The following is a 229679-nucleotide window of genomic DNA, read 5'->3' as shown; positions in this document are numbered from 1 at the left end:
ACGCCGCGGACGCCGGCCGGGACACCGGGGGCGCCTCCGGTCCGCCGCCCGCGGGCCCGGGGGCGGAGGCGTCCGCGGACCCGCGCACCCACGCGCACGCGGGTGCGCACGGGCGGGCGGGCGCGCGGACGAAGGGGACGGGCCCGGTCGGCGCCGGGCCGACCGGCGCCGGTGCCACCGCCGCGTCGGCGGGCCGGTCCACCGACACGGACCCGCCCGGCTCCCCCGGTGCGCCCGGCGTGCCCGGTGCTGCCGGTGCTGCCGGTGCTGCCGACGGTGGGTCCGTGCCGGAGCCCCGGTTCCGGCGGGAGCGGCACCACAAGGTGCTCGCGGGTGTGTGCTCGGGCCTGGGCCGGCGGTGCGACATGGACCCGGTGATCTTCCGCATCACGCTGGCGGTGCTGTCCGCCACCGGCGGCATCGGCCTGATCTTCTACGGCTTCGCCTGGCTCCTCGTCCCGTACGACGACGAGGAGGGGAACGAGGTCCGCAAGCTGCTGACCGGCCGGGTGGACGGCCAAGCCCTCACAGCGGTGCTGTTCGCGCTGGTCGGCTGCGGGGTCTTCCTGACGATGGTGAACAACGGCGACGTGCTCAGCTTCGCCGTCGTGCTCAGCCTGCTGCTGGCGGGCGCCGGGTACTGGTCGCAGCGGCGCGGCGCCCCGGACCCCGACCCGCTGGCCGCGCAGGCCGTCGCCGACGCCCCGCCGGAGGCGAAGGCCCCACCGGTGCCGGCCACCTATCCGTCCTGGTGGCGCGACCCCATCGTCAAGGACGGCAAGCACGTCGGCGGCACCGGCTATCTGTGGGGGCCCAGCGACTCCCGGGACCGGGACATCGCGGCCGCCGTCACCATCGGCCGGACCACTCACGAGCAGGGAGCCCGCACGCCCCGGCCCCCCGCTCCGGCCCAGCCCAAGCCGCGCGCCCCCCGCTGGATCGGCGGCTGGGTCTGCCTGCTCGCCCTGCTGGGCGGCGCCCTGACCACTCGACTGACCTGGGAGGACCACCCGCTGGGGACCAGCGTGCAGGCCGGACTGGCGTGCATGCTGATCGTCCTCGGCCTGGGTATAGCGGTGAGCGCGTTCGTGGGGCGCACGGGGGCCGGGTCGGTCCTGCTCGCCGTCGTCGCGGCCGGGCTGCTGGCCGTGGCCGCCGCGCTCCCGAAGGACATCGGCACCCACTGGACCCGCACGACCTGGCGGCCGGCCGCGGTGTCCGAGGTGCGGCCGCAGTACGAGCTGGGTATCGGAGTCGGCACGCTCGACCTGTCCCGACTCGACCTCGGCGAGGTCCGCCGGCTCGGCACCAGCGTCGAGGTCGGTGTGGGCCGGGTCGTGGTCGTGGTGCCGCCGGACATGACCGTGAAGGCGAACATCGACGTGGGCGTCGGTGACATTCAGTTGCCGGGCGAGGACAGACAGGACGTGGATGTGGCCGCGGGCCGGGCGCAGGAGGCGACCCTGCCGCCGGCCGGCGGCACCGGATCGGAGGGCACCATCGAGCTCGACCTGCGAGTCGCTGTGGGACAGGTGGAGGTCAGCCGTGCTGCGTCATGAGTTCCGGCCGGGAAGGCTGGTGGCCGGCCTCGCCGTCGCCGCCGTGGGTGTGCTGTACGCCGGGGACGCGGGCGGCGCCTGGGACACCCCGTGGTTCGTGGTGATTCCCGTCGTCGTCGGCGGCCTCTGCCTCGCGGGAGCCGTGGGTCTGGCCGCCCGCCGCGGCCAGCGCCGCCACAGCGGCTGACGCGGACCGGGCGGGCCCCGGACCACCCCGCCCGGGGGCCGGCTAGGTACGGCGGCGCCGGGACCGGCGCATCGCGTCGAGTGAGAGGTAGGGCGCCCCGGCCAGGACGAGCGGCAGCCAGCAGATCAGGTAGGGCAGATCGTTGCCGTAGTAGTAGGGGTCGGAGTTCCAGCTGACCGTCAGCCACAGGCTGAGGGAGATCAGCGCACCCCCGAGCGCGGCGACCCGGGCCAGGAGGCCGAGCAGGGTGCCGAGTCCGACGGCCAGCTCGCCGAAGGCGATGGCGTAGCCGAAGCCGACGGGGCTCTTCAGGGCGAGGTCGACCAGGGCCGGGATGGCGGCGGAGTCCCGCACGACGCGCATCGTGTCGCCGATGGAGCCGGCGCCGGAGTCCTGCAGGAAGGCGCTGTCGGTGAGCTTGTCCAGGCCGGCGTAGACGAAGGTGACGCCGAGAAAGAGACGCAGAGGGAGGAGGGCGTAGCGCGTGGCGGTGTCGCGCCAGCCGTGACCGCCACCGGCCTGGGGAGTGTACGTGTCACGGGGAAATCGGTGAGTCATCGCCTCGGCCGCCTCTCACGCACGAAGGTGGGCTCCACGTCCGACGATACGGAGCAGAGGAGGGTGTCGCACAGAAACAGAACAGGTGTACCCGGGGACGGGAGCCTACCGGGCAACAGGGCCTCGATGATCACCACCGGAGGGCGGCGGGCTCGAATCGGACTCGCCGGATCTCAGCTCAGCAGGTCGGGCTCGCTCCGGCTGATGTCCCGCCACAGGGGCTGATAGTTGATCCAGCCCACCAGGTCGCCGCCGAGCTGCTCGCGGGTGGCGACGGCCATGCGGTGGTCGATCAGGACAGGGCGTCCGGCGGCCCGGGCGGTGAGCTGCACCTGAGCGGAGCGCTCCATGGAGATGAACCACCAGGCGGCCGCGTCGACCGAGTCGCCGACGGTGAGCAGGCCGTGGTTGCGCAGCACGAGCGCCTTGCCGGAGCCGAGCGCGGCGGCGATGCGGCGGCCTTCCTCGGCGTCGACGGTGACGCCGGTGTAGGAGTCGTAGAGGGCGTGGTCCTCGTAGAAGGCGCAGCTCTCCTGGGTGAGGGGGTCGAGGAGTTCACCGAGGGCGGCCAGGGCGCGGCCGTGGACGGAGTGGCAGTGGGCGACGGCGACGACGTCCGGGCGGGCGGCGTGCACCTGGGCGTGGACGGTGAAGGCGGCCTGGTTGACGTGGTAGCGCCCCTCGACGACCTGCCCGTCGGAGTTGGCCAGCACCAGATCGCTGACGGTGACGTGCGGGAAGGGGATGCCGAACGGGTTCACCCAGAAGCAGTCGCTGTGCTCGGGGTCCCGGGCGGTGATGTGGCCGGAGACGCCGTCCTCGAAGCCGAACCGCCCGAAGACCCGCAGCGCGCCGGCGAGGCGTTCCTTGCGGTGGCGGCGTTCGTCCTCGACCGACTCGTGCATGGGCGGCATGGCGAACCGCAGCCGGCCGGTGGGGAGGGCGGGGGGCGGCGTCGGCCGGGGCGTCCCGTGCATCGGGCCTCCAGAGAAAGTCACTGTACGAGGCGGAAGCTACCCCCGGTTCGCAGGGGAGGACAGGGTGATCGACGAAGATGATGCCCCGGGATGACGCACGTAACAAAAGCGCGGCAGACGCGACTGCAACCATCGGGGCGGTTCCGGTGTCCGGACATCCGAATCAGTTCTTCAGAGCCGCTCCCCGCCGTGCGCCGGGGGGGAGCCGGCCGTCCGGAGCCAGGAGCCCCCGCCGTGAACCTCGCCGAGCAGCACATCACCGCCGTCATGAGACAGGTCGCGTCCCAGGACGTCGTCCGGCTCGACCATCCGTACGCGAAGACGCAGACGGTGGCGTCACTCGCGTACGTGGCGGAGGCGTACGGCTTCCGGTACGCCGACGCGCGCGTCGAGGGCAAGGACAAGACCCTGTACGTCTACCTGGTGCGCGACACGGACGACCGGGCCGGGCGGCTCGCGGCGGCCAACGCGGCGGCGTTCCCGCAGGCGGGCGCGGGCGGCGAGGTCCCCGGCATGCGGCACGGCACGCTCACCCCGTTGCCCGAGGCGCAGGCCGGGGTGGACCTGCTCGCCGCGCTCATACGTTTCGACGCGCTGGGCTCGGCCGCGAACCGCAAGCAGCTGCTGACCATGTCCTGGGCGTCTCCGCTGCTGTTCGTGCTGCTGGCGGCGGTGACCGGGAAGTGGGCGGTGCTGCTGCCGGTCGCCGTGCTGCTGCCCCTCTTCCTGCTCGGCTCGCTGCGCCTCAACGCGGCCAAGCGGGCGAAGCTGGCCGGGCGGCTCGCGGCCGCGGGATGCGCGCCGGTGCGGGACGAGTCCGGGCGGGAGCGGTACGTCCGCCCTGTCCCCCACGGCGCGTAGCGGGCGGACCGCGGGCGCTCGGGCGTCCGGTGCGCATGCCCCGGACGCCGCGGCCCGGTCCCGGAGCGCGGGCCGGGGCCCGTCGGTGAGGACCCTTGCGCCTGGGCGCGAAAGCAGAACGCGAAAGCAGAACGCGGAAACAGAACGCGGAAACAGAAGAGGCGGAACCGCGTGAGCGGTTCCGCCTCCTGCAGCCCGCCGGGTCCGGAGAGCGGGAGCGTGCTTGTCGGGCTTCCCGGCCTGCGCCCGGCCGGCGCGGGCCGAAGCGAGCGTGCGGGCTACTCCCGCGGGAGGGTCACTCCCACTCGATGGTGCCCGGGGGCTTGCTGGTGACGTCGAGGACGACACGGTTGACGTCGCGGACCTCGTTGGTGATGCGGGTCGAGATCCGGGCGAGCACGTCGTAGGGCAGCCGGGACCAGTCGGCGGTCATGGCGTCCTCGCTGGACACCGGACGCAGCACGACGGGGTGGCCGTAGGTGCGGCCGTCGCCCTGGACGCCGACGCTGCGGACGTCCGCCAGCAGCACGACCGGGCACTGCCAGATCTCGCGGTCGAGGCCGGCCGTGGTCAGCTCCTCGCGGGCGATGGCGTCGGCCTCGCGGAGCAGGTCCAGGCGGTCCTTGGTGACCTCGCCGACGATGCGGATGCCGAGGCCCGGCCCCGGGAAGGGCTGCCGCTGGACGATCTCCTCCGGCAGGCCGAGCTCCTGGCCGACCATGCGGACCTCGTCCTTGAACAGCTGGCGCAGCGGCTCGACGAGCTTAAACTCGAGGTCCTCGGGGAGGCCGCCGACGTTGTGGTGCGACTTGATGTTCGCGGTGCCGGTGCCGCCGCCGGACTCGACGACGTCCGGGTAGAGGGTGCCCTGGACGAGGAACTCCACCGCCGGGCCCTCGTCGGCGATGATCTCGGCCTGGGCCTGCTCGAAGACGCGGATGAACTCGCGCCCGATGACCTTCCGCTTCTCCTCCGGGTCGGACACCCCGGCCAGCGCCTTCAGGAAGCGCTCCTCGGCGTCCACGACCTTCAGCTGCACGCCGGTCGCGGCCACGAAGTCCTTCTCGACCTGCTCGGTCTCGCCCTTGCGCATGAGGCCGTGGTCGACGTAGACGCAGGTCAGCTGGGAGCCGATGGCGCGCTGCACAAGGGCGGCGGCCACGGCGGAGTCGACGCCGCCGGACAGGCCGCAGATGGCGCGCCGGTCCCCGACGAGCTCGCGGATCGCGGTGACCTGCTCGTCGATGACGTTGTCGGTGGTCCAGGTCGGCTGCAGACCGGCGCCCCGGTAGAGGAAGTGCTCCAGCACCTGCTGGCCGTGCGTGGAGTGCATGACCTCGGGGTGGTACTGGACCCCGTAGAGCTTCTTCTCGTCGTTCTCGAACGCGGCGACCGGGACGACGTCCGTCGAGGCCGTGACGGTGAAGCCCTCGGGGGCGGCGGAGCAGGCGTCGCCGTGGGACATCCACACGTACTGCTCACCCGGGGTGCCCTCGAAGAGGGTGGAGGCGGTCCGGGAGACGTGCAGATCGGTACGGCCGTACTCGCGGGCGCCGGTGTTGTCGACGGTGCCGCCCAGGGTCTGGGCCATGAGCTGGAAGCCGTAGCACATGCCGAAGACCGGGACACCGGCCTCGAAGAGCGCGCGGTCGAGGCGCGGGGCGCCCTCCTCGTACACGGACGAGGGGCCGCCGGACAGGATGATCGCCGCCGGGTTCCTGGCGAGGATCTCCTCGACCGGCATGGTGCTCGGCACGATCTCGCTGTAGACCCGCGCCTCGCGGACTCGACGGGCGATGAGCTGGGCGTACTGCGCGCCGAAGTCGACGACCAGGACGGTGTCGGTGGCGGCGGCAGGCGGAGTCGCTGATGACACGGGGGCCTTCCGGCGGATGGGGCGGGTCTCTGTGCTGGCCAATTCTACCGAGGTGCGGCGCCCCCGCTCCGGCCGCTTCCGCCGGCGTGCGGCAGGGCCGCTCCCGCGCGCGGGCCCGGCGCCCCCGCCCGGCCCCGCCGACCGCCCCTTCCGGGACGCCGCCCGGCACGAATCGCCCCGAACGGCCGGACCCGCACGAGCCCGCTGAGCCCGGGGCCGGTGAGCCCGGTGGGGCCCGATGGGGCTTGGTGGGGGCTTGGCGGGCCCGGCGGGCTCGCTGGGGCCTGTGAGCCCGGTGGGGTGCGATGAGCCCGGTGAGGCCGGTGGACGTGTGAGCCCAGTGGGCGCGAATGAGGTCGGTGAGGGGCCTGTGAAGCCAGTGAGCTCGATGAGGCCGATGAGGCCGATGAGGCACACATGAGGCACATGGGTCTGATGGATCCTTTGAGATCAGTCAGCCCGGTGGGGCGTGATGGGCCCGCTGATCCCACTGGGCAGCACGAGCCCGGTGAGTCCGCTGGGGCCGGTGAGGCCGGTGAGGCCGGTGAGCCCGGTGAGGCCGGCTAGAAGGCTGCTGAAAATCTGGTGTTCTGGCCCCGGCTCGGTGGAGTCGGGGCCAGTCTTGTAGGCATGCAGGGGGAATGGGCCGGGGAGCCGGTCGGGCCGGATGTGTGGGAGACGTGCCGGGAGCTGATCCCGGCGGGGAGTGTGTTCGCGTTCCTGGCCGAGCACCGCGAGGTGCTGTTCCCGGCGGAGATGTTCGCGGACATGTATCCCTCGTCCAACGGCCGTCCGAGTCTGCCGCCACAGGTCCTGGCCGCGACCGTGGTGCTGCAGAGCCTGCACGGGCTGTCGGACTTCGAGGTCGTTCAGGAATTGCGGTGTGACCTGCGGTGGAAGGCCGCTTGCGGGCTCGGCCTGCACGACACCGCGTTCGATCCGTCGTTGTTGACGTACTTCCGGCGCCGCCTGCGCAACTCGGCCGATCCGACGCGGATCTTCACCAAGGTCAAGGAGGTCGTGGCCGCGACCGGGGTGCTCAAGGGCAAGCAGCGGCGGGCGCTGGACTCCACCGTCCTCGATGACGCGGTGGCCACCCAGGACACCGTCACCCAGATCATTTCCGCGATCCGGCGGGTGATCCGAGAGGTTCCCGGCGGCCAGGAGACGGCCGGCCGGTGGTGCACGGCCCACGACTACACCAACCCGGGCAAACCGAGGATCGCCTGGGACGACGAGACGGCCCGCGCCGCGCTGGTCGACGCGCTGGTCACCGACGCCCTCAACCTGCTCGGACACCTGCCCGAGCAGAACCTGGGCGAGAAGGCGGCGGACGCCGTCGGCCTGCTGGCCCTGGTCGCCGGACAGGACGTGGAACCCGCCAAGGACTCCGACGGCCGCGACGGCCGCTGGCGCATCGCCAAGCGCACAGCACCCGACCGGACGGTGTCCACCGTCGACCCCGACGCCCGGCACATCCACAAGAACCGCACCCGCCACCAGGACGGCTTCAAAGGACATGTCTCCTTCGAGCCGGAGACCGCACTGTTCACCGCCGTCGCCCTGACCGGCGGCTACGGGCCCGGCAACCACGAGGCCGCCATCGCCGCCGACCTGCTGGCCGACGAAGAAGAGGGCACGGAGTTAACCGTGCTCGGCGATTCCGCCTACGGCACCGGCGAACTGCGCGAGCGCCTTCAAGGCCAGGGCCACACCCTGGTGATCAAACCGCCGCCGATCCGGACGGCCGTCCCCGGCGGCTTCACCATCGACGACTTCCGCCTCGACCTGGCCGCCGGCACCGCGACCTGCCCGGCCGGACACACCGCCAACCTCGGGCAGGTCAAAGCAGACGGCGCCCGCACCGCCCAGTTCAAACGCCTCTGCGCCGACTGCCCCCTGCGGGAACGCTGCACCACCTCCAAGACCGGACGCACCGTGAACGTCCACCCCCAGCACGAACTGCTGGCCGCCGCCCGCCACCAGGCCGCCACCGACCCCGCCTGGCAGGACGAATACCGCCGATGGCGGCCCCCCGTCGAACGCGCCATCGCCTGGCTCGTCGGCAAAGGCAACCGCAGAGTCCCCCACCGCGGCGTGATCGCCAACAACATCTGGCTCCACCACCGCGCCGCCGCCCTCAACCTCCGCCGACTGATCAACCTCGGACTCACCCGGACCAGCACTACCTGGCACCTCACCCCCGCCACCGCATAGGGAAAGGGGCCATCCGGCCTCAGGCCGGACAGCCCCAACAAGATTTTCAGCAGCCTTCTAGATGAATGAGTCCGATGTCCGTGCTGGTCGCGACCATGGCGAAGGGCGCCCGTTGGTCAGTGTGTGAAGACAAACCTGGACGCCCTTCTTGCGGCACTGTACGTGTTCATCGACGACCACGTGGCGCCTTGTCGCCGGATCGGGCGACCTCCGAAACTGACGGACGCCGAACTGCTGTGCCTGGCCGTCGCCCAGGTCCTGCTCGGTTTCCCCTCGGCCCGGCACTGGATCCGCTTCGCCCACGCCCGGCTGGGGCACCTGTTCCGCTATCTGCCCCAGCAGTCCGCCTACAACAAGCGCCTGAACGCCGCAGGTCCGCTGATCAGCCAGGTGATCGAGGCACTGGCCCGGCAGGTCCCGACCTGGCACGACGACCTGCGGCTGATCGACTCCACCCCGCTGCCCTGCGCGGCCTCCCGCGAGACCGTCAAACGCTCCGCCCTGGCCGGGCACGGCAGCTACGGATACTGCCGCAGCCACTCCCGTTTCTTCTGGGGCCTGCGCCTCTACCTGGTCACCACCGCCGAGGGCATGCCCGTCACCTGGTGCCTGGCCAACCCGAAGATCGGCGAACGCGAGGTGATGGCGGCGCTGCTGGAACGCGACCACCACCTCGTCCGCCAGGGCCAGGTGATCCTCGCCGACAAGGGCTTCGCCGGGAAGGAGTTCGAAACCTTCGTCAGCGAGCGCCTCGGAGCCCACCTCGTGCGGCCCGACCGGAAGGACGAGCCGGTCCGGCACGGCAAGATCGCCCGGGTCCGGCAGTGGATCGAAGCCGTCATCGACACCCTCAAGGGCCAGCTCAGCCTCGAACACCACGGTGGCAGAACCCCGGCCGGAGTCTTCGCCCGCACCGGACAACGACTCCTCGCCCTCGCCGCCGGCATCTGGCACAACTGGACCACCGGCGCCCCAGTCAAACGATCACTGATCGCCTACGACCACTGAAGACATCGGACTCATTCATCTAGCGCGGTGGGGCACGGCCCGCTCGATCCGGCCTCGCTCGATCCGGCCCCCGGTGGGTCAGCCCCGGCGAGCCGGCCCGAGCCCGGCCGGACCGGCCCCGCCCAGCATGCTCCGGCCCGCAGGGCGGGACGGGCGGACCGTGCCGTGACCGCGGGTCCCCGTCCGGCCGACCGGGCGGCCTTCGGTGGGCCGTCCCCGGCGGAAGCGCCCCGGGCCCGGCCGGGCCCGGACCGCCTCGGCCCCTCCCGGACCGTCTCAGGATGCGGGCCGGGTTGGTCCGGCCGGCGCGGCCCGGCATACTGGCCGCATGCTCACCCAGACGACCTTCCGCTTTACCTATGGCAACCGGCCCTCCGGCTGCCATGGTCGTGCTGCTTGAGCTGACGCCAAGCGACTTCCCAGGCGCCCCGGGCCGACAAGGCCCGGGGCGCCTGCCGTTTCCCCCGGGTCCTGGCGTCCCGGGGCCTCCTGCCCCATCCGGCCGAGGAGCCCCGACATGACCACCACGACGACCACCCCCACGACTGCCACCCCTGCCACGACCACCCCCGCCACGACCACCCGCGCCACGACCACCCCCGCCACGACCACGCCCGCCACGGGCGCCCCAGCCGCATCCGCCCCCGCCGGGCCTCCCGCCGAGCGGACCGGCGCCCGTACCGTCGAGGCGGCCGAGGTGATCGGCGGTGCCAGAGAGCGCATCGACGCGCTCGACGACCGGATCATCGGCCTGATCCAGGAACGGATGGCCGTGTCGGCCGTCATCCAGGAGGCGCGGATCACCTCCGGCGGCCGCCGGGTGAACCTCTCCCGCGAGATGGAGATCCTCGGCCGGTACGGCGAGGCCCTGGGCCGGCCCGGTACGCCGCTCGCCATGACCCTGCTGGAGCTGTGCCGGGGACGCGTCTGAGCCGGACCGGACACGCGCCCGGCCGGATCTGAGTTCGAGCCCCGTCTCACCCGTACGGCGCGTGACCGGCGGACGAACCGCTTCGTTGCTCCGGATGTCCGTGCCAGCCAGGCGCGGGCCCGAGAGAACCACGCGTGGCTCGCTGGGGCGATGAGACGTACGGAACGTGCCGTGCGTCGTGGGACCTCGCCCCAGGGTCGTGACCGGACGGCAGGGGACAGCAGCCCGGTCACCCAAGAGAACGGCCGGCTCCGGGGACGCCCGGGGCCGGCCGGCGGGGACCGTCCCCCTTCCCCGCCCCGCCCCCGCCCCTCCACAGGTGACTCACCTCACAGCAGAACCCTGCGCATGCGGGGACAACCATTCACCGGCCTCACTGATCCAACCGGGCAACGACAAAGCCCACCCGCGATCTTGAGGTCTGCATGAAGCTCAGCCGTGCCCTCGTGGCGGCCGCCGCGACCGCCGTCGTCGCACCGCTCGCCCTGCTGTCGGCCACCGTCGCCGCGGCCGACCCGGCCGGCCCCGCGAGCGCCGAGAGCGCCGAGAGCGCCGTGAGTGCCTCGGCGTCCGATCCGTCCGGGTCCAGCACGGACGGCACCGGCACCCCGACCGGCACCGGCGTGCCGACCGGCGCGGCCACGGAGACCGGGGCCGAGACGGCGGCGGAGACGCCGGGCGACACGGAGAGCCCGACGGACGCGGGCTCGGGCACCCCGACCGGCACCTCGACCGGCACCCCGACCGGCACTCCGACGTCCTCCACCTCGCCCTCGGCGACCGGCGAGCCCGAGCCGACCGCGGAGCCGTCCGAGACGGACTACCCGTTCTGCGAGGAGGTCGACTCCGGCCACACCACCAAGGTGTCCGCGGCCATCGAGGGTCTGCCCGGCAGGATCGTCGCGGGGGACGGCCCGCACAGCTTCCGGCTGACGGTGCGCAACGACTCCGGCACCGCCCTGGAGAACGTCCACCTGTACGCGGAGGTGGAGAACTACGAGCTGGAGGAGTCGGAGTTCCTCAGCCCGCACGTCCAGCTGGAGTTCAAGGACGGCGACGCCTGGACCCGGATCGGCGACGGCGACTGGGCGGGCGACGACTTCCTCGGCACCACGCTGGAGGCACACGCCGCCAAGTCGGTCCAACTGCGCCTGACCGTCGGCGCGGAGGCCCGGCCCGGTGACGCGTACTCGTTCGGGTCCGGCGCGTACCTCGACCGGGTCGGCGACCGGGACTGCATCGCCGAGGGCTGGGCCCAGTACGACTTCGAGGTACTCAAGCCCGGTTCCGCCAACCCCGACCCGGGTACGGCCACCCCTAGCGACTCGGACAAGAAGCCGCAGGGCGGCACCGGCTCCTCCGCGGGCGCCGGCAACCTCGCCCGAACCGGCTCCAGTTCGGCGCTGCCCGTCATCGGCCTCGTCGGCGGTGTCGCCGTCGTGGCGGGTGCCGGGGCGGTGTTCGCGGTACGCCGCCGCAAGGGCGGTGCCGGCAGCTGACCCGGGCGTGACGCGCGGCCCGGGGAACGACGGCCGCACGTCACCGTGAGACAGCCGTGGGGACCTGCGCTCGGAGGGGGGCGCAGGTCCCTACGGCTGTCTCACGGCGGCCGCCACCCAGCCGAGCGGCACCCACCGGCCACCACCGGGCGCCACCACAGCCGGCCGCCACCACCGGCGGGGCACCTCCGGCGGGCACCGCCGAGGCCGGCGGGGCCTACTGTTTCGGCGGCACCGCGGGCATGCCGAGGAACGGCAGCCGCAGCGCGCCGAACGCCTCGGCCGGCACCGCGGGGGACTTGGGCTCGACCGGCTGGACACGGGCGTAGGCCGCACCCTGCTCGGGCCGCGGGTCCGCCTCGCCCTTGTTCGGCCAGAACGACATCGCCCGCTCGGCCTGGGCCGTGATGGTCAGCGAGGGGTTCACGCCCAGGTTCGCGGAGACCGCCGAGCCGTCCACGACGGAGATGCCGGGGTGCCCGTACAGCCGGTGGTAGGGGTCCAGCACCCCGGTCTCGCGGGAGGCGCCGATGGGGCAGCCGCCGAGGAAGTGCGCGGTCAGCGGGGTGCCCATCAGCTCACCGACGTTGGACCCGGCGAAGCCGTTGATCTCGGCGGCGATGGCGTTCGCGCCGTCCTGGGCGGCGCGGATCTGCTTGGGGTTGGGGGCGCCGTGGCCCTGGCGGGCGGTCAGCAGACCCTTGCCGACGCCGTCCGGCTTCAGGTACGTCGTCAGGGAGTTGTCCAGCGACTGCATCACCAGGCCGATGATGGACCGCTCCGACCAACGCCGGTTGGACAGCGAGCGCAGCACCAGCACGGGGTGCCGGGCGGCGTTCGCGAGCCAGCCCAGCACCCGGGAGGAGTTCTCCGCGTACGGGACCTGGAGGATGGACAGGCCGCCCATCGAGTTGGAGCCCTTGCCGTAGCGGACGGGCTCGATGTGGGTGTCGGCGTCGGGGTGGATCGAGGACGTGATGGCGACGCCGCGCGTGAAGTCGGCCCGCTGCCTGCCGGTGGCCTTGCGGTAGCGGCGGTCGGTGGTCTGGGCGCCCACCAGCGCCTCGGAGTTGGTGCGGGTGAGTTCGCCCAGCCGGTCCGACAGGTACGGCAGCCGGCCGTCGGCCTTCATCCGGTGCAGCAGGGTCTGGGTGCCGTAGGTGCCGGCGGCCAGGACGACCCGGCGGGCGGTGAAGATGCGGCCCCGGCCCTTGCGGCGGTTGTCGGTCGGCATGGTGGTGACCGCGAAGCCGCCCCGGGAGTCCTCGGTGACCGCCACGACCGTGGTCATGGGGTGCACGGCGGCACCGGCCTTCTCGGCGAGGTGGAGGTAGTTCTCGTTGAGGGTGTTCTTCGCGCCGTGCCGGCAGCCCGTCATGCACTCGCCGCACTCGATGCAGGCCCTGCGGGCGGGCCCCGCGCCGCCGAAGTAGGGGTCGGGGGCCTGCCGGCCCGCCTCGGCCCGTACCGTGCCGTCGGCGTCATGGCCGTCGCCGAAGAACACCCCGACCGGGGCCATGTGGAAGGTGTCGCCGACGCCCATCCGCTGCGCGGCCGCCTTCAGGTGGACGTCCGACGGCGTCATGGTCGGGTTGAGCCGTACCCCGAGCATCCGCCGGGCCTGGTCGTAGTACGGCGTCAACTCCTCCTGCCAGTCGGTGATGCCGCGCCACTGGGGGTCGTCGAAGAACTGCTTCGGCGGCACGTAGAGGGTGTTGGCGTAGTTGAGCGAGCCGCCGCCCACGCCCGCCCCCGCGAGCACCATCACGTTGCCGAGCAGGTGGATGCGCTGGATGCCGTACAGGCCGAACTGGGGAGCCCACAGGTAGTTCCTGATGTCCCAGGAGTTCTTGGGCAGCGAGTCACGGGTCCAGCGGCGGCCGGCCTCCAGCACGCCGACCTTGTAGCCCTTCTCCGTCAGACGGAGCGCCGTGACGGAGCCGCCGAAGCCGGAGCCCACGACGACGACGTCGTAGTCGTAGGCGTAGTCGTTCGCGCCGTCGTTCGCGCCGTCGTTCGCGTAGTCGCTTGCGCCGTCGCTTGCGCCGTCGTTCGCGCTGTCGCTTGCGTCGTCGCTTGCGCGGTCGGCGTCGTCGCTCGCCCGGTCACCGTCATGGCTGGCGTCATGGCCGCGGCCGGCGCTGTGGTCGTCGCCGTGGTCGTCGCCGTGGTCATGGCCGGGGCCGGGGCCGGTCACGTCGCCTCGGCCGTCGTCGAGGCCGCGGCCGTCGCCGTGATCGCGGTCGTGGGTGTCCTGGGGCACGTGTACTCCTCGTCGAGTGGTGCGTGCGGTCCGTCCGGGTGTCTCGCCGGGAGCGTGGGCACGGTTGTCGTCCGGGACGCGGGCGCAGGCCGGGGCCGGGGGCCGGGGGCCGGGGAGAGGTGCGTCGGCCGGCGCCCCGGGCGCGTCCCGCCTACTTCAGCCGGAGTGCCTTCATCAACCTCAGGCTCCGGCTCATCAGGGCCGCGTACTTCTCGTCGTCCATGCCGAGGGCCGGGGCCATCGGCAGGAGCCGCTGGTGGGCCACCGTCTGGGCCTCCGTGTACTTGAGGATGCCCTCGGAGCCGTGCCGGCGGCCGAGGCCGGAGTCCTTCATGCCGCCCATGGGGGACCCGACGGAGCCGTAGGCGGCGCCGTAGCCCTCGTTGACGTTGGCCGTGCCGGTGCGCAGCCGTGCGGCGACCGCGCGGCCGCGCCGCCCGTTGGTGGTCCAGACGGCGGAGTTGAGCCCGTACGGCGTGGCGTTGGCGCGCTCGACGGCCTCGTCGTCGGTGCGGAAGCGGTAGACGGAGACGACCGGCCCGAAGGTCTCCTCCGCGCACACCGCCATCGGCTCGGTGACGCCGTCGAGGATGGTCGGCTCGTAGAAGTACGGGCCGATGTCCGGCCGGGCCACCCCGCCCGCGAGGAGCTTCGCGCCCTTGGCGACGGCCTCGTCCACGTGCCGGGTCACGCTCTGCAGCTGGCGTTCCCCGGCGAGGGAGCCCATGTCGGCGCCGTACGCGAGGGACGCGCCCAGCCGCATCGCCCGGGTGCGGGCGGCGAAGCGCTCCAGGAAGGCGTCGGCGACCGACTCGTGCACGAGCAGCCGCTCGATGGAGATGCACAGCTGCCCGGCGGAGGCGAAGCAGGCGCGGACCGCACCCGCGGCGGCCTTCTCGATGTCGGCGTCGTCCAGGACGAGCATGGCGTTCTTGCCCCCGAGTTCGAGGGAGACCCCGACCAGGCGGGCGGCCGCGCCCCGGGCGACCTCGCGGCCGGTGCGGGTGGAGCCGGTGAAGGAGACGTAGTCGGCGTGCCGGACGATCTCGGGGCCGACCACCGGGCCCTCACCGATGACGACCTGGAACACCTCGGCGGGCAGTCCGGCCTCGACCAGCAGGTCACGGGCCCACAGGGCGGTCAGACAGGTCTCGGTGTCCGGCTTCATCACCACCGCGTTGCCGGCGACGAAGGCGGGCAGCGCGTCGCCCACGGACAGTTCCAGGGGGTAGTTCCAGGGGGCGATCTGGCCCACGACACCGCGCGGATGGCGCAGCTCGGTGGCCTTGGTCAGGGCCGGGATGGCGCCCCGGTGCCGCTTGGGCCTCAGGTACGCCGCCGCCCGGTGCCCGTAGTGGCGGGCGGCGACCGCGACGGCCTGCACCTCCTCGTGGGCGTGCAGACGGGCCTTGCCGGTCTCCAGCTGGATCAGGTCGAGCACCTCGGCCTCGCGCTCCAGCAGCAGATCGTGGAAGCGCAGCAGCACCGCGGCGCGCCGACGGACCGGCACCTGCGCCCAGACCGCCTGGGCGGCGCGGGCGGACGTGAAGGCGCGTGCGACGTCCTCGGGGGCCGACTCGGGCAGGTCGGCCAGTTTCCCGCCGGTGAGCGGGGAATGGTTGGCCGTGCGGCCGGAGCCCGTGACGCCCTTGGTCAGCCGGGCCACGAGTTCCGGGGTGACCACGTCGGCGGCGGTGCGGACACCCGTCGGGGCGGGGGCGACGGGGTTGGTGCCGGGTGCGGCCTTCTCGGATGCCTGCGCTTCGGTCATGACGCGCAGGGTATTCCTGCGCGGAGCCTTTGTGTACCCGTCGGTAATAGGGATTCACCGGGCACACACAATCCGCCAGCGATCACTGGCAACAAAGCTCCTGATCAGCGCGCTTGTACGCGGCCCTGCCGGACACACGGGCACGCGCGGAAATCCCGGAAGCCGCCGGTCCCGGACACCCCGGAAGCCGGCCCGCCACCGGACTCCCGGACCCCCGGACTCCCGGACTCCCGGACTCCCGGACTCCCGGACTCCCGGACTCCCGGAAGCGTGCCGGGCCCGGCCTGCCCCGGCGAAACGCCCCGGGCACGGCGACGGCCTCTGCAGAGCGCCTCGCCGGAGCGCCTCGCCGGAGCGCGTCCTCAGAGCCGGTCCACCTCGAAGCCGGCGACGGCCTTCTCGGCGACCTCGCGGCCCCGCTCGGTGAAGTCGCCGCGGCCCGGGTAGGCGACGGACAGCCGGTACATGTCGTCGCCGCTGGTCCGGTAGTAGAAGATCCTCACCTCCGTCGGTACGGCGTGGTCGCTGTCGGAGTCGTCCGTGAAGGTCACGGTGCTCTCGGCGGCCTCCCGCCCGCGGAAGTCGGTCTTCTCCGTGACCACGCCGACGGGTGCGTCGTCGGCGATGCGGTAGGCGGAGCCGGTCCGCTCCTCGATCTGCTTCTTCTCCTCGTAGGCCTGGCCGGTCGCCGAGCTGGCGATCCGGTCGTAGCGGTCCTCCGACTTCTTGCGCAGCTCCAGCCGGACGTACACTCCGCCGCCGGCGTCGGTGTAGCGCACCCAGTGCTCGTCCTCGCCGGGGTCTTCCGGCACCCGCCGGACGTAGCCGTCCGGCACCGTGACCGTCGCGCCGAGCTCCTTGACCCGGTGCTGCGTCCAGCCCTCGGACGACGGGCCGGCGAACGGCCGGGCGATCACGCAGTACGCCGCGACCGCCGCGGCGACCACCACCGCGCCGATGCCCAGCAGCGCGCCACGGCCGACCCGGCCGCCGCGCGCCCCGGCACCGCCCGGCCGGGCCCCGTCGGCGGTGGCCGGTGAGGGAGGTACGGGGGCCGGGGCGGAGGCCTGCGGGCGGGCGGCCGCCTCCAGCAGGGCCCGTACCCGCGCGGCGCCGGGGCGACCGGCCGGATCCTTGTGCAGCAGGCCGTTGATGACCTCGGCGAGCGGTCCGGACGCCGCGGCGGGCGGGGCCGGCGTGGCGTTGAGGACGGACTGGAGGGTGGCCGGTGTGTTGCTGCGCCGGAACGGCGAGACGCCCTCGGTCGCCGCGTACAGCACCACGCCCAGCGACCACAGGTCGGAGGCGGGGCCCGGCCGCTGGCCCAGCACCCGCTCGGGCGCGACGTACTCCGGCGACCCGACGAAGCCTCCGGTGTCGGTCAGCCGGGTCTCGCCCTCGATGTGGGCGATCCCGAAGTCCGTGAGGACGACCCGGCCGTGCTGCCCCAGCAGGACGTTGTCCGGTTTGACGTCCCGGTGCAGGATGCCCGCCGCGTGGGCCGCCTCCAGCGCGCCGAGCACCTCCAGGCCGACCCGGGCGGCCTCGCGGGCGTCCAGCGTGCCCTCCTGGAGGGCGGCGCCGAGGGAACGGCCGCGCACCAGCTCCATGACGATCCAGGGCCGGTCGTCGACGACGGCGACATCGTGGACGGTGACCACGGCCGGGTGGTCGAGCCGGGCCGCCGCCCGGGCCTCACGGCGCATCCGCTCGTAGGCATTGGCCCGTTCGCGCTCGGAAAGGTGGTCGGGGACCCGGGGTTCCTTCACGGCGACCTCGCGGCCCACCGTCTCGTCCTCGGCCCGCCACACCGTGCCCATGCCGCCGTGCCCGAGCTTGCCGAGCAGCCGGTACCGTCCGGCGATCAGCCGCCCCGCCTCCGGGTCCGGCCCGGTGGTCCGCGCCGCGCGCGGGTCCGGCTCGGTGTCGGGCGGTCGCGGCGGGGCGGCCGGGCCGGGGCCGGACGGGGCGGAGCCGGGGGGCACCGGGGTCGCGTACGGATTGCCGGGGTGCGGGACGGCCGCAGGCGGGTGCGGCCGCGGATGCGCGTGCGGACCCGGATGCGAAGCGGGGCCCGCGCCGGGGCCCGACTGCGCCCCCTGGCCCTGTTCCTGGCCCTGCCCCTGCCCCTGTTCCTGGCCCTGCTCCTGTTCCTGCCGGTGCTCCTGTTCCTGCCGGCGCTCCTGTCCGTGCTCCTGCCGATGCTCCTGTCCCCGTCCGCGCTCCTGCCCGTACTCCTGCCCGTACTCCTGACCCTGCCCGTGGTCCTGACCGGGGACCCGCCCCTGCCCCTGCCGCGGGTTCGAGCTGTGGTCCGGACTCGGCTTCGGCGGTTGCAGGACGAAACTCGTCGGTTCGTCAGCCCCTTGGCGGGCTCCCCCGTTGCTGCTCATGCCTCCATGCATACCGCGCCGGACGCTCCGGCAGCCACCGGGGAGGAGCCGCGGTCACCGACCCGTGACCCGGGGCGCGACGGACCGGGACGCGGTCAAGGGACCGTCCGCCGAGGGCCGTTGCCCGGCCCGGGGGACGGCATGGCCCGGGGACGGAACGGACAGGGGACGGTGCCCGCCGGGACGGCCCGGCGCGGGAGAGCACGGACCGGGAGGACGCGGACCGCCCGCCGCTCAGGCGGCGCTGAGCGGGAACTCCTCCGCCAGCTCCCGGAACACCGCGCCGTTGAGGTCGAAGGCGCGCTTGCACTCCTCGACGATCCGCTGCTTCTCCAGGTCGTCGGCGTCCACCCGGTCGAGCAGTTCGCGGTAGGCCCGTTTGAAGGAGGCCGGGTTGGCGATGCCGTCGAAGACGTAGAACCGTACGCCGTCACCCTTGCGCGCGAAGCCCCAGGTGCGCTCGGCCCGGTCACGGATGATCTGACCACCCGACAGGTCGCCCAGGTAGCGCGTGTAGTGGTGGGCGACATAGCCGGCCGGCCAGTCGCGGGCGCACCCGGCGACCCGCGCCGCGTACGCCGCGGTGGCGGGCAGGGCGGACAGCCCGGCGCGCCAGCCGGGGCCGAGCAGGTGGGCGAGGTCCTGCTCCAGGGCGGCGGTGCGGAAGAGCTCCGGCTGGATGAAGGGTCCGGCGACGGGGTCGGCGCGCAGGGCGGCCGCGCCGTCCTCCAGCGCGCGGTAGACGAACCAGAGCTGTTCCGTGTAGCGCGCGTAGGCGTCGACCGGCAGGCGTCCGCCGAGGAGGTCGCTCATGAACGTCGACGACTCCGCCTCCGCGTGCTGTTCGTGGGACGCGGTGCGGATGAGCGACGAGAAGGGCGTGTCCAAGGCGTGCCTCCGGGACCGTAGGGCTCGGGAACCACGACGATGGTGCCGACTTAGGCTTACCTAAGTCAATGGGTTCCCGACGGCCTGTCGGTAAAAACGCTACCCCTCGAACGGCTCAGCGCAACGTAAGGATCCCGGCGCCCTCCCGACCGCGCCCCAGGCCGTCCTCCGCCCACCGCCGCTCCGGTCCGCGGCCGCCCACCGACGCCACCCCGGCCCGCCGCCACGCATCCCCTGCCGCTCCCGGCCGCCGCCGGTCATCCCACCCGACCGCCCCGCCCACCGCCGGTCATCCCCAGACCGGCTCCGGTCCGCCGGCCGCCCGTCTCCCTCCTTACGGCGGGCTCCCCGTGGTCCCCTCCTCCGGGCTCCCGGTCGCGCTCCCGGTCGGACTCACCGTCAGGCCCCCGCCCGGCTCCCCCGGTGCGGTCCCGGCCGGAAACCCGCCGGGGTCGCCCGACGGGGTTCCGGACCCGGTGCCCGCGGGTGTGCCCGACGTGGTGGTCCGTGGCGAGCTCACGGAGTTCGTCGGAGCGGGCGTCGTCGGCGAACCTCCGGTGTCCCCGTCGCGGTTGACGAGCAGCGCCGCCGCCGACAGGCCCACCACCGCCGTGGCCGCCACCAGCGCGGCCACCAGCAGCCGGGGGCGCGGCATCCGCTGTTCCGGCTCCGGCGTCCGCCCCGTGTCGAGGAAGCCGCGCAGCATCCACTCGGCCTCCGCCGCGTCCAGCCGCCGCTCCGGATCGCGCTCCAGCAGCCCCCGTACGACGGGCAGGAGGGGCGCGGCCTGGGCGGGCAGGCGGATGTCGTCGGTGAGGACGGCGTGCACGACCGCGCCCAGCGAATCGCGGCGGAAGGGCGACTCGCCGCTGACCGCCGCACACAGCAGGGCGCCGAGCGACCACAGGTCGGCGGCGGCCCCCGTGCCGGCCCCGGACATCCGCTCGGGTGCGGTGTACTCGGGCGACCCCACGAAGGAGCCGCTCTCGGTGAGCGTGGTGGTGCCGTCCACGTGGGCGACCCCGAAGTCAGTGAGGACGACCCGCCCGGTGTGGTTCTCCACCAGGACGTTGGCGGGTTTGAGGTCACGGTGCAGGACGCCGGCCGCGTGCGCGGAGCGCAGGGCGCCGAGCAGGGCGACCCCGATCCGGGCCGCCTCGCGGGCGTCGACGGGTCCCTGGGCGGCGATCCGGTCGGCCAGGGAGCCGCCGTCGACGAACTCCATGACCAGGTAGGGGCGTTCGTCGTGGGCGACGACGTCGTGCACCACGATCACCTGCGGGTGGCGCAGTTGGGCCACCGCGCGGGCCTCCCGCAGGGTGCGGTCCCTTCGGCGGCGGGACTCCTCCGACGTGAGCGTGTCGTCGAGCGTGAGCTCCTTGACCGCCACGACCCGGCCGAGCAGTTCGTCGGTGGCACGCCAGACCACGCCCATGCCGCCGCGTCCCAGCACCGTCTCCAGCCGGTATCGGCCCGCTATCACCCGCCCGCCCGTCCGCTCGGTCCCCATGCGCCCCATGATGCATCAGCCGGAGTGGTACCCTCCGGGCCGCTCGGCCGCAGGTGGCCGACAAGCGACGGTCGGCGACGGGTTTCGGCCGGAGGACGTCCGCCCTCCGGCCGGAGGGCGGACTCGCCGCCCAGCCGCTCCACACCACCCTGACGGGGTACTAGGGCGTGTTTTGAAAGTAGCGTCGTCTGCCCGAAGGGCAGGTCTGGCGGCGTCTGGTGCGTGCGATCGCAAGGCGGAGGGTCGCCCCGATACTGGATGTATCGGGGCGAGCCCGACAACGCGGCGAGCGTGCGTGCCAGACGCCGCCAGGCAGGCGGGACTTTCGAAACACGCCCTAGAAGATCACTGAAAATCTTCGGTTCTGGCCCCGCGTGTGCTGACGCGGGGCCAGACTGTTGTGTGTGCAGGGGGAATGGGCCGGGGAGACGGTCGGGCCGGATGTATGGGAGACCTGCCGGGAGCTGATCCCGGCGGGGAGTGTGTTCGCGTTCCTGGCCGAGCACCGCGAGCGGTTGCTGCCGCCGGAGATGTTCGCGGACATGTACCCCTCGGCCAACGGCCGGCCGTCGTTGCCGCCGCAGGTGCTGGCGGCGGCGGTGGTGCTGCAGAGCCTGTTCGGGACCTCGGACGTGGAGACTGTGCTGGAGCTGCGGTGCGACCTGCGGTGGAAGGCGGCATGCGGGCTGGGCCTGTACGACACCGCGTTCGACCCCTCGCTGCTGACCTACTTCCGGCGCCGTCTGCAGCGCTCGGCGGACCCGGGGCGGATCTTCACCCGGGTCAAGGAGGTCGTGGCCGCCACCGGCATCCTGCGCGGGAAGCGGCGCCGCGCGCTGGACTCCACGGTGTTCGACGACGCGGTGGCCACCCAGGACACGGTCACCCAGCTGATCTCGGCCATCCGCCGGGTGATCCGCGAGGTGCCCGGCGCCGGCCAGGTCGCCGCCACGTACTTAGCCGCGCACGACTACGCCGATGCGGGCAAGCCGAGGATCGCCTGGGACGATGAGCAGGCCCGCGCCGAGCTGGTCGACGCGCTGGTGAGCGACGCGCTCAACCTGCTGGGCCGTCTGCCTGAGCAGGAGCTGGGCGAGCGGGCGGCGAACGCGGTCGGCCTGCTGGCACTGGTCGCCGGCCAGGATGTCGAGCCCGCCGAGGACTCCGACGGCCGCGACGGCCGCTGGCGCATCACCCGCGGCACCGCCCCTGACCGGGTGGTCTCCACCGTGGACCCCGAGGCCAGACACATCCACAAGAACCGCACCCGCCACCAGGAGGGCTTCAAGGGCCACGCTGCCGTGGAGCCGGAGACCGGCCTGTTCACCGAGGTCGCCCTGGCCCCCGGCAGCGGGCCCGCCAACCACGAGGCGAGAGTCGCCGAGGACCTCCTGGCAGACGAGACCGAACCGGTCGAAGTGCTCGGCGATTCCGCCTACGGCACCGCCGGCCTGCGCGAACACCTCGAACAGGCCGGCCACGACGCGATCCTCAAACCGCCGCCGCTCCGGATGGCGGTCCCCGGCGGCTTCACCAGCGACGACTTCCACATCGACACCGAGACCAGCCAGGTCACCTGCCCGGCAGGGCACACCCTCCCGCTCGGCAAGCCCCTGAAGGGAGGGTTCCGTCAGGCCCAGTTCAAGACGCTGTGCACCGGATGCCCGCTGCGCGAACGCTGCACCACCTCCAAGACCGGCCGCGTCCTGCGGGTCCACCCCCAGCACCGGCGCCTGGCCGACGCCCGTGCCCAGGCCGCCGACCCCGTCTGGAAGGACACCTACCGCCGCTGGCGGCCACCCGTCGAACGCGGCATCGCCTGGCTGACCGCCAAAGGCAACCGCAGACTCCGCTACCTCGGCACCCTCAAGAACGACACCTGGCTCCGCAACCGAGCCGCCGCCCTCAACCTCCGCCGACTCATCAACCTCGGCCTCGAACCCGCCAACGACGGCACGTGGACCCTGACCCCGGCCACACCATGAAGCACGGAGGGCGGCCCCGCCACCGGCGGAACCACCCTCACAGCAAGATTTTCAGTGATCTTCTAGGCTTGTTCTTTTACCTCTGGCCTCGAACGTTGCCTCGTACAGGCTCGCTCGTCTGGGGATTCGCCGGGCATGCTGACGGCCTTCGTATGACCATGCGTTCCGCCACGGAATCACGTTCATACGAAGGCTGCAGAGGTGAGTGTGCTGGACCACGATGCCCGGCGGGATGCGTTCGACTTCACGTCCCACTTTCGGGAAGACCTGTTCGCGTGTCTGACCCGGCGCGGGGACGCGCTGTTCGAACTCACGGACGCGATGCTCTGCGAGGACGGGCCGGTGACCTCGCCGGTCGACCTGACACTGCTGGCCGAGCACCGGCGTGGGCACGGAGCGATGTACGATGCGCTCAACCGGGGCCGCATCGACGCAGACCGGTTGCGCAAGGCTCTGGCGATGCTGCCGCAGCCCAAGGCCGCCGACAACCGTCTGGTCCTGGCCGTCGATGTCTCCGCGTGGCTGCGCCCGGACGCGCCGACCAGCCCGGACCGTCTGTTCTGTCATGTCTACGGACGCTCGGGACGCTCTTCGGACCAGCTCATCCCTGGCTGGCCGTACTCGTTCGTGGCCGCGCTGGAGACGGGCCGCACCTCGTGGTGCCAGCTGCTCGACGCGGTCCGGCTCGGCCCCGACGACGACGTCGCCGAGGTCACCGCCGCCCAGGTCCGCCGTGTTGTCACCGACCTGGTCGACGGCGGCCAGTGGGAGGAGGGAGACCCGGACATCCTGGTCGTCTTCGACGCCGGCTACGACGCTCCGCGCATGGCCTACCTCCTTGACGGGCTCCCCGTCGAGGTGCTCGGGCGGATGCGCTCGGACCGGGTGATGCGCCGTCCGGCACCCTCGCTCAAGCAGTACGCCCTGGCCTACCCCCAGGGCGGCAGGCCGCCGAAGCACGGCAAGGAGTTCCGCTTCGCCAGGCCCGACACCTGGGGCGAGCCCGACGCGGAGACCGTGCAGGTCACCGACCGCTACGGCACCGCACAGGCGATGGCCTGGGACCGGATCCATCCTCGCCTCACCACTCGTTCCGCATGGATCGACCACGACGGTGAACTCCCCGTCATCGAAGGCACCCTGATCCGGCTGAAGGTCGACCACCTGCCCGGCGACCGTGAGCCGCTGCCCTTGTGGCTGTGGTCCTCGAAGACCGGCATGGCCGGCGAAGAAGTCGATCTGCGCTGGCAGGCTTTCCTTCGTCGCTTCGATTTGGAACACACCTTCCGCTTTGAGAAACAGACGCTCGGCTGGACGCGTCCCCGGCTCCGTACTCCCGAGGCGGCAGACCGGTGGACATGGATCGTCATCGCCGCGCACACCCAGCTCCGGCTCACCCGGCCCCTCGCCGCAGATCTCCGCCGCCCCTGGGAGAAGCCGGCCGAGCCCGGCCGGCTCACCCCGGCCCGAGTCCGCCGAGGGTTCAGGAACATCCGCCCCCACCTGCACAATCCGGCCCGTGCACCCAAACCGTCAACTCCAGGCCCAGGACGCCCACTTGGCTCCAAGAACCGACGGCCCGCCACTCGTTACGACGTGGGCAAAACGACCAGGCGGCCCGAAAGTATCGCGGAACGTAATCAACTCAAAGCTCGCAAACCATAAAAAACAAGCTAGGGAGAGGTCGCCGGGACGGGCGGCGTCGTACGCGATCCGGCCGAAGCGGACGGTGAGACGGAGGCGGACGGCGGGGCCGAGGCGGACGTCGAGGCGGACGTCGAGGCGGAGGCTGACGGCGAGGCCGACGGCCCGGGCCCCAGGCGGAACACATGTCCGGGAGTGGCGACGCTGGTGATGGCCGTGCCGAACAGGGTGCTCGGGGACGCGCCCTGGTAGGGGGTGTCGCTGTTCAGCAGCACGACCATGGTGGCCTCCTGCGACGGCAGGTACAGCGTGAGGCTCTCGTAGCCGGGGATCGAGCCGTTGTGGCCCACCCAGCCCTCGGCCGTGAACAGGCCCAGCCCGTATGCCGCTCCGGGGAAGTCCGGACTGGTGGCCGTCTGCAGGCGCTGTTCCTGGGTGGCGGGCTTGATCAGAGGCGTGCCGGTGGCGACGACCGGCGCCCAGGTGTGCAGGTCGTCCAGGTCGGAGATCATCGCCCCCGCCGCGTTCGCGTCGGACGGGCTCCAGTGGGTGGCGTCGGTCTCCTTCCCGTCCGCGGTCTGGGTGGTGTAGCCGTGTGCGTACGGCGTCGGGATCCGCGCGTTCGTCGGGTACAGGGTCCCGTTCATGTGCAGGGGGTCGAGCACGTGGTCGCGGAAGTAGTCGGCGAGGCTCTGACCGCTGACCTTCTCCAGCACCCGGCCCAGCAGCACCGTGTTGGTGTCGCAGTACACCAGCTGGGTTCCGGGGGCGAAGTCCAGGGGATGGCTGAAGGAGTAGTCGAGCAGCTCCTGTGTGGTGAAGACCCGTTCGGGGTCCTCCTCCAGGGCCGCGACGAAGTCCGGGTCCTTCGTGTAGTCGAAGAGTCCGCTCTGCATCCGGGCCAGGTCCCGCAGAGTGATCCGGTCGCCCTCCGGCACGCCCGACACGTAGCGTGAGACGGGGTCGTCGAGGCCGAGCTCTCCCTGGTCGACCAGCTGGAGGATGCCGGTGACGGTGAAGGTCTTCGTCTCGCTGCCGATCCGCATGTGCAGGTCGGTGGTCATCGGCGTGCCCGCCTGCTTGTCGGCGACCCCGAAGGCGCGCTCGTAGTCGGGCTGTCCCGGCATCCACAGCCCCACGATCACGCCGGGAACGCCGGTCTCGTGCATCACCTGCCGGATCGCGGCGTCGAGCTGCGCGGCTCGGCCGGAGTCCGTCGGGGTCGACACCTGCCGGGAGGACAGCCGCGTGCCCGCACTCTGCGTGACGGTGTCGCCCGAGCAGGCCGTCCCGGTGAGCAGCATCGCTGCCGCCGTCAGGGAGGCCACGGCCGTGCGCCGCGATCGCCGGCGAACGGCGCGGCCGACGGTGCCGATCAGCATGCGGGTCTCCAAACGGGTCGGGAGGGGCGGACGGCGGGAGGTCCGCGGCCACTGGTGCTGCATCGTCGGGCTGCATCCCCGGCGGGTCGGTCACGGGATGCCCGCGGCGGCCGGACACCACCGCATCGAGTCACCGGTGACCGCCACACGGGCGCACCCGCCGCACCCCCCTCACGGCCGCAGACCGCCCCGCACACCGACCGCCCCTCACGCTCACGGGCCGCCCCGCACACCCACCACCCCTCACCGTCACGGGCCGCCCCGCACACCCGGCCCCGCGTCACGGCCACCGGCCGCCCCGCGCACCCACCGTCCTCACGCGCACCGGCTCCCCCGGTCCGCCACACCCACGGTCGGGGCAAGCCGGAGCGGCCCCGGTGCGGCGGTGGTAGACAGGCGTGCGCCGCCGGCCGGGAACGGAGGGCGGCCGGGATGCCATGTCGGCCCACACGTAGGGAACGTCCGGTGAAGCGCTTCGACCACCCCCTGTTCCAGATGTTCCTGGAGCGCGCGGTGATGACGATGACCGGTGGCGGCGCGGAGTTCGGTGAGTGCGCGGCGACGGCGGCCCGGATCACCGAGGGCGACAACAACAGCTGGTACCGGGAGTGGACCGCCACCGCGGCCATGGTGCGGGGGTGGGCCGAGGAGAGCGACCGGGCCGGTCACCGGGTGAGCGCCCGGGAGGCGTACCTGCGGGCCGCCACGTATCTGCGCGTCTCCTACTACCCGCTCTACGGGCTGCCGGTGGACCCCCGGCTCGTCGACGCGGCGCGGCGCGAGCGGGACTGCTTCGCCCGCTTCGCGCAGCTGTGCGATCCGCCGCTGCTGCCGGTCCGGGTGCCGTTCGAGGGCGGCTTCCTCGACGGGTACTTCTGCCCGGCCGAGGGCTCCGCCCCGAAAGACGGCCCGCGGCCGACCGTGATCGCGGTCAACGGCTACGACTCCGACGTGCACGAGATGCACTGGGCCCACGCCCAGCCGGCCGTGCGGCGCGGATACCACTGCCTGCTGGTGGACGGGCCGGGTCAGGGTCTGGCGCTGGTGCACCAGGGCCTGACCATGCGTCCGGACTGGGAGACGGTGCTCCGTCCCGTCGTCGACCACGCCGTGACCCTGCCGGGCGTGGACGCCACCCGGCTGGTGGTGTCCGGGTGGAGCTTCGGCGGCTTTCTCGCCCCGCGCGGCGTCAGCGGCGAACCCCGGGTGGCCGCGCTGGTGGCGGATCCCGGGCAGTGGGACCAGCTGGAGAACATCCGGTCGATGGGGCTGGTCCCCCCGGAACTCGGCGACCGGCTGCCGGACGTGGACCCCGCCGAGCTGGACCCGTACCTCGCTCCCGCGGTCGAGCACCCGGTCGTACGGTGGAAGCTGGTCCAGCGCGCCCTGTGGGTGCACGGCCTGGGAAGCGTGGGGGAGTACCTGGTCGAGATGGGCCGCTACCGGCTCTCCGACGTCGCCGGCCGCATCACCTGTCCCACCTTGGTGGCCCTGGCCGAGGGCGACCAGCTCGCCGGGCAGGCGGAGAGGCTCTACGAGGCCCTGCGGTGCCCCAGGACGCTGGTCCGCTTCTCCAGCGCCGAGGGGGCCGAGGGCCACTGCGAGAGCTGGAACCGCTCCCGTTTCAACCAGCGCGTCTTCGACTGGCTCGACGACGTGCTCAAGCGCCCTCACACGCCCTGACCGGTCACCGGGAGCGGGCGGCCGGCCGGGGCGGCGGACGCCGGACGCGCACCGGTCGCGGCTCCGCAGCGGCGGGCGCCGCCCGCCACGGCGCTACGACGCGGTGGGCCGCCAGCTGCGCAGCATGACGTCGAACTGCTCCCGCATCAGCTCCCAGTCCTCGGCGGGGGCGGAGGCGTAGAGGGCGTACTCGACGCCGTCGCGCGAGAGGTACATCTGGTCGACGGCGCGGCGCGGTCCGGGCGCGGTCGCGGTGTCCTTGGGCAGCGCGGTCCAGGTGTACTCCCAGAGGGAGCCCGGGCGGTCCCGGTAGACGTTCTCCGTCATGCCGACCCGCTCGTAGTCGACGAGCCGGCTCACCTGCTGCTCCAGGTCGAGCTGGTGGGCGTGCGGGTCGTCGAAGTCGGGGGCGGGGTCGACGGCGATGCGGAAGAAGTGCTCGCCGCCGTCGGGCGAGTAGTCGGCCTGTCCGGTCGCCCGGTCGTACTCGGTGCGCTGCCACTCCGGTCCGGGCAGCGCGATGCTGAAGCCGAACGGGTCGTCGCGGCGCACCCAGCCCTGCGGAAGGGTGCCGGTGTTCCCCGACCCGGACGGGCCGGCCGAGGACGACGGGGCCGAGGACGTACCCGGGCCGCGGCCGGCGGGCGTGTCCGGGGCGCCCCCTGCCGTCCGGGCCTGCCACTGCAGGATGCCGGCGGCGGTGCCGCCGCCGAGGAGCGCCGCGAGCAGCACCACGAGGGCGAGGGTCCGCCGCCGGCGGGGCCGGCCCGTCGCCTGCGGTGCGGGCGGCGCGGCGGCCGGTGCGGCGGCCGGTGCGGGCTGCGGGTACGGGGTCGTCGGGGAAGTGCCCGACCAGGCGGGCGCGTTGCCGTCGCGGGGGCCCGCCTGGGCCGGCACCCGCGGCCGGACGGCGGTGGGCGAGCGGCCCTCCGCCACGTCGGCGAGCATCCGTTCGGCCTCGGCGGCGCCGGGGCGGGCGGCCGGATCCTTGCGCAGCAGAGCGGCGATGACGGGGGCGAGGTCCCCGGCGTGGGCGGGGGCGGCCGCCTCCTCCTCGACGACGGCCTGGAGGGTGGACAGCGGGGAGGTCCGGCGGAACGGCGAGCGGCCCTCCACCGCGGTGTACAGCGTGGCACCGAGCGCCCACAGGTCGGAGGAGGGGCCGGGGTCGTGGCCGCGGACGCGTTCGGGGGCGAGGTAGTCGACGGAGCCGACGACCTCCCCGGTACGGGTGATGGTGGAGTCGCCCTCGATCTGCGCGATGCCGAAGTCGGTGAGCAGGACGCGGCCTTCACGGCCCAGCAGCACGTTGCCGGGCTTGACGTCCCGGTGCAGGACACCGGCGGTGTGGGCGGCGCGCAGGGCCCGCAGCACCCACATGCCGATGCGGGCGGCCTCGGCGGGCGCGAGCCGGCCCTCGTCCCTGACCGCGTCGGCGAGGGAGCGGCCTTCGACGAGTTCCATGACGATCCACGGCCGGCCGTCGTGCTCCAGCACGTCGTGCACGGTGACGACGGCCGAGTGGTTGATCCGGGCCGCCGCCCGCGCCTCCGCCCTGGTACGTGCGAGCAGGACGGTCCGGTCGCTCTCGGACACGTAGAGCGCGGCCGTCAACTCCTTGATCGCGACGGCCCGGTGCAGCACCTCGTCGTGCGCCCGCCACACCCGGCCCATACCGCCGGTGCCGATGGTGTCGGCCAGCCGGTAACGGCCCGCGACGAGCCGGCCCTGCATCTGATTCACGTTGCCCCGCTCTGGTCTTGACGAGATCAGCGTAGGGACCGGTGCCCCGGCACGGAACCAGGGGGGCCGCTCGGATACCGCACTGTGACGGTTGTCGCTTTGCGTGACGGAAGGGAACCGTTCGGGGGCCTGCGGCTCAGCGGGTGGGGGTGTAGGTCGTGGCCGCCTGCTCGTACAGGCGGGTCACCTCGTCGCGTTCGGCCTCGGGGCCGCGCACCTGCACCACGTGGTAGCGGCCGTCGAGGAGGATCGCCACGTTGCGCACGAAGAGTTCGCGTCCGTCGGCGCCGGTCCAGGTGAACTGCCCCTCGGCCATGGTCCGTCCGCCCACCGAGACGGTCTTCAGTCCGGTGGCGGTGGCCCAGCTGGAGTCGCGGTAGGGCTGGAGCTCCGGTTCCCGCTCCCGCTGGTACTCCATCGGGTCGGCGCCGAACTCGGCGGCGCCGTCCCGTCCGGGGACGACGATCAGCTCGAACGCGCCGTGCGTGTAGCGCACCTGGCCGCTGCCGTTGCGCCCGGTGTGGTCCCAGCCGTCGGCGACGGCGAGCCGGAAGCCGGCCGGGTCGGACCGCAGCGTGAAGCCGTCGGGGACGGCGGCCTGGTCCGGCTCGTCGGTGCCGCCGGTCTGCGGCTGCCCCGAACCGGCCGGCCCGGTGGGCGAGTCGCCGGGCGTGGTCTGGTCGGGGTGCGGTGCGCTGCTGGCCTGCGGTGTGCCGTCGTCGGGCGCCTGCCCGGCCTGGCCGGCCGCGCCGGTACGGTCCGGGCGGGGCGCGCCCGCGCTGCCGGCCTCGTCGGCGCGGGGCAGGAACAGCATGGCGTACGCGATCGCGGCGGCCATCGCCAGCAGCACCGCCACCAGCAGGGTCCGGCCCAGGCTGCGCGGCGAACGCTCCTCCTGCCGGGCCCGCTTGTGCCGCCCGTGGGGCGCGGGCAGTCCGGCGCGCCGTCTGCGCACGAGTTCGCCGCGCCGCCGGACGATCGGCAGCCGCCCGGGGTCGGCGGGCGGCACGGGCACGACGTGCGTCCCGGCGTCGGGCTCGGGCGCCGACCGCACGAGGGAGCGCAGCCAGCCGCGCAGTTCCTCGAAGCCGGGGCGTTCGGTGGGGTCCTGACGCAGCAGCGACTCCACGACCGGGCGCAGCGGCCCGCACTCCTCGGCGAACGCCGGCGGTTCCGCGCACACCATCTGCACCAGTTCGGCCGTCGACTCCTCCGGGTAGGGCGCGTGCCCCTGGACCGCCCGGAAGAGGAGCGCGCCCAGCGCCCACAGGTCGGTGGCGGGGCCGATGGGCGCGGCGAGCTGCCAGTTCTCGTGCACGGGCCCGGCCTGCTCCGGCGCCCACCGCTCGGTGACCGCGCCCACGACGGCCATCCGCGCCTGCCGGGCGCGTTCGGCGGCCAGCGCGGTGGCGGGGCCGCGCCGTCCGGGAGCGGCGGCGGCCGGTGCGTCCCAGCCGCCGGCCGGCGGCCCCGCCGAGGCGGCGGCGGAGCCGCTCGCGGGGGTGAGCGCGGCAGCGGCGGAGGCCGGTGCCCGGGGCGCGGCGGCCCCGGGCCCCGCGGGCAGCGGGGGGACCGGTACGGGGGTCCGGCCGGGGGTGTGTCCGGCCGGCGGCAGAGCCTGGCGGCCGGCTCCGGCGCCGGGCGCGGGCGGGCCGAGCGGTGTGCGGGGCGCCGGGCCCTGCGGGGCTCCGCCCCGCACCGGACGGGGGGTGGCGCCGTGCCAGGGCCGGGCCTGCACCCCGTACGGGTCCGCTATCTGCCCCGGCGGCGTGGCACCGCCGTCCGCACGGCCTCGGCGGTCGGGCCCGCGGGCGTCCGGGGCCCGGGTCCCCGGGCCGCGGGTGTCCGGTCCGGTGGCATACGGTCCCGGAGCATGCGGCCCCGGCTCGTGCGGCCCGTTCTCGTGCGGTCCCGGGGCGTACGGCGGCTGCGGCGCGCCCGGTGGCAGGGCGGAGCCGTCCGGCGACGCGGGTCCGGGTGCGTCCGGCGACGCGGGTCCGGGTGCGTGCGGCGACGCGGGTCCGGGTGCGTGCGGCCCGGGAAGCTCCGTGCCGGACGGACCGCGGGGCTGCCCGTACCCGCCCGGCAGGGCGGCCCGCGGGCCGTGACCATCCGGCGGAACAGCCTGAGGGACGGCCTGCGGGCCGTGACCGTTCGGCAGGGCGGCCTGCGGGCCGTCGGGCCGAGTGCCCTGGACGCGGGCCGCGGCGCGCGCTCCGGCGCGGTACGCGGCGATCGCCCCGGCGCGCGCCGCCCGGACGTCGTCACCGCTCTCCAGGGCTCTGCGGGCGGGCTCGCCGGTCCGGTCGGCTCCACCGTCCGGTCCGGCGGGCGTCCGGGACGCGCCCCGCGCCTCGATGGCGGCCCGGCGGGCGGCCTCCACGTCGCCGGCCGTGGTCCCGCCGCCCGGGGCGGAGGCCCCTGGCCCGCTCCGCCCGGCCGGCGCACCGCCGGAGAGGCCGTCGCCCGTGTGCGGCGGCGGGCCGGGCGGGGTGCCGGTGTCGTCCCCGGCCGGTACGGGGTCGTAGCCGCACAGCGCCTCCTCGACGACGCCGACGGCGAGGCCGGTGAGCAGGACGCGGCCGTCGTCGCAGACCAGCACGGTGCGGGCGGTGATGTTGCGGTGCACCCAGCCGTGGCCGTGCAGCACGCGCAGCGCCATCAGCACGTCCGAGGCGACCTCGGCGGCCCGGTACGGCGTCAGCGGCCGCTCGGCGAGCAGCGCGGCGAGCGGCCGGGCGGCCACCGACTCGCTGACGATCCACAGCGAACCGCCCTCGGCGAACACGTCGAAGACCTGGTCCAGCCGGGGGTGGTCGGGGATGGCGGCAGTGGCCTGCGCGGCCTCCACGGCCCGTCGTACGACCGGGTCGGCGGGCCGCCGGCCGCTGCCGGGCCGGGGCGGACGCCGGCCGTCCCGGTCCCGCGCGGTGAACCCGGCGGGCAGCCCCTCGGCGTCGAGCACCTCCGCCTCGACGACCTCCGGCAACGGCACCTGCCGGACCAGGACTTCCTGCCCGCTGTAGGTGTCGAAGGCGCGCGTCTCGGTGAGTTCGTACTCCTCGGAGGGCGGCAGCGGCAGGCGGTAGCGGTCGGCGAGCACCCGTCCCGCGTAGTCGTCCACGTTGCCTCCCCCGGGCCACCCGGCTGTCAATTCCGTTCGTGCGGCGCCCCGTTCCGGGTGCGTACGGTTCGCAAGCACTCACGATACGTGCCGTGGGCGACCCGCAGCGAGGGGATGGGGGATCTCACCCGTCCGGGGAGCGGCTCAGTCCTTGGGCCGGAAGGTCTTCGTGAGGGTCAGCCAGGTGTCGCGGCGCGGCGCCCCGTTCCAGGAGTCGGCCTCGGCGGTGTACATCAGCGCGTACCCCTGGTGGTCGTCGACGACGAACCCGCGGTCGACGCTGCGGAACCGGGTGCCGCCCTCGGTGTAGGTGAACTCCCAGTCGGCGGCGTCCCAGCCGCGGTAGTCCACCGACGCTATGCGGATACGCTGGTACTGCGAGCGCTTCATGTAGCGCTCCTGGGCGTGCCAGTCGGCGACCGGGTCGTCCTTCGGGGTGCTGGTCCAGCCGATGAGCAGCTTCTGCCCGCCGGGGCCGGTGAAACGATCCCCCGCGTTCCCGGTGGACTTGTACGCCCAGCCCTCGGGCAGCCCGATCGAGTAGCCCTGGGCGCCCCGGTGCGTCGTGGCCGCGCCGTCGCCGGAGCCGTCGGCGTCGTCGGAGCCGTGGGAGGCCGCGTCGCCGGAGCCGTCGGCCGGGCCGTCGCCGTCCGCGGCCGCGCCGGGGGTGGCGGCGCCGCTCGCGCCGGACTGCGTGCCCCGGCCCGCGGACGGGGAGTTGCCGCCGTCGGGACCGCTGCCGCCCGCCCGGTCGCTGCGGGTGTCGGCGCCGGACGCCCCGGCGGAGGACCCGGTGTCCCGGCCGGGGCCGGCGGAGTCGGCGTCACCGCCGCCGAGGGTGAGGGCGAGGACGGTGCCGAGGACGGCGAGTACGACGGCCACCGCGATGATCACCAGGGTGCGCCGGGACACCACGTCGGTCAGCGGGGCGCGGCGCGCGGGCCGAGCGGGCAGGTCGGGCGGCGGCACGACAGGCCATCCCGTGCTCCGGCCGCCCGCCGGGGTCCGTCCCCCCGGGCCGCCGGCGGCCGCCTCGCCCGGCCCGGCCTCCTCCGCGGGCCGAGCGGCGGCCGCCGGGGCGGGCTTGGCCGAGCCGGCAGGGGTGGCAGGGGTGGCAGGGGTCTCCGGAGTCGCGGGAGGAGTCTTCGCGGCCGTCGCGGACGCGGCTTCCGGGGCGGTCGCGGCGGCTCCGGCCGCGCGGTCCTGCCCGGCGGAGCCGCGGCGCACCGAGCGCAGCGCACCGCGCAGTCCGGTCCCGGCGGCCGCCTCGCCCCGCCGTCCGCCGGGGCCGGTCTGCGCCGGCAGCGGCACGGCCCTCGTCGCGTCCTGCGGCTCCTCACCGGCCCGGTCCAAGCCCTCGACCACCGCGTCGAGCAGGGCCCGGGCTCCCGCGTCGTCGAGCCGTTCGGCGGGGTCCTTGGTGAGCAGGCCCCGGATGACCTCGGCGAGCGGTCCGGCGTTCTTCGGTTCGTCCAGCGGCTCGGTCATCACCGCGGTGAGCGTGGCGATAGCCGACCCCTTGTCGTACGGCGGCACGCCCTCGACCGCCGCGTACAGCAGTCCGCCCAGCGACCACAGGTCGGCGGCGGGGCCCGGCTTGTGGCCGCGGGCCCGCTCGGGGGCGATGTAGGAGGGCGCGCCGACGAGCATGCCGGTCGAGGTGATGGACGGGTCGCCCTCGACCTGGGCGATGCCGAAGTCGGTGAGCACGACCCGGCCGTCGTCGGCGATCAGCACGTTGGACGGCTTCACGTCGCGGTGCAGGATGCCCTGCCGGTGGGCGGAGCGCAGCACGTCGAGGACCGCGAGCCCGACCTCGGCGGCGCGCCGGGGTGCGAGCAGGCCGTCCTCCCGGATGGCCTCGGCGAGGGACTTGCCCTCGACGAGCTCCATCACGATCCAGGGCCGGTCGTCCTCCTCGACCACGTCGAAGACCGTCACCGCGCTGTTGTGGCGGATCCGGGCGATGGCCTTGGCCTCGCGCAGGGTCCGGGTGATCAGCCGGCGCTTCTCCTCCTCGTCGATGTTCGACGGGAACCGCAGCTCCTTGACGGCGACCGTGCGCCCGAGGGTCTCGTCCTCGGCCCGCCACACCGTGCCCATGCCGCCGCGGCCGAGCACATCTCCCAGCCGGTACCGCCCGGCGAGGAGACGTGCGTTCTCGTCCTGACGGGATGCTCCCGCCCGCTCCGCCTCCGACATGCGTCCCCTCGTGCAACCCGCCCTGACAGAGGCTCCATTGTCCCTCACCCGACAAGTACCCCTTGCCGCGGGGGCCCCTGGCTCCGCGCACCCGTGCCGCTGCCCCGGCGCGGCTCGGAGCCTCGCTCTCCCCCGCCCGCGTGACACCACTTCACCCGGGCCCGCCACCAGGCGGAACCCGCACCGCACGGCACCGCGCGCCGCGCACCCGGCCCCGTCGGCGGCCCCTCGGCCCGCTCGGGCCGGTGCTCCGGCGGCCCGGTGCCGTGGCCTCCCCGGCCCCGGTCGGGAGTCACGGCGGCACGCCGGGTCACACGGCACGACCGGTCACAGCGGCACGATGTCCGGCGCTCCCAGCCGGGCCGCGTCCGCGGTCAGGTCGTCGGGCTGGCGCTGGGACTCACGCTCCGCCTCGACCCGCTTCTCGTAGTGCTGCACCTCCCGTTCGACGTGGTCGGTGTCCCAGCCGAGGACCGGCGCCATCAGCTCGGCGGCCTCCCGGGCGCAGCGGGTGCCGCGGTCGAAGGTCTCGATGGAGATGCGGGTGCGCCGGGTCAGGACGTCGTCGAGGTGGCGGGCGCCCTCGTGCGAGGCGGCGTAGACGGCCTCGGCGCGCAGATAGTCCTCGGCGCCCTGGAGGGGCTCGCCCAGCGAGGGGTCGCCGGCGATGAGTTCGAGCAGTTCCTCCGTCAGCGAGCCGTAACGGTTGAGCAGGTGCTCCACGCGGACCACGTGCAGTCCGGTGCGGGCGGCGATGCGTGCCCGGGCGTTCCACAGGGCGCGGTAGCCCTCGGCACCGGCCAGCGGGATGTCCTCGGTGACGCATTCGGCGACCCGCCGGTCGAGTGCGTGGACCGCCTCGTCCACGGCGTCCTTGGCCATCACCCGGTACGTCGTGTACTTGCCGCCGGCCACCACGACCAGGCCCGGCACGGGGTGGGCGACGGTGTGTTCGCGGGAGAGCTTGCTGGTGGCGTCGGACTCCCCGGCGAGCAGCGGGCGCAGACCGGCGTAGACGCCCTCGACGTCGTCGCGGGTGAGCGGCACGGCGAGCACCGAGTTGACGTTCTCCAGCAGGTAGTCGATGTCGGCGCTGGAGGCGGCCGGGTGGGCCTTGTCCAGGTCCCAGTCGGTGTCGGTGGTGCCGACGATCCAGTGCCGCCCCCAGGGGATGACGAACAGGACGGACTTCTCCGTGCGCAGGATGAGCCCGGTGCTGGAGTGGATGCGGTCCTTGGGCACCACGAGGTGGATGCCCTTGGACGCGCGGACGTGGAACTGCCCGCGCTCACCGACCATGGCCTGGGTGTCGTCGGTCCACACCCCGGTGGCGTTGACGATCTGCTTGGCGTGGACCTCGTACTCCCCGCCCGCCTCGACGTCCCGCACCCGCGCCCCGACGACGCGCTCGCCCTCGCGCAGGAAGCCGGTGACGCGGGCGCGGTTGGCGACCTGGGCGCCGTAGACGGCGGCGGTGCGCACCAGGTTCGTCACATAGCGGGCGTCGTCCATCTGGGCGTCGTAGTACTGGAGGGCGCCGACCAGGGCGTCCTTCTTCAGGCAGGGGGCGACGCGCAGCGCGTGACGGCGGCCCAGATGGCGGTGCACGGGCAGCCCGCGGCCGTGTCCGCGGGCCATGGACATGGCGTCGTAGAGCGCGACACCCGATCCCGCGTAGAGCCGCTCCCAGCCCTGGTGCCGGAGCGGGTACAGGAACGGCACCGGCTTCACCAGGTGCGGTGCGAGCCGCTCCAGCAGCAGGCCGCGCTCCTTGAGCGCCTCGCGCACCAGGGCGAAGTCGAGCATCTCCAGATAGCGCAGGCCGCCGTGGATGAGCTTGCTGGACCGGCTCGACGTGCCCGACGCCCAGTCCCGGGCCTCGACCAGCGCCGTGGACAGCCCGCGGGTGGCGGAGTCGAGCGCGGTGCCGGCGCCGACCACACCACCGCCCACGACGAGGAGGTCCAGTTCGTGCTCGGCCATGGCCGCGAGTGCCTCGGCGCGCTGCGCCGGCCCCAGTGTCGCTGTCCTCACCGCTGCCTCCCGCTCTTCGGTCGCGCCTGCCGCACCCGTCGGGTACGGCCCCGTCCGTCCTCCCTGCCCACTCCCCCTGCCCAGATTCTGACCGGCTTGCCCGACTTCAGCCACCACGGGCGGGCGGCCTGTGGACAACTCCGGCCGACGGGCACGCGTACGCCGCCGTCCCGGACGGCCGTCACCGCCCGGACGACCGTCACAGCGCCATCGCCCCGGGGCGGCCACCGGCACCGCCACGGAGCGGCCGGCACCGCCATGGAGGGGCCGTCACCGCCCTGACCGACCGCCACCGTCCCGGGCGACTGCCGCCATCAACCCGGGCGACACATCGAGACAATGCGGCATATCGGTCATATTTACTCCTAGTCTGACAGTGCGCTCGCTCGTTCTGTCCACACGGCTTGCGCACCTGTCCCGCTTCGGTTACTGGGAAGGACGGCCCCCGCCATGCCCGCAGATCTCGCCGTGATCGGACTCGGCCCGCTCGGCCTGCCGCTGGCCCAGGCCGCCGTCGCCGCCGGCATCCCCACCGTCGGCTACCGCACCGGGCCCGAGTCCGGTTCACTCAGCCCCGCCGAACTGCGCCGGATGCTCTCGGAGGGCTTCCGGCCGGCCGACGGGCCCGCCGAACTGGGCCGGGTACGCACCGCGGTGATCTGCGCGCCCACCCCGCGCGCGGCCGACGGCGGCCCCGACCTCGGCCAGGTGGAGTCGGCCGCGCGCACCCTGGGGGCCCGGCTGCGCCCGCACACCACGGTGATCCTGGAGTCGCCCGTCCTGCCGGGCACCACGGAGTCCTTCCTGCGCCCGCTGCTGGAGGAGACCTCCGGCCTGCGCGCCGGCCGGGACTTCCACCTCGCCTACTCCCCCACCCGGGTGGATCCCGGCAACCGCCACTTCACCCCCGCCAACACCCCGAAGGTGATCGGCGGCCTCACCCCCGCCTGCACCGAGTCCGCCGCCGCCTTCTACGGCCGGGTCACCGACAAGGTGGTCCGCGCCCGCGGTCTGCGCGAGGCGGAGGCCGTGCACCTGCTGGAGACCACGTACCGCCAGGTCAACATCGCCCTCGTCAACGAGATGGCCGTCCTCTGCGACGACCTGGGCGTGGACCTGTGGGACGTCATCCGCTGCGCCGAGACCAAGCCGTTCGGCTTCCAGGCCTTCCGCCCCGGGCCCGGCGTCGGCGGGCACACCGCCTCCCAGGACCTGACCGCCCGCACCGGCCGCGGCCTGCGCATGGCGGACCTGGCCCGCCAGGTCAACGAGCAGATGCCGCGCTACGTCGTCCAGCGCGCGGCCACCCTGCTCAACGAACACGGCAAGTCCGCGCGCGGGGCCCGCGTCCTGCTCCTCGGGGTCACCTACAAGCCCGACCTGGCCGACCAGCAGGGCTCGCCCGCGCACGAGATCGCGGTCCGTCTGATGTCCCTCGGCGCCCTGGTCAGCTACCACGACCCCCACGTCCCGGCCTGGACGGTCCTGGACCGCCCGCTGCCCCGCGCGGACTCCCTGTACGAGGCGGCGGCCGAGGCCGATCTCACGATCCTGCTCCAGCAGCACCGCACCTACGACCTGCAGGGCCTGTCCGTGAAGGCCCAGCTCCTCCTGGACACCCGCGGCGCCACCCCCACGGGAGCGGCCCACCGCCTGTGACGGCACGGCCGGCCCGCCCTTCGCCCCGGCACCGTGCCCCGCAGCCGCCCGGCCCCTCCGGTCCGCGCACCCCCCCGACCAGCGGATCGTGCGGCATATCGACTGGCGTCCCCGCCCCCCGGGCCTGCTAACGTGCGCCCTCGCCGACCGCACAACCGTGCGGACGGCGTTCGTTCACAGCATCCCGTGGGGGGACTCCTGTCATGACCCAGTCAGCATCGCCGCCGTCCGTCGAGGGCACCGCCGAAGGCACCGCGCCGCAGCCGCAGCCCTCCGGGGGCAACCCCTTCGCCGGGCAGCAGGCCCCGGCCCTCTCCCCGGCCGTCCCGGTCGCGCCCGCGCGGGGCGCCAACCTCGCGCTCGGCCTTCTCGCCGCGCTCCTCGGCGCGCTGGTCAGCGCCGGCGTCTACGGCGCGATCGTCGGTGCGACGGAGCGGGAGATCGGCTACGCGGCGCTCGGCGTCGGCGCCCTCGTCGGCTTCTGCGCCGGCCGGGCGGGCCGCTCCCACCCGGTGCTGCCGGTGGCCGCCGGCGTGCTGGCCCTCGGTGCCGTCTGCCTCGGCCAGCTCCTGGGCATCGCGCTGATCTTCTCCGACGAGTTCGGCGTCTCGGCGACCTCGATGTTCGTCGACCACTTCGACGGGCTGACCCGGGCCTGGAAGGAGACGGCCGACCCGATGACGTTCCTGTTCTTCGCGATCGGCGCCGTCACGGCGTTCTCCACCGCGAAGAAGACCGGCGCGTAGGACCGCGGCCGCGGCACCGGGCCGCCGCGCCCACGCCCCGCCCGGACGCCGCACTCCCGACCCGCACGCACCCGGGCAGCGCTTGTGCTGCGCGTCGGCGACCGTCACCTCGACGCGCTGGAACTCCTTCAGCTCGCTGTAGCCGGTGGTGGCCATGGCGCGGCGCAGGGCGCCGAAGAAGTTCATCGAGCCGTCCGGGGTGTGCGAGGGGCCGGTGAGGACCTCCTCGATGGTGCCGACCGTGCCGAGGTCGACCTTCTTGCCGCGGGGCAGTTCCTCGTTGACCGCCTCCATGCCCCAGTGGTGGCCCTTGCCGGGGGCGTCCGTGGCGCGGGCCAGCGGGGAGCCCATCATCACGGCGTCGGCGCCGCAGGCGACGGCCTTCGGCAGGTCGCCGGACCAGCCGACGCCGCCGTCGGCGATGACGTGCACGTACCGGCCGCCGGACTCGTCCATGTAGTCGCGGCGGGCCGCCGCGACGTCCGCGACCGCCGTCGCCATCGGCACCTGGATGCCCAGCACGTTGCGCGTGGTGTGCGCGGCGCCGCCGCCGAAGCCGACCAGCACGCCGGCCGCGCCGGTGCGCATCAGGTGCAGGGCCGCGGTGTACGTGGCGCAGCCGCCGACGATCACCGGGACGTCGAGTTCGTAGATGAACTGCTTCAGGTTCAGCGGTTCGTGCGCGCCGGAGACGTGCTCCGCCGAGACCGTGGTGCCGCGGATGACGAAGATGTCCACCCCGGCGTCGACGACGGCCTTGGAGAACTGGGCGGTGCGCTGCGGGGAGAGCGCGGCGGCCGTGACCACCCCGGAGTCGCGCACCTCCTTGATCCGCGCCCCGATCAGCTCCTCCTTGACGGGGGCGGCGTAGATCTCCTGCATACGGCGGGTCGCGGCCTCGGCCGGCAGCTCGGCGATCTCGTCGAGCAGCGGCTGCGGGTCCTCGTGGCGGGTCCACAGCCCTTCGAGGTTGAGCACGCCGAGGCCGCCGAGCTCGCCGATGCGGATCGCGGTGGCCGGGGAGACGACCGAGTCCATGGGGGCGGCCAGGAAGGGCAGCTCGAAGCGGTAGGCGTCGATCTGCCAGGCGATCGAGACCTCCTTCGGGTCCCGGGTACGGCGGCTGGGGACGACGGCGATGTCGTCGAAGGCGTACGCCCGGCGGCCGCGCTTGCCGCGCCCGATCTCGATCTCAGTCACGATGTGTGGCCTTTCCCTGATGCGTTTCAGCGTCTTCCAGTATCGCCGACGGGCACGGCGAGGGCGGCCCCGGAGCACTCCCGGGGCCGCCCTCGTCCGTGCGGAGCACGCCTCACGCGCGCGTGCGGCTCACTTGGTCCGGCTGTAGTTCGGCGCCTCGACCGTCATCTGGATGTCGTGCGGGTGGCTCTCCTTCAGCCCCGCCGAGGTGATGCGGACGAACCGGCCGTTGGCCTGGAGGTCGGGCACGGTGCTGCCGCCGACGTAGAACATCGACTGGCGCAGCCCGCCGACCAGCTGGTGCACGACCGAGGCCAGCGGGCCGCGGTAGGGCACCTGGCCCTCGATGCCCTCGGGGATGAGCTGCTCGTCGGAGGCGACGCCCTCCTGGAAGTAGCGGTCCTTGGAGAAGGACCTGCGGTCGCCGCGCGTCTGCATGGCGCCGAGGGAGCCCATGCCGCGGTACGACTTGAACTGCTTGCCGTTGATGAACAGCAGCTCGCCCGGGGACTCCTCGCAGCCCGCGAGCAGCGAGCCGAGCATGACCGTGTCGGCGCCCGCGACCAGGGCCTTGGCGATGTCGCCGGAGTACTGCAGGCCACCGTCGCCGATCACCGGGACACCGGCCGCGCGGGCGGCCAGCGCGGCCTCGTAGATGGCCGTGACCTGGGGGACGCCGACACCGGCGACCACGCGCGTGGTGCAGATGGAGCCGGGTCCGACGCCGACCTTGATGCCGTCGGCACCCGCGTCGACCAGGGACTGGGCGCCGTCCCGGGTGGCGACGTTGCCGCCGATGACGTCGACGCCGGAGGAGTTCGACTTGATCTTCGCGATCATGTCGCCGACCAGCCGGGAGTGGCCGTGCGCGGTGTCGACGACGATGAAGTCGACACCCGCCTCGATCAGCGCCTGGGCCCGCTCGAAGGAGTCCCCGGCGACACCGACCGCCGCGCCGACGAGGAGGCGGCCCTCGGAGTCCTTGGCGGCGTTCGGGTACTTCTCCGCCTTGACGAAGTCCTTGACCGTGATCAGGCCCTTGAGGACACCCGCGTCGTCGACCAGCGGCAGCTTCTCGATCTTGTGCCGGCGCAGCAGCTCCATGGCGTCCACACCGGAGATGCCGACCTTGCCGGTGACCAGCGGCATCGGCGTCATGACCTCGCGGACCCGGCGGGCGCGGTCGCTCTCGAAGGCCATGTCGCGGTTGGTGACGATGCCGAGCAGCTTCTTGTCGCCGTCCGTGACCGGGACCCCGCTGATGCGGAACTTCGCGCAGAGTGCGTCGGCCTCGGCCAGCGTGGCGTCCGGGTGGATGGTGATCGGGTCGGTCACCATGCCCGACTCGGAGCGCTTGACCAGGTCGACCTGGTTGGCCTGGTCCTCGATGGACAGGTTGCGGTGCAGCACGCCGACACCGCCCTGGCGGGCCATCGCGATCGCCATGCGCGACTCGGTGACCTTGTCCATCGCGGCGGACAGCAGCGGGATGTTGACCCGCACGTTCTTGGAGACGTACGAGGCGGTGTCGATCTCGTCGGGCGCCATGTCCGACGAGCCCGGCAGCAGCAGCACGTCGTCGTAGGTCAGCCCGAGTGTCGCGAATTTACCGGGCACTCCGTCGACGTTGGCAGTCATGACACCTTCCCCAATGGCCTTGATCGGTGCGGATGTCCATGCTAACGGGAAGTGCACCCGTCTCATTCCACGGCCGGGATCCCCGGACCGCTTCGTAGGTTCGTACGTCCCCGCGCCCCGCGCGGACGGGTACGTGCCGCGGCCGCGGCACGTTCAGCCCGGGACCGGGACCGTGCCGGACGGGGGACGGGCCGGCTGCGGGCCGGCTCCGGCACAACGGGGGCACGGGCGGCCGGGGCCGGCGCTCGGCCGGGGCCGGCGGGGCCGGCCGGCGTGAGCGGACCCGGCACCGCGCGGCGGCCGGGCCGCCCTCACTGCTCGGCGAGCGCCCGCAGCCGGCTCAGCGCGCGGTGCTGGGCGACCCGGACCGCCCCGGGTGACATTCCCAACATCTGGCCCGTCTCCTCGGCGGTCAGGCCGACCGCGATCCGCAGCAGGAGCAGTTCACGCTGGTTCTCCGGCAGGTTGGCCAGCAGTTTCTTGGCCCACTCGGCGTCGCTGCTGAGCAGGGCGCGCTCCTCGGGGCCGAGGGAGTCGTCCGCCCGCTCGGGCATCTCGTCGGAGGGGACCGCCGTGGAGCCCGGATGGCGCATCGCGGCCCGCTGCAGGTCGGCGACCTTGTGGGAGGCGATCGCGAAGACGAACGCCTCGAAGGGCCGGCCGGTGTCCCGGTAGCGGGGCAGCGCGAGGAGGACCGCGACGCAGACTTCCTGCGCGAGGTCCTCGACGAAATGACGCGCGTCGCCCGGCAGCCGGGAGAGCCGGGTGCGGCAGTAGCGCAGCGCGAGGGGGTGGACATGGGCGAGCAGGTCGTGCGTGGCCTGCTCGTCCCCGTCGACCGCGCGGTGGACGAGTGCGCCGACCACCCCTTGGGCACGGCTCACCTCGTCGTCACGCATCGGTCCATGGTGCCTTGCGGCCGTCTGGTCCGTGGCACCGCGTCCGTCGTTGTGCACCGAAGCGTTATGAGCAGGTGCGCCGGAACTCATCCCCTGCGCCCTCCTCTTCCGCTCGACCGACTCGTCCCCGAGGAACTCCACATCTCAAGGATGCGGCATCCGCGCCGAAACGAGCACCCGCGCCCCGGGCCCCGCGCCCCGAGGGGCGCGGGAGGGCACGGAACCAGCGGCCGGCTCCCGCACCCGGCCGCCCGCACCGGGCGCCGGACCCCGGACGGCCGGCCGTCACCCGCCGCGCGGGGGTCAGCGCACCAGCCCCCACCGGAAGCCCAGGGCGACGGCGTGGGCCCGGTCGGACGCACCGAGCTTCTTGAACAGCCGGCGCGCGTGGGTCTTGACGGTGTCCTCCGAGAGGAACAGCTCCCGTCCGATCTCGGCGTTGGACCGGCCGTGGCTCATGCCTTCCAGCACCTGGATCTCCCGCGCGGTGAGCGTCGGGGCCGCGCCCATCTCCGCGGAGCGCAGCCGCCGCGGGGCGAGCCGCCAGGTCGGGTCGGCCAGCGCCTGGGTCACCGTGGCCCGCAGCTCGGCCCGCGAGGCGTCCTTGTGCAGGTACCCGCGGGCGCCCGCGGCCACCGCCAGGGCGACGCCGTCCAGGTCCTCCGCGACGGTGAGCATGATGATGCGTGCACCGGGGTCGGCGGACAGCAGCCGCCGTACGGTCTCGACGCCGCCCAGACCGGGCATGCGTACGTCCATCAGAATGAGGTCCGAACGGTCGGCACCCCAGCGGCGGAGGACTTCCTCGCCGTTGGCCGCCGTCGTCACGCGCTCGACGCCGGGCACGGTCGCGACCGCGCGGCGGAGCGCCTCTCGGGCAAGCGGGGAGTCGTCGCAGACGAGGACGGAAGTCATGGCCGCCCTCCGCAGCTGATGCGCGTCACCTTGAGCCTCCAGGCTGGTACGAATCGTCACCTGTGCGGTCGACCGTCTCGGACGCCTGCCCGAGCGCTTGTGTTTTCAACCGCCTCCGCACTACCAACGACGGTCACTCGAAAGAGTTACGGGCCGGTCTGTCGCCTTCGGCACTCTACGTGAGGGCGCGGACACAGCGGAGGCAGCGGCGGCGGACCCTCAACGTTTCATCACAACCATGCCCCGTTCGGCCCCTTTTCTTCCCTTTTCCTGGTGTCTGAGGCTAGATTCGCAATGAGTCATATTTTCATCTCCTTAGATCGTAGTTGTACGGTCGTGGGCACCGTATCCGCCCAGAACGGCTACAGCCGCCCAGAACAGCTACAAGGGGTCACGCAATGGCAGATTTCTCCCGCCTTCCCGGACCGAACGCGGACCTGTGGGACTGGCAGCTGCTGGCTGCCTGCCGCGGGGTGGACAGCTCGCTCTTCTTTCATCCGGAGGGCGAGCGCGGGGCGGCCCGGAGCGCTCGCGAGAACTCGGCCAAGGAGGTCTGCATGAGGTGCCCGGTCCGCGCGCAGTGCGCGGCGCACGCGCTGGCGGTGCGCGAACCGTACGGCGTGTGGGGCGGGTTGACCGAGGACGAACGCGAGGAACTGATGGGCCGGGCGCGTCATCGCCTGGTGACGGCGTCGACCACTGGCGGCGACACCGCTTCGAACACCTGAAGGAACGTTTCTTCGGAGGGGGCCGAGGGCGGGCACGCGCGTGCCCGCAGGTCACCGGGCCCGGACGGCCTCGGGGCGCTCGGGCCGGCGGCCGGGTGCGGCGGTCAGCGGCCGGCCGCCCGCGCCAGCCGGTCGAGGGTGGCGGCCACCGCCGGCACCTGGGCCAGGTCGGGCAGGGTGAGCGCGACGATCTCGCGCCGCACCGCGGGTTCCAGGGTCACCGCGCGCGCCCCCCGGGGGCGTACCGACTCGATGGCGAGCTGGGGCAGGACGGCCACCCCGAGCCCGGCGCCGACCAGGCCGACCACCGCGGGGTAGTCGTCGGTGGCGAAGTCGATGCGGGGGGTGAAGCCCGCACCCTCGCAGACCGCGACCAGCTGGCCCCGGCAGCGCGGGCAGCCCGCGATCCAGGGCTCGTCGGCGAGCTCGCCGATCGCGACGGCACCGGCCGGGCCGCCGCGGGCGAGCCGGTGCCGCTCGGGCACCAGCGCGACCAGACGGTCCGTCAGCAACGGCCGTACGACGAGGTCCTCCCACTCCTCTTCCTGGGCTCCCGCCGCACCCTCGTAGCGGAAGGCGAGCGCGATGTCGCAGTCTCCCTCGCGCAGCATCTCCACGGACCTCGGCGGCTCGGCCTCCACCAGGGAGACGCGGGTGCCGGGGTGGGCGGCACGCAGCGCGGCGAGAGCGGTGGGCACGAGGGTGGAGCTGCCGCTGGGGAAGGACACCAGCCGGACCCGGCCCGCACGCAGCCCAGCGATGGCCGCGACCTCCTCCTCGGCGGCGGTCAGCCCCGCGAGGATGCCGGCGGCGTGCCGGACCAGGGCCTCTCCGGCCTGGGTGAGCCGCATCTCGCGGCCGCCGCGGACCAGCAGCGGGGTGCCGACGGAGGACTCCAGGGCCTTCATCTGCTGGCTGACGGCGGGCTGGGTGCAGCCCAGCTCACGCCCCGCCGCGGAGAAGGAGCCGGTGGCGGCGACGGCACGCAGCACACGGAGATGTCGGGCCTCGATCACCCCTTGAGCATAAGCCTTGCTTGGATGCGGCGGCACATTCCCCGTCGCGGCTTTGATGCCGGACGGTTTACCGTTCGGTCATGAAACTCCTGTCCGTGAACCTGGGCCGTGCGACGGCCGTCCCCTACACCGACCAGCCGGAGGGGCTGACCGGCATCGACAAGCGGCCGGCCGAGGAGGCGGTGCGGGTCGCCGCACCCGGCCCCAAGGGGATCGGGGGCAGCGGGCTGGCCGGGGACGCGGTGTGCGACACCCGGCACCACGGCGGCGACGACCAGGCCGTGTACGCCGTGGCCCGGGAGGATCTCGACGCCTGGGAGGCGGAGCTGGGACGGGAGCTGGCGAACGGCGCGTTCGGCGAGAACCTCACCACGCTGGGCGTCGACGTCTCCGGCGCGCTGATCGGCGAGCGCTGGCGGATCGGCGGGGAGCTGGTCCTGGAGGTCACCTCGGGCCGTGTCCCCTGCCGGACCTTCCAGGGCCACCTCGGCGAGGAGCGGTGGGTACGGCGGTTCACCGAGCGCGGGGCGCCCGGGGCGTATCTGCGGGTGGTCCGGCCGGGTGAGATCCGCGCGGGCGACCCGGTCGAGGTGGTGCACCGGCCCGGCCACGCGGTGACGGTCGCGCGCGCGTTCCGGGCCGTGACGACGTGCCGGGAACAGCTCCCGGACCTGCTGGCCGCGGGCGAGGCGCTGCACCCCGGGTGGCGGGCGAAGGCCCTCAAGTACGCGGCGGAGCACGGAGGCTGAGCGACCGTCACCGCCCCCGCCCGGGCCGCGCCTGCGGGCCGGGCGGCGGGCGGCGGGAACGACCGGTACGGCCGGGCACCGGGCACCCGGGGAGGGGACGGCACGGGTCGGTGTCCGGACCCGCCGGCCGGAGCCGCGCGAGCCGACGCGGAGCGGCGCACACCCGGCCCCGGCGCGCCGGTCGGGGTCACTAGCCTTGCGCCATGACAACGGCTCTCATTACGGGATCGACGGCGGGGATCGGTGCCGCGTTCGCTCGGCGGCTGGCGGCGGACGGGCACGACCTCGTGCTGGTGGCGCGGGACGCGCGGCGGCTGGCCGAGCAGGCGACCGAGTTGCACGACCGGCACGGGGTGGAGGTGACGGTGCTGGTGTCGGACCTGGCGACGGACTCGGGCATCGACGCCGTCGCGGCCCGGCTGTCCGACCGGCGTGCGCCGGTCGACCTGCTGGTCAACAACGCCGGGTTCGGCAACAAGGGCCGCTATCTGGAGGTGTCCCTCGACGACGAGCTGCGGATGCTCAAGGTGCACTGCGAGGCCGTGCTGCGCCTGACCTCGGCGGCGACCGGGGCGATGCGCGAACGCGGGCGGGGCGGCGTCGTCAACGTCGCCTCCGTCGCCGCGTTCGTGCCGCGCGGCACCTACGGCGCCTCGAAGGCGTGGGTCGTCCAGTTCACCCAGGGCGCGGCCCGCGATCTGGCGGGCAGCGGCGTGCGGCTGATGGCGCTGTGCCCGGGGTTCGTGCGCACGGAGTTCCACCAGCGGGCCGGGATGGGCACCGACAACATCCCGGGCTGGCTGTGGCTGGACGCCGACAAACTGGTCGAGGCCGCGCTGGCCGACCTGGCCCGCGGCCGGACCGTGTCGATCCCGGACCCGCGCTACAAGGCGCTGATGGGCGTGGTGAAGGTGCTGCCGCGCGGCGTGCTGGGCGGGATGACCTCCCGCACGGGACGGAAGTACGGGCCGCGGTAGCCGGAGCGCGGTGGGCCGGAGCGCGGTGGGCCGGACCACGGCCGACCGGAGCGGGGCCGACCGGAGCGCGGTAGCGGGACCACGGCCGACCGGGACATGGCGGACCGGGACATGGCGGACCGGGACATGGCAGGCCGGGGCGCCACCGGTGGATGCGGGGCACGGCGGAACGGCGCGGCGGAACGGCCCGGCGGACCGGGCCGGCAGGGCGGGCGGCGGCGGGCGGGGGACGCCGCCGCGGGGCGGTGGAAGAATGGAACCGTCCGGACGGACCCCACGGGGGACCGGAGGCGGCGCCATGACGTTCGTACAGATCATCGACTGCAAGACCAGCAGGTTCGACGAGATGAACCGGCTGATGGACACGTGGGTCGAACAGACCAAAGGCAAGCGGACGGCGACGCACAACGTGATCGGCAAGGACCGGTCCGACGCGTCGCACTACATCGAGATCGTGGAGTTCCCCTCCTACGAGGAGGCGATGCGGAACTCGAACCTGCCCGAGACCGACAGGGTGTTCCAGGACATGGTCGCGCTCTGCGACGAGATCCCGACGTTCACGGACCTGGACGTCGTACGGGACGAGCAGCTGTACACGACGACCGTGCGGCGGCTGCTGGAGGCCGTGAGCACGCCGGGCGAGCTCCCGCCGCTCAACGGGCTGATCTCCGAGCACTACCACGACCACGACCCGGCCAACGAGCAGGACACCCTCGGGCTGGAGGGCATCCGGCGCGAGATGGAGATGTGGCGCGCGGCGTTCGACTTCACGTTCACCGTGGAGGACCTGGTCGCGGAGGGCGACCGGGTGTGCGTGCGGTGGTTCTGGAAGGGCGTCCACAAGGACGACTTCCTGGGGCTCGCGGCCACCGGCAGGGAGGTCACCATGACCGGTACGACGGTCTTCCGCTGCGGCGGCGACGGGAAGATCGCCGAGGGCTGGTGGGAGTACGACCGGCTGGGGCTGATGGCCCAGCTGGGCGCGCTGGACGCGCTGGAGCGGTAGGGCGCGCCCGACTCGCCCGGGGCTGGGGCGCGGGACGGCCCGTGGAGCGGACCCGCGCCGGCTGCCCCGGAGCGGTGCGCGCGGCGCGGGCCCGCCGGAGCGGCAGTGTGCGCAGGCCCGCGCCGCGGACTGCGGGCCGCGGACTCCGGGCCGAGGACTCCGGGCCGCGGGCTCCCGGCCGCGGACTCCCGGCCGCGGACTCCCGGCCGCGGACTCCCGGCCGCGGACTCCCGGCCGCGGACTCCCGGCCGCGGTCCGCGTGCCGCGGGCGCAGCCGGAAGGCCCGGCACCCCGTGACGGGGTGCCGGGCCTTCCGGTCGTGCGGGGTGCGTCAGTGGGCGTGGCCGTGACCGTGGCCGTTGCCCGCCTCGGCCGGCTCCTCTTCCTTCTTCTCGACGACCAGGGTCTCGGTCGTGAGCAGCAGGGAGGCGATGGAGGCGGCGTTCTCCAGGGCGGAGCGGGTGACCTTCACCGGGTCGATGACGCCCTGCTTGACCAGGTCGCCGTACTCGCCGGTGGCGGCGTTGTAGCCGCTGCCCTTCTCCAGCTCGGCGACCTTGGAGACGATGACGTAGCCCTCCAGGCCGGCGTTCTCGGCGATCCAGCGCAGCGGCTCGACGGCGGCGCGGCGGACGACGGCGACACCGGTGGCCTCGTCGCCCTCCTTGCCGAGGTTGCCCTCCAGCACCTTGACGGCGTGGACGAGGGCGGAACCGCCACCGGAGACGATGCCCTCCTCGACCGCGGCGCGGGTCGCGGAGATGGCGTCCTCCAGACGGTGCTTCTTCTCCTTCAGCTCCACCTCGGTGGCGGCGCCGACCTTGATCACGCACACGCCGCCGGCCAGCTTCGCGAGGCGCTCCTGGAGCTTCTCGCGGTCCCAGTCGGAGTCGGTGTTCTCGATCTCGGCCTTGATCTGGGCGACGCGGCCGGTGACGTCCTCGGAGTTGCCGGCACCGTCGACGAGGGTGGTGTCGTCCTTGGTGACGGTCACCCGGCGGGCGGAGCCCAGCACGTCCAGACCGGCCTGGTCGAGCTTGAGGCCGACCTCCTCGGAGATGACCGTGGCGCCGGTGAGGACCGCCATGTCCTGGAGCATGGCCTTGCGGCGGTCACCGAAACCGGGCGCCTTGACGGCGACGGCGTTGAACGTGCCGCGGATCTTGTTCACCACGAGCGTGGAGAGGGCCTCGCCCTCGACGTCCTCGGCGATGATCAGCAGCGGCTTGGAGCCACCGGCCTGGATGACCTTCTCCAGCAGCGGCAGCAGGTCCTGGATGGAGGAGATCTTGCCCTGGTTGATGAGGATGTAGGGGTCCTCCAGGACGGCCTCCATGCGCTCCTGGTCCGTCACGAAGTACGGCGACAGGTAGCCCTTGTCGAAGGCCATGCCCTCGGTGAAGTCCAGCTCCAGACCGAAGGTGTTGGACTCCTCGACGGTGATGACACCGTCCTTGCCGACCTTGTCCATCGCCTCGGCGATGAGCTCGCCGACCTGCTGGTCCTGGGCGGACAGCGCGGCCACGGCGGCGATGTCGGACTTCTCGTCGATCGGCCGGGCGGTGGCGAGAAGGTCCTCGGAGACGGCGGCGACGGCCGCGTCGATGCCCTTCTTCAGGGCGGCCGGGGAGGCGCCGGCGGCGACGTTGCGCAGGCCCTCGCGGACCAGCGCCTGGGCCAGCACGGTGGCGGTGGTGGTGCCGTCACCCGCGATGTCGTTGGTCTTGGTCGCCACCTCCTTCACCAGCTGCGCGCCGAGGTTCTCGTACGGGTCCTCGACCTCGACCTCACGGGCGATGGTCACACCGTCGTTGGTGATGGTGGGGGCGCCGAACTTCTTGTCGATCACGACGTTGCGGCCCTTGGGGCCGATCGTCACCTTGACCGTGTCCGCAAGCTTGTTGACGCCGCGCTCAAGGGCGCGACGGGCGTCCTCGTCGAACTTCAGGATCTTCGCCATGGCAGCGGTAGCCCTCTCGGAAAAATCTGGGGTGAAAAAGCCGCGCCCCCAGCGCCCGGCTTCTTGTTCGGTAGCGGGGGCCAGGGGCGCGGATCGAGCAGAGTGCTTCGGCGGAAGCGAGGTGCTTACTTCTCGATGATCGCGAGGACGTCGCGAGCCGAGAGGACGAGGTACTCCTCGTTGTTGTACTTCACCTCGGTGCCGCCGTACTTGCTGTAGAGGACGATGTCGCCGACGCTGACGTCGAGCGGCAGGCGGTTGCCGTCCTCGAAGCGGCCCGGGCCCACGGCCAGGACGACGCCCTCCTGGGGCTTCTCCTTCGCGGTGTCCGGGATGACCAGGCCCGAGGCCGTGGTCTGCTCGGCGTCGAGCGGCTGGACCACGATGCGGTCCTCGAGCGGCTTGATGGCAACCTTGCTGGCGGTCGTCACGATCCGACCTCCCCCTTCGGAGATCTCACGGGGTTAACTGTCTGAGGTGGCGACCAGGTCGATCCGTCGTCGCGGGTGCCGGACCTGCCCGTCGCGTGTTTGGCACTCTCCAGTGGGGAGTGCCAGAGCCGAGACTATGACCGGGATTAGCACTCGGTCAAGCGGAGTGCCAATTGCCGCCCGGCGCGGCGTGCGGACCGGGCGTCGGCAGGCCCCGCCGGGGCTGCGGCCGGAGCCGCCCGCGCTCGCCGGTGAACCGTTCCGGTCGCAGCGCTAGAGGTAGTTCTCCAGGCCGCCCACCGCGAACCCCCGGCGCCGGATCTCGCGCAGCACGGCGAGCGTGCGCTCCAGCAGGGAGGGGGCGGCGGGGTCGCCGGAGGGCAGCGAGAGGATCGCCCCGGGCTCCGGGCGGACGGGCGGGCGCGCACCGGTGAGTTCCGCGCTCCAGCGGACGACGGCCGTGACCCCGCAGTCGGCCGCGGCCCGCAGGGTGGTGGCGTCCAGCGCGCCGTGCGGCGGCCGCAGCAGGCGGGGCCGCAGGCCGAAGCGGGCGTGCAGCCTGTCCCGCTGGCCGCAGATCGCCGCGCGCTGTCCCGCGTACGGCAGCCCGCCGAGGTGCGTGCCGCCGAGCGTGCGGTTCTGCAGCCCCGCCCCGACCGCGCGCAGTCCGGCGAGCCGGGCGTAGCCGGGGCCGGCGACGGTGCCGGTGAGGAACAGGGTGACGGGCAGGCGCAGTTCGCGGATCAGGTCGGTGAGCCGGGGGTCGCGCTCGGCGCCGTCGTCGTAGGTGAGGAAGACCACGCGGTCGCGGGTGCGGACCCGGTCGACGACGGGCGGCAGCGGCCCGCGGGCAGCCGGCGGCCGGTCGGCGCGCTCCGGCGCGGCGGCGTGCGGCCCGGCCAGCCCCCACCGCCGCCAGGCCGGCTGCGGCGCCCGGGGGTCGGCGGCCGGACCGGGCGGCGCGGCGGAGGGCGCGGAGAGCGCGGCGGGCCCGGAGGACGCGGAGGACGCGGAGGACGCGGAGGACGGTGACGTCCTGGGCGCGCGGACCCGCTCGGTGCCGGACCGGTCCGGCTGTTCGGGCGGGCCGGCGGGCCGGGCGCAACCGGTGGGCAGCACGGCCAGGGCGGCCAGCGCGGCGAGGGCGAGCCCGCCCGCGAGCGGCCGCCCCGCCCTCACAGGTAGTCCTCCAGCCGGGCCACCGCGTAGCCCTCGTCGGTCACCTTGCGCAGGAACCGGCGGACCATGTCGGTCATGGTGCCCTTCCACTCGCCGGGCCCGCGGAAGTGGCTGAGGACGATGTCGCCCGGGTGGAGGCTGCGGTCCCACTCGCGGTACTCCCAGCGGTCGGTGAACACCTCCTCGCTCCAGAGCGGGGCGTACTTCACACCGCAGGACTTCGCGGCACGCAGGGTGTCCTGGTTGTAGTTGCCGAACGGCGGGCGGAACAGGACGGGGCGCTTGCCGTAGCGCTTCTCGATGACGTCCTGCATGCCGCAGATCTCCTGCTTCTGGCGGGCGTAGGACAGGGCGGGCAGGTAGGGGTGGTGCAGGGTGTGGTTGTTGAGGCCCACGCCGCGGTCCCGCATGCGCCCGAAGTAGGCGTAGTCCTCCTTGACGAGGTAGTCGCTGAGGAAGGCGGTGTAGGGGATCCTGAGGTCGCTCGTCATCCGCAGGAACGCCGGGTCCTTCTCGGCTCCGTCGTCGATGGTGAGGAAGACGACCTTCTGCTCGGTGGGCACGGTGGTGAAGACCGGCGGCAGGCCCAGCTCCTCGTGCTCGTCGACCTCGAAGCCCTCGCGGGTGGCGATCCGGGGCTTCTTCGCGGGCGGGGCCGGGGCCCGCAGCGGGACCTTCGCCAGGCCCCAGCGTTCGGCGGCCGCGGTGCGGGCGGTGAGGTCGGCCCGCAGCCGCCCGGCATAGGCGTCCAGGGCGCGCGCCGGGGGTGCCTGGAGCGGCGGCTGCCGGCCGGGGGCGGGGTTGCCCTCCGCGGCCTCGGGGCGGGCGCCCTGGGCGCAGCCGGAGGCGACCGCGGCGGCGGCGAGCACGGCGAGCGCGGCCCCCGCGCGCAGGCGTCCGGCCCGGACCCCGCGCAGACGTGGGGCCCGGCTCCCGGAAGGCCGTACGGCCGGGCCTGCGAGGCGCGTCCCGGCCCCGCCCTCCGCGCCCCCGGACGCCGCCCCGTCCTGCCGGGGACCACGCGCGCCCCTCCGTGCCCCGGCCCCGGCGTCCGAGGGCACCGCCCCGCCCTCCGCGGGCCCGGCCCCGGCCCCCCGAGGCCCGTTATTGTCATTTTGTCCTACTGCTCGCATGGTGCCGGATCCTCGCAGCCGCCCGCCCCGAACCCCGGCCGACACCGCCACCGCGGGCGGACGGTCCACCGACTGGCCCACAATGAGCCGGTGAACGAGCTCGACGCCCTGCTGACCCCCGAAGGCCGCGCCCTCCTCGACGAGGTCCGCGACACCGATCCCGCGCAGGAGCTGGCCGTGGCCACCCGGCTGCGCCGCACCCACCCGGCCGGGCTGGTCTCGGCCGCCCTCGGCCAGGCCCGGCTGCGGCAGCGGGCGGCGGCGAAGTTCGCGCCCGGGGACGCCGCGCGGATGTTCTTCACCCCGCACGGGGTCGAGCAGTCGACCCGGGCGAGCGTGGCGGCGTACCGCGCCCGCCGGATGCGGGACCTCGGTGTCACCTCGGTCGCCGACCTGTGCTGCGGCGTCGGCGGGGACGCCGTCGCGCTCGCCCGCGCGGGCGTCCGCGTCCTCGCCGTCGACCGGGACCCGCTCACCGCGCGGGTGGCGCGCGCCAACGCCGAGGCGCTCGGGCTGGCCGACCTGATCGAGGTGCGCGAGGCGGACGTCACGGACGTCGACACCTCGCCGTACGACGCCGTGTTCGTCGACCCGGCCCGGCGCGGCGGGCGCGGCCGGATCTTCGACCCGGAGGCCTACTCGCCGCCGCTGTCCTGGGCGGTGGGCGCGGCGGCGAAAGCCCGGCACGCGGCGCTGAAGATCGCCCCCGGGGTGCCGCACGAGGCGATCCCGGCCGGGGCGGAGGCCGAGTGGGTCTCGGACGGCGGGGACGTGAAGGAGGCCGTGCTGTGGTTCGGCACCGACCCGGGCGCGGTGCGCGCGACCCTGCTGCCGGGCCCGCACACCCTGCGCGGCACCGGCCTGCCCGATCCCCCGGTCCGCGCCCCGGGCCGCTTCCTGTACGAGCCCGACGGGGCCGTCGTCCGGTCCCACCTGGTCGCGGAGGCGGCCGCCGCCCTGGACGCCGGCCTGATCGACGAGACCATCGCCTACGTCACCGCCGACGAACTGCGCCCCACCCCGTTCGCCACCGCCTACGAGATCACCGACCGGCTCCCCTTCAACGTGAAGAAGCTCAGGGCCCTGCTGAGGGAGCGGGAGGTCGGCATCCTGACGGTGAAGAAGCGGGGCTCGGCCGTGGAGCCGGAGGAACTGCGCCGGAAGGTCAAGCCGCAGGGGCCGAACGCGGCGACGGTGTTCCTCACCCGGGTCGCGGGCGCCCCCACCATGCTGGTCGGCCACCCGGCGGCGGCCGGCCGCTGACCCGCCCCACGCCGGCCGGCGCCGCGGCCGCAGGGTTCACCGGCTCGCGGCGGACCCCTCCGGTCGCGGCAGGGCCGGCGGGACCGGCGCGGCGGCGTCCGCCCGGGCGGACGCCGCACGGAGCTTCTCCCCGGGGCCCGGGGCCCGAGGCCCGGGGTCAGCGCAGCGACTCCCACAGCCCGGCCGCCGCCTCCTCGTCCGCCACCACCCGGTTGGGGTCCGAGAGCGCCGGGACGACCGGCATCATGACGGTCCGCACCCGGTCCGCGGACAGCCCCGAGAGGCTGCGTCCGAGCCCGACGAGTTCGGTGAGCGAGTCGAGGCCGGTGTCGGTGGTCAGGCCGCCGGTCACCGCGTCGGCGACCCGGTACAGGCGGGCCGGGTCGGTGAACAGGCCACGGCCGGAGATCCGCTCCAGCAGGGCGGTGACCAGGCGCTGCTGGAGGCCTATCCGCCCCAGGTCGCTGCCGTCGCCGATGCCGTGCCGGGTGCGGGCCAGGGCGAGGGCCTGCTCCCCGTCGAGCAGATGGGTGCCGGACTCCAGGCTGAGGTGGCTGTCCTCGTCGTCGATGTCCTCGTCGGTGGTGACGACGACCCCGCCGACGGCGTCCACGAGCCGCGCGAAGCCGGCGAAGTCGAGCTCGGCGTAGTGGTCCATGCGGACGCCGGTGAGCCGCTCCACGGTCTTCACCGCGCACACCGGACCGCCCACCGCGTAGGCGGAGTTGAACATCACGGCGTCCCGGGGCGCGGTCTCGCCGCCGGACGGCAGCGGGCAGGAGGGACGGCTGACGAGGGTGTCGCGCGGGATGCTGACCACGGTGGCGGAGGTCCGGCCGGGGTCCAGATGGACGATCATCGCGGTGTCGGAGCGGCCTCCGTCGCCGTCGCCGTCACCACCGCCCAGCCGCCGGTTCTCCGCTCCGCTGCGCGTGTCCGAGCCGAGGACGAGGATGTTCAGCGCCCCGCTGGGCACCGGCGGGCCGGCGGGCGACGCGGACGGGGTCGTCAGGGGTTGCTGCGGGCGGTCGTCGCCGAGCGCCCGGTCGATGTCGACGCCGGTGATGTTGCCGTCCAGCCGCCAGTACGCCCAGGCCGCCGTGGCACCCACCAGCACCAGGGCGGCGGCCAGCCCGAAACCGGCCACGCGCAGCACGGCGGGCCGCCGGCCCGGCCGCCCCGCACCGTCCGCATCCGCATCCGCCTCGGCCTCGGCATCGGCATCGGCATCGGTGCAGGCCGCGGTCCCGGTCCCGGTCCCGGTCGGGGCCTCGGCCTCGCCCTCGGCCGACTCCACCGCCGTGCCCGCAGCCGTGCCCGCAGCCGTGCTCTCGACCGCGGGCACGGCCTCGGTCCGGGTCTCGTTCCCGGTGGTTCCGTTCTCCCCGTAGCGCGCCACGGACAGGAACATACGTCCGAAAAGTGACGGGCGGGAACGTCACCAGGCGTTTTCTCGGGAGAATCTCATGTTCCGCGGGTCACCTGGCCCGTGACGGCACGTCAGCCCTCGTCGGCCGACTCGAAGCGCCAGCGGTGCACGGCCCGGGTCACCAGCGTGCCGTCCGGCTCCGCCAGCTCCGGCAGCTCCGCGTCGTACGGGGCGTCCCACCAGGTGATGACCAGAACCCGGTCCTGCGGCGCGGTGAGCGTCTCCCGGCGCAGCGGCGGGCGCGCCAGCCGCTGCGCCCGCGCCCAGGCCAGCAGCTCGGCACCCCGGCCGGGCACGGCCCGCGCCTCCCACATCAGCGCGACCGTCACGGGTGGAGGTTCTCCTCGCCGGCCCGGTGCACATGGTCGTGGCGGGCCCGCTCGTGGCGGACCTGTCCGGGCCCCGGGACGTGCGGGTCCGTCACCGGCAGCGACGAGTCCGCCGACAGGTCCCAGGCGGAGGCGGGCCGGCCGCGGGCGACCATCTCCGCGCCGAGGGCGGCCACCATCGCGCCGTTGTCGGTGCACAGCTTGGGCCGCGGCACCCGCAGCCGGATGCCGGCCCGCTCGCAGCGCTCCTGCGCGAGGGCGCGCAGCCGGGAGTTGGCGGCCACACCGCCGCCGATCATGAGGTGGTCGACGCCCTCGTCCTTGCAGGCGCGCACCGCCTTGCGGGTCAGCACGTCCACGACGGCCTCCTGGAAGGAGGCGGCGACGTCCCGCACCGGAACGTCCTCGCCGGCCGCCCGGCGGGCCTCGATCCAGCGGGCCACCGAGGTCTTCAGGCCGGAGAAGGAGAAGTCGTAGGCCGGGTCCCGGGGGCCGGTCAGGCCCCGCGGGAAGGCGATGGCCCGCGGGTCGCCCTCACGGGCGTAGCGGTCGATGACCGGGCCGCCAGGGAAGCCCAGGTCCAGCACGCGGGCGATCTTGTCGAAGGCCTCGCCGGCCGCGTCGTCGATGGTGGCCCCCATCGGGCGGACGTCGGAGGTGATGTCGGAGGAGAGCAGCAGCGAGGAGTGGCCGCCGCTGACCAGCAGGGCCATGGTCGGCTCCGGCAGCGGGCCGTGCTCCAGCTGGTCCACGCAGATGTGCGAGGCGAGGTGGTTGACGCCGTAGAGCGGCTTGCCGAGGGCGTAGGCGTACGCCTTGGCCGCGGACACGCCGACCAGCAGGGCGCCCGCGAGGCCGGGGCCCGCGGTGACCGCGATGCCGTCGAGGTCGCGGGCGGCGACGCCGGCGTCCTTCAGGGCGCGGTCGATGGTCGGGATCATCGCCTCCAGGTGGGCCCGGGAGGCCACCTCGGGGACGACGCCGCCGAACCGGGCGTGCTCGTCGACGCTGGAGGCGATCGCGTCGGCCAGCAGGGTGGTGCCGCGCACGACACCGACACCGGTCTCGTCGCAGGAGGTCTCGATCCCCAGGACCAGGGGTTCGTCAGTCATCGTTCTCGGTTCCTTGTCCGGAGGGTGCGCCCGCCGCGGTGCCGGCCGCGGTGGTCAGGCGCATCACCAGCGCGTCCACGTTCCCCGGCTGGTAGTAGCCGCGCCGGAAGCCGACGGGTTCGAAGCCGAACCGCTCGTAGAGCCGCTGCGCGCGCACGTTGTCCACCCGGCACTCCAGCATGACCTCGGCGCATTCGAAGTCGGTCGCCGCCCGCAGCAGTTCGGTCAGCAGCCGGGCGCCGAGGCCGGTGCTCCAGTGGTCGCGGGCGACGGCGATGGTCTGCACGTCCCCGACTCCTCCGGAGGCGGCCAGGCCCGCGTAGCCGACGAGCCGGACACCGTCCTCGGCGACGACGTAGCGCCGGGTCGCGCCGGGCCCGCGGGCGTGCGCCAGCTCGGACCAGAACATGCCCCGTGACCAGGCGTCCTCCGGGAAGAGCGCCTTCTCCAGCTCCAGCACGGGATCGATGTCCCACCAGCGCATCTCACGCACGGTCGTCACGGGGAGCGTCACTTCGGGGTGACCACCTTGTAGTTCTTGGGTACCTGGGCGTCCGGCCGGCGCAGGTACAGCGGGCGCGGCGCGGGCAGTTCCGCCCCGGCCGCCAGGCGCTCCGCGGCCAGGCTCGCGAGGGCCGCCGCGGACACGTGCTCCGGCTCGTGGGCGCTGGGGAAGGTGTCCGGGTAGAGCAGCGCGCCCGCCCCGACCGCGGGCAGGCCGGCCACCCGGTCGGCGATGTCGGCGGGCCGGTCGACGGCCGGCTCGGTGAGCCGGGTCCGGGAGTCGGCGTAGCGGGCCCAGTAGACCTCCTTGCGCCGGGCGTCGGTCGCCACGACGAAGGGGCGCTCCAGGTCGCAGGCGTAGGCGAGGCCGTCGAGCGTGCACACGCCGTGCACGGGCACGCCGAGCGCGAGCCCGAAGGTGTCGGCGGTCATCAGCCCGACGCGCAGGCCCGTGTACGGGCCGGGGCCGATCCCGACGACGACGCCGGTCACGGCGTCGAGCCGCAGCCCGGCGTCGGCCAGCACACGGTCCACCGCGGGCAGCAGCAGCTCGCCGTGGCGGCGCGCGTCGACCTGGCTCGACGAGGCGATGACGTCCGTGCCGTCGTGCAGCGCGACGGTCACGGCGGGGGTGGCGGTATCGAGAGCGAGCAAGAGCACGCGAACAGCCTACGGCCACCGCGCTGTGCGCACGGCCGTCCCGGCCGCCCGGACGGCGGCTGCTAACGTCACCACGAATCCGGACGTACGAGACAGAGGTGGACGACGGTGACAAGCAGGAGCGCGGGGTTCGTCCTCGGCCTCACCGCGGCGGCCTTCGCGGCGGTGGGCTTCCTCGCCTACCAGGCCTCCGCGGACGTGCCCCCGGAGCTGGCCCGGGGCCGCGCGGCCGCGCCGAAGGACGTCTCCACCACGAAGATGCCGCGCGACAGCGCCCGTCCCACCGCCCTGCCGGCCCGGTCCGGCTCGGGTGAGCGGGTGGTGTACTCGCTGGACGACGACCGGGTCTGGCTGGTCGGCACCGGCGGCACGGTCCGCCGCACGTTCCGGGTCACGCCCGGCAGCGTGGACCCCGCACCCGGCGTCTACTCCGTGACCTCCCGCTCCAACCGGGTCACCGGCACCGACGGCGTCCCGGTCGAGCACGTCGTACGGTTCGCGAGCGTGGACGGTGTGACCGTCGGCTTCAGCACGGCCGTGGACGGCCCCGCTCCCCCGCCGGACCCGCGGCTGAGGACCGGCGGCATCCGGGGGGCGCGGGCGGACGGCGACGCGCTGTGGTCGTTCGCGGTGATCGGTCAGAAGGTCGTCGTCATCCGGTAGGCCCGGCCCGGTCCGCCGGGCGGCCCCGCGCTCAGGCCGCCTCGGGGTGCGCTCCGGCCGCCCCCGCCGGGGTGGGCTCGCGCGGCGGCGTGGACACCGCTTCCGCGGCGGCGCAGGCCGCCAGCAGGTCACGCACCGACACCGCGGGCACGGACAGCGGGCGGGGCGGGCTCTCGTGATGCTCTGCGGGCTGCACGGACGCCTCCTGGGCTGGGGGCGAGGTTAGGTGAACCTAACCAAGGGGTACGACCATGTGACCACGCCCGGGAGCCCGGACGCAACAGCGTCCCGACACGATGTCGGAAACACTGCACGAACTGATGCCCCCGAAGGGCGTACGGACGCCGTCCCTCGTCCCGCCCGGCGTACCCGCTCCCGGAGCCCCGCCCCGGTGCCGGTCCGGCACCCCGTCCGCGCACCCGGGCGCAGAGCCCCGGGCGGCTGAGACGGCCGGGCGGGTGACGCGACGGACCGGGCGGGGCGGGGCGGACCCGGACGAGTGAGACGCCGAGGCAGGACCTGACGCGCGAGACGCCGAGACCGGTGACAAGGCGGACCGGGCGGGCGGGGCGGACCCGGACGAGTGAGACGCCGAGGCAGGACCTGACGCGTGAGACGGCGGGCAGGACGCCGGGGGACGCCGGGGGACTCAGGCGGCCAGGACGGTGAGGTCCACCGTGGACCAGCGGTCGCCGAGCCCGGTCAGCGTCACCTGGCGCACCTCGTCGTCGGTGTCGCCGACCGCCCGGTGGATGGCGACGTGGAGCCGGTCGTCGGTGAGCCCCTCGACCTTCCCCTCGCCCCACTCCACGACCACCACCGACTCCGGCAGCGAGACGTCGAGGTCGAGGTCCTCCATCTCGTCGAGCCCGCCGCCGAGGCGGTAGGCGTCGACGTGCACGAGCGGCGGGCCGTCCCCGAGCGGGGGATGCACCCGGGCGATGACGAAGGTGGGCGAGGTGACGGCACCCCGGACCCCCAGCCCCTCGCCGAGGCCCCGGGTCAGGGTCGTCTTGCCCGCGCCCAGCTCCCCGCTGAGCATCACCAGGTCCCCCGAGCGCAGCACCTTGGCCAGGCGCCGCCCGAGCTCACGCATCTGTTCGGGGGAGGTGACGGTCAGCCGGGCCTCAGCCGGGCTGTGCGGTGCTGCTGCTTCCATAGCCACCCACGGTAGCCCCTGCGGGGACGGCCCCCGCACGGGTGAGAAGGTCGGCGAGCCGGTCGGTGACCACTTCCGGGTGCTCCAGCATCACCAGGTGCCCGGCGTCCGGGACGAGCACCAGCTCCGCGTCCGGCAGCAGGTCGGCGATGGCCTCGCTGTGCTCGCTCGGTGTGACGAGGTCGCGCACCCCGGCCAGCACCAGCACCGGCAGCTCGCGGAAGTGGGTGAGCGCCTCGGCCTTGTCGTGCTCGGTGAAGGCGGGGTAGAACTCCGCGACGACGTCGATGGGCGTGCCCTCGATCATCCGCTCGGCGAACCGCGCGACGGCCGGGTCGACGTCCCGCGAGGCGAACGAGTACCGCTTGACGACCCCCGCGAACAGGTCGGCCGTCGCCCGCCGGCCCCGTTCGACCAGCTCGGCCTGCTGCCCCAGCGCCCGCAGCACACCCGGCAGCACCCGCCGCACCGCGTTCACCCCGGCCACCGGCAGCCCGAAGTCGACCCGGGCGAGCCCGCCCGAGGAGGTGCCGACCAGGGCGACGGCAACCACCCGGTCCCGCACCAGCTCCGGGTACTGGGCGGCCAGTGCCATCACCGTCATGCCGCCCATGGAGTGCCCGACCAGCACGATGGGCCCCTCCGGCGCGGCGGCGTCGAGCACGGCCTTCAGGTCCTGCCCGAGCCGGTCGATCGTCACCGGCTCGTCGCGCTCGATCTGGGCGTGGCCGCGCCCGGACCGGCCGTGGCTGCGCTGGTCCCAGTGCACGGTCCGCACGACACCGCGCAGCGCCGCCCGCTGGAAGTGCCAGGAGTCCTGGCTGAGGCAGTAGCCGTGGCTGAAGACCACCGTGACGGGGGCGGGCGCCTTGCGGCCGAACAGCCTGCGCCGGCGGGGCGTGCCGCCGCCCTCCGGGTCCACCTCGTCGACCTCGTAGTACAGCTCGGTGCCGTCGTCGGCGTACGCCTTGCCGGGCGTGCCGCGCAGCGCCCCGTACGGCCCGGCCGAGTCCAGGGCCAGCCGCGCCTTGCGGCGCATGCCGCGTCCCACGGTCATCCGCTCCAGGGCGACGCCGGCCGCCGCGCCCGCCGCGACGACGCCCACCGCCATGCCCGCGATCCCGGTGGCCCGGCGCCAGCTCCCGGCCGCCCCGGTGGCGGAGGCGACGGCCGCGACGGCCTCCGCGCTGCTCTCGCTCACGTACCGCTCCTCACTCGGTGTGCCGCTGTGTGGTGTGTGGTGTGTGTGCCGGGGTGCTGCTGCCGTTGCCTGTCGCTCGTCGCGTGTTGCTCGCTGCCTGTTGCTCGCTGCCTGTTGCTCGTCGTGTGTTGCTCGTCGCGTGTTGCTCTGTGCCTGCTGCCTGCTGCCTGTGCCGTGGTGCCTGGTCGTCGTGCCCGGTGCGTGCCGTCCGCCGCCCGGGTGCCGCGGGGCGGCGGGTTGCCACCGTACGCGAGGGCGATCGGGCGGGTCGCCACCGCACGCGGGTGACGTCGGGCACGGACGCCTCCGCCCGGCCCGGCGCGCTCGCGCGGGTGCCGGCCGCCGCGGAGGGCCGCCCCTCTCCCCGCCCGGTGCGTCGCCCGGCCTGCCCCCGGGTCGCCTGCCCGGCTTCCCGCCGGCCGTCCTGCGCGTCCCCCGCCCGTTCTACCTGTTCTACCCGTTCTGCCCGTTCGGCTCCTCGTTCAGGTGGATGCGGGGAACCCGGCCGCCGATCCGCGTCACGATCTCGTAGGCGATGGTGCCCGCGGCGTTCGCCCAGTCCTGCGCGGTGGGCTCGCCCTGGTCGCCGGGGCCGAAGAGGACCGCCCGGTCGCCCTCCACGGGTTCGTCCCCGCCGAGGTCGACGACGAACTGGTCCATGGCGATCCGTCCGGCCACCGTGCGCCACTTGCCGCCGACCAGGACGGGCCCGGTGCCGGAGGCGTGGCGGGGGATGCCGTCCGCGTAGCCGACCGGGACCAGGGCGAGGGTGGTGTCGCCGGCCGTCGTGTAGTGGTGGCCGTAGCTGACGCCGTGGCCGGCGGGCACGTGCTTGACCAGGGCCAGCGACGCCGAGAGCGTCATCACCGGGCGCAGCCCCAGCTCGGCGGAGGTGCCCAGCTCCGGGCTGGGCGAGATGCCGTAGACGGCGACGCCCGTGCGGACCAGGTCGAAGCGGGCCTGCGGGAGCGTGAGCGCGGCGGGCGAGTTGGCGATGTGCCGCACCTCGGGGCGGACGCCCCGCCGTTCGGCGTGGGCCAGCAGCTCGCGGAACACGGCCAGCTGGCCGGCGACGGAGGGATGGCCGGGCTCGTCGGCACAGGCGAGGTGCGACCACAGCCCGGTGACACGGATCAGACCCGCGCGTTCGGCCTCCAGCGCCTCGCCGACCAGGGCGTCCCAGTCTCCGGGCTGGCAGCCGTTGCGCCCGAGCCCGGTGTCGGCCTTCAAGTGCACGCGGGCGGGCCGGCCGGCCTGCCGGACGGCCGCGGTGACCTCGCGCAGCGCCCACAGGCCGCTGACCGACACGTCGAGGTCGGCCTCGACCGCCTCGCGCCAGGGCCCGCCGGGCACCCACAGCCAGCACATGATCCGCACGTCCGTGAGCCCGGCCGCGCGCAGCGCGAGCGCCTCCTCGGGCGTGGCGGTGCCCAGCCAGGTCGCCCCCGCGGCCAGGGCCGCGCGGGCGCAGGGCACGGCTCCGTGGCCGTAGGCGTCGGACTTCACCACGGCCATCACGGCCGCGCCGGACGCCTTCGCGCGCAGGGTGCGCACATTGGCCCGCAGCGCGGCCAGATCGATCTCGGCGCGGGCGCGCAGCGGGGCGGAGGGCAGGCTCGCAGTCTCACTCATCCCGCCCAGTGTCTCAGAGCGCTCCGGCGGCCCCCGGCGGGCTCACGCTCACCCCCAGGCGGCGGGACCGCGCCCCGCGGAGGGTGCGGGCTCCGGCGCGCCCCGGCTCACCCGGACGTACGAAAGTCGGGACGCGGACCGCACGGGCGGCCGCCGGGACGGTACGGGCCACCGGCCGCACGGGCGGCGCACGGGGTCACCGGCCGCGGGCCGCGGGAGCCGCGGGCCGTACGAGCGACGGACCCCGCAGCGCGCGAGCGGCGGGCTGCGGGCCGACGGACGCGCCCCCGCCCGTAGGGTGCTCGGCATGAGCATCATCGGGGTCGGCATCGACGTGGCGGAGATCGACCGCTTCGCCGCGGCCATGGAACGCACGCCCGGACTCGCCCGGCGCCTCTTCCTGGACGAGGAGCTGCTCCTGCCGTCCGGGGAGCGCCGCGGGACCGCCTCGCTGGCCGCCCGCTTCGCGGCGAAGGAGGCGCTGGCCAAAGCTCTGGGCGCGCCGGCCGGCCTGCTGTGGACGGACGCGGAGGTCTATGTGGAGGCCGGCGGCCGGCCGCGGCTGCGGGTGACGGGCACGGTCGCGGCCCGCGCCGCCGAACTCGGGGTCAGCTCCTGGCATGTGTCGCTGAGCCACGACGCGGGCGTGGCCTCGGCGGTGGTGATCGCGGAGGGCTGACGGCAGACTCGTCGTCATGCGTACTGCGTACAGCGTGGAGACGGTCAGGGCCGCCGAACGGAGCCTGATGGCGCGCGTCCCGGAGGGAGCGCTGATGCAGCGGGCCGCCGCGGGGCTGGCCGCGGCGTCGGCGGAGCTGCTCGGCCGGGTCTACGGCAGCCGGGTCGTGCTGCTGGTCGGCACCGGGGACAACGGCGGGGACGCCCTGTACGCGGGGGCCCGCCTGGCCCGCCGGGGTGCGGGCGTGACGGCGGTGCTGCTGTCGGCGGCGGCCCACGAGGGCGGGCTCGCGGCACTGCGCCGGGCGGGCGGGACGGTGCGGGGGACGCCGGACGCCGAGCGGCTGATCGAGCGGGCGGATCTGGTGCTGGACGGGATCGTCGGCATCGGCGGCAGGGGCGGGCTGCGCGCGGACGCCGGGCCGCTGGCCGCCGCGGCGGGCCGCTCCCGGGCCGCGGTCGTCGCCGTCGACCTGCCCAGCGGGGTGGACGCGGACACCGGCGAGGTGCACGGCGCGGCGGTCCGCGCGGACCTGACGGTCACCTTCGGCACCCACAAGCCGGCGCTGCTCGTGGACCCGGCCCGGGAGCATGCCGGGACGGTCCGGCTGGTCGGCATCGGTCTGGGCCCCGAACTGCCCGCGGAACCGGAGCTGGAGGCGCTGCAGCACGCCGACGTGGACCGTCTGCTGCCGCTGCCGTTCGCCGAGAGCGACAAGTACCGGCGGGGTGTGGTCGGGGTCGCGGCGGGTTCGGCCCGCTATCCGGGCGCGGCGGTGCTGGCGGTGTCGGGTGCCCTGCGGGGCGGTGCGGGGGCCGTCCGCTACGTCGGACCGGCGGGGGACGCCGTCGTCGCCCGCTTCCCGGAGACGCTGGTGTCGGACCGCGGACCGGCCGCGGCGGGCCGGGTGCAGGCGTGGGTGGTGGGCCCCGGGGCGGGAGACGACGCGGCGACGGTCGCGGAGGTCGTCGCGGCGGACGTGCCGGTGCTGATCGACGCGGACGGCCTGCGGCTGGCCGAGCGGGACGCGGTGCGGGCCCGTACCGCCCCGACCCTGATGACCCCGCACGCGGGCGAGGCGGCCGCGCTGCTCGGGGTCACCCGGGAGGAGGTCGAGGGCGCCCGGCTGAAGTCGGCCCGGGAGCTGGCGGAACGGTACGGGGCGACGGTGCTGCTGAAGGGTTCGACGACGCTGGTCGCCGAGACCGGCCGGCCGACCCGGGTGAACCCCACGGGCACGCCCTGGCTGGCCACGGCGGGCAGCGGCGACGTCCTGTCGGGCCTGGCCGGGTCCCTGCTGGCGGCGGGCCTCCCCCCGCGCGACGCCGGCAGCGTCGCGGCCTACCTGCACGGCCTGGCGGGCCGCTATGCGGCGGACGGCGCCCCGGTGGGCGCCCACGCGGTGGCGGAGGCCGTCGAGGAGGCGTGGCGGGACGTACGCGGCTGACCGCGGCGGAGCACGAAGCGGCCACCGCGCCGCCCGGCAGCCCGGCCGGGCCGCCGGGCCGGGCCGCCGGGCCGGGCCGCCGGGCCGGGCCGCCGGGCCGGGCCGCTCGCCACCCGGGGACCGGAGGGCGCGGCCGGCCACGGCCCGGTACGCGGGCACGCCCCGGACGCGGCCACGCCGGGCGGCCACGCCGGGCGGCCGCGTCAGGCGACCGGGCCGCGCCACCGCCCGGGACGACCACGCCGGGCCACCGCACGGACGCCCCCGCAACGACCGCGCCGGACCGCCACCCCGGACGACCGCCCGGGACGACCATCCGGACGCCCTCGCGGGACGACCGTGCCGGGCCACCCTCCGGCAGGGCCGTCCGGGGCGGCGGTCCGGGCCGGGCCCGCTAGCCGGGGCGGGGCGGGGCGGCGGGCCGCTACTCGACCGTCACCGACTTGGCCAGGTTCCGCGGCTGGTCCACCTCGTTGCCCCGGGCCGTGGCCAGTTCGCAGGCGAAGACCTGGAGCGGGACCGTCGCCACCAGCGGCTGGAGCAGGGCCGGGGTCGCGGGGACACGGATCAGGTGGTCCGCGTACGGCACGACGGCCTCGTCGCCCTCCTCCGCGACGACGACGGTCCGCGCACCCCGCGCCCGGATCTCCTGGATGTTGGACACGATCTTGTCGTGCAGCACGGACCGGCCGCGCGGCGAGGGCACCACCACCACGACCGGGACGCCCTCCTCGATCAGCGCGATCGGGCCGTGCTTGAGTTCGCCCGCCGCGAAGCCCTCGGCGTGCATGTAGGCGAGTTCCTTGAGTTTGAGGGCGCCCTCCAGGGCCACCGGGTGGCCCACGTGGCGGCCGAGGAACAGGACGGTGTTCCGGTCGGCCAGGGTGCGGGCCAGCTCGCGCACCGGCTCCATGGTGCGCAGGACCTCCTCCACCGCGCCGGGGATGCGCGACAGGTCCCGGACGACGGCCCGGATCTCGTCGGCCCGCCGGGTGCCGCGGACCTGGCCCAGGTAGAGGGCGACGAGGTAGCAGGCCACGAGCTGGGTCAGGAACGCCTTGGTGGAGGCCACCGCCACCTCCGGCCCGGCGTGCGTGTAGAGCACGGCGTCCGACTCGCGGGGGATGGTGGAGCCGTTCGTGTTGCAGATGGCGAGGACCTTGGAGCCCTGTTCGCGGGCGTGCCGCAGCGCCATCAGCGTGTCCATGGTCTCGCCGGACTGCGAGATGGCGACGACCAGCGTGCGGGGGTCGAGGATCGGGTCGCGGTAGCGGAACTCGCTGGCCAGCTCCACCTCGCAGGGGACACGGGTCCAGTGCTCGACGGCGTACTTGGCGATCAGTCCGGCGTGATGGGCCGTGCCGCAGGCGACGATGACGACCTTGTCCGTCTCGCGGAGTTCGGCCGCCCCGATCCGGACCTCGTCCAGGGTCAGCGATCCGGCCGCGTCGACGCGGCCGAGCAGGGTGTCGGCGACCGCCTTGGGCTGTTCGGCGATCTCCTTGAGCATGAAGTAGTCGTAGCCGCCCTTCTCGGCGGCGGCGGCGTCCCAGTCGACGTGATAGGGGTGCACGTCGGCGGGGGTGCCGTCGAAGCCGGTCACCGTGACGCCGTCGCGGCGCAGTTCGACCACCTGGTCCTGGCCGAGCTCGATCGCCGACCGGGTGTGCGCGATGAACGCGGCGACGTCGGAGGCGAGGAACGCCTCGCCCTCCCCCACACCCACCACGAGCGGGGAGTTGCGGCGCGCGCCCACGACCACGTCCGGGTCGTCGGTGTGCACCGCGACGAGGGTGAAGGCGCCCTGGAGGCGGCGGCACACCAGCCGCATGGCCTCGGCGAGGCCGGCCGTGCCGGAGCACTCCTCCGCCAGCAGGTGGGCCACGACCTCGGTGTCCGTCTCGGACGTCAGGACATGGCCGCGTCCGGCGAGTTCGGCGCGCAGCGCGGCGAAGTTCTCGATGATCCCGTTGTGGACGACGGCCACCCGTCCGGCGTTGTCCAGGTGGGGGTGGGCGTTGGCGTCGGTGGGCGCGCCGTGGGTGGCCCAGCGGGTGTGTCCGATGCCGGTGGTGCCGGCCGGCAGCGGGTGCTCGGCCAGTTCCTTGTCGAGGTTGACGAGCTTGCCGGCCCGCTTCGCGGTGGCGAGTCCGCCGTCCGCGAGCACGGCGACGCCCGCCGAGTCGTACCCGCGGTACTCCAGCCGCTTGAGGCCGGCCATGACGACGTCGAGGGCCGACTGGGGCCCTACGTATCCCACGATTCCACACATGTGCGGCAGCCTACGGTCGGGCCGGTGACCGAACACGGCTCCGCGTGCCCGATTCCGGAAATTCTCGGCCCGTTTCCGTCGCCCGTCGCGGGCGTCGCACGGAGCGCACACGGCCGGCCGGGACACGGCGGCACCGGAGCACGGCCGCCCCCGGGGTGACGGAGCCCACCCGCCGCCGGGGGCGAACTCCGTTAACAATGAACTGTGATCTCTCCGGTCTCCTCGATGCCCCGGAGCGCCCACCGGCCCAGGCCGGAGGCGACTCCCTACGTCGACCTCACCCGAGCCGAGTGGAGCGCGCTGCGCGACAAGACGCCGCTGCCGCTCACCGCCGAGGAGGTCGAGAAGCTGCGCGGTCTCGGCGACGTCATCGACCTCGACGAGGTGCGGGACGTGTACCTGCCGCTGTCCCGGCTGCTCAACCTGTACGTCGGTGCGACGGACGGGCTGCGCGGCGCGCTGAACACGTTCCTCGGCGAGCAGGGCTCGCAGTCCGGCACCCCGTTCGTGATAGGGGTCGCCGGGTCGGTCGCGGTCGGCAAGTCGACCGTGGCCCGGCTGCTGCGGGCGCTGCTGTCGCGCTGGCCGGAGCATCCGCGGGTGGAACTGGTCACCACCGACGGGTTCCTGCTGCCGACCCGGGAGCTCCGGGCGCGCGGCCTGATGTCCCGGAAGGGCTTCCCCGAGTCGTACGACCGGCGGGCCCTGACCCGGTTCGTCGCCGACATCAAGGCCGGCAAGGACGAGGTCACGGCCCCGGTCTACTCGCACCTGATCTACGACATCGTGCCCGGCGAGAAGCTCACGGTCCGCCGCCCGGACATCCTGATCGTCGAGGGCCTCAACGTCCTCCAGCCGGCCCTGCCCGGCACGGACGGCCGCACCCGGGTGGGTCTGGCCGACTACTTCGACTTCAGCGTGTACGTCGACGCCCGCACGGAGGACATCGAGCGCTGGTACCTCAACCGCTTCCAGCGGCTGCGGGAGACGGCGTTCCAGAACCCCTCCTCGTACTTCCGCCGGTACACGCAGGTGTCGCAGGAGGAGGCACTGGAGTACGCGCGCACGATGTGGCGCACCGTCAACCGGCCCAATCTGGAGGAGAACATCGCCCCCACCCGCGGCCGCGCCACCCTGGTCGTCCGCAAGGGCCCCGACCACAAGGTGCAGCGTCTGAGCCTGCGCAAGCTCTGAGGGCCGGCCTCCCCCGGCTGCTACAAAGAGCGCATGCTGCACCTGCGCCTGATCACACCGGCCGAGACGACCGAGGCCGTCATCCGGCTGATCGAGCACGCGCCGGGCACCGCGCACCTGGTGGTCCTGCCGGGTGCCGCCCGCAGTCCCGCCGGGGATGTCGTCCTGTGCGACGTGGCCCGGGAGGCCGCCGACGGGCTCATCGGCGGCCTTGAGGGCCTGGGGATCGTGTCGGCGGGCTCGATCGCGGTGGAGAACGTCGAACTGTCGCTGTCCGCGCACGCCGAGCGGGCCGAGCGGGAGGCTCCCGGCGAGCCGGCCGACGCGGTCCTGTGGGAGCAGCTGACGGAGGTGACGCACGAGGAGTCGACGATCAGCATCACCTACGTCGGCTTCCTGAGCGTCGCCACCATGATCGCGGCCTGCGGTGTGATGCTCGACAACGCCATCCTCATCGTGGGCGCGATGGCCGTCGGCCCCGAGTTCGGGCCGCTGGCCGGCGTCAGCACGGCCCTCGTGCAGCGCACCCCGCGGTCGGCGTGGCGCTCGCTGTGGGCGCTGCTCGCCGGGTTCGCCGTCGCCATGGTGCTGACCGCGGGCTTCGGGTCGCTGATGGACGCCTTCAGTCTGTTCCGGGAAAGCATGATCGAGGCGCCCCGCCCCAACACCGCCTTCATCTGGCAGCCCAACATGACGTCGTTCGTGGTGGCGTTCCTCGCCGGCATCGCCGGCACCCTGTCCCTGACCTCGGCCAAGTCGGGTGCCCTGATCGGCGTGGCCATCTCGGTCACCACGGTCCCGGCGGCCGCCAACGCCGCCATGGCCCTCAGCTACCGCGACTACCCGCAGACCTGGGGCTCCACGGTCCAGCTCCTGAGCAACCTGGGCGCGATCATCGTCGCGGGCACGCTGACGCTGCTGGCCCAGAAGTGGCACTGGGCCAGGCAGCGCAGGGCCTCCGTGCGCGGCTGAGGGCAGGCGCCCCGGCGGCGCGGGCCGCACGGGAACGCCGCGGCTTGCCGGAGCGCGGACCGGCACCGGAGAGGGCCGGCCGTACGGGAGGCCGCGGCGGGCGACCCGCCCGCCGCGGCACGGCACCTGACGCCTCGAAGGCACCCTTCGAACCGGCGTCCTCGGTCCGGCTCCTCGGTCCGGCTCCTCGGTCCGGCGTCCTCGGATCCGGTACTCCGGAGCCCGGCGCCGCCGGTCCCGGCCGGCCGACGGGACCGGGGCCGAAGCGGCCGGCGGGACGACCGAGACCGAGGACCGCGGCTGGACCGACGACGGACGCCGGACCGACGACGGACGCCCGACCGAGGACGGACGCCCGACCGGCCGGGACCGATGCGGCCGGACCGAGGACGGCAGCCGGGCCGGGGACGGCGTCGGCCGGTACGGCCGGTGCGGCCGGTGCGGCCGGTGCGGCCGGTGCGGCCGGATCAGCCGAGCGCGGACTTCACCGCGTCGGCGAGCCGCCCGGCGACGGACCGCGCGTGGTCGATGTCCGCGGCCTCGACCATCACCCGGACCAGCGGCTCGGTGCCGGAGGAGCGCAGCAGGACGCGTCCGGTCCCGCCCAGTTCCCGCTCGGCCTCGGTGACGGCGGCCGACAGTTCGGCGGACGTCGTGACCCGGGACTTGTCCACGTCGGGCACGTTGATGAGCACCTGCGGCAGCCGCTGCATCACACCGGCGAGGTCCCGCAGGCTGCGCCCGCTCTGCACCACCCGGGCGGCCAGCATCAGGCCGGTGAGGGTGCCGTCGCCGGTGGTGGCGTGGTCGAGGATGATCACGTGCCCGGACTGCTCGCCGCCGAGGGCGTAGCCGTGCCGCTTCATCTCCTCCAGCACGTAGCGGTCGCCGACGGCGGTCTGCACCAGCTGGATTCCCTCGCGCTCCATGGCGAGCTTGAAGCCGAGGTTGGACATGACGGTCGCCACCACGGTGTCGGAGCGCAGCGCCTCGCGCTCGCGCATGGCGAGGGCGAGGACGGCGAGGATCTGGTCGCCGTCGACCTCCGCACCGGTGTGGTCGACGGCGAGGCAGCGGTCGGCGTCGCCGTCGTGCGCGATGCCGAGGGCCGCGCCGTGCTCGACGACGGCGGCCTTCAGCTTGTCGAGGTGGGTGGAGCCGCAGCCGTCGTTGATGTTGAGCCCGTCGGGCTCGGCCCCGATGGTGACGACCTCGGCCCCGGCGCGCGAGAACGCCTCGGGCGAGACCCGGGCGGCCGCGCCGTGCGCCTCGTCCAGGACGATCCGCAGCCCGTCGAGCCGGTTGGGCAGCACACCCACGAGGTGGGCGACGTACTTGTCGAATCCCTCGTCATAGGTGCGCACGCGGCCGACGCCGGCTCCGGTGGGCCGGTCCCAGGGGGCGCCCGTGCGGTGCTCCTCGTACACGGACTCGATCCGGTCCTCCAGCTCGTCGGCGAGCTTGTGGCCGCCGCGGGCGAAGAACTTGATGCCGTTGTCGGGCATGGCGTTGTGGCTGGCGGACAGCATGACGCCGAGGTCGGCGCCGAGGGCGCCGGTCAGATAGGCGACGGCGGGCGTCGGCAGCACGCCGACCCGCAGCACGTCCACCCCGGCGCTGGCCAGCCCGGCGACGACCGCGGCTTCCAGGAACTCCCCGGACGCGCGCGGGTCCCGTCCGACCACCGCGGTCGGCCGGTGGCCCTCGAAGGTGCCCGCCTCGGCCAGCACATGCGCCGCCGCGACGGAGAGACCGAGAGCCATCTCGGCCGTCAGATCCGCGTTGGCGACACCGCGCACGCCGTCCGTGCCGAAGAGTCGTCCCACTTGTCCTCCTGAGAAAAGCGTCAGTTCGGGAAGGGTGTGCCGGTGCGGCTCGCGCACGCCGCTTCCGTTCCCGGGCTCTCGAGCCAGAGCATCACATCACACAAGCCGTAGAACGTCTTGTGTCGTTATACGCCCATCACTGGGATAAACGAACGCCCCGGCGGCACTGTGGCGTGCCGCCGGGGCGTTCGGAGTACGCGGGTCGGGGCGCGGGGCCCCATCGGCGTACGAGCAGGCAGCGAAGCTTAGCGCTTGCTGTACTGCGGAGCCTTGCGGGCCTTCTTCAGACCGGCCTTCTTGCGCTCGACCGCACGGTCGTCGCGGCGGAGGAAGCCGGCCTTCTTCAGCGCGCCGCGGTTGTTGTCGACGTCGGCCTCGTTCAGCGCACGGGCGACACCGAGACGCAGGGCGCCGGCCTGGCCGGAGACACCGCCGCCGGCGATGCGGGCGACGACGTCGTAACGGCCCTCGAGCTCCAGGACCTTGAACGGCTCGTTGACTTCCTGCTGGTGCACCTTGTTCGGGAAGTAGTCCTCGAGGGTGCGACCGTTGATCTTCCACTTGCCGGTGCCCGGGACGATCCGGACGCGGGCGATGGCGTTCTTGCGACGGCCCAGGCCGGCGGCCGGCTGGGGCTCGCCGAAGCGGGAGGCGAGGGACTCGGAGGTGTACTCGCCCTCCACCGGGACCTCGGTCTCGGTGGTGTAGCTGTCGATGTCAAGCTCTTCGAGCGGCTGCTCGGCAGTGGTCTCGGCCACGATTCTCCTCAGATTCTGTTCAGTCTTAGGGGGTGGCCGGACTTACTGCGCGACCTGGGTGATCTCGAACGGCACCGGCTGCTGCGCAGCGTGCGGGTGCTGGTCGCCCGAGTAGACCTTCAGCTTCGTGAGCATCTGACGGCCCAGGGTGTTCTTGGGAAGCATGCCCTTGACGGCCTTCTCGACGGCCTTCTCGGGGTTCTTCGCCAGCAGCTCGTCGTAACGGACGGAACGCAGACCACCCGGGTAACCGGAGTGGCGGTACGCCATCTTCTGGGTCCGCTTGTTGCCGGACAGGTGCACCTTGTCCGCGTTGATGATGATGACGAAGTCACCAGCGTCGACGTGGGGGGCGTAGATCGGCTTGTGCTTGCCCCGCAGAAGGGTGGCTGCGGTGGTGGCGAGACGGCCGAGGACAACGTCCTGGGCGTCGATGACGTGCCACTGGCGCGTCACATCGCCGGGCTTGGGGCTGTACGTACGCACGGTTCGTAGCCTTCGCTTCTTCAGTGGATGGTCCTGACAAGGCCACCGAAGACGATCACGACAGCCCAGACCGCACTGCGGTGACGCAAACCGCGTGCTGGTCGCTGGTCATCGGCCCGGTGGACCGGTGTAAGGGCCCGTCCCGTGAGAATGAGCAAGCCAATACACAACGAACACGCAGGATACCTGCGGCGCCACGGCCGGGTCAAAACGAGTCCGGCCGACCCGGCGCGGCCCGTGCCCGGCGGCCCGTACGCCCTGCTCAGACACGGTACGGCAGCCCGCTCGGACACCGGACGGCACCCGACCGCACCGCCCGCGCCCGGCGGCGCCCGGCCGCACCCGCCGTGAGGGGCCGCATGCGCAGGGTGCGGGCCAGGCGCCCGGACGCCCGGCGGGCAGCTCCGGCGGGACCGGCGAGACCGCCCGCGCCGGACCCCTAGCAGCAGAATCACCGCAGGTCAGCGACGTGCGGGCGGCGCCGTACACCCCCGGTGACCCGGCCGGCCCGGGCGCCCCGGCGCGGGCAGCGGGGCCCCGGCGCGCGCCGGCCGGGCCCGCGCCCGGGCGGAGCGGAACGCGGCCCACCACTGCGTCCGGGCACCTCTAAGATGCACCCCCATGAGCTATGGGCAGGGGGGACCTCCGTCCCAGTGGGATCCCTGGAAATCGAACGCGCAGCAGTCCTGGCACAGCGGCGCCGACCGCACCCCGGACTGGGCGGCGCTGGCGGAGGCCTCCGAGGCGCGCAAGAAGCGGCGCAGGCTGCTGGTCATCGGCGGCGGCGCGTTCGCCACGGTGGCCGTGGGCGCGGCCGTGGCCATGGCGGTGGTCTCGGCGAACGGCGGCGGCACGAACGAGGGCCGCCCGGCCTCCTCGCTGCCGGCCACGGCGGGCCTGCCCACCTCCTCCGGCCCGGCCCCGTCCTTCGATCCGACCACGGCCCCGCCGCCCCTGGACCCGAAGGACTTCATCGCGTCCGCGCAGAAGGACACGGCCCCCCTCAGCCCGGACATCCTCTTCCCCGGCACCCAGCTGACCATGGGCGAGACCGTCTACCGCAAGGGCCCGACCGCGGACACCAAGGACTGCGCCGAGGGTGCCCAGGGCACTTTGCCCAAGGTCCTCACGGACGGCGGCTGCACCCGGCTGCTGCGGGTGACCTACGTCAAGGACGGCATCGCGGTCACCGTCGGCGTGGCCGTCTTCGACACCGAGGCCGAGGCCACCGCGGCCAAGGGCGAGGCCGACTCCGGGAGCCTGGTGCGCGCCCTGCCCGGGAACGGCGTCAAGCCCTTCTGCGCCGGTGCCGTCTGCCGCTCCACCACCAACAGCTACGGCCGCTACGCCTACTTCACCGTCACCGGCTTCACCGACGGCAAGGACGTCACCACCAAGGACACCGCGGTCTTCACCCAGGGCGACGACCTCGCGGAGTTCGCCTTCCGCCAGATACGCCGCCGCGGCGAGGCCCAGGCCTCCGCGGCGGCCCAGGGCTGAGGCCCGCCCGCCGCGGCCGCGGGGCGCATCCGCCCCGCCCCGCGCCGCCCGCCCGCACAGCCCGCCCGCACAGCCCCGAGCGGGCCCCGGGCACGCGCCGCCGGGGCGGCCCCGCTTCCGCGGTGCGGCGGGCCTTCAGTGCACCTGGCCGCGCACCCGGCGGGCCTGGCGCTGGCGGTCGGCGAGCAGGCCGTCGGACGGGTAGGCGACCTCTTCCAGGGTCAGCCCGTGCGGGCGTACGACGTGCACGGCACTGTCACGGACCCGTGCGTCGAGGACCTTGCGCGGCCACGTCACGTCCCGGTGGCCGTCGCCGACGAACAGCAGCGCCCCCACCATGGAGCGCACCTGGTTGTGGCAGAACGCGTCGGCGCGGACCTCGATCTCCACGACGCCGCCGGCGGTGCGCCGCACCTCGAAGCCCAGGATCTCGCGGACGGTGGAGGCGCCCACCCGCTTCTTCGCGTACGCGGCGAAGTCGTGCTCCCCGACGAGGGACCGGGCGGCGGCGTCCATCACGCCCGTGTCCAACGGCCGGTCGTGCCAGAGCACATGGTTGCGCAGCAACGGGTCCACCCCGCCGGGCCGGTCGCAGACACGGTAGACGTAGCGCCGCCACAGCGCCGCGAAACGCGCGTCGAAGCCCGCCGGGGCCTCGCTGAGCGCCCACACCCGGACGTCCTTCGGCAGCCGCCCGGCCAGCCGCTTCAGCAGCTTCTCGCGGTGCTCCGCCCACAGCTGCGCGGGGAGGTCGACGTGCGCGACCTGGCCGCGCGCGTGCACACCGGCGTCCGTGCGGCCGGCCACGGTCAGGTCGTACGTGGTCGCGCCCGACCGGGTCACGGTCCGCAGCGCGTCCTCGACCTCGGCCTGCACGGTCCGCTCACCGCCGGCCTGCTTGGCCCAGCCGTGGAAGCCGCCGCCGTCGTAGGACAGGTCGAGCCGGACCCGGACGAGCCCGGGCTGTACTTCGTCACTCACACAGGGATCCTCTCCGGTACGGCAAAGCGGGCCCGCCCCGGGTAGGGGGCGGGCCCGCCAACGCCCCTGAGGGGCGCGGGAACCTCACGGCCGCCACGGCTGCGCCGTGGCATCGGCCGGCGGTCCCCGGCGAACGCTCACGCGTCCTTGGACTCCTCGGCGGGAGCCTCGGCGGCCTCGGTCTCCTCGGCCTGGGTCTCGGCCTTGGCCTCCTCGGCCTCCTTGACCGCGCGCTTGGTGGCGGCCTCGGCCTCACCCACGGCGTTCTGCTGCACGGTCAGCGCCTCGACCAGCTCGATCACGGCCATGGGCGCGTTGTCGCCCCGGCGGTTACCGATCTTGGTGATGCGGGTGTAGCCACCGGGACGGTTCTCGTACCGCGGGCCGATCTCGGTGAAGAGCGTGTGGACGATGCTCTTGTCCGTGATGACCTGGAGCACCTGGCGGCGGTTGTGAAGGTCGCCCTTCTTCGCCTTGGTGACCAGACGCTCGGCGTACGGGCGCAGGCGGCGGGCCTTCGCCTCGGTGGTGGTGATGCGGCCGTGCTCGAACAGCGCCTTCGCGAGGTTCGCGAGGAGCAGCTTCTCGTGCGCGGCGCTGCCGCCCAGACGGGCACCCTTGGTGGGCTTCGGCATGGTTCTTCTCCTGTGTGTCTGCCCCGGCCGTGTCAGGTACCGGGGTCAGTATCCGAGCAGGCGGGTTTGCCTGTCGGAGATCCGGGGCGTCCCCCAGGGGGCGCCCCGGAAGGGGTGGAGCACTCAGTACTGCTCGGTCTCCACGAACCCGGCGTCCGCGTCGTCGTCGGCGCCGAAGGCGTCGGCGGCGGCGGTCGGGTCGAATCCGGGCGGGCTGTCCTTCAGGGCCAGGCCCATGCCGGCCAGCTTCGCCTTGACCTCGTCGATGGACTTCGCGCCGAAGTTGCGGATGTCCAGCAGGTCGGCCTCGGAGCGGGCGACGAGCTCACCCACGGAGTGGATGCCCTCGCGCTTGAGGCAGTTGTAGGAGCGGACGGTGAGCTCCAGCTCCTCGATCGGCAGCGCGAGGTCGGCGGCCAGGGCGGCGTCCGTGGGGGACGGGCCCATGTCGATGCCCTCGGCGTCGATGTTCAGCTCGCGGGCGAGACCGAACAGCTCGACCAGGGTCTTGCCGGCCGACGCCATGGCGTCACGCGGCCGCATGGCCTGCTTGGTCTCGACGTCGACGATCAGCTTGTCGAAGTCGGTGCGCTGCTCGACACGCGTGGCCTCGACCTTGTACGTGACCTTGAGCACCGGCGAGTAGATCGAGTCGACCGGGATACGGCCGATCTCCTGGCCCACCTGCTTGTTCTGCACGGCGGAGACGTAGCCGCGACCGCGCTCCACGGTCAGCTCCATCTCCAGCTTGCCCTTGCCGTTGAGCGAGGCGAGGACGAGGTCGGGGTTGTGCACCTCGACACCGGCCGGGGGCGCGATGTCGGCGGCGGTGACCAGACCCGGGCCCTGCTTGCGCAGGTACATCACGACCGGCTCGTCGTGCTCCGAGGAGACGACCAGCTGCTTGATGTTGAGGATCAGGTCGGTGACGTCCTCCTTGACGCCCGGCACGGTGGTGAACTCGTGCAGGACGCCGTCGATGCGGATGCTGGTGACGGCGGCACCCGGGATCGAGGACAGGAGGGTACGGCGGAGGGAGTTGCCGAGGGTGTAGCCGAAGCCCGGCTCCAGCGGCTCGATCACGAACCGGGAGCGGAACTCGTCGACGACCTCTTCGGTCAACGAGGGACGCTGAGCGATCAGCATGTGTGGATCAGATCCTTCTTTCGTGGACGCCCGCTATTTGACGCCCGACGGAGACCGCGCCCGGGAGAGCACGGGTACTGCAAGGGTACGGGCGGCACGGCCCTGAGGGACGTACCGCCCGAACACCACACCGGAAGCGGACCGGCACCGGACCCGCGGCGGCCGAGGCCGCCGCGGACCGCGGATCAGACCCGGCGGCGCTTCGGCGGACGGCAGCCGTACCGCAGTCGTACGGGGGACAACCCCCGCACCCCCGGCCGACGGCCACCCGCCGCGGACCGCGGATCAGACCCGGCGGCGCTTCGGCGGACGGCAGCCGTTGTGCGGGGTGGGGGTGACGTCCTGGATGGAGCCGACCTCCAGACCCGTGGCCTGCAGGGAGCGGATCGCGGTCTCACGACCGGAACCCGGACCCTTCACGAACACGTCGACCTTGCGCATGCCGTGCTCCTGGGCACGGCGGGCAGCCGACTCGGCGGCCATCTGCGCGGCGAACGGCGTGGACTTCCGGGAGCCCTTGAAGCCGACGTGGCCGGCGGAGGCCCAGGAGATCACGTTGCCGGACGGGTCCGTGATGGACACGATCGTGTTGTTGAACGTGCTCTTGATGTGCGCGTGGCCGTGAGCGACGTTCTTCTTTTCCTTGCGGCGCACCTTCTTGGCAGCGCCCTGACGTCCCTTGGGGGGCATCTACAAACTCCTACGGGAGGTGGTCGGTCCTACAGCGAAGACCGTGGACAGGTGTCCGCTGCGGACTACTTCTTGCCCGGCTTCTTCTTGCCGGCGATGGCGCGACGCGGGCCCTTGCGGGTACGGGCGTTGGTGCTGGTGCGCTGACCGCGGACGGGCAGACCGCGACGGTGACGCAGACCCTGGTAGCAGCCGATCTCCACCTTGCGGCGGATGTCGGCCTGGATCTCACGACGGAGGTCACCCTCGGTCTTGATGTTGTTGTCGACGTACTCGCGGATCGCGACGAGCTGCTCTTCGCTCAGGTCGCGGACGCGGGTGTTGGGGTCGACGCCGGTCGCCGCCAGCGTCGCCTGCGAGAGGGTCCGGCCGATGCCGAACACGTAGGTGAGGGCGACCTCCACGCGCTTGTCGCGCGGGATGTCAACACCGGAAACGCGTGCCATTCAATGGCTCCTGGTGATTCTTCGGAGGTCTTCCGCAGAACCGGCTCCCAGCCGCCGTACGAGGTACGAACTGGGTCCCCGGCCTCCGAAACCGGGGGTGTCGGACGGAAGACTTCCCGTCCGGGTCCTGCGTATGAACATATTCAGCTCGCGTCGCGCGAAACTCTGCGGCAGAGGTGCAGAGGGTGAGATCGGTGTGCGATCAGCCCTGGCGCTGCTTGTGGCGCGGGTTGTCACAGATGATCATGACCCGGCCGTGACGGCGGATCACCCTGCACTTGTCGCAGATCTTCTTGACGCTCGGCTTGACCTTCATGGGGTGAGGCTCTCCGGGTCAGTTGCCGGCGGCCCCGCTCACACGGGACCCGGGCAAGATCTACTTGTAACGGTAGACGATCCGGCCACGCGTCAGGTCGTACGGAGACAGCTCCACCACGACCCGGTCGTCAGGGAGGATGCGGATGTAGTGCATGCGCATCTTGCCGCTGATGTGTGCCAGGACCTGGTGGCCGTTCTGGAGCTCGACCTTGAACATGGCGTTCGGCAGAGACTCGACGACAGTGCCCTCGATCTCGATGGCACCTTGCTTCTTGGCCACGCTTCGCCCTTCGAATCGACTACCTTGATCGGCTCTGTGCGGGCCGCACTGTCCGCGGGCATGCGGACATGCGGGTACACAAGAGCCGACGAGTCAGTCTACGTCAGGGCACCCGGAAAGACGAATCGAGGCAGTCTGCCCCGTCGGGGAGATCCTTACGCCAGCGGATCGGGCGCGGCCGTGATGCCGTACTCGGCGAGCTTGGCCCGGCCGCCGTCGGGGGCGGTCAGCACCAGGGGGCCCTGCTCGGTGAGGGCGACGGAGTGCTCCCAGTGGGAGGACCAGGTGCCGTCGGTGGTGACGACCGTCCAGTCGTCCTCCAGGACCTCGGTGCGCGGGGTGCCCAGGGACACCATCGGCTCGATGGCCAGGCAGAAGCCGGGCACCAGGCGCGGGCCCTTGCCGCGGCGCCGGTCGACGTAGTTCAGCAGGTGCGGGTCCATGTGCATCTCGGTGCCGATGCCGTGGCCGCCGTAGTCCTCGACGATGCCGTAGCGGCCGCCGCCCACCCGGGGCTGGCGGCGGATGTAGGTCTCGATCGCCTTGGAGATGTCGACGAGGCGGTTGCCCTGCTTCATCGCGGCGATGCCGGCCCACATCGACTCCTCGGTCACCCGGGAGAGCTCGACCAGCTCCGGCGCGTGACCGGACCCCACGAACGCGGTGTAGGCGGCGTCGCCGTGCCAGCCGTCGACGATCGCGCCGCAGTCGATGGAGATGATGTCGCCGTCCTTGAGGACGACGTCCTCGGACGGGATGCCGTGGACGACGACCTCGTTCACGGAGGTGCAGATCGTCGCGGGGAAGCCGCCGTAGCCGAGGAAGTTCGACTTGGCACCGTGCTCGGCGAGGACCTTGCGCGCCACCTCGTCCAGGTCCTTCGTGGTGGCCCCGGGCACCGCGGCCTCACGGGTGGCCGCGTGGATGGCGGCCACGACCAGGCCCGCCGCACGCATCGTGGCGATCTGCTCGGGGGACTTGATCTGCACCATGGGGAACGGGGCCTTTCTCGGACCGGGGGGTGGGGCGCTGTCCACGATACGTGGCAGCGGGCCGGGGCTGAACTCGCACGGCGGACCGGCCGGCCGCGCCGCCGGTGCACACCCCGGGGCGCGCGGCCGGGCGGCAGCGGACCGCGACGGGGCGGGCCCGCGCACGGCGCCCGGCATGCGGGCTACGGGCGGGGGCGGCCGAGGAGGCGGGACGGCCGCCGTCCGGGGGCCGCACCGGGCGGCCGCGGACGGGGAGCGACCCGCGCACCGCACGGCCGCGGACGGGCACCCCGCGGACCGCGCGGCCGACGCACCGGGAGCCGGCGCCGCGGCGGGAAGCCGCGGTCCGGCCCGCGCCGCAACGGCTCCGGGCCGCTCCCGCAGGGCCCGCACGCCGCAGCCGCGGCCCCGTTCGGCGGGAGCCGCGGCTGTACGCGGGGCGGGCGGGGTTACGCGTCCTCGCGCGTGAGCGCGGCCAGCGCGCGCTCGGTGACCTCGTCGACCGGGCCCATCGCCTCGATGGTGACGACCAGGCCCTGGGTCTTGTAGTAGTCGATGATCGGCTCGGTCTGCGTGTGGTAGACCTCCAGCCGGTTGCGGACCGTCGCCTCGGTGTCGTCGTCGCGCTGGTACAGCTCACCGCCGCAGACGTCGCAGACGCCGTCCTTCGCCGGCTTCTTGTACGTCACGTGGAAGACGTGGGCGGAGTCGTTGCGGCAGATGCGCCGGCCGGCGATCCGCTTGACGACCTCCTCCTCGGGCGCCTCCAGGTCCAGCACCGCGTCCAGCGTGATGTCCTCGCCCTGCAGCAGCTCGTCCAGCGCCTCGGCCTGCGAGACGTTGCGCGGGAAGCCGTCGAGCAGGAAGCCGTTCTCGGCGTCGGGCTGCTCCATGCGGTCCTTGGCCATGGCGATGGTGACCTCGTCGGGGACGAGGTTCCCGGCGTCCATGTAGGACTTCGCGAGCTTGCCGAGCTCCGTCTGCCGGCTGATGTTGGCGCGGAACAGGTCGCCCGTGGAGATGTGCGGTACGCGGAGCTTCTCGGCGAGTCGGGTGGCCTGCGTGCCCTTACCCGCGCCCGGCGGCCCGACGAGGACGATTCGCATCAGCGGAGGAACCCTTCGTAATTGCGCTGCTGGAGCTGGCTCTCGATCTGCTTCACCGTCTCGAGGCCCACACCCACGATGATCAGGATGCTGGTTCCACCGAACGGGAAGTTCTGGTTTGCATTGAAACCGACCAACGCCATCGTCGGGACGAGAGCGATCAGACCCAGATACAGCGAGCCCGGCCAGGTGATCCGGTTGAGCACGTACGACAGGTACTCAGCGGTCGGTCGGCCAGCCCGGATGCCCGGGATGAAGCCACCATACTTCTTCATGTTGTCGGCAACGTCTTCGGGGTTGAAGGAGATGGCCACATAGAAGAAGGCGAAGAACACGATGAGCAGAAAGTACATCGTGATGTAAATCGGGTGGTCACCGCGGACGAGATTGGACTCGATCCAGGTCTTCCAGCCCGAGTTGCTGTTCGAGAACTGAGCGATCAGCGCCGGGATGTAGAGCAGCGAGGAGGCGAAGATGACCGGGATCACACCGGCCTGGTTCACCTTCAGCGGGATGTACGTGGACGTACCGCCGTAGGCACGGCGCCCGATCATCCGCTTCGCGTACTGCACGGGGATCCGGCGCTGGGCCTGCTCGACGAAGACCACCAGGCCGACCATCACCAGGCCGACGAGGATGACGGTGCCGAACTCGATCCAGCCGTCCGCGAGGTCACCCTGCTCCTTGATCGACCACAGGGCGGCCGGGAAGGTGGCGGCGATGGAGATGAACATCAGGATGGACATGCCGTTGCCGATGCCGCGGTCGGTGATCAGCTCACCGAGCCACATGACGGTGGCCGTACCGGCGGTCATGGTGATGACCATCGTGATGGTCACGAAGATCGACTGGTCCGGCACGATCGAGCCGGCCTGCGGGCAGCCGCTGAACAGCGCGCCGCTGCGGGCGGTGGCGACCAGACCGGTGCCCTGGAGGACGGCCAGCGCCACCGTGAGGTAGCGGGTGTACTGCGTGATCTTCGCGGTACCCGCCTGCCCCTCCTTCTTGAGGGCCTCCAGGCGCGGGATGACCACGGTCAGCAGCTGGAGGATGATGCTCGCCGTGATGTACGGCATGATTCCCAGCGCGAAGATCGTGATCTGGAGCAGCGCACCGCCGCTGAACATGTTGACCAGACCGAACAGGCCCTGGTTGCCGGATGCCTGGTCCACGCACGCCTGTACGGCGCGGTAGTCCACGCCGGGGATCGGGATGTGGGTACCGACCCGGTACACCACGATGATGCCGAGCGTGAAGAGGAGCTTCTTGCGCAGGTCGGGCGTCTTGAACGCCCGGGCGAACGCGGTGAGCACGGTGCCTCCTGCGACCCCCGCGCCAGTGCGTCAAGGGTGACGGTCTTGAGGTTCGACGAATACGTAACGGTCAACTGCCGCTCAAGGTGCCCCGGCCGGGGCATCTCGTGAAAGTTGGCAGTGCAGGCCACCTTACCGGCGAGACTGCCACCCTAGGAACGACCAACCGGGGATACCCCTTTTGTGGGGTATCCCCGGTCGGGATCGCTCATGTCATCGAGACGCCTGACGGAGTCAGACGAGCTCGGTGACGGTACCGCCGGCGGCGGTGATCTTCTCCTTGGCGGAGCCGGAGACGGCGTCCACCGTCACCTGCAGCGCCACGGAGATCTCGCCCTGGCCGAGGACCTTGACGAGGCTGTTCTTGCGAACGGCACCCTTGGCGACCAGGTCCGCGACCGTGACCTCCCCGCCCTCGGGGTAGAGGGCGGCGAGCTTGTCCAGGTTCACGACCTGGTACTCGGTCTTGAACGGGTTCTTGAAGCCCTTCAGCTTCGGGAGGCGCATGTGCAGCGGCATCTGGCCGCCCTCGAAGCGCTCCGGAACCTGGTAGCGGGCCTTGGTGCCCTTGGTACCACGACCGGCCGTCTTACCCTTCGACGCCTCACCACGACCGACACGGGTCTTGGCGGTCTTGGCGCCGGGGGCCGGACGGAGGTTGTGGATCTTGAGCGGGTTCTGCTCCGCCATGATCAGTCGACCTCCTCGACCGTCACGAGGTGGCGGACGGTGTGCACCATGCCGCGGAACTCGGGGCGGTCCTCCTTGACGACCACGGTGTTGATCCCCTTGAGACCAAGCGACCGCAGCGTGTCACGGTGGTTCTGCTTGCTGCCGATGTAGGACTTGACCTGCGTGATCTTGAGCTGCGCCATGATTACGCACCTGCCCCGGCACGCGCACGCAGGAGAGCCGCGGGGGCGACGTCCTCGAGCGGCAGACCGCGGCGGGCCGCGATCTCCTCGGGACGCTGCAGGCCCTTGAGGGCCTCCACGGTCGCGTGCACGATGTTGATCGCGTTGTCGGAGCCGAGCGACTTCGACAGCACGTCGTGGATGCCGGCGCACTCCAGCACGGCACGCACGGGACCACCGGCGATCACACCGGTACCCGGCGAGGCCGGCTTGAGGAGCACGACACCGGCAGCCTTCTCGCCCTGGATGGGGTGAGGGATGGTGCCCTGGATGCGGGGGACCTTGAAGAAGTGCTTCTTGGCCTCCTCAACGCCCTTGGCGATGGCGGCCGGCACCTCCTTGGCCTTGCCGTAACCGACACCCACGGTGCCGTCACCGTCGCCCACCACGACCAGCGCGGTGAAGCTGAAGCGACGACCACCCTTCACAACCTTGGCGACACGGTTGATCGCGACGACGCGCTCTACGTACGCGGTCTTCTCGGCGGCAGCAGCGCCGCCGTCACGGCCCTTCCGGTCCCGCCGCTCGCCGCCACCGGCACCGCTGCCGCGGCGCTGGGGTCCAGCCATTGGATTACCTCTCTCTTTTTCCGCTAGCTACGGCGGCTCAGAACTTGAGCCCGGCCTCGCGGGCGGCGTCCGCCAGGGCGGCGATGCGCCCGGCGTACTGGTTGCCACCGCGGTCGAACACGACGGCCTCGACACCGGCGGCCTTGGCCCGCTCGGCGACCAGGGCGCCGACCTGCTTGGCCTGCGCGGACTTGTCGCCCTCGCCACCCCGCACGGAGGCGTCCAGCGTGGACGCCGAGGCCAGGGTGTGGCCCTTCAGGTCGTCGATCACCTGCGCCACGATGTGGCGGTTGGAGCGGGTCACGACGAGACGGGGACGCTCCGCCGTACCGTTGATCCGCTTGCGGATCCGCAGGTGGCGGCGCTTGATCGCGGCGCGCTTGTAGGCGTCGCCCTTCAGGATCTTCTGCCCGTATGCCATGGCTTACTTACCCGCCTTTCCGACCTTGCGGCGGATGACTTCGCCCTCGTACTTGACGCCCTTGGCCTTGTACGGGTCGGGCTTGCGCAGCTTGCGGATGTTGGCCGCGACCTCGCCGACCTTCTGCTTGTCGATGCCCTCGACCGAGAAACGGGTCGGAGCCTCGACCTTGAAGGAGATGCCCTCGGGGGCCTCGACGAGGATCGGGTGGCTGTAACCGAGCGCGAACTCGAGGTTCGCGCCCTTGGCGGTCACGCGGTAACCGACACCGCTGATCTCGAGCTTCTTCACGTAACCCTGGGTCACGCCGGTGATCATGTTCGCCACCAGCGTGCGGGAGAGGCCGTGCAGGGCCTTGCTCTGACGCTCGTCGTTGGGGCGGGTCACCTGCAGGGTGCCGTCCTCGCCCTTGGCGATCTCGATCGGCGCCACGACGGTGTGGGTCAGCTCGCCCTTGGGGCCCTTGACCTTGACCGTACGGCCGTCGATGGTGACGTCCACGCCGGCGGGAACCGCGATGGGGAGCTTGCCGATACGCGACATAGCTGTTTCCTCCGTTCCCTTCTGCTACCAGACGTAGGCGAGGACTTCCCCACCCACGCCCTTCTTGCCGGCCTGCTTGTCGGTGAGGAGCCCGTGGGACGTGGAGATGATCGCCACGCCGAGGCCGCCGAGCACCTTCGGCAGGTTGGTGGACTTCGCGTAAACCCGGAGACCGGGCTTGGAGATCCGCTTGATGCCCGCGATGGAGCGCTCACGGTTGGGGCCGAACTTCAGCTCCAGGACGAGGCTCTTGCCGACCTCGGCGTCCTCGACCTTCCAGCCCGTGATGAAGCCCTCCTGCTGGAGGATCTCCGCGATGTGCGACTTGATCTTCGAGTGCGGCATCGCCACGGAGTCGTGGTACGCCGAGTTCGCGTTCCGCAGACGCGTCAGCATGTCTGCGATCGGATCAGTCATGGTCATGAATTGGCCTGTGGCCTTTCTCGCCGGGGTTTCCTATATGCGCCATCCCTCTCCCCGTACTTCTTCAGACGGGACGGGTGCGGTGCGGGGACCTACGGCGTAGTAAGCAATTACTTGCGGACTCTGTGTCCGCGGGCGTCAGGGCGGCAGAGGCCCAACCCTCCTAGCCTACGCCATGAGAGCGACGGCCTCTGCCGGCCCGGTTGCTTACCGAGAGGTCCAGGAATCCCTTGTTACGGGGATTACCAGGAGCTCTTGGTCACGCCCGGCAGCTCGCCACGGTGAGCCATCTCACGAAGGCACACGCGGCAGAGGCCGAACTTGCGGTAGACGGAGTGCGGACGACCGCAGCGCTGGCAGCGGGTGTACGCGCGCACGCCGAACTTGGGCTTGCGAGCAGCCTTCGCGATGAGAGCCTTCTTCGCCATCTCGCTCACGCCTCCTTGAACGGGAAGCCGAGGTGACGCAGAAGGGCACGGCCCTCTTCGTCGTTGGTCGCCGTGGTGACCACGGTGATGTCCATACCCCGGACGCGGTCGATCTTGTCCTGGTCGATCTCGTGGAACATGACCTGCTCCGTGAGACCGAAGGTGTAGTTGCCACGGCCGTCGAACTGCTTGGGGGACAGGCCGCGGAAGTCGCGGATGCGCGGCAGCGCGAGCGACAGGGTGCGGTCCAGGAACTCCCACATGCGGTCGCCACGGAGCGTGACGTGGGCACCGATCGGCTGACCCTCGCGCAGCTTGAACTGCGCGATGGACTTGCGGGCCTTGGTGACGGCCGGCTTCTGACCGGTGATCGTGGTGAGGTCGCGCACGGCGCCGTCGATCAGCTTGGAGTCGCGGGCGGCGTCGCCCACACCCATGTTGACCACGATCTTGACGAGGCCCGGGACCTGCATGACGTTCTCGTACTTGAACTCGTCACGCAGCTTGCCCGCGATCTCCTCGCGGTACTTCGTCTTCAGACGCGGAGTGGTGGTGGTAGCCATCAGATGTCCTCACCCGTCCGCTTGGCAACGCGGATCTTGTTGCCTTCGTCGTCGAAGCGGTAACCGACACGCGTGACGACCTTCTTGCCGTCCTGCTCCACGACCAGCTGGACGTTGGAGACGTGGATCGGCGCCTCGGTGGTCACGATGCCGCCGGCCTGGGAACCGCGAGCGGTCGGGCCGGCCTTCGTGTGCTTCTTGACCCGGTTGACACCCTCGACCAGGACGCGCTCCTCGCGCGGGTAAGCGGCAATGACCTTGCCCTGCTTGCCCTTGTCCTTGCCGGTGATGACCTGGACCAGGTCGCCCTTCTTGATCTTCATGCTTACAGCACCTCCGGCGCGAGCGAGATGATCTTCATGAACTTCTTCTCGCGCAGCTCACGGCCGACCGGGCCGAAGATACGGGTGCCGCGAGGGTCGCCGTCGTTCTTGAGGATGACGGCGGCGTTCTCGTCGAAGCGGATGTACGAGCCGTCCGGACGACGGCGCTCCTTGACGGTGCGCACGACGACAGCCTTGACGACGTCGCCCTTCTTCACGTTGCCACCGGGGATCGCGTCCTTGACGGTGGCGACGATGACGTCACCGATGCCCGCGTAGCGGCGACCGGAGCCACCGAGCACACGGATGCAAAGGATTTCCTTCGCACCAGTGTTGTCGGCGACGCGCAGTCGCGACTCCTGCTGGATCACGTCTATCTCCTGATCGTCTGCCGGTTCCCCAGGGGCCGCTCACCGAGCGGCCCCTGGAGCCTGGCGGAACTGTCCTGCGAGGGGTGCCCCGCAGGAGGTTTACTTGGCCTTCTCGAGGATCTCGACGACGCGCCAGCGCTTCGTCGCGGACAGCGGCCGGGTCTCCATGAGGAGGACGCGGTCGCCGACACCCGCGGCGTTCTGCTCGTCGTGCGCCTTGAGCTTGTTGGTACGGCGGATGACCTTGCCGTACAGCGCGTGCTTGACGCGGTCCTCGACGGCGACGACGACGGTCTTGTCCATCTTGTCGCTGACGACCAGACCCTCGCGGGTCTTGCGGAAGCCGCGCGCCTCGGTGTTCTCAGTCACGTTCTTCTCGCTCATCAGGCGTTCTCCACCGTTTCGATGCCCAGCTCACGCTCGCGCATCAGGGTGTAGATCCGCGCGATGTCCTTGCGGACCGCCTTCAGACGGCCGTGGTTCTCGAGCTGCCCCGTAGCCGCCTGGAAGCGGAGGTTGAACAGCTCTTCCTTGGCCTCGCGGAGCTTCGCCAGAAGCTCCTCGTTGCCCAGCTCGCGCAGCTCGGACGCCTTGGTACCGGCCGACATCACGCTTCACCTGCCTCGCGCTTGACGATCCGGCACTTCATCGGCAGCTTGTGGGCCGCACGGGTCAGCGCCTCACGGGCGATCTTCTCGTTGGGGTACGACAGCTCGAACATGACGCGTCCGGGCTTGACGTTGGCGACCCACCACTCCGGGGAACCCTTACCGGAACCCATGCGGGTCTCGGCCGGCTTCTTGGTGAGGGGGCGGTCCGGGTAGATGTTGATCCAGACCTTGCCGCCACGCTTGATGTGGCGGGTCATGGCGATACGAGCCGCTTCGATCTGGCGGTTCGTGACGTACGCCGGGGTCAGCGCCTGGATGCCGTACTCGCCGAACGCAACCTGCGTTCCACCCTTGGACATACCGTTGCGCTTCGGGTGGTGCTGCTTGCGGTGCTTGACCCTACGGGGGATCAGCATGTCGGTCAGGCCTCCGTTCCGGTGCTCTCAGCCGGAGCGGCGGGGGCCTCGGCCTTGGGGGCCTCGGCGCCGGCAGCCTGCTGCGGCTTGCGACCGCGCCGCTCGCCACCGCGGCCACCACGGGCCGGGCGGTCGGAGCCGCCGCGCGCCGGGCGGTTGCCCGCACGGGCCGCGGCGTTCTCGGCACGGACCTCGGCGATGTTCTTGACGTCGCCCTTGTAGATCCAGACCTTCACGCCGATGCGGCCGAAGGTCGTCTTGGCCTCGAAGAAGCCGTAGTCCACGTTCGCGCGGAGCGTGTGCAGGGGCACGCGGCCCTCGCGGTAGAACTCCGAGCGGGACATCTCGGCGCCGCCGAGGCGGCCACCGCACTGGATCTTGATGCCCTTGGCGCCCGCCTTCATGGCCGACTGCATGCTCTTGCGCATGGCACGGCGGAAGGAGACACGGGAGGACAGCTGCTCGGCGACGGCCTGGGCGACCAGCTGGGCGTCGGTCTCGGGGTTCTTGACCTCGAGGATGTTCAGCTGGACCTGCTTGCCCGTCAGCTTCTCCAGCTGACCGCGGATCTTGTCGGCCTCCGCGCCGCGGCGGCCGATCACGATGCCCGGACGCGCGGTGTGGATGTCCACGCGGACACGGTCACGGGTGCGCTCGATCTCCACCTTCGAGATGCCGGCGCGCTCCATGCCGGACGTCAGCATCCGACGGATGGCGACGTCTTCCTTGACGTAGTCCTTGTACAGCTTGTCGGCGTACCAGCGGCTCTTGAAGTCCGTGGTGACACCGAGCCGGAACCCGTGCGGGTTTACCTTCTGGCCCATTACCGGGTTCCTTCCTTGCTGGCGACGACCACGGTGATGTGGCTGGTCCGCTTGCGGATCCGGTAGGCACGGCCCTGGGCACGCGGACGGAACCGCTTCAGGGTCGGGCCCTCGTCGACGTACGCCTCGCTGATGAACAGCGAGGAGGCGTCCGTGTGGTCGTAGTTGTGCGCGGCGTTGGCGATGGCGCTGTCGAGCACCTTGCCGACCGGCACGGAGGCAGCCTGCGGAGCGAATCGCAGGACGGCCTGGGCCTCCGTGGCGTCCATGCCACGGATGAGGTCCACCACGCGGCGGGCCTTCATGGGCGTGACGCGGATGTACCGCGCCTGGGCCCTGGCTTCCATGGTTGTCCCTTCAGTTTCTTACGTGTCTGAACGCGATCCGCTTAGCGGCGCTTCGACTTCCGGTCGTCCTTGACGTGACCCCGGAAGGTGCGCGTCGGCGAGAACTCGCCGAGCTTGTGGCCGACCATCGACTCGGTGACGAACACCGGGATGTGGGTCTTGCCGTTGTGCACCGCCAGCGTGTGGCCCAGCATGGCCGGCACGATCATGGAGCGGCGGGACCAGGTCTTGATGACGTTCTTGGTGCCGGCTTCGTTCTGGGCGTCCACCTTCTTGAGCAGGTGGTCGTCGACGAAGGGCCCCTTCTTCAAGCTACGAGGCATCTCAACCCGTCCTTAGCGCTTCTTGTTCGTCTTGCGGCGGCGGACGATGTACTTGTTCGACGCCTTCTTGGGCGAACGAGTACGGCCTTCCTTCTTGCCCCACGGGCTGACCGGGTGGCGGCCACCGGAGGTCTTGCCCTCACCACCACCGTGCGGGTGGTCGACCGGGTTCATGACGACACCACGGACGGTCGGGCGGACGCCCAGCCACCGCTTGCGGCCGGCCTTGCCCCAGTTGATGTTGCTCTGCTCGGCGTTGCCGACCTCGCCGACGGTGGCGCGGCAGCGCACGTCGACCAGGCGGATCTCACCGGACGGCATGCGGAGGTGGGCCATCGAGCCCTCCTTCGCGAGCAGCTGCACGGAGGCACCGGCGGAGCGGGCGAACTTGGCACCGCCACCCGGACGAAGCTCCACGGAGTGGATCGTCGTACCGACCGGGATGTTGCGGAGCGCCAGGTTGTTGCCGGGCTTGATGTCGGCGCCGGGGCCGTTCTCGATCCGGTCGCCCTGGTTCAGGCCCCGGGGGGCCAGGATGTAGCGCTTCTCGCCGTCCGCGTAGTGCAGGAGCGCGATGCGCGCGGTGCGGTTGGGGTCGTACTCGATGTGCGCGACCTTCGCCGGCACGCCGTCCTTGTCGTGACGACGGAAGTCGATCACTCGGTAGGCGCGCTTGTGGCCACCACCCTGGTGGCGGACGGTCACACGACCGGAGTTGTTACGGCCACCCTTGCTGTGCAGGGGGCGAACCAGCGACTTCTCCGGCGTGGACCGCGTGACCTCGACGAAGTCGGCGACGCTGGCGCCACGACGGCCCGGCGTAGTCGGCTTGTACTTGCGGATTCCCATTTCTCAGTCCTCGTCCGATATCGGACGGTCCGGACCGCCCTCAGGCGGTCGGACCGCCGAAGATGTCGATACGGTCGCCCTCGGCGAGGGTCACGATCGCGCGCTTGGTGGCGGCACGCTGGCCGAAGCCCGTGCGGGTCCGCTTGCGCTTGCCGATGCGGTTGATCGTGTTGACCCCGGTGACCTTGACCTCGAAGACCGTCTCGACGGCCTGCTTGATCTGGGTCTTGTTGGAGCGCGGGTCGACGATGAACGTGTACTTGTTCTCGTCCAGGAGCGCGTAGCTCTTCTCGGAGACCACCGGGCGGATCAGCACGTCACGGGGGTCCGTGTACGCCTTGCTGACCGGGGTGACGACCGTGTTCTTGCCTTCGGCGGCGTGACGACGCGCCTTCTTGACGCGCGCCTCCTTGGCCTTCTTGGCGGCCTTCGAGGCGACGGCGGGGTGACGGATAGCCATCAGACCTCAGTCCCTTCGGTGTCGGTGGACCGGCCAGCCGGCTGTCCGGACACGAAGGACTCGAAGGCGGCCTGGGTGAAGACCACGTCGTCGGAGACGAGAACGTCGTACGTGTTCAGCTGGCCCGGCTCCAGGATGTGAACCTGGGGCAGGTTGCGGGCGGAGAGCCACGCGGCCTCGTCGGCGCGCTCGACGACCAGGAGCAGGTTCTTGCGCTCCGAGATCTTGCCGAACAGCGTCTTCGCGGCCTTGGTGGAGACCTCGCCCTCGACCACGCCGGAGACGACGTGGATGCGGTTGTGGCGGGCCCGGTCGGTGAGGGCACCGCGCAGGGCGGCGGCCTTCATCTTCTTCGGGGTCCGCTGCGAGTAGTCACGCGGCTGGGGGCCGTGCACGACGCCACCGCCGGCGAACTGCGGCGCGCGGGTCGAACCCTGACGGGCGCGACCGGTGCCCTTCTGGCGGTACGGCTTCTTGCCGCCGCCACGGACCTCGCCGCGGGTCTTCGTCTTGTGCGTGCCCTGACGGGCAGCGGCCAGCTGCGCGACGACGACCTGGTGGATCAGCGGAACGCTGACCTTGGCGTCGAAGATCTCCGCGGGGAGCTCGACGGAACCGGCCTTGTCGCCCGCCGGCGAAAGGATGTCAACAGTGCTCATCGGTTACCTCAGGCCCCCTTGGCCGCGGTGCGGACCAGGACGAGGCCGCCGTTCGGACCGGGAACCGCGCCCTTGATGAGCAGCAGACCCTTCTCCGCGTCAACGGCGTGGACGGTCAGGTTCTGGGTGGTGACCCGCTCGTTGCCCATGCGACCCGCCATGCGGAGGCCCTTGAACACGCGGCCCGGGGTGGCGCAGCCACCGATGGAACCGGGCGAGCGGTGCTTGCGCTGGGTGCCGTGTCCGGCGCCGAGGCCACGGAAGTTGTGGCGCTTCATGACACCGGCGAAGCCCTTGCCCTTGCTCTTGCCGGTCACGTCGACCTTCACGCCGGCCTCGAACACCTCGGCGGTGATCTCCTGGCCCAGCGTGTACTCGGAGGCGTCCGCGGTGCGGATCTCGACGAGGTGGCGACGGGGGGTGACGTCGGCCTTGGCGAAGTGGCCCTTGAGGGGCTTGTTCACCTTGCGCGGGTCGATCTCGCCGAAGGCGATCTGGACCGACTCGTAGCCGTCGACGTCGTTCGTACGGACCTGGGTGACGACGTTGGGGCCGGCCTTGACGACGGTGACCGGAACAACGCGGTTGTTCTCGTCCCACACCTGCGTCATGCCGAGCTTCTCGCCCAGGATGCCCTTGATCTGCTTAGCCATTCTCAGCTCACCGACCCTCAGAGCTTGATCTCGATGTCGACACCGGCCGGCAGGTCGAGTCGCATCAGAGAGTCAACGGTCTTGGGGGTGGGGTCGAGGATGTCGATCAGGCGCTTGTGCGTGCGCATCTCGAAGTGCTCGCGCGAGTCCTTGTACTTGTGCGGCGACTTGATGACGCAGTACACGTTCTTCTCAGTGGGCAGCGGCACCGGGCCCGCGACCGACGCACCAGTGCGGGTCACCGTCTCGACGATCTTCTTCGCCGAGGAGTCGATGACCTCGTGGTCGTAGGCCTTGAGCCGGATGCGGATCTTCTGTCCCGCCATGGCTACTCAGTAGTCCTGTCTCTCTTACGCTCCGGAACCCGGTGTTCCGACATCCAGTCCTCCGACCCACGCGGTCGGGCGTGTCGCGCTCCCGCTGACACAGATGCCCCTTGTTCGAACATCCCTGCGGGGAATGCACACGGCCCTTCCGGAACCGCAAGCCGGGGGCGGAAGGCCCACCGGGTGCCTGGCCGGTGCCGCGCCCACGCTTCCCGGAAGATTCCCGTACGTCCGCCCCAGTGCTGCCCGAAGGCAGTTAGGGCGACGAGTACTGTGGGACTCGCTTCCAGTCCTCCCGGCGGGAGGCGCGCAGCATCAACACTCGACCGAGCAACTCCGACAGTCTGCCATACGGGGCATGGCAGACGCCAATCGAGCCGGAGAGAATACCCCGGGCGTGACGCAGGTCAAACCCGGCGCCCGGCCGGCGTGGCCGGCCCGGATCCACCGGCCGCCGGCAGGTCGCCACGGTCGACCGCAGGCGCTTCGGCGCGGTACGGCCGGCTCACACGACGGCGCTCCCCCTGCTCCCCGACGCCGGAGGCGAAACCGGCCCCGGCCTCCGGGGCGAGGGCGAGGCACGCTCCGTCGCCGGATTGCCCCGCGTCGCGGAGGAAGACCCCGCCGGGCCGGGGCGGCGACCACGCACGCCCCGCCTTCGTCACCGCCGCGGTGGCCGCCCTCGAACCGCGCCGGCCCTGCCCGCCCCCGAAGGCGGGTGCCCGGCCGCGGCGCTCCTGCCCGCCATCTGAAGGAGTGCGCCGCCACCGCCCTGTCCGGCGCCCGCCGGCCCGCCACCCCTGCCGGAGCGCGAGGGCCGCGGCCGGCCGTCCCGTACGCGCCCCCGGGCCGCTCGCGCTCCTGCCTGCCGCTCCTGCCGGGGCTGCCGGGGCGGGTCAGGTCCGGGTGACCGTCCCGCACCCGGGGCTCCCGTCCGTCCCCTCGTCCGTCCCCTCGTCCGCCCCCGCCTCCGCCTCCGCCAGCGGTCGGCTGCGGTCGTAGGGGTCCTCGGCGGGGCCGGTGGGCCGCACGGTGGACTCGGAGCCGCCGGTGAGGAGGTCGTCGGGGAAGGAGGGGTGGAGGAAGCCGTCGCCGGACTCGCAGGCGTCGTTGCCGCGACTGTCGCCCCAGGTCTCCAGGCGGAGCCTGCCCTCGGTCGCCTGCCATCTGCCGGGGTCGGCCACGCTCACGGCCACGTAGCGCCGGACGATGGTGCGGGCGACGACATCGCTTCCGCCGTGGGCCCGTACGACCGGGTAGACGAAGGAGTAGTCGGCCTCGACGCGCACGATGCCCGGCTTGCCGGCCTTGAACGTCAGGTGGCCGCGGACCTTCACCACCTCACCGGCGAGGCGGACCTCGTCGGGATCGAAGCGGCTGATGAGGTCCACGGGGTTGTCCTCGACGGTCGGCTCGCTCAGCATCCTCCGCAGACCGGACACGCGGTCCGGGTACGCGGGGTCGAGCAGGGCGAACGCCTTCTCGGGCGTGCCGCCGCGCAGCACGGCCGGGTCGAGGTTCGTGGCGACCAGGAACTCCTTGGTGCGCCGCAGCGCCTGCGCCACACGCTCCCTGCTCAGTCCGGACACGGCCTCCGCCTCGGGCAGCTCGATGGCGTCGGCCCCGTCGGCCCACCGCAGGGCGGGCGACCCGCGGAAGGGATGCGCGAGGGTGGGCAGCGAGGAGTCCTGCACCGCGCCGGGCGCGGCCGAGGGCAGGGCGGTCTCGGCCGGCAGCAGGGACGTTTCACCGGGCAGCGGCGCACCGCTGGTCGCTCCGTCCTCCCGGGCGCCGGGAATCCGGTCCAGCACCAGCGAGGGCCGTACGGCGACGACGGCGAGCGCGACGACCAGCACGACCCCGACCACGGACCCGGTCCGGCGGCGCCGCGCGGCGCGCCCGTTCATCTCCTGCCAGGCGGGCCCGGTACGCCACCCCGGCGGGGTCCAGGGCCCGGGCTCGGCCACCCGCTTCCCCCACCACCTGCGCCGCCTTCCGCCCCCGGACGCCGCCCGCGCGTCCTGCTCCCGCAGCCGCCGGGCCACGACGCGCGCCCGCGCGGAGGGCTCCTTGGGCGCTCCCCGCCCGCCGTCCTCTGCGGCCTGCCGCAGAAAGTCCTCCCACTGCGCGTCGGACGGGGACGACCCCCCGTCCCCCGGCTGTTCGTCTGGACGCTCGGGAGGCTGAACGGTGCTCACGGGGTCACTCTCAGGAGATGGACGGCAGGGAGATCCGGAGAACCCGCGCGTCCGAGCCGCACAAGATCACCACAGGCCATCCTTCTGGCCCGCGACACCCCGTGCACAGTCCTGTGCATGATCGTGCGAAACCCGTGACCGAACCGCTACCCGAACCACCGCCGCCCCGCCGGCCCCGGGCCACCGCCTAGCCGCTCCCGGTGGGCGCCGACAGTCCGGAGTAGGCGTCCGGCCCGGCGTCGATCGGGACCCCGGTCGAGTCCACGAAGCGGGTCAGCATCTGGAACCAGGCCATGATCATGATGGCCTGCGCGGCCTTGTCCTGGCTGCCGTAGTGCGACACGAGCTCCCGCACCTGCTCGGCGTCCAGCTTCGCCTTCGCGGCCATGTCGTCCACCATGTGACAGAGCCGCCGCAGCCAGGGCGCCAGCCGGTCCGGTTCGTCGTCCAGGACGGCCTGGCCGGCCTCCCGGGAGAGCCCGACGGCCTCGGCCAGCACGAAGTGCTGCGGGACCTCGTAGTCCGAGGAGTTCTGCCGGAACGTCCGCAGGGCGATGACCTCCCGGTCCGCACCGGGAATCCAGTGGGGTCCGAACATCGCGGACAGCAGCGCCTGGTACTCCCGGGCCATGCCGGTCCTGGCGATCATCCGCCACACGTTCAGCCGCGGCAACGACGCGAGGAACGCCGCCGTCTCCGCGTCGAGTTCCCCGTCCTCGGGCAGGTCGAGCTTCGGCAGGTTCTCGGGGCGTAGCGAAGGCATCGATGTCCCCTCTCTCGCCCGACCGGCTTCCGGTCTCCCACCGGCCCGGCACTCCGGCCTCTCGGCCGACCGGCACTCCCGGGGTGCCGGCTCGGCGACGCGCCCTGCCCCGGGACACCGGCCCCGGCGCCCGCGCCCTCGGCTTCGGACCGCGTCGGCGGAGGACGACCGGCCGTCCCGTACCGCGGCACGGTGAGCGGCGCCCGTCCGGGCACTCCGGGAAGCCCTGAGTCCGAGCCTATGCACGACGCCGACGACCGGCCAGCGGGCACACCCCCCGCCCGCCCCCGCCCCGGCAACCACCCCGCACCTCCCAGCGCTCCCGTACGTCCCGCGCGAACCCACGGGACCGCGCTGGAATCAGGACACCGCACCTTCGGGTGCGCGTTGAGGACCCCGTGGTTCCCGGCGCACTCGCGAAGGACCGGGCGTGACGGTCAGCTGCCGGAGCGCAGGCGGGTGAAGGAGGCGTCCAGGCCCTGCTTCATCCTCTGTGCCAGGGGGCGTTCGACGAACCGGTGCACCAGCCAGCTCAGCAGCAGGAACGCGGCGAGCACCAGCGCGACCAGCAGCCGGGCGTCCATCTGGTCGCGCAGGCGGGCGATCACCGCCGTGCCGGCCGCGTAGTGCATGAGGTAGAGGGGGTAGGTCAGGCACCCGGCCGTGACCAGCCACTTCCAGCGCACCCGGTCGGTCCGGCCGAGGGCGACGGCGACCATCAGCGCGAGGAACACGGTGTAGATCAGCACCGCCCCCCGCCAGCCCGACACATGCTCCACCTCGTCGATGCGCAGCCCCAGTTCGCGCTGGGCCATCAGCCAGGACAGGCCGAGGATGCCCCACAGCAGCAGGTCCGGGCCGAAGCGATGCATCAGGTACAGGGCGAGGCCGGCGATGAAGTACCAGGCGCCGTCGGGGTTGGCGGCCAGCTCCAGCAGCGGCAGGTGCGCCACCGGGGCGAGCATCGCCGCGGCGCCCCACACGCAGCAGAAGAGCACCACCTTGCGGTAGGTCAGCCCGGTCGCCACGACGAGCAGGAACAGCAGGTAGAAGCGGAGCTCGGACCACAGGGTCCAGTACACGCCGTCCACGTTGTGCACGCCGGAGCCGGACTGGAGCATGGTGAGGTTGAGCAGCACGTCCCGCCAGCGCAGCCGCTCCCACACCCCCGGCAGCATCGTCACCGCCACGGTGGTGAACAGCACCGCGAACCAGTAGGCCGGGTACAGCCGTATCACCCGGGAGACGAAGAACTGCCGCGGTGTGCGCCCCCAGCACGACATGCAGATCACGAAGCCGCTGATCACGAAGAAGATCTCGACGCCGATCCAGCCGTACGTCGCGAACCGGAACACCGTCGGCATGATGTCCGACACCGGCCGGTCCCAGATCGGGTTGTGCGGCTGGTCCACGCGGCGCGTGCCCGCGTAGTGGTGCACGGCGACGAGGAGGGCGGCCAGGAGGCGGATGCCGTCGACCGCGTACAGCCGCGGCCGCTCCCGGCGGGAGGACACGGGCGCGGTCCGGCGGGGCTCGGGCGGGCGCGCGGTGAGCGGCGGGAGGGGCTGCGCGCCACGTATGAGAGACAAGCCGATCATCCTCGTCGTACGTCTTACGTCTGCCGAAAGGCTCATCCTCTCCCGCGCACCCACCTCACTCCGGCCCACACGCCAAGCCGTTCCCCACCGTTCGCGCAGCATTCACCCGGACACCGCCCCGCAGGGGGGCTGGGGCTTTGGTCGGGAGGATCGCGGCCACCGGCATCCGGGGCGGAACCGCGCCGGACGGCTGCCTGCGCCGCGAGGGTGGCCGCGATCCTCCCGACACCGTGCGGGGCGGGGGCCGGGGGTCAGCCGGGGAAGCGGACCGACCGCAGGATGCGGGCCGTCTCGGCGTGGCCGGTGTAGTCGAGGAAGAGGACCCGGGAGACCGGGAGGTACCAGGCCTGGGGCGAGAAGCGGCGCCCGTCCCAGCAGGTCGCGGTCCAGCGGTCGTAGGCCGCCCGGTGGCTGCCCACGGGGCGCAGGCCGGAGTCGACCGGGGCGGTGTGGACGCCGCTGATGCCGTTGAAGGAGCCGTCGGCGCGGTCCGCCCCGAACGGGCAGGGCTGCACGTCGTTGGCGGCGTACCACCCGCCGGCCTGGCCCGCGGCGTAGGCGCTGCCCTCGTAGCCGCGGACGGAGCCGGAGCGGACGCCGAGGCCCGCGCAGCCGAACATGCGGGGCAGGCCGGTGTGGCGGGCGGGCTGCACACAGGCGGTGTCGCCGTACCGGTCGACCATCCAGGTCGGCGGGATCTCGAAGGACAGGCCGGCGACGGTGACCCGCGGCCAGGCGGGGCGGGGTGCGGGGGCCGGGGCGGTGGTGCGGGCGGGGCGCGGCGCCGGGCTCGCCGACGCGGTCGCGCGCGCGGGGGCGGAGGCGGAGGCGGAGGGGGAGGCGGAGGCGGAGGGGGACGGCGAGGGTGCCGCGGTCGCCGACGCCGAGGTGCCCGGCGAGGCGGAGGAGGACCCGGGGGCGGCGGACGCGGACGCCGCCCCCGGCGCGGTGGCGGCGGTGTCCGCCGAGGCCGACGCGGAGGGCGTGCCGTCGTGCGCCGCCTTCATGTCGTCCGGCCCGCAGGCGGCGAGCGCGGCGGCCGCCGACAGGCCGGCCACCGCGAGCATCAGCGGTCTGTGTCGTGTCCTCATGTGTGGATCCCCCTTGGTCCGGGTACGAGCGTGCCCCGCGCACCTGCCCGGACGGAACGCGCGCACACGTCCCCCCTGCATAACGAACCCGTAGCGACATGGCGGTCAGCCCCCGCAGCCCACTGCTCGCAGGGCCCCACGGCGGGCGCCGCGCCCCCGCGCACCGGTCGGGGCCCGCCCGCGCCCCCGCGCACCGGACGGGGCCGCGGCTCCCGCACGCCGACGCCCCGCGCGCGCCGCGGGCCCGCCCGAGGCACCTCGGGCCACGGACCTCGGGAACGACGGCCCCGCGGACGAGAGACGCCGGGCGGCCGACGAACCCCGGGAACGCCCGACCCCGGGAACGCCGGACCCCGGGAACGCCCGACCCCAGGAACGGCTGGACCCCAGGAACGGCGGACCCGGGAACGCCCGACCCCGGGAACGGCGGACGGGGCCCGCACGACCGAAGTCGTGCGGGCCCCGTCGGGTTGCTCGTCGAGCCGACCGGTCGAACGACCAGGTCGAGCGACCGTCAGTAAGCGGGACTTACTTGACGATCTTGGTGACCTGGCCGGCGCCCACGGTCCGGCCACCCTCACGGATGGCGAACTTCAGGCCCTCCTCCATGGCGACGGGCTGGATCAGCTCGACGCGCATGTCGGTGTTGTCGCCCGGCATGACCATCTCGGTGCCCTCGGGGAGGTGCACGACGCCGGTCACGTCCGTGGTACGGAAGTAGAACTGCGGGCGGTAGTTGTTGAAGAACGGCGTGTGGCGGCCACCCTCGTCCTTGGACAGGATGTACGCCGTGGCCTCGAACTCGGTGTGCGGGGTGACCGAGCCCGGCTTGATGATGACCTGGCCGCGCTCGACGTCCTCGCGCTTGATGCCGCGGAGCAGCAGACCGACGTTCTCACCGGCCTGGCCCTCGTCGAGCAGCTTGCGGAACATCTCGATGCCGGTGACCGTGGTGGTGGTCTTCTCGGTCTTGATGCCGATGATGTCGACGGTCTCGTTGACCTTGAGGACACCACGCTCGATGCGGCCGGTGACGACCGTACCGCGACCGGTGATGGTGAAGACGTCCTCGATCGGCATCAGGAACGGCTTGTCGACGTCGCGCTCGGGCTCCGGGATGGACTCGTCGACGGCCTTCATCAGGTCGAGGACGGACTGGGTCCACTCGGCCTCGCCCTCGAGGGCCTTGAGCGCGGAGACCTTGACGACCGGCAGGTCGTCGCCCGGGAACTCGTACTCGGAGAGGAGCTCACGGACCTCGAGCTCGACGAGCTCCAGGATCTCCTCGTCGTCCACCATGTCGGCCTTGTTCAGGGCGACGACGATGTACGGAACGCCGACCTGGCGGGCCAGGAGCACGTGCTCCTTGGTCTGCGGCATCGGGCCGTCGGTGGCGGCGACCACGAGGATCGCGCCGTCCATCTGCGCGGCACCGGTGATCATGTTCTTGATGTAGTCCGCGTGACCCGGGCAGTCGACGTGGGCGTAGTGACGCGCCTCGGTCTGGTACTCGACGTGCGCGATGGAGATGGTGATACCGCGCTGGCGCTCCTCGGGCGCCTTGTCGATGTTGTCGAACGGGGTGGCCTCGTTCAGTTCCGGGTACGCCTCGTGCAGCACCTTGGTAATGGCCGCCGTCAGGGTGGTCTTACCGTGGTCGATGTGACCGATGGTGCCGATGTTGACGTGCGGCTTAGTCCGCTCGAACTTCGCCTTCGCCACTGGGGTCCTCCTGGGAGTGGTTCTGTACGCCTTTGCTTCAACGGCGCCAGGTGATCTTTGCTGTAAAGGCCCGGAACCCGGGGGCATTCCGTCCGCGTTTGCGGGGGAATGCCCCTGGAGGCTCCGGAGTCAAGCCTACGGCGTGAGAACGCGGTGCGTTACTCGCCCTTGGCCTTCGCGATGATCTCCTCGGCGACGTTCCGCGGAACCTCGGCGTAGGAGTCGAACTGCATGGAGTAGCTGGCCCGGCCGGACGTCTTGCTGCGCAGGTCGCCGACGTAACCGAACATCTCCGAGAGGGGCACGAGACCCTTCACGACGCGGGCACCGGCCCGCTCCTCCATGGCCTGGATCTGGCCACGGCGGGAGTTGATGTCGCCGATGACCTCGCCCATGTAGTCCTCGGGCGTGGTGACCTCGACGGCCATCATCGGTTCGAGGAGCACGGGGCTGGCCTTGCGCGCGGCCTCCTTGAAGGCCTGCGAGCCGGCGATCTTGAAGGCGAGCTCGGAGGAGTCGACCTCGTGGTAGCCACCGTCGTGCAGGATGACGCGCACGCCGGTCATCTCGTAGCCGGCGAGGATGCCGAACTGCATGGCCTCCTGCGCACCGGCGTCCACCGAAGGGATGTACTCCTTCGGGATGCGGCCACCGGTCACCTTGTTCACGAACTCGTACGAGGTGTCGCCACCCTCGAGCGGCTCGATGCCGATCTGCACCTTCGCGAACTGACCGGTACCACCGGTCTGCTTCTTGTGGGTGTAGTCGACGCGCTCGACGGCCTTGCGGATCGTCTCGCGGTACGCCACCTGCGGCTTGCCGACGTTGGCCTCGACCCGGAACTCACGGCGCATACGGTCGACCAGCACCTCCAGGTGCAGTTCGCCCATGCCGCCGATGATGGTCTGGCCGGTCTCCTCGTCGGAGTGGACCTGGAAGGACGGGTCCTCCTCGGCCAGGCGCTGGATCGCGACGCCGAGCTTCTCCTGGTCGCCCTTCGACTTGGGCTCGATGGCGACCTGGATGACCGGGGCCGGGAAGTCCATGGACTCCAGGATCACCGGCTGCTTGTCGTCGGAGAGCGTCTCACCGGTGGTGGTCTGCTTCAGGCCCATGACGGCGACGATGTCGCCGGCGCCCACCGAGTCGATCTCCTCACGCTTGTTGGCGTGCATACGGTAGATCTTGCCGATGCGCTCCTTCTTGCCCTTGACGGAGTTCAGCACCGAAGAGCCGGACTCCAGGCGGCCCGAGTAGACCCGGACGAAGGTGAGCTTGCCGAGGTGCGGGTCGCTCATGATCTTGAACGCCAGCGCGGAGAGGGGCTCCTCGTCCGACGGCTTGCGCTTGATGACGACCTCGGGGTCCTTGACGTCGTGGCCCTCGATGGCCTCGATGTCGACCGGGGACGGCAGGTAGCGCACGACCGCGTCGAGCAGGGGCTGCACGCCCTTGTTCTTGAACGCGGTACCGCAGAACACGGGGGTGACGGTGGTGCCGCCGCCCTTGCCGGACGCGATGGTGATACGACGGATCGCGGCGTACAGCTGCTCCACGGAAGGCTCCTGGCCCTCCAGGTACAGCTCCATGATCTCTTCGTCGTTCTCGGCCACGGCCTCCAGCAGCTTGCCGCGGTACTCCTCGGCGGCCTCGGCGTGGGTGTCCGGGATGTCGACGGTGTCGTACATCTCGCCCTTGGTGGCCTCGGCGGACCACACCAGGGCCTTCATCGTCACCAGGTCGACGACGCCCTTGAAGTCGGCCTCGGCACCGATCGGGAGCTGCATGACGATCGGCTGAGCGCCCAGGCGGTCAGTGATCATGTCGACACAGCGGTGGAACTCGGCACCGGTGCGGTCGAGCTTGTTGACGAAGCAGATACGCGGAACGCCGTAGCGGTCCGCCTGACGCCACACCGTCTCGGACTGGGGCTCCACGCCGGCGACGCCGTCGAACACCGTCACGGCACCGTCGAGCACGCGCAGGGAGCGCTCCACCTCGACGGTGAAGTCGACGTGCCCCGGGGTGTCGATGATGTTGATGGTGTGGTCGACGTTCTCCAGCGGCCAGTGGCAGGTGGTGGCAGCGGAGGTGATCGTGATGCCACGCTCCTGCTCCTGCTCCATCCAGTCCATGGTGGCAGCGCCGTCGTGGACCTCACCGATCTTGTACGACACACCGGTGTAGAACAGGATCCGCTCGGTGGTGGTCGTCTTGCCCGCGTCGATGTGGGCCATGATGCCGATGTTGCGCACCTTGGCCAGGTCAAGCGAAGTGGTAGCCATAAGGCTTCAGTCTTCTCTCGGTCTCGATGTGGACTGCGACTACCAGCGGTAGTGCGCGAAGGCCTTGTTGGACTCGGCCATCTTGTGCGTGTCCTCGCGCTTCTTCACAGCGGCGCCCAGGCCGTTGGAGGCGTCGAGGAGCTCGTTGAGCAGACGCTCGGTCATGGTCTTCTCGCGGCGGGCGCGGGAGTAACCGACCAGCCAGCGCAGCGCGAGCGTGTTGGCGCGACCGGGCTTGACCTCGATCGGAACCTGGTACGTCGCACCACCGACACGGCGGGACTTGACCTCAAGGGTCGGCTTGATGTTCTCGAGGGCGCGCTTCAGCGTGATGATCGGGTCGTTGCCCGTCTTCTCGCGCAGACCCTCCATGGCGCCGTACACGATGCGCTCGGCGGTGGAGCGCTTGCCGTTCAGCAGCACCTTGTTGATGAGGGAGGTCACCAGAGGAGAACCGTAGACCGGGTCGATGATGACCGGGCGCTTCGGGGCGGGGCCCTTACGAGGCATTCTTACTTCTCCTTCTTGGCGCCGTAGCGGCTGCGGGCCTGCTTGCGGTTCTTGACACCCTGGGTGTCGAGGGAGCCGCGGATGATCTTGTAGCGAACACCCGGCAGGTCCTTCACACGGCCACCACGCACGAGCACGATGGAGTGCTCCTGCAGGTTGTGTCCCTCACCCGGAATGTAAGCGGTGACCTCGATCCCGCTGGTCAGACGCACACGCGCGACCTTACGCAGGGCCGAGTTCGGCTTCTTCGGGGTGGTCGTGAACACACGCGTGCAGACGCCGCGGCGCTGAGGGGAACCCTCGAGTGCGGGCGTCTTGTTCTTCTCGACCTTGTCCTGCCGGCCCTTGCGGACCAGCTGCTGGATCGTAGGCACTACTTCTCCGGTTTCTGTGTGCCGATAGGTACAGCTAACCTGGAACGTCTCCGACCCACGCGGTCGGGTGTGTCGAATCCCGCAGACCTCCGCCGCAGGGCGGGAAGGGCGCAGATTACGGTGGCCGATCTCGACCCCCCTGCGGTTGAAGGCACGCACGAGGGCCAGGGCACACCCCAGGCACAAGGTCTGAGCGTACCTACCTCATTCGCTGCGGTCAAAACAAATGGAGAGACCGCGCAAAAGGGCGCGTACCGGACACCTGTCCGTACATGATCCACCGCGGCCCCCGGAGCGCGGTTCCGTGCACACCGGCCGGCCCCCGGGCGCGCCCGCGCACGCACCGCGCGGGCACCCGACGGAGGCCGGCGGCAGGCAGCGGCAGCGGGCAGCGCGCGGGGAACGTCCCCGGCGCGGGGGCCGGCTCCCGCCGCTCCGCCCGGCCCGCACGTTCACGCCAGCAGCACCGCCATCAGCACCAGGGACAGCAGCAGGGCCGCCCACGACCCGATCGCGATCCAGCCCAGGACCAGCCCGGTCAGCGCCGCCCCGTCGCCGCTCTCCCCCGTACGCCGGATCTCGGCCCGTGCCGCATGGCCGAGGATCACCGCGGGGATCCCGGTGAGCCCGCCGGAGAAGAACACCAGTCCGCCGCAGACCGCCGACGCCACGGCCTTGCCGTTGGTCCGGGGCACGGCGGCGGGGACGAACGCCGCGGGCACCACGCCCTGCGCGGGCGGCTGGTGCTGCGGTACGGGCCCCTGCGGCAGGTCGGCGACCAGCAGCGCCAGCTCCCCCACCGTCCGCGCGGCATAGGCCCGCTCCACCCGTTTCTCGAACTCGCCGCGCGCCAGCCGGCCCTCGCCGAACCCGGCCCGCAGCACGTCGACCGCCCGCTCGCGGTCGGCATGGGAGGCGAGCATCGACGGGGTGTTCGGCCCCGTCCACGGCTGCCAAGCGGGATACGACACCGACGAGCACCTCCCAAGACTGTGAGTACTCATCATGCTCCGAAGCAGTACCGCCGAGACAGCCCCGCTCCGCCCCGGACCACCCCGCTCCGCCCCGGAGCCCCCGGATCACACCGGACCGCCCTGGACCGCCGAGGACCGCCGAGGACCGCCGAGGACCGCCGAGGAACGCCGAGGAACGCACCGTACTCGGCCCCCGCCCGCACCGTATCGGCCACGGACCGCCCCGACCGGCCCCGACCGGCCCCGACCGTGCCGGACCGACCCGGGCGGCGGGCCCGGCCGGGTCAGCCGAGCGGCTCGGCAACGGGTGCGGGCCCGCTCGCGGGCCCACAGACTGATGGCCGTGTCCACGTCGCAACCGCCGTCCCCTCCCGGCCGTCCTCCCGACACCCCGCCGGGCGTGCCGCCCGATGCCCCGCCGCACCCCCCGCCCGATCCCCCGCCGCGGCCCTCTCCCACGTCGGCGTTCCTGGAGAAGGCGGCGTTGGTCGGGGCGCCGGGCGTCATCGCCTTCGCCCTGCTCTACTACTTCGGCAGCCTCTACACCAAGGCCTACTACTCCGCCCTCGGGGTGCTCCCCGAGGACCTCGGCTTCTCCGTCCAGGGCATCGTCGCCAACAGCACGAGCGCCGTCCTGCTGCCCCTGTGCGCCCTGCTGCTCGGCGGGCTGGTCATGTTCCTGGTACTGGGCTGGCTGGGACGTGCGCTGGCCGGGCCGGCACGCGCGGTCCGGCGCCGTGCGGCGATCACCTGGCTGCTCGTCTCCGGCGTGGTCATGATGCTCATCGGCCTGCCGGTGTTCTTCACCGACGTGTCCCTGTTCCCGGAGGGTCTGCCCCGCCGGTTCCTGCCGGGCCTGTCGGTGGTGGTGGGCGCCACCCTCGCCGTCTTCGCCGTCCATCTGCGTCTGGCGGAGGACGGCGGGGCCCGCGTCCGGAAGACCTCGCCCGGCGACCGGCTGTGGCTGGGGGCCGGCACCCTGCTCATCGGGCTGCTGACGCTGGGCCTCTTCTACGACATGGCGCTGTTCGTCGCCGACGTCGGCCGCGGCGACGCCATCCTGGACGCGGAGCAGGGCTATCGGGGCAACCCGTACGTGGTGGTCCACTCACGGGTGCCGCTGCGCCACAACGCGCCGGAGATCGAGTTCATGGACCACGGCAGTGCGAGCGCGCCGTTCCGCTACGAGTACCGGGGCTTCCGCATCCTCGCGAAGGCCCCGGCCCGCTACTACCTGATCTCCCACACCGCCCGCAGCTACGCCGACCGCCATGTGGTCGTGCTGCCCGACGACGGCACGGCCTGGCTGGAGATCCGCGCCGCGTGACGGCGGCCCGGCCTCCCTCAGGGGAGGAGGTCCTCGGCGGAGGTGGGGACGTCCGTGGGGACGTCGGTGAGTTCCTCCGGCGTCCGCTCCCCCGTCCCCGCGTCCGTGTCCGTGGGCCCCGGGGAGGCCGTCGTGGGCCCGGCGGACGACGGCGTCGGCGTCTCGCCCCCGACCGCCTCGCCCGTGATCGGGGCGACGACGGTGGAACCGTCGGCCAGCGTCACCGTGAGCTGCCCGGCGTACGGCCCGGGCCGGGTCGGCGTGTACCGGAAGGTCACCACGCAGCCCTCCGGGGGCACCTCTCCCCGGCACGTCTGCTGGAGCGGGAGGTTCTGGCCCTCGATCTCCGCGACGATGCCCTGCAGCGGGGTCGACGTCTGCGCTCCCCGGACCTCCACGGTGCCCTGTACCGGTTCGTCCGGTCGCGTCCTCCCCAGGCTGACCGCCCGCGCGGAGGGCGGTTCGTCGTCACTGCCCACGAAGATCTCGCCCTGCCCCTCCTGCCCGCCGGTCTCCGTGGTCCCGGTCCCGCCGGTCCCGCCGGTCCCGGTGGCCTCGGTGGTCTCGGCGGGCGACTGCTGCACGGCGCCGCCCCCGCCGCAGGCCGCCACCGTCGCCAGCGCGGCCAGCACGGCTGCCACGGCCAGGCTCCGGGCCGCAGCTGACGTCATGAGGTCCGCACCTCGGCTCCCCTCGGACTGGGTTCAGCGCACAACCTCGCACGCCGGCCGCCGGGACGGGGACGGCCGCGCCCGCGGCACCACGGCAATCACTCGAACGACAGACCCGAACAACGCCGAAGGGCGGCCACCCCTGAGGGTGACCGCCCTTCACGTCAAGCGGATGACCGCCTACTGGTTGTACGGACCGTAGTCGTAGTCCTCCAGCGGGACGGCCTGGCCGGAGCCGGTGCCGAACGGCGAGTAGTCGATGTCGTCGTAGCCGACGGCCGAGTACATGGCGGCCTTGGCCTCCTCGGTCGGCTCGACCCGGATGTTGCGGTAGCGGGACAGGCCCGTACCGGCCGGGATGAGCTTACCGATGATGACGTTCTCCTTGAGGCCGATCAGGGAGTCGGACTTGGCGTTGATCGCCGCGTCCGTGAGGACCCTGGTCGTCTCCTGGAAGGACGCCGCGGACAGCCACGACTCGGTCGCCAGCGAGGCCTTGGTGATACCCATGAGCTGCGGACGGCCGGAGGCGGGGTGGCCGCCCTCCTGGACCACACGACGGTTCTCGGACTCGAACTTCGAGCGCTCGACCAGCTCGCCGGGCAGCAGCTCGGCGTCGCCGGACTCGATGATCGTCACGCGGCGCAGCATCTGCCGGATGATGATCTCGATGTGCTTGTCGTGGATCGACACACCCTGCGAGTTGTAGACCTTCTGGACCTCGCCGACCAGGTGGACCTGGACGGCGCGCTGGCCCAGGATGCGCAGCACGTCGTGCGGGTTGGTGGCACCCACGGTGAGCTTCTGGCCCACCTCGACGTGCTCGCCCTCGCCGACCAGGAGACGGGCCCGCTTGGAGATCGGGTACGCCGTCTCGTCGCTGCCGTCGTCCGGGGTGACGACCAGCTTCTTGGTCTTCTCGGTCTCCTCGATCCGGACGCGGCCGGAGGCCTCGGAGATCGGGGCGACGCCCTTCGGGGTACGGGCCTCGAAGAGCTCGACGACACGCGGCAGACCCTGGGTGATGTCGTCACCGGCCACACCACCGGTGTGGAAGGTACGCATCGTCAGCTGGGTGCCGGGCTCACCGATGGACTGGGCGGCGATGATGCCGACCGCCTCGCCGATGTCGACCAGCTTGCCGGTGGCCAGCGAGCGGCCGTAGCACATGGCGCAGGTGCCGACGGCGGACTCGCAGGTCAGGACCGAGCGGGTCTTGACCTCGCCGACGCCGTTGAGGATGAGCTCGTCGATGAGCACGTCGCCCAGGTCGGTGCCGGCCGGGGCCAGCACCCTGCCGTCCACGACGATGTCCTCGGCGAGGCAGCGCGCGTACACGGACGTCTCGACGTCCTCCGCCTTGAGCAGGCCGCCGTCCTCGGTGCGGTCGGCGATCTGCAGCCGCAGGCCGCGCTCGGTGCCGCAGTCCTCCTCGCGGATGATGACGTCCTGGGAGACGTCCACCAGACGACGGGTGAGGTAACCCGAGTCGGCGGTACGCAGGGCGGTGTCCGCCAGACCCTTACGGGCACCGTGCGTGGAGATGAAGTACTCCAGCACGGACAGACCCTCACGGAACGAGGCCTTGATGGGACGCGGGATGGTCTCGTTCTTCGCGTTCGACACCAGACCACGCATACCGGCGATCTGACGCATCTGCATCATGTTGCCGCGCGCGCCCGAGCTCACCATCATGAAGATCGGGTTGGTCTTCGGGAAGTTGTCGTTCATCGCCGCGGCGACCTCGTTGGTCGCGTTGGTCCAGATCGCGATGAGCTCCTGCGTGCGCTCGTCCTTGGTGATCAGACCGCGCTCGTACTGCTTCTGGACCTTCTCGTCCTTGGCCTCGTACCCGGCGACGATCTCCTTCTTCGCCTCGGGGACGACGACGTCGGAGATGGCGACGGTGACGCCGGAGCGGGTGGCCCAGAAGAAGCCCGCCGCCTTCAGGTTGTCGAGCGTCGCCGCCACGATGACCTTCGGGTAGCGCTCGGCCAGGTCGTTGACGATCTGGGAGAGCTGCTTCTTGCCGACCTCGTAGTCGACGAACGGGTAGTCCTCGGGCAGCAGCTCGTTGAAGAGCGCACGGCCCAGCGTGGTCTTCAGCGTGAAGGTGTCGCCCTGCTGCCAGGGCCGCTCGCCCACGGTCTCGTCGGCCTCCTCGCCGGCCGGCGGGGTCCAGCCGCGCGGCGGGATGGTGCCCACCGGGAAGCGGATGTCCACGCGCGACTGCAGCGAGAGCTCGCCGGCGTCGAACGCCATGATCGCCTCGGCCACGGACGAGAACGACCGGTCCCCGCCCTTGGCCTCGCGGCCCTCGGCGTCGGTGGTGAGGAAGTACAGACCGAGGACCATGTCCTGGGTCGGCATCGTCACCGGACGGCCGTCGGCGGGCTTGAGGATGTTGTTCGAGGACAGCATCAGGATGCGGGCCTCGGCCTGCGCCTCCGCGGACAGCGGCAGGTGCACGGCCATCTGGTCGCCGTCGAAGTCCGCGTTGAACGCGGTGCAGACGAGCGGGTGGATCTGGATGGCCTTGCCCTCGACCAGCTGCGGCTCGAAGGCCTGGATGCCGAGGCGGTGCAGGGTGGGCGCACGGTTCAGCAGCACCGGGTGCTCGGCGATGACCTCTTCGAGGACGTCGTACACCACGGTGCGGCCACGCTCCACCATGCGCTTGGCCGACTTGATGTTCTGCGCGTGGTTCAGGTCGACCAGGCGCTTCATCACGAACGGCTTGAACAGCTCCAGCGCCATCGCCTTCGGCAGACCGCACTGGTGCAGCTTCAGCTGCGGACCGACGACGATCACGGAACGCGCGGAGTAGTCCACACGCTTGCCGAGCAGGTTCTGGCGGAAGCGGCCCTGCTTGCCCTTGAGCATGTCGGACAGCGACTTCAGCGGACGGTTGCCGGGGCCCGTGACCGGGCGGCCGCGGCGGCCGTTGTCGAAGAGCGCGTCGACGGCCTCCTGGAGCATGCGCTTCTCGTTGTTCACGATGATCTCGGGGGCACCGAGGTCGAGAAGCCGCTTCAGGCGGTTGTTGCGGTTGATGACACGGCGGTACAGGTCGTTCAGGTCGGAGGTCGCGAAGCGGCCACCGTCCAGCTGCACCATGGGACGCAGGTCCGGCGGGATGACCGGGACGCAGTCCAGGACCATGCCCTTGGGGCTGTTGGAGGTCTGCAGGAACGCGGAGACGACCTTCAGCCGCTTCAGGGCGCGGGTCTTCTTCTGCCCCTTGCCGGTGCGGATGATCTCGCGGAGGCGCTCGGCCTCCTCGTCGAGGTCGAAGGACTCCAGGCGCTTCTGCAGCGCCGCGGCGCCCATCGAGCCGTCGAAGTAGGTGCCGAAGCGGTCGCGCAGCTCGCGGTAGAGCAGCTCGTCGCCCTCCAGGTCCTGGACCTTGAGGTTCTTGAACCGGTTCCACACCTCGTCGAGGCGGTCGATCTCGCGCTGCGCGCGGTCGCGCAGCTGCTTCATCTCGCGCTCGGCGCCCTCGCGCACCTTGCGGCGCACGTCGGCCTTGGCGCCCTCGGCCTCCAGCTCGGCCAGGTCGTTCTCGAGCTTCTTGGCGCGGGCCTCCAGGTCGGCGTCGCGGCGCTGCTCGATCTGCTGGCGCTCGACGGAGACGTGCGCCTCCAGCGAGGGCAGGTCGCGGGTGCGGCGCTCCTCGTCCACGTACGTGATCATGTACGCCGCGAAGTAGATGACCTTCTCCAGGTCCTTCGGGGCGAGGTCCAGCAGGTAGCCCAGGCGGGACGGGACGCCCTTGAAGTACCAGATGTGGGTGACGGGGGCGGCCAGCTCGATGTGGCCCATCCGCTCACGGCGCACCTTGGCGCGGGTGACCTCGACGCCGCAGCGCTCGCAGATGATGCCCTTGAAGCGGACGCGCTTGTACTTGCCGCAGTAGCACTCCCAGTCCCGGGTCGGACCGAAGATCTTCTCGCAGAAGAGTCCGTCCTTCTCGGGCTTGAGGGTGCGGTAGTTGATGGTCTCGGGCTTCTTGACCTCGCCGTGGCTCCACTGGCGGATGTCGTCAGCGGTGGCGAGGCCGATCCGGAGCTCGTCGAAGAAGTTGACGTCGAGCACTATGCGTCAATCCCTCTCAGGGTCGTAAGTCTTGGGGTCTGAAACGGGGGTCCTGGGGCCGGCGGGCCTTGATCGCTCAAGGTCCGCCGGACTCCCGTCAGACCTCTTCGACGCTGCTCGGCTCGCGCCGGGACAGGTCGATGCCGAGCTCCTCCGCAGCGCGGAAGACGTCCTCGTCGGTGTCACGCATCTCGATGGACATACCGTCGCTGGACAGCACCTCCACGTTCAGGCAGAGCGACTGCATCTCCTTGATGAGCACCTTGAAGGACTCGGGGATGCCGGGCTCGGGGATGTTCTCGCCCTTGACGATGGCCTCGTAGACCTTCACGCGGCCGGTGACGTCGTCGGACTTGATGGTCAGCAGTTCCTGGAGGGCGTACGCGGCGCCGTAGGCCTCCAGGGCCCACACCTCCATCTCGCCGAAGCGCTGACCGCCGAACTGCGCCTTACCGCCCAGCGGCTGCTGGGTGATCATCGAGTAGGGGCCGGTCGAGCGGGCGTGCAGCTTGTCGTCGACCAGGTGGTGCAGCTTGAGGATGTACATGAACCCGACGGAGATCGGGTCCGGGAACGGCTCGCCGGAGCGGCCGTCGAACAGTCGTGCCTTGCCGGACGGCAGCACCATGCGCTCGCCGTCGCGGTTGGGGATGGTGTGCTGCAGCAGACCGGCCAGCTCGTCCTCGCGCGCACCGTCGAAGACCGGGGTGGCGACGTTGGTGCCGGGGGCGACGGAGTCGGCGCCGATGGCCTGCAGCCGCTGGGCCCACTCGTCGGCGAGACCGGAGACGTCCCAGCCGCGGCTGGCGAGCCAGCCGAGGTGGATCTCCAGGACCTGTCCGGGGTTCATCCGGGACGGCACACCCAGCGGGTTGAGGATGATGTCGACCGGGGTGCCGTCCTCCAGGAACGGCATGTCCTCGATCGGCAGGATCTTGGAGATGACGCCCTTGTTGCCGTGCCGGCCGGCGAGCTTGTCACCGTCGGTGATCTTGCGCTTCTGGGCCACGTAGACGCGGACCAGCTGGTTGACGCCGGGGGGAAGCTCGTCGCCCTCCTCGCGGTCGAAGACGCGCACGCCGATGACCTTGCCGGTCTCGCCGTGCGGCACCTTCAGCGAGGTGTCGCGGACCTCGCGGGCCTTCTCGCCGAAGATCGCGCGCAGCAGGCGCTCCTCGGGGGTCAGCTCGGTCTCGCCCTTGGGGGTGACCTTGCCGACGAGGATGTCGCCGGCGATGACCTCGGCGCCGATGCGGATGATGCCGCGCTCGTCGAGGTCGGCGAGGACCTCCTCGGAGACGTTCGGGATGTCCCGGGTGATCTCCTCGGGGCCGAGCTTGGTGTCCCGGGCGTCGACCTCGTGCTCCTCGATGTGGATCGAGGAGAGGACGTCGTCCTGCACGAGGCGCTGCGACAGGATGATCGCGTCCTCGTAGTTGTGGCCCTCCCACGGCATGAACGCCACGAGCAGGTTCTTGCCGAGCGCCATCTCACCCTGCTGGGTGGCGGGGCCGTCGGCGAGGACCTGGCCCTCGATGACGTGGTCGCCCTCGCTGACGATGACCTTCTGGTTGACCGAGGTGCCCTGGTTGGAGCGGGCGAACTTGGCCAGGCGGTACGTGATGTACGTGCCGTCGTCGTTGGCGGTGGTGATGTAGTCCGCGGAGACCTCCTGGACCACACCGGGCTTCTCGGCCTTGACGACGTCGCCGGCGTCGACGGCGGAGCGGTACTCCATGCCGGTGCCGACGAGCGGGGACTCCGCCTGGATCAGCGGAACGGCCTGGCGCATCATGTTCGCGCCCATGAGGGCGCGGTTGGCGTCGTCGTGCTCCAGGAAGGGGATCATGGCGGTCGCGACCGACACCATCTGGCGCGGGGAGACGTCCATGTAGTCCACGTCGTCGCCGGGGACGTAGTCGACCTCGCCGCCGCGGCGGCGGACGAGCACGCGGTTCTCGGCGAAGCGCAGGTCGTCGGTGAGGCCGGCGTTGGCCTGCGCGATGACGAAGCGGTCCTCCTCGTCGGCGGTCAGGTAGTCCACCTCGTCGGTGACCTGGCCGTCGACGACCTTGCGGTAGGGCGTCTCGACGAAGCCGAACGCGTTGACCCGGCCGTAGGAGGCGAGCGAGCCGATCAGACCGATGTTCGGGCCTTCCGGCGTCTCGATCGGGCACATGCGGCCGTAGTGCGACGGGTGCACGTCGCGGACCTCGAAGCCGGCCCGCTCACGGGACAGACCACCCGGGCCGAGCGCGGACAGACGGCGCTTGTGCGTCAGCCCGGACAGCGGGTTGTTCTGGTCCATGAACTGGGACAGCTGGCTGGTGCCGAAGAACTCCTTGATGGAGGCGACGACCGGCCGGATGTTGATCAGGGTCTGCGGCGTGATCGCCTCGACGTCCTGGGTGGTCATGCGCTCGCGCACGACGCGCTCCATCCGGGCCAGACCCGTGCGGACCTGGTTCTGGATGAGCTCGCCGACACTGCGCAGGCGGCGGTTGCCGAAGTGGTCGATGTCGTCGGTCTCGACGACGACGCTCTCGCCGCTGTCGCCGACCGTCTCCATCTCCCCGGCGTGCAGCTTCACCAGGTACTTGATCGTCGAGATGATGTCCTCGACGGTCAGGATGCCGGCGTCGAGCGGGGCGTCCGCGCCGAGCTTCTTGTTGACCTTGTAGCGGCCGACCTTGGCGAGGTCGTAGCGCTTGGGGTTGAAGTACAGGTTCTCCAGGAGCGTCTGCGCGGCCTCACGCGTGGGGGGCTCGCCCGGACGCAGCTTGCGGTAGATGTCGAGCAGCGCGTCGTCCTGGCCCTGGGTGTGGTCCTTCTCCAGGGTGGCGCGCATGGACTCGTACTCGCCGAACTCCTCCAGGATCTGCTCGGTGGTCCAGCCGAGCGCCTTGAGCAGGACGGTCACCGACTGCTTGCGCTTGCGGTCGATGCGGACACCGACCATGTCGCGCTTGTCGATCTCCATCTCCAGCCAGGCACCCCGGGACGGGATGATCTTGGCGGAGAAGATGTCCTTGTCGGACGTCTTGTCGATGGAGGAGTCGAAGTAGACGCCCGGGGAACGGACCAGCTGCGACACCACGACCCGCTCGGTGCCGTTGATGACGAAGGTGCCCTTGTTGGTCATGAGCGGGAAGTCGCCCATGAAGACCGTCTGGGACTTGATCTCGCCGGTCTCGTTGTTCGTGAACTCGGCCGTGACGAAGAGCGGCGCGGCGTACGTGAAGTCGCGCTCCTTGCACTCGTCGATGGAGTTCTTCGGCGGCTCGAAGCGGTGGTCGCGGAAGGTCAGCGACATCGACCCGGAGAAGTCCTCGATCGGGGAGATCTCCTCGAAGATCTCCTCCAGACCGGACTTGGTGGGGACGTCCTGTCCGCTCTCCAGAGCCTCCTCGACCCGACTCTGCCAGGCGGTGTTGCCGAGCAGCCAGTCAAAGCTCTCGGTCTGCAGCGCGAGCAGGTTGGGAACCTCGAGAGGCTCCTTGATCTTTGCAAAAGAGATGCGCAGCGGGGCGGTGCTGGCGCCGTTGTTCGTATTCGCGGTCGAGGCGGTGCGCGAGGCGGCCAAGAGGGGGTCCTTCCGAGGGCTCGGACTCACTACGCGCTCCCCGGCCCCTCGACCCACAAAGAGACAGAAATCCCAGGTCAGAGAGTTCTGATCATCAGTGCTGAGGTGAGGGCAGACCCCTGGTGACGGGCAGGGGGCAACTAACAGGCAGCGCAAAGGGTCAGTGTAGCCACTTGGCACACTGATGTCCAGTGCGGGTTTGCGCCCCGACCTCGGGAACCCTCGTTGTTCTCAACCCCTGCGACAAGGCCATGCCCTCAACGCACGTTGATCCTGCCCTCTTCGCCGTCGGTCCATGCCTCGGATTCGGACCGTTGTGACGACGCGTCCTGAGAATTGCGCGCTGCGTTCGGTTCGTCAAGGCCCCCTGGCCGGAACCAGGACGTGCGGGGACACGACGAAGATCACCATACCCGCCGCCACGTCGGGTGCAAGGCAACCGCGGCCCGCCTCCCGGAACGCCGAAGAGCGACCACCCGCATGGATGATCGCTCTTCGGTGCGTTCGCGTTACAGCCCCACGGGGCTGCGCTCGGCGCGCGTGAGTCCTGGCGGACCCGCTGAGGTCTTACTTGACCTCGACGGAGGCGCCGGCGCCCTTGAGGGACTCGGCGGCCTTCTCCGCGGCCTCCTTGGTGACCTTCTCCAGGACCGGCTTCGGGGTGCCGTCGACCAGGTCCTTGGCCTCCTTCAGGCCGAGGGAGGTCAGCTCGCGCACGACCTTGATGACCTGGATCTTCTTCTCGCCGGCGCCGGTGAGGACGACGTCGAACTCGTCCTTCTCCTCGACGGCCTCGGCGGCAGCGCCACCGGCGGCACCGCCGGCCACGACGACCGGGGCGGCAGCGGCGGCGGTGACGTCGAACTTGTCCTCGAAGGCCTTCACGAACTCGGAGAGCTCGATGAGGGTCATCTCCTCGAACTGCGCGAGCAGCTCGTCCTGGGTGAGCTTCGCCATGATGGCGGTCCTTCCACTAGATCGGCAGGTGCCGGATGTACGGGATGTGGCGGGCGTACGTCAGGCCCGCTGCGACCCTCGCCGCAGGGCGGCCAGGATCAGAAAGCGAGCCGAGTTACTCGGCACCGCCCTGCTCGGCCTGCTTGGCGCGCAGCGCGTCCACGGTGCGGACGAGCTTCGACGGCAGCGCCTGGAAGACGGAGGCAGCCTGGGACTGCTTCGCCTTGAAGGCACCGGCCAGCTTGCTGAGCAGAACCTCGCGGGACTCGAGGTCCGCAAGCTTCTTGATCTCGTCGGCGGACAGCGCCTTGCCGTCAAGGACACCGCCCTTGATGACGAGATCGGGGTTGTCCTTGGCGAAGTCACGGAGACCCTTCGCCGACTCCACCGGGTCACCGGTGACGAAGGCGACGGCCGTCGGACCAGCGAAGAGCTGGTCGTCCAGCGTGATCCCGGCCTCGTTGGCCGCAATCTTGGTCAGCGTGTTCTTCACCACGGCGTACTGGGCGTTCTCACCGAGCGAACGGCGCAGCGTCTTGAGCTGCGCCACGGTGAGACCGCGGTACTCGGTCAGCACGGCGGCGTTCGAGCTGCGGAACTTGTCCGTCAGCTCGGCAACCGCGGCAGCCTTGTCGGGCCTCGCCATAGAGCCTCGGCCTCCTTCCGGGTGATTCGGACCGCGCGGACCCGAAGGAGGACTGGGGAAAACGAAACGCCCCGGCGCAGGCGCACGGGGCGGACTCGACCGGCTGTGCACACGCGGTGCGCACTCCGGGAGCTCTTCCACTGTCACCTGCGCGGGTCGTCCGCATTTTCAGCGGATCCTTCGGCCACCGAACCCTCGAACGAGTGCACGGCAACGACCAGCGGTCTTTGGCTTCTGAAGGAGAGTACGCGACCGGATCGCCCCCAGGCAAATCCGGCCGTACCCCTGCGTCCGCGCAGGTCCCGGGCAGGCCCCGCGCAGGCCCCGCCCAGGTCCCGGGCAGGTCCCGCGGAGGCCACAGGGCTGCCCCGGGGAAGGTCCGGGGGCAGTCCCGGGCGAGGTCCCGGGCGAGGTCCCGCAGGGGCCCCGCGGCGGCTCGGGAGGCTCCGGGGCGGCCCCGGGAAGCCTCAGTCCCCGTTCAGCTCGCTCATCATGTCGGCGAGGTCCACGGTGTCCTCGGCGGCCGGGGCGGTCACCTTCACCGGCTCGTTGACGGAGAGGAAGGTGACGGTCAGGTCGAGACCGCCCTGGCCGGTGGCGGCGCGGGTGCGGAACTGCTTGGCGTGGTCCTCGCCGTCGACCCACAGGTCGATGTCCATCTCGTCGACGCCGAGCGACTCGTACCGCTCCAGGCTCTTCTCGCGCTGCTCACGGGTCCCGGCGTCCTCGTCCTCGATCAGGTCGCGCAGGCCGTCGAGGGTGACGGAGCCCCGGTAGTGCGTGGTCTCCACTCCCTCGACCTGCTCGGTGCCGACCTTCTCCACGTCCTCGGCTCCGGCCAGGAAGCCCGACTCGGCCGCGGGGTTCTGTTCCGCCTGGGCCGCGCCCAGCCCGGCGGAGCCCGCGCCGCCGGGCTCCTTCAGCTCGGACATGTCGAACTTCAGCCAGGTCTTGCCGTCCAGCTCGCCGGCGGCCTCGGCGCCTCCGTTGATGTACAGCGCGTCGTCGACCAGGCGTACCTCGGTCTCCCCGTCGGCCCCGGCCGTCGGGACGTCCACCGTCATCTTCATGCTCATGGCCATCGGGTCGACACTCATCGCGGCCGTGCCGCTGATCCTGCCCTGGCCGGGCACCGTGCCCTTCATGCGGTACGTCAGCGAGGTGATGTCCTCGGACTTCGCCGCGGCCCTGGCCACCGCGGCGACGGGCTCCAGCTCCGGCGACGCCGCACCGGATCCGCAGCCCACGGCCCCGGCCAGCAACAGCCCGGCGAGCCCTGCACCCGCGGCCCCTCGTATGCCACGTATGCCACGCGTGCCACGCGTCCGACGTATGCCACGTGTCCCACGTACCGAAAGCGCCATGGAGTCCCCCCACGAAATTCGACGTTCTGCGCAGTCCGGCAAGAGCCTAGTCGAGAGATCCGGAGGCAGCCTCCGATTTGCCGGCCGAGGCTCCGGGGCCCCTGCGCCCCAGCGAGGCACGCGGCGGCAGGCGCGGGCCGCCCGCACCGCCCGCACCGCCCGCACCGCCGGCATCGGCGACCGCGGTCCGCTCCACGAGGCGGGCGGCGTCCGGATCCCCGGCGTCAGGAGGCTCCGGGGGCGGAGCGCATCACGTCGGTGAAGTCGCGGGTGTCGGCGGCGGGGGGCGGCTCGACGTGGACGGGCACGCCGTAGTCGCCGTAGTAGCAGGTCTGGGTGAGCTCCCCGGTGGCCGTGCGGTCCTTCTCCACCTTCTTCACCAGCAGCCCGTCCGTGCCGACCCAGAGGTCGAGGGTCTGCTCGGTGACGCCCGCCCGCCCCAGGCCCTCGCGCAGCTCGCGGTCGCCGATGTCGGCGGTGCGGGCGGTCCCCCGGTACCGCGTGGTGCGCTCGCCGCGGACCGTCTCGGTGCCGACCCGGTGGACGTCCCCGGCGGCCAGCAGCAGCTCGACGGCCCGGTGCGGGGCGGCCTCGCGGATCTGCTCGGCGAGGTACGGGCCGGCCGCCCCGCCGAGTCCGGCCAGGTCGTCCCAGTCGTAGCGGATCCAGTGCCGGCCTCCGGCCTGGGCGGCGAACGCGTCGCCCAGCCGGGCGTAGTAGGCGTCCGGCAGATAGCGCGCCTGCATCGAGGTGGTGCCCAGCTCGCGCAGCGCGGCGGCGACGTCGCCGCCCGTGTAGCCGACGGTGAGGGTGCCGGTGAGGCCGTCCGCCCAGGCGAGGGAGCCCGAGGAGGTCATGGCGTCGTCCGGGCCCAGGGTGGTGGAGGACTCCACGCGCGCCGACCCGGCCTGCTCGGTGGCCCGCCCGGCGGCCCGCAGCGCGGCGACCGCGGCGGGCTGCGCGGAGGGCCTGCGGTTCTCGTGCCCGTCCCGGCCCTCACGGCCGCCTCCGGCCGGCTGCGCGGGCCCCGCGCAGCCGGCCGCGGCCGCGACCGCGACCGCGAGCAGCAGGGCTCCGAGCAGCCGCGCCGGGCCCGAGGTGCCGTTCCTGCGCGTCATCCGTCCGTCCTCCCCGTCACCGGCCGGTCGCCGGTCGCTGCCGGTCGCTGCCGGTCCCCGTTCAGACGCTAGCGCAGCCGGGCCCCGTTGCCGGTACGCGAACGGGCCCCGCACCCTCTCGGAGGACGCTGTTGGTTCAAACCAACAGCGTCCCTCTCGGAGGTGCGGGGCCCGTGACCTGCTTCAGCGAGCCTGAGGGGCTCAGACCGCCGCCGGGTCCTCCTCGACGAGGAGGTTGCGGGTGCGGTTCGGGTCGAGCGGAATGCCGGGGCCCATCGTGGTGGTGATGGCGGCCTTCTTGATGTAGCGACCCTTGGCGGCGGACGGCTTCAGACGGAGGATCTCCTCCAGGGCCGCGCCGTAGTTCTCCACCAGCTTGCTGTCGTCGAACGACACCTTGCCGATGATGAAGTGCAGGTTCGAGTGCTTGTCGACGCGGAACTCGATCTTGCCGCCCTTGATGTCGTTGACGGCCTTGACGACGTCCGGCGTGACGGTGCCGGTCTTCGGGTTCGGCATCAGACCACGCGGACCGAGCACGCGGCCGAGGCGGCCGACCTTGCCCATGAGGTCCGGGGTGGCGACGACGGCGTCGAAGTCCAGACGGCCCTTCGACACCTCGTCGATGAGCTCGTCGGCGCCGACGATGTCGGCGCCCGCGGCACGAGCGGCCTCGGCACGGTCACCGGTCGCGAAGACCAGGACCCGGGCGGTCTTACCGGTGCCGTGCGGGAGGTTCACGGTGCCACGGACCATCTGGTCGGCCTTGCGCGGGTCGACACCCAGACGGAAGGCGACCTCGACGGTGCCGTCGAACTTGGTCGTGGAGGTCTCCTTGGCGAGACGGACGGCCTCGAGCGGGGCGTAGAGCTTCTCCCGGTCGATCTTGGCGTCCGCAGCGCGGAGAGACTTGCTGCGCTTGCTCACTACTGCTCCTGAGGTTCTGAGGAGTCGTGGTCCAGGCCGAGCAGGCCCTGCCACTACTGCTGGTCTACGAGGTGGGGACTCAGCCCTCGACCGTGACGCCCATGGAACGGGCGGTGCCGGCGATGATCTTCTCGGCGGCGTCCAGGTCGTTGGCGTTGAGGTCGGGCATCTTGGTGGTGGCGATCTCACGGACCTGGTCACGCGTGATCTTCGCGACCTTGGTCTTGTGCGGCTCGCCGGAGCCCTTCTCCACACCCGCGGCCTTGAGGATCATCTTCGCGGCCGGCGGGGTCTTGGTGATGAAGGTGAAGGAGCGGTCCTCGTAGACCGTGATCTCCACGGGGATGACCCAGCCCCGCTGCGACTCGGTCGCGGCGTTGTAGGCCTTGCAGAACTCCATGATGTTCACGCCGTGCTGACCCAGCGCGGGGCCGACCGGCGGGGCCGGGTTGGCGGCACCGGCCTGGATCTGGAGCTTGATGAGCCCCGTGACCTTCTTCTTCTTGGGAGGCATAGCTCTCCGGGTCCTTTCGATTCGGGTCCTGCCCGCGCTCGGGAATCACCCGGACGCAGGCATACCGCACAACGATAGCGGGTATGGATGCGCGGCCAAAAACCGAGCAGGTCAGGCAAGCGCCCGACCTGCTCGGAAGCGGTTCGTCCGGAAGCACCTCCGAACGCATCCCCGGGGCACGTCCGGAAGCACGTCCCGAAGCGCGCCCGGGGGGTACGTCCGGAAGCGTCAGTTCTTCTGGATCTGGTCGAAGGACAGCTCGACCGGCGTCTCGCGGCCGAAGATCTCCACGAGGCCCTTGACCTTCTTCGAGTCGGGGTTGATCTCGTTGATCGTGGCCTGGAGCGTGGCGAACGGGCCGTCGGTGACGGTGACGGAGTCGCCCACCTCGAAGTCCAGCACCTGGACCTCGACCTTGCGCTGCGGCGCGGGCTTGCCCTCGGCCTCGGCGGCCTCGCGGGCCGCCTTCTCCTCGGCCTCGGGGGCGAGCATCTTGACGATCTCGTCCAGGGTCAGCGGGTACGGGTCGTAGGCGTTGCCCACGAAGCCGGTGACACCGGGGGTGTTGCGGACGACGCCCCAGGACTCGTTCGTCAGGTCCATGCGCACCAGCACGTAGCCGGGGAGCTTGTTCTGACGGATCGTCTTGCGGTCGCCGTTCTTGATCTGGACGACCTCTTCCTGCGGCACCTCGGCCTGGAAGATGTAGTCCTCGACGTTCAGGGAGACCGCGCGCTGCTCCAGGTTGGTCTTCACGCGGTTCTCGTAGCCGGCGTAGGTGTGGATGACGTACCACTCGCCGGGCAGGACGCGCAGTTCCTCGCGCAGCGCCGCGACGGGGTCGACGGGCTCGGCCTCCTCGGCCTCTCCGGCTTCCTCCGCCTGCTCGGTGCCGGCGTCGTCACCGGTCCGCGCCTCGTCGGCGGCCTCGGTGCCGGCGTCCGCCGCGTCGGCGTCGCCCTCGACGTGCAGCGCGGCCTCCTCGGCGGGCTCGCCCGCCGCGGCGTCGGCAGCCTCGACCTCGTCCTGGTCCTCGTCCGCGCCCTCGACGATGTCGAGCTCGTCGTCCACCGACTCCGCGGCCTCGACGGGCTCGACGGCGTCGTTCAGGTTCTGGTCAGACACGGTGGCTGCTTCTTCCTGGATACAGAGGGGTGGAACATGCGAAAGGGGCGCCGGTAACCGCGGCGCCCTTCGCTTCTGGCTCAGCCGAAGACGTACTTGGCTGCGTGGTCGAGTCCATAGTCAATCACGGTGACCAGGCCGATCATGATGACCACGAAGACGATCACGACGGTCGTGTACGTGGTCAGCTGGTTGCGCGTGGGCCAGACGACCTTGCGGAGCTCCGCGACGATCTGGCGGTAGAAGAGGGCGAGCCGCTTCAGCGGGCCCTTCTTGGCGCGCTTGCCGCCCTTGCGGGTCTTCTTGGACTCCGGCACCTCGTCCTGGGCGTCAGGCGTGTCGAGGGAGCCCACGGCGTCCGTCATTCATCCTCACCTGGTCCCGGGTCGTGGCCGTGCCGCGCCCGGTCTGAGCCGCACGGCGGGTGCGTTGCTGTACGTACCTGCGCACACATCCTGGCGGTGTGTGTAGCAGGGCCGGAGGGACTTGAACCCCCAACCGCCGGTTTTGGAGACCGGTGCTCTACCAATTGAGCTACGACCCTTCGTGTGCCCACCAACGTACCGCATCCGGACGGGTGCTCGGTGTGCGCCGCGTGCGGTGCGGGCCGCTGAAGGCCAACGAGGTGAGAGTGTACGTGCTCCCGGGCCGGTCGTCGAACAGAAAGTGCCCGTGAGAACCGGGAACGTGAGCGGTCACCGGAAGATCACCTGGTGCGGCCGGTGGCGGAGCCGGGTGATCCGGACACCCGTTCGCGCTGCGTCCCGCACAGGTTCAGTGGGTGAAACCCGTGTGCCGGGCGCGTTTCGGGTCTGGAACGATGGGCCCATGAGCGCTGCAACCCATCCCACCGAGCGCCGGGTCTCCGCCCGCATCGGCGCGATCTCCGAGTCCGCCACTCTCGCCGTGGACGCCAAGGCCAAGGCCCTCAAGGCCGCCGGGCGTCCGGTGATCGGCTTCGGCGCGGGTGAGCCCGACTTCCCGACGCCGGACTACATCGTCGAGGCCGCCGTGGAGGCCTGCAAGAACCCCCGGTACCACCGGTACACCCCGGCCGGCGGTCTGCCCGAGCTGAAGGAGGCCATCGCCGCCAAGACGCTGCGGGACTCCGGCTACCGCGTGGAGGCCTCCCAGGTCCTCGTCACCAACGGCGGCAAGCAGGCCATCTACGAGGCGTTCGCCGCGATCCTCGACCCGGGCGACGAGGTCATCGTGCCGGCCCCGTACTGGACGACGTACCCGGAGTCGATCCGGCTGGCCGGCGGTGTCCCGGTCGACGTCGTCGCGGACGAGACGACCGGCTACCGCGTCACGGTCGAGCAGCTGGAGGCGGCCCGCACCGAGAACACCAAGGTCCTGCTCTTCGTCTCGCCCTCGAACCCGACGGGCGCGGTCTACACCCGCGAGCAGATCGAGGAGATCGGCCGCTGGGCCGCCGAGAAGGGCCTGTGGGTCCTGACCGACGAGATCTACGAGCACCTGGTCTACGGCGACGCGGAGTTCCACTCCCTGCCGGTGGTGGTGCCCGAGCTGGCCGACAAGTGCATCGTCGTCAACGGCGTCGCCAAGACGTACGCCATGACGGGCTGGCGCGTGGGCTGGGTCATCGGCCCGAAGGACGTGGTCAAGGCCGCGACGAACCTCCAGTCGCACGCCACCTCCAACGTCTCCAACGTGGCCCAGGCCGCCGCGCTCGCCGCCGTCGGCGGCGACCTGTCGGCCGTCGACCGGATGAAGGAGGCCTTCGACCGCCGCCGCCGCACCATCGTGCGGATGCTCAACGAGATCGAGGGCGTCTACTGCCCCGAGCCCGAGGGCGCCTTCTACGCCTACCCGTCGGTGAAGGCGCTGCTCGGCAAGGAGATCCGCGGCAAGCGCCCGCGGGACACGGTCGAGCTGGCCGCGCTGATCCTGGAGGAGGCCGAGGTCGCGGTCGTGCCGGGCGAGGCGTTCGGCACCCCCGGCTACCTTCGTCTGTCGTACGCGCTCGGCGACGAGGACCTCGTCGAGGGCGTCTCGCGGCTCCAGAAGCTGCTCGCGGAGGCCCGGGACTGACCCGGCCGCCCGCCACGGGGCCCCGCCGGAGCGCTCCGGCGGGGCCTCGCGTCTCTCACCGCGTGCCGCTCCGCACCGGGCGCCGCTCCCCCGCCGGACCACGCGCGAAGGCCCCGGTGGCCGCTGCGCCGCCGCCTCCGCCGGTCGTTCCACCGGCTCCCTCGCCGGTTCCTTCGCCGGGTTCCCTCACCGGGTTCCCTCGCCGGGTTCCGTCGCCGGGTTCCGTCGCCGGGTTTCTGTGTCGGGTTTCTGTGTCATTCCTTTGTGCGGGCGGGCGCCCGTAAGGGGAAACCGCTACCGGGAGCCGGGGGGCGTACGGCAGGATCACGGAATGGAGCGTGTACGTGATGTCTCTGATCTGCCGAAGGCCCATCTGCACCTGCATTTCACCGGCTCGATGCGGCCGGGCACCGTCCTGGAGCTGGCCGACAAGTACGGGGTGCGTCTGCCGGACGCCCTGACCGAGGCGCTCACCAGCGGGGAGCCACCCCAGCTGCGGGCCACGGACGAGCGCGGCTGGTTCCGCTTCCAGCGGCTGTACGACGCGGCCCGCTCCTGCCTGCGGGAGCCGGAGGACATCCGGAGGCTGGTGCGCGAGGCCGCCGAGGAGGACGTCCGGGACGGCTCGGGCTGGCTGGAGATCCAGGTCGACCCGACCTCGTACGCGCCGCGCCTGGGCGGGTTGATCCCGGCGCTGGAGATCATCCTGGACGCGGTGGAGTCGACGTCCCGGGACCTCGGCCTCGGCATGCGGGTACTGGTCGCCGCGAACCGGATGAAGCACCCGCTGGACGCGCGGACGCTGGCCCGCCTCGCGGTGCGGTACGCCGACCGGGGGGTGGTCGGCTTCGGCCTGTCGAACGACGAACGCCGCGGCATGGCGAGGGACTTCGACCGCGCGTTCCACATCGCCCGGGAGGGCGGTCTGCTGTCCGCGCCGCACGGCGGCGAGCTGACCGGCCCGGCCTCGGTCCGTGACTGCCTGGACGACCTGTATGCGACCCGGATCGGGCACGGGGTGCGCGCGGCGGAGGACCCGCGGCTGCTGCGGCGGCTCGCCGACCGGGGCGTGACCTGCGAGGTCTGCCCGGCGTCGAACGTGGCGCTCGGCGTGTACGAGAAGCCGGAGGACGTCCCCCTGCGCACCCTGTACGAGGCGGGTGTGCCGATGGCGCTGGGCGCGGACGACCCGCTGTTGTTCGGCTCCCGGCTGGCCGCTCAGTACGGGATCGCCCGCGAGCACCACGGCTTCACCGACGAGGAGCTGGCGGAGCTGGCCCGCCAGTCGATCCGCGCGTCGGCGGCCCCGGAGGACGTCCGGACCAGGCTGCTGGCCGGCGTCGACGACTGGCTGGCCGCCCCCGGCAACGGTCCCGGTCGGGGCGTCACGCCCTGACGCTGCCGCCGGGGGATGTCACCGTCCGCGCCCCGGGACGGGACGGTCGGCGGAGCGGCTCACCGGCCGGCGCCCACGGCGGTCCCTCCCGGCCGCACGACCGGCCGGAGGCCGGCTCACGGGAGGCCGGCTCACGGGAGGCCGGCTCACGGGAGGCCGGCTCAGAGATCGACTCCGACCGTGACCGGCTCGTTGACCAGGGTGATGCCGAAGGCCTCGCGGACTCCGGCGACGACCTCCCGGGCCAGGGCCAGCAGATCCTCGGTGGTGGCCGCGCCGCGGTTGGTGAGGGCGAGGGTGTGCTTGGTGGAGATCCGGGCCGGGCCGGTGCCGTGCCCCTTGGTGAAGCCGGCCCGGTCGATCAGCCAGGCCGCGGAGGTCTTGGTGCGGCCCTCGCCCGCCGGGTAGGCGGGCGGCTCGACGCCCTCGCCGAGACGCTCGCACACCCGGGCGCGGAACGCGTCGAAGGCGGTGTCGGTGAGGATCGGGTTGGTGAAGAAGGACCCCGCGGACCAGGTGTCGTGGTCCTCCGGGTCGAGCACCATGCCCTTGCCCGCCCGCAGCTTGAGCACGGTCTCGCGGGCGTCGGCGAGCGGCACCCGGTCGCCCGGCCGCACGCCGAGGGCGCGGGCGGTCTCGGCGTACCGGATCGGCGCCGACAGCCCGCCGGCGTCCTCCAGCTCGAAGCGGACGCGCAGGACGACGTACCGCTCGGGGTCGGCCTTGAAGCGGCTGTGGCGGTAGGAGAAGGCGCACTCGGCGCGGGGCAGGGTGACGGTCTCGCCGGCCCGGCGGTCGTAGGCGATCACCTCGGTGAGGGTGGCGGAGACCTCCTGGCCGTACGCCCCCACGTTCTGGATCGGCGTGGCGCCCGCCGAGCCGGGGATGCCGGCCAGGCACTCGATCCCGGCGAGGCCCGCCTCGACCGTGCGGGCGACGGCGTCCGTCCACACCTCGCCCGCGGCCAGCTCCAGCCGGGTGCCGGTGAGCTCGACGCCCCGGGTGGCGATGTTCAGGGCGGTACCGGCGAAGCCCTTGTCCCCGATGACCAGGTTCGACCCGCCGCCGATCACCAGCAGCGGGGTGCCGGCGGCGTCCGCCTCCCGCACGACGTCGATCACCTCGGCGTCGGTCGTCGCGGTGACCAGCCGGGTGGCGGGGCCGCCCAGCCGGAAGGTGGTCAGCGGGGCGAGGGGCGCGTCGTGGAGTTCCAGCACGGGCCAAGCCTACGAGACGCCTCCGACAGCGGCCGCGCCGCGCGCAGCGCGGCCGGGCGGCGGGCGGCTGCGGGCGGCCGGACAGCGGGGCCGGTCGGCGCACCGCCCCGGCCGGCCCCGCTCGCCGCCGCGGGAGCCGGCCGTCGGTGGCCGTCGGCGGGGCATCCTGGTGGTGCCGCCCGCCAGGGCCCCGGTCACCGGGGGGCCGCAGTGCCGGGGCCGGGTGCCGGTGGGCCGGGGCTCAGCCGGTGAGGCGGTTCTGGGCGTCGGGCCAGCGGACGGGCAGGCTGTCGCTCGGCACGGTCCAGGTGGCGAACTTCACGTCCCGCATCTCACCGACCAGCTCGCGCGAGGTCGGGGCGTGGGTGCCGGACCGGGCGAAGGTCTTGAGGGCGTCGGCGGACTCCCAGGCCGAGAGCGTCCAGAAGACGCGCTTCAGGGGCTGCGCCTTGAGGGTCGCGCCGTACGCGCCGGGCGCCTTGCTCACCTGCCGCCAGACTCCCGGCGTACGGGCGAGGAACTTCAGGGCGCCCCAGAAGGTCTTGGTCTCGAACCGGGAGGCGAACACGTGCGCCTCGGCGGCCTGCGGCGGGGTGTTCGGCACGGTCCAGGGCAGTGTGGGCATGTCGGGCTCCTTGTCGCGTAGGGGCGGGACGGGGCGCCGCTTCCGGTACGGCGGCCCGGGTCACCGGTGCTGGGGACGCGGGAGGCGTCGGGTCGTACGGCCGCTGCTTGCACGGACGCGGGGACGTGCGGGAGTCGGGACATCCCGGGATCGGGACGTGCGGGAGTCGGGACGTGCGGAGGTCGGACGTGCGGAGGTCGGACGTGCGGAGGTCGGGACCGGTGGTCGGGAACGGAGGTCAGGAACGGTGGTCGGGCGGTGAGGGCCCCGCCGATCACCTTCGGGACTACCCCGGACCGGGACCGGGGAGACGGCCGGATCATGAATTCGTCGGTCCGGGGGTGGCCTGCCCGGCGGCCCCCGGGTGGCTGGACGGGGTCGGGGCGTGCGGAGGGGGCGGTGGCCGGACCGGGGGACACATCGGAGGGCCGGTTCAGCGGGCGGCGCTGGGTTCGGCGCTGGGTTCGGCGCTGGGTTCGAGGACCGGGGGCGGGGTGCCGGGTGCCGGGCCCGCCGCGTCGGCCATCGCCAGCACGGTGCTGCGGCGGGCGGGGACGACCAGGGCCGCGACACCCGCGAGCGCCACGACCGCGGCGCCGACGGCCACCGAGGGGCGCAGTCCGTCGACGAAGGACTGCGCGGAGTCGTAGCCGCCGCGCGCCGAGAAGACGGAGGACATGACGGCGATGCCGAGCGCCCCGCCGACCTCGCGCAGCGCGTTGTTGGCACCGGAGGCGATGCCCTGCTCGGCGGTGGTGACGCTGGACATCACCAGCGCCGAGGCGGGCGCGAAGTACAGGGCCATGCCGATGCCGCTGAGCACCAGGCCGGGCAGCTGGGCGGCGTAGGAGGCGTCGGCGGAGGCCACGAAGGAGAGCTGGGCGAGGCCGGCGGCCTGGACGAAGAGGCCGGTGGCGACGACCGGGCGGCCTCCGATCCGGTCGGACAGCAGTCCGGCGAGAGGCGCGACGAGCACGGGCATCCCGGTCCAGGGCAGCATCCGGAGGCCGGCCTCGGTGGGCGAGTAGCCGAGCACGCCCTGGAGGTACTGGCTGAGCAGGAAGATCGAGCCGAACATGCCGAGGAACATCAGCATGCTCGCGGCGTTGATGCCGGAGAAGGCGCGGGAGCGGAACAGGCGCATCGGCAGCATGGCGTTCGGTGTGCGGCTGCCGTGCAGCACGAAGGCGGCGAGCAGGGCCGCCCCGACGAACAGGGCCGTCAGGACGCGCGGGCCGGTCCATCCGTCGACCGGGCCGCGCACCAGCCCGTAGACGATGCCGAACAGACCCGTGCTGGCCAGCAGGGTGCCCGTCACGTCCAGCCGGGCGCCGGAACCGTGGGACTCGGCGAGGCGCAGCCGGGCGAGCGGCAGCAGGGCGAGGCCGATCGGGACGTTCACCCAGAAGATCCACTGCCAGGAGACGTGCTCGGTGAGCGTGCCGCCGACGAGCGGCCCGGAAGCGACGGCGAGGCCGTTCACCGCACCCCAGATGCCGTACGCCAGCCCGCGTTTCGCGGCGGGCACGGCGGTGGTGAGCAGGGTCAGCGTGAGCGGCATCATCACGGCCGCGCCGACGCCCTGCACCGCGCGGGCGGCGATGAGCGCGTCGATGTCGGGCGCGAGGGCGGCCGCGGCGGAGGCGCCGGTGAAGACGGTGAGACCGACGGTGAACAGCCGGCGCCGGCCGAAGCGGTCCCCGAGGGCTGCTCCGGACATCAGCAGCACGGCGAAGGTGAGCGTGTAGGCGCTGACGGTCCATTCCAGGTCGTGCAGGGCGCCGCCGAGGTCCTCGCGGATCGAGGGCAGGGCGGTGGTGACGACGAGGTTGTCGAGGGCCGCCATGAATCCGGCGGCACCGGTGATGACGAGGACCCAGCCGATTCCTCCGCTGTCGCGGGCGGCCGTTGTGCTGTGGTGTGACATCTCTCCCCCAGGGATACGCCCCGAGCGGTGATTAGTTATTGCTGACTAACTTCTCTGGACAGAAAAACGGGGCCTGCGGAACGGCCCGGCCCCGGGGACCGGCCGGCCCGGGAGAGGGCCGCGGCGGACGGGACGTGCCAAACGCGGACCAGCCGGCAGGGGCCGGACGAACCGGGGCGGGCCGGACGAGCCGAGGCCGACCGGGCCGGACGAGCCGAGGCTGACCGGACCGGACGGGCCGAGGCCGACCGGGCCGGACGGGCCCGGGCGCGTCACTTCTCCGGCCGGCCGTCCTGCCCGGCCATCGGCGAGAGGCCCTCCCAGACCCGGTGCGTAGGCGGAAACCCCATGGCGACCAGGCAGTTGATGAGCATGCCGTGCGCCAGGAAGGCCGTCGTCCCGCCGGCCTCCGCCCCCAGCGCCAGATGGACGGTGTCCCACAGCCGGGTCCAGCCGGCCCGGACCGCCTCGCCGAGTTCGTGGTCGCCCTCCTGCTCGGCCGCGCCCACCGCTACGTACATCTGCATCTGCATCATCAGCCGCTCGGGACGCTCGGCGATGACCCTGGTGTACGCGTTGGCCATGGCGTGCAGGGCACGCTCGCCCTCCAGCCCCTCGGCCGCCTCGCGGAAGGTGCGGATGGTGTCCTCCACGCAGCGCTCGGCCGCCGCGAGGAAGATCGCCTTCTTGCCGGGAAAGAGCCGGAAGAGATACGGCTGCGAGACACCGACGCGCTTGGCGATCGCCTCGGTGGACGTGCCGTGGTAGCCGCCGCGGGCGAACTCCAGCGTGGCGGCGCGGATGACGCTCTCGCGCCGTTCCTCTGCGCTCATCCTGACCATGCCTAGAAGTTAGTACTCAATCACTAACTTAGTCAAGCGGGGCTCCGCGCGCGTCCGAGAGAGCTCCGGCCGCACCGTGGGGGCGTCCTCCCGGGAGGACGCCCCCACGGACGGGTCCCTGTCGGGCATCGGGCACCGCCCGGTCCTGGCACAGACACCCGAGGCTCACCCGGGGCCGGGCACCCGCACAGGACCGGGCGCCCGCAGACGGCAGATCCGGATCCGGGACGAAGGGGCTCCGGACCGACCCGAGGCACGTCCGGGATCCGACCCGGCCCGAACCGAGGTCCGGGTCCGGCACGGGGCAGGTCCGGGTCCGGCACGGGGCAGGTCCGCGTCAGGCCAGCCGCACGACGGCGCGCGGCATGGCGAGGACCTTCTCGCCGCCGCTGGTGACGGTGAGGTCCACGCGGACGGTCAGGTCGTCGAGCTTGGCCGCGACCTTGCCGCTGACCTCGATCTCGGCACCCCGGTCGTCGTCGGGGACCACGACGGGCTTGGTGAAGCGGACGCTGTACTCGACGAGCGCGCCCGGGTCCCCCACCCAGTCGGTCACCACACGGGCGGCCTCGGCCATGGTGAACATGCCGTGCGCGATGACGTCCGGCAGCCCGACCTCCCGGGCGAACCGCTCGTTCCAGTGGATCGGGTTGAAGTCGCCGGAGGCCCCCGCGTAGCGGACGAGGGTGGCCCGCGTCACGGGAAAGGTCCGGGCGGGCAGTTCGGTACCGACCTCGACGTCGGCGTACGCGATCTTCGCGGTCATCTGCTGCTCACGCCTCCTCGGCCGCGCGGGCCACGAGCTTGGTCCAGGCGGTCACGACGTGCTCGCCGGCCTCGTCGCGCACCTCGCCGCGGACGTCCACGAAGTCGTTGCCGGCCATCGACTTGATGCGCTCGATGGTCGAGGTCACCGTCAGCCGGTCGCCGGCCCGCACCGGGCGGGTGTAGGCGAACTTCTGGTCGCCGTGCACGACACGGTCGTAGTCCAGACCCAGTGCGGGATCGTGGACGACGTCCCGGGCGGCCTTGAAGGTGATCGCGAACACGAACGTCGGCGGCGCGATCACGTCGGCGTGCCCGAGCGCCTTCGCGGCCTCGGGGTCCGTGTACACCGGATGCGAGTCGCCGATGGCCTCCGCGAACTCCCGGATCTTCTCCCGGCCCACTTCGTAGGGCTCGGTGGGCGGGTAGGTGCGCCCCACGAAGGACTGGTCCAGTGCCATGGGATCGGCGCCTCCTGGTCTCAGCTGCGGTCGTACGAGTCGAACGTCTGACGTCGAACGGGTCGAACGGGTCGAGCGGGTCGAGCGGGTCGAGCAAGGTGTCGCGTCCGGCCGCCCGCGCCACGGTGCGGCGTCCGGCGGCCGAAACGGCACGAGGCCGCCCCCCTGGTACAGCGGGGGCGGCCTCGTGTGTGAGTCTGATTCAGCGCGTCTCGCGGTGCGCGGTGTGCGCATTGCAACGCGGGCAGTGCTTCTTCATCTCAAGACGGTCCGGGTTGTTACGCCGGTTCTTCTTGGTGATGTAGTTCCGCTCCTTGCACTCCACGCAGGCCAGCGTGATCTTCGGGCGGACGTCGGTGGCAGCCACGTGAGTGCTCCTTGACGAACGGGTAGGGTTTAACGCAAGAAAGAGTAGCCGATCGAAGGACCGACCCCGCAATCGGCTACTGTTAGTAGCGGTGACCGGACTTGAACCGGTGACACAGCGATTATGAGCCGCTTGCTCTACCGACTGAGCTACACCGCTGCGGTGGGATCGGTTCCCGCCTCGCGACGGAAACCTCACTCACCAGAGCCCCAAAACGGAATCGAACCGTTGACCTTCTCCTTACCATGGAGACGCTCTGCCGACTGAGCTATTGGGGCGAGCGAGGAAGACATTACACGGTCCGCGGCCGTTCACCCAAATCCGTAAACCGGGCACCCCGCGGCCCCTCGCCACCCCGCTCCCGGCCGCCCTTCCCGCACCATCCGTCCCTGCGCCGCGCCCGGGCCCACCTGGGACCACACCGGTACGACTATTGCGCTCCTCCCGGTCCCGGGGCGGCTGCCGCCCTAGGCTCGACCCACCCTGCGTGATCTTTCGGCACCGCGCAGGAGGAGCCTCCGCAGCGCGCCGCACGACACCCCACCCGCCCCATGACCCGCCCCATACGTCCTCACGAGTTCTCCTGGAGCGCGATGCCCGACAGCCAGCCGCAGCCGCCGTCCCCGTCGCCCTCGCCAGGCCCCTCGGGGCAGGCCGACTCGCTCCTGCTGTGCGGGGCCCGGCTGACCGACGGCCGGACCGTGGACGTACGACTGGGCGGCGGGCGCATCGAGGCGGTCGGCACGACCGGCAGCCTCGGCGGCCCCCGGCGCGGCGCCGGCGCGCGCGTCGACCTCAGCGGCTACCTCCTGCTGCCGGCCCCGGCCGAACCGCACGCCCACGGCGACACCGCGCTCACCGCCGACGAGGACGGCCCCGTCTCCCACGACCCGCGCGAGGTACAGCGCCGTGCCACCGAGGCGGCCCTGCTGCAACTCGGCCACGGGGCGACGGCCCTGCGGTCGCACGTCCGGGTGGGCGACGTCCAGGGCCTCGGCGCCCTCGGTGCGGTCCTGCAGGCCCGGCGCTCACTGCGCGGCCTCGCCGAACTGACCACGGTCGCCGTGCCCCGGCTGCTGACGGGCGTGGCCGGGGCGGACGGACTCGCGATACTGCGGGACGCGGTCAAGATGGGCGCCTCCGTGGTGGGCGGCTGCCCCGACCTCGACCCCGACCCGACCGGCTACGCCGAAGCCGTCCTGGAGGTCGCCTCCGAGCACGGCTGCCCCGTCGACCTGCACACCGACGCCGACGACCCGGCCCGGCTCGCCCGCCTCGCCGCGATGGCCGGCGGGCTGCGGCCGGGAGTGGCGCTGAGCCCCTGCGCGGGTCTGGCCCGGCTGCCCGAGGAGATCGCCGCGCGCACCGCGGACCAGCTCGCGGCGGCCGGGGTGGGTGTCGTCTGCCTGCCGCAGGGCGGCTGCGCGGGCGCCGACCGCCGCGGCACGGCACCGGTGCGCCTGCTGCGCGCGGCCGGGGTCCGCGTCGCCGCCGGCAGCGGCGCCCTGCGGGACACCGCCAACCCGGTGGGGCGCGGAGACCCCCTGGAGGCGGCCTATCTCCTCTCCTCCCGCTACGGGCTGCGCCCCGAGGACGCCTACGACGCCGTCAGCGCCCACGCGCGGGCCGTACTGGGCCTGCCCGGGGTACGGGTCGAGGCGGGCTTCCCGGCCGAACTCCTCGCCGTACGCGGGGAGCGCCTGTCGGGCGCGCTGTCGCTGGCGTACAGCCGGATCGTCATCCACCGGGGCCGGGTGGTGGCCCGCACCAGCGCGGTGCGCGAGTACTGCAACTCGGCCGTGGCGGCGGAACTCGGGCTGCCCCGGCAAGGGCGCGGCGAGGTGTCGTAGACCGGACGGCGGTGCGGCACGCGGGCGCGTCCACCTGCCCGGTGCCCACCGGAAGGAACGCGGGTGTTCGAGTCGCGCGGCGGTGGAGGGCTTTCCGGCGTACGGTCGGAGACATGCGCATTGTCATCGCTGGAGGTCATGGTCAGATCGCGCTGCGCCTGGAGAGGCTGCTCGCCACGCGCGGCGAGGAGGTGGCGGGCATCATCCGCAGAGCCGAGCAGGGCGACGCGTTGCGGGCGGCTGGTGCCGAACCGGTGCTGCTGGACCTGGAGTCGGCATCGGTGGAGGGGGTCGCGGCACACCTGCAGGGCGCGGACGTGGCGGTGTTCGCGGCGGGCGCGGGGCCCGGCAGCGGGGCGGGCCGCAAGGACACGGTGGACAAGGGGGCGGCCGTGCTGTTCGCGGACGCGGCGGTCCGGGCCGGTGTGCGGCGCTTCCTGATGGTGTCCTCGATGGGCGCGGACCCGCATCACGAGGGCGACGAGGTGTTCGACGCGTACCTGAGGGCGAAGGGTGCGGCGGACGAGCATGTGCGACGCCAGGACGCGCTGGACTGGACGGTGCTGCGCCCGGGTTCCCTGACGGACGACGCGGGCACCGGCCTGGTGCGGCTGGAGGCGCGCACGGGCCGCGGGCGGATCTCCCGGGACGATGTGGCGGCCGTCCTCGCGGAGCTGATCGAGACGCCCGCGACGGCCGGACTGACCCTGGAACTGGTCGCCGGTTCCACCCAGGTCCCGGTCGCCGTGAAGGCCGTGGCCGGGAACTGACCTCAGAACAGCGGCAGTTGCCCCGGGAACTCCGGCGCAGTCCAGCCGTCCAACGACGGCTGGACCGTGCCGAGTTGCGCCGGATGCCGGGATCCGGGGCAGGAGACGAGCCGGTCGCCCTCCCGCACCCCGGGCGGATCGTGCCGGGCGAACCGTCCTGCCACGACGGCGATGTCACGGTGGCACACGGGGCAGTTCCTGCGGCGGGACGACGGCATGGGACCAGTGTGCCCGCCGGGTCCGACATCCCCGGCCCCGGCACGGCGCGCGGTGCCCGCACGGCGCGCAGCCCCGGAACGGCGCGAGGCACTGGCACGGGGCGCGGCACGGGGACGGGGCACGGCAGGCGGCAGGTGCGGCACACAAACACATGACGGGCGCACCCGGACGGCGTCCGGGTGCGCCCGACCGAACGGCGCCCGGGACGCCCGTCCACGGATCTCGGGCGGGAGCATGGATGGACGGGAGCGTCGGACGCGAACAGTCACCGGGAGCGCCCACCGGGAACACGAGGAAGACCCTCACCGTCGGTACGGAGAGGGTCTTCCTGCAGTGTGGCGGCGCCAGGATTCGAACCTGGGTAGGCTAAGCCGACGGATTTACAGTCCGCTCCCATTGGCCACTCGGGCACACCGCCATGGGTTCGCTGCCGGGATCCGCTGGTCGGCGGTGCTCCGTGGCAACGACGTAAACAATACCTGATGCCGGGGGGTGCTCCGCCACCCGGTTGATCAGTGCGCAGATCACCGGTGCTGCGACCGGGAAGGCTCACCGGCTCGCGGCGCCCGGCAGAGCCTCCCGGCCGCAGCACTAGGCTTGAGGCGTATCGACACCGCCACACACAGCATTCGAGCAAGGAGCCACACGTCATGGCCGACTCCAGTTTCGACATCGTCTCCAAGGTCGAGCGGCAGGAGGTCGACAACGCCCTCAACCAGGCCGCCAAGGAGATCTCCCAGCGTTACGACTTCAAGGGCACCGACGCGTCGATCTCCTGGCAGGGCGAGAAGATCCTGATGTCGGCGAACGGCGAGGACCGGGTCAAGGCGATCCTCGACGTCTTCCAGTCCAAGCTGATCAAGCGCGGCATCTCGCTGAAGTCGCTGGAGGCGGACGAGCCGCAGCTCTCCGGCAAGGAGTACAAGATCTTCGCGTCGATCCAGGAAGGCATCTCCCAGGAGAACGCCAAGAAGGTCGCGAAGATCATCCGCGATGAGGGTCCCAAGGGGGTCAAGGCCCAGGTGCAGGGCGACGAGCTCCGGGTCACTTCCAAGAGCCGCGACGACCTCCAGACCGTCATCGCCCTGCTCAAGGGCAAGGACTTCGACTTCGCCCTTCAGTTCGTGAACTACCGGTGACCCGACGGCCGGGCGGGGTGGCGGTCCGGGGCGGCCCGGACCGTCCGGGGCTTCCCGGACGGTCGGGGTGCCACCCGCGGTGCCGCCTCCGCCCGGCCGTGAACGGGGGCGTCTTCTTCCTCCGTTAGGGTGCGCCGCATGACGCAACCCACCGCCCCCGGCCCAGGCCTGCGCCGCACGCTGGGTGTCGGCGACGCCGTCGTCATCGGCCTCGGCTCGATGATCGGCGCGGGCGTGTTCGCCGCGCTCGCCCCGGCCGCGCGGGCCGCCGGCTCCGCGCTGCTGCTCGGGCTGGCGCTGGCCGCGGTGGTCGCCTACTGCAACGCCACCGCGTCCGCGCGGCTGGCCGCGCGGTATCCCGCCTCGGGCGGCACCTATGTGTACGGGCGCGAACGCCTCGGACCGTTCTGGGGCTATCTCGCCGGCTGGTCCTTCGTCGTCGGCAAGACCGCGTCCTGTGCGGCGATGGCCCTCACCGTCGGCTTGTACGTCTGGCCGGGCCAGGCGCACGCCGTCGCGGTGGCCGCCGTCCTCGCGCTGACCGCCGTCAACTACGGCGGCGTGCAGAAGTCCGCCCTGCTGACCCGGGCGATCGTCGCAGTCGTGCTGGCGGTGCTCGCGCTCGTCGTGGCCGTCTGTCTGGGCTCCGGCGACGCCGAGGCCGCGCATCTCGATCTCGGCGCGGGGGACGGCGTCGGAGGGCTCCTCCAGGCGGCCGGGCTGCTGTTCTTCGCCTTCGCCGGGTACGCCCGCATCGCCACGCTCGGCGAGGAGGTGCGCGATCCCGCGCGTACGATCCCACGCGCGATTCCGCTCGCTCTGGGCATCGCACTGGCCGTGTACGTCTGCGTGGCCGTCGCGGTGCTGGCCGTGCTGGGACCGGCCGCGCTCGGGCGGTCGGACGCCCCGCTGGCGGACGCGGTACGCGCAGCCGGGCTGCCCGCACTGGTGCCGGTCGTCCGGGTGGGCGCGGCCGTCGCCGCCCTCGGCTCGCTGCTCGCGCTGATCCTCGGCGTCTCGCGCACGACCATGGCGATGGCCCGCGACGGCCACCTCCCACGCCCGCTCGCCGCCGTCCATCCCCGCTTCCAGGTGCCGCACCACGCCGAACTCACCGTGGGCGCGGTCGTCGCCGTCCTCGCCGCCACCGCCGACCTGCGCGGCGCGATCGGCTTCTCCTCGTTCGGCGTGCTGGCCTACTACGCCCTGGCGAACGCCTCCGCCTGGACGCTCGACGTGTCCCCGCGGGCTCGCGCCCTGCCCGCGCTGGGGCTGCTCGGGTGCGGCGTGCTGGCGTTCTCACTGCCCCGGACCTCGGTGATCGCGGGGTCAGCGGTGATCGCCGCCGGGGCTCTCCTCCACGGACTGCGCCACCGCCGCCCCAGGGCATGAAGGACGTGCGCCGCCGGGCGCGCCGGACTCCGGGCAGGTCCGCTCCGACGCCCCGAGGAGCGGCGGTGACAGCCGGTCAGCAGGCACCGAGCGCCCTGCCGGCCCGTGGTGAACACCCGGTCAGCGCGTGGCGAACGGCCGGTCCGTCGGGACGATCTCGCGGCCCAGCGGCAGCAGCGACACCGGTATGAGCTTGAAGTTGGCGATACCGAACGGAATCCCGATGATCGTCAGGCACAGGGCGATGCCCGTCGCGATGTGCGTGAGCGCGAGCCACCATCCGGCCAGCAGCAGCCACAGCACGTTGCCCAGGCAGGAGGGTGCGCCCGCGTCACGGCGCTCCACTGTGGTGTAGCCGAACGGCCAGAGCGCGTACACGCCGATTCTGAATGCGGCGATCCCGAACGGAATGCCGATGATCGTGATGCAGAGCAGCAGGCCCGCGGCCAGGTAGCCGAGGAAGAGCCAGAAGCCGCTCAGGACGAGCCAGATGATGTTCAGGACGAGTTTCATCGGCGGGGACCTGCCATCTGTTCGAGGCGCGCGATGCGCTCTGTCATGGGGGGATGCGTCGAGAACATCCGGGACATGCCCTGGCCGGGGCGGAACGGGTTGGCGATCATCATGTGACTCGCGGTCTCGATCCGCGGTTCCGGGGGCAGCGGCAGCTGCCTGGTCCCGGATTCGAGCTTGCGCAGGGCGGAGGCGAGGGCGAGGGGGTCGCCCGTGAGCCGGGCTCCGGAAGCGTCGGCCTCGTACTCGCGGGAGCGGCTGATGGCCAGTTGGATGAGGGAGGCGGCGATCGGGCCCAGGATCATGATCAGCAGCAGGCCGAGAAGACCGGGGCCGTCGTCGTCGCTGGAGCGGCCGACCGGGATCAGCCAGGCGAAGTTGACCAGGAACATGATCACCGAGGCGAGGGCTCCGGCGACCGAGGAGATGAGGATGTCCCGGTTGTAGACATGGCTGAGCTCGTGGCCGATGACGCCGCGCAGTTCACGCTCGTCCAGCAGGCGCAGGATGCCTTCCGTGCAGCACACGGCGGCGTTGCGGGGGTTGCGCCCGGTGGCGAAGGCGTTCGGCGCCTCCGTCGGGGAGATGTACAGGCGGGGCATGGGCTGGCGGGCCTGGGTGGAGAGCTCGCGGACCATGCGGTAGAGCGCGGGCGCCTCGAACTCGCTGACCGGACGGGCCCGCATCGCGCGCAGCGCCAGTCTGTCGCTGTTCCAGTACGCGTACGCGTTCGTGCCGAGCGCGATCAGCAGCGCGACGATCAGGCCGGTACGGCCGAAGAAGCTGCCGATGACGATGATGAGTGCGGACAGCCCTCCGAGGAGTGCTGCGGTCCTCAACCCGTTGTGCCGGCGGTGCACGGTACGCCCTCCAAGTCGTGCGGCAGGGGAACCCTTCGCTGTGTGATCTCCGATGCCACGGGTGCGGTGGTGTCACGTCCAGTGGACCCTCCCGCTTTGGACAACGCGAGGCGAGAGCTCCGGGTTCCCTCGACGACGCGCGGGCGGGCGGTATCGGGGCTGGTCCGTACGGGTGAGCGGGCGCCCACCCGTACGGCGGGGCCGGCGCGGGCGTCCGCGCGGGTGCGGCCCCGTGGCGCCGTGGGTGCCGGGAGGGGCCGGTCAGGCCGGCCGCCGCGGCACCTGGCGCCGCGGCGCCGGGGCCTGTTCCACAAGCGGACCACTGGCGGGTGCGACGCTCCGCGGCGGCGTGCCACCAGCCGGGCGGGGAAGGGGGCTGCGATGTGCGCGGCCGGCTGTTCGGGGTGACGTCCGAGACGTCGCAGAGCGCCTGCGCGGACACGGACCTCGAACCTGCCGGGCCGGCACGCCCTAGGTGTATCGCCCCGGGAGGTTGTGGACGGGTGATGGAGGTCTCGGCTGGGACTGCTTGAACGGGTGAGGGCCTTCCGGGTTCGGTGTGGATTGCGACCTCTACACCGACCAGAAAGGCCCTCGTGCCCCACCGTAATGCACCCCTGACCGAGACCGGACGCCTGCGCCTGGCCCGCTGTGTGGTCGAGGACGGCTGGCCGCTGCGGCGGGCCGCCGAGCGGTTCCAGGTCTCGCCCACCACCGCCCAGCGGTGGGCCGCCCGCTACCGGGCCCTGGGCGAGGCCGGAATGGCCGACCACTCCTCCCGCCCGCACCACAGCCCCCGGCGGACGCCGACCCGCACCGAACGCCGGATCATCAAGATCCGGCTCCTGCGCCGGTGGGGACCGGCCCGCATCGCGCACCTGCTGGACCTGGTGCCCTCCACCGTCCACCGGGTCCTGACCCGCTACGGCCTGGCCCGCCTCACGCACCTGGACCGGGCCACCGGCCGGAACATACGCCGCTACGAACGCGAACGTCCCGGCGAACTGGTGCACGTGGACATCAAGAAGCCCGGCAACATCCCCGACGGCGGCGGCCACAAGACCCTGGGCCGCCAGGCCGGCCGCAAGAACCGCCGGAACGCCGGCTACAGCTACATCCACACCGCCGTCGACGACCACTCCCGCCTCGCCTACAGCGAGATCCTCACCGACGAGAAGAAAGAAACCGCCACCGCCTTCTGGACCCGGGCCCACGCCTACTTCACCGGCGTCGGGATCACCGTCGAGCGCGTCCTGACCGACAACGGCTCCTGCTACAAGTCCCACGCCTGGCGCGACACGCTGGCAGCGGCCGGGATCACCCACAAACGAACCCGGCCCTACCGGCCCCAGACCAACGGCAAGGTCGAACGCCTCAACCGCACCCTGCTCGACGAATGGGCCTACGCCCGCCCCTACCGCTCAGAACAGGAACGACGCGACGCCTTCCCCCAGTGGCTGCACACCTACAATCACCACCGCGGACACACCGCGCTGAAGGGCAAACCACCCGCCAGCCGCGTCCCCAACCTCACAGGGCAATACACCTAGGGCGTGTTTCGAAAGTCCCGCCTGCCTGGCGGCGTCTGGCACGCACGCTCGCCGCGTTGTCGGGCTCGCCCCGATACATCCAGTATCGGGGCGACCCTCCGCCTTGCGATCGCACGCACCAGACGCCGCCAGGCCTGCCCTTCGGGCAGACGACGCTACTTTCGAAACACGCCCTAGAACAGGCCGGTGCCGGTGAAGCGCAGCGCCAGCTGCGGCGCGCCGGACAGGGCGACGCCGATGACGGCGGTGACGGCGATCGCCGCCGTCAGGGGCGCCGGGACGGCGTGGCGGTCGGGCTGTCCCTCGGGGGCGCGGAAGAGCAGCGCCGTCCACCGGAGGTAGTAGACGAGCGCGATCACGACGTTCGCCGCCATCACCACGGCGAGCCAGCCGAGACCGGCGTCGACGGCGGCGGCGAAGACGGTGACCTTGGCGAAGAGGCCGATGATGCCGGGCGGCAGGCCCGCGAGGCAGAGCAGGAAGAAGGCCAGCAGCAGGGCGGTCAGCGGGTTGGTGGCGTACAGGCCGCGGTAGTCCGTCACCCGGTTGCGGGCGTGCCTGCGCCCCACCAGGGCGGCCACGGCGAACGCGCCGAGGTTCACGGCGGCGTACATGAGGGCGTAGGCGACGGTGGAGCCCACGGCGTGCTCGGGGTCGTCGGCGTACCCGGCGGCGGCGATCGGGACGAGGAGGTAGCCGGCCTGGCCGACCGAGGACCAGGCGAGCAGCCGTACGGCGCTGTACGCGCGCGTGGCCTGCTGGCGCAGGGCGCCGACGTTGCCGACGGTCATGGTGAGCGCGGCCAGCACGGCCAGGGCGGGGCCCCAGACGTCGGCGTAGGAGGGCAGCGCGACGACCGTGACGAGGATCAGGCCGGAGAAGCCGACGGCCTTGCCCACGACCGACAGGTAGGCCGCGACCGGCAGGGGGGCGCCCGTGTAGGTGTCGGGGACCCAGAAGTGGAAGGGCACGGCGGCCGTCTTGAAGGCGAAGCCGACGAGGGTGAGGACCACGCCGGTCTGGGCGAGGGTGTGCAGCTGTCCGTCCACGTCCTGGATGCGTTCGGCGACCCGGGTGAGGTGGAGGGTGCCGGTGGTGGCGTAGACGAAGCTGACGCCCAGCAGGCTGACGGCGGTGGCCGTGACCGAGGACAGGAAGAACTTCAGGGCGGCTTCGGAGGAGCGCCGGTCGCCGTGGCGGAGGCCGACCAGGGCGAACGCGGGCAGGGAGGCGACCTCCAGGGCGACGATCAGGGTGGCCAGGTCGCGGGAGGCGGGCAGCAGCGCCGCCCCGGCGGCGGAGGCCAGCAGCAGGAACCAGAACTCGCCCTCGGGCAGGCGCCCGCGGGCGTCCTTCAGGGCGGTCGCCGAGAGCAGGGCGGTGAGGAGGGCGCCGCCGAGGACCAGGAACTGGATGACGAGGGTGAAGCGGTCCACGGTGTAGCTGCACGCTCCGGGGTCGCCGGTGAGGCAGAACGTGGACCGGCCGGCGTCGAGGAGGGGCAGCAGCAGGGCCGTCGAGGCGGCGAGACCCGCCACCGAGACCCAGCCCAGCAGGGGCTTCCTGGCGTCGGTGAGGAACAGGTCCGCCACGAGGACGACGAGCGCCACCACCGCGGCGAGGGTGGGCGGTGCGACGGCGAGCCAGTCGACGTCCTGGACGAGGGCGACGGCCTGCGTCTGTGCCGGGGAGCTCATCGGGTGCCTCCTGCGAGGAGCTGCTGCACGGCCGGGTCGGTCAGGCCGAGGAGGGTCTTGGGCCACAGCCCGGCGACGACGGTGAGCACCACCAGCGGGGTCCAGGCCGCGAACTCGTAGCTGCGGACGTCGGTGAGCCGCGGGACGTCCCGGAGGCTCCGGGGGCCCCCGGGCAGTGCACCCATGCACACCCGGCGGACCACGACCAGCAGGTACGCGGCCGTCAGCAGGGTGCCGAACGCGGCGACGGCCATGAACGTGAGGAACGCGGGCCTGCTCAGGCCGTCGGCGGGGTCGAACGCGCCGAACAGGGCGAGCATCTCGCCCCAGAACCCGGCGAGGCCGGGCAGGCCGAGGGAGGCGACCGCGGCGAAGGCGAGCAGTCCGCCCAGGCGCGGCGCCCGGCCGTACAGGGCGGCACCCGCCGGGGCGGACTCGGCCGGGGCGGACTCGGCCGGGGCGCCGTCGGCAGCGGGGCGCCCGGCGAAGGCCGACTCGGCGAGGGTGTCCAGGTCGGTGGTGCCGGTGCGGTCCTTCAGGGCGCCGACCAGGAAGAACAGCAGGCCGGTGATGAGGCCGTGGGCGATGTTGGCGAACAGGGCGCCGTTGACGCCGGTGGGGGTCATGGTGGCGATGCCGAGCAGCACGAAGCCCATGTGGCCGACCGAGGAGTAGGCGATGAGCCGCTTCAGATCGCCCCGCGCGCCCGTCCTGGCGAGGGCCAGACAGGCGAGCGACCCGTAGATGATGCCGACGACGGCGAACGCGGCGAGGTACGGCGCGAAGTCCCGGAACCCGTCGGGTGCGACCGGCAGCAGGATCCTGACGAAGCCGTACGTTCCCATCTTCAGCAGGACACCGGCCAGCAGCACCGAGCCGACGGTCGGGGCGGCCGTGTGGGCGTCCGGCAGCCAGCTGTGCAGCGGCCACATCGGAGTCTTCACCGCCAGCCCGAGTCCGATCGCCAGCACGGCGGTGACCTGCACGGACGTGCTGAGGGACCGGCCGTTGTCAGTGGCGAGTGCCACCATGTCGAACGTGCCCGCCGTGAGGCCGGTCAGGAGCAGGCCCAGCAGCATGACCACGGAGCCGAGCAGGGTGTAGAGGATGAAGCGCCAGGCGGCCTCGGCCCGGCCCTCACCGCCCCAGCGGGCGATGAGGAAGTACATCGGGATCAGGACCGTCTCGAAGGCGAGGAAGAACAGCAGCAGGTCGAGGACGGAGAAGGCGGCGAGGGTGCCGGACTCCAGGACGAGCAGCAGTGCGACGAACGCCTTCGGGGTCGGGCCCGCGGGCGTCTTGAAGTAGCTGTAGAGCGCGCACAGGAAGGTCAGCAGCGCGGTCAGGACGACGAGAGGGAGGGAGATGCCGTCGACGCCGAGGTGGATGCGCACGTCGAGTGCGGGGATCCAGCTGATGTCCGTGCTCGCCTGGATCTTAGACGGGTGGCCGTGGTCGAAGCCGGCCGCGAGCACGAGCGCGGCGGCCAGCACCGCGCCGGTCACGGTGACACCGTGCCGGAGCACGGCCTGCTCGGGCGACTTCCCCTTCAGTCCCGGCGGAGCGGGCAGCAGAGCCGCGGCGGCGCCCAGCAGCGGGCCGACGACGACGAACGCCAGAAGGAACTGCATCACTGACTCGTTGATATCGATCACGCCTGCTCACGCTCCCGTGGCGACGAGGACGACGGCCACCGCCAGGACGACGGTGCCGGCGAGCAGCGCGCTCACATAGGTCTGCACATTGCCGGTCTGGGCTCGGCGGACGGCGGCCCCCAGCCAGCGAGGCAGGGCCGCCGCACCGCGCACATAGGTCTCGATGACCTCGCGGTCCAGGAACCGCACGAGGTCGGCGCCGCGCCGCACCGGGCGGACGAACAGCACCGTGTACACGGCGTCGAGATGGAAGCCGACGGCGGCGTGCCGGTACAGCGGGCCGAGCAGCAGCCTTCCGGGGTCCGAGGGGTCGGGGGCGAGGGCCGCATCCCCGTAGGCGGGGGCATGACCGGCGATCGCCTCCGCCTCGACGAGTCCGGCATCGCCCTCGGGGTGTGCGGCGACCGCGCCGAGCGGGGTCCGGGCCGCGAGAGGGGCGGTGTGCCGCCAGGCGGCATAGGTCACCAGTCCGCCGGTGAGGGCCAGGCCGGTGCCGAGGACGGAGGTGGTCAGGGTCGGGGCGAGGGCGTTGCCGTCGAACCAGTCCGGCAGCACCCGGTAGGCGAGCCCGCCGAACGCGAGCGACGGCACGGCCAGCACCCACAGCACGAGCGTCATCGTCAACGGCTGGCGGCCGTGTTCCGGGGCCTTCGCGCCCTGGCCGCGGAAGGCGCGCAGCCACAGCCGGGCGGCGTACGCCGCGGTGAGCAGGGCGGTGAGCAGGCCGGAGACGAGGACGGTCCAGCCGGCCGCGCCCGGGGCCTGCCCGGTGTGACCGGTGGCGACGTGCTCGGCGGCACCGAGCACGGACTCCTTGGAGAAGAAGCCGCTGAACGGCGGGATCGCGGCGAGTGCGAGGAGCGCCACGGTCATCGTCCAGTAGGCGTCGGGCACGCGGTCGCGCAGGTTCCGCATCCGGGACATCGCGGCCAGCGAGTTGGTGCCCGCGGCATGGATGATCACACCGGCGGCGAGGAAGAGCAGCGCCTTGAAGGCGCCGTGGGACAGGAGGTGGAAGACGGCGGCACCGCGGTCGCCGACGGCGAGGGCGCCGGTCATGTAGCCGAGCTGGCCGATCGTCGAGTAGGCGAGGACGCGCTTGATGTCGTCCTGGGCCAGCGCGGCGAGACCGGAGCCGGCCATGGTGACCGCGGCCATCACGGCGAGCGTGACCATCACGGCGGCGGACGCCTGGAAGACGGGCAGCAGCCGGGCGACGAAGTAGACGCCGGCGGCGACCATCGTCGCGGCGTGGATCAGTGCGGAGACCGGAGTGGGGCCGGCCATCGCGTCGGGCAGCCAGGTGTGCAGCGGGAACTGCGCCGACTTGCCGGCCACGCCCGCCAGGAGCAGCAGGCCGATCACCGTCGGATGGTCGAGCGCGCCGCTCGCCACCGCCCCGAGGACCTTGGTGATGCGGAACGACCCGGCGTCCGTGGCGAGCGCGAACAGGCCGATCAGGAAGGGGACGTCGCCGAGCTTCGTCACCAGGAAGGCCTTGAGGGAGGCGGCGCGCGCCTCCGGCGTCTCCCAGTAGTGGCCGACCAGGAAGTAGGAGCAGATGCCCATGACCTCCCAGCCGACGAGCAGCACCATCAGGTCGCCCGAGTAGACGACGAGCAGCATGGCGGAGGTGAACAGCGAGACGAGGGCGGCGTAGGAGGCGTAGCGCGGGTCGTCGCGCAGGTAGCCCGTCGAGTAGACCTGCACGCAGGCGGCCACGAACGTGACCACGAGCGCGGTCAGGGCGGCGAAGCCGTCGATGTGCAGGGCGAGCTCGACGGGAACCGAGCCGGTCGGGGTGAGTTCGGTGGCCGCGTCGACGGGGGCCCCTCCGCCCTGCCGGGCCGCAACCAGGGCGGCGACCGCGAGGGACGCGGCGGTCGGCAGCACGGCGAGGGGGCGGACGAATCCGGGGGCCCTGCGGCCGAGGAGCAGGCCCGCGAGCGCGCCCAGGAACGGCAGGAGGGGGACGAGGATCGCGAGGGTGGTCGTGGTCACGCGGTGGCCTCGGTCTTCTCGGCGGCCGCGGCGGCCGCGGGATCGTCGGTCGCGTCGGGCTCGTGTCCCTCGGCCGTGTCGCGGAGCCTGTCGATGTCCGCCGTGCCGCGGTTGCGGTGCACGGCGAGGACGATCGCCAGGCCGATGCCGATCTCGGCGGCGGCGATGGCGATGGTGAACAGGGTGAGGGCCTGGCCGGAGTGCAGGGTCTCCTCGGCGGTGCGGCTCAGCCAGACGTCGAAGGCGACCAGGTTGAGGTTGACGGCGTTGAGCATCAGCTCGACCGACATCAGGACGAGGATCGCGTTGCGGCGGGCGAGAACACCGTAGAGGCCGGTGCAGAACAGCAGCGCGGAGAGCACTGCGGGGTAGGCGAGGTGCATCAGCGGGCGCCTTCCTGCTCGGCCGGGCCGCGCCGCCGGGCAGGCTCGGCCCGCTCTTCCGGCTCGGTGCGCCCGATCGGGTGATTCCGGGAATCCGGGGCGGAAGGGGAACCATCGTCGGCGGGCCGGGAGTTCACAGGAGGAGAGCTCGACTCCGCCTTCGCCTTGCGGGACAGGACGATCGCGCCGACCAGGGCGGCGAGGAGGAGGACGGAGAGGGCCTCGAAGGGCAGGACCCAGTTCTGGAAGAGGGCCTCGCCGGTGACCTCGGTGCTGCCCGAGGGGGCACCTTCCAGGTCGATCCAGGTGGTGCGGAAGGCGTCGGCGACCACCCAGACCAGAGCCGCCGCCGCGGCGACGGCCACCGCGAGCGCGGCCCAGCGGTTGTGCGAGTCGGCGTCCGGGGAGCGACCGATGGGGGCCCTGGTGAGCATGAGACCGAACAGGAGGAGCACGACGACGGAACCCACATAGATCAGGACCTGCACCCAGGCGATGAACTCGGCGGTGAGCAGGAGGTACTCCACGGCGAGGCCGCCGAGGGTGACCACCAGCCACAGCGCGGCGTGCACCAGCTGCCGGGTGGTGACGGTGACCAGGGCCGCGCCGAAGGTGACCAGTCCGACGAGAAGGAAAGCGATCTCCACGCCGGTCGGGGAGAGGAAGCCGTGGGCGTCCGCGGTGAGCGTCACGACTGCCCCTCCTCACTCTGGGCCTCACTCTGGGCCTCGCTCTGGGCCTCGCTCTGGGCCTCGGCAGCGGCGAGCTTGTCCGCCGTCTTACGGGCCGCGGCGATCTCCTTCGGCTCCTCGGCACCCGGATCGAGGGCCGGCGGCGCCGGCACGGTCCACATCCACTCGCGGAGCTTGTCCCGCTCATGGGTGAGGTCCCGGATGTCGGTCTCGGCGTACTCGAACTCCGGTGACCAGAACAGCGCGTCGAAGGGGCAGACCTCGATGCAGATACCGCAGTACATGCAGAGCGCGAAGTCGATCGCGAAGCGGTCGAGGACGTTGCGGCTGCGCTCGCGTCCGCCGGGCGTCGCCGCCGGGACGGTCTCCTTGTGGGAGTCGATGTAGATGCACCAGTCGGGGCACTCACGGGCGCAGAGCATGCAGACCGTGCAGTTCTCCTCGAACAGGCCGATCACACCGCGGGTGCGGGGCGGAAGGTCGGGCTGGGCGTCCGGGTACTGCTGAGTGACCGACTTGCGCGTCATCGTCCGGAGGGTGACGGCCAGGCCCTTGGCGAGACCGGCTCCCGGGAACGAACGCGGCCGTGCGGAGGACGTCGCCGCGGGGCCGTGATCGGGTGACGGGCGGGACACTAGGAGATCACCACCTTGACGACGCCGGTGAGGGCGATCTGAGCGAGAGAGAGGGGGACGAGGAGAGTCCAGGAGAGCTTCTGCAGCTGGTCCTCGCGCAGACGGGGATAGGTGACGCGGAGCCAGATGACGACGAAGGCGAGGACGGCCGTCTTCAGCAGGGTCCACACCCAGCCGAGACCGTCGCCGCCCCAGGGGCCGTGCCAGCCGCCCAGGAACAGGACGGTGGTCAGGCCGCACAGGACGACGATCCCGGCGTACTCGGCGAGGAGGAACAATGCGAAACGCAGACCCGTGTACTCGGTGTACGCGCCGAAGATGATCTCCGAGTCGGCGACCGGCATGTCGAACGGCGGCCGCTGCAGCTCGGCGAGACCGGCGACGAAGAAGACCATCGCGCCGACGATCTGCCAGGGAAGCCACCACCACTCGAAGGCGTCCAGGATGCCGAGCAGGGAGACGGTTCCGGCGGCCATCGCCACAGAGGCGGCGGCGAGCAGCATCGGCAGCTCGTAGGCGAGCAGTTGCGCGGCGGTACGCAGACCGCCGAGAAGGGAGAACTTGTTGGCGCTGGCCCAGCCGGCCATCAGGGAACCGAGGACGCCGACGCCCATCACCGCGAGGACGAAGAACACACCGGCGTCGATGACCTCGCCGACGGCACCCTCACCCGGGCCGATCGGGATGGCGAGGAGCACCAGGAGGTAGGGCAGCAGGGCGACGGCCGGGGCGAGTTGGAAGATCCGCCGGTCAGCGCCCGAGGGGACCACGTCCTCCTTCTGCGCGAACTTCACGCCGTCCGCGACGAGCTGGGCCCAGCCGTGGAATCCGCCGGCGTACATCGGGCCGAGACGGCCCTGCATGTGGGCCATCACCTTGTGCTCGGTCTGGCCGATGAGCAGAGGGAAGGTGAGGAACACACCGAAGATGATCAGCAGTCGCAGGGCGACGTCGAGAGCGCCGTTCACTGCGGGCCTCCTGCGGGGTCCTCGGGACGGGGGGTCTCGGAGCGGGGTGTCGCGGGGTGCGAACTTTCGGGGTGCGAGGTCTCGGGGTCGGAACTCTCGGAGGGTTCCGGGGGCTCGGCGGGCTGGGGGCTGCTGGGAGCCTCGGAGGGCTCGGCGGGCCGAGAGGACTCGGACGGCCGGGAGGTGGTGGAGTGGTCGGGCCGGCCGGCCACCCGAGCCGCCTCGGACCTCTGCCGCTCGGCCTCCTGGGCGTCCTCGGGCCGGCCTGACTCCTCCCCGGAAGGCTCGGGCCGACCGGAGGCCCCAGGCTCCGCGGAAGGTCCAGGCTCTCCGGAGGGCTCGGGCTCCGCGGACGTCTCGGGCCGGTGCGACCGCTCGGGCTCGGCCGCTGTCCCGGCCCGGCTCGGCTCGCCGGAGGCCCCGGGCTCGGGCGACGGTTCGCGCTCACCGGGCGCGGTGGGCTGCTCCGGGGCGTCGAAAGCCGGGCGGGCGTGGTGCCAGGGGGCGTCGGCGCTGCGCGAAGGGGCGGGGGACTTCGGCCGGGGTCCGGCCGGCGCGGCCGTCCGCCCGTCGGAGACCGCCCCCGGCCCGTCCTCGGCGGGCACGGCCGGCTCCGGGGTGCCCGCTCCGGCGGCCCCGGCCCGCTGGGAGGCCGGGCCCCCCGAGGCGCTGCGGGCCCGCCGGGGACCCGAGGGAGCCGCGGAGGGAGCCGTCGGGGACCCGGCTGCGGACGAAGGGCCGGAAGGGGACGCGGCGTCGGGACCGGAAGGGGGCGCGGCGTCGGGGGTGGACGGAGCGTCGGGGGTGGCGGGGCGCTGGGAGGCCGAGCCCTCGGAGGCGCTGCGGGCACGGCGCGTCCGGGGGGCTGCCGGGGCCGTCGGGGCCGCCCCGGGAGCGGCGGCGTCCTCGCCGGCCGGTGCGGGCTGGCTGGCCGAGCCCTGGGCGGCCGTGCGGGTGCGGCGGGCGGGGCGTTCACCGGCGCCGGCCCGTGCCGCTCCGCGGGCCGGCCGGGCCGGGGCCGGAGGCAGCTGTCCCTTGAGGGGGCCCCAGTCGTTAGGGTCGGGGACGCCGGGCGGCAGCATCTGGCGGCGCCTGGGGCCGCCGTGGTCGGACTCCCCCGGCTCCTTGGCGCCGGGCCAGGCCTTGGCGACACGGGCGGCGAGCACGAAGTCCTTGCGCAGGGGGTGTCCCTCGAAGGTCTCCGGAAGAAGGAGGTGGTTCAGGCCGGGGTGGCCGTCGAAGGTCACGCCGAACATCTCGTGCGTCTCGCGCTCGTGCCAGGCTGCGCCGGCGTAGACGTCCACGGCGGACGCCAGCGCGGCTGCCTCGTGCGGGACGGTGGTGCGCAGCAGCAGGCGGCGCACCGGAGCCAGGGCGACCACATGGGCCGAGACGCGGAAGCCCACGCCCGGCTCGTCGACGGCGCTCAGCCAGTCGAAGTAGGTGCAGCCCAGTTCGTCGCGGGCCACCCGCAGGGCCGCGGTCCAGGCGGCCGCGGGGACGTCGACGGTGAGGACGTCGTAGGACTCCTCGGCGTCGGCCTCCGGGCCGAAGAGTTCCTCGGCAGGAGCGGGCAGCCAGCCGACGGCGTTCATCGCGAGCCCTCCTCGGGAGCCGGCCCCGTGCCCGCACCGGGCGCCTCGCCGCCGGGCACCTCATCGCCGGGCACCCCGCCACCGGGCGACCCGCCGTCGCGCACCCCGCCGCCGGGGGCGGCCGCACCGGGCGCCGGTGGTGTGACCAGGCCGCTCTGGAGGGCCGCGGCGGAGGGGCGGGCAGCGGTGCCGTAGCGCTCGCCGAGGGACTCCCGGGCGATCTTCTCCTGGAGTTTCAGGATGCCCTGGAGGAGAGCTTCGGGGCGGGGCGGGCAGCCGGGGACATAGACATCGACGGGGATGACCTGGTCGACGCCCTTGGTGACCGAGTAGGAGTCCCAGTAGGGACCGCCGCAGTTGGAGCAGGCACCGAAGGAGATGACGTACTTCGGCTCGGGCATCTGCTCGTACAGGCGCTTGACGGCCGGGGCCATCTTGTCGGTGACGGTGCCGGACACCACCATGAGGTCCGCCTGGCGGGGGCCGGGCGCGAAGGGGATCACGCCGAGGCGGATGAAGTCGTGGCGGGCCATGGACGCGGCGATGAACTCGATCGCGCAGCAGGCCAGGCCGAAGTTGAAGACCCACAGGGAGTAGCGGCGGCCCCAGTTCAGGACGACCTTCATGGGTTCGGGCGCCAGCCGGGCGAGCGCACCGAGGCGCCTGGGCTCGGGCAGGGCCACGGGCTCGGAGACGGGCCTGTCCGCGGCGCCGGCCCCGGCCCCGGTCCCGGCTGCGGACCCGTCCTGCGCCCCGGCCCCGGTCCCGGCTGCGGACCCGTCCTGCGCCCCTGCCCCTGCCCCTGGTGCGGGGTTCACGCCCATGTCAGAACCCCCTTCTTGTACGCGTAGAGGAGGCCCACGGCGAGGAAGCCGAGGAACACGAACATCTCGACGAGGGTCGTCGCCCCGTAGCCGGGTGCGGCGAACACGGTCGCCCAGGGGAACAGGAAGATGGAGTCGACGGCGAAGATGACGTAGAGGAAGGCGTAGACGTAGTAGCGGACCTGGGTGTGGGCCCAGCCCTCGCCGACCGGGTCGACGCCGCACTCGTAGGTGAGGAGTTTCTCGGGGGTGGGCACGACGGGCCGCAGCAGGCGGCCTGCCCCGAAGGCGACGGCGACGAACAGCACGCCGAGGGCCGCGAGCAGCCCGACGACCGAATAGGACTGGAAGTAGTCCGCCGCGACGACGGTCGGTTCCCGCACGTCCGTCCCTCGCTCCCTGGCCCTCGACCTTCGACGACGGCCTCTGTTCGACGCTCTGTACGGACGGGAGTCTAGGCCCTGATAAAGGGGCGGTAAGCAGCCCGTCGCGCCTTGGGATGCCGGGGTGGGGTTTTCCCCCGCGGCACCGGGCGGCCCACCTCATGGCGCGGCCGGGCGGAGACGGGCAGGCTGACCGGTATGACCGAACGTACTCCGTCCGCGGGCGGCGGCACGACCCCGCCGTTGCCTCCGCCGCGCCCCGCCTACGAAGCCCGTACCTGGAAGGAGATCGCGCATCTCCTGGCCAACCTTCCGGCGGCGCTGGTGGGCTTCGTCTATGCGACGACCGTGGTGTCCACCGGTGCCGCGCTGACCGTGACCGTCATCGGGTTCCCGCTGCTCGCGGCGGGGCTGGCGGGCGCACGGCAGCTGGGCAGGCTGGAGCGGGCCCGGGCGCGGGCGCTGCTGGGCGTGCGGGTGGAGGAGCCGTCGCCGATGCGGCTGCGCGGGCGGAGCCCGCTGCTGCGGCGGATGGGGTGGACGCTGAGGGACCCGGTGGGCTGGCGGACGCTGCTGTACACCTTCGTGCGGCTGCCGTGGGGGGTGCTGACCTTCGCGTTGACGCTGGTGTCGCTGTTCGTGCTGTGGCCGGTGCTGCCCTACCTGGCGCGGGGACTGACCAACGTGGACCGGGCGATGGTGCGCGGCCTGCTGTCACCGTCGGACGAGCTGGAGCGCCGTATCGCCGAACTGGAGTCCGACCGGGGTGTCGTGGTGGACACGGCGGCCGCGGACCTGCGGCGCATCGAGCGGGACCTGCACGACGGCGCGCAGGCCCGGCTGGTGAACCTCGCGATGGGGCTCGGCCTCGCCAAGGAGCAGCTGCAGGACGGCCGGTCCGACGCCTATGTGGCGGCCATGGTGGAGGAGGCGCACGGCGAGGTGAAGCTCGCCCTGCAGGAACTGCGGGACCTGGCCCGCGGCATCCACCCGGCCGTTCTCACCGACCGCGGCCTCGACGCCGCCCTGTCCTCGGTCGCCTCACGCTGCACGGTCCCGGTGAAGGTGACCGTCGACCTGGACACGCGGCCCGCCGAGGCCATCGAGGGCATCGCCTACTTCACCGTCTCCGAGCTGCTGCAGAACGTCAGCAAGCACTCCGGCGCGCGGTCCGCCTCCGTGGAGGTGTGGCGGACGGAGGACCGGCTGCTCCTCCAGGTCGAGGACGACGGCGGCGGCGGCGCCCGCCTGGACGCCGGCAGCGGACTGCGCGGGCTCGCGGAGCGCCTGGACGCGGTCGACGGCCTGTTCGTGGTCGAGTCGCCGCAGGGCGGGCCGACCACGGTCACCGCGGAACTGCCCTGGCGCAAGCGCCCCGGCGCCCTGCCGGGAGGGTAGGGAAAACCCCCCGAGCGAGACCCCGACGGACTCCATGGCCCGCGCCGGGGCGGGCCGGGCAGGCTGGACGCAGGACGACACCTCCATGGGCGGCAGAGCGGAAACGGACGGCGGGCGATGGCCACGACGCGGTACGGGGACACCGAGCACACCGGGCACGGCGGGCAGACCGGGCACGGCGAGCACCCCGGGCACACGGGGTACACGGGGTACACCGGGTACGAGCAGGACGGTGTACGGGACGGTGCGGGGAGCGTGCGCGGCGCCGGAGAGGCACGGAACGTCCGGGACGCCGGAGGCGCGGGGGACGAGCGTCACGCGCGGGACGCCGGGCGGCGCCGGGGGCCCGCCGGGCTGCGGGCGCCGTTCGAGGCACGGCACTGGCGGGAGCTGGCGTATGTGCTGCTGAGCCTGCCGGTCAGCGTGCTGACGTTCACCTACGCCGTCACCATGGTGGCGCTCGGCGCGGGCCTGGTGGTGACGTTCCTCGGCGTCCCCGTGCTGGCCGCGGCACTTGCCGGGTGCCGGGGGTTCGGCGCGTTGGAGCGGGCCCGGGCGCGGGCGCTGCTGGGCGCGCGCGTGGCCGACCCGGAGCCGCTGCGGGTGCGCGGCAGCGGCCTGATGGCGTGGGTGGGCGCGGTGTTCAAGAGCGGCTCGTCCTGGCGGCAGCTGCTGTACGCGGTGCTGCACCTGCCCTGGGCGGTGTTCTCGTTCGCCGTCGCGGTGACGTTCTGGTCGTACGGCTGGGCGATGCTGACGTATCCGCTGTGGTTCTGGGTCTTTCCCGCGTACGCCGGGCAGGACGGGATTCAGCTGTACGGCGACGAGACACACGCCGTCTACCTCGACAACCCCTTCGAGATCGGGGTGACGGCGCTGATCGGTCTGCTGTTCACGCTGGCCACGCCGTGGATCGTACGGGCGCTGACCACGGTGGACCGGGGTCTGGTGCACGGGCTGCTGGGGCCGTCCCGGCTGTCGGCGCGGGTCGTGGAGCTGGAGTCCGACCGGGGTGTCGTGGTGGACACGGCGGCCGCGGACCTGCGGCGCATCGAGCGGGACCTGCACGACGGTGCGCAGGCCCGGCTGGTGGCGCTGGCGATGGATCTGGGGCTGGCGAGGGAGAAGCTGACCGAGGATCCGAGGACCGCCGCGCGCATGGTGGAGGAGGCGCACGGCGAGGTGAAGACGGCGCTGCAGGAACTGCGGGACCTGGCGCGCGGCATCCACCCGGCCGTCCTCACCGACCGCGGCCTCGACGCCGCCCTGTCCTCGGTCGCCTCACGCTGCACGGTCCCGGTGACGGTCGAGGTGGACCTGCCCGCGCGGCCGGCCCCCGCGATCGAGGGGATCGCCTACTTCACCGTCTCCGAGCTGCTGCAGAACGTCAGCAAGCACGCGCGGGCCCGTTCGGCCTCGGTGGACGTGTGGCAGGCGGAGAACCGGCTGATGCTCCAGGTGACCGACGACGGGGTCGGCGGCGCCGACGCCGCCGAGGGCTCGGGCCTGGCCGGTCTGGCCGGGAGGCTCGACGCGGTCGACGGCATCCTCGTCGTGGACTCCCCGGCCGGCGGGCCCACGACGGTCACCGCGGAACTGCCCTGGCGGGGCTGACCTCGGCCCGGTCTCCCCGCAGGGCCCGGTTTCCTGGGATGCTGGGGGCGTACCAGGACATCGGGTGTGGGGGGCCGGAGAACGTGGAGCACAGGGTGCGGGTCGTCATCGCCGAGGATTCGGTGCTGCTCAGAGAGGGGCTGACCCGGCTGCTGACCGACCGGGGCCACGACGTGGTCGCCGGGGTGGGGGACGCCGAGGCACTGATCAAGACCATCACCGAGCTGGACGCCGAGGGTGCGCTGCCCGATGTCGTGGTCGCGGACGTGCGGATGCCGCCGACGCACACCGACGAGGGCGTACGGGCCGCGGTGCGGCTGCGACAGGCCCATCCGCGGCTGGGTGTGCTGGTGCTCTCCCAGTACGTGGAGGAGCGCTACGCCACCGAACTCCTGGCCGGCTCCAGCCGTGGCGTGGGCTACCTGCTCAAGGACCGGGTGGCCGAGGTCCGCGAGTTCGTGGACGCCGTGGTGCGGGTCGCCGAGGGCGGTACGGCGCTCGACCCGGAGGTCGTCGCCCAGCTGCTGGGGCGCAGCCGCAAGCAGGACGTCCTCGCGGGCCTCACCCCCCGGGAGCGGGAGGTGCTGGGGCTGATGGCCGAGGGGCGGACGAACTCGGCGGTCGCCAGGCAGCTCGTGGTCAGCGACGGGGCCGTGGAGAAGCACGTCAGCAACATCTTCCTCAAGCTGGGCCTGTCCCCCAGCGAGGGCGACCACCGCCGGGTGCTGGCCGTGCTGACCTACCTGAACTCCTGAACCCCGCCGTCGGCGGCGGAAGGCGGTGAACGGAGGGCGCCGCCCGGCGCGCATCGCACGAACGGCCCCTCTTGCGGCCTTTTCGGAGACCTCTGCCAGGTCCGTGTCCGCCCTCCCCCGGCCGGTGGTCCGCTGCCGGCCGAGCCGCTGTCCGCCCTGTCCGGAGCCCGTGTTCGCGATGCTCCCGGGCGCGGGTCCGTCGGTCACGAAGCGGGTGTTCGTCGTGCGAATGCTCCACAGGGAGCAACCTCCGCGGACGTAGGGTTGGGGCGGGGAAGGCCTGCGGGAAGGCCGGTCCCCGACAGCCGCCTCGAAGGAGGTCCAGTTCAGTGACCAGCAAGGTCAGCAACGCAGTGGATCAGGCAGACGGAACCGTCGTAGGAGAGCAGCGCAGACCGGCCGGGGCGAAGGACGTCCGACGCGTCGACCGGGTGGTCATTCGGTTTGCGGGGGATTCGGGTGACGGCGTGCAGCTAGCCGGTGACCGTTTCACGTCGGAGTCGGCGTCGTTCGGGAACGATCTGTCGACGCTGCCGAACTTTCCTGCGGAGATCCGTGCTCCTGCGGGGACGTTGCCGGGGGTGTCGTCGTTCCAGGTGCATTTCGCCGATCACGACATTCTCACTCCGGGGGATGCCCCGGATGTGCTGGTGGCGATGAATCCGGCCGCGCTGAAGGCGAATGTGGGTGATCTGCCGCGTGGTGCGGAGATCATCGTGAACACGGACGAGTTCACCCGGCGGGCCCTGCAGAGGGTGGGTTACGAGAGCAGTCCGCTCCAGGACGGTTCGCTGGAGGGGTTCCGGGTGCATCCGGTGCCGCTGACGTCGCTGACGGTGGGGGCGCTGGAGGAGTTCGGCCTGTCGCGCAAGGAGGCCGGCCGCAGCAAGAACATGTTCGCGCTGGGGCTGCTGTCGTGGATGTACCACCGTCCGGTGGAGGGCACGGAGAGGTTCCTGCGGGCGAAGTTCGCCGGCCGGCCGCGGCTGGCGGAGGCGAACGTGGCGGCGCTGCGGGCGGGCTGGAACTTCGGGGAGACCACGGAGGACTTCGCCGTCTGCTACGAGGTCGCTCCCGCGGCGAAGGCGTTCCCGGCGGGGGTCTACCGCAACATCTCGGGGAACCTGGCACTGTCCTACGGGCTGATCGCCGCCTCGCGGCAGGCGGACCTGCCGCTGTTCCTCGGCTCGTACCCGATCACCCCGGCCTCGGACATCCTCCACGAGCTGAGCCGGCACAAGAACTTCGGCGTGCGGACCTTCCAGGCGGAGGACGAGATCGCCGGCATCGGCGCCGCCCTGGGCGCGGCGTTCGGCGGATCGCTGGCGGTGACGACGACGTCGGGGCCGGGGGTGGCGCTGAAGTCGGAGACGGTGGGGCTGGCGGTCTCCCTGGAGCTGCCGCTGCTGGTGATCGACGTCCAGCGCGGCGGGCCCTCGACCGGGCTGCCGACCAAGACCGAGCAGGCGGACCTGCTGCAGGCGATGTACGGCCGCAACGGCGAGGCACCGCTGCCGGTGATCGCCCCGGCCACCCCCGCCGACTGCTTCGCCACCGCGATCGAGGCGGCCCGGATCGCGCTGGCCTACCGCACCCCGGTCTTCCTGCTCTCCGACGGCTACCTCGCCAACGGCTCCGAACCCTGGCGCATCCCCGAACCCGGCGAACTGCCCGACCTGCGCGTCCGCTTCGCCGACGGCCCCAACCACACCACCGAGGACGGCACGGAGGCCTTCCTCCCCTACAAACGAGACCCGCACACCCTGGCCCGGCCCTGGGCCGTCCCCGGCACACCCGGCCTGGAACACCGCATCGGCGGCATCGAGAAGCAGGACGGCACCGGCCACATCTCCTACGACGGCGCCAACCACGACCACATGGTCCGCACCCGCCAGGCCAAGATCGACAACATCACCGTTCCCGACCTCACCGTCGACGACCCCCACCACGCCACCACCCTGGTCCTGGGCTGGGGCTCCACCTACGGCCCCATCACCGCCGCCGTCCGCCGCCTGCGCACCACCGGACACCCCATCGCGCAGACACACCTGCGCCACCTCAACCCCTTCCCCGCCAACCTCGGCGAGATCCTGGCCCGCTACGACCGCGTCATCGTCCCGGAAATGAACCTCGGCCAGCTCACCACCCTCCTGCGCGCCCGCTACCTCACCGACGCCCGCCCCCACACCCAGGTCACCGGCATGCCCTTCAAGGCCGAACACCTCGCCCACGCCCTGAAGGAGGCCATCACCGATGACCACTGAACTCCCCCTCACCCGCCCCACCGCCAAGGACTTCAAATCCGACCAGGAAGTGCGCTGGTGTCCCGGCTGCGGCGACTACGCCGTCCTCGCCGCCGTCCAGAACTTCCTGCCCGAACTCGGCATCCCCCGCGAAAACATCGTGTTCATCTCCGGAATCGGCTGCTCCTCCCGCTTCCCCTACTACATGAACACCTACGGCATGCACTCCATCCACGGCCGCGCCCCCGCCATCGCCACCGGCCTGGCCACCACCCGCCCCGACCTCAGCGTCTGGGTCATCACCGGGGACGGCGACGCCCTCTCCATCGGCGGCAACCACCTCATCCACGCCCTGCGCCGCAACGTCAACCTCAACATCCTGCTCTTCAACAACCGCATCTACGGACTCACCAAAGGCCAGTACTCACCCACCTCCGAACTCGGCAAGATCACCAAGTCCACCCCGATGGGCTCACTCGACACCCCCTTCAACCCCCTCTCCCTCGCCCTCGGCGCGGAAGCCTCCTTCGTCGCCCGCACCATCGACACCGACCGCAGCCACCTCACCGGCGTACTGCGCCAGGCCGCCGCCCACCCCGGCACCGCCCTCGTCGAGATCTACCAGAACTGCAACATCTTCAACGACGGCGCCTTCGACGCCCTCACAGACCGGCAGTCCGCCCAGGACGCCGTCATCCGCCTCGAACACGGACAGCCCGTCCGCTTCGGCACCGACCACACCAAAGGCATCACACGCAACCCCGTCACCGGCGACCTGGAAGCCGTCACCGTGACACCCGACAACGCAACAGACCTCCTCGTCCACGACGCCCACGCCCCCTCACCCGCCACCGCCTTCGCCCTCACCCGCCTCGCCGACCCCGACACCCTCCACCACACCCCCATCGGCATCCTCCGCGCGGTGCAACGCCCGGTCTACGACACCCTCATGACCGACCAACTCGACACCGCCACCGCACAACACGGCAAGGGCGACCTGACCGCCCTGCTCACCGGCGACGACACCTGGACCGTCGCCGACTGAGAGCCGACGCGTCGGTGCGGCTCCGGGACGGCGCCGCAGTCACCAGGCCCGGGCGGACTCCGCTCGGGCCTCGTCGTAGCCGGTCCGGGCTGCTTCGACGGCGGGCATGCGGCGCTCGGTCCATCGGGCGAGGGCGCCCACCCGTTCCGCCGCCTCGCGGCCGAGCGGGGTCAGCGAGTAGTCGACGCGGGGCGGGATGACCGGCCGGGCGTCCCGGTGCACCATGCCGTCGCGCTCCAGGGTCTGGAGGGTCTGGGTCAGCATCTTCTCGCTGACGCCTCGCCCGAACCGGCCGATCTCCCGCCGCAGCTCGCTGAACCGGTACGAGCGCTCCAGCAGGGCGATCAGCACCAGGACGCCCCAGCGGCTGGTGACGTGCTCCAGCACGAGGCGGTACGGACACAGGGCCTCGGCCTCGACTCCCGAGTTACTTACCGACATGGAAGTACCTTACTTCAAAGTGGGTACTTTCTTTTAGTTAGTGCGCTGCCTACGGTGAGGATCCAAGACACCGAAGGAGTTCTGAACCATGAGCATCGTCGTCACCGGAGCCACCGGAAAGCTCGGCCGCCACGTCGTGGCGCAGCTGCTGGAGAAGGTCCCGGCCGAGCAGGTCACTGTCGTCGTACGGGACGCGGCCAAGGCCGCCGGCCTCGTCGCGCGCGGGGTGCGGGCCGCGGTCGCCGACTACAACGCCCCGGAGACCTTCGACGGGCTGTTCTCCGCCGGCGACCGGGTCCTGCTGATCTCCGGCAACGAGTTCGACAGGAACCGCCCGGCGCAGCACAAGGCCGTCATCGACGCGGCCGAGGCGGCGGGCGTCGCCCTGCTCGCCTACACCAGTGCTCCCGGCACCCTGACGGCCGCGCTGGCCGACGACCACCGCGCCACCGAGGAGATCCTGCTGGCCTCCGGCGTGCCCTACACGCTGCTGCGCAACGGCTGGTACTTCGAGAACTACACCGAGAACCTCGCCCCGGTGCTGGCGCACGGCGCGGTGGTGCAGGCCGCGGGCGACGGACGCGTCTCGGCCGCCTCCCGAGCCGACTACGCGGCCGCCGCGGTCGCGGTGCTGACCGGCGAGGGGCACGAGAACGCGACCTACGAACTCGGGGGCGACACCGCCTTCGGCTTCGCCGAGTACGCAGCCGAGCTGAGCCGGCAGACCGGGCGGGAGATCACCTACTCCCCCGTCCCCGTGGACGCCTTCAGGGGCGTCCTGACCGGTGCCGGGCTGCCCGAGGCGTTCGCCGCGATCCTCGCCGAGGTGGACACGTCCGTGGAGAAGGGCGAGCTGGTCGTCTCCACCGGAGATCTCTCCCGGCTCGCGGGGCGCCCCACCACCACGCTCGCGGACGCGGTCGCGGCGGGTCTCAGGGCCTGAGCAGCGCCCGCCGTCCCGGCCGGCCGCGCTTCCGGGCCCGGCCGCGCAGGGTGCGCCCGCCGCACCGGACGCTGCGGCCCCGTGCCGGCACCCGTCGTCCGCCGAGCGCCCGGGGCGTCCGAGGGTGTCCGGAGGTGCGCGGAGGTGCGCGGAGGTGCGTCACACCCGACTGTCATGACCGTATGGCGATACGGGCATGACAGTCGGGGGCTCCCGGCGCTACCTTCGTCCCGGCGGGTGTTGCGGCGAGTGAGGAGGGCCCGTGGGCGAGTCGAGCGGCGAGCGGCGCATCGGACTGCTGAACGGCTTCGCGGCCTACGGGATGTGGGGGCTGTTCCCGCTCTTCTTCCCTCTGCTGGCGCCGGCCGGCGCGGCGGAGGTGCTCGCCCACCGGATGGTGTGGTCCTTCGCCGTCGTCGTCCTCGTCCTGCTCCTCGTCCGGCGTGGGCGGTGGATCGGGGAACTGGTGAGGCAGCCGCGCCGCCTGACGCTGGTCACCGTCGCCGCCACGGTGATCGCGCTCAACTGGGGCGTCTACATCTGGGCCGTGAACAACGGCCGGGTCGTCGAGGCCTCCCTCGGCTACTTCATCAACCCGCTGGTCACCATCGCGATGGGCGTGCTGCTGCTGAAGGAGCGGCTGCGGCCGGCGCAGTGGGCGGCCGTCGGCACCGGCCTCGCCGCCGTGATCGTCCTGACCGCCGGGTACGGGCGGCCACCGTGGATCTCGCTGGTCCTCGCCTTCTCCTTCGCCACGTACGGTCTGGTGAAGAAGAAGGTGGGCCTCGGCGGCCTGGAGTCGCTCGCCGCCGAGACCGCCATCCAGTTCCTGCCCGCGCTGGGCTACCTCCTCTGGTTGAGCGCCCAGAGCCGGTCGACCTTCACCACCGAGGGCACCGGACATGCGGCGCTGCTGTCGGCGACCGGCCTGGTGACCGCGCTGCCGCTGGTCTGCTTCGGCGCGGCCGCCATCCGCGTCCCGCTGTCCACTCTCGGGCTGCTGCAGTACCTGGCCCCGGTGTTCCAGTTCCTGCTCGGTGTCGTCTACTTCCGGGAGGCCATGCCGCCCGAGCGCTGGGCCGGTTTCGCCCTGGTGTGGCTGGCGCTGACCCTGCTCACCTGGGACGCGCTGCGCACCGCCCACCGGGCGGCCCGCGCGCTCCGGAACGGGGCGGTGCCGGCGGCCCGCCCGGCCGGAGGCCGGACCGGGGCCGGGGTCGCGGTCCGGCCTCCGGCCGGGGCCTGCGAGACAGCCGGCGCGTCCGGAGCCTTGGAGCCGACCGGGCCGTCCGAAGGCGAGCCGCTGGACGCCAGGCCGTAGCCGGGCGGGAGCGGAGGGCACCGCTCGCGGCCGCGGCGCCTCCATGCGGCCGCGGTGTCGCAGCGCATCCCTCCGGGCGCGCCGGTCAGGAGTTCACTCGGCCGGGTGCGGACCGACGGCTCGGCCTCCGGCCCGCGGACCGCAGGGCGACATCGCCGAGCGGGCCAGGAGGACGAGGCCGGCCCGGATGCGCCCCTCGCCGAGTTCCGGCAGAAGCGCGGCCACGTGCTCGGCCGCCATCGCGGCGAGCAGGGCATGAGCCGTGCACTCGGGGTCCGGGGTGGCGCCCAGCAGGATCGCGGCATGACGGTGCCAGAAGCGGTAGGCACCGATCCGGTACCGTGCGCCGGCCGCGGCCGTCTCCGACGTACGGATGAGAGCCAGGTTCTGCAGCAGGTGGTCGACGTAGGCGTCGACGAACGCGACGAGGCGCTCCTCGTCGGCGGCACCGGGCCCCAGCGGGGGCGGACCGTACAGGATCGCCTCCTGCAGGACGCGCTCGCGCGCGTCGAGAAGGGCTGCGGCCAGTCCGGACTTGTCCCCGAAGCGGCGGTACAGGGTTCCCTTGCCGACCCCCGCGGCTTCGGCGACCTGGTCCATGGAGACCGCGTCCACCCCGTGCTCGGCGAACAGCCGCGCGGCCGCGTCGAGCACCGCGGCCCGGTTGCGGGCCGATCGCGCCTGCTCCTTCGGGGGCGGAGTGCGCAGCAGTTCCACCAGCGTTGCAGAATCGGACTGCAGTCCGTTATTGTCTTGAGCCACGACCGGACTATAGTCCGTTTTCTGAAGGGGCAGGGAATGACCGCACTCATCACACGGGACGAGCTCAAGGCAGCCATGGAGTCGGGCAGCGTGACCGTCCTCGACACCCTGGGCGGCGAGTACTACGCCAGACAGCACCTGCCGGGTGCACTCGAACTGGTCCTCGCCGACGTGTCCGCCCAGGCGCCCGCTCTGCTCCCCGACCGTGACGCCCCGATCGTCACCTACTGCTCCAACCCGGCCTGCCCCAACAGCGGACAGGTCGCCGACCGGCTGACCGCTCTCGGATACACCGATGTCCGCAAGTACCGGGAGGGCATCCAGGACTGGGTGGAGGCGGGCCTTCCCACCGAGTCCGCCTGACCCGGCCGGGGAGAGGGCAACCCGAGGGGCGCGGCGCTGCCCTCCCCCCCCCCGGCAGTCACACGTCCGCACACCGTTCCGCACACCGTTCCGTGCACCGTTCCGTGCACCGTTCCGTGCACCGTTCCGTGCACCGTGCCCGGTCGGCAGGGCCGCCGACCGGGCACGGTGCACTCTCGCGGGCGGCTCGCCCTGTCGTGCCGGTCAGCCGAGCCCGGCTCTGGCGGCGAGCCGGGCCATGCGGGCGTGGGCCGACTCCAGCCGCTCCCGGTCGGTGGCGGCGGGGCCGCCGCCGGAGGCCAGCTCCGTCCACACGTCGATGAGTTCGCGGCCGAGGCGCAGGCCCTCCTGCGGGTCGCGCACCGCGCGCCAGGCCATCGCCGCGCTCTGAACGTTCCCGTACGCCGCCTCCGCGTCGTTCCTGCCATGGTGTATCCGGGCCAGGTCGAGGGAGAGTGCGAGGGCTCGTGCACCATCGCCGGCCAGATAGGCGATGTAGGCGGCCAGCTCCCGCAGCCGCAGCGTGTCGGGGTGCTCCGCGTGCAGGGCCGCCGCCGTGAGCGCCTGCTCCGCCAGTTCCGCGGCTGCCGTCACCTGTCCCGACCGCACGGCCTCGCTGATCCGGGCCATCGGCTCCGCGAGCGGTCCGCCGGCGATGCCCGGGGCGTCGTCGAGCACGGCTTCCGCCACGGCGTCGAAGCCCCGGGGCGGGGTGTGTCCGGCCGGGGCGGAGTCCGCCTCGTGGTGCGGGTGCGGAACCGTCGCGGGGCCGGCCGCGGCATGCGGCGCCCGGCCCGGCCGGGGGCCTGCCTCCGGCAGCGGCCCCGAGCCCGGCTCCCGCGGCGGGCGAGGGGGCGCGGTCGGCTGGAGGTAGGGGTTGGGGGCGTCCGGCCGGGGCTGGTCCGGGCGGGCGGCGTAGGGCGAGTGGACCGGCCGTGCCGGGGGCCGGGCACCGGACGGCTCGGTCGTCGAGGAGGGGCCGGCCATGGCCGGCGGCGGGCCGAACCCCCCGGTGGGCGCCGGGGGCCGCTGCGCCTCCGGGACGGGGGTCCGCCCCGGGACCGCCTCTGTGGCGGGCGACGCCTCCGGCCGGGGACCGCCCCGCCGTGCCCGGACCGGGTCCCCGGTGAAACTGCTTGAGCCGTCCGGGGCGACCTGGAGGGGGACCACGTAGCCGATGCGCTCGTCGTGGACCAGGGCGAGGACGGTACGGCCGGAGGAGTGGGCGAGGGCGTGCAGGTGCTTCAGAACGGCGCGTTGGATCTCCTCGCCGGGGGCCGCGGTCACTCGCGCCCCGTCGACGAGGGCGCTGTCCGCGGTCACCCGGACGTCGAGCGGCGTCGTCGGCCCGGCGGGCGGCGGCTCGGCGACGGCCTGCTGCTGCACCTGGCCGCCACGGCTGGATGGTGTCATCGGTCCCCCACTTCCCTGCGTCCGCGAACCTCGCCCGGACACCTGCCGTCGAGTCTCTCCGTTCACTGCCGGTGCCCGCGTCACCACGGCGTCACAGCCTCGTCCCAAGCACCGGCGGGCGACCGCCGGGCACCGCGACGACCGCTCGTCCACCGCTTCCGCGTCTCCCCGCCTCTGCGCCCCGTTTCCTCCCACTCCCCTGCGGTCGCGGTGGCCGAGGGCCGCGGGAGGCGGGGCACGACCGCGCGCGAGCGCCGCTGTCCCGCGGACCTGCTGCCGCTGTCCCGCTGTCCCGCCGTCCCGCCGTCACGCTGTCCCGCCGTCAGTCGGACACGGGCCGCGCGGTCACCTGCCGCGGCGGTCAGGCGGTGATGTCCTTGGTGGTGAACCTCGCCCACGCCGCCGTGCCGAACACCGCCGCGTAGAGGGCCTGGAGGCCGAGGTTGGCGCGCAGGTCGTCCCAGTGGACCGGCTCGCGCATCAGGTCGGCGAAGGACAGCCAGTGGTGCGAGAAGAGGTACGGGTGTACCGCGCTCAACTGGGGTATCTGGTCGAGGATCTGCACGGTGATCAGCAGGCCGACGGTCGTCGCCATCGCCGCGATGCCGCTGCCGGTCAGTGTCGACACGAACAGCCCCAGTGCCGCGACCCCGAGCAGGGAGGCGGCGACGACCAGGGCGATCAGCACGGCCCGGACGAGGCCCTCGGAGAGACTGATCCGGGTGCCGGAGATGGTCGTCAGCTCACCGAGCGGGAAGAGGACGCCGCCCACCACCAGCGCCGAGGCCGCGACCGTCAGGGTGGCCGCGAGACAGAAGGCGATCACGGTGGCGTACTTGGTGAGCAGCAGCCGGGAGCGGCCGGCCGGGGCGACGAGCAGATAGCGCAGGGTGCCTCCGCCCGCCTCACCGGCGATGGCGTCGCCCGCCACCACGCCGACCGCCATCGGCAGGAAGAAGGGGAGGGTCGCGGCGAGCGCCGTGAACACCAGGAACAGGCCGTTGTTGGTGATCTGCGAGATGAACGGCGGTCCCTCGCCGCCCCCGCCGCCCAGGGACGAGCCGTCACTGGTCTCGATCTTCACGGCGATGCCGACCAGCACCGGGACCGCGGCCAGCACGCCCAGCAGGGCGAGCGTGCGCCAGCGCCGGAAGGTCGTCGTCAGCTCGCTGCGCAGCAGACCCAGGCTCCACAGGACGCCGGGCGTACGGGCTTCGGCCGGGGCGGTTCGCGGCGCGGCGGTCAGATCAGCCTGCGACATCGAAGCCCTCCCCCGTCAGTGCCACGAACGTCTCCTCCAGCGAGGCTCGTTCGACACCGAATCCGCGCACTCGCACTCCTGCCTCCACCAACGCCGCCGTGAGCTCGGAGAGTTCCCGCTCGGGAGGCTCGCCCGTGACGCGGTCCCCGTCGACGGCCACATCGGCCACACCGTGCTCCTTCAGCACCCGGGCCGCATCCGCCGGGTCCGGCGTCGAGACGACCAGGCGTCCGCGCGCCCCGGCGGCGAGGTCGGCGACGGCGCTCTGGATGATCAGGCGGCCGCGGGCCATCACGGCGGCGTGGGTGCACACCTGCTCGATCTCGTCGAGCAGATGGGACGACAGGAACACGGTCGTGCCGTCGGCGGCGAGCTCCCTGACGAGCGCGCGGATCTCCCGCATGCCCTGCGGGTCGAGCCCGTTGGTCGGCTCGTCGAGCACGAGCAGACGGCGCGGCTGGAGCAGGGCGGCGGCCAGACCCAGCCGCTGCTTCATGCCGAGGGAGTACGCGCGGGCCTTCTTGCCCGCCGCGGCGGCGAGACCCACCCGGTCCAGCGCGGCGGCGACCCGTGCCCGCCGGGTGCGCGGGTCGGCGGTGGGGTCGGCCGCGTCGTAGCGCAGCAGATTGTCACGGCCGGACAGGAACCCGTACAGGGCCGGTCCCTCGATCAGCGCGCCCACCTGCGGGAGCACGGTCCGCGCGGCACGGGGCATGGGCCAGCCGAGCACCCGTGCGGTGCCCGAGGTGGGCTCGATCAGGCCCATCAGCATCCGGATGGTGGTGGTCTTGCCGGAGCCGTTGGGGCCGAGGAAGCCGAACACGCTGCCCTCCGGCACGGTCAGGTCGAGACCGTCGACGGCGAGGTGCCCGCCGCGGTAGCGCTTGGTGAGGCCCCGGGTGACGATGACGCCGCCGCCCGCACTGCCCTCGTCCACCGGGCCGCCGTCCTCCGCGGCGTCGCGTACGGCCCGCTCCGCCCGGCGCGCGGGCCGCTCCCGGGGGGCCTGCGCGGGCTGCGTCCCGGCGGCCTCGCGCACGGGCGGCGTCTCCCGCACGGGCGGCCGCCCCGATCCCTCCGCCGGGGGCGCCTCGGTGCCGGTCTCCGGGGGCCGTCCGCCGTCGCTGTCCGGGGGTGGCCGGTGGCCGTTCTCCGGCCACCCCTGGGCCTGGCTTCCGGGTCCCTCCGTGGCGGACGTCGCACGCATGGGCTCCCCCGGCTTCCTCGACTCGTGGTACGCGTACGGTACTCACTGCCCGGCGCACGCGCCCGCGATCGCGGTCATCGCTGCGAGTCGGCCGCCTCGACCAGCGCGTCCTTGGTGACCGCGCCGACGTAGACCGTGCCGTCGTCGGTGACGAGGGCGTTGATCAGACGGGTCTTGAAGACCGTGCCCTTGCCGAACTTCCCGCTGGCCTTGTCGCCCAGGGAGTCCAGGAAGCCGCCGAAGGCGCCGGCCCCGTCGCCGAGGTCGGCGCCGGACGGGATGCCCTCGCCGCCGGTGTCCAGGACGACGACGGTGTTCCAGCCCTCGCCGATGGTCTTCATGCCCTCGGCGCCCTCGGCGAAGCCCTCCTCGACGCCCGGCGGCAGGTCGCCCTCGTCGAACTCGAAGCGGCCGTCGCCGGTCGGCTCCGGGCCGTGGCCGGACTCGCCGGACTCGCCGGACTCTCCGTCCTCGGTGACCTCGGCGCCCTTGGGCGGGCGGAAGTCGAAGGTGGAGGCGGCCGGCTTGGCGAAGTCGACCCGGGTGAAGCCGACGTCCAGGACGGCGGCGCCGCCGCTGGACGGGGTGAGCGTGAACTTCAGCGGGGTCCATGTCCCGGCGTCCACCGCGATGCTGATCGCGCCGACCGTCGTGCCGGACTGCTTGGGCTTGATCACCAGCTTGTAGGCGTCGCGCCCGGCGACCCGGGCGGTGCCGTCGACGGTCACGGAGGTCGTGTCGTCGACCGACTTCAGGGCTTCGCTCGCGAAGTCCTTCGGCATGGCGGGCAGTTCCCCGGTCCTGCCGGACCGGGCGGCGGGCTCGTCGGTCGTCGAGTGGTAGACCTCGTTGGACTTGCTGTCGTAGCCCCACAGGTCCTTGCCGTTGTGGATGACGCTGTACTCGGCGGCGTCCTCCAGGAGGGACAGCTTCTGCCGCTCCGGACCGTCGGCGGCCACGCGCAGGGTGTGGGTGCCGGAGGCCAGTTCGGTGAGCCGCGCCGAGGGGTCGGCGGCGGAGCCGTCGCCGCCGCCGCTGCCGGCGGCGCCGGCGAGCAGTCCGCTCTCCAGCCCGCCGAGGTCCGGCAGGCCCAGGTCGGTGTTGATGCGGACCGTACCGGACAGCTGCTCGGTGTCCGACTCGGCGATGTTCTGGACGAGTTGTTCGGCGGTGATCCTCGGCAGGTCGGGGCTGCCGGAACTGGCGAGCGCCGGGACGAGCCCGATGGTCGCCGCCGCCACGCCGGTCACCGCGGCCGGAACCGCGTAGCGCGCGGCCCTGCGCCGTGCCGCGCTCGGGCCGTCGGCCGTCGCGACGGTGGTGCTCTCGTCGGATTCGTACGGTGCCATGTGTGCCCTACCTCCGTGTCGGCGGCGGCCGTTCAGCTCGTGCGCACTGTCCACCCTCAGCCGCCATTCTCACCCGGATCGGTGAGGAGTGGTGTTGTCCGTGTGGCCTCCATCAGACCAGGCGGAGGGGTGATGGCGCGTCACTCCGCGGAGGCAACTCCGTGTACTCCTGCGGTATGACACGGGAGGGCGGCACCTCACCCGACCCGTAAGGGTCGAGGGCGGCGGCCCTCGGGGCGACGCGCTCCGGGGTGCCACCGGGGCGGGGAGACGGGCAGGCGGGGGAGGCTGCGCGACGGGCGACGGGCATCGGGGCGGCGGGGCCGACACGAGGAACGGTCGCCGGCCGGTGACCGCCGACCAGCGACCAGCGACCAGCGACCAGCGACCAGCGACCGAGGGTCGTGCCTCGTACGTCGTACGTCGTGCGTCAGCCGGCCCGGTGCACGACCGCGTCGCAGAGCTCGACCAGGGCCGCCTTGGAGTCGCACTCCGGCAGCGGGGCCAGCGCGGCGCGCGCCTCGGAGGCGAACCGGACGGTGTCCCGGCGGGCCTGCTCCAGCGCCGGGTGCGCCCGCAGGGCGGCGAGCGCCTCGGCGTGCCGGGCGTCGTCGGTGAGGTCGGAGTCGAGCAGCTCGCACAGGGCGAGGTCCTCGGCGAGACCCAGCCGGGCCGCCCGCTCGCGCAGCCGCAGCACGGGCAGGGTGGGGACGCCCTCGCGCAGGTCGGTGCCGGGCGTCTTGCCGGACTCGTGGGAGTCGGAGGCGATGTCGAGGACGTCGTCGGCGAGCTGGAAGGCGACGCCGAGCCGCTCACCGTACTGCGTGAGGACGTCGACGACGGTCTCACCGGCCCCGGACATCATCGCGCCGAACCGGCAGGAGACGGCCACCAGGGAGCCCGTCTTGCCGCTCAGCACGTCCAGGTAGTGGTCGACCGGGTCGCGGCCGTCCGCAGGGCCGGCCGTCTCCAGGATCTGGCCGGTGACCAGGCGCTCGAACGCCTCCGCCTGGACCCGTACGGCCTCGGGTCCCAGGTCGGCCAGAATGTGCGAGGCGCGGGCGAAGAGGAAGTCACCGGTGAGGACGGCGACCGAGTTGCCCCAGCGGGTGTTCGCGCTGGGCACGCCGCGGCGCACGGCCGCCTCGTCCATCACGTCGTCGTGGTACAGCGTCGCGAGGTGGGTGAGCTCGACCACCACCGCCGACGGCACGACTCCCGGCGCGTAGGGGTCGCCGAACTGGGCGGCCAGCATCACCAGCAGCGGCCGGAACCTCTTGCCGCCGGCCCGCATCAGATGCTGGGCGGCCTCCGTGATGAAGGGGACCCCGCTCTTGGTGGCTTCGAGCAACCCTTCTTCGACAGCCGTCAATCCGGCCTGGACATCGGCTTCCAGAGCCTGGTCCCGCACGCTCAGCCCGAACGGCCCGACGACGGTCACGAGGGGTCTCCTGTCTGCTGGTGTCTACCGGCGATTACACGGTTTGTCGATAGGTCGCTGCCATCACTCAAGTCAGCGTATCCGGTCACGATTCGATCACTGCCGCCACCCACCCCGCAGGCCGGGCGGTATTGCGGCACGGCCGGTATGTTGCTGATCAACCGATAGGAACGGACATTTATCGACTTAACAGAACACCCGGCCTCGTAGGGATCACGCCATGCAGCACCCCGTCCGTCACACCCCGCAGGACCCCCCGCAGGACCCCCCGCAGGACCCCCCGCAGCACACCCGGCAGGACCCCCCACAGCACCCCGTGCACCATGCCGCGCGCCACGCTCCGTCCATCCGTACGTCCTTTCCGCGCGAGATCACTCACGAGGATCTGCGCGTACCGCTCGCGGACGGGACGCTGCTGCATGCGCGCGTGTGGCGCCCGGTGGACGGGGAGCCCGTCCCGGTGCTGGTGGAGTACGCACCGGACCGGCTGACCGACGCCACCGCGGCCCGGGACGCACAGCGCCACCCCTGGTACGCAGGGCACGGCTACGCCTGCGTCCGGGTCGACGCTCGCGGGCACGGCAACAGCGAGGGCCTGCCCGCGGACGGACGGCCGCCCGGGAAGCCGGAGGCGGCGGCGACCGGGCCGGCCACGGCCCGCGCGCCGCACCGAACGTACGGAGCGGGCGCGGCAGCGGTCCCGGGGGCCGAGACCTCGGGGTTCGAGGTCACGGGGTTCGAGGTCACGGGGTTCGAGGTCACGGCGTCCGAGGTGGCGGACGGGGTGGAGGTCGTGCACTGGCTGGCGGCTCAGCCGTGGTGCGACGGCGGGGTCGGCATGTTCGGCATCTCGCGCGGGGGCCTCATCTCCCTCCGGGTGGCGGCTCTGGCGCCGGAGCCGCTGAAGGCGGTCGTCGTGGTGTGCGCTCCCGACGACCGCCGCGACCGCGGCCGGGGCCGCCGTGGCAGCGGACCGTACGCGACCGCAGGTCCCCCGCTCGCGGAGGACCTGCACGTCCGCTCCGCCGCGGCACTCGCGGGCGCGGCCCTCCCGCCCGACCCGCGGTACGCCGGAGAGGCCTGGCGCGACCTGTGGCTGGAGCGCCTGAACGCCGTGGAGCCCCTCGCCCCCGCCTGGCTGAAGCACCGGAGCACGCCGCCGCCCGCAGGTCCCGGCGGCGGTGACGGCCCGGGCCACGTCCGAAACGCACATCCGGCCCTCGGCGACCTGCCCGGCGGGAGCCCCGCAGCGGGCAGCACCGAGGAGGGAGCGCATCACGACGGGCCGACGGCCGCCGGCCGCGACACCGACAACGGCCCCGGCAGCGACACTGAAACCGACACCGACACCGACACCGACACCGGCACCGGCACCGGCACCGGCACCGACACCGACAGCGGCGGCGGCGACAGCTACAGCGACGGCGCGGACGCCGCTGGCAGCGATGCGGGCGACGCGGGTGACCCGGGCGGTGGTGTCGCCGTGCTGGCCGTGGGCGGCTGGCCGGGTCCGGACCGGGACGGCGTGCTGAGCCTGATCGAGCGACTGCCCGCGGACCGGGTCCGGGGGCTGATCGGGCCCTGGCCGTGCCAGTACCCCGACCGGAGCGCGCCGCCCGGCCCGGCGATCGGCTTCCTCCAGGAGACCCTCCGCTGGTGGGACCACTGGCTCAAGGGGGCCGACACCGGCGTGCCCGGCGACCCGCTGCTGCGCGCGTACGTCCTCGGCGCGCACCGCCCGGCCACCGCGCCCCCGGCGCTGCCCGGCCGCTGGGTCGGGGAGCCCGCCTGGCCCTCGCCGCACGTGACCCCGGTGACGTACGCCCTCCGGGGCGCGTCCGTGGCCGTGCGGTCCCCGCTGCACACCGGCCTGGACGCCGGCCGGTTCCGGCCCGCGGGCGGCGACGCCGACCTTCCGCCCGACCAGCGGGAGGAGGACGCGCGGTCGGTGTGCTTCGGGTTCGCGGCGGGCGAGGAGACCTGGGTGCTGGGGCGGCCCCGGGTGCGGTTGCGGCTGACCTGCGCCCAGCAGCGCGGACTGGTCGTGGCCCGCCTGTGCGACGTGGCACCGGACGGGTCGTCGACGCTGGTCACCCGGGGGATGGCACGCCTCGGCCCGGGAGCCGGCACCCGTACGGTGACCGTCGGTCTGGGCGCCGCCGGATACGCCTTCCCACCCGGTCACCGCATCCGGCTCGCGGTGTCCTCCGCCTACTGGCCCTGGATCTGGCCGGAGCCGGACGCGGCGTACGGCTTCACCCTGCACCCCGCGGGCAGCACGCTGGAGCTGCCGGTGCGGTCGCGGCCCGCGCGGGACACGGTCGCCTTCGCGGAGCCCGAGCAGGCCGAGCCGCTCGGCGTGAGCCTTCCGATGACGCTGGACGAGCCGCGGCCGGGCCGGTTCGAGGCACGGGACGTCGCCGGGGACAGGTGGCGCGTGGAGATCTCTCCCGGCCCGGACGGCACGCACGTACACCCCGACGGGCTCCAGGTCACCGAGGAGGCGCTGGAGACGTACGCCCTCCGCGGCGGCGACCCGCTGTCGGCCCGGACACACACCCGGCGGTCGGTACGGCTGCACCGGCCCGACGCGGGGTGGGACGTCACGGTCCGCGCCCGGTCGGAGATCACCTGCTCCGAGACGGACTACGTCACCGTCGACGAGGTGGTCTGCACGGAGGGCGCCGAGGTGGTGTTCCACCGCACCTGGGAGAAGCGGGTTCCACGGGCAGCCGGTTGAGGCCGAGTTGGGATAGATGCCCGTTTTGCACTTCTTGTGACTGACGGTGAGTTGGCTCACCCCGCGGCCGACGCGGGCCGGACCGGCCCCGACGCCAAGAAGGCCGCCTCGCCGTGCGATTGCACGGCGAACGCCATAAAGGATCAAGTGGAACAAACTACCCGGATCATGGAGTCCCGCCGCTTTCCGTGAATTGCGCACTTGTTTCCGACACGCGCTCTCGCATACGTTCCGGGCCAGCCGGGCGGACGCCTAGTCCTGCCGCCGCCCACGGCATCCCACACGACCAACGCAGCGGCAGGAGCGGGGGACCCAGGTAGGTCGCCGGTCCGCACGTCGTACCAGTACGGCGTACGGCACGGCTTGGGGTGAAGCCATGCCTTCAGGGGCACGGCCGGGCACCTTTCCGCCCGAACCCGACAGCTCACCTCGCAGGCGCCGGAGAGGACATCCCCCATGCCTGCGCACCCGCACGCACCCCGCCGCCGCCGTCTCGCCCGCGCCCTCGCCGCCGCCGGAGTGGGCGCCGCCGTACTGGCCCTGCCGATCGTCGGCGCGACCAGCGCCTCGGCCGCCCCCACCGCCGCCACGGCCGCGACCGTCTACCCGAGCAACCTCGACGGCTGGATCCGCCAGTCCCTCGACGTCATGGCCCAGCACGGCATCCCGGGCAGCTACAACGGCATCTACCGCAACATCATGCGCGAGTCGTCGGGCAACCCCTACGCCATCAACAACTGGGACTCCAACGCCGCCGCCGGCACCCCGTCCAAGGGCCTGCTCCAGGTCATCGACCCGACCTTCGCGGCGTACCACGTGCCCGGCACCTCCTTCGACCCGTACGACCCGGTGGCGAACATCACCGCCGCCTGCAACTACGCGGCGGCCCGCTACGGGTCCATCGACAACGTCTTCGGCGCCTACTGATCCCCCTTGGTCCCCGGACCCGGTCCCGGTCCCGGGCCCGGGCCCGGGTGCCCGGGTGCCCGGAATCACGGGCCCGGGCTCCGGGCTTCGGACTCCGGGGCCTCAGTCTCCGGCCTTCCGGGCCGGTGGACGCCCGAACCCCTGAGCGCCGTCGAGCCCTCAGGATTCCCCGCCGGGGCTCAGCCGTAGAGCCGTTCGAGGACGACGGCGATGCCGTCGTCCTCGTTCGAGCGGGTGATCTCGTCGGCGACCGCCTTGAGTTCGGGATGCGCGTTGGCCATGGCGACCCCGTACGCGGCCCAGTCGAACATGGGGATGTCGTTGGGCATGTCGCCGAAGGCGACGGTGTCCGCCGGGGTCAGCCCGAGGTGCCGGGCGGCCAGCGCCAGCCCCGTCGCCTTGGTGACGCCGCACGGCTGGAGCTCCACCGTCCCGGGCCCCGACATGGTCACGGTGGCGAGCGATCCCACCACGCCACGTGCCACACCTGCCAACTCGTCGTCGCCCAGCGCATGGTGCCGCAGCAGCACCTTGCTGATCGGCTCGCACCACAGGTCGTCGCGCCGCTCGACCCGCAGCGCGGGCAGGGTGGGGTGCGGCATGGTGTAGCCGGGTTCGATGAGCGTCAGCCCGTCGACGCCGTCCTGGTCCACGGCCGCGAAGACCTGGCCCACCTCCGCCTCGATCTTGCCGAGCGCGGTCTCTGCCAGTTCCCGGTCCAGCGTGACCGACCACAGCAGCCGGTCGGACTCCACGTCGTAGAGCTGGGCGCCCTGCCCGCACACCGCGAGGCCCGCGCCGTCCAGGTCTTCCAGGAGCGGGCGGACCCGGGGCGCCGGCCGGCCGGTCACCACCAGATGACGGGCTCCGGCCGCCGCCACCAGCCCCAGAGCGGCACGCGACCGATCGGAGAAGGTGTCGTCGCCGCGGAGCAGCGTGCCGTCCAGATCGGTGGCGACGAGCGAGAATTCAGTGCGGTCGGCATATGCGGTGGGTGCGGCCATGATCAGAGAATACGGACAGCCCGCCCCCTCGACCCCGCGTGAACCGGACTCCGCCATGCGCCCCCGCACGTCCACGCGCCCCACCAACTCCCCACCCCACTGGGCCATTTCACCCCCGACCGGGGCGACCGAGCCTCCTCGCGCCCACCTACGCCGCTCCTGACCTGCACCGCGTCCCACGACGGCGCTCGGCGGGAGGGACCGGCACCCGTGGCGGACGCGAGGCACAGGCCCTCAGCTCAGGCTGGGCACGCCCGTCCGTGGGCGTCAGACAGCGGAGTCGGAGCGTGTACGTCGGACCGCGGGCATCAGGGCATGAACGTCAGAGCGTGGACGTGAGACCGCGGACGCAGAGCGTGGACGCAGAGCGTGGACGTCCGCGTGGAGGTGAGACCGCGGACGTGGGACCGCGGGCCTCAGGCCGGGGACGGCCGTCGGTCCACGGCCGACGCACGGCACCCGACCAGGGGCGGTGCGGTCGGCACCCGACCAGGGGCGGGCAGACGGCGCCCGGCGGCGGTGTGCCCCGTTTTGCCGCCCGACGCGGGAAAACTCCGGCCGCTCCCCCTGACCATGCCGGGCGGCGCGGCCGTAACGTGTGGCCCAGTCACGTGCCGTCCCGAACGCGCGGCACGCGAGCGCACGACCCCGCACACGGCACGCACGAGAGTGAGGCAGAACCGCATGCCCCCCTTCGATGTCCCCGAGGGCGACCCCTTCGGTCCGCACAACCTTCCGTACGGCGTGTTCTCCACCGGAGAACCGGCCGAGCGGACCGTCGGCGTCCGGCTCGGTGACCACGTCCTCGACGCGGGGGCGGTGGCCCGTGCCCTCGGCTCCCCCTATGTCCTGCTGCTCGCCCAGCCCTCCCTCGACCCGCTGCTGGCCGCCGGCCGCACCGCCTGGTCGGACGTCCGTCGCGCGCTCACCGCGTGGGTGACCGTGCCCTCCTACCGGGAGACGGTCGAACCGCACCTGCACCCGCTCGACTCGGTGACGATGCACCTGCCCTTCACCGTGGCGGACTACGTCGACTTCTACGCGTCCGAGAACCACGCCCGCAACGTCGGCCAGATCTTCCGCCCCGACGCCGAGGACTCCCTCACCCCGAACTGGAAGCACCTGCCGATCGGCTACCACGGCCGCTCCGGCACGATCGTGGTCTCCGGCACCGATGTCGTACGGCCCTCCGGCCAGCGCAAGGGCCCCGCCGATCCCGCGCCCGTCTTCGGCCCCTCCGTCCGGCTGGACATCGAGGCCGAGGTCGGCTTCGTGGTCGGCACCCCGTCCCCGATGGGCAGCCCGGTGCCGCTGGGCGGCTTCCGCGACCACGTCTTCGGCCTGTGCCTTCTCAACGACTGGTCCGCCCGTGACCTGCAGGCCTGGGAGTACGTCCCCCTCGGCCCGTTCCTCGGCAAGTCCTTCGCCACCTCCGTGTCGGCGTGGATCACTCCCCTCGAGGCACTGGAGGAGGCGCGCGTCGCCCCGCCGGCCCGCACACACCCCCTGCTGCCCTACCTCGACGACACCGACGAGGAGCCCTGCGGCTACGACCTGCGGATCTCCGTCGCCGTCAACGGGCACGTCATCTCGGAGCCTCCCTTCTCCACGATGTACTGGACCGCCGCACAGCAGCTCGCCCACATGACGGTGAACGGCGCCTCCCTGCGCACGGGTGACTTCTACGGGTCCGGCACGGTCAGCGGCCCCGCCGAAGCGCAGCGCGGCTCCCTCCTGGAGCTGACCTGGAACGGTCGCGACCCCCTCGAACTCCCCGACGGCAAGCGGACCTTCCTGGAGGACGGCGACCTCGTCACCCTCACCGCGTGGGCTCCGGGACCGGACGGCGTCCGCATCGGACTCGGCGAGGTGTCCGGGCGGATCGTGGCCGGATGACCGGAGGCTGACGAAGGCACAGCGGGCGGGACGGCGCGCCCCCCGTTCCGCCGGGCCCGGCCGGAACCGTGCCGGACCACGCCACCCGGCCCCGCCCGCTCCCCCTTCCGCCCCTCCTCTCTCTTCCGTCGGCTCCCGCCGGATTCCTTACGCACGGCGCTCGCCCCCGTCATACTGGCGGCGAGCCGTCCGCCCGTGCCCTGCGCCCGGGCCAGGGCCCGCACCGCACCGTTGCATCCTCGTGCCCTCGCACCTTCCGCACCGCCTGCCCCACCCGCACACCCCGCCCACGCGGGACGCGTCCCCCGGTCCCCGTCCCACCCCCGTCCCGCGGTCCGCACACCCCACGCCCGCCCCAGCACCAGCACCAGCACCAGCACCAGCACCACTGTCCGCACCCGCCCGAGCCGCCCCTACTCCCGATCAGGATCCGGAGCCCGTGGCATGACCGTCTGCCTGCTCCTGCTGAGCGTCGTCGCCCTGACGGCCTCCGTACCAGCCCCTCGCGCCCTGACCCGGGCCGACTGGCCCGAGCGGGAGCCCGTGGTCGCGCTGTGGGTGTGGCAATGCCTGGTCGCGACCGTGCTGCTGTGTTGCCTCACGGCCCTCGTGCTCAGTGCCGCCGCGGTCTTCCAGACCGTTCGCGCCCATGTCTTCGCCCCGGCGCCCGCGGCCGTGACCGCCGCCTACGACGACGTCTCGGGCGCCCCGGCCTGGGCCACCGCCCTGACCGTCCTGCTGGCCTGTGGAGCCGCCTGGACCACCGCGATGCTGGCCCGGGAGCTGGTGGAGGCCCGTCGGCGGCGCGGCCTGGCGCGCGCGCACCTGCGTGAGCGCGCACCCGATCTGCCCGCCGGACTTCCCGCCGCCCGGGGCCCCCTGCTCGTGCTGGAGGACGAGTACCCGGACGCCTGGTGGATGCCGGGCCATCCGCCGCAGCTGGTCGTCACCACAGGCGCCCTGCACCGTCTCACCGACCGTCAGCTGGACGCCGTACTCACCCACGAACGCGGTCACGCCCGCGCCCACCACGACTGGCTGCTGCACCTGTCGACGGCCCTGGCCAGCGGGTTTCCCCGGGTGCCGCTCTTCACCCACTTCTGCGACCAGACCCGTCGGCTCGTGGAGCTCGCCGCCGACGACACGGCGTCCCGCCGGTGCGGCCATCTGACCACGGCCCTGGCACTGATCGAGCTGAACCAGCACCGCGGCGTCCTGTCCTGCGCCTCCAGCAACCGTCTGCTCGGTGAGCGCGTCGACCGCCTGCTCCAGCCCCCGCCCCGTCTGGAGCGCGGCCAGCGCGCCCTCACGACCACGGTCGCGGCACTGGTGCCCCTGCTGCCCCTGCTGATCACCTTCGCACCCGGTCTGACCGCACTGAGCTGACCGGAACGCCTCTCCCGCCCTTCCCGTCCTCGGTCTTCCTCCGTCTCCTCTTCCTCCTCTTCCTCTCCTCCCTCGGCCCGTCTTCTCTTCCTCTCCCTCCTCGGCCCGCCTTCCTCGGCCCTCTCCTTCCTCCGGCCGCCGAGCGGGCCCGGCGCAGTCGACGGGTTCCAAGGCTCCGTCCGAGCCTGCCGACGCCCTCGCCCCTCGCCCCTGCCGACGGCTACGCCCAGTCGTCCGGCTCCGGTTCGGCGTCCGTGTCCGGCCAGTCGTACGGTTCGGCCTCGGCGGGGCCGGCTGCCGCGGCCGGTCCGGGCTCGGGGGCCGGCGCGGGTGCGGCCGCCGTGCCGGCCGGGCCGCTCAGCGAGGCCAGCACCCCGAGTACGCCTTCCCCGTACGTCGCCAGCTTCTTCTCCCCCACCCCGCTGACCCCGCCCAGCTCCCGCAGCGAGGCCGGCCAGGCGGTGGCGATCTCCCGCAGGGTGGCGTCGTGGAAGATGACATAGGCGGGGACGCCCTGCTCGCGGGCCTGCTCGGCGCGCCACGCTCGAAGCGCCTCGAAGGCGGGCTGCAGCTCCGCGGGCAGCTCGGCCGCGGTGGTCGCGGCCCTGCGCTCGCCTCGGGCGGAGGACGACGACCCCGAGCGCGCGGCGGCCGGCTTCTTCGGCTCCTTGCGCAGCGGCACCTCCCGCTCGCGCCGCAGCACCGACCGGCTCGCCTCGGTGAGCACCAGCGTGCCGTACTCCCCTTCGACGGCTATCAGGCCCTGGGCCAGCAACTGGCGGACGACACCGCGCCATTCGCCCTCGGTCAGCTCCTGGCCGATGCCGAAGACGGACAGCTGGTCGTGGTCGAACTGGATCACCTTGCCGGTGCGCTTGCCGAGCAGGATGTCGACGATCTGGCCGGTACCGAACTTCTGCCCGCGCTCGCGCTGCAGGCGCACCACGGCCGACAGCACCTTCTGTGCGGCGACCGTGCCGTCCCAGGTCTCCGGCGGGGCCAGGCAGGTGTCGCAGTTCCCGCAGCCCGCCGCGGCGGGTTCCTGGCCGAAGTAGGCGAGGAGCTGCCCGCGCCGGCAGCGGGCGGTCTCGCAGAGGGCGAGCATTCCGTCCAGGTGGGAGGCGGCGCGGCGGCGGAACGCCTCGTCGCCCTCGCCGGACTGGATCATCTTGCGCTGCTGGATGACGTCGTTCAGCCCGTAGGCCAGCCAGGCCGTGGAGGGGAGTCCGTCACGACCGGCCCGGCCCGTCTCCTGGTAGTAGCCCTCCACCGACTTGGGCAGGTCGAGATGGGCGACGAAGCGTACGTCGGGCTTGTCGATGCCCATGCCGAAGGCGATGGTCGCCACCACGACCAGGCCGTCCTCCCGCAGGAACCTGGCCTGGTGGGCGGCGCGGGTGCCCGCGTCCAGTCCCGCGTGGTAGGGAACGGCCTCGATGCCGTTGGCGGAGAGGAACTCGGCGATGCGCTCCACCGAGTTCCGCGACAGGCAGTACACGATGCCCGCGTCCCCGGCGTGCTCCTCTCTCAGGAAGCTCAGCAGCTGCTTCTTCGGTTCGGCCTTCGGCACGATGCGGTACTGGATGTTGGGCCGGTCGAAGCTGGCCTCGAAGTGGCGGGCGGCAGGCATGTGCAGCCGCTCGGTGATCTCCCGGTGGGTGGCCCGGGTGGCGGTGGCCGTGAGCGCGATGCGGGGCACGTCCGGCCAGCGCTCCCCCAGCAGGGACAGGGCGAGGTAGTCGGGACGGAAGTCGTGGCCCCACTGGGCGACGCAGTGCGCCTCGTCGATGGCGAACACGGAGATCTTGCCGCGGCCGAGCAGCTCCAGCGTGGAGTCCAGGCGCAGCCGCTCCGGTGCCAGATAGAGCAGGTCCAGTTCGCCGGCCAGGAACTCGGCCTCCACCAGGCGGCGCTCGTCGAAGTCCTGTGTGGAGTTGACGAACCCGGCCCGCACCCCGAGCGCCCGCAGCGCGTCCACCTGGTCCTGCATCAGCGCGATCAGCGGGGAGACCACGATGCCGGTGCCCGGTCTGACCAGGGCGGGGATCTGGTAGCAGAGCGACTTGCCGCCGCCCGTCGGCATGAGGACGACCGCGTCGCCGCCGGCCACGACGTGCTCGATGACCGCTTCCTGCTCGCCGCGGAAGGCGTCGTAGCCGAACACCCGGTGGAGGGTGGCCAGGGCCTCGCTGCCCGCCGCCCGGGCGTCCGCCGCCCCGCCCCGCTCGACCGTCCCGGCCGCCTCTGCCACCTCGGCCGTCGCGGCCCGCTGAGCCGGGTCTTCCGTCCTCCGAGCCGGCTCCGTCTCCGCCACCGTCTCCGCCGTCTCCGCCGTCTCCGCCGTCTCCGCCATCTCGCTGATCCCGCCCGTCGCGCCCATCGCCGTGCCCCCGTACGCCGTCCCTCGGCATCTCGACCACTTGCGTCAACGATAGGCGCCCGCGTCCCCGGGCCGAGGAGTTGTCCACAGACCCGTTCGAGTGAACGTCACTACGCTCCGTGAGGGCCGGTCGGGGCGCCGGCGGGCGTCGGCCGGGCAGGCCGACGCCCGGCGGAAGAGCCGCCCGTCACAGGCGTGGGCCCCGGATCCCGTGCGGGACCCGGGGCCCACGGACAGGGCGTTCCAGGGACGGTTCAGCGCACGAACACCCCGGCCTGACCCGCCAGGTCCAGGAAGTACTGGGGGGCCACACCGAGCACCAGCGTGACCGCCACGCCCACCCCGATCGCCGTCATGGTCAGCGGCGACGGCACGGCGACGGTCGGCCCTTCCGGCTTCGGCTCACTGAAGAACATCAGCACGATCACCCGGATGTAGAAGAACGCGGCGATCGCGGAGGAGATCACACCGATCACCACCAGCGGGGCCGCGCCGCCCTCCGCCGCCGCCTTGAACACGGCGAACTTGCCGGCGAAGCCCGAGGTCAGCGGGATGCCGGCGAAGGCCAGCAGGAACACCGCGAACACCGCCGCCACCAGCGGGGAGCGCCGGCCGAGGCCCGCCCACTTGGACAGGTGCGTCGCCTCGCCGCCCGCGTCCCGCACCAGCGTGACCACCGCGAACGCGCCGATCGTCACGAACGAGTAGGCACCCAGGTAGAACAGCACGGAGGAGACGCCGTCCGGCGTGGTCGCGATGACGCCGGCCAGGATGAACCCGGCGTGCGCGATCGACGAGTACGCCAGCAGGCGTTTGATGTCCGTCTGGGTGATCGCGACGATCGCGCCGCCCAGCATGGTGACGATCGCCACGCCCCACATCACCGGCCGCCAGTCCCAGCGCAGCCCCGGCAGGACGACGTACAGGATCCGCAGCAGGGCACCGAAGGCGGCCACCTTGGTCGCGGCCGCCATGAACCCGGTCACCGGCGTCGGCGCACCCTGGTAGACGTCGGGCGTCCACATGTGGAACGGCACCGCGCCCACCTTGAACAGCAGCCCCGTCACGATCAGCGCGGAACCGACCAGCAGCAGCGCGTCGTTGCCCATGGTGCCGGCCAGGGCGGGCGTGACCTCGGGCACCGAGCCGTCGACGACCTGCGCGATCGTCGCGTACGACATCGAGCCCGAGTAGCCGTACAGCAGGGCGATGCCGAACAGGGTGAACGCGGAGGCGAACGCGCCGAGCAGGAAGTACTTCACGGCGGCTTCCTGCGACATCAGCCGCTTGCGGCGGGCCAGCGCGCACAGCAGGTACAGCGGCAGGGAGAAGACCTCCAGGGCCACGAACAGCGTCAGCAGGTCGTTGGCCGCGGGGAACACCAGCATGCCGGCGACCGCGAACAGCAGCAGCGGGAACACCTCGGTGGTGGTGAACCCGGCCTTGACCGCGGCCCTCTCGCTGTCGCTGCCGGGCACGGAGGCGGCCTGCGCGGCGAAGGAGTCCACCCGGTTGCCGTGCGCCTGCGGGTCCAGCCGGCGTTCGGCGAAGGTGAACAGGCCGACCAGTGCGACCAGCAGGATCGTGCCCTGCAGGAACAGGGCCGGTCCGTCGACCGCGATCGCGCCCATGGCCGCGACCCGCGCCTTGGTGGTGCCGAACCCGTCCGCCGCGAGCGCCACCACCGCGGCGAACGCGGCGGCCAGCGCGACGACGGAGACGAACAGGTGGGCGTGGTAGCGGGACCGGCGCGGTACGAGTGCCTCGACGAGCACCCCGACGACCGCCGCGCCCACGACGATCAGGACGGGGGACAGCTGCCCGTATTCGATCTTCGGCGTATCGATCTTGGAGATCGGGTCGGCCGCGGTTGTCCACAGGTTGTGGACGGCTGGTGTGCTCACTTGGCCGCCTCCACCTCGGGCCGGGGGTCCTGCTTCTGTACGTCGGACATGGTCTGCTTCACCGCCGGGTTGACGACGTCCGTCAACGGCTTCGGATAGACGCCCAGGAAGACCAGCAGCACCACGAGCGGTGCGACCACGACGAGCTCGCGCACCCTGAGATCGGGCATCGCGGCGACCTCGTCCTTCACCGGGCCGGTCATCGTCCGCTGGTAGAGGACGAGGGTGTACAGCGCGGCCAGCACGATGCCGAAGGTGGCGATGACGCCGACCACCGGGTACTCGCTGAACGTGCCGACCAGCACCAGGAACTCACTGACGAACGGCGCCAGCCCCGGCAGCGACAGCGTCGCCAGGCCACCGATCAGGAAGGTGCCCGCCAGGACCGGGGCGACCTTCTGCACACCGCCGTAGTCGGCGATGAGCCGCGAACCGCGCCGCGAGATCAGGAACCCGGCCACCAGCATCAGCGCGGCCGTCGAGATGCCGTGGTTGACCATGTAGAGGGTCGCGCCGGACTGGCCCTGGGTGGTCATCGCGAAGATGCCCATGATGATGAACCCGAAGTGCGAGATCGACGCGTACGCCACCAGCCGCTTGATGTCCCGCTGACCGACCGCGAGCAGCGCCCCGTAGACGATGCTGATCAGGGCGAGCACCAGGACGGCGGGCGTCGCCCACTTCGAGGCCTCCGGGAACAGCCCGAGGCAGAAGCGGAGCATCGCGAACGTGCCCACCTTGTCGACCACCGCGGTGATGAGGACGGCGACCGGTGCGGTGGCCTCCCCCATCGCGTTGGGCAGCCAGGTGTGCAGCGGCCACAGCGGCGCCTTGACCGCGAAGGCGAAGAAGAAGCCCAGGAACAGCCAGCGTTCGGTGCTGGTCGCCATGTCGAGCGACCCGTTGGCGCGCGCCTCGGCGATCTCCGGGAGGGAGAAGTTCCCGGCGACCACGTACAGGCCGATCACCGCGGCCAGCATGATCAGACCGCCGGCCAGGTTGTAGAGGAGGAACTTCACCGCCGCGTACGACCGCTGGGTCGCCGCGGCCTCCTCGCCGTGCTCGTGGGCACGGTCCCCGAAGCCGCCGATGAGGAAGTACATCGGGATCAGCATGGCTTCGAAGAAGATGTAGAAGACGAAGACGTCGGTGGCCTCGAACGAGATGATCACCATGGCCTCGACGGCCAGGATCAGGGCGAAGAAGCCCTGCGTCGGCCGCCACCGCTTGCTGCCGGTCTCCAGCGGGTCGGCGTCGTGCCAGCCCGCGAGGACGATGAACGGGATCAGCAGGGCCGTGAGCGCGATCAGCGCCACCCCGATGCCGTCCACGCCCAGTTCGTAGCGGACCCCGAAGTCCTTGATCCAGGAGTGGGACTCGGTGAGCTGGTAGCGGTCGCCGTCGGGGTCGAAGCGGACCAGGACGGCGACGGCCAGGGCGAGCGTGGCGAGGGAGAACAGCAGCGCCAGCCACTTGGCGGCGGAGCGGCGCGCGGCGGGCACGGCGGCCGTGGCCAGCGCTCCCACCGCGGGAAGCGCCGCCGTCGCTGTCAGCAGGGGAAAGGACATCGGTATCAGACCGCCCTCATCAGCAGGGTCGCGGCGACGATGAGCGCCGCACCGCCGAACATCGAGACCGCGTACGACCGTGCGAAGCCGTTCTGCAGCCTGCGCAGCCGTCCGGAGAGGCCGCCGACCGAGGCAGCCGTGCCGTTGACGACACCGTCGACCAGCGTGTGGTCGACGTAGACCAGGGACCGGGTGAGGTGCTCACCGCCGCGGACCAGGACCACATGGTTGAAGTCGTCCTGGAGCAGGTCGCGGCGGGCGGCCCGGGTGAGCAGCGACCCGCGCGGGGCGACGGCCGGGACCGGCCGCCTGCCGTACTGCGCCCAGGCGACGGCCACGCCGACGACCATGCAGGCCACGGTCGCGCCGGTGATCGCACCCGCGCCGATCGGGGCGTCCCCGTGGTCGTGCCCGGTGACGGGCTCCAGCCAGTGCAGGAAGCGGTCGCCGACGCTGAACAGGGCACCGCCCGCGACCGAGCCGACGGCCAGCAGGATCATCGGGATCGTCATCACCTTGGGCGACTCGTGCGGGTGCGGCTCGTGCCCGTGCTCGTCGGGCTGCCAGCGCTTCTCGCCGAAGAAGGTCATCAGCATCACGCGCGTCATGTAGAACGCGGTGATGGCCGCGCCGAGCAGGGCCACGCCGCCGAGGATCCAGCCCTCGGTGCCGCCCTTCGCGAACGCCGCCTCGATGATCCTGTCCTTGGAGAAGAAGCCGGACAGCCCCGGAAAGCCGATGATGGCGAGGTAGCCGAGGCCGAAGGTGACGAAGGTGACCGGCATGTACGTCCGCAGGGCGCCGTACTTCCTCATGTCGACCTCGTCGTTCATGCCGTGCATGACCGAGCCCGCGCCGAGGAACAGCCCGGCCTTGAAGAAGCCGTGCGTCACCAGGTGCATGATCGCGAAGACGTAGCCGATGGGGCCGAGGCCCGCGGCCAGCACCATGTAGCCGATCTGCGACATGGTGGAGCCGGCCAGCGCCTTCTTGATGTCGTCCTTCGCGCAACCGACGATCGCACCGAACAGCAGCGTGACCGCGCCGACGGTCACGACGACCAGCTGTGCGTCGGGCGCCGCGTTGAAGACCGTCGCGGAGCGGACGATCAGGTAGACGCCCGCGGTCACCATCGTCGCCGCGTGGATCAGGGCCGAGACGGGGGTCGGGCCCTCCATCGCGTCGCCGAGCCAGGACTGCAGCGGCACCTGGGCCGACTTGCCGCAGGCGGCCAGCAGCAGCATCAGGGCGATGGCCGTCAGGCGTCCCTCGCTGGTGTCGGCGACCAGTCCGGGCTCCTCCGGGGTGCCGAGCACGGGACCGAACGCGAAGGTGCCGAACGTCGTGAACATCAGCATGATCGCGATCGACAGGCCCATGTCGCCGACCCGGTTGACCAGGAAGGCCTTCTTCGCGGCGGTGGCGGCGCTGGGCTTGTGCTGCCAGAAGCCGATCAGCAGGTAGGAGGCGAGACCGACGCCCTCCCAGCCGACGTACAGCAGGAGGTAGTTGTCGGCGAGGACGAGCAGCAGCATCGCCGCGAGGAAGAGGTTCAGGTAGCCGAAGAAGCGGCGGCGCCGCTCGTCGTGCTCCATGTACCCGACGGAGTAGAGGTGGATCAGCGAGCCGACGCCCGTGATCAGCAGGACGAACGTCATCGACAGCTGGTCCAGCTGGAAGGCGACCTCGGCCTGGAAGTCGCCGACCGAGATCCAGCTGAACAGGTGCTGTGTGAGGGTGCGGTCCTCCGCCTGCCTGCCCAGCAGGTCGGTGAACAGCACGGCGCCGAACACGAAGGAGACGGCCGCCAGCACCGTGCCGATCCAGTGGCCGACGGCGTCCAGCCGCCGTCCGCCGCACAGCAGCACGGCGGCTCCGAGCAGAGGCGCCGCGATGAGCAGCGCAATCAGGTTCTCCACGATTCAGCGACCCCTTACAGCTTCATCAGGCTGGCGTCGTCGACCGAGGCCGAGTGGCGGGAACGGAACAGCGACACGATGATCGCGAGCCCGACCACGACCTCCGCGGCGGCGACGACCATCGTGAAGAAGGCGATGATCTGTCCGTCGAGGTTGCCGTGCATGCGGGAGAAGGCGACGAACGCGAGGTTGCAGGCGTTCAGCATCAGCTCGATGCACATGAACAGCACGATCGCGTTCCGCCGGATCAGAACGCCGGTGGCGCCGATCGTGAACAGCAGCGCCGCCAGGTACAGGTAGTTGACCGGGTTCACTTCGACGCCTCCTCGGCCCGCTTGAAGTGGGGCGGTTCGACCTCGGTGCGCTCCAGGCGCTCCTCGGCCCGCCGTTCGACGGCCCTGAGGTCGTTCATCGCCTGCGCCGAGACGTCCCGGACCTGGCCGCGCTCGCGCAGGGTGCTGCTGACCGTCAGGTCCGACGGGGTGCCGTCCGGGAGCAGGCCCGCGATGTCCACGGCGTTGTGCCGCGCGTACACCCCGGGCGCCGGCAGCGGCGGCAGGTGTTTGCCCTCGCGGACCCGCTGCTCGGCCAGCTCGCGCTGGGTCCTGGCCCGCTCGGTGCGCTCGCGGTGGGTGAGCACCATCGCACCGACGGCGGCCGTGATCAGCAGGGCACCGGTGATCTCGAAGGCGAAGACGTACCGGGTGAAGATGAGGGCCGCCAGGCCCTGCACGTTGCCGCCCGCGTTGGCCGTGGCGAGGCCGTCGAACTCCGTCAGCGCGGCGTTGGCGATCCCGGCGACCAGCAGGATGCCGAAGCCGAGACCGCACAGCGCGGCCAGCCAGCGCTGGCCCTTGATGGTCTCCTTCAGCGAGTCCGCCGCGGTGACACCGACCAGCATCACCACGAACAGGAACAGCATCATGATGGCGCCGGTGTACACGATGATCTGCACGACACCGAGGAAGTAGGCCCCGTTGGCCAGGTAGAACACCGCGAGGACGATCATGGTGCCGGCCAGGCAGAGCGCGCTGTGCACGGCCCTGCGCAGGAAGACGGTGCACAGGGCTCCGAGCACCGCGACCGTGCCGAGGACCCAGAACTGCACGGCCTCCCCGGTGGACGTGGTGTAGGCGGCGAGCTGGGCGCTCATGCGTCCACCTCCTCGGCCGTGCCGTCCACCGGCGAGGCCTCCGACTGGGAGACGGCCGCCTGGCGCTCGGTGCCCGGCGCGGCCTCCGTCACCAGACCCCGGTAGTAGTCCTGCTCGTCCATGCCCGGGTAGATGGCGTGCGGCGTGTCCACCATGCCCTCGTCCAGGCCGGCGAGCAGCTGCTCCTTGGTGTAGATGAGGTTGGCCCGGCTGGAGTCGGCCAGCTCGAACTCGTTGGTCATCGTCAGCGCGCGCGTGGGGCACGCCTCGATGCACAGGCCGCACAGGATGCAGCGGGCGTAGTTGATCTGGTAGACGCGGCCGTACCGCTCGCCCGGGGAGTAGCGCTCCTCGTCGGTGTTGTCGGCGCCCTCCACGTAGATCGCGTCGGCCGGGCAGGCCCATGCGCACAGTTCGCACCCGACGCACTTCTCCAGGCCGTCCGGATGGCGGTTGAGCTGGTGCCGTCCGTGGAAACGCGGAGCGGTGGTCTTGCGCTGCTCCGGGTACTGCTCGGTCAGCCGCTTCCTGAACATGGCCCTGAAGGTCACGCCGAAGCCGGCCACGGGGTTCTGGAAACCGGGGCTCGACTGCTCGGTCTCCTTGGGCTCCTCAGCCATCGGACGCCTCCTTTCCATCCAGAGATCCGTCACTGGCAGTATCCGGTCCACCACTGACAATCAACTCGCGCTCCCGGCGCGGACGCCTGCGCGGCACCGCCGGCAGCTCCTGTCCCGGCAGCGGCGGCACGGGGAACCCGCCCGCCATCGGGTCGAACGGGGGGCGCTCCGCGCCCGCCGCCTCGCCCCGCCGCTCCCCGCCGCGGAAGAAGTCCACGACGAACGAGAGCAGCAGCAGGGCGAGTACACCGCCGCCCACGTACAGGGCGATGTCGGCGAAGTCGTAGTTCTCGTTGCGCAGGGCCCGCACGGTCGCCACCAGCATCAGCCACACCAGGGAGACCGGGATGAGCACCTTCCAGCCCAGCTTCATCAGCTGGTCGTAGCGCACCCGCGGGAGCGTGCCGCGCAGCCAGATGAAGAAGAACAGCACCAGCTGCACCTTGACGGTGAACCAGAGCAGCGGCCACCAGCCGTGGTTGGCGCCCTCCCAGAAGGTGCTCACCGGCCACGGGGCCCGCCAGCCGCCCAGGAACAGCGTCACCGACACCGCCGAGACGGTCACCATGTTGACGTACTCGGCGAGCATGAACATCGCGAACTTGATCGACGAGTACTCGGTGTTGAAGCCGCCGACCAGGTCGCCCTCGGACTCCGGCATGTCGAACGGGGCGCGGTTGGTCTCGCCGACCATCGTGACGACGTAGATGATGAACGACACCGGCAGCAGCAGGATGTACCAGCGGTCGGTCTGCTGCTCGACGATCGCCGACGTCGACATCGACCCCGAGTAGAGGAACACCGAGGCGAACGCGGCGCCCATCGCGATCTCGTAGGAGATCATCTGCGCGCAGCTGCGCAGACCGCCCAGCAGCGGGTACGTCGACCCCGAGCTCCAGCCCGCCAGCACGATGCCGTAGATGCCGACCGAGGCGACCGCGAGGATGAACAGCATCGCGATCGGCAGGTCGGTCAGCTGCATCGTGGTGCGCGTGCCGAAGACCGACACCTCGTTCCCGGCCGGGCCGAAGGGGATCACCGCGATCGCCATGAAGGCCGGGATGGCCGCCACCACCGGCGCCAGGACGTACACGACCTTGTCCGCGCGCTTGACGACGACGTCTTCCTTCAGCATCAGCTTGATGCCGTCGGCGAGCGACTGGAGCATGCCCCACGGGCCGTGCCGGTTGGGGCCGATGCGCAGCTGCATCCAGGCGACGACCTTGCGCTCCCAGACGATGGAGAACAGCACGGTCACCATCAGGAAGGCGAAGCAGAACACGGCCTTGACCGCGACCAGCCACCACGGGTCGCGGCCGAACAGCGAGAGGTCTTCAGCGGCGAGGAACAGGCTCATGCCTCCACCTCCTCGGGGGCGTCGCCGGCCGAGACCGCCGGGCCGATACGGACGAGGGAGCCGGGCCGTGCTCCGGCGTCGGAGGCGACTCCCCGGCCGGTGGAGTGCAGCGGAAGCCAGACCACCCGGTCGGGCATCTCGGTCACCTCCAGGGGCAGTTCTACGGTGCCGGCGGGCCCGGTCACGGCCAGCAGCCCGCCGTCCGGGACACCCGCCTCGACGGCCGTGGCCGCCGAGACACGCGCGCGTGCCGCGTGCCGGGTGCCGGCCAGTGCCTCGTCACCCTGCTGCAGCACGCCCTGGTCCAGCAGCAGCCGGTGTCCGGCGAGCACCGCCTCCCCGGCCGCGGGCCGCGGCGTCACGCCCGCGGGCTCCACCGGGTCGTCGGCCCGCGGGCCGTCCCACGCGCCCAGCCGGTCCAGCTCGGCGCGCGCGGTCCGCAGGTCCGGCAGGCCCAGGTGCACGTCCATGGCGTCGGCCAGCATCTGCAGCACCCGGGCGTCGGGGGGCGCCGGGCGACGGGTCATCTGGTCCGGCTTGAGCGCGGCCTCGAAGAACCTCACCCGGCCCTCCCAGTTGAGGAAGGTGCCGGCCTTCTCGGCGACCGCCGCGACCGGCAGCACCACGTCCGCGTACTCGGTGACCTCGCTGGGCCGCAGCTCCAGCGACACCACGAAGCCGGCCTCGTCGAGCGCCGCACGTGCGCGGGCGGGGTCGGGCAGGTCGGCGACCTCGACGCCCGCCACCAGCAGCGCCCGCAGCTCGCCGGAGGCCGCGGCCTCGACGATCTGCCCGGTGTCGCGGCCGTAGCGGTGCGGCAGGTCGGCGACGCCCCAGGCGGCGGCGACCTCCTCCCGGGCGCGCGGGTCGGTGGCCGGGCGCCCGCCGGGCAGCAGGGACGGCAGCGCGCCCGCCTCGACGGCACCGCGCTCACCGGCCCGGCGCGGGATCCACGCCAGCCGCGCCCCGGTCGCCGCGGCGGCCCGTACGGCGGCGGTGAGCCCGCCCGCGACGGCGGCCAGCCGCTCACCGACGACGATCACGGCGCCGTCGGTGCGCAGGGCCTCGGCGCAGCGGCCGCCGGGCTCCTCCAGGCCGACGCCGCTCGCGAGGGCGTCCAGCCACTCGGTCTCGGTGCCGGGGGCGGCCGGCAGCAGCGTGCCGCCCGCCTTCTGGAGGCCGCGCGTGGCGTGCGTGGCCAGCGCGTACACCTGCTGGCCGTGCCCGCGCCAGGCCTTGCGCAGCCGCAGGAAGACGCCGGGCGCCTCCTCCTCGGCCTCGATACCGGCCAGCAGCACGGCCGGCGCCTTCTCCAGCGCCGTGTACGTCACTCCGGTGCCGTCGAGGTCGCGGCCGCGTCCGGCGACCCGGGCGGCGAGGAAGTCGGCCTCCTCGCTGCTGTGCACGCGCGCGCGGAAGTCGACGTCGTTGGTGTCGAGGGCCACGCGCGCGAACTTGCTGTAGGCGTAGGCGTCCTCGACGGTCAGCCGGCCGCCCGCCAGCACACCGGTGCGGCCGCGCGCGGCCCGCAGGCCGTCGGCCGCGGTCTGCAGCGCCTCGGGCCACGACGCCGGGACGAGCGCGCCCTGGGCGTTCCGCACCAGCGGGGTGTCGATGCGGTCGCGCTGCTGCGCGTAGCGGAACGCGAAGCGCCCCTTGTCGCAGATCCACTCCTCGTTGACCTCGGGGTCCGCGGCCGCCAGGCGTCGCATGACCTTGCCGCGCCGGTGGTCGGTGCGGGTGGCACAGCCGCCGGAGCAGTGCTCGCACACGCTCGGGGAGGACACCAGGTCGAAGGGGCGGGAGCGGAACCGGTACGCCGCGGAGGTGAGCGCGCCGACCGGGCAGATCTGGATGGTGTTGCCGGAGAAGTACGACTGGAAGGGGTCGCCCTCGCCGGTACCGACCTGCTGCAGTGCGCCCCGCTCGACGAGCTCGATCATCGGGTCGCCGGCGATCTGGTTCGAGAAGCGGGTGCAGCGCGCGCACAGCACGCAGCGCTCCCGGTCCAGCAGCACCTGGGTGGAGATCGGCACCGGCTTCTCGTAGGTGCGCTTGCGGCCCTCGAACCGGGAGTCGGCCTGGCCGTGCGACATGGCCTGGTTCTGCAGCGGGCACTCGCCGCCCTTGTCGCAGACCGGGCAGTCGAGCGGGTGGTTGATGAGCAGGAGCTCCATCACGCCCCGCTGCGCCTTCTCGGCGACCGGCGAGGTCAGGTGGGTCTTGACGACCATCCCGTCGGTGCAGGTGATGGTGCAGGACGCCATCGGTTTGCGCTGGCCCTCGACCTCGACGATGCACTGGCGGCAGGCGCCCGCCGGGTCGAGCAGGGGGTGGTCGCAGAAGCGGGGGATCTCGATGCCGAGTTGCTCGGCGGCCCGGATGACCAGGGTGCCCTTGGGCACGCTGATCTCGGCGCCGTCGATGGTCAGCGACACGAGATCCTCCGGCGGGACGGCCGCGTCGCCGCCTGAGGAGGGAGCGCTCGTGGTCACCGTCATGCGTTCACCTCCAGGTGCTGGTCGGCCCAGGCCGTCGACTTCGCCGGGTCGAAGGGGCAGCCGCGGCCCGTGATGTGCTGCTCGTACTCGTCGCGGAAGTACTGCAGCGAGGAGAAGATCGGCGAGGCGGCGCCGTCACCGAGGGCGCAGAACGACTTGCCGTTGATGTTGTCGGCGATGTCGTTCAGCTTGTCGAGGTCGCTCATGACGCCCTTGCCCGCCTCGATGTCGCGCAGCAGCTGGACGAGCCAGTACGTGCCCTCGCGGCAGGGGGTGCACTTGCCGCAGGACTCGTGGGCGTAGAACTCGGTCCAGCGGGTCACCGCCCGCACCACGCAGGTCGTCTCGTCGAAGCACTGCAGGGCCTTGGTGCCGAGCATGGAGCCCGCGGCGCCGACGCCCTCGTAGTCGAGGGGGACGTCGAGGTGCTCGTCGGTGAGCAGCGGCGTCGAGGAGCCGCCGGGCGTCCAGAACTTCAGCCGGTGCCCGGGCCGCATGCCGCCGCTCATCTCCAGCAGCTGGCGCAGGGTGATGCCGAGCGGGGCCTCGTACTGTCCGGGGCCGGCGACGTGGCCGCTGAGCGAGTAGAGAGTGAAGCCGGGGGACTTCTCGCTGCCCATCGACCTGAACCAGTCCTTGCCGTTCTTCATGATGGCGGGAACCGACGCGATGGACTCGACGTTGTTCACCACAGTCGGGCAGGCGTAGAGACCTGCCACAGCCGGAAAGGGGGGACGCAGCCGCGGCTGTCCACGGCGGCCTTCGAGGGAGTCCAGCAGCGCTGTCTCCTCGCCGCAGATGTACGCGCCCGCCCCCGCGTGCACGGTGAGGTCCAGGTCGAGTCCGCTGCCGAGGACGTTCTCGCCGAGGTATCCCGCCTCGTAGGCCTCGCGCACGGCCTCGTGCAGCCGCCGCAGAACGGGGACGACCTCACCCCGGAGATAGATGAAGGCGTGGGACGACCTGATGGCGTAGCACGCGATGACGATGCCCTCGATGAGGCTGTGCGGGTTCGCGAAGAGGAGCGGGATGTCCTTGCAGGTGCCGGGCTCCGACTCGTCGGCGTTGACAACAAGATAGTGCGGCTTTCCGTCGCCCTGCGGAATGAACTGCCATTTCATCCCGGTCGGGAATCCGGCGCCGCCGCGTCCGCGCAGTCCGGATTCCTTGACGTAGGCGATCACGTCGTCCGGCGTCATGGCGAGCGCCTTGCGCAGCCCCTCGTATCCGTCGTGGCGCCGGTAGACGTCCAGCGTCCAGGAGCGCTCCTCGTCCCAGAAGGCCGACAGCACGGGTGCCAGCAGCTTCTCGGGGCCGGTGTCTTTCAGCTCGGGTGCCAAGGTCATCACTCCCCCTCCTCGGCGGTCGGCCCGGCCGGGTGCGCGGGGTCGGACGCCGACGTGTCCTGCGGCGCGTCGTGCGGGCTGAGGTGCTCGGCGGACGACGGCTGGTGCGCCGTCCGGTCCTGCGGAGGTTCCTGGGGTGGTTCCTGGGGTCCGCCGTCGCGCGGGTGGACGACCCGCGCGGGTGCGGTCTCGCCCTTGGCCAGGCGCAGGCCGGTCAGTGACGCGGGGCCCGCGCTGCCGCCGCCCTCGACGGCCCCGGGCCGCTCGTCGGGGAAGCCGGCCAGGATCCGGGCGGTCTCCTTGAAGGTGCACAGCGGCGCCCCGCGCGTGGGGGAGGCCGTCCGGCCGGTGCGCAGGTCGTCCACCAGCCGCTTGGCGCTCTCCACGGTCTGGTTGTCGAAGAACTCCCAGTTGACCATCACGACCGGGGCGAAGTCGCAGGCCGCGTTGCACTCGATGTGCTCCAGGGTGACCTTGCCGTCCTCGGTGGTCCCGCCGTTGCCGACACCCAGGTGCTCCTGGAGGGCCTCGAAGATGGCGTCGCCGCCCATCACCGCGCACAGGGTGTTGGTGCACACGCCCACCTGGTAGTCGCCGGAGGGGCCGCGCCGGTACATGGTGTAGAAGGTGGCGACCGCGGTGACCTCGGCCGTGGTCAGGCCGAGCAGGTCCGCGCAGAACGCCATGCCGGTGCGCGTGACGTGCCCCTCCTCGGACTGCACGAGGTGGAGCAGCGGCAGGAGGGCGGAGCGCGAGTCCGGGTAGCGGGCGACGACCTCGCGCGCGTCGCGTTCGAGCCGTTCCCGGACGTCGTCCGGGTAGCCGGGCGCGGGCAGCTCGGGCATGCCCAGGCTGACGCCCCGCTCGGAGGATGAGGTGGTCACCGGTCGACGCCTCCCATCACGGGGTCGATGGATGCGACGGCGACGATGACGTCGGCGACCTGGCCGCCCTCGCACATCGCCGCCATGGCCTGCAGGTTGGTGAAGGACGGGTCGCGGAAGTGGACCCGGTAGGGGCGGGTGCCGCCGTCGGACACGGCGTGCACCCCGAGTTCGCCCTTGGGTGATTCGACGGCCGCGTACGCCTGTCCCGGCGGCACCCGGAAGCCCTCGGTGACCAGCTTGAAGTGGTGGATCAGGGCCTCCATGGAGGTGCCCATGATCTTCTTGATGTGGTCGAGGGAGTTGCCGAGCCCGTCGGGGCCGAGCGCGAGCTGTGCGGGCCAGGCGATCTTCTTGTCGGCGACCATGACCGGCCCGGGCTGGAGCCGGTCCAGGCACTGCTCGACGATCCTGAGCGACTGGCGCATCTCCTCCAGGCGGATCAGGAAGCGGCCGTAGGCGTCGCAGGTGTCGGTGGTCGGGACGTCGAAGTCGTACGTCTCGTAGCCGCAGTAGGGCTGTGTCTTGCGCAGGTCGTGCGGCAGGCCGGTGGAGCGCAGGATCGGGCCGGTGGCGCCGAGGGCCATGCAGCCGGCCAGGTCGAGGTAGCCGATGTCCTGCATCCGGGCCTTGAAGATGGGGTTCCCGGTGGCGAGCTTGTCGTACTCCGGGAGGTTCTTCTTCATCTTCTTCACGAACTCGCGGATCTGGTCCACCGCGCCGGGCGGGAGGTCCTGGGCGAGTCCGCCGGGGCGGATGTAGGCGTGGTTCATCCGCAGGCCCGTGATGAGCTCGTAGATGTCGAGGATCATCTCGCGGTCGCGGAAGCCGTAGATCATGACGGTGGTGGCGCCGAGCTCCATGCCGCCGGTGGCGATGCACACCAGGTGGGAGCTCAGACGGTTCAGCTCCATCAGGAGGACCCGGATGATGGTGGCTCGCTCGGTGATCTCGTCCTCGATGCCGAGCAGCTTCTCGACGGCCAGGCAGTACGCGGTCTCGTTGAAGAAGGACGTCAGGTAGTCCATGCGCGTGACGAAGGTGGTGCCCTGCGTCCACGTGCGGTACTCGAGGTTCTTCTCGATGCCGGTGTGCAGGTAGCCGATGCCGCAGCGGGCCTCGGTGACCGTCTCGCCGTCGATCTCCAGGATCAGCCGCAGCACCCCGTGCGTGGAGGGGTGCTGGGGACCCATGTTGACGACGATGCGCTCGTCGTCGGCGCGGGCCGCGGACTGGACGACCTCGTCCCAGTCGCCACCGGTGACCGTGTAGACGGTGCCTTCGGTGGTCTCGCGCGGAGTTGCGTGCTGCGTGCTCATGAGTACGACCTCCGCTGGTCCGGAGCCGGGATCTGGGCGCCCTTGTACTCGACGGGGATGCCGCCGAGGGGGTAGTCCTTGCGCTGCGGGTGGCCCTGCCAGTCGTCGGGCATCATGATCCGGGTCAGGGCCGGGTGCCCCTCGAAGACGATTCCGAAGAAGTCGTACGTCTCCCGCTCGTGCCAGTCGTTCGTCGGATAGACGGGGACGAGGGAGGGGATGCGCGGGTCGCTGTCGGGGGCGCTGACCTCCAGGCGGATCAGCCGGTTGTGGGTGATCGAGCGCAGGTGGTAGACGGCGTGCAGTTCGCGGCCCTTGTCGTTCGGGTAGTGCACCGCGCTGACCCCGGTGCACAGTTCGAAGCGCAGCGCGGGGTCGTCGCGCAGGGTGCGGGCCACCTGGGGCAGGTGCTCGCGCTCGATGTGGAAGGTGAGTTCGTCGCGGTCGACGACCGTCTTCTCGATGACGTTGCCGGGGAGGAGGTCCTGCTCCTCCAGGGCGCCCTCGAGTTCGTCGGCGACCTCGTCGAACCAGCCGCCGTAGGGCCGGCCGGCCGGCCCCGGGAGCCGCACCGAGCGGACCAGGCCGCCGTAGCCGGAGGTGTCACCACCGCCCGCGGCGCCGAACATGCCGCGCTGCACGCGGATCTCCTCGCCGCCCTGGCCGCGCTGGCCGGGAAGGTTGGAGGAGGAGAGGTCCTTCTCGGGGTTGACCTCTCCGGCGCCCTGGGCCTCTCCGGCGCCGCCGGGACCGTTCTCGCCCTTGCCGTTCGCGTCGCTCACCGCAGCAGCCCCTTCATCTCGATCGTCGGCAGGGCCTTGAGCGCCGCTTCCTCCGCCTCCCGGGCCGCTTCCTCGGCGTTCACGCCGAGCTTGGAGCTCTGGATCTTCTGGTGCAGCTTGAGGATGGCGTCCATCAGCATCTCCGGCCGGGGCGGGCAGCCGGGCAGATAGATGTCGACCGGCACGACGTGGTCGACGCCCTGGACGATGGCGTAGTTGTTGAACATGCCGCCCGAGGAGGCGCAGACCCCCATGGAGATCACCCACTTGGGATTCGGCATCTGGTCGTAGACCTGCCTGAGCACCGGCGCCATCTTCTGGCTCACCCGGCCGGCGACGATCATCAGGTCGGCCTGACGCGGCGATCCGCGGAAGACCTCCATGCCGAACCGGGCCAGGTCGTACCGTCCGGCACCGGTGGTCATCATCTCGATGGCGCAGCAGGCGAGGCCGAACGTGGCCGGGAAGACGGACGACTTGCGCACCCAGCCCGCGGCCTGCTCCACGGTGGTCAGCAGGAAGCCGCTCGGCAGCTTTTCTTCGAGTCCCATGTCCTAAGGCCCCTCAGTCCCATTCCAGGCCGCCGCGCCGCCACACATACGCGTAGGCCACGAAGACGGTGAGCACGAAGAGCAGCATCTCCACGAGCCCGAACACACCCAGGGCGTCGAACGTGACGGCCCACGGGTAGAGGAAGACGATCTCGATGTCGAAGACGATGAAGAGCATCGCCGTCAGGTAGTACTTGATGGGGAAGCGCCCGCCGCCGGCCGGCGTGGGGGTCGGCTCGATGCCGCACTCATAGGCTTCGAGCTTGGCGCGGTTGTACCGCTTCGGACCGATCAGCGTGGCCATGACCACGGAGAAGATCGCAAAGCCTGCCCCGAGGGCTCCCAGTACGAGGATGGGCGCATACGCGTTCACCGCTCCTCGCTCCTCTCAGTCGGCATTGACTGCTGGCGGGTTGCATTGAGCTCACATCCGTCTCACCGGCCCCTCGCGCCCCGCCCGTCCCGGACGAAGATCGAGAACATGTGAAGCAGGTCACAAGCCCAACTGCCTCGCATCTTATGCCCGGGGCTCTGTGATCTGCGACACGGGGTATTCCACAAGCTTTGTGATCTCCACCACCTGACGAAGGATCATGAAGTCGGATGAGCGGTGATCTTCGCACTCGAAGCGTCCGAGTGATCACCAGAGGTGACATTTTCGCTCATCGGACCAGCTCAGAGGGGTCGTCTCCATATCAAGAGACTTCCACTGCATGCAAATTGGTGTTGCCGCGCTCCCCTTGGTAGGGAGCCGCGTTCACACATCAGAGGGAGGTCCGGGGCGGGGTGTGGACGTGTGCACGCGTTCACGAGCACCACACCCCCGCCACGCGGAGCCGGACACGAGGGCGCCCCGGCGCGGAATCGACACACGAGGAGGAGCAGGGAGGGAAGGGAAGGAGGGGCGGGAGCAGGGGGAGGGAGGGGCGGGAGAGGGGCCGGAGGAGGAAGAGAGGCGGGAGAAGAGCAGGGGGGAAGGGGGGAAGGGGGGAAGAGCAGAGAGAGGCGGGAGAAGAGCAGGGGGGAAGGGGGGAAGAGCAGAGAGAGGCGGGAGAGGCGGGAGGCGAGGGGAGCGAAGGAAAGAGCCCGCCCACTCACCCCCAGCCGCCGGCCGAGGCGGAGGCACCGAGCCGCACCCAGGTCGGCGGACCGAGCCCGCGGCGGGAGCGGGCCGGACCGGGGGCGGGATCCCGTAGGCGGGCCGGCGGTCGAACCCGGACCGGCCCCGGGCTGAACCCGCAGCCGGTCCCGGACCCCGGGGACCGGGCCGGGAGGCCGGGCCAGGGACCGGGGCCAGGCCAGGGACCCGGGCCGGATTCGGGCCGGATTGCCCCGCACGGCCCTCGCGCCCGGGGCGACCCACGGCGGACGCAGCCACTCCGGTGACCGTTCCGTGACCTCGACCACACTCATGAGAGGGGGATGAGAAGCGGGCTTGGCCAACCGTCTCAACCGATGGTAGGTGAGGGGCAATTCGGACGTAACGACGAAAGGCCGTGATCACAGGCTTACAGGGTTGCGTCCGCAATGTCCGTTACGGCGTCAATGGGCGCTCCAACTCCGTGGAGTTGCGGCCGCGGTTGAACAACTGTGGCGCAGCCCACGTTTCTTGTAGGTATGGAGGAGCCCCTGATACCGATTGCTCTCATGTCCCACACCGCTCACATACGCAGCCACCGGAAGCCCCGCCGCAGCGCGTCCTCGAACCTCGCGATGCGCGCCGGAGTCGCCGGTGGCGTCCTCAGCATGGCGGCGGCGGGTGCGTCGGCCTCGGCAAGCGCCGCGGAGCCGGTGACGCAGACCCTCGAACTGCCCACCCTCACGGCCGACCTGTCCAGCCAGGTCGCCGAGTCCGCGTACGCCACGGAGCTGGCGGCCGCGAACTACGAGCTGGCGGCCGAGCGCGACGCGGCCGCCGCGAAGGCCGCGAAGCAGGCCAAGTCGGACCTCGCGGAGGCGAAGAAGAAGGCCGAGGCGCGGAAGAAGGCCGCCGAGGAGGCCGCCCGCCGGGCGGCCGCCGAAGCCGCCGCCTCCCGGTCCGTCGAGCGCGCCACCCTCACGACCACGTCCGCTCCCGCGCCCGCGTCCGCCTCGGCGTCGGACACGGTGACGACGCCGGCGAGCGGTTCCGTGGGCACCGTCATCGCCTTCCTCAAGGCGCAGCTGGGCGACGCCTACGTGATGGGCGCCACCGGCCCCAACGCGTGGGACTGCTCCAGCCTCGTCCAGGCCGCCTTCCGGCAGGTCGGCGTGGACCTTCCGCGGGTCTCGCAGGACCAGTCGATGGCCGGGGTCGAGGTCGGCACCTCCAACCTCCAGGTCGGGGACATCCTGTACTGGGGCGGCAAGGGCTCCGCGTACCACGTGGGGGTGTACGTCGGGAACGGCCAGTACCTGGACGCGGCCAACCCGTCCAAGGGCGTCGTCATCCAGGACCTGTCCGGGTATCCGGCGTCGGGTGCGGTGCGCGTGCTCTGAGACCAGCGACGCGTGTGGGTGCACGCGTGACCGGCGAAGGGCCGCAGCCGCTCGGGGGCTGCGGCCCTTCGCCGTTGTGCGCCGCACGGCCGGGCGCGGGCACCGGGACGCGGCGCCGTCGAAGCCGGCACCGGGTACGTTCACGGGCGCACCCGGCGCCGTCCCGACGTCTGTCCGGGCGCCCCGCGGGGAGGCGCCGGGTGCGGCTCAGGCCTTGGGCGCCACCTTGCTGAGGCCGTTGATGATGCGGTCCATGGCGTCGCCGCCGGTCGGGTCGGTGAGGTTGGCCAGCAGCTTGAGGGTGAAGCGCATCAGCATCGGGTGGGTCAGGCCCCGCTGTGCGGCGATCTTCATGACCCGCGGGTTGCCGATGAGCTTCACGAAGGCGCGGCCGAGGGTGTAGTAGCCGCCGTAGGTGTCCTTGAGGACGCGCGGGTAGTGCTGGAGCGCCGCCTCGCGCTGGGCCGGTGTGGCGCGGGCGTGGGCCTGGGTGATGACGTCGGCGGCGATCTGGCCGGACTCCATGGCGTAGGCGATGCCCTCGCCGTTGAAGGGGTTGACCAGTCCGCCGGCGTCGCCGACGAGGAGCAGGCCGCGCGTGTAGTGGGGCTGGCGGTTGAAGGCCATGGGGAGAGCGGCGCCGCGGATGGGGCCGGTCATGTTCTCGGGGGTGTAGCCCCAGTCCTCCGGCATCGATGCGCACCAGGCCTTGAGCACCTCGCGCCAGTCGAGCTCCTTGAAGGAGTCGGAGGTGTTGAGCACCCCCAGGCCGACGTTGGAGGTGCCGTCGCCCATGCCGAAGATCCAGCCGTAGCCGGGCAGCAGCCGGTCCTCGCCGGGGCCGCGGCGGTCCCAGAGCTCCAGCCAGGACTCCAGGTAGTCGTCCTCGTGGCGGGGGCTGGTGAAGTAGGTGCGCACCGCGACGCCCATGGGGCGGTCCTCGCGCCGGTGCAGGCCCATCGCGAGTGAGAGCCGGGTGGAGTTGCCGTCGGCGGCCACCACCAGCGGGGCGTGGAAGGTGACTTCGCGCTTGTCGTCGCCGAGCCTGGCGGTCACGCCGGTGATGCGGCCGGTGCGGTCGTCGACGATCGGGCCGGAGACGTTGCACTGCTCGTGCAGGCGGGCACCGGCCTTCTGGGCCTGGCGGGCGAGCTGCTCGTCGAAGTCGTCGCGCTTGCGTACGAGACCGTAGTCCGGGAAGGAGGCGAGATCCGGCCAGTCGAGCTGGAGCCGTACGCCGCCGCCGATGATCCTGAGGCCCTTGTTGCGCAGCCAGCCGGCCTCCTCGGAGATGTCGACGCCCATGGCCACCAGTTGCTTGACGGCACGCGGGGTGAGGCCGTCGCCGCAGACCTTCTCGCGGGGGAACCGGGTCTTCTCCAGCAGGAGGACGTCGAGACCGGACCTGGCCAGGTGGTAGGCGGTGGTGGAGCCGGCTGGCCCCGCGCCCACGACGATCACGTCGGCGGAGTGGTCGGAGAGGGGCTCGGTCACGGCGGGATCTCCCCAAGGTTCGAAATCTGCGTGCCGACCGGCACTGGACACGGGCAGTCTATTCAGCAGAATTGATCACCCGGCTGAAGGGCTGCCCCGTGAACCGAGCTCTCCCTGCTGTTCGGCTGCGCGTCCCCACCGACGAGGACGCGGTCGTGTGGCACCGGATCTTCGACGATCCGGACGTCATGGAGTTCCACGGCGGCAGGTCCGCGGAGCTGTCCGTGTACGAGGAGCTGACCGCGCGCCAGCGGCGGCACGACGCCGAACGCGGCTTCTGCCTGTGGACCGTGCTCGACGAGTCCGGCACGGTCATCGGGTTCACCGGGGCCCAGCCGTGGCCGGCCGAGTGGGGGCCGAAGGGCGCCATAGAGATCGGCTGGCGGCTGGGGCGCCCGTACTGGGGCCACGGGTACGTCACGGCGGCGGCGCACATGACGCTGGACCGGGTGCGTGCGGCGGGCGTGGGCAGCGTGGTGGCCATGGTGAACGCCCGCAACACCCGCTCGATCGCGGTGACCCGGCGCCTCGGCATGCGGCTGGCCGAGACCTTTCGCACGCCCCGGTCCGAGCAGGAAGGCCACTGCTACCGACTGGACTTGTGACGGAGCGTGACGCTACGCTACGGATAGCGACATGGTGCTTCCGGGTGGCGTCTCGGGATGGTTACCCTGCCAGTACCGCTGGGGGTGACATCTGTGAGCATCACACGCAAAACACCCGAAGTGCGCGTACCGAAGCTCGTCGGTCTGATGGCCGTCGACGCCCGCCGCGAGGCCGCGGCGCACGGCGTGCTGCTGTCCTCGCCCGACCGGCCCGACCTCGATCTGACCGTCGTCGACTACGTCGTACGGCAGTACCCGCCGCCGGGCGCGGAGGTGCCGCGGGACGCCGTCGTCACGGTGTGGTTCGACTTCGGGGAGGGCGAGGGCGGCGGAGGCGTACGGGAGCCGCTCGTGCCGGGGCCCGGAGGCGGCGGACTGGAGCGCGAGCTGGACGAACCGCCGGACCCGTACGCCATGGCCAAGTAGGGCGCCGGGCACGGCGGGACGGCGCGCGGCGCGCCGCCTCGGCCGGCCCCGGCGGAGACCGGAAGGCGGGGCGGGGCAGCGGCGCGCCGGGCGGGAGCAGCAGGGTCCCGGGGCGGACGGCTGCGGGCCGGGCGGTCGTGGGAGCGGGCTGTCGGCCAGGGCTGGGGCAGGTCGCGGGAGCAGGCTGCACGGCTGCGGCCGGGGCAGGTCGTCGGAGGAGCGGGCCGGGCCGGGCGGCCGCCGGTCAGGGCGAGACCCGCCGGGGCCTGCGAGACCCGCCGGGACCGGGCGGGACCGGCCGGGCGGCACCGGCCGGGCGGCACCGGCCGGGCGCGGGGCGGGCGCGGGGCGAGGCGGGCAGCACCGCTCCCGGGGTCAGCCCTGCTTGAATCCCCGGTGCAGGGCCACGACCCCGCCCGTCAGGTTGCGCCAGGCCACGTCCGACCAGCCGGCCCCCTGCAGCCGCGCGGCCAGCGCGGACTGGTCGGGCCAGGCGCGGATGGACTCGGCGAGGTAGACGTACGCGTCCGGGCTGGAGGACACCGCGCGCGCGACCGGCGGCAGGGCGCGCATCAGGTACTCGGTGTAGACGGTGCGGAAGGGCGCCCAGGTGGGGTGGGAGAACTCGCAGATCACCACCCGCCCGCCGGGCCGGGTCACCCGGTGCATCTCGCGCAGGGCCGCGTCGAAGTCCTGCACATTGCGCAGCCCGAAGGAGATGGTGACCGCGTCGAAGGAGTCGTCCCTGAACGGCAGCCGGGTGGCGTCGCCCGCGGTGAACGGCAGCCACCTCTGGCGACGCTTGCCGACCTGGAGCATGCCGAGGGAGAAGTCGCAGGGGACGACGTAGGCGCCGGCCTGGGCGAAGGGCTGCGCGGAGGTGCCCGTACCGGCCGCGAGGTCGAGGATCTTCTGCGCGGGCCGGGCGTCGACGGCCCTGGCGACCTCCTTGCGCCATCGTCGGTCCTGGCCGAGGGACAGCACGTCGTTGGCGAGGTCGTACCGTTCCGCCACGTCGTCGAACATCGAGGCGACTTCGTGCGGCTGCTTGTCCAGGGATGCTCGGGTCACGCGTTCATTGTGGCAGCAGCGGGTGGGCTCACCGGGCAGCGCCCCTGCGCCCGCCCGGCCCCGCCCGCCCCGTCCACCGCGGGCAGGCACCCGGCCCGTGCCGTCCGCCCCGGCACCCGGGCATTCGGGCACCCGGGCCCGCCGCACGAGCCCGGTCCGAGCGGCGCACGAGCCGTCGCGCCCGGGTGTCCGCGCCTCGCTCGCCCGCCACCGCCCCGGCGCCGGTCGCCCCCGCCTCCCCCGCTCCCCGGGCTTCGGTCCGACGACCGGGTCAACGCCCCCGGTACACGAGGCGCCCGCCCAGCACCGTCGCCACGCAGGTCCCGGCCCCCTCGCGGACGAGCGCCGCCCGGTCGGGCACGTCGAAGACGGCGAAGCGGGCCGGGCCGCCCGCCGCCAGGGGCGGCAGCAGGACCAGTGGTACGGGGGAGAGCGACGGCGGCCCCGGCAGGGACGGCGGCCGCTGCCCGACGGCGAGTCCCGCGCGCCGCACCGCGTCGAGCGCGCCCCGCTCGCGCAGTTCCCCGGCGACGGCGACGGTGCCGTGCGCGAGCAGGCGCTGCACGCCCCGGCGTGCGCTGGCGCCCCGGCGCGAAGGGTCCGCGCGGAACAGCTCCTGCGCGCGCGGACCGCCGATCGGCTCCGTGCCGTAGGCCTCGGCCTCGCGGGGGTCGGGGTGGTACGTCCGCTCCAGCAGTTCCGGCCCGTACGGGTTGAGCAGTCCGGGCGTGAGGATGCCGGGCCAGCGCCGCACCCGGGCCCCGGGCCGTCCCGCGGCCAGTTCCTCGAAGGGGCCGACTGCGGCGATCCGGGCACCGTCGACCAGCAGGGCGGTCTCCGGGGAGGACTCGGCGACATGAAGGGTCAGCAACGGCAGCTCGCGGGAGGAGATCGGTCGAGGACCGGACCGGATGGTGCAGGGACGGGGGGGCAGGGACAGGAGACGGGGACCGGAGGCGGCCGGCTCCGCGGACCGGATCGCGGGCGGCGGGCGGATCGCGGGACGCCCCGCGGACAGAGTCCCCGCTCGGCCCGCGGGCGGCCCGGGGAGCAGCCGACGGCGCGACCCGACCGGGGCCGCGTCGTCCGGGTTGCCCCGGGCGCCTCCGGCTCAGTTGGCGGCGAGGATCTTCAGCTCGGGATGTGCCGTGCCGCCCTCGATCGCGGTGGAGGAGATGTGGGAGACCACGCGCTCGTCGACCGGGTCGTCCGCCGGGTCGTCGTGGACGACCAGGTGCTCGTAGGTGGTGCTGCGCTGCGCGGGGACACGGCCCGCGCCGCGGATCATCTCGATCATCTCCATCAGGTTGGAGCGGTGCCTGGCACCGGCGGCGGAGACGACGTTCTCCTCCAGCATGATCGAACCGAGGTCGTCCGCGCCGTAGTGCAGGGTCAGCTGCCCCGCGTCCTTGCCGGTGGTCAGCCACGAGCCCTGGATGTGGGCGACGTTGTCGAAGAACAGCCGGGCGATCGCGATCATCCGCAGGTACTCGAGAATGGTCGCCTGGGTGCGGCCCTTCAGGTGGTTGTTCTGCGGCTGGTACAGGTACGGGATGAAGGCACGGAAGCCGCCCGTGCGGTCCTGGACGTCGCGGATCATGCGCAGGTGCTCGATGCGCTCGGCATTGGTCTCGCCGGTGCCCATGAGCATGGTGGAGGTGGACTCGACACCGAGCCGGTGCGCGGTCTCCATGATCTCCAGCCAACGCTCGCCGCTCTCCTTCAGCGGGGCGATCGCCTTGCGCGGCCGCTCCGGCAGCAGCTCCGCACCGGCACCGGCGAACGAGTCGAGGCCGGCCGCGTGGATGCGCTCGACGGCCTCCTCCACCGACACCTTCGAGATCCGTGCCATGTGCTCGACCTCGCTGGCCCCCAGGCTGTGGATGACGAGCTGCGGGAACTCCCTCTTGATGGCGGAGAAGTGCTCCTCGTAGTACTCCACGCCGTAGTCGGGGTGGTGTCCGCCCTGGAACATCACCTGCGTACCGCCGAGTTCCACGGTCTCCGCGCACCGGCGCAGGATGTCGTCGAGCGCGCGCGTCCAGCCCTTGTCGCTCTTCGGCGGGGCGTAGAAGGCGCAGAACTTGCACGCCGTGACGCAGACGTTGGTGTAGTTGATGTTCCGCTCGATGATGTACGTCGCGATGTGCTCGACCCCGGCATAGCGGCGGCGGCGTACGGCGTCGGCGGCCGCGCCCAGCGCGTGCAGCGGGGCGTCGCGGTACAGGTCGAGCGCCTCTTCGGGGCTGATCCGCCCGCCCCCGGCGGCTCGGTCGAGGACGGACTGGAGGTCGGCCTTCTCGGTCACCGGGTGTCCCTTTCGTCAAGGGTTGTGGACGGACTGAAACAGCCTACGCCAGCCCCTACGGGGTGCGGACGCCAGGCCGTACGGGGGACGGACACCAGGCCCTACGGGGGGCGGACGCCAGGCCGTACGGGGCCGGGGCCCGCACCCTCGCGCGGGGCGGGGGTCAGGCCGCGCCGGCCCCCGCCAGCACGCCCAGGAACGCGCCCGCGATCAGGAACGGTCCGAACGGGATCGCCGTCCTGCGGTCGGCACGCCGGGCGACGACGAGCGCGCCGCCGTAGAGCGCCCCCAGCAGGAACCCGGCGAAGGTGCCGAGCACCACGGCCCCCCACCCGTACCAGCCCAGCGCCGCTCCCGCACCGAGGGCGAGCTTCACGTCGCCGAACCCCATTCCGCCGGGGCTGACGAGGTGCAGGACGAGGTAGCCGGCACCGAGGGCCAGGCAGCCGAGGAGCGCGGTCGTCCACTCCCCCGCGTGCCCGGGCAGCAGAGCGACCGGGCCGAGCAGGGTGAGGGCGAGGCCCGCGAGCGGCAGCGTCAGCGGATCGGGAAGCCGCTGCACCCGGAGGTCCACCGCGGCGAGCAGGACGCCGACGGGCGCGAGCAGCAGCCAGACGCCGAGTTCGGGCCGCGTACCGGTGGCGGCGGCGAGCACGGCGCAGGCCAGTGCGGTCACGGCCGCCGGCCCCCGGGCCCGCGGGCCGTACGCCGCGCGTGAGCCGTACGTCGGCGATCCAGCGGTCGACGACCCGGACGACGCAGACCCGGCGGACCCAGATCCGGACGACCCAGACCCGGCGGACACCGGCTCGCGGCCGGCGGAGTCGGCTGCCGCGGAGCCTGCTGCCGCGGAGCCTGCTGCCGCGGAGCCTGCTGCCGCGGAGCCCCCCGGCAGGAAGCCCGTCGGTACGGAGCCCCCTGGGGAGTCCTCCCCGGCACAGGCATCGGCAGCGGGAGCGGAAGCGGCCGGCCCCGGGCCCGTGGCGGAGGGGCGATCCGCGGAGGAGCCGTGCAGGGCGGCGCACTCCCGGCACCGCGCCGGTCCGGCCCATCCCCGCAGGGGATGCCCGGCGGGGCACCGGTCCCGCCACGGTCGGCCGGAGGGGACGGCGAAGCGGTACACGGCACGGGGCAGCAGCGCTCCGGCCGAGGCCCCCCACACCACGGCCGCGGCGATCAGCGCGAGGTCGCTCGCGGCCACCGGCGGCGCGACGGCGGCGTGCAACGCGACGGCGGCATCAGGCCCCGCGGCGGCATCGAGCAGGGCGACGGGCACGGTGGCGGCCACGGCTCAGCCCGCTGCCGTGACGCTCTGGCGCCAGTACGGCAGCAGTTCGTCCAGCAGTGCCTCGGTGCGCGGCGGCAGCCCGCGGGCCCCGCTGCGGCCGAGGAGGTCGGCGGCGAGGGCGCTCAGCCGGGCCGTGTCGCCGGTGGCGTGGGTGGCACGCAGCAGCTCGTGCCAGAGGCGTTCGTCGTCCGAGGCCGTGCGCAGGGCGGCACGGAGCGCCTCGATGGCCTTCTCGGCACGGTCCTTCACGAGGTGGAACTCGGCCAGGGCGAGCCCGATGTCGGCGACGAGCAAAGGCAGTCGGGCGTCGATGATCTCGTGGCCGAGCCACCGGTAGCGGCCCTCGGGCCGGTCGGCGAGCAGCGGGCCGCGCACCAGGACCAGGGCGTCGGTGAGCAGCCGCCCGCGCACGACACGGCTGTCGGCGCCCTTGCCCTGGGTGGCCTCGTGGTAGAGGGAGCGCAGGACGTCGAGGTCGGAGACGACCGACGGGGCGAGGGTGAGGCGCCCGCCGGCGTCGGCGGTGAGGCGGGGCGTGCCGTCCGGGTCGGTGCCGAGCCAGTCGCGCAGCCGGTCGAGCAGGGCGTCGCTCACGTCGTCGGTGACGCCGCGCGGCCACAGCGCGGAGGCCAGTACGCGGGGGTGCACTCCTTCCCGGTGCAGGAGCAGCAGGGCGAGCGCCTCGTGGAGTTGGGCGCTGCGTTCGTCGTCGGGGGTGTCCAGGCCGATGATCTCGTAGGACCCGACGAGGCGGGCGTAGACGGCGGGCCGGCCCTGTTCGCTGATGTCGACCAGGAACGGCGGGGCGGTGGCCGGTCCGTCCGGGTCGTGGTCGGGGCCGGGGTCGGCCTCGGTGAACAGCTCGACGACGGCGCGCTGCTGGGGCAGCGGGAGGAGCTGGGCGTCGAGTTCCAGGCCGAGGAGCGGAGCGAGCAGTCTGCCGTCGCCGGTGATCTCCATCTCCCATGCGGCGCCGGGCAGTTCACCGGACCCGGTGCCGACGAGGTAGCCGATGCCGAGGCGGCCGGCGTCCGCGGCGAGTTCGGCGAGCCTGAGGGCGTCCTCGGGGGACGGCTCCGCGGCGAGCAGCACCAGGTGCGGGGCCCAGCGGGTGTGCCGGGCGGGCCCGGTACGGCCGGTGAGCACCGAGTCCTGGCCGGCGGCGCCGAGCGCGCTGCGCCGCTGGCGGGTCTCCGCCTCCATGGTCTCGATGAGGTCGTCGACGCCGTCGAGGTGGCGGAGCCGGTTGGGGGCGAGCGGCGTGAGGTTCTCGCCGAAGCCGACGACGGTGATGGTCATGCGGTCCGACCAGCCGTTGGTGGCGAGTTCGGCGGCGACGGAGGCGAACACGGCGGCCCGGTCGGCTTCCTGTCCGCTCAGCGAGACGATGCCGGGCACGGCCTCCAGGTTGAGCAGCAGCCGTGACTCGTCCAGGGTGCCGAGGCTGACGAGGCCGGGGTAGGGGGCGGCGGTGTCGGCCTCCTCGTACCGCTCGGCGTCGGCGCGGGCCAGCGTCCAGAACGTCTGGTCCTGTCCGGGCTGCCACGGCGTGGGCGGCTTCCCGGCGGGCTGGGCGAGTTGGAGGTGCAGGTCTCCGTTGCTGAGCCAGGCCGCGTAGACCACCGGCAGGGGACGGGACTCGGCGGCGAGGGCGGCGGCGAGGCCGCGCAGTGAACGGTCCAGCAGCCGCACCGCGTCCGGGTCGGCGCCGACCAGGAGGGCGTCCTGTGCGTCGGCGGCGGCGCCGGCCGGAGTGGGCGGCTCCATGCCGCGCCGCCCGCCGACGGCACCGAGCGCCGACTGCCACAGCGCCTGCCGGCGGCGCCGGCCGAGGGCGCCGAGGAGTCCGGCGGCGAGCAGCGGGGCCCCGAGCAGCGCCTCGGGCAGCCCGAAGGACCGGCCGTCGGCGTCGGCGACCGGTTCCGCGTGCGGCTGCCCGGGGGCGGGGGCGGTGCTGTGACCGGGCGCGGGGCCGGGCCGCTGCTCGGACGGCCCGGCCGCACCCGCCCCGCCGGCCGCGGCCTCACCGGCGTGCCGTGCGTCGGCGTGCGGTCCCCCGGCGTGGTCGCCGGTGAGGGCGTAGTCCCGGATCTGCTCCCGCACCTCGGGCGGGACACTGCGCGTCTCGTCGGGCATCTCGACGAGCTCACCGCCGTGCGCGTCGCCGGGCATCTCCATGATCCAGCCGGGCCGGATGAGGCTGGCCTCGGACAGGCGGGAGCCGTCGGGCTGCACACGGTCCTTGTTGAGCTGGTAGATCTCCTTGTAGCGGCGGCCGTCGCCGAGGTGGCGCTCGGCGACCTCCCAGAGCGAGTCGTGGTGCCGGCCCTCGGGGGGCTGGATACGGTAGTACTTCGTGTCGCCCTCGCGTACGGCGCCACCGCCGTCCCGGGCGCCGTGCTGCGCACGGTCCGCGGCGTCGTCGGCCTGCTCGGCCTGCTCGGCGAGGGCGGACGCGGTGCCGGCGGCCTGCTCCCGCTGCTGGGCGAGGAGTCCCGGTGTGTGCTGCGCGGCCGCGACGGCCGGGCTCCGGCTGTCGTCCGGGGTCTGCCCGAGCTGGGACAGCCCGGGGGTGAAGCTCGCCGCGGTGGCGCCGACCAGCAGCAGGGCGGCGACCAGTTGCCGGGCGAGCAGCTGGCTGGGCCCGGCTCCGGGCACCCGCCCCGGCACGCCGACCCCGGACACGGCGGCCTTCACCTCGACGAGCACGCACGCCGTGAACTGGGCCCAGGCGCACCACACCACGACCGCGAGGATGTTCTGGAACGTCCGCACCGATATCTCACGCTGGAGCCAGTCCCACCCGGGTGCCCCGTCGGGAAACGGCCACCCGAACAGCGTGGCCAGCCCGAACGGCACGCCGAGGACCAGGGCCACCAGCGCCGCGAACGCGAGGAACGCCTTGACGAAGTCACCGACGCCACGCGGCCGCACCCGCACGGGCTCCGGCGTGCGGTTCCGCGGGGCGTTCGGGCGTCCCGTCGAGCTGGAGCGTCGCGACATGGGGGTTCCTGGGGGTGGGGTGCGGTGGATGCACTGAGCCTACCGAGATCTCGGTGATGCGCGGTACGACGAGGTCAGGCCCGAACCCTCCGGGAGAACGCCGGACCGAGGGCGGCACGTTCGCCCGCACACCGGCGTCGGGCACCCGTCCGCCCGACGACACGACACCCCGGCACGTCACGGTGCGCGGCTGGAGCCGTGCACTGCCCACGCGGCTCACACCCCGCACACACCGGCTGCGACGAGCTCACGTCGCAGGCGTGGCGCCGGCCAGGCACACCTGCCGGTCCGACAGGTGGCGGCCGCACATCCCTGAAGTGCCCGCCCAGACCGTCGATTTCACGGCAGCCCGCGCGGACCGCCACGAACCGCCCGACATCGATGACGAGGAGGGCCCCGGCCTCCCCCACTCCCTCTGGCCCGGAAGGCACCACCACCGAGCCCGACAGGAGCGACGCCCGTGGGTATCCGGTTCCCACTGCGGCCCGAGGTCCGGCAGACCCTCCGTCATGGGCGTGGTCACTCGGTCCGGACCGGTGAGGTGGCGGCGGCGTCGGAGAGGTCCGCCGCCTCGTCCGCGACGGGCTCCGGGGCGTGGAGGGGCCGCAGGGCGGCGGTTCTCAGCCGACCTCGTTCTCCGCGGCCGACTGGCCGTGCACCTTCACGTCCTGGCCGTAGAACATGCCGGTGAACACCGGTGAGTACGTCAGCTGGATCCGCACCTGCACGCGGTCCGCGTCGGCCGCCACGCAGTGGGACGCGGCGACGTCCGGGCCGGACAGGTGCATCTCGCGGGCGAACGCCTTCACGCGGGCGTCGCAGTTGGCGAAGTTGATCGGGGCCGGGCCGCCCACGTCGTCGTAGAGGGCCTCGCGGTCGATGTCCTGTGCGGCGTAGCGGGCCGCCTGTTCGGCGATGTCGGCGGCACGTTCACGCTGGGAGATCGACATGCCGCCGTCGATGACGAACGCGGTCAGGGAGAGGAAGACCAGCGCGAAGATGATCACCGCTCCCGCGCCGGACCCGCGGTCGTCCGGTACCGGCGCAGGGCGCAGGGCCGCGATGCGGGACCGTACGGCGCCCGCCGTACCGCGCGGGGCGCCCGCGCCGGCCCGTCCGCCGCCGCGCCCCGCGACCCGTACGGCGCCCGCTCCGCTCGGTGCGACGCCCGCCGCGCGCTCACCTCGTACGACGTCTCTCACGCGGTCCTCCGGAACGGGTCCAGGGGGGAGCTGAAGCGGGCCGAGAGGGTGGTGGGGATGTCCAGGCCCAGCATGGCCAGGCCGCGTACCTCACAGCTGACCTCGACCGTGAAGAAGGTGTCCGGCTCGAAGCCGGGGCTGGTCTGGCGGACCGAGACGGGGCCGGAGCACACGTCCTCCAGGTCCGCCTCCGCGGCTCTGCGCGCCTCGGCGACCGCCGTCGCGTGGTCCTTCTGGATGGATCCCGCGCGGGCCGCGTCCCGGGCGGCTCCGTCGATCGCGCCCCGGCCGTCGGCCAGTTGCCCGAAGGCCACCAGGACCAGGATGAAGAGGATCATCACCGGTGCCAGGATCACCACTTCGACCGTCGACAGCCCCTCGTCCCGCGCCGCCACCGCTAGTTGCCCCCTTCCGGGACGAAGCGCTCCACCGGGCCGGAGGACTGCGCGTGCACCGTCAGGTCCAGCCCGGGGAACACCGCCGGCACGCGTGCGGAGATCTCCACTCCGACCGTGTCCGGCTCCGGTTGCAGCATCGTCACGCGTGGTGACAGCACGAGCCGTGGGCCGAGCTGGCGGATGTAGGAGTCGACCACGTCGCGTGCCTCGCCCCGCCAGCCGCCGGGCCGCTGGTCGGCCGTGGCTCGGGCCTTGCGCGCGCCCGCCTGGGCCGCCGCCTGGGCCACGTGGTCGGCGAAGAAGTACAGCGCGAACTGCACCGTCGCGAAGATCATGAAGAAGAGGACGGGGGTGAGCAGCACCAACTCGATCGCGGTCATTCCGCCGTCGCCCCGGGCGGAGCGGACCTCCCGGCTGCGGCGCACCCGGCGGCGTACCGCGTGCCGCGCGCGTTCCAGCGGCAGTAGCACTGTCACCCCCCCGTTCCTCCCGCGCCCGTTCCCGTCGCTGCTTCCTGTTCCTGGTACTGACCCCGCGGCCGGCCCCGGCCCCGGCCGCGGAGGCGGCTGTGGTTCCGTCGCCGGGCCGGACGACGGCCGGGCCTCGCGTTCCGCCGGTTCGGCGGCCGTCCGGTGTCAGCAGGTCTTGCCGGCGTCCGCGCCCTTGATGCAGTCGCCGACCTTGTTGGCGCCCTCGCTCAGCGCGGCGTTGATGATCGCGGCGACGACGCCGACGATGGCCACGACGACCGCGGAGATGATGACCCACTCCACGGCGGAGGCACCGCGGTCGAGTTCACCCGAGCGGGCGCGCTCGACGCGGCCGCGCAGGAAGGTGACGAGGAAGTCCACCGCGGGGATCCCGGAGTAGCCGGTGCGGCCGGAGTGGCCGGAGTGGCCGGAGTAGCCGGTGCGGCCGGCGGGGTCGGAGTGGCCGGTGCGGCCGGTGCGGCCGGCGGGGTCGGTGCTGAGGGTCTTCGGTGCGTTCATGGGACTTCTCGATTCGTCTCGACTCAGGCGGAGGGAAGGGGGGCGGCTGCCGGCGGGCCTGTCACACCTGGAACACCCGCATCGCCGCGGGAAAGATCAGGAACACCAGGAACCCGGCGCACAGCAGCAGCTGGGCGACCAGCATCGACTGCGACTTCTCGCCCGCGCTGCCCTCGATCTCGGCCAGCTCGCGGTGGCGCATGGTCTCGGCGCGCGAGGCGAGGGACTCGCGGACCTTCGCCCCGTCGTCCGCGACCAGCGCGAGCGACGCCGAGAGGTCCTTCAGCTCCTCCACGCCCAGCTCCTCGCCGAGCTGGCCGAGCGCCTGCCACTGGCTGATGCCGGTGATCCGGGCGTCGGCCAGGGCGTTGCGGATGCGCCGGGTGGCCCAGCCGTCGGACACCTCGGCGGCGGCCAGCAGCGCCTCGGGCAGACCCCGTCCGCCGGCCAGGCTCATCGACACCAGGTCCAGGTACGCCCCGATCACCCGTCGCAGGTCCCGGCGCTTCTCGGCGGCGTCCCGCCGGACCTCCAGGTCGGGCAGGAAGAAGAACAGGCCGGCGCACAGCAGGGCCAGCCACACCGGGACGACCGGGCTGCGGGCGAAGCCCATCGTCGCCACGACGGCGAACAGGAACGGCCCGAAGAACAGCCCGGCGGCGGCCAGCAGCACCTTCGTCGCGAGGAACTTCTCCCAGCCGCGGTCCAGCACCGCCAGGTCGGCGCGGAGCGAACGCTGCTCCCAGCCCTGCTGCAGGTAGAACTCCGCCACACGGCTGCCGACCTGGGCGCGCAGCGTCGCGAGCCGTCCCTGGTCCCCTCCTCCGGCGGCCGGTACGTGCGTCGCCCCCCGCGCGCGCAGCGCGTCGATCCGGGCGACCTGCGCGACGGCGCTGCGCCGGGTCGGCATCAGCGCGCGGATGAGGACGTAGACCCCGAGGCCGAAGATCACGCCCACGGTGATCGGCAGGGACAGGTTCATCGCCGTACCCCCTCTTCCCGGGGCTCGGGCCGCGCCGGTGTGCGCGGCCGTACGAACCGCACCCCGGCCTCGTCGCGGACCAGGAACCGCTCGGGCGTCTCGATGGTGGACAGCTTGCGCAGCCACCAGAAGCCGAGGCCGAACAGCCCGCAGACGCAGGCGAGGACGAGCTGCCCGACGGCGGTGCCGTACGGTTCGACGAACTCCCGGTTGAAGACGGACAGTCCGAGCACGAACGCGATCGACACGGCGACCACGATCTGCACCGAACGGCGGGTCGAGGCCCGCTGCGCCATCACCCGCTGCCGCATGTCGACCTCCTCGCGCGCCGACTTGGCGAGCGCGCCGAGCACCTGGCGCAGACCCGGGCCGCGCAGCCGGGCGTTGAGGATCAGCGCGGCGACGATGATGTCGGCGGACGCGTCGTCGATCTCGTCGGCGAGGACCTGCAGCGCGTCGGGCAGCGGGGTGCGGGCGCGCAGCCGGTCCACGAGGGCGTCGAGGTGGGGGCGCAGCACCGGGGCGGCGGCCCGCGCGGACGCCGGGATGGCCTGTTCCAGGCCGACCGCGCCGGCGATGGTGTCGCGCAGGGACTCCGTCCAGGAGGCGAGGGCCTCCACGCGGCGCATCGCGGCGCGTTCCTCCCGGGCGCCGCCGAACAGGCGGTCCCAGAGGAAGACGAGCACCCCGGCGGCGATGCCGGCCACCGCCCAGCGGGTGAGCAGCAGCACGGCGAGGCCGACCAGCGCGGCCAGCGAGCCGCGCTGCCCGGCGAACCGGATCAGCTCCGCCGCCCGCTCGACGGCCCTGCGCTGGACGTGGTCGGGCCTGGCGGGGAGTCCTCTTACGGCGATCAGCAGCAGGGCGAGGCCGCCGCCGACGGCGACGCCGCAGGCCAGGGCGTACAGGACGGTGGTGGAGAACAGTCCGCCCATGGACCCGATCCGGCCGAGTGCGGCGGCGGTCGTCGTCGCGTCGCCTCCCCAGGGCATGCCGGGGACCGTGCCCTGAGCCATGCTTTGGGTCATGCCGTGGGCCATGTCGTGGGCCACTCCCTCGGCCGGGCCCTGGGTCATGCCGTGGGCCACTCCCTCCGCCGGGCCCTGGGCCGCCCCGTGGATCACCTCGTGGCGCATGCCGTCCGGCATGCCGGGAAGCACGCCGGGCCCCGCGGCCGGTGCCGTGCGGTCGGTCATCGTCGCCTCACCCCCACGATCCGGCGGGCCGGTAGCCGTGTGCGACGAGGTCGTCCAGGCAGGCGAGGGGCGCGTGCGGCACGACCCGGGCGTCGGGCGCCTCGGCGAACACCTCGCTGGACAGCACCCGCCCGTCCACGCCGTTGACCTCGCGGACGGAGGTCACCACGCGCTGCAGGCGGCCGCCGGTCTGGAAGTGGTTGCGGCGCTGGATGAACACCACGAAGTTCACCGCGCCCGCGATCAGCATCTGGCTGGCCTCGATGGGCAGCCGCTCGGACGCCTGGAGGGCGTAGGTGGAGATGCGGTTGAAGACCTCGCTGGAGCTGTTGGCGTGGATTGTGGACAGCGAGCCGTCGTTGCCCTGGGACATCGCGTTGAGCATGGTGACGATCTCGTCGCCGAGGACCTCGCCGACGATGACGCGGGAGGGGTTCATACGGAGCGAGCGGCGCACCAGTTCGGCCATGGAGATGCTGCCCTGCCCCTCGGAGTTGGGCAGCCGCTCCTCGAACGCGACGACGTTCGGGTGGAGTTCGGGGAAGGTGTCGAGGCCGAGTTCCAGGGCGCGTTCGACGGTGATGAGGCGTTCGTGGGGCGGGATCTCGTTGGCGAGGGCGCGCAGCAGCGTGGTCTTGCCGGCGTTCGTCGCGCCCGCGATCATGATGTTCTTGCGGGCGCGGACCGCGCAGGCGAGGAAGTGCCCGATCTCCGGGGTGAGCGTGCCGTTGCCGACGAGGTCGGCGATGAAGACCTTGCCCATGCGGGCACGGCGGATGGACAGCGCGGGCCGCCGGGCGACGTCCATCACGGCCGACAGCCGCGAGCCGTCGGGGAGCCGCAGGTCGAGCTGGGGGTTGGCGGAGTCGAAGGGCCGGGAGGACAGTCCGGAGTACGCGCCGAGCACCTGGATCAGCTCGATGAGTTCCTCGTCGGTCTCGGCGACGGGTTCACCGCGCACCTCACGGCCGTCGGCGTAGCCGACGAAGACCTGGTCGCAGCCGTTGATGTCGATGTTCTCGACCTCGGGATCGTCCAGCAGCGGCTGGAGCCGGCCCACGCCGAACAGCGCGGCGTGCACGGCGGCGGCGTACTGCTCCTCGGTCTCGGCGTCCGGCGGGGTGCGGCCGGCGTTGATCTCCTGGCGGGCGTGCTCCTCCAGGATCTGGGCTATGACCGCGCGGGCGTAGTGCCGCTCGTCCTCGCCGGACATCGGGCTGACCCCGCCGGCCTGGTCCTGGCGCCGCTGCTCGGCGATGCGGTCGCCGGCGTCCTGCCGGAACCGCTTGACCAGCTGGTGGTCGACAGCGGTCATCGGCCGGCTCCCTGCACGGCGGGTCCGGGCACCGACCAGGCGGCACCGTACTGCTGGTGGAGGTCCGCGCTGACCTTCCGGGCCGAGCGGATCAGCAGCGACTTCTCCAGCCGGCCGCGGCGGCGGCCGGCGAGCTGCTCGGCTCCTGCCGGGTCGTGGGCCACGGTGCCGACCACGCGGGCCCCGGTCTGTGCGTGCACGAGCATGTCGTTGACCTGACCGGAGAGCTTGCCGGCGGCGTTCGGGTCGGCGACCAGCACGACGCCGATCAGCGGAGTGCCGAGGCTCGCGGCGCCGCGCGCGCCGCCGTGCAGCTTCGCGGACAGCGCGGCGGCCCGGTCGCGGACCCGGGCGATGGCCTCGGGTTCGGTCCGGGAGACCAGCAGCACCAGTGCGGCGTGCGGGAAGAGTTCCACGGCGGGTGTGTCCCCGCTGATGCGGCCGCAGTCGGCGATGACGTCGGCGGGCGCGTCCGGGGAGTCGGCGAGCGCGGCGAAGGCCCGGCCGAGTGTGGGCCACAGACCTGCCAGCCCCGCGGCCTGCTCGGCGATGCCGAGCCCGACGAGGACGTCGAGCCCGCCACTCAGGGGCTGTACGTGATCCCAGAGCTGGTCGGGTACGAGTCCCCGGCGGGCGGTCGCCGCGATGGACAGCATGCCGGTGTTCGGGTTGAGCGGGCCGCCGTGCGCGGCGGCGGACCGGTACACCAGGTCACCGCCGGCCGGGTCCGTCTCGGCGAGCAGGACGCGGCGCGGCCAGACCGCGGCGAGTGCGACGGCCGCGGTGGTGACGCCGGGGGAACCCTTGTCGGCGGCGAGAGCGATGAGCGCCATGGGTGGGTGCCGCCTTCTAGTTGCCGGGGTTGCCTGGGACCAGGACCAGGACGACCTGGCCGTTGGCGGCGGCCTGGGCGAGGTCGGCGGCGTCGCCGGGGTCGACGGCCAGGGTGACCGCCTTGTTCGAACTGCTCACCAGATCATCGCTGTCGGCCTTGGGCACATCGGCCACGACCGCGCGCTCGACGAGCAGGCCGCCGCCCGATGACGCCGGGGAGTCCTCGCCGGAACCGGAACCCGACCGGCCCGCCGCGCCCACCAGGTAGGCGTCGACGACGTCGCCGTTCCTGATGCCGGTCGGATAGCGGCCCGCTTCCAGGGAGAGTCCCACGAGGGTCCTGCCCTTGGTGGCGTCGAGCTGGTTGCCGAACATGTCGCCCACGACGACCGTCCCGGCGTAGATGGTGGTCCGGGCCTCGAGCTTGCTGAGGGTGTCCAGCTGCTCCCAGCGGACGTAGTTGATGTCGGGGTCGGCCGCGACCATGACGGGCCTGGTGTTGCCCTTGGTGACGGACTCACCGGCCTGGATGTCGGCCGTCACCCTGACGACCTCGACCCGGTCCCCGACCCGCAGCACGAGCGTCGTGGCACCGAGGGCGCCGACGAGGATCAGCAGGACGGCGAGGGCGGCCAGCGCGGGCTTGCGCTCGCGTGGCGGTGCGGGAAGCCGTTCACCGACCGGCGGCTGAGCCGGGACACCGGCACGCCCGGCACCCACCCCCGTACGCTCTTGGATCCTCACGCAACCGCTCCCCGTAGTACACCCAGGACACTGCCTGTCACATCCTGTGCGCTGATGACCACTTCGCCCGTCTCGGCGTCCGCGCCGACGACTCGCGCGGGCATTCGACGCGCGGGGGCGAGTGTCAAGCCACAGCACCGTATCAGCCGCCCATAGGCCCCTCAAGGCACCTCCCGCCCCGCCCGGCCCGTCCGCACCACCCTTACCGATCTGCAACGCGCAGAGCCGTCGCCGCTGTTGAGCGCCCTCCCTTGTGACCGAGCGGACTGTGCGCGGGCGAATCCGCCCTCGCTCCAACGGACTTCGGGCACGGGCCCTGTGCCCCACCCAGCGCGGAGTCCGTCACGCACGGGCCACGCCCCCTGCACGAGCCGCACACGAGCGGACGTGTCCCTGAAGCTGGAACCCGGCACGAAGGACGCCGAGACCTACCCGGCGTCCGGCGCGTGCACGATCAACGCAGACGGCTCCATCGGCGAGCCCTACGCCAGGGGCAAGGCCGACCGCACCCCGCCCTGCGGGCTGCGCTACCTCCGCTCCTCCGGCGCCGGCACCTTCCCCCTCCGGGCCGCCGTCACCTGGCAGATCAACTGGACCGGCACCGGCGCCACCGGCGGCGACCTCCCCGACGGCACCTTCGGCGACGACCAGCCCGTCACCTCCAGGAGATCCAGTCCGTCAACCGCTGACGCCTGCGAACCAACAGCGCGAGATGCTGGAACAGCTCACTCGCAACAAGTCGTCGAGGTGATTGACGTGGCCTACGCAAAAGACACGGCGCAGGAGGATGACTCGATCCCCGCCATCGACTGGACCAACGTGACGGAGTTCACCCTCGGCACTGTCGTGCGACCAGTCACCAAGTGGCGCAAGCGACCCGTGCGCGGACCGCGGGCGATTCGCGTCCCGCAAGGCTCGGGCAGCACTCGGCTCTTCGCCCCGTGCGCCTTCGTCGCCCCGGTCGCCGCTCCTGCACCGACGGCCGCCCTGGAGCCCTGCCTGTATGAAGACGCCGAGGCACAACGTCTGTTGTGCTATCTCACCTCGGACAGCAACGGGGGGAGCGAACGCCGCTACCTCGTCCATGGCGACGACGGGCAGACCATCGGCACCATTCGGCGCATTCCGCCGCCGAGCAGACTCTTCAAGCACTCGTGGCGAATCGAGCAGCCCGGCCGTCCGGTCCTGGTCGGCCGCAACCAGTGGAGCGGGTTCCACGCGAAGCGAATTGCTGAACAGGCTGCCGACAAGGTCATCCCGGAAGTGCTCAATGCGCTGACCGGATCGGGCCCGGACGACACACACAACAGCCCCTTCCGCAGGAGCCGTACGCTCGTCTGGGTCGCGGACGGGGAGCTGGTCATGGTCTCGGAAGGCATCAAGTCCTGTGCCATAGAAGCAGACTGGCTCGATCGGCGGCTCGCCTTTGCTCACTCCGTCCTCGGAGACACATGAGACTCGGATGAGAATCGACAGCCGTCGTGAACGCGAACGACTGGGAACTCAAGCTCACGAACAGGGACCCCTTGGCGAAGCAACCGGATGCGCCATAGGGCTGTGGCTCCTGAGAGAGAAACCGTCTCTGGCTCTCAGTCGTGCGGGACCTCCTCGATCACGGCCTCTCCGAAGCGCCAGGCGCCGCGGTTGCCGAAGGCCTCGGCCTTGAGGCCCATCTCCCAGGCGATGCGGGCGGCATGGCTCTGCGGTATGTCGGGGAAGTCCTCGGGACGTAGCCTGATGTAACCTCGCCGGTCTGCCGGTTGGGTGCTCAAGGCCGCACGCAGCCTGGCTTCCTGTTCCTGCGGCGTGGAGGTGTTGCCGGCCAGGGTCTGGTAGGCCTTCCTCGTGACGCCCCGTCCCTTCTGGGCGTCCCGTCGGCGGGCAGCGTCCGACCCGCGCCATGCCATCCAGCCGACGGTGCCGAGCGACGCGAGAGCGAAGGCCGCCGCGCCGAGGGCATCACCCGTGGCGTCCGCCTCGCCAGGAGTCTTGGGGCGAAGCTCGCCCTCGGGGTCCGCGATCACCGTCACCTTCTGCCCCACGTCGAAGCGGTCGCTCGTCGCTCTCAGATCCGGCCCGGGGACCTTCGCCCCGTCCTGCGTCTCCAGCTCGTAGTGGTAGTCGCGGGCCTTGCGTCCCTCCGCGGGATCACGCCACTCGCGTACGACGATCGCCGTGGTCCTCTCTCCGCGCTGCTGCAGGATGAGATCGTCCCTCGCCATGTCGGCCACGTACACGGCCATGACGGAGGCGGCCAGCACGAACAGCGTGGCGTAGGTGCTGGACTCCCGTGCACCCAGCCTGCGGATCAGCACGACGAGAAGGACGCCGTGGGCCATCCACACCGGAGCCAGCACCACGGGACTGAAGTCAGCCGCCAGAAGGAACAGTCCGGCCATCGCGACCAGGACGTAGCAGCCGATGGCTGCCGCGAGCGCGCCGGGATACCGTGCGCGCCTCTTTCGCGCCTCGTCCTGGATACTCCCGCTCATGCCCACTGCTCCGTTCCTCCACCGTCCGGACCGTCGCGCTTCGGTGCTTGCTCGCCGCGTGGTTCCCCGGTCTGGCGGCGGTCAAGGGATCTGCCGGTGCCTCGAAGATTGCGGAGCCTTGCGCGGTGCTGGGGGTGTGGGCGGTGTGGTCGACGTATCTGGCCACAGACCAAGTTGTCCGTCGCGGCTGGTCGAGGCCGGCTCTGTCTCAGCGCCGGGTTGCACGACGCCTCGGCCACCGTATGGCATTCGGTTGCCCGAGGTCACCCGGAGCCCCGTCCAAGGCAGGACTGATTCAGAGTCCACGGGATGAAATGCAAACGCGCAGGTCACCGGCCGTGAGGATCTGGGGCAGACCTTCCCGTGCAGCGGCGTTCGCGGTGGCGAAACCGATATCCCCGCGGATACCGTCTGTGCTCCTGGCTGACCATCTGTCCCACGGGGAGCACACTGTGAAGCGCCGGACCGCACACACCGCAACCACACTCGCCGCAGCAACAGCCCTGTTGCTCACGGCATGCGGCGGCGAGCCCACCGAACCGAGCGACAACGACAAGATCGCCGGAGCCGACCAGGCAACAGGGACACCCGACAGGTCCCCCACCCCCACCGAGGACCACGACAGGCCGGACGGAGTCGACGTGTCCCTGCCGGCCGACATGGAACTCGTCTTCGACTGGGACACCCCCACCGACAAGAACGAAGCGGCGGCGACGGCCGACGCCGCGAACTTCCTCCGCGCCATCTACCGCGGAGTGGACAAGCGCACGACCAACGACGCGGCCATCGCCGCATACGCCACGGACGGCGGGTTGAGGTACGCGAACACGCAGGTGAAGGCTTGGATCGACGGGGGCTGGACGGCCACCGGCACCCTGCGCCACTACGACGTCTCCACCCGGTCTGCGCAGAACGGGACATCAGTCGAGGTCGCGTTCTGCGCAGACGCGACCCGGTTCTACGGCAAGGAAGTCAAGACCGGCAAAGTCCTGAGGACCGAGCCCAGCGTCAAGGACTTCGACTACTACAAGATCATCATGGTGAAGTTTCCCACCGGGACCGACCTGTGGCAGGCGTCCAAGGTGTTCGTCGAAACGGAGGCGACGAAGTGCCGGTGAGCGAGTCAGGACGCACAGCCCTCGGCGCCACAGCGCTCACACTCGTCTTCGGCATCTTCGTGTTCACAGGACCCGCCTACGCGGGAAAGCCGGTGGGGTCCGGCCAGGGTTCCGAAGTTGAGCAGTCGGGCGGCAGCGACACGACAGGCATCCATGCCACGGCCCGCATCCAGTACTCCGGTTCCGTCACCCAGAACGGCACTCGGGGGAACGTGACCGGCGCGGATCCCAACTGGACGCCGCCGCCCTGCTGGTACGCGCCCTATCTGGGGGCAAAGGACTTCAAGGAAGTGATGTCCGCGGACATCGAGCAGGCCAGGAACGCACCCGGCATGACCGGCCACGCGGGATCGGCGATAGCGGAGGTCCAGCGCCACTACGAAGACGAGTACGGCTGGACGGACACACCCGGCTACAAGGACTACAACGTCGACAACGACGGCAAGGGCATGTTCTGGGCCGCGGTGGAGAACCCCGACGAACCCGACCCGCTGCAACGCGGATCGTGCAACGAACTCCCCTTCTGGGTGGACAACGGCCAGGCACCGCCGGCCCGGTACCAGGACGCGATCAGACCGGAACTCCTGGCAGCCCTGGCCTACCAGCACATGCGGCTGCCGGACACCAAGGTCACCCTGGCCCCGGCAGCGGCCACCAAGGTGAACCTGCCGACATGGGCCTGGCTGGACCAGGCGGTGTTCGACGAGGTGCGGGCAACAGCGGCGATCAACGTGCCCGGTTTCAACATTCAGGCGACCACCACCGCCAGACCCGTGTCCCTGAAGCTGGAACCCGGCACGAAGGACGCCGAGACCTACCCGGCGTCCGGCGCGTGCACGATCAACGCAGACGGCTCCATCGGCGAGCCCTACGCCAGGGGTAAGGCCGACCGCACCCCGCCCTGCGGGCTGCGCTACCTCCGCTCCTCCGGCGCCGGCACCTTCCCCCTCCGGGCCACCGTCACCTGGCAGATCGACTGGACCGGCACCGGCGCCACCGGCGGCGACCTCCCCGACGGCACCTTCGGCAATGACCAGCCCGTCACCGTCCAGGAGATCCAGTCCGTCAACCGCTGAAGAGGCCGGAAACCGGTCACGCCGTCATCGGAACCCGACGACGCGTCACGCGCGGCCATGCGCAGGACAAGAGTTGATCGCCCACATCGGCGCGGCCCCGTCCCGGCTCAGAGTCACTCGTGCCCGACCCTCGAGATCCTCGCACCGCCGACCGTGAGAGAGACTGAACCACATGCCCTCATTCGACAGTTCCCGGGGCCGATTCAGGCTGGCCGACCGCCATATCGCCGTCTTCGCCCACCTGCTGGACAAGGAAGCGCCTCCTGCCGAGCTCTATCACTCACTCGGTGAGCTGCAGCAGATCGGCCTTGTCGGCTCGGAGGGTGAGCTGTCCCCGCTGCTGCGTGAGCTGCTGACGGCTCTGGCTCGGCCCCTGCTCATCATCCAGGCCGAGATCACCGGACAGCACGGTACCGTCAACCACGGCCTTGTCGTGGGGCAGGACGCGGTCTTCTCTCACGACGCCTGGCCCGGCGAAGAGGAGTCGGAGTACGTTCCGATCGAACCGCAGACTCTGGTGTGGGAGATGGCCCGCAAGGTCAAGCTGCGGAAGGGCGAACCCGATGCATCGCGGATGCCGCCCATATCCGAGATCACCACGACGATGGGCGCGCTGGACAAGGTGTTCGTCGCACTTGGCACCCAGTCCGACGACGTCGACGCCGCAAGACACGCTGCGCTCGCCGCCCTGTCCGCAACGAGCGACCTCGCCGAAGCCCCGCGCTTCACCCTGGTGGAGCTCGCCTCGTCACTCGACGCCGCCTGGCGCCTCACCACCGCCTGGGAGGGCAGGGACCGCCCCCGGTCGGTGCGAAGCATGGCCGTGTGGGACTGCGGCCGTCACGGCTACTGGCTGCGGACGCAGCCTGAGGAACCCGTCCAGGACGGTCAGGTCGGTCCTGACAGCACCCTGACCCTCGTACGCTCCAACGCCGGTGAGATCTGGGACAGACTCGCCGATCTACTCCCGGACAAGGAAGACCTCGCCAACGGGAACGCATAGCCGCGGGGGCCAGAATGCGGAATGTCAATCCGGACGACCTCGATCAACTCGCCAAACTTCTTGACGGTCAAGGAGGGATGACCGAGAAGCTCGACGAGGCCTTCACTCGCGCATCCACACTTGGCGTGTCTCATAGACTGGGCTCCCTGAAGCCCATGCAGACCTGGATCGCAGAGACACCATCAGATCTGCGAAATCGGGCGACGATCGCGCGGAAGGATCAACTGTTTGAACGAGGGCATCGCGAGACCTACAGTGACTGGCTGATTCGGGTCGAGGCGCACTATCTTGCCAGGGTGCCGGGCCTCGAAGGAATCGGCGAAAGAGACATCGAAGCGTTCCTCAAACGGAGCAGCGACGCCTTGAGCACGGTCAAGGTCGGCGGAATCACGGTTGGATCGGGCGTCGCCTTGACCACCACGCTGTTCAGAAACTCCTGGTACAACGGAATGCTTCGCACCACCGTGGACTCCTCGTGGTGGACGCGTGGAGGAGCGGTTCGGTCCTGGGCAGGTGCCGGACTCCGCAGCGTTCCTGCGGGAGCACTTCGATCCCTCTCCGCTCCCGGCTCATGGCTTCCAGGTCAACTGGGCAATGCGTTCAACAGGAGTTCGCTCTACCAGACATCCACTCGAATCCCGTTCACCTCGACGATGAGAAACACTTGGCTGGGCTACGGGTGGGACCATCTTCGTACACGACCGGTCATGAACTCTCCGTTCGTGACCAAGGCGGTCGACTCCCTCATCGGGTCCGATGCTCTGGCAGTCCGATACGGCGGAACAACGCATTCTGGGCTGATGGCTGCACGCGCCGGTCAAACCAGTCTGTCAAGAGTTTTTCGCAGCGCTTCATACTTCCAGCAGCTCAACAACGCCCGCCCCTCTGTCGTCGCCGCAGGCAAAACAGCATCACCATTCCTCAAGGGGCTTGGAACCGCAGCGAAGACCGGTGGGTACTTGCGTGTTGCAGGCATAGGCGCCAGCGCTTTCGCCACGGTGGCGAGCGGCGCCAATGTGTGGGCACAGGGAAACCCCAAGGAGGCTTTCAAGGCCAAGGGTGCAGGATACGTCGCAGATGTGGCGGAAGTCGGCTTCAATGCCTCACTCACGGCTGCGATGATCGCACCGAACCCGGTTACTGTCGGCCTCGCCGTCGGTACAGGCCTGATATACGGAGGGGCGAAGGTGGTCGAGCACCTTCCAGAGATCAAGGCCAGTGGAAAGGAGGCCATCGACTGGGTCGGCGACAAGGCGTCAAAAGCGAAGGACAACCTCGTCGACAGCGCAAAGAGCGCAGCCAAGGCCGCAAACCCGATGAACTGGTTCTGAAAGTCATCCCAAACGAGTGAGAGGACGCTCTTGAAGGCGCAGAACTTCGAACTGAGACCGTTCCGCGGCAAAGAAGTGTACGGACGCAAAGGATTCGTGGACGGGTTTGGCGATGTAGTTGTTGCCGCGAAACGCCGGAAGTCGTCCGTCAGGTCCGGCAGCAAGCAGCTGGAAGTCAGTGTTTCCGGCGATTGCATCCCAAGGGTCACCTATCGAACAATGGGGCCAGGACGCCCCAGCCTGAAGAACGCCCGGCTCGCCATCGAAGACATTCCCGTGCGCCTGACCTTCAACAGCAAGGGTTTGCGCAGCACCTCACGATCTCTTCACTTCGAATTCCGGGACAGGCACTACGAGTACGTTGCAGCGGAGTTCGACAAGGGAGGGATTCTCAGGCGTACTGGTGTCGTCATCAGTCTCACTCGCGGTAAGGCCTCCGAAGGAAAGGGCATGAGCAGCTTCGGCCTCGTGGACGGTGAGGCGGATCCCGTCGACATCGCACTCGCCGCCCTGTTCGAAGAAGTCGACACCCTTGAAATCACCACTTCAGGGGCCGCATCGGGACTCCTCAACAAGATCCTCTACCCGGACAAGAACGAGACTCCCACTGACTAGCAGTTGGATTGACGTCGAAAGCGTGCGGCACTCGCAGTCTTGTCCAACAAATGCACTCACTCGCGTTCCATGCTCAGCAGACAATCGAGCTGGAACTAGCGCCAATCGGGGGCGATAATGGCAAATCCGGAAGTGCAGGAGCTTACCGAGCGGGCATCGAAGTTGAGGAGCCTCGCTGAGCACGTCGAGAGGCTGGCCGACCCACCGCACACCTTCGCCACAGTCACCATGAAGAAGTGGTCTGGCCCGCACGCGGAGCGGGTGCGTGGGGAGCTGAGGAGCTGGCGGACGAAGTGCAGCACCGTTGCGGAAGCCTTGCGCGATGAGGCGCGGGCCTGCGACAAGTCTGCTCAGGACCTCAAGAACCCCAAGCCCTGAGTTGATCCGGATCGGGCCGAGAGGAAGAACAACATGCGCGTCCTGGTGACGGTGCTGCGGTCAGGTGTCGCCCCGCAGGACACCTTGGTCGTTCTGGAAGACGGGGCGACCGTCGCCGATGTGGCGTCGTGCCTGAGGAGCGCCGATGCGTCGTCCGGCCGGCCCTCGTGGGGGGCACAAGCCTCGGTCGTCGTACCCCTCTCGGGGCCGGCGGGCTCACCTCCGGGCACGCTCCAGGACCGGTCGGGCACGCCCACGCTCTGGGTGGACGGGCAGTCCTGTGCGCCGGACGCCCCCGCCGCGTCGGCCCTCCGCGACGGCGTGAGGGTCACCACGGACGACACGCTGGGGCCCTTGATGCGCAGCGGCGAGCCCGACGGCCGCTACGAACTACGCGTGTGCGGTGGGCCGGGGGCCGGGCGCATCGCCCGGGTGGAGGCGGGCATCGCGACCGTGGGCTCGAGCGAGCTGTGCACCCTGTCGATCGCCGATCCAGACGTGCCGCCCACCGCTGTCAAGCTCTCGATCGGCATCGACGGACGTGTCACGGTTCAGCCCGGCCACAACGTGACGATGGTGTTCGACGGCCAGTCCGAGAAGGCGGAGGCCGGGGCCGAGTGGCCGGCCGATGCCACTGTCAGGATCGGAGACTCCCTGATCCGCCTCTGTGAGCCGGAGGCGCCCGACGCTCACCTCGCGGCGACCGATGACGGCGGCTACGCGTACAACCGTCCTCCTCGGCTGGCCCCGGTACGGCAACGGCCGCGGCTCGTGGTCCCCGCGGAACCCGTCAAGGGCGAAGGGGCACGGCTCCAACTGATCGCAGCGTGCATCCCCGCACTCTTCGGCCTGGTCACCTACTTCATGACCAAGCAGGTCTACACACTGATCTTCTGCGCCATGAGCCCGCTGATGGTGATCGGCTACTGGATCAGCGAGGCACGGCACGGCCGGAAACGGCACCGGCAGGCCGTGAAGCAGTACAGACGAGACAAGGCCGAGTACGAATCCAGACTGCAGGAGCTGTGCGCGGCGGACCGAGCGGCACGTCATGCGGCCCACCCGGACCCGGCGGAGCTGCTGCTCTGCGCCACCGGTCCGCGACGGCGCCTGTGGGAGCGCCGCATCGTCGACCCCGATGTTCTCCAGCTTCGCATCGGGCTTGCCGACCTGCCGGCAGACATCGAACTACGCCCGGCCAAGGGCGGCACCGTCGACGATGCTCCCGCCCCACCAGACGTCGCGGACGTTCCGGCTGTAGTTCCTCTCGGTGCTCTGGGAGTCACCGGCATCGCCGGCCGACGCCGGACCGGGTTGAGCATGGCCCACTGGCTGGTGGCTCAGGCCGTGGTTCTGCACAGCCCACGCGATCTCTCTCTTGTCGTCCTGTCATCGGTCCCGGACGCACCTGCTGCCTGGGACTGGGCTCGCTGGCTGCCGCACACCGCGCCCAGACTCGGCCAGGACTGCATCTCCCTCGTCGGATCCGAGCCCGAGGTGATCGGTCGCCGCATCAACGAACTCGTCACCGAGCTGGAGCGTCGCAAGAGCAGCGCCCAGGCCTTCGGGGCGAGCAGCCGGCTGCGCCCCGACCAACTCGTCCTGATGGTGCTGGACGGCGCCCGCCTCCTGCGCCGTGTGCCTGGGGTGCCGCAGCTCCTGCAAGAAGGGCCTCTGCACGGCATGTACGCCATCTGCATCGATGAGGACGAGCGGCTGCTTCCTGAAGAGTGCAACGCCGCGGTGAGCGCCTCGCCGGATCGTGCCCACCACGTGTGCGTCAGCGGCGGTGGCCTTGAGACCATGGGTGAAATACTGGCTGATCAGGTATCCACTGCCTGGTGCGAACTGGTGTCCCGCTCCCTGGCACCCGTGCGCGACGTGAGCCGGGACGATGCGGACGCAGCCCTGCCGACCTCCTCTCGGCTGCTCTCCCTCCTGAAGATCCCTGAGCCCACTCGTGCCGACGTCGCGAGCCGATGGAGGCAGGGTGGTTCCACGACCGCAGCACCCATCGGTGTCGCCGCCGACGGGCCCTTCGTCCTCGACATCAAACAGGACGGCCCACATGCCCTCGTGGCGGGCACAACCGGTGCGGGCAAGTCGGAACTGCTGCAGACGATCATCGCGTCGCTGGCACTGGCGAACCGCCCGGATTCCCTCAACTTCGTTCTGATCGACTACAAGGGCGGCAGCGCGTTCCAGGACTGTGCGCGACTTCCTCACACCGTGGGCATGGTGAGTGATCTCGACGCCCACCTCACCGAGCGTGCACTCGCGTCGCTCGCAGCCGAGCTCAAGCGTCGTGAGGAGACCCTCTTCGCTGCGGGTGCCAAGGACATCGAGGACTACAACGACACTCGGAAGCAACGCCCCGGGCTTGAGCCGATGCCACGACTCGTCCTGATCATCGACGAGTTCGCCTCGCTCGTGGCAGAGCTTCCGGACTTCATCACCGGCCTGGTCGACATCGCCCGCCGGGGCCGCTCCCTCGGGGTCCATCTCATCCTCGCGACCCAGCGCCCCGCAGGCGTTGTGAGCGCAGACATCAGGGCCAACACGAACCTTCGCATCGCTCTCCGAGTCACCGACGGAGCGGAGTCCTCGGACGTCATCGACGCACCGGACGCAGGGGCCATCGCCAAGTCCACTCCAGGAAGGGCGTACGTACGGTCGGGCGCGCAGTCACTTGTGGCCGTTCAGTCCGCCCGGATCGGCGGCCGTCGGCCCGGCATCGGCTCGGACAGACCGAGAGTGGCCACAAGTCCGGTCAGCTGGGCTTCGCTCGGGCGGCCCGCGCCTCGTGCGGTGGAGAGTGAGGACGACGGGACGCTCGTCACGGACCTGAGTGTCCTCGTGGACGCCATCCGCGCCGGATCCGAAGCAATGCAGTTCGGACCTCAGCGGAGCCCCTGGCTTCCGCCGCTTCCGGACCGGCTGTCGCTTGCCGAGCTCCCGGACCGTACCGACGTCCCGGAGGGTTTCGACGACGTCGTGCCCATCCCCATGGGGCTGACGGACCTTCCCGCGCTTCAGAGTCGCGCAGCTCTGACCCTGGACCTCGTCCACGGGGAGCACATCATGCTGGTCGGCGGCCCCCGGTCGGGCCGTTCCACGGCGCTGCGAACCCTCGCGGGGTCTCTGGCGGCCGGCGCAGCGCCACAGGACGTACACCTCTACGGCATCGACTGCGGAGCGAACGCCCTGTTGCCGCTGGCCGACCTTCCGCACTGCGGCGCGATCGTGACACGCGACCAACCCGACCGGGTACGTCGTCTGCTGGGCCGGCTGTTGGCCGAGATCTCTCGTCGCCAGCAGATGCTGGCCATGGAAGGACTCTCCAGTGCCGCCGAACAGCGGGCCGGCGCCTCACCGGAGGAACGGCTCCCCTGGATGGTTCTCCTCATCGACGGCTGGGAGGGCTACACGTCGGCGCTGGAAGGCATCGAGTACGGTCGGCTCGTCGAGATGGCAGTGAAGATCTTCCGGGAGGGCGGCGCAGTCGGAGTGAGGGTCGTCATGACTGCGGACCGCAGCGGCTTCAGCGGCCAGATCTCACCCGCTTTCGCGGACAAGCTCATCCTTCGGCTCACCGACGCCAACGAGTACTCCCTTGCCGGCTTGTCGAACCGCGAGGTTCCGAAGAACATGCCGGCGGGCCGGGCGTTGCGGCTCACCGACAACGGAGTTCAGGAGACGCAGATCGCGCTTCTGGCCCCGGATCCGTCAGGGCAGGCGCAGGTGGCCGCACTGCGGGAGATCGGCCGGGAGGCCCGCCGCGTACACGGGTCCCCTCCGAGGAGTCACCGTCCGCTGCGCGTGGACGAGCTTCCGGCGCGCGTGACCGCCGCCCAGGCGCTCGCCCTCGATCCGGCATTCGTCCCCACGTCGCCGCTGTGGGCTCTCTTCTGTGTCGGTGGCGACGAGCTGGAACCGATCGGGGTCGACCTGGAGGACTCGGGGCCCGGTTTCGTCATCGCGGGTCCGCCGAGGTCCGGCCGTTCCACCGCACTACTCGTGGCTGCGCGCAGCCTGCTGCGCAACGACGTACCCCTTGTACTCGTCACTCCTCGGCGCTCACCGCTGCGAGACCTCGAGGGGGAGTCCGGGGTCCTGGGCCTGCTCACCGCGGACAGCTCAGATCGCGATCTGAAATCGCTGGTCGAGAAGGCTGCCGGTGGCAGCTACGCGGTCGTGGTCGACGACGCGGACATGCTGTACGACAGTGATCTGGACCGGGCCCTGGAGGAAGTGGCGCAGGGTGCGCGCGATGGTGGCGTCGGCATCGTCGTGGCGGGCGCCACGGACACCTTCAACGCGCAGTACCGAGGCTTCGTGGTCGAGACCCGGCGCTCGCGCCAGGGCCTCATCCTCGCTCCCCAGAGCCCCTCGGACGGTGAGCTGTTCAACGTGCGCGTGGCGACCTCCGGGGAGGGTCCTGTGGGACGCGGCATCCTGGTGCGCGGCGGACAGATGATGCCGGTTCAGGCGCTTCTCGACGCATGACGGCAACAACACCGCGGGGCGGCCCACTTCGGGGCCGCCCCGCGGTACGCCGACAGGAAGTCCGCCTCAGGACGTCGCCTGGTCGATCCTGTCGTGGCTGTTCTTGGCCGACTTGTGCGCGTCACCGAGCGAGTCGGCGAGACGGGTCATCTGCGGCTTGAAGTCCCGCCAGTCGTCGCGGAACCGGTCGGCACCGGGACCCTTCCAGAAGCCGTGGCTGTTGTTGGCCTGGCCGTCCAGCAGGTGGATGAGGTCCCGTACCTCACCCTCCTTCCTCTGGAACGCCTCGTACAGCGTCTTCAGCTTGTCGAGTCCTGCACCGCGATCGATGTCGCCGGACATCTGTCCTCCCCGTGTCACCAACGCAAAGACATCTTCTGACCCACAGGACGCTACCGCACCTGTTGTATCGCCGAGAGTTCGCCCAAGTACGGTTGCAGGGCTGGTACATGGCGAACACGGCAGGCACGGCGGGTAGACGCGCTCACCTACGCCCGCCCCCAGCGCTCGTGGCGGGCGCGCGGGTAGCGGGAAGCCGTCGGTGAGCGGGCCGGTCAGGGGTGGTCCGGCGGGGTACCCGGTGGCCGCCCAGGGCGCCGGGGTGTCCGGGCCGGCATCCGGCACCGGGGCGGTCCAGGCCCCGCCTCCGCCGTGCGGCGGCCGCCTCGCGGCGGAGGCGGGCGCGGAACCCCCGTCTAGCCCCAGATATCCCTGCGGGAACGCCCGTTCCGGGCTGAAAATCAGGGTGGCTGTCCGCTGACGCCGGAGCTCTATGGTCGCTGAGGCCGTCGTCTAGCCGGGCGCTGGGGACCGCGCTCCGGGAGCTTCAGTGTTGCCTCGAGCACGCGGATTAGAGTCTGCATGTCCCATGCGGTCCCTGCGGGCAGCCGCCTGCTGTTCGCCCCCAAGAGCAGGGGAGGTGCCGGGTGCTGCCGCCTGCCCACTGACGCATCGATTTTCGGATTAGTGCGAAGTACAGGTGCATGGTCTTCACGCGGCCGTACGGCCCGCGGCGGCGCGGCCCGGGCGGACGTGGCGCGTGGCGCCGGAGCCCTGCCGGCCCGGCCACCGCCGGCAGGGCCGGCAGGGCCGGCGGTGGCCGGCTCGTCGGCACCGGGCGGTTGCGCGGCGTCCCCCTGCCGCCGTACGGCGTTCCGGGCCCCGGTGTGCCGTTCCGCCGGGCGGCGTGTGGGTGGCGGGGCTACGGCTCCAGCAGTCGCACGTCCACATCCGCGGGAAAGCCGGTCGTGGGGCCGACCCGGCGGGCGAACTCGGCGACGGCCGCGAGCTGCGGGGCACCGAGCCGGAAGTCGAGCGTGGTGAAGTAGCGCTCCAGCACCTGCTCGTCGAAGGCCTCCCAGCGGGCGGCCTGCTCGGCGACCTTGCCGACCTCCTCCAGGGACAGGTTGCGGGAGGCGAGGAAGGCCTCGTGGACCTGGCGGGTGATGACCGGCTCACGCTCCAGGTAGTCGCGGCGCGCGGCCCACACGGCGAACACGAACGGCAGGCCGGTCCACTCCTTCCACAGCGTGCCGAGGTCGTGGACCTGGAGGCCGAAGCGGGGGCCGTCGAGGAGGTTGGCGCGCAGCGCCGCGTCACCGATGAGGACGGCGGCCTCGGCCTCCTGCATCATCAGGCTGAGGTCGGGCGGGCAGGTGTAGTAGTCGGGCGTGACCCGGTAGCGGTCGGCCAGCAGCAGCTGTGCGAGGCGGACCGAGGTGCGCGAGGTGGAGCCCAGGGCGACCCGGGCGCCGTCCAGGCGCTCCAGCGGCACCTGGGAGACGATCACACAGGACATGACCGGGCCGTCGCAGCCGACCGCGATGTCGGGGAAGGCGACGAGGTCGTCGGCGTTGCGGAGGAACTCGACCAGGGTGACCGGACCGATGTCCAGGTCACCGCGGACCAGCCGCTCGCTGAGCTTCTCGGGGGTGTCCTTCGTCAGCTCGAAGTCGAGGAGGGTGCCGGTTCTCGCGAGCCCCCAGTACAGGGGCAGGCAGTTCAGGAACTGGATGTGGCCGACGCGCGGCCGGGTGCGAGAATTGTCCACATCGTGAGGCTAGCCCCTGTCCGGGCCGCCCCCGCGCCCGGCCCCCGGGCGGCGTGCGCGAACGGCCCGGAGGGCGGTACGTCTCTCCGCCCCGGGAGGGCGGGGGCGCGGCCGGCGCCGTCCCGGCGGCCCTCCCGGTACCCCGGCCCTCCGGCGCGAGGGGGCCGTCGGCGGGGGCGCGTCAGCCGTACGCAAAGGCGTCAAACATCCGGGTGACATGATCTTGACCTCTATTGCTTTCGGCGGCCCTCGTGCTAGGCTCGCCGCAAGTTGCAGTTTGGTTTCCCTTGCAGTACAGAGCCTGCGGAGCATGTGACCGCGGGCTCTCGTCGTTTTCAGACTTATGCAGTTGTGCAGAATCTCGTCTCACGGTTGCTGGTTCTGGAGCAGGGCAACCCTTTTGAGCCCAAGGAGGGCTTATGGCTACCGGAACCGTGAAGTGGTTCAACGCCGAAAAGGGCTTTGGCTTCATCGCCCAGGAAGGCGGCGGCCCCGACGTCTTCGTCCACTACTCCGCGATCAACGCGACCGGCTTCCGGTCCCTCGAGGAGAACCAGCAGGTGAGCTTCGACGTCACGCAGGGCCCGAAGGGCCCGCAGGCGGAGAACGTCACCCCGGTCTGATCGTCCGGAACCGTCCGATCCGGCCCGCCGGGTCGATGCGATCCGACTTCTGATCGAAACCGAGTGCAGTACCCAAGGAGCCTCGCTGCCGTTCGCGGCAGCGGGGCTCCTGCCTTTGGGATCACCGGCAATCACCGGGGAACACCGGGTGTCACCGGGCGGGCGCCGGGGAACACCGGAGGCCATCAGGGGTCACGAACGCGCGATGAATTCTCCGCGAATTGCCCGCCCGCCTTCGCGTGCCCGGCCCGTCCGGTCGGCACACCCGACCGCCGCGTCCCGTCGGCGTTCCCCGTCGGCGTTCCCCGTCGGCGTTCGCGATCGCCGCCCCTGATCGGCATGACGGACGTGGCCGGGTGCGACAGCCACCTGGTGACCGGACCGCCCGGTATGTGTACGCCCGGCCGCACCGCAGAGGCCGGTTTTCTCCTCTTTCCGCGCCACCCGCACACGGGCACCGCGGCACCGCCCGCACACGGCCTCGCGACGTCCCTACCCCGCACACGGGCACCGCCCGCACCTCGCGGCGTCCCTACCCCGCGCCGCGCCGGTCCGGCACGCGTGGCCGCCCTCAGCGGGCCTCCGGTCCCCCGTACAGGCGCTCCACCACGTCGGCGAAGTCCGCGAGGACGGCCTGGCGGCGGACCTTGAGGGAGGGGGTGAGGTGGCCGGAGGTCTCGGTGAGGTCGGCGGGGAGGACGGCGAAGCGGCGGACGGACTCGGGGCGTGAGACCAGCCGGTTGGCCTCGTCGACGGCGCGCTGCAGCACGGCCAGCAGTTCGGCGTCGTCCGCCAGGAGTTCCGCGGGGACAGGGGGCCGGCCGCGCATGCGGAGCCAGTGCGTGATGCCGTCCCTGTCGAGCGTGAGCAGCGCGGCGACGTAGGGGCGGCGCTCGCCGACCAGGAGGCAGTGGGAGACCAGCGGGTGGGAGCCCAGCCGGTTCTCCAGCGGGGCCGGGGCGACGTTCTTGCCGCCCGCGGTGATGATGATCTCCTTCTTGCGTCCGGTGATGACCAGGTAGCCGTCCTCGTCGAGCCGGCCGAGGTCGCCGGTGGGGAACCAGCCGTCGACGGTGGCCGGGGCGACGCCCCCGGCGGCGGGGTCCCAGTAGCCGCGCAGGACCTGGTTGCCGGCGAGCAGGATCTCGCCGTCGGCGGCGATCCGGACGCGGGTTCCGGGCAGCGGCCGGCCGACCGTGCCGAGGCGGGGCCGCAGCGGCGGGGTGACGGTGGCCGCGCCGGTCGTCTCGGTCAGCCCGTAGCCCTCGTACACGCTGATGCCCGCGCCCGCGTAGAACGCGGCGAGGTCGCGGCCCAGGGGTGAGCCGCCGCAGATGACGTGCCGGACGCGGCCGCCGAGGGCGTTGCGGACGCGCCGGTAGACCAGCGGGTCGTACAGGGCGCGGGCGGCCTTGAGGGTCGCGCGCGGACCGGGGCCGGTGCCGTGCCGGGAGGCCTCCACGGCCTCTCCGTAGCGGCGGGCGGTGGCCGCGGCACGGGCGAACGCCCCGCCCTTGCCGCCGCGTTCGGCTCCGGCGCGGGCGGTGTTGTAGATCTTCTCCAGCATGTAGGGAATGGCCAGCAGGAAGGTGGGCCGGAAGGCGGCCAGGTCGGCGAGGAGGTCCTCGGCCTTCAGGCTGGGCGCGTGGCCGAGCCTGACCCGGGCGCGGACGCAGGCCACGGCGACCATCCGGCCGAAGACGTGGGACAGCGGGAGGAACAGCAGCGTGGCCGGCTCCCCGCCGATCCGCTCCCTGAACACCGGGTGGAGCAGTTCCACGGCGTTGTCGACCTCGGCGAGGAAGTTGCCGTGGGTGAGGGCGCAGCCCTTGGGGCGGCCGGTGGTGCCGGAGGTGTAGACGACGGTGGCCAGGGTGCCGGGGCCCAGCACCCCGCGCCGTACGGCGACTTCCTGGTCGGCGAGCGGGGCGCCGAGCCCGGCCAGCCGGTCCGTGTGGCCCCGGTCGATGGTCCACAGGTGGCGCAGGTCGGGCAGGCTGCCGAGTTCGGGGGCGAGCGCGGCGGCCTGGGCGGCCGTCTCGGTGATCAGCGCGACCGCACCGGAGTCCTGGAGGATCCAGCGGGTCTGGAACGGGGAGGACGTCGGGTAGACGGGTACGGTGACGAGTCCGGCGGCCCAGGCGGCGAAGTCCAGCAGCGTCCACTCGTAGCGGGTTCCCGCCATGATCGC

Annotated in this window: 201 protein-coding genes, 4 tRNA genes, 2 pseudogenes and 1 riboswitch (2 of these 208 running past the window's edge); of the genes and pseudogenes, 55 read left to right on the top strand and 152 right to left on the bottom strand. The window is 72.2% G+C overall.

Going from position 1 to position 229679, the window contains the following annotated elements:
* A protein-coding gene (locus tag AC5K6T_RS01300; protein ID WP_493204874.1) for a PspC domain-containing protein crosses the window boundary here: on the top strand, window positions 1-1559 show its 3' portion. 16 nt of this gene lie to the left of the window's left edge; only the last 1559 of its 1575 coding nucleotides appear in the window; its start codon lies beyond the left edge, outside the window; it ends in the stop codon at window positions 1557-1559.
* On the top strand, window positions 1546-1746 hold the full coding sequence (locus AC5K6T_RS01295; RefSeq protein WP_493204873.1) for a hypothetical protein: 201 nt from the start codon (window positions 1546-1548) through the stop codon (window positions 1744-1746). The genes AC5K6T_RS01300 and AC5K6T_RS01295 overlap by 14 nt, the downstream gene beginning before the upstream one ends.
* Before the next feature lie 42 nt (window positions 1747-1788).
* Here the strand turns inward: AC5K6T_RS01295 and AC5K6T_RS01290 are convergent, their stop codons facing one another.
* Window positions 1789-2304 (bottom strand): DoxX family protein, encoded by a 516-nt coding sequence (locus AC5K6T_RS01290; RefSeq protein WP_493204872.1) that lies wholly within the window; start codon window positions 2302-2304, stop codon window positions 1789-1791.
* Between the two features lie 173 nt (window positions 2305-2477).
* Complete coding sequence (locus tag AC5K6T_RS01285) at window positions 2478-3281, bottom strand: class II aldolase/adducin family protein (RefSeq protein WP_493204871.1); 804 nt, start codon at window positions 3279-3281, stop codon at window positions 2478-2480.
* 234 nt (window positions 3282-3515) lie between these two features.
* On the opposite strand from AC5K6T_RS01285, the gene AC5K6T_RS01280 reads away from it, so the two are divergent.
* Window positions 3516-4142 carry a hypothetical protein gene (locus AC5K6T_RS01280; RefSeq protein WP_493204870.1) on the top strand — a complete coding sequence of 209 codons (627 nt, stop codon included), beginning with the start codon at window positions 3516-3518 and terminating at the stop codon, window positions 4140-4142.
* A gap of 295 nt (window positions 4143-4437) precedes the next feature.
* Here AC5K6T_RS01280 and guaA read toward each other — a convergent pair whose 3' ends face one another.
* The gene (gene guaA, locus AC5K6T_RS01275; RefSeq protein ID WP_493204869.1) at window positions 4438-6018 is read right to left on the bottom strand and encodes a glutamine-hydrolyzing GMP synthase; all 1581 of its coding nucleotides are present in this window, start codon (window positions 6016-6018) and stop codon (window positions 4438-4440) included.
* A gap of 630 nt (window positions 6019-6648) precedes the next feature.
* On the opposite strand from guaA, the gene AC5K6T_RS01270 reads away from it, so the two are divergent.
* The 4 genes from AC5K6T_RS01270 to AC5K6T_RS01255 all read left to right on the top strand — a co-directional run bounded on the left by AC5K6T_RS01270 (window position 6649) and on the right by AC5K6T_RS01255 (window position 11673).
* Window positions 6649-8235, top strand: coding sequence for an IS1182 family transposase (locus tag AC5K6T_RS01270; protein WP_493204868.1), 1587 nt, complete (start codon window positions 6649-6651; stop codon window positions 8233-8235).
* 123 nt (window positions 8236-8358) lie between these two features.
* Entirely contained in the window at window positions 8359-9243 is an 885-nt protein-coding gene (locus tag AC5K6T_RS01265) for an IS982 family transposase (protein WP_493204867.1), read from the top strand.
* A gap of 517 nt (window positions 9244-9760) precedes the next feature.
* Entirely contained in the window at window positions 9761-10174 is a 414-nt protein-coding gene (locus tag AC5K6T_RS01260) for a chorismate mutase (protein ID WP_493204866.1), read from the top strand.
* A 425-nt stretch (window positions 10175-10599) separates the two neighbouring features.
* Window positions 10600-11673 (top strand): LAETG motif-containing sortase-dependent surface protein, encoded by a 1074-nt coding sequence (locus AC5K6T_RS01255; protein ID WP_493204865.1) that lies wholly within the window; start codon window positions 10600-10602, stop codon window positions 11671-11673.
* 217 nt (window positions 11674-11890) lie between these two features.
* Here the strand turns inward: AC5K6T_RS01255 and AC5K6T_RS01250 are convergent, their stop codons facing one another.
* From AC5K6T_RS01250 to AC5K6T_RS01230, 5 genes are all read right to left on the bottom strand, one after another.
* On the bottom strand, window positions 11891-13633 hold the full coding sequence (locus tag AC5K6T_RS01250; RefSeq protein WP_493207272.1) for a GMC oxidoreductase: 1743 nt from the start codon (window positions 13631-13633) through the stop codon (window positions 11891-11893).
* A 454-nt stretch (window positions 13634-14087) separates the two neighbouring features.
* On the bottom strand, window positions 14088-15707 hold the full coding sequence (locus tag AC5K6T_RS01245) for a succinic semialdehyde dehydrogenase (RefSeq protein WP_493204864.1): 1620 nt from the start codon (window positions 15705-15707) through the stop codon (window positions 14088-14090).
* Window positions 15708-16069: 362 nt separating this feature from the next.
* Window positions 16070-18100 carry a serine/threonine-protein kinase gene (locus AC5K6T_RS01240; protein WP_493204863.1) on the bottom strand — a complete coding sequence of 677 codons (2031 nt, stop codon included), beginning with the start codon at window positions 18098-18100 and terminating at the stop codon, window positions 16070-16072.
* A 234-nt stretch (window positions 18101-18334) separates the two neighbouring features.
* Entirely contained in the window at window positions 18335-18988 is a 654-nt protein-coding gene (locus AC5K6T_RS01235; protein ID WP_493204862.1) for a biliverdin-producing heme oxygenase, read from the bottom strand.
* A 334-nt stretch (window positions 18989-19322) separates the two neighbouring features.
* Window positions 19323-20498: a serine/threonine-protein kinase gene (locus AC5K6T_RS01230; protein ID WP_493204861.1), complete on the bottom strand. Its 1176-nt coding sequence runs from the start codon at window positions 20496-20498 to the stop codon at window positions 19323-19325.
* 404 nt (window positions 20499-20902) lie between these two features.
* Here AC5K6T_RS01230 and AC5K6T_RS01225 point away from each other — a divergent pair, with 404 nt between their 5' ends.
* Both AC5K6T_RS01225 and AC5K6T_RS01220 read left to right on the top strand, forming a co-directional pair.
* Window positions 20903-22483 (top strand): IS1182 family transposase, encoded by a 1581-nt coding sequence (locus tag AC5K6T_RS01225; RefSeq protein ID WP_493204860.1) that lies wholly within the window; start codon window positions 20903-20905, stop codon window positions 22481-22483.
* A 201-nt stretch (window positions 22484-22684) separates the two neighbouring features.
* Window positions 22685-24148, top strand: a complete 1464-nt coding sequence (locus AC5K6T_RS01220; protein ID WP_493204859.1) for an NF041680 family putative transposase — start codon at window positions 22685-22687, stop codon at window positions 24146-24148.
* An 8-nt stretch (window positions 24149-24156) separates the two neighbouring features.
* Here the strand turns inward: AC5K6T_RS01220 and AC5K6T_RS01215 are convergent, their stop codons facing one another.
* On the bottom strand, window positions 24157-25509 hold the full coding sequence (locus tag AC5K6T_RS01215; protein ID WP_493204858.1) for a serine hydrolase domain-containing protein: 1353 nt from the start codon (window positions 25507-25509) through the stop codon (window positions 24157-24159).
* A 465-nt stretch (window positions 25510-25974) separates the two neighbouring features.
* Here AC5K6T_RS01215 and AC5K6T_RS01210 point away from each other — a divergent pair, with 465 nt between their 5' ends.
* A complete protein-coding gene (locus AC5K6T_RS01210; protein WP_493204857.1) occupies window positions 25975-27192 on the top strand; it encodes an alpha/beta hydrolase family protein in 1218 nt (405 codons plus the stop codon).
* A 93-nt stretch (window positions 27193-27285) separates the two neighbouring features.
* Here the strand turns inward: AC5K6T_RS01210 and AC5K6T_RS01205 are convergent, their stop codons facing one another.
* From AC5K6T_RS01205 to AC5K6T_RS01190, 4 genes are all read right to left on the bottom strand, one after another.
* Window positions 27286-28926 carry a serine/threonine-protein kinase gene (locus AC5K6T_RS01205; protein ID WP_493207271.1) on the bottom strand — a complete coding sequence of 547 codons (1641 nt, stop codon included), beginning with the start codon at window positions 28924-28926 and terminating at the stop codon, window positions 27286-27288.
* Window positions 28927-29071: 145 nt separating this feature from the next.
* Entirely contained in the window at window positions 29072-32059 is a 2988-nt protein-coding gene (locus AC5K6T_RS01200) for a serine/threonine kinase C-terminal domain-containing protein (RefSeq protein WP_493204856.1), read from the bottom strand.
* Window positions 32060-32203: 144 nt separating this feature from the next.
* Entirely contained in the window at window positions 32204-34261 is a 2058-nt protein-coding gene (locus AC5K6T_RS01195; RefSeq protein ID WP_493204855.1) for a serine/threonine-protein kinase, read from the bottom strand.
* Window positions 34262-34588: 327 nt separating this feature from the next.
* Window positions 34589-36295, bottom strand: coding sequence for a glycerol-3-phosphate dehydrogenase/oxidase (locus AC5K6T_RS01190; protein ID WP_493204854.1), 1707 nt, complete (start codon window positions 36293-36295; stop codon window positions 34589-34591).
* 450 nt (window positions 36296-36745) lie between these two features.
* Here AC5K6T_RS01190 and AC5K6T_RS01185 point away from each other — a divergent pair, with 450 nt between their 5' ends.
* Complete coding sequence (locus AC5K6T_RS01185) at window positions 36746-37954, top strand: nucleotide sugar dehydrogenase (RefSeq protein ID WP_493204853.1); 1209 nt, start codon at window positions 36746-36748, stop codon at window positions 37952-37954.
* A gap of 824 nt (window positions 37955-38778) precedes the next feature.
* Here AC5K6T_RS01185 and AC5K6T_RS01180 read toward each other — a convergent pair.
* From AC5K6T_RS01180 to AC5K6T_RS01165, 4 genes and pseudogenes are all read right to left on the bottom strand, one after another.
* Window positions 38779-39900: pseudogene (locus AC5K6T_RS01180) on the bottom strand (GuaB3 family IMP dehydrogenase-related protein); the annotation flags it as partial.
* Between the two features lie 129 nt (window positions 39901-40029).
* Window positions 40030-41538: an IMP dehydrogenase gene (gene guaB / locus AC5K6T_RS01175; RefSeq protein ID WP_493204852.1), complete on the bottom strand. Its 1509-nt coding sequence runs from the start codon at window positions 41536-41538 to the stop codon at window positions 40030-40032.
* Between the two features lie 311 nt (window positions 41539-41849).
* Window positions 41850-42437, bottom strand: a complete 588-nt coding sequence (locus tag AC5K6T_RS01170) for a sigma-70 family RNA polymerase sigma factor (RefSeq protein WP_493204851.1) — start codon at window positions 42435-42437, stop codon at window positions 41850-41852.
* Between the two features lie 303 nt (window positions 42438-42740).
* Complete coding sequence (locus AC5K6T_RS01165; protein WP_003948568.1) at window positions 42741-43352, bottom strand: response regulator transcription factor; 612 nt, start codon at window positions 43350-43352, stop codon at window positions 42741-42743.
* A gap of 398 nt (window positions 43353-43750) precedes the next feature.
* Here AC5K6T_RS01165 and AC5K6T_RS01160 point away from each other — a divergent pair, with 398 nt between their 5' ends.
* A complete protein-coding gene (locus tag AC5K6T_RS01160; protein ID WP_493204850.1) occupies window positions 43751-44080 on the top strand; it encodes a WhiB family transcriptional regulator in 330 nt (109 codons plus the stop codon).
* A 104-nt stretch (window positions 44081-44184) separates the two neighbouring features.
* Here AC5K6T_RS01160 and AC5K6T_RS01155 read toward each other — a convergent pair whose 3' ends face one another.
* A complete protein-coding gene (locus AC5K6T_RS01155; protein ID WP_493204849.1) occupies window positions 44185-45096 on the bottom strand; it encodes a LysR family transcriptional regulator in 912 nt (303 codons plus the stop codon).
* A gap of 80 nt (window positions 45097-45176) precedes the next feature.
* Here AC5K6T_RS01155 and AC5K6T_RS01150 point away from each other — a divergent pair, with 80 nt between their 5' ends.
* The 3 genes from AC5K6T_RS01150 (at window position 45177) to AC5K6T_RS01140 (ending at window position 47828) form a co-directional block, all read left to right on the top strand.
* Window positions 45177-45845: an MOSC domain-containing protein gene (locus AC5K6T_RS01150; RefSeq protein WP_493204848.1), complete on the top strand. Its 669-nt coding sequence runs from the start codon at window positions 45177-45179 to the stop codon at window positions 45843-45845.
* 203 nt (window positions 45846-46048) lie between these two features.
* Window positions 46049-46822 (top strand): SDR family NAD(P)-dependent oxidoreductase, encoded by a 774-nt coding sequence (locus tag AC5K6T_RS01145; protein WP_493204847.1) that lies wholly within the window; start codon window positions 46049-46051, stop codon window positions 46820-46822.
* A 298-nt stretch (window positions 46823-47120) separates the two neighbouring features.
* Window positions 47121-47828 carry an ester cyclase gene (locus AC5K6T_RS01140; RefSeq protein ID WP_493204846.1) on the top strand — a complete coding sequence of 236 codons (708 nt, stop codon included), beginning with the start codon at window positions 47121-47123 and terminating at the stop codon, window positions 47826-47828.
* Between the two features lie 331 nt (window positions 47829-48159).
* Here AC5K6T_RS01140 and groL read toward each other — a convergent pair whose 3' ends face one another.
* The 4 genes from groL to AC5K6T_RS01120 form a co-directional block, all read right to left on the bottom strand.
* Window positions 48160-49788, bottom strand: coding sequence for a chaperonin GroEL (gene groL / locus AC5K6T_RS01135; RefSeq protein ID WP_493204845.1), 1629 nt, complete (start codon window positions 49786-49788; stop codon window positions 48160-48162).
* 125 nt (window positions 49789-49913) lie between these two features.
* Complete coding sequence (gene groES, locus AC5K6T_RS01130) at window positions 49914-50222, bottom strand: co-chaperone GroES (protein WP_493207270.1); 309 nt, start codon at window positions 50220-50222, stop codon at window positions 49914-49916.
* 270 nt (window positions 50223-50492) lie between these two features.
* Window positions 50493-51398 (bottom strand): polysaccharide deacetylase family protein, encoded by a 906-nt coding sequence (locus AC5K6T_RS01125; protein WP_493204844.1) that lies wholly within the window; start codon window positions 51396-51398, stop codon window positions 50493-50495.
* Window positions 51395-52267, bottom strand: a complete 873-nt coding sequence (locus tag AC5K6T_RS01120; RefSeq protein ID WP_493204843.1) for a polysaccharide deacetylase family protein — start codon at window positions 52265-52267, stop codon at window positions 51395-51397. The genes AC5K6T_RS01125 and AC5K6T_RS01120 overlap by 4 nt, the downstream gene beginning before the upstream one ends.
* Before the next feature lie 354 nt (window positions 52268-52621).
* Here AC5K6T_RS01120 and AC5K6T_RS01115 point away from each other — a divergent pair, with 354 nt between their 5' ends.
* On the top strand, window positions 52622-53794 hold the full coding sequence (locus AC5K6T_RS01115) for a class I SAM-dependent methyltransferase (RefSeq protein ID WP_493204842.1): 1173 nt from the start codon (window positions 52622-52624) through the stop codon (window positions 53792-53794).
* A gap of 157 nt (window positions 53795-53951) precedes the next feature.
* On the opposite strand, the gene AC5K6T_RS01110 is transcribed toward AC5K6T_RS01115, so the two are convergent.
* The 5 genes from AC5K6T_RS01110 to tsaB all read right to left on the bottom strand — a co-directional run bounded on the left by AC5K6T_RS01110 (window position 53952) and on the right by tsaB (window position 57828).
* Window positions 53952-55193 (bottom strand): LCP family protein, encoded by a 1242-nt coding sequence (locus tag AC5K6T_RS01110; protein WP_493204841.1) that lies wholly within the window; start codon window positions 55191-55193, stop codon window positions 53952-53954.
* 101 nt (window positions 55194-55294) lie between these two features.
* On the bottom strand, window positions 55295-55552 hold the full coding sequence (locus AC5K6T_RS01105) for a hypothetical protein (protein WP_493204840.1): 258 nt from the start codon (window positions 55550-55552) through the stop codon (window positions 55295-55297).
* Entirely contained in the window at window positions 55549-56664 is a 1116-nt protein-coding gene (tsaD, locus tag AC5K6T_RS01100) for a tRNA (adenosine(37)-N6)-threonylcarbamoyltransferase complex transferase subunit TsaD (protein ID WP_493204839.1), read from the bottom strand. The genes AC5K6T_RS01105 and tsaD overlap by 4 nt, the downstream gene beginning before the upstream one ends.
* Window positions 56657-57178, bottom strand: coding sequence for a ribosomal protein S18-alanine N-acetyltransferase (gene rimI / locus AC5K6T_RS01095; RefSeq protein WP_493204838.1), 522 nt, complete (start codon window positions 57176-57178; stop codon window positions 56657-56659). The genes tsaD and rimI overlap by 8 nt, the downstream gene beginning before the upstream one ends.
* Window positions 57175-57828 (bottom strand): tRNA (adenosine(37)-N6)-threonylcarbamoyltransferase complex dimerization subunit type 1 TsaB, encoded by a 654-nt coding sequence (gene tsaB, locus AC5K6T_RS01090; protein ID WP_493204837.1) that lies wholly within the window; start codon window positions 57826-57828, stop codon window positions 57175-57177. The genes rimI and tsaB overlap by 4 nt, the downstream gene beginning before the upstream one ends.
* 108 nt (window positions 57829-57936) lie before the next feature.
* Between tsaB and AC5K6T_RS01085 the strand changes: the two genes are divergently transcribed.
* Window positions 57937-58491, top strand: a complete 555-nt coding sequence (locus AC5K6T_RS01085; RefSeq protein WP_493204836.1) for a hypothetical protein — start codon at window positions 57937-57939, stop codon at window positions 58489-58491.
* 31 nt (window positions 58492-58522) lie between these two features.
* Here AC5K6T_RS01085 and AC5K6T_RS01080 read toward each other — a convergent pair whose 3' ends face one another.
* The 4 genes from AC5K6T_RS01080 to alr all read right to left on the bottom strand — a co-directional run bounded on the left by AC5K6T_RS01080 (window position 58523) and on the right by alr (window position 62483).
* Window positions 58523-58687 carry a hypothetical protein gene (locus AC5K6T_RS01080; RefSeq protein ID WP_493204835.1) on the bottom strand — a complete coding sequence of 55 codons (165 nt, stop codon included), beginning with the start codon at window positions 58685-58687 and terminating at the stop codon, window positions 58523-58525.
* Window positions 58688-59140: 453 nt separating this feature from the next.
* On the bottom strand, window positions 59141-59650 hold the full coding sequence (gene tsaE / locus AC5K6T_RS01075; protein ID WP_493204834.1) for a tRNA (adenosine(37)-N6)-threonylcarbamoyltransferase complex ATPase subunit type 1 TsaE: 510 nt from the start codon (window positions 59648-59650) through the stop codon (window positions 59141-59143).
* Window positions 59619-60851: an alpha/beta fold hydrolase gene (locus AC5K6T_RS01070; protein ID WP_493204833.1), complete on the bottom strand. Its 1233-nt coding sequence runs from the start codon at window positions 60849-60851 to the stop codon at window positions 59619-59621. The genes tsaE and AC5K6T_RS01070 overlap by 32 nt, the downstream gene beginning before the upstream one ends.
* Before the next feature lie 453 nt (window positions 60852-61304).
* Window positions 61305-62483 (bottom strand): alanine racemase, encoded by a 1179-nt coding sequence (alr, locus tag AC5K6T_RS01065; RefSeq protein ID WP_493204832.1) that lies wholly within the window; start codon window positions 62481-62483, stop codon window positions 61305-61307.
* 307 nt (window positions 62484-62790) lie between these two features.
* Between alr and AC5K6T_RS01060 the strand changes: the two genes are divergently transcribed.
* The gene (locus AC5K6T_RS01060; RefSeq protein WP_493204831.1) at window positions 62791-63162 is read left to right on the top strand and encodes a holo-ACP synthase; all 372 of its coding nucleotides are present in this window, start codon (window positions 62791-62793) and stop codon (window positions 63160-63162) included.
* 16 nt (window positions 63163-63178) lie between these two features.
* Window positions 63179-64609, top strand: a complete 1431-nt coding sequence (locus AC5K6T_RS01055) for an NAD(P)H-hydrate dehydratase (protein ID WP_493204830.1) — start codon at window positions 63179-63181, stop codon at window positions 64607-64609.
* A gap of 424 nt (window positions 64610-65033) precedes the next feature.
* Here the strand turns inward: AC5K6T_RS01055 and glmS are convergent, their stop codons facing one another.
* Window positions 65034-66881 carry a glutamine--fructose-6-phosphate transaminase (isomerizing) gene (gene glmS / locus AC5K6T_RS01050; RefSeq protein WP_493204829.1) on the bottom strand — a complete coding sequence of 616 codons (1848 nt, stop codon included), beginning with the start codon at window positions 66879-66881 and terminating at the stop codon, window positions 65034-65036.
* A gap of 225 nt (window positions 66882-67106) precedes the next feature.
* Here glmS and coaA point away from each other — a divergent pair, with 225 nt between their 5' ends.
* Both coaA and AC5K6T_RS01040 read left to right on the top strand, forming a co-directional pair.
* The gene (coaA, locus tag AC5K6T_RS01045; protein WP_493207269.1) at window positions 67107-68075 is read left to right on the top strand and encodes a type I pantothenate kinase; all 969 of its coding nucleotides are present in this window, start codon (window positions 67107-67109) and stop codon (window positions 68073-68075) included.
* 33 nt (window positions 68076-68108) lie between these two features.
* Window positions 68109-69047: a DUF389 domain-containing protein gene (locus AC5K6T_RS01040; RefSeq protein ID WP_493204828.1), complete on the top strand. Its 939-nt coding sequence runs from the start codon at window positions 68109-68111 to the stop codon at window positions 69045-69047.
* A 467-nt stretch (window positions 69048-69514) separates the two neighbouring features.
* Here AC5K6T_RS01040 and glmM read toward each other — a convergent pair whose 3' ends face one another.
* The 3 genes from glmM to rplM all read right to left on the bottom strand — a co-directional run bounded on the left by glmM (window position 69515) and on the right by rplM (window position 72117).
* A complete protein-coding gene (gene glmM, locus AC5K6T_RS01035) occupies window positions 69515-70873 on the bottom strand; it encodes a phosphoglucosamine mutase (RefSeq protein WP_493204827.1) in 1359 nt (452 codons plus the stop codon).
* Window positions 70874-71118: 245 nt separating this feature from the next.
* On the bottom strand, window positions 71119-71631 hold the full coding sequence (gene rpsI / locus AC5K6T_RS01030; protein WP_493204826.1) for a 30S ribosomal protein S9: 513 nt from the start codon (window positions 71629-71631) through the stop codon (window positions 71119-71121).
* 42 nt (window positions 71632-71673) lie between these two features.
* Entirely contained in the window at window positions 71674-72117 is a 444-nt protein-coding gene (gene rplM / locus AC5K6T_RS01025; protein WP_228621211.1) for a 50S ribosomal protein L13, read from the bottom strand.
* 621 nt (window positions 72118-72738) lie between these two features.
* On the opposite strand from rplM, the gene AC5K6T_RS01020 reads away from it, so the two are divergent.
* Complete coding sequence (locus tag AC5K6T_RS01020) at window positions 72739-73617, top strand: hypothetical protein (RefSeq protein ID WP_493204825.1); 879 nt, start codon at window positions 72739-72741, stop codon at window positions 73615-73617.
* Window positions 73618-73752: 135 nt separating this feature from the next.
* Here AC5K6T_RS01020 and truA read toward each other — a convergent pair whose 3' ends face one another.
* From truA to AC5K6T_RS00820, 40 genes are all read right to left on the bottom strand, one after another.
* Window positions 73753-74598: a tRNA pseudouridine(38-40) synthase TruA gene (gene truA, locus AC5K6T_RS01015; RefSeq protein ID WP_493204824.1), complete on the bottom strand. Its 846-nt coding sequence runs from the start codon at window positions 74596-74598 to the stop codon at window positions 73753-73755.
* A gap of 137 nt (window positions 74599-74735) precedes the next feature.
* Entirely contained in the window at window positions 74736-75233 is a 498-nt protein-coding gene (rplQ, locus tag AC5K6T_RS01010; RefSeq protein ID WP_493204823.1) for a 50S ribosomal protein L17, read from the bottom strand.
* A gap of 123 nt (window positions 75234-75356) precedes the next feature.
* Window positions 75357-76379 carry a DNA-directed RNA polymerase subunit alpha gene (locus AC5K6T_RS01005; RefSeq protein ID WP_362090629.1) on the bottom strand — a complete coding sequence of 341 codons (1023 nt, stop codon included), beginning with the start codon at window positions 76377-76379 and terminating at the stop codon, window positions 75357-75359.
* A 285-nt stretch (window positions 76380-76664) separates the two neighbouring features.
* Window positions 76665-77069: a 30S ribosomal protein S11 gene (gene rpsK, locus AC5K6T_RS01000; protein WP_003956432.1), complete on the bottom strand. Its 405-nt coding sequence runs from the start codon at window positions 77067-77069 to the stop codon at window positions 76665-76667.
* Between the two features lie 65 nt (window positions 77070-77134).
* Window positions 77135-77515 (bottom strand): 30S ribosomal protein S13, encoded by a 381-nt coding sequence (gene rpsM / locus AC5K6T_RS00995; protein WP_015658452.1) that lies wholly within the window; start codon window positions 77513-77515, stop codon window positions 77135-77137.
* Between the two features lie 202 nt (window positions 77516-77717).
* Window positions 77718-77831, bottom strand: a complete 114-nt coding sequence (gene rpmJ / locus AC5K6T_RS00990; protein ID WP_003948619.1) for a 50S ribosomal protein L36 — start codon at window positions 77829-77831, stop codon at window positions 77718-77720.
* A gap of 60 nt (window positions 77832-77891) precedes the next feature.
* Window positions 77892-78113 (bottom strand): translation initiation factor IF-1, encoded by a 222-nt coding sequence (infA, locus tag AC5K6T_RS00985; RefSeq protein WP_003948620.1) that lies wholly within the window; start codon window positions 78111-78113, stop codon window positions 77892-77894.
* 155 nt (window positions 78114-78268) lie between these two features.
* Window positions 78269-79105, bottom strand: coding sequence for a type I methionyl aminopeptidase (gene map, locus AC5K6T_RS00980; protein WP_493204822.1), 837 nt, complete (start codon window positions 79103-79105; stop codon window positions 78269-78271).
* Window positions 79106-79554: 449 nt separating this feature from the next.
* Window positions 79555-80211 (bottom strand): adenylate kinase, encoded by a 657-nt coding sequence (locus tag AC5K6T_RS00975; protein ID WP_493204821.1) that lies wholly within the window; start codon window positions 80209-80211, stop codon window positions 79555-79557.
* Entirely contained in the window at window positions 80211-81524 is a 1314-nt protein-coding gene (gene secY, locus AC5K6T_RS00970; RefSeq protein ID WP_493204820.1) for a preprotein translocase subunit SecY, read from the bottom strand. The genes AC5K6T_RS00975 and secY overlap by 1 nt, the downstream gene beginning before the upstream one ends.
* Window positions 81525-81758: 234 nt before the next feature.
* Window positions 81759-82214, bottom strand: coding sequence for a 50S ribosomal protein L15 (rplO, locus tag AC5K6T_RS00965; protein ID WP_055493178.1), 456 nt, complete (start codon window positions 82212-82214; stop codon window positions 81759-81761).
* A gap of 2 nt (window positions 82215-82216) precedes the next feature.
* The gene (gene rpmD / locus AC5K6T_RS00960) at window positions 82217-82399 is read right to left on the bottom strand and encodes a 50S ribosomal protein L30 (RefSeq protein ID WP_003998814.1); all 183 of its coding nucleotides are present in this window, start codon (window positions 82397-82399) and stop codon (window positions 82217-82219) included.
* Window positions 82400-82401: 2 nt separating this feature from the next.
* A complete protein-coding gene (gene rpsE / locus AC5K6T_RS00955) occupies window positions 82402-83007 on the bottom strand; it encodes a 30S ribosomal protein S5 (RefSeq protein WP_019753099.1) in 606 nt (201 codons plus the stop codon).
* A gap of 37 nt (window positions 83008-83044) precedes the next feature.
* Window positions 83045-83428 (bottom strand): 50S ribosomal protein L18, encoded by a 384-nt coding sequence (gene rplR / locus AC5K6T_RS00950; RefSeq protein ID WP_402496603.1) that lies wholly within the window; start codon window positions 83426-83428, stop codon window positions 83045-83047.
* Window positions 83429-83431: 3 nt separating this feature from the next.
* Window positions 83432-83971 carry a 50S ribosomal protein L6 gene (gene rplF, locus AC5K6T_RS00945; RefSeq protein WP_493204819.1) on the bottom strand — a complete coding sequence of 180 codons (540 nt, stop codon included), beginning with the start codon at window positions 83969-83971 and terminating at the stop codon, window positions 83432-83434.
* Between the two features lie 24 nt (window positions 83972-83995).
* On the bottom strand, window positions 83996-84394 hold the full coding sequence (gene rpsH / locus AC5K6T_RS00940) for a 30S ribosomal protein S8 (protein ID WP_351354146.1): 399 nt from the start codon (window positions 84392-84394) through the stop codon (window positions 83996-83998).
* A 242-nt stretch (window positions 84395-84636) separates the two neighbouring features.
* On the bottom strand, window positions 84637-84822 hold the full coding sequence (locus AC5K6T_RS00935; RefSeq protein WP_003956452.1) for a type Z 30S ribosomal protein S14: 186 nt from the start codon (window positions 84820-84822) through the stop codon (window positions 84637-84639).
* A gap of 5 nt (window positions 84823-84827) precedes the next feature.
* Complete coding sequence (rplE, locus tag AC5K6T_RS00930) at window positions 84828-85385, bottom strand: 50S ribosomal protein L5 (RefSeq protein WP_493204818.1); 558 nt, start codon at window positions 85383-85385, stop codon at window positions 84828-84830.
* Window positions 85385-85708, bottom strand: coding sequence for a 50S ribosomal protein L24 (gene rplX / locus AC5K6T_RS00925; protein WP_493204817.1), 324 nt, complete (start codon window positions 85706-85708; stop codon window positions 85385-85387). Before rplX ends, rplE begins: the two co-directional genes overlap by 1 nt.
* 2 nt (window positions 85709-85710) lie before the next feature.
* Window positions 85711-86079: a 50S ribosomal protein L14 gene (gene rplN / locus AC5K6T_RS00920; protein ID WP_055718836.1), complete on the bottom strand. Its 369-nt coding sequence runs from the start codon at window positions 86077-86079 to the stop codon at window positions 85711-85713.
* Window positions 86080-86178: 99 nt separating this feature from the next.
* Window positions 86179-86463, bottom strand: a complete 285-nt coding sequence (gene rpsQ, locus AC5K6T_RS00915; RefSeq protein WP_153539280.1) for a 30S ribosomal protein S17 — start codon at window positions 86461-86463, stop codon at window positions 86179-86181.
* Window positions 86463-86687: a 50S ribosomal protein L29 gene (gene rpmC / locus AC5K6T_RS00910; protein ID WP_007494763.1), complete on the bottom strand. Its 225-nt coding sequence runs from the start codon at window positions 86685-86687 to the stop codon at window positions 86463-86465. The genes rpsQ and rpmC overlap by 1 nt, the downstream gene beginning before the upstream one ends.
* The gene (rplP, locus tag AC5K6T_RS00905) at window positions 86687-87106 is read right to left on the bottom strand and encodes a 50S ribosomal protein L16 (protein WP_029380975.1); all 420 of its coding nucleotides are present in this window, start codon (window positions 87104-87106) and stop codon (window positions 86687-86689) included. The genes rpmC and rplP overlap by 1 nt, the downstream gene beginning before the upstream one ends.
* A 5-nt stretch (window positions 87107-87111) precedes the next feature.
* A complete protein-coding gene (gene rpsC, locus AC5K6T_RS00900; protein WP_493204816.1) occupies window positions 87112-87930 on the bottom strand; it encodes a 30S ribosomal protein S3 in 819 nt (272 codons plus the stop codon).
* Window positions 87930-88277 (bottom strand): 50S ribosomal protein L22, encoded by a 348-nt coding sequence (gene rplV, locus AC5K6T_RS00895; RefSeq protein WP_003998827.1) that lies wholly within the window; start codon window positions 88275-88277, stop codon window positions 87930-87932. Before rplV ends, rpsC begins: the two co-directional genes overlap by 1 nt.
* A 41-nt stretch (window positions 88278-88318) precedes the next feature.
* The gene (rpsS, locus tag AC5K6T_RS00890; protein ID WP_356692142.1) at window positions 88319-88600 is read right to left on the bottom strand and encodes a 30S ribosomal protein S19; all 282 of its coding nucleotides are present in this window, start codon (window positions 88598-88600) and stop codon (window positions 88319-88321) included.
* Window positions 88601-88612: 12 nt separating this feature from the next.
* Complete coding sequence (gene rplB / locus AC5K6T_RS00885) at window positions 88613-89449, bottom strand: 50S ribosomal protein L2 (protein ID WP_386980388.1); 837 nt, start codon at window positions 89447-89449, stop codon at window positions 88613-88615.
* A 40-nt stretch (window positions 89450-89489) separates the two neighbouring features.
* The gene (rplW, locus tag AC5K6T_RS00880; RefSeq protein ID WP_493204815.1) at window positions 89490-89909 is read right to left on the bottom strand and encodes a 50S ribosomal protein L23; all 420 of its coding nucleotides are present in this window, start codon (window positions 89907-89909) and stop codon (window positions 89490-89492) included.
* On the bottom strand, window positions 89909-90568 hold the full coding sequence (gene rplD, locus AC5K6T_RS00875; protein WP_493204814.1) for a 50S ribosomal protein L4: 660 nt from the start codon (window positions 90566-90568) through the stop codon (window positions 89909-89911). The genes rplW and rplD overlap by 1 nt, the downstream gene beginning before the upstream one ends.
* A gap of 8 nt (window positions 90569-90576) precedes the next feature.
* Window positions 90577-91221: a 50S ribosomal protein L3 gene (gene rplC, locus AC5K6T_RS00870; protein ID WP_014674369.1), complete on the bottom strand. Its 645-nt coding sequence runs from the start codon at window positions 91219-91221 to the stop codon at window positions 90577-90579.
* A 17-nt stretch (window positions 91222-91238) separates the two neighbouring features.
* Entirely contained in the window at window positions 91239-91547 is a 309-nt protein-coding gene (gene rpsJ / locus AC5K6T_RS00865) for a 30S ribosomal protein S10 (protein ID WP_003948644.1), read from the bottom strand.
* Between the two features lie 896 nt (window positions 91548-92443).
* On the bottom strand, window positions 92444-93745 hold the full coding sequence (locus tag AC5K6T_RS00860; RefSeq protein ID WP_493204813.1) for a hypothetical protein: 1302 nt from the start codon (window positions 93743-93745) through the stop codon (window positions 92444-92446).
* A gap of 187 nt (window positions 93746-93932) precedes the next feature.
* Window positions 93933-94508 carry a carboxymuconolactone decarboxylase family protein gene (locus AC5K6T_RS00855; RefSeq protein ID WP_493204812.1) on the bottom strand — a complete coding sequence of 192 codons (576 nt, stop codon included), beginning with the start codon at window positions 94506-94508 and terminating at the stop codon, window positions 93933-93935.
* A gap of 437 nt (window positions 94509-94945) precedes the next feature.
* The gene (locus AC5K6T_RS00850) at window positions 94946-96106 is read right to left on the bottom strand and encodes an acyltransferase family protein (RefSeq protein WP_493204811.1); all 1161 of its coding nucleotides are present in this window, start codon (window positions 96104-96106) and stop codon (window positions 94946-94948) included.
* A gap of 251 nt (window positions 96107-96357) precedes the next feature.
* Window positions 96358-97197 carry a hypothetical protein gene (locus tag AC5K6T_RS00845; RefSeq protein ID WP_493204810.1) on the bottom strand — a complete coding sequence of 280 codons (840 nt, stop codon included), beginning with the start codon at window positions 97195-97197 and terminating at the stop codon, window positions 96358-96360.
* Between the two features lie 528 nt (window positions 97198-97725).
* A complete protein-coding gene (gene tuf, locus AC5K6T_RS00840) occupies window positions 97726-98919 on the bottom strand; it encodes an elongation factor Tu (protein ID WP_493204809.1) in 1194 nt (397 codons plus the stop codon).
* Between the two features lie 158 nt (window positions 98920-99077).
* Window positions 99078-101204 carry an elongation factor G gene (gene fusA, locus AC5K6T_RS00835; RefSeq protein WP_493204808.1) on the bottom strand — a complete coding sequence of 709 codons (2127 nt, stop codon included), beginning with the start codon at window positions 101202-101204 and terminating at the stop codon, window positions 99078-99080.
* A gap of 39 nt (window positions 101205-101243) precedes the next feature.
* On the bottom strand, window positions 101244-101714 hold the full coding sequence (gene rpsG / locus AC5K6T_RS00830) for a 30S ribosomal protein S7 (RefSeq protein WP_003992340.1): 471 nt from the start codon (window positions 101712-101714) through the stop codon (window positions 101244-101246).
* Window positions 101715-101716: 2 nt separating this feature from the next.
* On the bottom strand, window positions 101717-102088 hold the full coding sequence (gene rpsL / locus AC5K6T_RS00825) for a 30S ribosomal protein S12 (RefSeq protein WP_003948652.1): 372 nt from the start codon (window positions 102086-102088) through the stop codon (window positions 101717-101719).
* A gap of 452 nt (window positions 102089-102540) precedes the next feature.
* Window positions 102541-103059 carry a DUF1707 and DUF4190 domain-containing protein gene (locus AC5K6T_RS00820; RefSeq protein ID WP_493204807.1) on the bottom strand — a complete coding sequence of 173 codons (519 nt, stop codon included), beginning with the start codon at window positions 103057-103059 and terminating at the stop codon, window positions 102541-102543.
* Window positions 103060-103546: 487 nt separating this feature from the next.
* Here AC5K6T_RS00820 and AC5K6T_RS00815 point away from each other — a divergent pair, with 487 nt between their 5' ends.
* A complete protein-coding gene (locus tag AC5K6T_RS00815) occupies window positions 103547-104389 on the top strand; it encodes a hypothetical protein (protein WP_493204806.1) in 843 nt (280 codons plus the stop codon).
* A gap of 17 nt (window positions 104390-104406) precedes the next feature.
* Here the strand turns inward: AC5K6T_RS00815 and AC5K6T_RS00810 are convergent, their stop codons facing one another.
* From AC5K6T_RS00810 to AC5K6T_RS00755, 12 genes are all read right to left on the bottom strand, one after another.
* Entirely contained in the window at window positions 104407-105060 is a 654-nt protein-coding gene (locus AC5K6T_RS00810; protein WP_493204805.1) for a hypothetical protein, read from the bottom strand.
* Window positions 105061-105240: 180 nt separating this feature from the next.
* Window positions 105241-109155: a DNA-directed RNA polymerase subunit beta' gene (locus AC5K6T_RS00805; protein ID WP_493204804.1), complete on the bottom strand. Its 3915-nt coding sequence runs from the start codon at window positions 109153-109155 to the stop codon at window positions 105241-105243.
* A gap of 97 nt (window positions 109156-109252) precedes the next feature.
* On the bottom strand, window positions 109253-112738 hold the full coding sequence (rpoB, locus tag AC5K6T_RS00800) for a DNA-directed RNA polymerase subunit beta (RefSeq protein ID WP_493204803.1): 3486 nt from the start codon (window positions 112736-112738) through the stop codon (window positions 109253-109255).
* Between the two features lie 567 nt (window positions 112739-113305).
* Window positions 113306-113695, bottom strand: a complete 390-nt coding sequence (rplL, locus tag AC5K6T_RS00795) for a 50S ribosomal protein L7/L12 (RefSeq protein WP_493204802.1) — start codon at window positions 113693-113695, stop codon at window positions 113306-113308.
* A gap of 115 nt (window positions 113696-113810) precedes the next feature.
* Window positions 113811-114341: a 50S ribosomal protein L10 gene (gene rplJ / locus AC5K6T_RS00790; protein WP_493204801.1), complete on the bottom strand. Its 531-nt coding sequence runs from the start codon at window positions 114339-114341 to the stop codon at window positions 113811-113813.
* A gap of 467 nt (window positions 114342-114808) precedes the next feature.
* On the bottom strand, window positions 114809-115705 hold the full coding sequence (locus tag AC5K6T_RS00785) for an SCO4651 family lipoprotein (RefSeq protein WP_493204800.1): 897 nt from the start codon (window positions 115703-115705) through the stop codon (window positions 114809-114811).
* Window positions 115706-115929: 224 nt separating this feature from the next.
* Window positions 115930-116823 carry an SCO4651 family lipoprotein gene (locus tag AC5K6T_RS00780; protein WP_493204799.1) on the bottom strand — a complete coding sequence of 298 codons (894 nt, stop codon included), beginning with the start codon at window positions 116821-116823 and terminating at the stop codon, window positions 115930-115932.
* Window positions 116824-117024: 201 nt separating this feature from the next.
* Entirely contained in the window at window positions 117025-117750 is a 726-nt protein-coding gene (gene rplA / locus AC5K6T_RS00775; RefSeq protein WP_493204798.1) for a 50S ribosomal protein L1, read from the bottom strand.
* Between the two features lie 79 nt (window positions 117751-117829).
* Window positions 117830-118264, bottom strand: a complete 435-nt coding sequence (gene rplK / locus AC5K6T_RS00770; protein ID WP_006130605.1) for a 50S ribosomal protein L11 — start codon at window positions 118262-118264, stop codon at window positions 117830-117832.
* A 228-nt stretch (window positions 118265-118492) separates the two neighbouring features.
* Window positions 118493-119389 carry a transcription termination/antitermination protein NusG gene (gene nusG / locus AC5K6T_RS00765; RefSeq protein ID WP_493204797.1) on the bottom strand — a complete coding sequence of 299 codons (897 nt, stop codon included), beginning with the start codon at window positions 119387-119389 and terminating at the stop codon, window positions 118493-118495.
* An 80-nt stretch (window positions 119390-119469) separates the two neighbouring features.
* The gene (gene secE, locus AC5K6T_RS00760) at window positions 119470-119754 is read right to left on the bottom strand and encodes a preprotein translocase subunit SecE (RefSeq protein WP_493204796.1); all 285 of its coding nucleotides are present in this window, start codon (window positions 119752-119754) and stop codon (window positions 119470-119472) included.
* A 106-nt stretch (window positions 119755-119860) separates the two neighbouring features.
* A tRNA-Trp gene (locus AC5K6T_RS00755) sits at window positions 119861-119933 on the bottom strand.
* A 284-nt stretch (window positions 119934-120217) separates the two neighbouring features.
* Between AC5K6T_RS00755 and AC5K6T_RS00750 the strand changes: the two genes are divergently transcribed.
* Entirely contained in the window at window positions 120218-121444 is a 1227-nt protein-coding gene (locus AC5K6T_RS00750) for a pyridoxal phosphate-dependent aminotransferase (protein ID WP_493204795.1), read from the top strand.
* Window positions 121445-121775: 331 nt separating this feature from the next.
* Window positions 121776-122840, top strand: a complete 1065-nt coding sequence (locus AC5K6T_RS00745; RefSeq protein WP_493204794.1) for an adenosine deaminase — start codon at window positions 121776-121778, stop codon at window positions 122838-122840.
* Between the two features lie 161 nt (window positions 122841-123001).
* Here AC5K6T_RS00745 and AC5K6T_RS00740 read toward each other — a convergent pair whose 3' ends face one another.
* The 9 genes from AC5K6T_RS00740 to AC5K6T_RS00700 all read right to left on the bottom strand — a co-directional run bounded on the left by AC5K6T_RS00740 (window position 123002) and on the right by AC5K6T_RS00700 (window position 129322).
* Window positions 123002-124057, bottom strand: coding sequence for a UDP-N-acetylmuramate dehydrogenase (locus tag AC5K6T_RS00740; protein ID WP_493204793.1), 1056 nt, complete (start codon window positions 124055-124057; stop codon window positions 123002-123004).
* 241 nt (window positions 124058-124298) lie between these two features.
* Window positions 124299-124682, bottom strand: coding sequence for a DUF3291 domain-containing protein (locus AC5K6T_RS00735; protein WP_493204792.1), 384 nt, complete (start codon window positions 124680-124682; stop codon window positions 124299-124301).
* A gap of 433 nt (window positions 124683-125115) precedes the next feature.
* The gene (locus AC5K6T_RS00730; protein ID WP_493204791.1) at window positions 125116-126609 is read right to left on the bottom strand and encodes a DHA2 family efflux MFS transporter permease subunit; all 1494 of its coding nucleotides are present in this window, start codon (window positions 126607-126609) and stop codon (window positions 125116-125118) included.
* A gap of 272 nt (window positions 126610-126881) precedes the next feature.
* Window positions 126882-127451, bottom strand: coding sequence for a TetR/AcrR family transcriptional regulator (locus AC5K6T_RS00725; RefSeq protein WP_493204790.1), 570 nt, complete (start codon window positions 127449-127451; stop codon window positions 126882-126884).
* Between the two features lie 337 nt (window positions 127452-127788).
* Window positions 127789-128217 (bottom strand): MaoC family dehydratase, encoded by a 429-nt coding sequence (locus AC5K6T_RS00720; RefSeq protein ID WP_493204789.1) that lies wholly within the window; start codon window positions 128215-128217, stop codon window positions 127789-127791.
* A 7-nt stretch (window positions 128218-128224) separates the two neighbouring features.
* Window positions 128225-128677 carry an FAS1-like dehydratase domain-containing protein gene (locus AC5K6T_RS00715; RefSeq protein ID WP_493204788.1) on the bottom strand — a complete coding sequence of 151 codons (453 nt, stop codon included), beginning with the start codon at window positions 128675-128677 and terminating at the stop codon, window positions 128225-128227.
* 202 nt (window positions 128678-128879) lie between these two features.
* Window positions 128880-129044 (bottom strand): 50S ribosomal protein L33, encoded by a 165-nt coding sequence (gene rpmG / locus AC5K6T_RS00710; protein ID WP_003948671.1) that lies wholly within the window; start codon window positions 129042-129044, stop codon window positions 128880-128882.
* 86 nt (window positions 129045-129130) lie between these two features.
* Window positions 129131-129203: transfer RNA gene (locus AC5K6T_RS00705), tRNA-Met, on the bottom strand.
* A 46-nt stretch (window positions 129204-129249) separates the two neighbouring features.
* Window positions 129250-129322: transfer RNA gene (locus AC5K6T_RS00700), tRNA-Thr, on the bottom strand.
* A 315-nt stretch (window positions 129323-129637) separates the two neighbouring features.
* On the opposite strand from AC5K6T_RS00700, the gene AC5K6T_RS00695 reads away from it, so the two are divergent.
* Together AC5K6T_RS00695 and AC5K6T_RS00690 are read left to right on the top strand one after the other, a co-directional pair.
* Complete coding sequence (locus AC5K6T_RS00695) at window positions 129638-130894, top strand: amidohydrolase family protein (RefSeq protein WP_493204787.1); 1257 nt, start codon at window positions 129638-129640, stop codon at window positions 130892-130894.
* Between the two features lie 113 nt (window positions 130895-131007).
* Complete coding sequence (locus AC5K6T_RS00690) at window positions 131008-131664, top strand: SDR family oxidoreductase (RefSeq protein ID WP_493204786.1); 657 nt, start codon at window positions 131008-131010, stop codon at window positions 131662-131664.
* Between the two features lie 2 nt (window positions 131665-131666).
* On the opposite strand, the gene AC5K6T_RS00685 is transcribed toward AC5K6T_RS00690, so the two are convergent.
* Window positions 131667-131882 carry a hypothetical protein gene (locus AC5K6T_RS00685; protein WP_493204785.1) on the bottom strand — a complete coding sequence of 72 codons (216 nt, stop codon included), beginning with the start codon at window positions 131880-131882 and terminating at the stop codon, window positions 131667-131669.
* 337 nt (window positions 131883-132219) lie between these two features.
* Window positions 132220-132301, bottom strand: a tRNA-Tyr gene (locus AC5K6T_RS00680).
* Between the two features lie 232 nt (window positions 132302-132533).
* Between AC5K6T_RS00680 and AC5K6T_RS00675 the strand changes: the two genes are divergently transcribed.
* Both AC5K6T_RS00675 and AC5K6T_RS00670 read left to right on the top strand, forming a co-directional pair.
* Window positions 132534-133022, top strand: a complete 489-nt coding sequence (locus tag AC5K6T_RS00675) for a YajQ family cyclic di-GMP-binding protein (RefSeq protein ID WP_493204784.1) — start codon at window positions 132534-132536, stop codon at window positions 133020-133022.
* Window positions 133023-133160: 138 nt separating this feature from the next.
* Window positions 133161-134414, top strand: coding sequence for an APC family permease (locus AC5K6T_RS00670; RefSeq protein ID WP_493204783.1), 1254 nt, complete (start codon window positions 133161-133163; stop codon window positions 134412-134414).
* Between the two features lie 120 nt (window positions 134415-134534).
* On the opposite strand, the gene AC5K6T_RS00665 is transcribed toward AC5K6T_RS00670, so the two are convergent.
* Both AC5K6T_RS00665 and htpX read right to left on the bottom strand, forming a co-directional pair.
* Window positions 134535-134927 carry a YccF domain-containing protein gene (locus AC5K6T_RS00665; protein ID WP_493204782.1) on the bottom strand — a complete coding sequence of 131 codons (393 nt, stop codon included), beginning with the start codon at window positions 134925-134927 and terminating at the stop codon, window positions 134535-134537.
* A complete protein-coding gene (htpX, locus tag AC5K6T_RS00660; RefSeq protein WP_493204781.1) occupies window positions 134924-135787 on the bottom strand; it encodes a zinc metalloprotease HtpX in 864 nt (287 codons plus the stop codon). The genes AC5K6T_RS00665 and htpX overlap by 4 nt, the downstream gene beginning before the upstream one ends.
* A gap of 596 nt (window positions 135788-136383) precedes the next feature.
* Between htpX and AC5K6T_RS00655 the strand changes: the two genes are divergently transcribed.
* Window positions 136384-137337 carry an IS481 family transposase gene (locus AC5K6T_RS00655; RefSeq protein ID WP_493204780.1) on the top strand — a complete coding sequence of 318 codons (954 nt, stop codon included), beginning with the start codon at window positions 136384-136386 and terminating at the stop codon, window positions 137335-137337.
* 173 nt (window positions 137338-137510) lie between these two features.
* Here the strand turns inward: AC5K6T_RS00655 and AC5K6T_RS00650 are convergent, their stop codons facing one another.
* From AC5K6T_RS00650 to AC5K6T_RS00605, 10 genes are all read right to left on the bottom strand, one after another.
* Window positions 137511-139034 carry an NADH-quinone oxidoreductase subunit N gene (locus tag AC5K6T_RS00650; protein WP_493204779.1) on the bottom strand — a complete coding sequence of 508 codons (1524 nt, stop codon included), beginning with the start codon at window positions 139032-139034 and terminating at the stop codon, window positions 137511-137513.
* A complete protein-coding gene (locus AC5K6T_RS00645) occupies window positions 139031-140689 on the bottom strand; it encodes an NADH-quinone oxidoreductase subunit M (protein ID WP_493204778.1) in 1659 nt (552 codons plus the stop codon). Before AC5K6T_RS00645 ends, AC5K6T_RS00650 begins: the two co-directional genes overlap by 4 nt.
* Before the next feature lie 6 nt (window positions 140690-140695).
* Window positions 140696-142690 (bottom strand): NADH-quinone oxidoreductase subunit 5 family protein, encoded by a 1995-nt coding sequence (locus tag AC5K6T_RS00640; RefSeq protein ID WP_493204777.1) that lies wholly within the window; start codon window positions 142688-142690, stop codon window positions 140696-140698.
* The gene (nuoK, locus tag AC5K6T_RS00635; RefSeq protein WP_493204776.1) at window positions 142687-143073 is read right to left on the bottom strand and encodes an NADH-quinone oxidoreductase subunit NuoK; all 387 of its coding nucleotides are present in this window, start codon (window positions 143071-143073) and stop codon (window positions 142687-142689) included. The genes AC5K6T_RS00640 and nuoK (AC5K6T_RS00635) overlap by 4 nt, the downstream gene beginning before the upstream one ends.
* Window positions 143073-143765 carry an NADH-quinone oxidoreductase subunit J family protein gene (locus AC5K6T_RS00630; RefSeq protein ID WP_493204775.1) on the bottom strand — a complete coding sequence of 231 codons (693 nt, stop codon included), beginning with the start codon at window positions 143763-143765 and terminating at the stop codon, window positions 143073-143075. Before AC5K6T_RS00630 ends, nuoK (AC5K6T_RS00635) begins: the two co-directional genes overlap by 1 nt.
* Window positions 143762-144292 (bottom strand): 4Fe-4S binding protein, encoded by a 531-nt coding sequence (locus tag AC5K6T_RS00625; RefSeq protein ID WP_493204774.1) that lies wholly within the window; start codon window positions 144290-144292, stop codon window positions 143762-143764. The genes AC5K6T_RS00630 and AC5K6T_RS00625 overlap by 4 nt, the downstream gene beginning before the upstream one ends.
* 107 nt (window positions 144293-144399) lie before the next feature.
* On the bottom strand, window positions 144400-145368 hold the full coding sequence (locus AC5K6T_RS00620; RefSeq protein WP_493204773.1) for a complex I subunit 1/NuoH family protein: 969 nt from the start codon (window positions 145366-145368) through the stop codon (window positions 144400-144402).
* Window positions 145365-146963, bottom strand: coding sequence for an NADH-quinone oxidoreductase subunit C (locus tag AC5K6T_RS00615; protein ID WP_493204772.1), 1599 nt, complete (start codon window positions 146961-146963; stop codon window positions 145365-145367). Before AC5K6T_RS00615 ends, AC5K6T_RS00620 begins: the two co-directional genes overlap by 4 nt.
* Window positions 146960-147787 carry an NADH-quinone oxidoreductase subunit B gene (locus AC5K6T_RS00610; RefSeq protein ID WP_493204771.1) on the bottom strand — a complete coding sequence of 276 codons (828 nt, stop codon included), beginning with the start codon at window positions 147785-147787 and terminating at the stop codon, window positions 146960-146962. Before AC5K6T_RS00610 ends, AC5K6T_RS00615 begins: the two co-directional genes overlap by 4 nt.
* Entirely contained in the window at window positions 147778-148170 is a 393-nt protein-coding gene (locus tag AC5K6T_RS00605) for an NADH-quinone oxidoreductase subunit A (RefSeq protein WP_493204770.1), read from the bottom strand. Before AC5K6T_RS00605 ends, AC5K6T_RS00610 begins: the two co-directional genes overlap by 10 nt.
* Window positions 148171-148368: 198 nt before the next feature.
* On the opposite strand from AC5K6T_RS00605, the gene AC5K6T_RS00600 reads away from it, so the two are divergent.
* The 5 genes from AC5K6T_RS00600 (at window position 148369) to AC5K6T_RS00580 (ending at window position 155225) form a co-directional block, all read left to right on the top strand.
* Window positions 148369-149568 carry a sensor histidine kinase gene (locus tag AC5K6T_RS00600; RefSeq protein WP_493204769.1) on the top strand — a complete coding sequence of 400 codons (1200 nt, stop codon included), beginning with the start codon at window positions 148369-148371 and terminating at the stop codon, window positions 149566-149568.
* A gap of 117 nt (window positions 149569-149685) precedes the next feature.
* Window positions 149686-151182, top strand: coding sequence for a sensor histidine kinase (locus tag AC5K6T_RS00595; protein WP_493204768.1), 1497 nt, complete (start codon window positions 149686-149688; stop codon window positions 151180-151182).
* Window positions 151183-151277: 95 nt separating this feature from the next.
* Entirely contained in the window at window positions 151278-151937 is a 660-nt protein-coding gene (locus AC5K6T_RS00590) for a response regulator (RefSeq protein WP_493207266.1), read from the top strand.
* Window positions 151938-152266: 329 nt separating this feature from the next.
* Window positions 152267-154201 carry a 2-oxoacid:acceptor oxidoreductase subunit alpha gene (locus AC5K6T_RS00585; RefSeq protein ID WP_493204767.1) on the top strand — a complete coding sequence of 645 codons (1935 nt, stop codon included), beginning with the start codon at window positions 152267-152269 and terminating at the stop codon, window positions 154199-154201.
* A complete protein-coding gene (locus AC5K6T_RS00580; RefSeq protein WP_493204766.1) occupies window positions 154191-155225 on the top strand; it encodes a 2-oxoacid:ferredoxin oxidoreductase subunit beta in 1035 nt (344 codons plus the stop codon). Before AC5K6T_RS00585 ends, AC5K6T_RS00580 begins: the two co-directional genes overlap by 11 nt.
* Window positions 155226-155264: 39 nt before the next feature.
* Here the strand turns inward: AC5K6T_RS00580 and AC5K6T_RS00575 are convergent, their stop codons facing one another.
* Window positions 155265-155666, bottom strand: a complete 402-nt coding sequence (locus AC5K6T_RS00575; RefSeq protein WP_493204765.1) for a winged helix-turn-helix transcriptional regulator — start codon at window positions 155664-155666, stop codon at window positions 155265-155267.
* Window positions 155667-155754: 88 nt separating this feature from the next.
* Between AC5K6T_RS00575 and AC5K6T_RS00570 the strand changes: the two genes are divergently transcribed.
* Entirely contained in the window at window positions 155755-156609 is an 855-nt protein-coding gene (locus AC5K6T_RS00570; RefSeq protein WP_493204764.1) for an SDR family oxidoreductase, read from the top strand.
* Window positions 156610-156931: 322 nt separating this feature from the next.
* Window positions 156932-157930, top strand: coding sequence for an EamA family transporter RarD (rarD, locus tag AC5K6T_RS00565; protein WP_493207265.1), 999 nt, complete (start codon window positions 156932-156934; stop codon window positions 157928-157930).
* A gap of 93 nt (window positions 157931-158023) precedes the next feature.
* On the opposite strand, the gene AC5K6T_RS00560 is transcribed toward rarD, so the two are convergent.
* A complete protein-coding gene (locus AC5K6T_RS00560; RefSeq protein WP_493204763.1) occupies window positions 158024-158692 on the bottom strand; it encodes a TetR/AcrR family transcriptional regulator in 669 nt (222 codons plus the stop codon).
* 36 nt (window positions 158693-158728) lie between these two features.
* On the opposite strand from AC5K6T_RS00560, the gene AC5K6T_RS00555 reads away from it, so the two are divergent.
* Entirely contained in the window at window positions 158729-159055 is a 327-nt protein-coding gene (locus AC5K6T_RS00555; RefSeq protein ID WP_493204762.1) for a rhodanese-like domain-containing protein, read from the top strand.
* Window positions 159056-159259: 204 nt separating this feature from the next.
* Here AC5K6T_RS00555 and AC5K6T_RS00550 read toward each other — a convergent pair whose 3' ends face one another.
* The 5 genes from AC5K6T_RS00550 to AC5K6T_RS00530 all read right to left on the bottom strand — a co-directional run bounded on the left by AC5K6T_RS00550 (window position 159260) and on the right by AC5K6T_RS00530 (window position 165726).
* On the bottom strand, window positions 159260-160468 hold the full coding sequence (locus AC5K6T_RS00550) for a tetratricopeptide repeat protein (protein ID WP_493204761.1): 1209 nt from the start codon (window positions 160466-160468) through the stop codon (window positions 159260-159262).
* A 361-nt stretch (window positions 160469-160829) separates the two neighbouring features.
* On the bottom strand, window positions 160830-161729 hold the full coding sequence (locus AC5K6T_RS00545) for an ABC transporter permease (protein ID WP_493204760.1): 900 nt from the start codon (window positions 161727-161729) through the stop codon (window positions 160830-160832).
* On the bottom strand, window positions 161716-162768 hold the full coding sequence (locus AC5K6T_RS00540) for an ABC transporter ATP-binding protein (RefSeq protein WP_493204759.1): 1053 nt from the start codon (window positions 162766-162768) through the stop codon (window positions 161716-161718). The genes AC5K6T_RS00545 and AC5K6T_RS00540 overlap by 14 nt, the downstream gene beginning before the upstream one ends.
* Window positions 162769-163010: 242 nt before the next feature.
* Complete coding sequence (locus AC5K6T_RS00535; RefSeq protein ID WP_493204758.1) at window positions 163011-164285, bottom strand: LolA family protein; 1275 nt, start codon at window positions 164283-164285, stop codon at window positions 163011-163013.
* Between the two features lie 430 nt (window positions 164286-164715).
* Window positions 164716-165726, bottom strand: coding sequence for a polyprenyl synthetase family protein (locus AC5K6T_RS00530; protein WP_493204757.1), 1011 nt, complete (start codon window positions 165724-165726; stop codon window positions 164716-164718).
* Between the two features lie 220 nt (window positions 165727-165946).
* Here AC5K6T_RS00530 and AC5K6T_RS00525 point away from each other — a divergent pair, with 220 nt between their 5' ends.
* Together AC5K6T_RS00525 and AC5K6T_RS00520 are read left to right on the top strand one after the other, a co-directional pair.
* The gene (locus AC5K6T_RS00525) at window positions 165947-168466 is read left to right on the top strand and encodes a CocE/NonD family hydrolase (protein ID WP_493204756.1); all 2520 of its coding nucleotides are present in this window, start codon (window positions 165947-165949) and stop codon (window positions 168464-168466) included.
* 273 nt (window positions 168467-168739) lie between these two features.
* Window positions 168740-168917, top strand: a riboswitch (cyclic di-AMP (ydaO/yuaA leader).
* 5 nt (window positions 168918-168922) lie between these two features.
* A complete protein-coding gene (locus AC5K6T_RS00520) occupies window positions 168923-169393 on the top strand; it encodes a transglycosylase SLT domain-containing protein (protein ID WP_493204755.1) in 471 nt (156 codons plus the stop codon).
* A gap of 179 nt (window positions 169394-169572) precedes the next feature.
* Here AC5K6T_RS00520 and AC5K6T_RS00515 read toward each other — a convergent pair whose 3' ends face one another.
* A complete protein-coding gene (locus tag AC5K6T_RS00515; RefSeq protein ID WP_493204754.1) occupies window positions 169573-170397 on the bottom strand; it encodes an HAD family hydrolase in 825 nt (274 codons plus the stop codon).
* 684 nt (window positions 170398-171081) lie between these two features.
* Between AC5K6T_RS00515 and fahA the strand changes: the two genes are divergently transcribed.
* Window positions 171082-172293 (top strand): fumarylacetoacetase, encoded by a 1212-nt coding sequence (fahA, locus tag AC5K6T_RS00510; RefSeq protein WP_493204753.1) that lies wholly within the window; start codon window positions 171082-171084, stop codon window positions 172291-172293.
* Between the two features lie 444 nt (window positions 172294-172737).
* Entirely contained in the window at window positions 172738-173679 is a 942-nt protein-coding gene (locus AC5K6T_RS00505; protein ID WP_493204752.1) for a M56 family metallopeptidase, read from the top strand.
* A 220-nt stretch (window positions 173680-173899) separates the two neighbouring features.
* Here the strand turns inward: AC5K6T_RS00505 and recQ are convergent, their stop codons facing one another.
* From recQ to AC5K6T_RS00430, 15 genes are all read right to left on the bottom strand, one after another.
* On the bottom strand, window positions 173900-176059 hold the full coding sequence (gene recQ, locus AC5K6T_RS00500; protein WP_493204751.1) for a DNA helicase RecQ: 2160 nt from the start codon (window positions 176057-176059) through the stop codon (window positions 173900-173902).
* A gap of 254 nt (window positions 176060-176313) precedes the next feature.
* The gene (nuoN, locus tag AC5K6T_RS00495; RefSeq protein WP_493204750.1) at window positions 176314-177963 is read right to left on the bottom strand and encodes an NADH-quinone oxidoreductase subunit NuoN; all 1650 of its coding nucleotides are present in this window, start codon (window positions 177961-177963) and stop codon (window positions 176314-176316) included.
* Window positions 177960-179531 carry an NADH-quinone oxidoreductase subunit M gene (locus AC5K6T_RS00490; protein ID WP_493204749.1) on the bottom strand — a complete coding sequence of 524 codons (1572 nt, stop codon included), beginning with the start codon at window positions 179529-179531 and terminating at the stop codon, window positions 177960-177962. The genes nuoN and AC5K6T_RS00490 overlap by 4 nt, the downstream gene beginning before the upstream one ends.
* A 5-nt stretch (window positions 179532-179536) precedes the next feature.
* Window positions 179537-181450 (bottom strand): NADH-quinone oxidoreductase subunit L, encoded by a 1914-nt coding sequence (gene nuoL / locus AC5K6T_RS00485; RefSeq protein ID WP_493204748.1) that lies wholly within the window; start codon window positions 181448-181450, stop codon window positions 179537-179539.
* Window positions 181451-181464: 14 nt separating this feature from the next.
* Window positions 181465-181764 (bottom strand): NADH-quinone oxidoreductase subunit NuoK, encoded by a 300-nt coding sequence (gene nuoK, locus AC5K6T_RS00480; protein ID WP_053760538.1) that lies wholly within the window; start codon window positions 181762-181764, stop codon window positions 181465-181467.
* Window positions 181761-182603 (bottom strand): NADH-quinone oxidoreductase subunit J, encoded by an 843-nt coding sequence (locus AC5K6T_RS00475; protein ID WP_493204747.1) that lies wholly within the window; start codon window positions 182601-182603, stop codon window positions 181761-181763. Before AC5K6T_RS00475 ends, nuoK (AC5K6T_RS00480) begins: the two co-directional genes overlap by 4 nt.
* Window positions 182600-183223 carry an NADH-quinone oxidoreductase subunit NuoI gene (gene nuoI / locus AC5K6T_RS00470; protein WP_493204746.1) on the bottom strand — a complete coding sequence of 208 codons (624 nt, stop codon included), beginning with the start codon at window positions 183221-183223 and terminating at the stop codon, window positions 182600-182602. Before nuoI ends, AC5K6T_RS00475 begins: the two co-directional genes overlap by 4 nt.
* Complete coding sequence (gene nuoH, locus AC5K6T_RS00465) at window positions 183216-184580, bottom strand: NADH-quinone oxidoreductase subunit NuoH (RefSeq protein ID WP_493204745.1); 1365 nt, start codon at window positions 184578-184580, stop codon at window positions 183216-183218. The genes nuoI and nuoH overlap by 8 nt, the downstream gene beginning before the upstream one ends.
* Window positions 184577-187081, bottom strand: a complete 2505-nt coding sequence (locus AC5K6T_RS00460; protein WP_493204744.1) for an NADH-quinone oxidoreductase subunit G — start codon at window positions 187079-187081, stop codon at window positions 184577-184579. Before AC5K6T_RS00460 ends, nuoH begins: the two co-directional genes overlap by 4 nt.
* Window positions 187078-188427 carry an NADH-quinone oxidoreductase subunit NuoF gene (gene nuoF, locus AC5K6T_RS00455; RefSeq protein WP_493204743.1) on the bottom strand — a complete coding sequence of 450 codons (1350 nt, stop codon included), beginning with the start codon at window positions 188425-188427 and terminating at the stop codon, window positions 187078-187080. The genes AC5K6T_RS00460 and nuoF overlap by 4 nt, the downstream gene beginning before the upstream one ends.
* Window positions 188427-189311, bottom strand: a complete 885-nt coding sequence (nuoE, locus tag AC5K6T_RS00450; RefSeq protein WP_493204742.1) for an NADH-quinone oxidoreductase subunit NuoE — start codon at window positions 189309-189311, stop codon at window positions 188427-188429. The genes nuoF and nuoE overlap by 1 nt, the downstream gene beginning before the upstream one ends.
* Window positions 189308-190630 carry an NADH-quinone oxidoreductase subunit D gene (locus AC5K6T_RS00445; protein WP_493204741.1) on the bottom strand — a complete coding sequence of 441 codons (1323 nt, stop codon included), beginning with the start codon at window positions 190628-190630 and terminating at the stop codon, window positions 189308-189310. The genes nuoE and AC5K6T_RS00445 overlap by 4 nt, the downstream gene beginning before the upstream one ends.
* Window positions 190627-191412, bottom strand: a complete 786-nt coding sequence (locus AC5K6T_RS00440; RefSeq protein WP_493204740.1) for an NADH-quinone oxidoreductase subunit C — start codon at window positions 191410-191412, stop codon at window positions 190627-190629. Before AC5K6T_RS00440 ends, AC5K6T_RS00445 begins: the two co-directional genes overlap by 4 nt.
* Entirely contained in the window at window positions 191409-191963 is a 555-nt protein-coding gene (locus AC5K6T_RS00435; RefSeq protein ID WP_006133126.1) for a NuoB/complex I 20 kDa subunit family protein, read from the bottom strand. Before AC5K6T_RS00435 ends, AC5K6T_RS00440 begins: the two co-directional genes overlap by 4 nt.
* A gap of 13 nt (window positions 191964-191976) precedes the next feature.
* Complete coding sequence (locus AC5K6T_RS00430; protein ID WP_007383963.1) at window positions 191977-192336, bottom strand: NADH-quinone oxidoreductase subunit A; 360 nt, start codon at window positions 192334-192336, stop codon at window positions 191977-191979.
* A 1244-nt stretch (window positions 192337-193580) separates the two neighbouring features.
* Here AC5K6T_RS00430 and AC5K6T_RS00425 point away from each other — a divergent pair.
* The gene (locus AC5K6T_RS00425; protein WP_493204739.1) at window positions 193581-194441 is read left to right on the top strand and encodes a C40 family peptidase; all 861 of its coding nucleotides are present in this window, start codon (window positions 193581-193583) and stop codon (window positions 194439-194441) included.
* A 207-nt stretch (window positions 194442-194648) separates the two neighbouring features.
* On the opposite strand, the gene AC5K6T_RS00420 is transcribed toward AC5K6T_RS00425, so the two are convergent.
* Window positions 194649-195935 carry a geranylgeranyl reductase family protein gene (locus tag AC5K6T_RS00420; protein ID WP_493204738.1) on the bottom strand — a complete coding sequence of 429 codons (1287 nt, stop codon included), beginning with the start codon at window positions 195933-195935 and terminating at the stop codon, window positions 194649-194651.
* A 98-nt stretch (window positions 195936-196033) separates the two neighbouring features.
* Between AC5K6T_RS00420 and AC5K6T_RS00415 the strand changes: the two genes are divergently transcribed.
* Together AC5K6T_RS00415 and AC5K6T_RS00410 are read left to right on the top strand one after the other, a co-directional pair.
* Complete coding sequence (locus AC5K6T_RS00415; RefSeq protein WP_493204737.1) at window positions 196034-196540, top strand: GNAT family N-acetyltransferase; 507 nt, start codon at window positions 196034-196036, stop codon at window positions 196538-196540.
* 120 nt (window positions 196541-196660) lie between these two features.
* Window positions 196661-196966 (top strand): PASTA domain-containing protein, encoded by a 306-nt coding sequence (locus AC5K6T_RS00410; protein WP_493207263.1) that lies wholly within the window; start codon window positions 196661-196663, stop codon window positions 196964-196966.
* Window positions 196967-197341: 375 nt separating this feature from the next.
* Here AC5K6T_RS00410 and AC5K6T_RS00405 read toward each other — a convergent pair whose 3' ends face one another.
* The 14 genes from AC5K6T_RS00405 to AC5K6T_RS00340 form a co-directional block, all read right to left on the bottom strand.
* The gene (locus AC5K6T_RS00405; protein WP_493204736.1) at window positions 197342-198037 is read right to left on the bottom strand and encodes a demethylmenaquinone methyltransferase; all 696 of its coding nucleotides are present in this window, start codon (window positions 198035-198037) and stop codon (window positions 197342-197344) included.
* A gap of 271 nt (window positions 198038-198308) precedes the next feature.
* Entirely contained in the window at window positions 198309-198908 is a 600-nt protein-coding gene (locus AC5K6T_RS00400; RefSeq protein WP_493204735.1) for an imidazolonepropionase-like domain-containing protein, read from the bottom strand.
* Window positions 198909-199148: 240 nt separating this feature from the next.
* Window positions 199149-200345, bottom strand: coding sequence for a cyclic dehypoxanthinyl futalosine synthase (gene mqnC, locus AC5K6T_RS00395; protein ID WP_493204734.1), 1197 nt, complete (start codon window positions 200343-200345; stop codon window positions 199149-199151).
* Window positions 200346-200508: 163 nt separating this feature from the next.
* Window positions 200509-201021, bottom strand: a complete 513-nt coding sequence (locus AC5K6T_RS00390) for a prepilin peptidase (protein ID WP_493204733.1) — start codon at window positions 201019-201021, stop codon at window positions 200509-200511.
* 615 nt (window positions 201022-201636) lie between these two features.
* Window positions 201637-204636: a BTAD domain-containing putative transcriptional regulator gene (locus AC5K6T_RS00385; RefSeq protein ID WP_493204732.1), complete on the bottom strand. Its 3000-nt coding sequence runs from the start codon at window positions 204634-204636 to the stop codon at window positions 201637-201639.
* 620 nt (window positions 204637-205256) lie between these two features.
* The gene (locus tag AC5K6T_RS00380) at window positions 205257-205700 is read right to left on the bottom strand and encodes a Tad domain-containing protein (RefSeq protein ID WP_493207262.1); all 444 of its coding nucleotides are present in this window, start codon (window positions 205698-205700) and stop codon (window positions 205257-205259) included.
* A gap of 134 nt (window positions 205701-205834) precedes the next feature.
* A complete protein-coding gene (locus AC5K6T_RS00375; protein WP_493204731.1) occupies window positions 205835-206233 on the bottom strand; it encodes a TadE/TadG family type IV pilus assembly protein in 399 nt (132 codons plus the stop codon).
* A 2-nt stretch (window positions 206234-206235) separates the two neighbouring features.
* Complete coding sequence (locus AC5K6T_RS00370; RefSeq protein WP_493207261.1) at window positions 206236-206616, bottom strand: TadE family protein; 381 nt, start codon at window positions 206614-206616, stop codon at window positions 206236-206238.
* A 255-nt stretch (window positions 206617-206871) separates the two neighbouring features.
* Window positions 206872-207096 carry a hypothetical protein gene (locus AC5K6T_RS00365; protein ID WP_493207259.1) on the bottom strand — a complete coding sequence of 75 codons (225 nt, stop codon included), beginning with the start codon at window positions 207094-207096 and terminating at the stop codon, window positions 206872-206874.
* A 190-nt stretch (window positions 207097-207286) separates the two neighbouring features.
* Complete coding sequence (locus tag AC5K6T_RS00360) at window positions 207287-208207, bottom strand: type II secretion system F family protein (protein WP_493204730.1); 921 nt, start codon at window positions 208205-208207, stop codon at window positions 207287-207289.
* Window positions 208204-209142, bottom strand: coding sequence for a type II secretion system F family protein (locus tag AC5K6T_RS00355; protein WP_493207258.1), 939 nt, complete (start codon window positions 209140-209142; stop codon window positions 208204-208206). The genes AC5K6T_RS00360 and AC5K6T_RS00355 overlap by 4 nt, the downstream gene beginning before the upstream one ends.
* A gap of 268 nt (window positions 209143-209410) precedes the next feature.
* On the bottom strand, window positions 209411-210718 hold the full coding sequence (locus AC5K6T_RS00350) for a TadA family conjugal transfer-associated ATPase (RefSeq protein ID WP_493204729.1): 1308 nt from the start codon (window positions 210716-210718) through the stop codon (window positions 209411-209413).
* Window positions 210715-211551, bottom strand: a complete 837-nt coding sequence (locus AC5K6T_RS00345) for a hypothetical protein (RefSeq protein ID WP_493204728.1) — start codon at window positions 211549-211551, stop codon at window positions 210715-210717. Before AC5K6T_RS00345 ends, AC5K6T_RS00350 begins: the two co-directional genes overlap by 4 nt.
* A gap of 16 nt (window positions 211552-211567) precedes the next feature.
* Window positions 211568-212296 carry a hypothetical protein gene (locus AC5K6T_RS00340; RefSeq protein ID WP_493204727.1) on the bottom strand — a complete coding sequence of 243 codons (729 nt, stop codon included), beginning with the start codon at window positions 212294-212296 and terminating at the stop codon, window positions 211568-211570.
* Between the two features lie 375 nt (window positions 212297-212671).
* On the opposite strand from AC5K6T_RS00340, the pseudogene AC5K6T_RS00335 reads away from it, so the two are divergent.
* Window positions 212672-212985: pseudogene (locus AC5K6T_RS00335) on the top strand (hypothetical protein); the annotation flags it as partial.
* A gap of 67 nt (window positions 212986-213052) precedes the next feature.
* Entirely contained in the window at window positions 213053-213751 is a 699-nt protein-coding gene (locus AC5K6T_RS00330) for a hypothetical protein (protein WP_493204726.1), read from the top strand.
* A 134-nt stretch (window positions 213752-213885) separates the two neighbouring features.
* Here AC5K6T_RS00330 and AC5K6T_RS00325 read toward each other — a convergent pair whose 3' ends face one another.
* Window positions 213886-214788, bottom strand: coding sequence for a hypothetical protein (locus tag AC5K6T_RS00325; RefSeq protein ID WP_493204725.1), 903 nt, complete (start codon window positions 214786-214788; stop codon window positions 213886-213888).
* A 452-nt stretch (window positions 214789-215240) separates the two neighbouring features.
* Between AC5K6T_RS00325 and AC5K6T_RS00320 the strand changes: the two genes are divergently transcribed.
* From AC5K6T_RS00320 to AC5K6T_RS00290, 7 genes are all read left to right on the top strand, one after another.
* The gene (locus AC5K6T_RS00320) at window positions 215241-215906 is read left to right on the top strand and encodes a hypothetical protein (RefSeq protein WP_493204724.1); all 666 of its coding nucleotides are present in this window, start codon (window positions 215241-215243) and stop codon (window positions 215904-215906) included.
* The gene (locus tag AC5K6T_RS00315) at window positions 215897-216982 is read left to right on the top strand and encodes a hypothetical protein (RefSeq protein ID WP_493204723.1); all 1086 of its coding nucleotides are present in this window, start codon (window positions 215897-215899) and stop codon (window positions 216980-216982) included. The genes AC5K6T_RS00320 and AC5K6T_RS00315 overlap by 10 nt, the downstream gene beginning before the upstream one ends.
* 172 nt (window positions 216983-217154) lie before the next feature.
* The gene (locus tag AC5K6T_RS00310; protein WP_493204722.1) at window positions 217155-217985 is read left to right on the top strand and encodes a hypothetical protein; all 831 of its coding nucleotides are present in this window, start codon (window positions 217155-217157) and stop codon (window positions 217983-217985) included.
* Window positions 217986-218062: 77 nt separating this feature from the next.
* The gene (locus tag AC5K6T_RS00305) at window positions 218063-219316 is read left to right on the top strand and encodes a PE-PGRS family protein (protein ID WP_493204721.1); all 1254 of its coding nucleotides are present in this window, start codon (window positions 218063-218065) and stop codon (window positions 219314-219316) included.
* Between the two features lie 30 nt (window positions 219317-219346).
* Complete coding sequence (locus AC5K6T_RS00300) at window positions 219347-219931, top strand: hypothetical protein (RefSeq protein WP_493204720.1); 585 nt, start codon at window positions 219347-219349, stop codon at window positions 219929-219931.
* Window positions 219932-220063: 132 nt separating this feature from the next.
* Window positions 220064-220309: a hypothetical protein gene (locus tag AC5K6T_RS00295; RefSeq protein ID WP_493204719.1), complete on the top strand. Its 246-nt coding sequence runs from the start codon at window positions 220064-220066 to the stop codon at window positions 220307-220309.
* 33 nt (window positions 220310-220342) lie between these two features.
* The gene (locus AC5K6T_RS00290; RefSeq protein WP_493204718.1) at window positions 220343-224815 is read left to right on the top strand and encodes an FtsK/SpoIIIE domain-containing protein; all 4473 of its coding nucleotides are present in this window, start codon (window positions 220343-220345) and stop codon (window positions 224813-224815) included.
* A gap of 66 nt (window positions 224816-224881) precedes the next feature.
* On the opposite strand, the gene AC5K6T_RS00285 is transcribed toward AC5K6T_RS00290, so the two are convergent.
* Entirely contained in the window at window positions 224882-225157 is a 276-nt protein-coding gene (locus AC5K6T_RS00285; RefSeq protein ID WP_493204717.1) for a WXG100 family type VII secretion target, read from the bottom strand.
* An 859-nt stretch (window positions 225158-226016) separates the two neighbouring features.
* The gene (locus tag AC5K6T_RS00280; protein WP_493204716.1) at window positions 226017-226865 is read right to left on the bottom strand and encodes a menaquinone biosynthetic enzyme MqnA/MqnD family protein; all 849 of its coding nucleotides are present in this window, start codon (window positions 226863-226865) and stop codon (window positions 226017-226019) included.
* A gap of 419 nt (window positions 226866-227284) precedes the next feature.
* On the opposite strand from AC5K6T_RS00280, the gene AC5K6T_RS00275 reads away from it, so the two are divergent.
* The gene (locus tag AC5K6T_RS00275; RefSeq protein WP_004984723.1) at window positions 227285-227488 is read left to right on the top strand and encodes a cold-shock protein; all 204 of its coding nucleotides are present in this window, start codon (window positions 227285-227287) and stop codon (window positions 227486-227488) included.
* A gap of 571 nt (window positions 227489-228059) precedes the next feature.
* On the opposite strand, the gene AC5K6T_RS00270 is transcribed toward AC5K6T_RS00275, so the two are convergent.
* A protein-coding gene (locus AC5K6T_RS00270; protein ID WP_493204715.1) for an AMP-dependent synthetase/ligase crosses the window boundary here: on the bottom strand, window positions 228060-229679 show its 3' portion. The gene runs 288 nt beyond the window's last position; the window shows 1620 of its 1908 coding nt (coding positions 289-1908); the start codon falls outside the window, past its right edge — the gene reads right to left on this strand; the stop codon is at window positions 228060-228062.

The sequence above is a fragment of the Streptomyces sp. B8-7 genome (assembly GCF_058833805.1).
The sequence above is the reverse complement of the archived record's forward strand: the minus strand, read 5'-3'. Positions and strand labels throughout refer to the sequence as shown.

What these genes read in the sequence shown, in the direction of transcription:
- AC5K6T_RS01205 (WP_493207271.1), bottom strand. Translation starts at nt 28,926, where the DNA reads ATGCAGGGCCGGCTCGTCGCGGGCCGTTACCGGCTGGCCGACACCATC.
- glmS (WP_493204829.1), bottom strand. Translation starts at nt 66,881, where the DNA reads ATGTGTGGAATCGTGGGATACGTAGGGCCCCAGTCGGCCCTCGACGTC.
- AC5K6T_RS01240 (WP_493204863.1), bottom strand. Translation starts at nt 18,100, where the DNA reads ATGAGCAGCAACGGGGGAGCCCGCCAAGGGGCTGACGAACCGACGAGT.
- recQ (WP_493204751.1), bottom strand. Translation starts at nt 176,059, where the DNA reads ATGGGCGCGACGGGCGGGATCAGCGAGATGGCGGAGACGGCGGAGACG.
- rplO (WP_055493178.1), bottom strand. Translation starts at nt 82,214, where the DNA reads ATGGCGGAGCAGAACCCGCTCAAGATCCACAACCTCCGTCCGGCCCCC.
- AC5K6T_RS00725 (WP_493204790.1), bottom strand. Translation starts at nt 127,451, where the DNA reads ATGGTCAGGATGAGCGCAGAGGAACGGCGCGAGAGCGTCATCCGCGCC.
- tsaE (WP_493204834.1), bottom strand. Translation starts at nt 59,650, where the DNA reads ATGGAAGCAGCAGCACCGCACAGCCCGGCTGAGGCCCGGCTGACCGTC.
- AC5K6T_RS00350 (WP_493204729.1), bottom strand. Translation starts at nt 210,718, where the DNA reads ATGACCGCTGTCGACCACCAGCTGGTCAAGCGGTTCCGGCAGGACGCC.
- AC5K6T_RS00935 (WP_003956452.1), bottom strand. Translation starts at nt 84,822, where the DNA reads ATGGCGAAGAAGGCTCTCATCGCGAAGGCTGCTCGCAAGCCCAAGTTC.
- AC5K6T_RS00435 (WP_006133126.1), bottom strand. Translation starts at nt 191,963, where the DNA reads ATGGGACTCGAAGAAAAGCTGCCGAGCGGCTTCCTGCTGACCACCGTG.
- AC5K6T_RS00685 (WP_493204785.1), bottom strand. Translation starts at nt 131,882, where the DNA reads ATGCCGTCGTCCCGCCGCAGGAACTGCCCCGTGTGCCACCGTGACATC.
- tsaD (WP_493204839.1), bottom strand. Translation starts at nt 56,664, where the DNA reads ATGACTGACGAACCCCTGGTCCTGGGGATCGAGACCTCCTGCGACGAG.
- AC5K6T_RS01040 (WP_493204828.1), top strand. Translation starts at nt 68,109, where the DNA reads ATGCTGCACCTGCGCCTGATCACACCGGCCGAGACGACCGAGGCCGTC.
- rplV (WP_003998827.1), bottom strand. Translation starts at nt 88,277, where the DNA reads ATGGAAGCCAGGGCCCAGGCGCGGTACATCCGCGTCACGCCCATGAAG.
- AC5K6T_RS00570 (WP_493204764.1), top strand. Translation starts at nt 155,755, where the DNA reads ATGAGCATCGTCGTCACCGGAGCCACCGGAAAGCTCGGCCGCCACGTC.
- AC5K6T_RS00290 (WP_493204718.1), top strand. Translation starts at nt 220,343, where the DNA reads ATGCGCGTCCTGGTGACGGTGCTGCGGTCAGGTGTCGCCCCGCAGGAC.
- map (WP_493204822.1), bottom strand. Translation starts at nt 79,105, where the DNA reads ATGGTGCAGATCAAGTCCCCCGAGCAGATCGCCACGATGCGTGCGGCG.
- AC5K6T_RS00730 (WP_493204791.1), bottom strand. Translation starts at nt 126,609, where the DNA reads ATGTCACACCACAGCACAACGGCCGCCCGCGACAGCGGAGGAATCGGC.
- AC5K6T_RS00750 (WP_493204795.1), top strand. Translation starts at nt 120,218, where the DNA reads ATGAGCGCTGCAACCCATCCCACCGAGCGCCGGGTCTCCGCCCGCATC.
- AC5K6T_RS00305 (WP_493204721.1), top strand. Translation starts at nt 218,063, where the DNA reads ATGACCGAGAAGCTCGACGAGGCCTTCACTCGCGCATCCACACTTGGC.
- rpmJ (WP_003948619.1), bottom strand. Translation starts at nt 77,831, where the DNA reads ATGAAGGTCAAGCCGAGCGTCAAGAAGATCTGCGACAAGTGCAGGGTG.
- rplX (WP_493204817.1), bottom strand. Translation starts at nt 85,708, where the DNA reads ATGAAGATCAAGAAGGGCGACCTGGTCCAGGTCATCACCGGCAAGGAC.
- fahA (WP_493204753.1), top strand. Translation starts at nt 171,082, where the DNA reads ATGCCCCCCTTCGATGTCCCCGAGGGCGACCCCTTCGGTCCGCACAAC.
- AC5K6T_RS00385 (WP_493204732.1), bottom strand. Translation starts at nt 204,636, where the DNA reads ATGTCGCGACGCTCCAGCTCGACGGGACGCCCGAACGCCCCGCGGAAC.
- groL (WP_493204845.1), bottom strand. Translation starts at nt 49,788, where the DNA reads ATGGCGAAGATCCTGAAGTTCGACGAGGACGCCCGTCGCGCCCTTGAG.
- AC5K6T_RS00580 (WP_493204766.1), top strand. Translation starts at nt 154,191, where the DNA reads ATGACCACTGAACTCCCCCTCACCCGCCCCACCGCCAAGGACTTCAAA.
- AC5K6T_RS00595 (WP_493204768.1), top strand. Translation starts at nt 149,686, where the DNA reads ATGGCCACGACGCGGTACGGGGACACCGAGCACACCGGGCACGGCGGG.
- AC5K6T_RS01255 (WP_493204865.1), top strand. Translation starts at nt 10,600, where the DNA reads ATGAAGCTCAGCCGTGCCCTCGTGGCGGCCGCCGCGACCGCCGTCGTC.
- AC5K6T_RS01055 (WP_493204830.1), top strand. Translation starts at nt 63,179, where the DNA reads ATGCGTACTGCGTACAGCGTGGAGACGGTCAGGGCCGCCGAACGGAGC.
- AC5K6T_RS01150 (WP_493204848.1), top strand. Translation starts at nt 45,177, where the DNA reads ATGAAACTCCTGTCCGTGAACCTGGGCCGTGCGACGGCCGTCCCCTAC.
- AC5K6T_RS01145 (WP_493204847.1), top strand. Translation starts at nt 46,049, where the DNA reads ATGACAACGGCTCTCATTACGGGATCGACGGCGGGGATCGGTGCCGCG.
- rplF (WP_493204819.1), bottom strand. Translation starts at nt 83,971, where the DNA reads ATGTCGCGTATCGGCAAGCTCCCCATCGCGGTTCCCGCCGGCGTGGAC.
- nuoI (WP_493204746.1), bottom strand. Translation starts at nt 183,223, where the DNA reads ATGGCTGAGGAGCCCAAGGAGACCGAGCAGTCGAGCCCCGGTTTCCAG.
- rpsE (WP_019753099.1), bottom strand. Translation starts at nt 83,007, where the DNA reads ATGGCTGGACCCCAGCGCCGCGGCAGCGGTGCCGGTGGCGGCGAGCGG.
- AC5K6T_RS01140 (WP_493204846.1), top strand. Translation starts at nt 47,121, where the DNA reads ATGACGTTCGTACAGATCATCGACTGCAAGACCAGCAGGTTCGACGAG.
- rplP (WP_029380975.1), bottom strand. Translation starts at nt 87,106, where the DNA reads ATGCTGATCCCCCGTAGGGTCAAGCACCGCAAGCAGCACCACCCGAAG.
- AC5K6T_RS01185 (WP_493204853.1), top strand. Translation starts at nt 36,746, where the DNA reads ATGCCCGCAGATCTCGCCGTGATCGGACTCGGCCCGCTCGGCCTGCCG.
- AC5K6T_RS00310 (WP_493204722.1), top strand. Translation starts at nt 217,155, where the DNA reads ATGCCCTCATTCGACAGTTCCCGGGGCCGATTCAGGCTGGCCGACCGC.
- AC5K6T_RS00670 (WP_493204783.1), top strand. Translation starts at nt 133,161, where the DNA reads ATGACGCAACCCACCGCCCCCGGCCCAGGCCTGCGCCGCACGCTGGGT.
- AC5K6T_RS01160 (WP_493204850.1), top strand. Translation starts at nt 43,751, where the DNA reads ATGGCAGATTTCTCCCGCCTTCCCGGACCGAACGCGGACCTGTGGGAC.
- rplR (WP_402496603.1), bottom strand. Translation starts at nt 83,428, where the DNA reads ATGGCATACGGGCAGAAGATCCTGAAGGGCGACGCCTACAAGCGCGCC.
- AC5K6T_RS01215 (WP_493204858.1), bottom strand. Translation starts at nt 25,509, where the DNA reads ATGCTGATCGGCACCGTCGGCCGCGCCGTTCGCCGGCGATCGCGGCGC.
- AC5K6T_RS00505 (WP_493204752.1), top strand. Translation starts at nt 172,738, where the DNA reads ATGACCGTCTGCCTGCTCCTGCTGAGCGTCGTCGCCCTGACGGCCTCC.
- AC5K6T_RS00490 (WP_493204749.1), bottom strand. Translation starts at nt 179,531, where the DNA reads ATGTCCTTTCCCCTGCTGACAGCGACGGCGGCGCTTCCCGCGGTGGGA.
- AC5K6T_RS00780 (WP_493204799.1), bottom strand. Translation starts at nt 116,823, where the DNA reads ATGACGCGCAGGAACGGCACCTCGGGCCCGGCGCGGCTGCTCGGAGCC.
- AC5K6T_RS00360 (WP_493204730.1), bottom strand. Translation starts at nt 208,207, where the DNA reads ATGAACCTGTCCCTGCCGATCACCGTGGGCGTGATCTTCGGCCTCGGG.
- AC5K6T_RS00285 (WP_493204717.1), bottom strand. Translation starts at nt 225,157, where the DNA reads ATGTCCGGCGACATCGATCGCGGTGCAGGACTCGACAAGCTGAAGACG.
- rpsK (WP_003956432.1), bottom strand. Translation starts at nt 77,069, where the DNA reads ATGCCCCCCAAGGGACGTCAGGGCGCTGCCAAGAAGGTGCGCCGCAAG.
- coaA (WP_493207269.1), top strand. Translation starts at nt 67,107, where the DNA reads ATGCCCCGGAGCGCCCACCGGCCCAGGCCGGAGGCGACTCCCTACGTC.
- rplC (WP_014674369.1), bottom strand. Translation starts at nt 91,221, where the DNA reads ATGGCTAAGCAGATCAAGGGCATCCTGGGCGAGAAGCTCGGCATGACG.
- AC5K6T_RS00575 (WP_493204765.1), bottom strand. Translation starts at nt 155,666, where the DNA reads ATGTCGGTAAGTAACTCGGGAGTCGAGGCCGAGGCCCTGTGTCCGTAC.
- AC5K6T_RS00550 (WP_493204761.1), bottom strand. Translation starts at nt 160,468, where the DNA reads ATGACACCATCCAGCCGTGGCGGCCAGGTGCAGCAGCAGGCCGTCGCC.
- secE (WP_493204796.1), bottom strand. Translation starts at nt 119,754, where the DNA reads ATGACGGACGCCGTGGGCTCCCTCGACACGCCTGACGCCCAGGACGAG.
- rplJ (WP_493204801.1), bottom strand. Translation starts at nt 114,341, where the DNA reads ATGGCGAGGCCCGACAAGGCTGCCGCGGTTGCCGAGCTGACGGACAAG.
- AC5K6T_RS00615 (WP_493204772.1), bottom strand. Translation starts at nt 146,963, where the DNA reads ATGAACGCCGTCGGCTGGCTGCCCGCTCCTGCCGAGGAACTCTTCGGC.
- rplB (WP_386980388.1), bottom strand. Translation starts at nt 89,449, where the DNA reads ATGGGAATCCGCAAGTACAAGCCGACTACGCCGGGCCGTCGTGGCGCC.
- nuoF (WP_493204743.1), bottom strand. Translation starts at nt 188,427, where the DNA reads ATGACCTTGGCACCCGAGCTGAAAGACACCGGCCCCGAGAAGCTGCTG.
- rpsH (WP_351354146.1), bottom strand. Translation starts at nt 84,394, where the DNA reads ATGACCATGACTGATCCGATCGCAGACATGCTGACGCGTCTGCGGAAC.
- AC5K6T_RS00665 (WP_493204782.1), bottom strand. Translation starts at nt 134,927, where the DNA reads ATGAAACTCGTCCTGAACATCATCTGGCTCGTCCTGAGCGGCTTCTGG.
- AC5K6T_RS00650 (WP_493204779.1), bottom strand. Translation starts at nt 139,034, where the DNA reads ATGAGCTCCCCGGCACAGACGCAGGCCGTCGCCCTCGTCCAGGACGTC.
- AC5K6T_RS00545 (WP_493204760.1), bottom strand. Translation starts at nt 161,729, where the DNA reads ATGTCGCAGGCTGATCTGACCGCCGCGCCGCGAACCGCCCCGGCCGAA.
- AC5K6T_RS00515 (WP_493204754.1), bottom strand. Translation starts at nt 170,397, where the DNA reads ATGGCCGCACCCACCGCATATGCCGACCGCACTGAATTCTCGCTCGTC.
- rplW (WP_493204815.1), bottom strand. Translation starts at nt 89,909, where the DNA reads ATGGCTATCCGTCACCCCGCCGTCGCCTCGAAGGCCGCCAAGAAGGCC.
- AC5K6T_RS01060 (WP_493204831.1), top strand. Translation starts at nt 62,791, where the DNA reads ATGAGCATCATCGGGGTCGGCATCGACGTGGCGGAGATCGACCGCTTC.
- rpmC (WP_007494763.1), bottom strand. Translation starts at nt 86,687, where the DNA reads ATGTCGGCCGGTACCAAGGCGTCCGAGCTGCGCGAGCTGGGCAACGAG.
- rpsC (WP_493204816.1), bottom strand. Translation starts at nt 87,930, where the DNA reads ATGGGCCAGAAGGTAAACCCGCACGGGTTCCGGCTCGGTGTCACCACG.
- AC5K6T_RS00370 (WP_493207261.1), bottom strand. Translation starts at nt 206,616, where the DNA reads ATGACCGCGATCGAGTTGGTGCTGCTCACCCCCGTCCTCTTCTTCATG.
- AC5K6T_RS00690 (WP_493204786.1), top strand. Translation starts at nt 131,008, where the DNA reads ATGCGCATTGTCATCGCTGGAGGTCATGGTCAGATCGCGCTGCGCCTG.
- AC5K6T_RS00715 (WP_493204788.1), bottom strand. Translation starts at nt 128,677, where the DNA reads ATGGCACTGGACCAGTCCTTCGTGGGGCGCACCTACCCGCCCACCGAG.
- rplD (WP_493204814.1), bottom strand. Translation starts at nt 90,568, where the DNA reads ATGAGCACTGTTGACATCCTTTCGCCGGCGGGCGACAAGGCCGGTTCC.
- AC5K6T_RS01260 (WP_493204866.1), top strand. Translation starts at nt 9,761, where the DNA reads ATGACCACCACGACGACCACCCCCACGACTGCCACCCCTGCCACGACC.
- AC5K6T_RS00535 (WP_493204758.1), bottom strand. Translation starts at nt 164,285, where the DNA reads ATGGCACCGTACGAATCCGACGAGAGCACCACCGTCGCGACGGCCGAC.
- AC5K6T_RS00475 (WP_493204747.1), bottom strand. Translation starts at nt 182,603, where the DNA reads ATGAGCGCCCAGCTCGCCGCCTACACCACGTCCACCGGGGAGGCCGTG.
- AC5K6T_RS00720 (WP_493204789.1), bottom strand. Translation starts at nt 128,217, where the DNA reads ATGACCGCGAAGATCGCGTACGCCGACGTCGAGGTCGGTACCGAACTG.
- AC5K6T_RS00625 (WP_493204774.1), bottom strand. Translation starts at nt 144,292, where the DNA reads ATGACGCGCAAGTCGGTCACTCAGCAGTACCCGGACGCCCAGCCCGAC.
- guaB (WP_493204852.1), bottom strand. Translation starts at nt 41,538, where the DNA reads ATGACTGCCAACGTCGACGGAGTGCCCGGTAAATTCGCGACACTCGGG.
- AC5K6T_RS01245 (WP_493204864.1), bottom strand. Translation starts at nt 15,707, where the DNA reads ATGACCGAAGCGCAGGCATCCGAGAAGGCCGCACCCGGCACCAACCCC.
- rpmD (WP_003998814.1), bottom strand. Translation starts at nt 82,399, where the DNA reads ATGGCGCAGCTCAAGATCACGCAGGTCAAGTCCTACATCGGCAGCAAG.
- AC5K6T_RS00850 (WP_493204811.1), bottom strand. Translation starts at nt 96,106, where the DNA reads ATGATCGGCTTGTCTCTCATACGTGGCGCGCAGCCCCTCCCGCCGCTC.
- rpsM (WP_015658452.1), bottom strand. Translation starts at nt 77,515, where the DNA reads ATGGCACGCGTTTCCGGTGTTGACATCCCGCGCGACAAGCGCGTGGAG.
- AC5K6T_RS00785 (WP_493204800.1), bottom strand. Translation starts at nt 115,705, where the DNA reads ATGGCGCTTTCGGTACGTGGGACACGTGGCATACGTCGGACGCGTGGC.
- AC5K6T_RS00325 (WP_493204725.1), bottom strand. Translation starts at nt 214,788, where the DNA reads ATGAGCGGGAGTATCCAGGACGAGGCGCGAAAGAGGCGCGCACGGTAT.
- alr (WP_493204832.1), bottom strand. Translation starts at nt 62,483, where the DNA reads ATGAGTGAGACTGCGAGCCTGCCCTCCGCCCCGCTGCGCGCCCGCGCC.
- rplQ (WP_493204823.1), bottom strand. Translation starts at nt 75,233, where the DNA reads ATGCCGAAGCCCACCAAGGGTGCCCGTCTGGGCGGCAGCGCCGCGCAC.
- rplK (WP_006130605.1), bottom strand. Translation starts at nt 118,264, where the DNA reads ATGCCTCCCAAGAAGAAGAAGGTCACGGGGCTCATCAAGCTCCAGATC.
- AC5K6T_RS00610 (WP_493204771.1), bottom strand. Translation starts at nt 147,787, where the DNA reads ATGGGCGTGAACCCCGCACCAGGGGCAGGGGCAGGGGCGCAGGACGGG.
- AC5K6T_RS00555 (WP_493204762.1), top strand. Translation starts at nt 158,729, where the DNA reads ATGACCGCACTCATCACACGGGACGAGCTCAAGGCAGCCATGGAGTCG.
- AC5K6T_RS00460 (WP_493204744.1), bottom strand. Translation starts at nt 187,081, where the DNA reads ATGACGGTGACCACGAGCGCTCCCTCCTCAGGCGGCGACGCGGCCGTC.
- rpsQ (WP_153539280.1), bottom strand. Translation starts at nt 86,463, where the DNA reads ATGAGCGAGAAGAACGTGACTGAGAACACCGAGGCGCGCGGCTTCCGC.
- AC5K6T_RS01165 (WP_003948568.1), bottom strand. Translation starts at nt 43,352, where the DNA reads ATGACTTCCGTCCTCGTCTGCGACGACTCCCCGCTTGCCCGAGAGGCG.
- AC5K6T_RS00425 (WP_493204739.1), top strand. Translation starts at nt 193,581, where the DNA reads ATGGAGGAGCCCCTGATACCGATTGCTCTCATGTCCCACACCGCTCAC.
- AC5K6T_RS00275 (WP_004984723.1), top strand. Translation starts at nt 227,285, where the DNA reads ATGGCTACCGGAACCGTGAAGTGGTTCAACGCCGAAAAGGGCTTTGGC.
- rpsS (WP_356692142.1), bottom strand. Translation starts at nt 88,600, where the DNA reads ATGCCTCGTAGCTTGAAGAAGGGGCCCTTCGTCGACGACCACCTGCTC.
- AC5K6T_RS01020 (WP_493204825.1), top strand. Translation starts at nt 72,739, where the DNA reads ATGAGCTATGGGCAGGGGGGACCTCCGTCCCAGTGGGATCCCTGGAAA.
- fusA (WP_493204808.1), bottom strand. Translation starts at nt 101,204, where the DNA reads ATGGCTACCACTTCGCTTGACCTGGCCAAGGTGCGCAACATCGGCATC.
- rarD (WP_493207265.1), top strand. Translation starts at nt 156,932, where the DNA reads ATGTGGGGGCTGTTCCCGCTCTTCTTCCCTCTGCTGGCGCCGGCCGGC.
- AC5K6T_RS00975 (WP_493204821.1), bottom strand. Translation starts at nt 80,211, where the DNA reads ATGCGAATCGTCCTCGTCGGGCCGCCGGGCGCGGGTAAGGGCACGCAG.
- AC5K6T_RS00675 (WP_493204784.1), top strand. Translation starts at nt 132,534, where the DNA reads ATGGCCGACTCCAGTTTCGACATCGTCTCCAAGGTCGAGCGGCAGGAG.
- AC5K6T_RS00445 (WP_493204741.1), bottom strand. Translation starts at nt 190,630, where the DNA reads ATGAGCACGCAGCACGCAACTCCGCGCGAGACCACCGAAGGCACCGTC.
- rplE (WP_493204818.1), bottom strand. Translation starts at nt 85,385, where the DNA reads ATGGCTACCACCACCACTCCGCGTCTGAAGACGAAGTACCGCGAGGAG.
- AC5K6T_RS01290 (WP_493204872.1), bottom strand. Translation starts at nt 2,304, where the DNA reads ATGACTCACCGATTTCCCCGTGACACGTACACTCCCCAGGCCGGTGGC.
- AC5K6T_RS00520 (WP_493204755.1), top strand. Translation starts at nt 168,923, where the DNA reads ATGCCTGCGCACCCGCACGCACCCCGCCGCCGCCGTCTCGCCCGCGCC.
- AC5K6T_RS00735 (WP_493204792.1), bottom strand. Translation starts at nt 124,682, where the DNA reads ATGCCCACACTGCCCTGGACCGTGCCGAACACCCCGCCGCAGGCCGCC.
- AC5K6T_RS00600 (WP_493204769.1), top strand. Translation starts at nt 148,369, where the DNA reads ATGACCGAACGTACTCCGTCCGCGGGCGGCGGCACGACCCCGCCGTTG.
- AC5K6T_RS00745 (WP_493204794.1), top strand. Translation starts at nt 121,776, where the DNA reads ATGGAGCGTGTACGTGATGTCTCTGATCTGCCGAAGGCCCATCTGCAC.
- rpsG (WP_003992340.1), bottom strand. Translation starts at nt 101,714, where the DNA reads ATGCCTCGTAAGGGCCCCGCCCCGAAGCGCCCGGTCATCATCGACCCG.
- AC5K6T_RS01170 (WP_493204851.1), bottom strand. Translation starts at nt 42,437, where the DNA reads ATGCGTGACGACGAGGTGAGCCGTGCCCAAGGGGTGGTCGGCGCACTC.
- nuoK (WP_493204776.1), bottom strand. Translation starts at nt 143,073, where the DNA reads ATGCACCTCGCCTACCCCGCAGTGCTCTCCGCGCTGCTGTTCTGCACC.
- rplL (WP_493204802.1), bottom strand. Translation starts at nt 113,695, where the DNA reads ATGGCGAAGCTCACCCAGGACGAGCTGCTCGCGCAGTTCGAGGAGATG.
- AC5K6T_RS00810 (WP_493204805.1), bottom strand. Translation starts at nt 105,060, where the DNA reads ATGACGTCAGCTGCGGCCCGGAGCCTGGCCGTGGCAGCCGTGCTGGCC.
- AC5K6T_RS01285 (WP_493204871.1), bottom strand. Translation starts at nt 3,281, where the DNA reads ATGCACGGGACGCCCCGGCCGACGCCGCCCCCCGCCCTCCCCACCGGC.
- AC5K6T_RS00855 (WP_493204812.1), bottom strand. Translation starts at nt 94,508, where the DNA reads ATGCCTTCGCTACGCCCCGAGAACCTGCCGAAGCTCGACCTGCCCGAG.
- AC5K6T_RS00525 (WP_493204756.1), top strand. Translation starts at nt 165,947, where the DNA reads ATGCAGCACCCCGTCCGTCACACCCCGCAGGACCCCCCGCAGGACCCC.
- AC5K6T_RS01195 (WP_493204855.1), bottom strand. Translation starts at nt 34,261, where the DNA reads ATGTCGGAGGCGGAGCGGGCGGGAGCATCCCGTCAGGACGAGAACGCA.
- AC5K6T_RS01005 (WP_362090629.1), bottom strand. Translation starts at nt 76,379, where the DNA reads ATGCTGATCGCTCAGCGTCCCTCGTTGACCGAAGAGGTCGTCGACGAG.
- AC5K6T_RS00695 (WP_493204787.1), top strand. Translation starts at nt 129,638, where the DNA reads ATGCCCGACAGCCAGCCGCAGCCGCCGTCCCCGTCGCCCTCGCCAGGC.
- nuoH (WP_493204745.1), bottom strand. Translation starts at nt 184,580, where the DNA reads ATGAGCCTGTTCCTCGCCGCTGAAGACCTCTCGCTGTTCGGCCGCGAC.
- AC5K6T_RS00345 (WP_493204728.1), bottom strand. Translation starts at nt 211,551, where the DNA reads ATGGCGCTCATCGCTCTCGCCGCCGACAAGGGTTCCCCCGGCGTCACC.
- AC5K6T_RS00845 (WP_493204810.1), bottom strand. Translation starts at nt 97,197, where the DNA reads ATGAGGACACGACACAGACCGCTGATGCTCGCGGTGGCCGGCCTGTCG.
- rpsJ (WP_003948644.1), bottom strand. Translation starts at nt 91,547, where the DNA reads ATGGCGGGACAGAAGATCCGCATCCGGCTCAAGGCCTACGACCACGAG.
- AC5K6T_RS01230 (WP_493204861.1), bottom strand. Translation starts at nt 20,498, where the DNA reads ATGGGGACCGAGCGGACGGGCGGGCGGGTGATAGCGGGCCGATACCGG.
- AC5K6T_RS01270 (WP_493204868.1), top strand. Translation starts at nt 6,649, where the DNA reads ATGCAGGGGGAATGGGCCGGGGAGCCGGTCGGGCCGGATGTGTGGGAG.
- AC5K6T_RS00355 (WP_493207258.1), bottom strand. Translation starts at nt 209,142, where the DNA reads ATGGGCGGACTGTTCTCCACCACCGTCCTGTACGCCCTGGCCTGCGGC.